We start from the raw sequence: 166,757 nt of genomic DNA, 5'->3' as shown, positions 1-166,757 counted from the left end.
CGGGGGAGTGGTGCCTCGCCCCGTGCGTCCCCGCGCGGCGGAACGGGGGTTTGCGGGGCCTGCAGCGCGGTTTGCTTCTCCCGGGGCCCGGGGGCGGGGGGGGGGGGGGGGCCCGCCCCCCCGGGCCCGCGACGGCCTCGCGGTGCGCCTACCGGCGCGGGGTGAAGGTGATGACGTCGCCGGCGCGCTCGCCGCCCGTGGGGAGCTGGCCGTGGGAGTTGGTGCGGATGTACACCCGGTGCAGCCAGCGGTCCTTGCCGTCCCAGCGGGGCGAGAACGGCGTACGCGCGTGCGTGGTGCGGAAGTTGTCGATGATCAGGAGGTCGCCCGGGGTGAGGAAGACTCCCTCGGTCACCTCGTCGAGCGCCTGGGACAGCTTCGCCACGGCTTCGGCGTCCGGGCCGTCGTGGGGCTTGAGCAGCTCACGGTCGTAGCCCAGGAGCGGGTCGTCCTGGGGGCCGTACAGCGGCTTCACCTTGGCGATGGCCCCGGGGTCGGGGATCCCGCCGCGGAACGCCACGTCGACCTCGCACGGCTGCTTCTCCTCGTACAGCCGGTCGATCGTCTCCTCGTCGAGGAGCCGGACGGCCTTGCGTATCGAGCCCACCAGCGTCTGGGCCTTGCGCTCGTGGTCGGCCCTGGAGCACGCCAGGAGAACGTAGTTGGGCTGCAGCGTGTGGTAGGCCATCTCGGTGTGGAACTCCAAGAGGGTCTCGCTGGTCTCCGACGACAGGTGGTGCGCGCCCGGCGAGGGGTACACGTCGTGGTAGACCGTTCCGGAACGCAGCTCCGCGTAACCGGTGTGCAGACCCAGGCGGCGGCCGACGATCGCGAGGAAGGCCTCCATGTTGAGGCGGTCCCGGTCGACCGGCGCCGGCGTGCTCGTCGGGGTCGTGGGCAGCTCGTCGTCCGGCTCGACCGGAAGCCCCCGGATCAGCAGGTAGCCGTCCTCGTTGCCGACCTGGTTGAAGGCGTCGAGCGTGTCGCTGATCTCGTACGGCAGTTGCTGCGCGAGCTTGTGCGCCGCGTCGAGGAACCCGTACAGGTCCTCACGGGGCACGGCGGGGAGCTGCGACACGAGCGACAGCAGCAGTTCCCGGTGCTCGGTGGCGTCGAGAATGGCCATTCCTACCTCTCCTCTTCCCTCTTCTTCGTCTGGTGCGCGCGGGCGTACTGGAAGAGCAGCTCCGCACCGACCTCGGTGGCCAGGAGGCTGGTGATCCCCGCGTGGTCGTACACGGGCGACACCTCCATCACGTCGAATCCGACCGGATTCAGCTCGCCGACCGTGCGCAGCAGGGCGAGCACCTCCCGACTGGTGGGGCCGCCAGGGGCCGGAGTGCCCGTGCCCGGGGCGAACGCGGGGTCGAAGACGTCGATGTCCACCGAGACGTACACCGGGCGGTCCCCGACCCGCTCCTTGATCAGATCCGCGGTGGCCTTCACGCCCATGTCGCCGAACTCGTCCGCGGTGACGATGCGCACCCCGTGACCGCGCGCGTAGTCGAGGCTGTCGGGCTTCGGGTTGTGCCCGCGGATGCCGAGCTGGATCATGGCGTCCGCCTGGACGAGCCCTTCCTCGATGCCGTGCCGGAACGGCGTCCCGTGGTGGAACTCCCCGCCGATCATGGCGGGGTTGGTGTCCGAGTGGGCGTCCAGGTGGAGGACGGCCACCGGGCCGTGCCGGCCGTGCACGGCGCGCAGCGCGGACAGCGTGAGCGAGTGGTCGCCGCCGAGCATCAGGAAGGCGGCGTTGTCCGCGAGCAGTGCGGACAGGTGCTCCTGGGCCGTCCGGATGGCGATGTGCTGGTTGAACGGCGTCAGGTCGATGTCGCCGCCGTCGACCACCTTGATCAGGTCGAAGACGCCGGGTCCGCGGTCGATGCCGACGCCGTGGATGAGTCCGGACTCGGTGCGGATCTGCTGGGGGCCGAACCGCGCACCGGGACGGTAGCTGGTGCCGCCGTCGTAGGGGGCCCCGATGACCACGACGTCGGCGCCCCGGGGCGCCGGGTCGTGCGGAAGCCGCATGAAGGTGGGGATCTGCGCGTACCGCGGCGAGACGCTCGAGTTGATCTGACCGCTCACGGGGCCGTCCTTCGGGTGTGGATGTGGATGCGTGCCGCCGCGCTCCGCGCCTTGTCCAGCGCTTCCTCGGCGGTGGCGCCGTGGGCGTAGACGAAGCCGACGGAGGCCGAGTTGTCCAGCCGCTCTGCGACGAGGTCGCCCGGCTCGTGGTGCAGGCGCACCGACACGCCGAGCCGTTCCGCCTCGTCCAGGCCGTCGATGCGGGTGAACTCGCCGCTCTCGTCCGGGAACAGCACCACCACGGCGGCACCGCCCGCCACCCCCTGGCCGGGCCGTCCGTCCGGAGCGTGCTCCGCACCGAGGGCGAGCAGCTTCGCGTCCAGATGGGGGTTGGTCCCGCAGACGTCGGTGACCATCGTGGAGATCATGTGGGCCGGCAGCCGCGGGTTCACCTCGACGACGCGTGGACCGTCCTCGGTGATCATCACCTCGGTGTGGGCCGGTCCCTGCCGGTACGAGATCGCCCGCAGGGTGCGGTCCACGCAGGACCGGATCCCCTCCCAGACCTCGGCTTCGAGCGCCAGCGGGAAGGAGTGGGCCTCCTCCAGCATGGTCTCCTTGTGCAGGTACTTGGAGGTCGCGCCGAAGAAGTGGGTGACTCCGTCCACGGTCATCGACTCGACGCTGACCTCGGTGCCCTGGACGAACTCCTCGACGAGCACGTACCCGGGGCGCGGCTGCCCCCTCAGGGACTGCCGGATGACCGACAGCTCCCGCCACGCCTCGACCGCCTCCGCGCGGGTCGCGCACTTGCGGACGCCGTACGAGATGGCCTCGGACGGGGGTTTCGCGATCAGGGGCAGCCCGACGTGGGCGATCGCCTCGTCCAGTTCCTCGGCACAGGTCACCAGCCGCCACCGCACGTTGGCCGGGTCCCCGTCCAACGCGGCCCGCAGCAGGTGCTTGTGGTTGGCCGCGCGGACCGCGGCCAGTCCCTGGGAGGGCAGGCCCAGGGACTCGGCCGCCCGTGCGGTCACCTCCGTGTGGTAGTCGGAGAACGACAGGATCCCGTCCACCAGGGGCTTCCCGCCGTCGTCGGTGAGGGCGTCGACGACGGCGCGCCAGTCGTGCGTGTCGACGTGCAGCACGCGGTCGACGCGGCCGAGCGGGTGCTCGGACAGCGGTCGCCCGCCGCCCGTGTACCACTCCTCGCCCTGCACCAGCAGCCACACCTCGCAGCCGAAGTCCCGCGCGCGGTGGATGCCGGAGTAGAACGCGTCGTGCAGCATCGACTCGACGACGGCGAGCCGTCTGCCCCGGAAGAGCTCGTACGCGGTCACCGTCTGCCCTCGGCCAGGATCGCCCCGATGATCTCCTCGACCGCGATGTCGTCCGGGTGCACGCGGCCGACCACGGTCAGGTCGAACAGCTGCTGGACGACCCGCGCCTTGACGGCCGGGACGTCGTCCTCCGCCACGCCGGCCTCACGGACCAGCAGGGAGAAGGAGGCGGTCGTCCCGGAGCCCTCGTGCACGCCGAGCTTGGGGCGGTTGACGGTCTCGGCGGGCAGCAGGTCGGACATCGCGGCGCGCAGCACCCACTTGTCCCGCCCGTACCTGCGTTTCAGACCGGCCTCCAGCACCGTCAGCAGCTCCAGCACCTCGCGGTCCCAGTAGGGATGGGTGGACCAGTGGCCGGCCACCGTCGAGAGCACCGGGCTCATCTCGTTGAGCCCGTCGAAGGTGTCCATGTCGAAGGCCACCGCGGTGTCCAGGTTCGGCAGCCGGTCCTCCCGGTGCATGCCGCCCAGGGGGATGTCGGCCCCGTACCCGGTGAGGATCCTCCGCGCCGGCCCGTCGATGCGGCGGTACAGCGCGGTCAGCGGCAGCAGGTACTCGATGACCTCGGGGTCGAACGACTCCGCCGCGTGGACGGTGTGCGGCAGCAGGGCCAGCAGCTCCCCGGAACCGACGGTGAGCTCCCGGTGCCGCGAGTCCAGGTGCTCCGCCACCACGCGGGCCTGGGGGAACTCGTCGGAGACGTCCGTGCCCATCGACAGGGTGTCGATCCCCGCCGCGGCCGCGCCGGCGGACAGCGCGGCCACCGCGGAGGAGTCGATTCCGCCGGACAGGACCACGAGCGGCCTGCCGCCGGCGGGAAGGCGACGGACCACGGCCTTCTCCAACGCCGCGCGGACGTTGTCGAGAGCCTCGCTCTCCGTCACCAGGCGGCGGTGCACCGGAGGGGTCCAGGTGCGCTGCACCGTCACCTCGCCGGTGTCCACGCGGATGTCGAGCACCGACCCGGCGGGAACCTGGTGGACTCCCGGGAGCTTCCGGATGCGGCGCGTCCCGGGGACCGGGGCGCCGCGGATCGCCCCACCGGCCTCCGCCAGCGCCTTCACCTCGGTGGCGGCCAGCACGTGCCCCGGTTCGGGGCGTACGTACAGCGGCACCGATCCCGCGTGGTCCGTGGCGGCGTAGACGTGTGTGCCCGCCACGAGCAGCGCGGCGTACCGGCCGTTGATCAACCGGAACGCGTGGGGCCCGTACTTCTCGAACAGGCCGGAGACCACTTCGGCGTCCGAGGCTTTCGAGGGCGAGCCGAGGACGTCGTCGATCTCGTCACGGTTGTAGATCTCCCCGGCGAACAGCACCAGGGTGTCCCCGTCGGAGGCGTGCGCAGTGCGCGCGACCCCGTCGGGCCGGACCAGGACGGCGTCCACGGTCTGCGTGCGCAGCCGCTCGGACAGCGGGGTGTGGTGGCCCCGCGTGGTGAACTCTGCCGCGGGGATCTTGCCCCCGCCGGTGTGGGCGGAGGCAAGGAAGCCGAAGGCGGCGGGAAGGTCGGTCTGGGCCATGTCAGATCTTCAGTGCTCCGAAGCCGCCGGCGGTGAACTCGTAGTTCACCGGAACCTCGATCAGGTACGGGCGACCCAGCTCGACGCCCTTGCGCAGCGCGGCGAGCAGCTCCTCGCGCGTGGTCGCCCGGGCACCCTCGACGCCGTTGGCCTGGGCGAGCTGCACGAAGTCCACACCGGTGAACTTGATCGCCGGGTCGTGGCTGCGGTGGTGGCCGATGTTCTGGTAGAGCTCGATGAGGCCGTTGGTGTCGTTGTTGACGACGACGGTCACGATCGGCAGGTTGAGCCGGGCGATGGTCTCCAGGTCGGCGCTGTTGGAGTGGAAGCCGCCGTCGCCGGCGATCAGGAACGTCGGCTGGCCGGGGCGCGCCATCTGGGCGCCGATGGCCGCCGGGATGCCGTAGCCGAAGCTGGAGCAGCCCGCCGAGGTCAGGAACCCGTACGGCTGGTCGGCGCGGGCGAACAGCACGCCGTAGTGCCGGAAGAAGCCGATGTCGGAGACGATCGTTCCCTCGGCCTCCTCGGCGGTCTCGCCCATGACGGTGTTCATGCAGTCGATCACCTGGTGGACGCGCATGCCGTCGTCGTACGACTCGGGGTCGGACAGCAGCTCGCCGATCCGCTCGCGCACGGCCGCGATCTCGTGCCGGTCCTTCGCCTCCACGTCCGCGGTGCCGTTGTCCAGGTACTCGACGAAGGCGAGGACGTCGGTGACCACGTCGACCGTGGGCCGGTAGATCCGCGGAACCGGGTTGGCGGTCGGGGACACCCGGACGGTCTGCTTCGCCCCGCCCCGCTCCCACATCGAGGGACGCAGGTCCTCGGCGTAGTCGTAGCCCAGGGTGAGGATGACGTCGGCCGGGCCGAACAGGGACTCAAGCGCCGGGAACGACAGGATTCCGTCCATGTAGCCGGTGACGGCGCCGTAGTTCAGCTCGTGGCCGTGCGGGAGCACGCCCTTGGCGATGTACGTGGTGATCACGGGGATGTTCAGGCGCTCGGCGAGGGCCCGGATCAGCGGGACCGCGCCGGCGCGGATCGCCGCGGCGCCCACGACGAACACCGGGTTGCTCGCCTCGCGCACCAGGGCGACGGCCTGCTCCGCGCGCTGCTCCCAACCGGGCTGGATCGCGGTGATCGGCTTCTCGGGGGTGAGCGCGGGACCGTGGTCCTTGTCGAGGTCGATGCCCTCGGAGGAGCCCAGCAGGTCCACCGGGAGGCTGATGAAGGAGGGGCCGACGGGCTCCGTCATCGCGGCCGAGACGGCCGAGTCGACGAGGTCGGTGATCTCGTGCGGGCGCTCCAGCTCGACGGCGTACTTCGAGATCGGCTCGGCGATCTTGACCAGGTCGAGGCACTGGTGCGTGTCGTTCGGGAAGATGTCGTGCGACTCGGACTGCGCCGCCATCGCGATGACCGGGGAGCGGTCGAGGGCGCTGGTCGCCATGCCGGTCGCCAGGTTGGTCATGCCGGGGCCCAGTGTGGCCCAGCACGCCTGCGGGCGGCCGGTGATGCGGGCCAGCACGTCGGCGGCGACCCCCGCGGTGAACTCGTGGCGGGTCAGGACGAACTCGATGCCGTCCTGCTCGTCGAACAGGATCGAGGCGGCTTCACGGCCGACGACGCCGAAGACCTTCTCGACTCCGTGCTCGCGCAGGCGCTTGAGCAGGGCGTGCGCGGTGGTCGGCTGCTCACTGGGGCCGGTGGATACACGGGACATGAAACGGGTCTCCTGTTCATGGGGTGACGTTGAATCAGGCCAAACCCTCCGGCGGTGTGCTCTCGTCCCGCTCTCAAGTGGCTATCAAGGAACAGGGACCCGATGAAGAGTGGACTGAGACCGTCCCCGCCCAGGATCTGCCGCGTGACCAGTGGAGTTGTGATCAACCGATGGCAGACGCCCGAGGACGCGCGCGACGCCGGCTGGAGCGCGCTCGTCGGTGGTGAGGACTTCTTCCTCAGCCCCGACTGGATGCGCGTCCTGCAGGATTCCGCCGGGGCGTGGATGCGCTACCTCACCGCGCGGACCGACCACGGCGTGCTCGCCGCCCTGCCGATGGTCCTGGCCACGCGTGAGTCCCCGTGGTCGCTGGGCCGAACCGACCTGCTGGTACGGCACTGCGCCGAGGAGCGGATGGACGGCGCCGCGGAGGTCCTCGCCGGACTCGGCGACATGGACCGCCTGATGCCGTCGATGATGTGCGGCGGCCGGCACCTGGGCCGGACCCGCCTGATGCTGCACCCCGACGCCGGCACGGACACGGCGCACCGGATCCTGGAGGAGGCCGAGCGCGTCGCCGCCGGCGAAGGATGCCGGTCGATCTGCCTCCCGTACGTCGACGCGTCCGACCGCCTCCAGCGCGAGGTGCTCCACGACCGCGGCTACATCTCCCACCTGTCCGGGCAGTTCGCCTCCCTCACCCTGCCCGGCGAGGGGTTCATGGACTACGCCATGGCCCTCCCCGCCCGGCGCTCGCGCCGGGTCCGCTCCGAGCGGCGCCACATCGAGGCCTCGGACGTGAAGATCACCCTCGCCCCCCTGGACCCCGCGGACATCCCGCGGCTCGCCCTCCTGGAAACCCAGCTGTTCGCCAAGTACGGCATGTCGAGCTGGGACCCGAAGCGCTCCGAGGCCGTCCTGGAGGCCGCCGCGGAACGCCTCGGCGACCGCGCACTCGTCTCCAGGGCCGAACTCGACGGAAGCGTCGTGGGCTTCGGCCTGGTCCTCTCCCACGGCGACACCTGGTTCGCCCACCGCGCCGGCTTCGACTACGGGGCGGTCGGCAAACTCCCGCTGTACTACGAGCTGCTCTACTACACGCTCGCCGACCACGCCCCGCGACACGGCGTCAGAACGGTCCACTACGGCATCGGCTCCACGGACGCGAAGGTGTCCCGCGGATGCTCCCTGTCCGCCCAGTACCTGTACGTGAAGGAGATCGGCTGATGTCCGGCTGGAACGGCGCCGTCAAGAGCGTGGCGAACCCCGGTGGCAAGCCCGGCGGACGCCTGGCCATGGTGGCCTCGGCCGACGTCGACTCGCTCGATCCGGCCCGCACCTACTACGTGTGGTCGTGGCTGCTGCAGCGGACCATGCACCGCACCCTCATGGCCTTCGGCACCGACCCGGTCACCCCCACCGCGGTGCCGGACCTGGCGAGCGGTCCCGGCGAGGTGTCGGACGCCGGCCTGACGTGGACCTACCGGATACGCGACGGCGTCAGGTTCGAGACCGGTGAGGTGATCCGCGCCCGGGACATCGCCCACGCGGTGGAACGGATCTTCGCGCAGGACGCGCTCCCCGGCGGGCCCACGTACCTCCTCGACCTCCTCGACCACGGCGACTACCGGGGTCCGTACGGCGGGCAGCGCTGCCGGGCCGTCGAGTGCCCGGACGACGCGACCCTCCGCTTCCGCCTCAAACGGCCGTTCGCGGACTTCGACTTCGTGATGGCGCAGCCCAACACGGCACCCGTCCCGGCGCACCGCGACACCCGCGAGGACTACGAGAAGGCGCCGGTGTGCTCCGGGCCGTACCGCATCGAGAGCTACCGCCCCGGACGCTCCCTCCACCTCGTCCGCAACCCGATGTGGGACCGCGCGACCGATCCCCTCCGCCCCGCCCTGCCGGACGACATGACCGTCACCTTCGGAGTGGACGTCGACGAGCTGGACCGGCGCCTCATCGCCGGCGAGTTCCACATCGACGTCGAGGGCCGCGGCATCCAGCACTCCGCACGCGACGTGATCCTGGCGGATCCCGCCCTGCGGGCCCGGTCCGACAACCCCGCCACCGGTTTCCTCCAGTACATCACCGTGCAGACGTGCGTGCCCCCGTTCGACGACGTCCACGCGCGACGCGCCGTGTTCTACGCCGCGAACAAGGCCGCCCTCCTGGAGGCGCGCGGCGGCGACGGGGTGGGCGGGTCGCTCGCCACCAGCCTGATCCCTCCCACACTGCCCTCCCACACCGGCCACGACCGGTACCCCAGCGGCACGGACCTCACCGGCGACCTGAAGGCCGCCCGCGCCGAACTGGAGGCCGCGGGGCTCCCCGACGGCTTCGAGACCCGGATCGCCACCCAGCCGGGCAAGTTCGAACTCGTCGCCCGGACCCTCGCGGAATCCGTCGCCCGGATCGGCATCCGCGCGCACGTCGAAGTCCTCGACACCGCCTCGTACTACCGCTCCGGCCTGGGCCACCCCGACACCGTGCGCACCCTCGGCCTCGGCCTCGGGGTGACCGACTGGGGCGCCGACTACCCCACCGAGTACGGCTTCCTGGCCCCGCTGATCGACGGCCGGCAGATCAAGCACGGCGGCGGCAACTTCAACTTCGCCGAGCTCGACGACCCGCTCGTCCGGCGCCTCGTCGACGAAGCCCAGGCCCTCACCGACCCAGCCGCCCGGCGCCTGCTCTGGCAGCGGGTCGAGGAGACGGTCATGGAGCGGGCCGTCATCCTTCCGATCGCCCACGACCGCACGCTGCACTACCGGCATCCCGACGTCACCGACGTGTACGTGCACCCCGCGTTCGGGCTGTACGACGTCCAGGCCATGGGGCTGTCCCAGTGAGGTCCCCCCTCACCGCCGAGCCGACGAGCGGGCGCGCGTGCCGCGCCACCGGACGCACGAGCCTTCCCCACCATCCGCACGACGAGAGGCGCTGAAAACCCCGTGGCACTGAACGCGCAGGCACGAGGCATCGTGAACCCGTCGGACCACCGGGGCGGGACCCTCAGGTACGTCCGCACCGACGACTTCGACTCGCTCGACCCCGCCGACACGTACTACGCGTACACCTGGAACTTCATCCGGCTCATCGGGCGCCCCCTCGTCGGCTACACGACCGACGGAGCGGGCGACCCGCAGCTCGTACCGGACCTGGCGGAGGCGCTCGGCCAGGCGACCGAGGACTCCCGCACCTGGACCTACCGGCTGCGCGAGGGAATCCGGTTCGAGGACGGCACGCCCGTCACGTCCGAGGACGTCAAGTACGCGGTGCTGCGGGCCGCCTACCCCGAAGCGGTCTACGGCAGGCCGGTCACGCGCGGCGGGCCGGCCTACTTCCGCCAGTACCTCACCGGCCCGGAGGGGATCGAGACCCCGGACGAGCGCACCCTCGTCTTCCGGCTGAGCGAGCCCTTCGCCGCCTTCGACTACCTCGCCGCGCTGCCCACCACCATCGCGGTGCCGCGCGGGCGCGACACCTTTCCCGAGTACCACCGCCACCCGGTGTCCTCGGGCCCGTACCGCATCGACACGTACACGCCGGGCGACCTGCTCACCCTCGACCGCAACCCGCACTGGCGGGCCGACACCGATCCCGTACGCACGGCCCTGCCGGACCGGATCACCGTCCGGCTCGGTGTGAGCGGTCCGGAGGTCGACCGCATCCTGCTCGACGGGGAGGCGGACATCGACCTCGCCGGCGTCGGCGTGCAGCCCGAGACCCAGGAACTGCTCCTGGCCGACCCGGAGCTGCGGCAGCGGGTGGACAACCCGCGGACGGGGTTCGTGTGGCTCTACTGCCTCAACCGGAACGTCGGCCCGCTGACCAGCGTGCACGCCCGGCGCGCCGTGCAGTACGCCACCGACAAGAAGGCCATGCTCGCCGCCTACGGGGGCGACCCGGCGGGCGAGATCGCCACCACCCTGCTGCCCGCGTCCGTGGTGGGACACGACCCCTTCGACCGCTACCCGGTCGGACCCGAGGGCACGGGGGACCTGGAGGCGGCCCGCCGCGAGCTGGCCCGGGCCGGCCTCCCGGACGGCTTCACCACCAGGATCGCCGCCCGGGAGGACCGCACCAAGGAGTGGAACGCCGCCCTCGCCCTGTCCCGCGGACTGGCGCGCGTCGGCATCCGGGCCGAAGTGGTGCCGTTCGCCTCCGGTGACTACTTCACCAAGGCGGTCGGCGTCCCCGCGTACGTGCGGCAGCACGACATCGGGATCGTGATGTTCGGCTGGGCCGCCGACTTCCCCGACGGCTACGGCTTCCTCCAGCAGATCGCCGACTCGCGGGCGATCAAGGAGACCGGCAACCAGAACCTCGGAGAGCTGGCCTCCCCCCAGATCGACGCCCTCCTCGACACCGGGGCCGCGACGCGCGACGACAAGGAGCGCGCCCGGATCTGGGCCACCGTGGACCGCGCCGCCATGGACGAGGCCGTCATGTGCCCCTACATGTACGTCAAGTCGGTCGTCTTCAGGGGACCGCGGGCCGCGAACATCACGATGTCCCCGGCCTACGGCATGTACGACTACGCCCTCCTGTCGGTCCTGGACGAGGACGCGCAGCCGGGAGGTGAGGACCCGGCCGCCTCGTGAGGCCCGAAGGGCGCCGCCGACGGGGCCACTCGTCCCCATCGGCACCCGACAGGACCCCGTGAGCCGTACCCGACAGGACCCTCGTCAGAGGCCGGTCGGCCCCGTGCGCCGCGACCGGACCGGAGACACCGTGGGGGTGTCCGGCCCGACCGGGAGCAGGGACGCTCCGTGCCTGCGGGTCCGGCCGCCGGGAGAGTGAGTGGCCATGATGTTCTGGTACGGCAACGGCATGAACGGATGGGGCTGGTTCGCCATGTCGGCGGGCATGGTCCTGTTCTGGGGCCTCCTCATCACCGCCGTCGTGTTGGTCTTCCGCGCCCTGGACCGCGCCGCCGGGCCGCCCGCCCGCCGGGCGTCCGCGGTGCCCGAGCAGATCCTCGGCGAGCGGCTGGCCCGCGGCGAGATCGACGAGGCGGAGTACCGCAGGCGCCTGGAAGCGCTGCGGAGCGGGGAGCCGTAGGAGCCCGCACCTCCGGTCCGCGCGACGAACCGGGGGTGCGCGCCCATACTGGGGAGGACGGCGGCCGTCCAGGGGTGCGTACGGACCAGAATCGCGGTGGCGATGGAGCAGGTGCCCTTCGACGAAGTGACCACCAGCGCGGCCCGGGACGCGGGCGGCTGGCTGGGGGCCCTGCCGGTCGCCGTGGTGGCCACCGGCGCGGACGGGGCGATCGTCCGCTGGGACAACGCGGCGGAGGCCCTGCTCGGTTACACCCCGCACGAGGTGCTCGGCCGGCACATCGCCGACCTGCTGCACCCGGGCGCGGACCGTGGCCTCGGCCGGTCGCTGTGGGAGGGCGCGGCCACCGGGCGCGGGGTGATGGGCACGGTCACCGCCTGGCACCGCGAGGGACGACCGCTGGACCTGGAGATCTGGGCGTGCCCGGTGCCGGCCCGGCACCGGGGCGGGACGACGGTGCTGGTGTTCGCGGCGGAGGCGGAGGCCGCACGACGGATCCGCGGCTCGTCGGCGGTGTGGGACGGACTGTTCTCCCGCTCGCCGGTCGGCATCGCGGTGCTGGACACCCAGCTGCGCTTCCTGCGCGTGAACCCGGCACTGGAGGCGATGAACGGCCTTTCGCAGGCCGCCCACATCGGACGCCGCCTGGTCGAGATCCTCCCCGGCGTCAACGCCGCGGACATGGAGCGTGCGATGCGCCGGGCCCTGGACGAGGGACGGCCCGTCCTGGACTCCCGCCGTACGGGCCGCACACCGGCCGACCCCGACCACGACCACGTGTGGTCGGGGTCGTACGTCCGGCTCGAGGACTCCGACGGACGCCCGATCGGGCTGGTCGCCACCCTGATCGACATCACCGCCAAGGAGCGGGCGCAGCTCGAAGCCGAGGAGAGCCGGCGCCAACTCGCCCTGGTGAACGAGGCCACGCTGAAGATCGGCACCAGCCTGGACCTGGAACGCACCGCGCAGGAGCTCGCCGACGTCGCCGTGCCCGACCTCGCGGACGCCGTCACCGTCGACGTCCTGGAGAGCCTGGCCGCCGACGGAGAGCTCGGCGCGGGCCTGGTGGGCGGCGCCGTACTGCGCCGGCTGGCCAAAGCCCCGCTGACGGGATCACCCGTCACGGCCGCCCTCGCCCCACTGGGGCGCACGCTCGACTTCCCCGCCAACGCGCCCTACACCCGGGCACTCGGCGAGCGCCGCCCCTATGTCGTGCCCGAGTTCGACGCGCGGTCCATCGCGCCGGCGGCCGGACACTCCACCCGGCCCGCCGAGGTGCTCGAGCTGGGAGTGCACTCGTTCATGATGGCCCCGCTGCTCGCCCGCGGCGTGGTGCTCGGCCTGGCCACGTTCTACCGGACCCGCCCCATCGGCCCCTTCACCAAGGACGAGGTCGACCTCGCCGGCGAACTGGCGGCCCGTGCCGCCGTCTGCGTGGACAACGCACGCCTGTACCGCCGTGAACACGACACGGCCGCCGTGCTCCAGCGCAGCATGCTGCCCCAGCACATCACCCCACCCCCGGGCATCGAGGTCGCCCACCGCTACCTGCCCGCCAGCGACGTCAACGAGGTCGGCGGCGACTGGTACGACGTCATCGCGCTGGAGGACGGCAGGGCCGTCCTCGTCATCGGCGACGTGATGGGGCACGGCACCGCGGCCGCCGCCGTGATGGGACGCCTGTCCGCCAGCGTCAGGGCCCTCGCGCGCCTCGACCTCGCCCCCGAGGACCTGCTGTACCAGCTGGAGGCCGCCCTGCGCGACCTCGCCGAGCCGATGATCGCCACCTTCCTGTCCGTGATGGTCGACCCGGCCACCGGCCACTGCCGCATCACCCGCGCGGGCCATCCGCCGCCGGTGGCCGTCCTCCCCGACGGCTCCGTGCGCCTGCTCGACGTACCGCCCGGGCTGCCGCTGGGCGTCGGCGGTGAGGCCTTCACGACCACCGAGGTCACCCTGCCCCGCGGCAGCCTCCTCGTCCTGTACACCGACGGCCTCGTCGAGTCCCGGAACAGCGACATCGACGCCCGCCTCACCGAACTGACCGATCTGCTCGCCGAACCCGGCCCGTCCCTGTCCGCCCTGTGCGACCGCCTGCTCACCCACCTCGTACCCGCGTCCGCGGACGACGACATCGCCCTCCTCGTCGCCCGCCTCGCTCCCGCGGCCGGAGCGGGACGGGACGGCCGCCGGCCGTGAATGTGCGGAGGGCTCCGACCGGTGCTGCAATGGGATCAGGACTGGCCCCGGTCACGTCCGCCGATACGCGGCGGGTACGGGGTCTGGCTCCGTCATGTCCTCGCAACGGTGTGGAGCGGTGATGAGCGACGAAATCCAGGACGACGAAATCCAGGACATGGGACCGGTCGACTATCTGGTCATCGAGTTCCCCGGCAACCGGATGACGGGCAAGGGACTGCCCCTCCTGGTCGACCTGGTCGACCGGGGCATCGTCCGCGTCCTCGACTTCACGTTCGTCCGGAAGGACACCGACGGCAGCGTCATCGCCGTCGAGGTGCGTGACCTCGACGGGGACGGCGAGCTGGACCTGTCCGTGTTCGAGGGTTCCGCGTCCGGACTCCTCGGCCAGGACGACCTCGACGAGGCAGGCGCGGCCCTCGAACCGGGCAACTCGGCCGCCATCCTCATCTACGAGAACCTCTGGGCCGCCCCCCTCGCGCGCGAACTGCGACGCGGCGGCGCGCAGCTCGTGGCCGGCGGACGCATCCCCGTGCAGGCGCTCCTCGCCTCGCTGGAGGCCTTGGAGGCCGAGGGCGGCAGCGCCGCCGCCTGACGCCCGGGGGCGACCGCGGAAACCGATCCACTCGAATCAACGGCCAAGGAGCAATGACATGCCAGGACTTCTTCGCGGTGTGGCGCGCACGGCAGTGGTGGCCGGGACGGCGACCGCCGTCTCCAACAGGGTCTCGCGCCGCCAGAGGGGCCGCTGGGCCCAGCAGGAGGAACCGGCCCCGACCCAGCAGTACGCCCCGCCGCCCGCCCAGGCGCCCGCGCCCGCCGCGCCGGCCCCCGACATGAGCAGCAAGATCGAGCAGCTCAAGGAACTCGGACAGCTGAAGGACCAAGGCGTCCTGACGGAAGAGGAGTTCGCGGCGCAGAAGAGCAAGATCCTCGGCTCCTGACCGAGGTCCTGTTCCTGACCGAGGCCCGTCCGGAAAGTCCTGCCCGGCCCCGCGACGTCACTCGTGGGGGACGACGGCGACCGGCGCGCGGCTGTGGTGCAGCACCGCATGGGCCACGCTGCCGATGTGGGCGCCCAGGGCCGCGGGCCGGGTGCGACGGCCGACCACCACGAGGGACGCGTCGCCGGAGGCCTCCACCAGCACCTGGCCGGCCGAGCCGACCACCACGCGGTGGACGGCCGCCACCTCGGGGTACTTCGCCCGCCACGGCGCCAGGGAGTCGTCGAGCGAACGCTCCAGCTCGGGTACGACGGCGAGCCGGACGTCCGGCACCATCGCGGGTCCGAGGCCTGCGAAGGCGCCGAGCTGCAACGCGAACACCACGTGCACGCGCGCGTCGCGCCGAGCGGCCTCGTCGAAGGCGAACTCCAGGATCGGGTCGGCGGACTGCCGCACGTCGACCCCCACCGTCACCGGCCCCCGCGGCGCGGTCGTGCCGTGCGCCCGGACGAGCACGACGGGCCGGTCGACCGCGCCGGCGACCGTCAGACCGGTCGAGCCGAGCAGATAGCCCGCCACGCTCCCGAGCGCCCGCGAACCCAGCACCAGCAGCTCGGCCTCCCCGCCCGCGGCGACCAGGGCCGGGACGGGACCGGAGGAGACCGCCAGCCGGGTGGTGACCGGGAGGCCGGGGTACCGCGCGCGGAGCTCCGCCGCCGTACGGACGAGCAGGTCCTCGGCCCACGACTCGTCGGGCTCCCGGGACACGAACGGCAGCAGCAGCTCGGGCGAGGGCTCCTTCACGTGCACCAGGTGCACCCCGGTGCCGCGCAGCACGGCCTCGTCCGCCGCCCACTCGGCGGCGGCGCGCGCCTGCTCCGTACCGTCCACGCCGACCACGATTCCCTGCGTCATGATCGTCCACCTCCCGGTGAGCCGTCGTCGTTCCCGTACGCGAGCCGGGTGCGGGAGACCGAGACGACCCCGTCGACGGTCGCGCACATGCGCTCGACCGCCGGGATCACGCCCCGGTACGGCACGCTCCCGCCGAGCTCCACCCGGCCGTCCCGCACCTCGACCACCAGGTTGGCGGCATCGAGGCCGAGGGCACCGGCGAGCACGTCCTCGACGATCTCCCGACGGATGTCGTCGTCCGCCCGGAGGAAGACGCCCAGCAGGTCGCGGCGACTGACGATGCCGACCAGGCGGTCCCCGTCGTCGACGACGACGAGGCGCTTCACGCCCTGCACCTCCATCAGACGCGCCGCCTCCACCGCGGTCCACTCGGGACGCGCGCACACCGGCGGCGCCGACATCAGCTCCTCGGCGCGCGTGCCCTCGGCCTTCGCCCGCTCCCACGCCCCGAGCCCCGGCACGGCCGGCAGGTCTCCCGGGGCGGCGGCCCGGTCCGCGGTCTTCCGCAGCAGGTCACCCTCCGACACCACCCCGATCACCCGGTTCCCCCCGTCCACCACCGGCACCGCCGTGACCCGGTGCAGCGACAGGATCCGCACGATCTCCTTGAAGGGCGCGTCGCCGCGGACACCCACCACCTCACGGGTCATCAGCTCGCCGATCCTGCGATGACGCATCACCCGCTCCTTCCGCGCGCTTCCTCGTCGACCACGGCCGGTCTCCGTCGCTCCCACCCTGCCCCGCCGACCTGCCCGACAGGAGTGCCGAACGGTCCCCTTCCGGGGCCGGTGGCCCCCAGACCCTGTCCGGAAAGTCCCGCCTGGCTCGCGGGGTGCCGTCCCGCCCGCACGCGGGGTGCCGGGCAGGGCGCGATCGGGGCCGAACGGCCCATCCCCATCGGCGCCTCCTCGGTGCCAGCGTGGGAAGTGCCGCTTCCGTGGCGTTGCTCCCGGCGCCCGGGCGTAGTCCGGAGGAGGAACCATGGACAGCGAGATTCCCGTCCGGCCGGGGCTCGGCGACGTCGTCGTGGGAGTCGACGGGTCCCCTTCCGCGCACACGGCCGCGCTCTGGGCCGCCATCGAGGCGGACCGCAGGGGCCGCACCCTGCGCCTCGTGCACGCCGCCGACACCGACCGGCGCGCCTACTGGACCGACGCCGAGACGATGCAGGCGGTGCGCGAGGCGGGCCGCGACCTGCTGAGCGGGACGGCCAGGGCCGTTCACGAGCGCTGTCCCGACCTTCCCGTCACGAAGGAGCTCAGCCGTCGCGAGGCGGTCTCGGGCCTCCGGGAGGCCGCCGGCGACCGGGGCACGATCGTGGTGGGAAGCCGCGGGCTCGGCGGCTTCTCCGCCCTCATGCTCGGCTCGGTGGGCCTCGGCGTCGCGGCCCGGGCCGAGGTGCCCGTGATCGTCGTACGCGGGGGAGACGAGCGGCCCGAGACCGGCTCGGTGACCGCGGCCGTGCACGACGCCACGGACCTCGACTGGCTCCAGCTGGCCGCCGCCGAGGCCGACGCCCGCAAGGCGGCCCTGCGCATCGTGAGCGTGTGGAACGTGCTCACCCACGTCGGCAGTGTCGCCACCATGCTCGACGACCTCGACGGGATCGCCCGTCGGCGCGTCCGCGAGGTGAAGACGCTCGCCGACCGGGTGCGCGCGCTCCACCCCCAGTTGATCGTCGGGCAGCACGTGGAGACGGGCACCAGCACCCCCGGCATCCTGATCGAGGCGAGCCGGCGCACCGACCTCCTCGTCATGGGCCGGAGCCGCCGACAGCTCGGGACGGGGCCCTCCCTGGGCCGCGTCGCCCACACCCTGATCCACCACGCCCACTGCCCGGTGGAGATCATCCCCTCGGGCTTCGCGACACGGGACGAGGGGCCATGAACGACGTCCTGGTCGGCATCGACCCCCGAGAACTCTCCGCCCCCGCACTCGTCTGGGCCGCCGACGCAGCCGTACGCAGAGGCGCCCGGCTGCGCCTGGTCGCCGCCGTTCCGCCGGTCCACGACCGGCTCCCGTACGGCCCGCCCGCCCGCCAGAGCTCCCTGCGCCTCCGGGCGGAGTCGGCCCTCGCCAACGCCGAGGACCTCGTGAGGGAACTGCACGACGGGCTGCGGACCGCGACGGAGCTCGTCGACGGGACCCCCGCCACCGTGCTGTGCGACAAGGCGCGGGGTGCCGCGCTCGCCGTGGTGGGCCCGCGACACCTCGGCAGGCTCGCCGAAGTCCTCTGCGAGAGCTCGGTGATCGTCCCGCTGGCGGCACGCGCCGACTGCCCGGTCGTCGTGACCCGACAGCCCGAGCACACGACCGTCCACCCGCCGCTGATCGTCGTCGGCGTGGACGGCAGCAGGGACTGCCGGGCCGCCGTCGCCTTCGCCGCAGCGGAGGCGAGCCTCCGGCGGGCGCGGCTCAGGGCGGTCCGGGTCCGGCCCCTCCGGCCCCGCGACGACGGGACCGAGGACCCGGCCGACGACGAGCGATTGCTCGCCGAATCGGTCGCCGGGTGCGCCGGGCACCACCCGGACGTCGACGTCGACAAGGCGGTGATGCGCGGGAACCCCGTCGAACAACTCACCCGGGCCTCCCTCGACGCCCTCGCGGTCGTCGTCGGACGCAGGGGCCGGGGCGGCCACTCCGGCACGCGGCTCGGCTCCACGGTGCACGGACTCCTGCACCACGCCGCCTGCCCCGTGATCGCCGTCCCCCTGCCCGGGACGGGAGAGGCGGACACCACCCCTTCCGGGGCCGAACGGTCCCGATCCCGCAAGGACCGACCGGCCCCGACGGCCTGACCCCCTCGGCACTGGGAGCGCCGAGGCCCGGGCGGCACAGTGGGAGTACGAGAACCACCGGCCCGGGCGGCGTGCTGGGAGTACGAGAACCACCCCGGACCGCCGCCCGGCCCCCGGAGCGGTGGCACGACGGAGCGGATCCGCGTCAGCCGCCCCGGCCCGGGACGCGCACACGAGGAGCAGAACGATGACCGGAGCCAAGGTGGGACGGAGGCACAGCCTCTTCCCCGACTTCAACGACTGGTTCAACCGCGAGTTCCCGGGACTGCCCGGATGGCGTCCCGGCACCGCCGCGCACTCCATCCCGGTGGAGGTGTCCAGCGGCGGCGGCACCTACGTGCTGCGCGCCGAACTGCCCGGGATGGACCCCGACGACGTCACCGTCACCATCGAGGACGACCTCGTCACCGTGAGCGCCGAACACCGCGAGAGCGAGGAGGACACGGATCACTCGGAGTTCCGCTACGGCTCCTTCCGGCGGACCGTACGCCTCCCGACTGCCGTCCCCGCCGAAGACGTCGACGCGTCCTACGCGGACGGCATCCTCACCGTCCGCGTCCCGATGCCCGAGGAGAGGACCCGGACCCGGCGGAGCGTCCCCGTCCGGCGAGCCGACGGCAAGGACGGAGCGCGGCCGTGAACACGAAACGCGTCCTGGTGGCCCACGGCGGCAAGCACGGCGCCACCGCCGGCATCGCCGACGAGATCGGCAGGACGCTCCGCGACGACGGATTCGACGCCGTCGTCCTGCCCGCCGACACCGTCACCGACGTCAGCGACTACGACGGGGTCGTCCTCGGCGGCGCCCTCTACGCCGGCCGCTGGGACGGCAAGGCCCGCCGATGCGCCCGCCGCAACGCCGACCAGCTCAGCCGGCGACCGGTCTGGCTCTTCAGCAGCGGGCCCCTCGACAGCTCCGCCGAACAGCACGACATCCCGCCCGTGCCCGGGGTCGCCCGCCGGATGAAGTCCCTCGGCGCGCGCGAGCACATCACCTTCGGCGGCGCCGTGACCGCCGAGACGTCCGGGCGCATCGCCCGCTCCATGGTCCGCCACGGCAAGGGCGGAGACTTCCGCGACCCCGCGCGCATCCGGGCCTGGGCCCATCACATCGGAAGCGAACTCGGCGCCGCGCCCTGACCGGCGCCGCCGCGACCACCTGCCGACCGTCTCACCCGGGAGGTACGGCATGAGGCACCAGGAGCAGTCGGACCCGGGGCCCACCGCGCCCGGAAGCGGGCGGCCCGCCGGGCGCACCGCTCTCACCCTCCTCCTGGCGGTCGCCCTGATCTGCGGGGCCGTCGCCGCCGGGATGCTGTGGAACGCCGGAAACCGGGCCGAGCGTGCGCTCGCCGTCCACCGGCACCAGGTGCAGGCGACCACGACGGGACGAGCCGAGGAACCGCCGGCCGCCACCCGGCAGGGCGTCACGACGAGCGCCGTCGCCCCCGCGGTCTGGGAGTACCCCGACGACGTCCGCAGGTCGGGAACCGTCCCCGTGCCACCCCGGACACCGCAGGGCCGCACCGTCGCCCTCTGGGTGGACGACCACGGCGCCCCCACCCGCCCACCGGGCGGCACCGCGAACCTCGCGCTGACGGCACTCGCGGGCGGCACGGCCACGGCGGCCGCCGCCGGGGCGGCGTGCGCGGGCGTGCGCACCCTCGTACGACGACGTGCCGAGGGCCGTCGGCTCGCGGTCTGGGAACGGGAGTGGGAACAGGTGGAACCCGTCTGGTCCGGACGGCTCCGAAGGGGCAGCGGCCCCGGGACCGGGGAGGAATGACCGCCCCGAGTCCTGACCGCCCCCGGTCAGCGCCCGCACGCGAGCGATGACCGCACGCGGGAACGACCGCCCACGAGGAACGCCCGCGCCGACAGCGCCGTCAGCGGGCGCCGTCCGGCTCCTCCCCGCCCTGGTCGAGCTCCTCCCCGCCCTGGTCGAGGCGGAACGGCGGGTAGGCGTCCGTCATGAGGCACGCGTACGCGGCGACCCGCAGGACCCAGCGGTTCAGGCCCACCACCAGGGCGAACAGGTCACGGGGATACCGCTCGGTGAAGGTCAGCGCGAAGCCCGCGATCACCGAGAGCAGGGCGATCAGGCCTCCTCCCCACCAGTCCGCACGCGCGCCGCCGGTGAAGAACGCGATGATCAGGTAGTGGGGGATGGCGAGCAGCCACCACTTGACCAGGACCAGCGAGCGGGAGAGCCGCTTCGGGTACGCGATGTCGAGTCGCGCCGGGTAGTCCGGTTCGGGCCCCAGGCTGAACGGCGGATAGCGGTCGGTGCCGAGGGCGCCGTACGCGTAGTACGACACGCGCCACGACCACCGCAGCACCCCCAGGTTGAAGTCGAACAGTCCCCGCGGGTAGCGCTCGGTGAACAGGACGGCGAAGAACGCGATCACCGTGACGACGAAGAAGGCGATCCAGAGGAAGACCAGCACGAACCAGTGCGGGATGACCAGGATCCACTTGACCAGCCAGAGCCAGCGGGACAGTGGGGAGTCGAGACGGGCGGTCACCGCCACCGGCGGGTAGGGGGCGCGCTGCGTGTCCATGGTCATCGTTCCTCTCTGTTCGTCACCTCTGCCGTCCTCGCCGTACGCGTTCTCCGCCCCCTTCTCAGGATCGCCCGCTGCCGTGGGCCCGGGGAGCACCGTCCGGTCCCGCGGGAGCGTGCCCGTGGTCGGCGGCGTAGGCCGCGAAGACGCGCTCGGGCGTTTCCCCGGTGCGCAGGAAGCGCTCGTCGAGCACCGTGGCGAGGTCGTCGAGGGCGGTGCGCAGCACCGCCGCGGACAGCCGGACGTCCGGGTGGCGCGCCGAGGCGGACCTGTCCGCCAGGTCGGTGGCGTAACCGAGCTGGACGGGCAGGGACGTGTTCGCGTCCCCGTCGTAGAAGTAGTACGACTCGGCGTACTGGAGGAAGTCGATCGTGATCGTCGACAGGGCCGAGGCGAGTCCGTCCAGGAGCGCCGCACCGCCGCCGGAGTCGATCGCCCGTGCGGTGGCAGGGCCGCGCCGCACGTGCGAGAGCCGCAGGGCGAGGGCCCTGCGGCGGGCCAGCGCCGGATAGATGCCGAGGATCCAGGCGACGGTGGCCGAGAGCAGGACGAAGCCCACCAGGGCCTCCAACGGCGCGAGGGCGCGCAACCAGCCCGAGGTCGGCGCGATGTCGCCCAGACCGAGCGTGGCGAGGGTGACCAGAGACAGGTAGAGGGCGTCGACGGGGCCCGCGTGCTCGGCGGGGTCGAGCCCCGGGGCGTACGAGAAGCCCTCCGGCATGTGGGGCCAGTAGACGAGGCCCCAGCCGACGGACACCGTGAGCGCCCACACGGCGACGACCGTCACCATGCCCAGCGGACCAGCCAGCCCCGCCGACCGCCACCGCGTGTCGCGCAGCGCCGAAAGACGCCACACCGTCCGCATCACCAGCCGGCTCAACCCGCCGTGACGCGTGGGATGCCACAGCGTGTGGAAGACGTCCCGGAGGACGAACAGGACCAGCAAGGCGCCCGCGAAGGTGGAGAGCCACGCCATTCCGGCTCCCTTCCGCACAGGGCACGGGCCTTCCGCCGCCACCGCCCACGGGCGGCCGACACGTCGCCGTCCACCGGGCCCCTGACGAGGGCGCCCCGGCGACTCGTACCGGCCGGTGGCCGTCACGGTCGTCACGACCGTCACGTCGTACGTGCTTCGAGCATGCGCGCCCGAGCGGACCTTCGCACGGGGGCCGCGAGCCGCCCGGGGCCGCGAGCCGTCGCTACCCGGCGGCGCCGGTGAGCCGGCACCGTACGTCCACCACGCCTTCGACGGCCTGCGCCAAGCGCGCCGCGAGCGGGATCAGCGAGCTGTCGCCGACCTCGCCGGTCAGCGTCACGACACCGGCCTCGACCCGGACGTCGACCCGGTGGCCGGAGAGCGGGAACAGGTGCTCCACGACGCTGCCGCGCACCTCCTCGGCGAGGTCGTCGTCCGGGCGGAGGAAGACCTTGAGCAGATCGGAGCGGCTGACGACGCCCTGGATGATCCCGTCGGCGTCGACGACCGGCAGCCGTTTGACGCGGCGCGCGGCCATCAGGCGGGCGGCCCGGGGCAGCGACGCGTCCGGGGCGACGGTGACGGCGGGCGAGGTCATCAGGTCCCGGGCCCGGCGGGAGCCGGCCTTGGCCGTGGCGTCGAGCCGCAGCAGCTGCTCGACCATGCCGAGGCGGTGGTCGTGGAACTCCTCCTTGGCGAGCAGGTCGGCCTCGGAGACCACGCCGACGACCCGACCCTCGCCCTCCACGACGGGAACGGCGGTCACCTTCCACCGCTCCATGGCGGCGACGATCTCCTTGAACCCCGCACCGCCCCGCACGGCGACGACCTTCCTGGTCATCACGTCCGCGACGGTGAACCGCTGCACGGTCATGACACGTTCCTCCTCCCGTGGCTGCGGGCCGGCGCCCCCGTGACGGGCCGCCGCGGGCGCGACCGGGGACCCCTGCCCCCGGTCAGCGGACCAGGGGCCTCACCGGGGCGGGGGACGACGGGCACCGGGCGGGGCAGCACGCCCGTCTCCCGCAGCCGGGCCAGTTCGTGCGTGGACGTCGCGGGCGAAGCGCTCCCGGTTGCGGCGCCGCAGGTTCGCGAAACCCTGGAAGAGACCGCAGTCGAGGAGGATCCGCGCATGGTCGCTCTCGACGAGGAACTTGCTTCCGGTGACCGTCCCCACGCCGCCCAGGAAGCCGAGCAGGGATGGCCGGGAAGCGTGGGCGCCGAGTTCGGGGCTGCCTCGGACATGGCCGGCCCTCCTTCGGAGTGCGGTACGCACTCCACCGTCGCACCCGAGGAAGCCGGGCCGCAGGGGACCGAGAGGACCCTTCTGAGGGCCGATCGGCTCATGCGGCGGGCGGCCCCGAGCGGTGGGCTGGGACCGTGAGCGGCCACACACCCTCCACCCGACCGCCGCGCGCCGTCGTCTTCGACACCGACGGCGTACTGCTCGACTCCGCCCGGGTCCACGCGGCGGCGTGGAAGAGCGCCTTCGACACCTTCCTGGCCGCGCGGACGAGCGGCGGCGACGAGCAGGCGCCCTTCGACGCCGACGCCGAGTACCGCCACCTCGTCGACGGAAGGTCCCGCTTCGACGGGGCCGCGGCCTTCCTGGCCGCCCGCGGCCTCACCCTTCCCGCGGGCACGCCCCGCGACCCACCGGGGGACGATACGGTCTGGGCCGTCGCCGCACGCAAGGAACGGGCGTTCCGCACCCTGGTCGGCGCCCAGGGAGTGCCGGTCTTCGCGGACACCGGCCCCGCGCTCGACGCCCTCCACGCGGCCCGGGTGCCCTGCGCCGCCGTATCGGCCTCCCGGCACGCCCGGACGCTGCTCAGGGCCTCCGGGCTCGCCGGACTCCTCACCGTGATCGTGGACGGCCGGGACGCCGCACGACTCGGCATCGCCGGAAAACCCGATCCCGCCCTCTTCCTGCGCGCGGCCGCCCTCCTCGGGAACGCTCCGGCCGACACCGCGGTGGTCGAGGACGCCCTCGCCGGCATCGAAGCCGCGCGGCGCGGGGGCTTCGGTCCGGTCGTCGGACTCGACCGCACCCCGGACCGGAGCATGACCGAACCGCTGCGCGACCGGGGAGCCGACCTCACGGTCACCGATCTGACGGCGCTGGTCCGGAGCGTGTGGGGCGAGCCCGTATGACGGACTCCCGGAAGGAGAGCGTGCGGGGTGAGTCTCCGTGAGGACCCCTGGAACGGGAGGGTGCGGGACGGGTTTGGGGGACGGCCCCCTGGAACGGGAGCGTGCGGGGGGAGTCCCGTGACGGACCACTGGGACGGGACTCATGGCGGCGGTGAGCCGGTCCGCCGGGACGGGACTCATGGCGGCGACGAGCCGGTCCGCCGGGACGGGACTCATGGCGGCGACGAGCCGGTCCGCCGGGACCGGACTCACGACCGTGACGAGCCGGATCGCTGGGGCTGGACCTACGACCGCTACGAGCCGGACCGCGAGCGGCTGGTCGAGGCACTCTGCACCCTCGGCAACGGCCGCTTCGCCACCCGGGGCTCCAGCCCCGAGTGCTCCGCCGATGCCGTCCACTACCCGGGCACCTACCTGGCCGGCTGCTACGACCGGCGCACCTCGCTCGTCGCCGGTGAGCGGGTCGAGAACGAGGACCTCGTCAACCTGCCCGACTGGACGCGGCTGCGCTACCGGTGCCGTCCGGACGACGGGCCGCCCGGAGACTGGCTGACACCCGACGCGAAGGAGTTGCGTCACTGCGACGTCCGGCTCGATCTGCGCGGGGGAGTGCTGACCCGGCACCTGCTCTTCCGGGACGACCGGGGCCGCGGACTGCGGGTGAGCCACCTGCGGATCGTGCACATGGGGGACGCCGGGCTCGCGGCCCAGTGCACGATGCTCCGCGCCTACGGCTGGAGCGGGACCGTCGAAGTGGAGTCCGTCCTCGACGGCGCGGTCGTGAACGCGGGAGTGGAGCGCTACCGGAACCTCGACGGACGGCACCTCACCGGCCACCGGTCCGGGTTCGAGAGGGGAGGGGTCGCCTGGCTCACCTGCCGCACCGCCGACCCGGGCCTCGGGATCGTCCTCGCCGTCCGCACGGTCACGCTCCCCGCGGGCACCGCACGCGAGGTCGCGACGAGGACCGGCACCGTCCAGACGTTCCGCCTCCCGATCGGTCACCGCCGCACGGTGACCGTCGTGAAGACCCTCGCCCTGCGCGCCTCGACGGACGGCCCCACCGGAGACCCTCTGCATGCCTCGACGGACGGCCCCACCGGAGACCCCCTGCATGCCTCGACGGACGGCCCCACCGGAGACCCCCTGCATGCCTCGACGGACGGCCCCACCGGAGACCCCCGGCGAGCCTCCACGGACCGGCCCACCGAAGACCCCCGCGAGGCGGCCTGCGGCGAGGCGGCCGGCGCTCCGGCCTTCCCCCGGCTGCTCTCCACCCACAAGGAAGCCTGGCGGAGGCTGTGGGGGCGGGGAGAGCTGCTCGTCCCGGGCGAGGCGGGCCGGATCCTGCGCCTGCACCTCTTCCACCTGCTCCAGACGCTCTCGCCGCACACGGCGGAACTCGACGTGGGAGTCCCCGCACGGGGCCTGCACGGTGAGGCGTACCGGGGCCACGTCTTCTGGGACGAACTGTTCGTCCTGCCCTACCTGGACCTCCACTTCCCCGAAGTGGCCCGGTCCCTGCTCATGTACCGGTACCGCCGACTGCCGGCGGCACGCGAGGCGGCGCGGCGGAGCGGTGGCGTCGGGGCCATGTACCCGTGGCAGAGCGCGAGTTCGGGCCGCGAGGAGACGCAGGAACTGCACCTCAATCCGCGCTCCGGCCGCTGGCTGCCCGACCACTCGCGACTCCAGCGGCACGTGGGCTCGGCCGTCGCGTACAACGTGTGGCGGTACGCGCACGCCACCGGCGACCGCGGATTCCTGTACTCCGCGGGTGCCGAGACGCTCCTGGAGATCGCCAGGTACTGGGCCGGGGCCGCCTCCTTCGACCCGTCGCTCCGGCGCTACCGGATCCGCGGGGTCGTCGGCCCCGACGAGTACCACGACGCGTACCCCGGCCGCGCGGCACCGGGCATCGACGACAACGCCTACACCAACGCGACCGCCGCCTGGGTGCTCGCCCGGGGGCTCGACCTGCTGGACGAACTGCCCGCCGCCCGGCGGTCGGAGCTGCGGGAGCGGCTGTCGCTCGACGACGCGGAACTCGACCGCTGGGAGGACGTGTCCCGCCGCGTGCACGTGCCGTTCCACCAGGGTGTGGTGAGCCAGTTCGAAGGCTACGGGGACCTCGCGGAGCTCGACTGGGAGGCGTACCGGGCCAGGTACGGCGACATCCGCAGACTCGACCGGATCCTGGAGGCCGAGGGCGACACCGTCAACCGCTACCAGGCGTCGAAGCAGGCCGACACCCTCATGCTCGGCTACCTGTTCCGACCCGACGAGCTGTACGGGCTCTTCGCCCGCCTGGGCCACCGGCTCGACGACGAGGTGTGGCGCGCGACCGTCTCGTACTACCTGCGGCGCACCAGCCACGGTTCGACGCTCAGCAGCCTCGTCCACGGCTGGGTGCTCGCCCGGCAGCAGGGCGCCGACGCCTGGCGGTACTGCGAGGAGGCGCTCCTCGCCGACGTGGCCGACGTCCAGGGAGGCACGACCGGAGAGGGCATCCACCTCGGGGCGATGGCGGGCACCGTCGACCTGGTCGAGCGCGGCATCACCGGCCTCGAAGCGGGACCGGAGGGGCTGCGGATCGCCCCGGTGGCGCTCAGGGAGCTTCCGCGGTTCGCCTTCACCCTCTGCGCCGGCGGCCATCGGGGCGTCCACGTCCGGGTGCTCCCCGGGCGACTGGCCGTACGGGTCCCGGCCTCGGCGAGGGGCCCCCTCACCGTGCTGCTCCCCGATGGGCGGCGGCCCGCCGTGGCCCCGGGGGAGGTGCGCTGGTTCCGGCTGTGACCGCTGGTCCCGGCTGCGGCGGGGTCGTGCGGGGCGGCGTCGTGGAGGGGCCGTACGAGGAGGCGTCGTGGCGGAGCAGCCGTACGGGGCGGACCGGACGCCGCCGTTCGCGGGGCTCAGACGAAGGTGAGCACCTCGGACACGGGGCGCCGAGGGGTGGCCGTGCCGCGGGGCCCGTAGCCGAGGCGGAGCACCATGTGGACGTAGCCGGTGGCGGAGGCCGGATCCCGCGCGTCGGAGCGGAGTTCGGGCCATTCGAGGGGCTGGGACATGAGGGAGGTGGACAGGCCGTCGAGGGTGGCGCGGAGCAGCACCCGCTGCAGGGCCTGACCGGCCTTCAGCCAGTCCCCCGGGGTGTCCTCGGTCGTGCCGAGGAGGACGATGCGGGGGCGCTTCTCGAAGCGGGCCGAGGGGCGGTCGGTCAGGTGGCGCGGCGCGTCGAAGTCCCGCACCGGAGAGGTCACGTCGTACTGCCGCGGGCCGAGGGCGTACGGGGGGATGCCCTCGGTCGCGGCGCCGTCACCGGTCCCGTCCGCGCGGATCCAGCCTGCGACCTCCGCGCGGACCGAGTCGTCCGCGGCCTCGTACAGCTCGGAGGCGTGGACGAGGCCCATGACGGTGTCGGTGTGCCAGGCTCCCGGCACCTCGAGTCGGCAGCCCTCCAGGAGGGCTGCGGCCTGGAGGTCGTCCAGGACCTCGGAGGGGACCGGCTCCTCGGTGAACGGGAACCGGCTGGTGTGCCGCTCCCGCAGCACCGGCCGGAGTGCGGCCAGCCCCTCGTCGGCGGTGGACTCCCGGACGCGGACGTCCGCGAAGTGCCAGGGGTCCCCGCGGGTGGGCAGCAGCGACGGCACGGCCTCCAGGGCGTGGTGGGCGGCGGCGACGCGCAGATTGAACAGGGCGGCGCCGCAGCCGAGATGGAGGGCGCGGTGGTCGGGGTCCTCGCGCGGCATCTCGCGCGAGGGGTCCCCGTACAGCTCGATGACGGCGGTGCCCGTCCGGTGGACGAACCTCCACGGCTGCGCGTTGTGCATCGACGGCGCGGTGACGGCGTCCTCGACCAGCGAGGTGACGAGAGGCCGGGGCAGATCGGTGGTGGACACGGTTCCTCCCGTCCGTGTGCGCGGGTTCATTCGAAGACCCCGCGGGTGGTACGCGCCGTGGGCGCGAGTCGGGTGTCGTCCTCCAGGGCGGAGAGTCGGTCCACGACGGCGACGACGCCGTCCACCCGCTCGGCGAGGCCGACGAGCATCCGGGCCTGACTGCGCCTCCGCAGACGGCCTTCCAGGGTGACCACGCCGTCCAGGACGTGCACGTCCACCACGTCGCGGACCAGGCCCATGACGTCGCCGAGGACGTCCTCGCGGATGCGGCGCCGTATCTCCGGGTCCGGACGGAGGAACACGCAGAGCAGGTCGCGGCGGGTCACGATGCCCACCAGTCGCTCCTCCTCGTCGATGACCGGAAGGCGCTCCACTCCGCGACGCACCATCAGGCGGGCCGCGTCCGCCACCGACTGCTCGGCGTGCACCGTGACGGCCGGCGCGGTCATCAGCTCGCGCACGGTCCGCTCCCGATGGGCCAGGAGGTCGCTCTCCGACACGACGCCGAGCACGCGGTCGTCCTCGTCCACGACGGGGACCCCGGTGATGTCGTGCTCGACGAGCAGTTTCGCCACGTCCTTGAACGAGGCCGCGGGGGCGGCCGAGACCACTTGGCCGGTCATCAGTCCGCCGACTTTCAAGTGCTTCATCGCCGCTCCTCCTGTTCGAACGTGTCGCCGCTCCGCCCCTCGTCACCACCGTCGTCGGTCCGCGGGCGGCCTGCGAGGGCCGAACGGTCCCCCGCCGGGCCCGACCGGCCTCGGAGCGGCGCGCCCCGGTGCCCGCGCGCCCGGCGTGGGACCTTCGGGCCCCGGCCTTGCCCCCAGCGGCCCTCCGCCCTCCCCGGCCCGGATGCCAGGGTGGGACCAGTCCCCGGAACGGACGAGGAGGGACCATGCAAGCGTCCTCGGGCCGTCCCGGCCCCGGCCGGGTCGTCGTCGGAGTGGACGGCTCGCCGTCCGCGCGCTCGGCGGTCGTGTGGGCGGCCCGGGAGGCCATGCGGCGAGGCGGCGAACTGGTCCTCGTCCACGCGACGGACACCGAAGCGGGTGCGAGGACCCCGTCCCTCCCCGGGGCGGAGGCCGACCGGAGGCGCCGGGACGGTCGCCGACTGCTCGACGAGACCGCGGCGGCCGTCGCGGCCCGCCGCCGCGGGCTGACGCTCGTCACCGCGCTCGACGACGGCCCGCCGCCCGAAGCGCTGCGGCGTGCCGCCGGCCTCGGCGGAACGATCGTCGTCGGTCACCGCGGGCTCGGCGGGTTCCCTCCCTCCTCCTCGGCGCGGTCGGTCTCGAAGCCGCGGCGTCGGCCACCACACCGGTGGTCGTGGTGCGCGGGGCCGCCGAGCCCGCCGTCTCCGGCTCCGTCCTCGCGGCCGTACGGGACACCGGCGACCTCGGCTGCGCCACGGCGGCGGCACGCGAGGCCACGCTGTGCGACGCCCACCTGCGACTCCTGCACATCTGGAGGGAGCCCCCCCGGGGGTCCGTCCGGTGCCGCGGAGCGGAGCGGAGCACGACGCCCGGGAGCACGTGCTGCCGTTGTCCGAGGTCGCCGACCGCGTCCGGGAGGAGTTCCCCGAGCTGACGGTGCACGCCGACGGCGAGAAGAGCCACAGCGTGGCCGGTGCGCTCGTCGACGCGTCCCACCACGCCGACCTCCTCGTCGCCGGCGGCCGACGGTCCCCGGGAAGTCTCGGGCCCACCCTCGGGTGGACCACCCTGAGCCTGCTGCAATACGCCCACTGCGCCGTGGAGCTCATCCCTCGGCACGGCCCCGGACACGGGAGTCCCTCATGACCGGCACCGACCGGCGGGGCGACGTCGTCGTCGGCGTCGACCCCGTCAGGAACTGGCACCTCGCCCTCGCCTGGGCGGCCGACGAGGCGGACCGGCGGGGCGTGGGGCTCCGTCTCGTCGTCGCCGTACCGCCGCCGCACGACGGACAGCACCCCGCCGACACCACCCGGCACGCGGCGCGCACGACGGCGGGCAGGGAAGCCCTGCGCACCGCGCTCGACTGGGCGCGGGCCCGCCGTCCTGCCGTCACGGCCGCCTCGGCCCTCTTCGACGGCTCCCCCGTGGCAGTGCTGACCGGCCAGTCGCGGGGCGCGTCCATGGTCGTGCTCGGCTCCCGGCATCTGAGCCGAACCGAGGAGTTCCTGAGCTCAGGCTCCCTCGTGGTGCCCGTCACCGCCCGGGCCGAGTGCCCCGTCGTCGTCGTGGGGGACGCGGAACACGTCACCCAGGAGCCGGCCTACCTCGTGGTCGGCGTCGACGGCAGCGCCTCCTCCGGGGTCGCGCTGGACCTGGCCTTCGAGGAGGCGGACCTCCGACGCTGCGAGCTGCGTGCCGTCGCCGTCCGGCAGCAGCCCGTCTTCAGCCCGCACACGGACGACACCCTGTTCCACGCCGAGCGGCGCCTGCTGGCGGAGACCACCGCCGGCCGGGCGCAGCGGTACCCCGACGTCCGGCTCACCCACGAGGTGCTGACCGGCTCGCCCGTCGAGACGCTGGCGCAGGCCGCCGAGCACGCCCTGGCCGTGGTCGTCGGCCGGCGGGGCCGCGGCGGGTACACCGGGATGCGCGTCGGATCCGTGGTCCACGGGCTGCTGCACCGAGCGCACTGCCCGGTGATCACCGTTCCCGACGTCTGAGCCCGCCACGAACGACGTCGGCGGGCGGGCAGGGCGTGGCGTCCGCGTCGGCAGGAACGGAACGGACATCCGGACTACCGTGAAGGAGGGCGCGACGGGTGACGTTCGCGCCTCTGACGCGACCGGAGGTGTCGATGGGCCGGGAGGAGGCCGAGTCCGCGGACGCGCGGCTGCCACGGCTGAGGCTGGACGAGCTGCTCGACGAGCTGCAGGCGCGGATCGACGAGGTGAGGGGCACCAGGGACCGGCTCAACGGGTTGCTGGAAGCCGTCATGTCCGTGGGCCGGGAGCTGGACCTGCCGCACGTGCTGCACGGCATCGTGGAGGCCGCCGTGTCCCTCGTGGACGCCGAGTACGGGGCCCTGGGCGTCATCGGTGACGACCGCAGGCTCTCCGAGTTCGTGCCCGTCGGCATCGACGACGCCCTGCGCGGGCGGATCGGCGCGCTGCCGTCCGGGCACGGCATCCTCGGCGAGCTGATCCGCAACCCCAAGCCGCTGCGCCTGCCCGAGCTGTCCGAGCACCCGGCCTCGTACGGCTTCCCGCCCCACCACCCGCCGATGCACACCTTCCTCGGCGTCCCGATCCGCGTCCGCGACGAGGTGTTCGGCAACCTCTACCTCACCGAGAAGCGGGGCGGAGCCGACTTCGACTCCGAGGACGAGGCCGTGGTGACGACCCTGGCCGTCGCGGCCGGCATCGCCATCGAGAACGCCCGCCTGTACGAGGAGGGACGACTACGGCAACGCTGGCTGTCCGCAATTTCGGGCATCACCAGCGCCCTGCTGTCCGGTGCGCAGGAGACGGAGGTGCTCGGCGGGATGCTGGAGCAAGCCGTGGACATCGCCGGCGCCGACGTCGGGGTCTTCTATTTCGTCGGGCAGGGCGGCGAGCTGCGCGGATCCCTGGCCAGCGGCGAGGGCGCCGAGGCCCACCGAGGCGTCGTGCTGCCCAGCAGCGAGGGAACCCTCGCCGCCGCGGCTCTCGAAGGGGACGGCCTGGTCACCGCGGCCGATGTCGAGAACGACGCGCGCATCACGGTTCAGCCCGAGCGCTGGCACGGGTTCGGACCTGCGGTGGCCGTCACGGTGGGCACGAAGGAGCGGCTGAGCGGTGTGATGATCCTCGCGCGGCGCCGCGGACGGTCGCTTTTCGCGGGTGTGGAGATCATCGCCTTGCCCGGATTCGCCGGACAGGCCGCGCTCGCCCTCGAACTGGCCGAGCGGCGCCGCGACGCCGAGCAGGTGAGCCTCCTGGAGGACCGCGACCGCATCGCCCGCGACCTGCACGACCTGGCCATCCAGCGCCTCTTCGCCACCGGCATGACCCTGCAGAGCGCCCGCCGGTTCGTCGAGCACCCCGAGGCGGCGGAGCGGCTGACCCGGGCGATCGACGACCTGGACGCCACCATCAAGATCATCAGATCGACCATCTTCGCCCTCCGGGAACACGAGACCCCCGGAACCGCCCCGAGGCTCAGGAACCGCGTCGTCAAAGCGGTGGACCAGGCCGCCGCCGCGCTCGGCTTCGCCCCCGCCCTGCGCATGGAGGGCCTCCTCGACACCGACGTGCCGGCCGACGAGGCGGAGGAGGTCGTCGCGGTGATCGGAGAGGCCCTCACCAACGTGGCCCGCCACGCGCGGGCCCGCCACGCCGAGGTGGCCGTCGTCGTCGAGGACGGCGTCCTTTCCGTGACGGTGAGCGACGACGGCGTCGGCGTCCCGCCGGGCGTCGCCCGCAGCGGCCTGCGCAACCTGACCGAGAGGGCCGAGCGACTGGGCGGCGACCTGTCCGTCGGAGACCGACCGGACGCGGCCGGCGGAACCGTACTCGCATGGCGGGTCCCACTGCCGACCGACGAGCGGTGACGGCTACCGAGGTCGGAGGGCGGTGACGGCTGTAGGAGGCAGGGAAGCGATGACGGCCACCGCGCCCGGGGAGCGGTGACGGCCACCGCGGCCGGAGAGCGGGGACGCTTGTCCGCGGCCCCGGCGAGCGGTGACGGACGCTGCCCCGGCTACCCCTTCTCGGACTCGTGCCCGTGGACCTGCGCCGCGATCACGGCCGCCTGGACCCGGCGCTCCACGCCCAGCTTGCCGAGCAGCCGTGAGATGTGGTTCTTGACGGTCTTCTCCGACAGGTACAGCCGCTCGGCGATCTGCCGGTTGGTGAGCCCCTCGCCGATCAGCTCCAGCACGGAGCGCTCCCGCTCGGACAGCGCCGCCAGACGCTCGTCCTCCGGTGGCGTGGCCGCCTCCGGGGCGCGCAGCGAATGCATGAGCCGGGCGGTCGTGGCCGGGTCGAGCATCGACTGCCCGGTGGCCACGGTCCGTACCGCCGACACCAGATCCGCCCCCTTGATCTGCTTGAGCACGTATCCCGCGGCCCCCGCCATGATGGCGTCCAGCAGCGCGTCCTCGTCGTCGAAGGACGTCAGCATCAGGCACGCGAGCCCGGGCATCCGGGAGCGCAGTTCCCGGCAGACGGCGATCCCGTCGCCGTCGGGCAGCCGGACGTCGAGGACCGCGACGTCGGGGCGCAGCGCGGGCCCCCTGGCCAGTGCCTGGTCCGCCGTGGACGCCTCCCCGACGACCTCCATGTCGGGCTCGTCGTCGATCAGGTCGCGCAGACCCCGCCGGACGACCTCGTGGTCGTCCACGAGGAAGACCCTCGTCGCACCGGCGGCCGGCAGATCGGTCATGGCAACCCCTGTGGTCGGTAGGTGTCCCGCTGCCCCCACAAGGATTGTCCGTCATGCGGCGGCTTCGTGGGCGCCGAGATCCCTCCGGACGCCGACGCCCCCTTCCCCGCCGCCACGGTCACGGGCCCGTGTGTACGGCTGTGACGCCCCCTTCCGTCCGGGTGACGCGGATCGTCGTCCGCTCGCCGACGGCCCGGGCGACGTCCTCCGCGTGGGTGAGCTGCGGATGGTGCCCCGCGCCGGCGATCACGGTCACGGTGACGTGCGGGAGGGCGTCCAGCAGCGACCGCCCCTCAGGGGTGAGGGGGTCGTCGGAGCCGACGACGATGTGGACGGGACCGGGGTAGCGCCGCAGCTCGGCCCGGAGGTGTGCGCGCCACCGCGGGTCCGCACTGGCGGCCAGGAGCCCGGCAGCGGCGGCCGCGGTGCCGCGGCGCAGATCCGCGACGGCCGGTCGCAGCGACGCCGCGTGGTCCGCGGTGCCGGTCAGCCGCTCGGCCAGCGCGGCGGGAGCGATCCGGCTCAGGAACCGGCGGGTCAGGGGCGCCCACGTGACGGCGCGCGGCGGGGCGGCCTGAAGGAAGAACGGTGCCACGAGCGTGAGGCGCTCCACCGCGTCGGGGTGGGCGGCCGCCGCCTCGACGGCGGCGGCGGCTCCGATGGAGTGGCCCACCAGGTGGCGGGCGCCGGTCTCGGTCACCAGCGCGGTCGACCAGGACGGCCAGTCGTCGCGGTGTCCGGTGCTCATGCCCAGGCCGGGGAGGTCGACGGCGCGGGCGTTCCCGACGGCCGCGACGACCGGCGCCCAGGTGTCGGCGTTGACCGGCAGACCGGGGAGCACCACCGTGGGCGCGCCGGCCTCGCCCAGCTCGAAGGTCCGTACGCCGCCGGTCGTCGTGAACCGTCTGTCACCCGTGGGCGCGTCGCCGAAGCGGTGGGCCGCCAGGTGGTCGGCCCAGCGGCGGATCGTCGTGGCGGTGTCCGGCATGGTCAGCCCGTGCCGGGCGGCCACGGCACGGGCCGAAGCGGTCGGGTAGCGATCGGACGACAGGAACGTCAGCGTCTCCGGATCGGCCTGCGTGAGCCGGCGGGGAAGCCGCTTGAGCAAGGCCACCGGAACCCGTGCCCGGGGCGCCTTGACGCCGTACTGCTCCGCCACGCGCGTGAGCAGCTCGGGCAGCGCGGGCGTGTCGTCGTCCAGGATCCAGTACGCGGTCCGCTCGGTGTCCGGGTCCGTCGGCAGCAGGGTCATGAACCGGGCGAGGTGGTCGGCCGCGACGACGGGCACGAACGTCCGGGCGTTGCCCGGGAACGCGGGGAGCGATCCCTGCCAGAGGGCGTTCATGTTGGTGGCGAGCCCCAGGTACTGGTCGGACTCACCGGTGGCGCTGTCGCCGATCACACTGGCCGGATTGACGATGGACCACGGAACGCCCGCGCTCGTCGCCGACTCCCGGAACACGGCGTCCGCCTCGACCCTGGACGCCTCGTACGCCCCCAGCGCCCGGTAGGTCGCGCGTCGGCGCTCCTCGCTCCACGGGGCCGAGTCCTCCCCGCTCACGCGGTACCCGGAGATCTGCACCAGACGGCGCAGGCGCGGCAGCCGCGCCGCGAACGCGACGACCGCGCGCACGCTGTCGACGTTGGCGTGACGTGCCTCGTCCTCCGCCATCCCGAACCGGAAGGCGCCGGCGCAGTTGTAGATCTCGGTGACGTCGTCGAGCTCCCCGGTGCCACTCCCGGGGCCGCCCTCGCCCTCGATGAGCGACGCCTTCGTGTAATCGACCCGGAAGTCGGCCGGGGCCTCGCCGTACCCGTGCCCCGCCAGCCACCGGGCCAGCCGCCGAGAGGACTCGTCACTCCGACTCGCGGTACTCACCCGCACGCCGGCCTGCCCGAGCGCGAGCACCACGTGGCGCCCGATGAATCCGCTGGCACCCAGCACGAGTGCGTGCCGCTCCTCCGCGCTCACGCCGAGACCTCCGTACCGTCCGCCAGCAGTACGGCGACGGCCTGCGCCGCGCAGTACAGCGGCTCGGTCGACCGCTGGGCACGGGACACGATCACCGCCCCCTCCACCATGCTGACCACGGCGGTCGCCAGCGCGCGGGCGACGGCGCGGGGCCGGCCGTGCGCGACGAGCAGTTCACTCACCGGCGCGATCCACGACTCGAAGGCGTCGGCGCAGGCGCCGCGCAGCCGCTCGCTCTGCGCCCCCATCTCCAGCGTCACGACCGAGACCGGGCACCCCAGTTGGAAGTCACTGCCGTCGAGCATCCCGGCCAGCTCGTCGATCACCCGCCCCAGCACCTCGCCCACCGCGGCCGGCCCCGTCGCCGAGTCCGCCACCAGCGCGCTGAACCGCGCGGCCGCGAGCTCGACCGCCTTCTCGCCCAACTCCTCCTTCCCCTGCGGGAAGTGGAAGTACAGCGACCCCTTCGGCGCGCCCGCGTGCTCCACCACCGCGTTGAGTCCCGTACCGCTGTACCCGTGCCGCTGGATCAACTCCAGCATCGACTCCGCCAGCCGCGAGCTGGTCTCGGTCCCCTTGGTTCCCTTGGCTCCAACCATGACTGAAGAATAGACCGGTCTATATATTTTTCAAGATGTCAGGCCCAAGGTCATGGCGAGATCGGCGTCGGAGTCGTGGCGGAGTCGTGGCGAGCGGGTGGCGGGACTCCCGTGAAGGCCGCGCCCCCGACCCCTGCTGTCGAGGGCCGGCGTTGCCGCTGCGGCCGGGATCCGGCCCACTGCGCCGACGGGCGTCGTTCGCCCGTCTCACTCGTCGCAGTACTCGCAGTCGTCGCCCTGGACGCGCGCCCCGAGTGCCCGCGCGATCCGGCGCATCTTCGCGATCAGGATCCCGTCGGGGTTCTTCACCACGACCCGTCCTTCCTCCCAGTTCAACCAGGCGTCGCGGGTGTCCCGTTGGGGGTGGCTGCCCATCCGGGCCAGCCAATCGTTCCGGTACTCGAGTCCGGAGTCCTCGGCGCCGGGGGAGGAGGCCCGGGCCGCTCGAACCGTCTCCAGGTCGGGGTCTTCGGCGACCGCCGCCCACAAGACCGGACTCGACCCGGTCCTGCTCGCCGCGGCCAACTCCACCGGCGGTGTCCTCGGCGAGGTGCTCTCGCCGCAGAACCTCGCCGTGGCCGCCGCCGCGATCGGCATGGCCGGCGGCGAGAGCACCATCTTCCGCAAGGTGCTCGGCTGGAGCCTCGGCATGCTCGCCGTGTTCGCCGTACTCATCCACCTGCAGTCGACACCGGTCCTCGGCTGGATGACCGTCTGACCGCCGCCCCGCGGGCCGTCACGACGGGAACCGGCCGCGCGCCCCGTCGACAACGGTCGGCCCCGTCGACCTTGGCCCGGCTGTGCCTCCGCCGCCGGGTCCGGCAGCAGGACAGCGACACCCCACCCACGGTCCCGGGGGCCGGAGCGAATCGCTTCATCGCCCCGCGGCACACAAGCCCGCGGCACCCGGCCCCGGGACCCCACGCCCTCCCCGTCAAGGACGGAACAACCATGCGCGGCCTCTGCGCCCCGACAAGATGCGCGGCTCGCTCGACGCCGCCGAGGCCGCCGCCGCCCTCGCCGCCGGTGTACGCGCGGCAGGCGCCACACCCGTCGAACACCCCCTCGCGGACGGCGGTGAAGGCTCACTCGCCACCGTGCAGGCGGCACGCGGCGGGGCCGTACTGGACGTCGACACCTTCGACGCGCTCGGCCGCCCCCTGCGCAGCCGCATCGGCACCCTCGGCGACGGAACCGCCCTCGTCGAAGCCGCCGAGTCGATCGGCTGGGACCCCCTGCACACCGGCGGGCACGACGTCATGCGCGCCTCCGGCGCAGGCCTCGCCGCCCCCGTCCTCGCGGCGGTACGGCAGCGATCCCGCGAGATCGTCGTCTTCCTCGGCGGTACGGCGACGATGGACGGCGGCCTTGGCCCCCTCGCCTCCCTCGGCGCGGACATCCGCGACGCGGACGGCCGTCTCCTCGACGGCGGTGCGACGGACCTCGCCCGCGTCCGTTCGATCGACCTCACCCCCGTACGCGGGCGGCTGGCCGGTCACCGACTGCTCATCGCCACGGCCGACCTCACCCGCACCGCCTACGCCGTCTGCCGCCACACCGCCCTCCGGCACGAGCGGCGCGAGGGCCCCTGGCGAAGTGTTCTCCGGGGAGGGGGAGTCGGCGGGTACGCCCCTCCGGCGTGGTCCGACGGCAGTCCGCACCCGCGCCCCCCCGCCCCGCGCCGGTGTGCTTCACCCGTACGGTTCGATTCCGCGCGCACGGCCCGGGTACGGGATGGCCTGTCCTTCCCCGAGCGGCATTTCCGGAGGTATCCGTGCCCGAGAAGAACGGCCCCTACAAGCTCGGCACACCGTGCTGGATCGACCTGATGGCCCCCGACCAGCAGGCCGCCATCGACTTCTACTGCGACCTCTTCGGCTGGCAGGGCGAAGCGGGGCCGGAGAAGACCGGTGGCTACGCCGTGTGCAGCCTCAAGGGAAAGCCGGTCGCCGGGATCATGAAGGCGATGAACCCGGACGGGACGGTCCCGGATCTCATGCCGCCGACGGTGTGGACGACGTACCTGTCGACGGACGACATCGATGCCACCGTCAAGTCCGTCACCGATGCCCGCGGCACGGTCATGATGGGCCCGGTGGACGTCATGGACCTCGGGCGGATGGCGGTGATCGCCGACCCGGCGGGCGCCGTCTTCGGTCTGTGGCAGCCCGGCACCTTCGACGGCGCGGGGATCGTCAACGAGCACGGTGCCCTCATCTGGAACGAGCTCGCCACCGGCGACACCCGGGCCGCCTCCGCCTTCTACTCAGCGATCCTGCCCGTCACCACGGCCCCTTCCGAGACGCCCGGGGTCGAGGGCTACGTCGAGTTCCAGGTCGCCGGGCGTGCCGTGGGAGGCATGATGGACCTGGCCGGCATGCCCGCCGGCGTGCCGCCGCACTGGCAGCCGTACTTCCACGTCGACAGCGTGGACGAGGTCCAAACAGCGGCCGTACGGGCCGGCGCCACGGTCCTGGCCCCGGCCTTCGACATGGCCGCGGGCCGCATGGCCGTCCTCGCCGACCCGCAGGGCGGCGCGTTCTCCGTCATCACGTCGCCGACCCAGGACGACCCCGCCTGACGCCGCAGGGCGCGCGGGCGACACCGTCCCGCGCGCCTCGGGTCACCGGGCGTGCTCGGCCCTTCACGGCCACCTCCCTTGACCAGGGCCGGACTTGGTCGCCCGTACGGGCTCGGTGCGCGCCCGGAAGTGCCGACGCGCAGGAACGCAGTCGACCTCACGTGAGTTCTCCGCGAGGACCGGAGCGGGCGCGCCCCGTGAAATCGCCTTGCTGGAAAGGCATTTCATCCGCCGTACATGGAACGGCGGACCCGCCCGCCGTACTGTCGTGGCCATGGCAGCAGGAATCCTCACTGCGCGCCGCCACGTCGACCAGGGGCGCGTGGCCGGCGCCCTCTGTACGGTCGCCCCGGCGCGCTGAACGCGCCCCTTCCCTCCCCACGGGATCCCCACCTGGCGCCCCCACCTGGCGCCCCCGCCTGACTCCCGTCTCCTCCCCTTCCCCACCGCGGTACCGACGCGCGTCCCCCGTGCGTCCGTCCGCCGTGCCCCTTGTGCACCCGCACCCAGAGGAATGGACATCATGAGCGAGAATCGACGCCCGCAGGTGAGCCGGCGAGGCTTCCTCGGCGGCGCCGCCGCGGTCGCGGCCGCGACCGCCGTGCCCGCCTTCGCGCAGGCCGCCGGAGCCGTCCCCGCCGCAGGCCGGCCGAACATCCTGCTGATCGTCACCGACGACCAGCCCAAGCACACCGAATGGGCCCTGCCCAAGACCCTGGCCTGGCTCGCCGACCAAGGCGTGAGGTTCACCAACGGCCACGTCACCACCCCGCTGTGCTCGCCCTCCCGCTCCAGCGTCTTCTCGGGCCGCCACGCCCACAACCACGGCGTGCGCAACAACAAGGCCTCGCACGCGCTCGACCAGAGCACCACCGTGCAGAAGTACCTCAAGCAGGCGGGCTACCGCACCGGCCTGTTCGGCAAGTACCTCAACTCCTGGACCCTGGCGGACAACCCGCCGCACTTCGAGGAGTTCGCCCTCCTCCAGCCCGGCTACGTCGACGCCCAGTGGAACGTCGACGGCACCGTCCAGACGATCAGCGGCTACACCACCACCGTCGTCAGGAACCGCACCCTGAAGTTCCTCGACAAGGCCGCCACCGACACCAGGCCCTGGTTCGCGTACGTCACCCCGTACGCCTCCCACGGCCCGCGCACCTCCGAGGCGAAGTACGCCGGCACCCCCGTGCCCGACTGGAACGGCCGGCCCTCCGTCCCCGAGAACGACCGCAGCGACAAGCCCGCGTACGTCAAGAACGCCACCGGCACCCTCGCCGACGGCCGGACCGTCCGCGCCGAGCAGCTGCGCACCCTGCTGTCCGTCGACGACGCGGTCCAGGCCTTCAAGGACAAGCTCCAGGCCCTCGGCCAGCTCGACAACACCCTCGTCATCTACATCGGCGACAACGGGTTCAGCTGGGGCGACCACGGCTGGACCGCCAAGTCGGTGCCCTACCGCCCGGCCCACGAGGTGCCCTTCTACCTCTCCTGGCCGGCCGGTGGACTCGGCGCGGGAACCGTGGACGACCGCATCGTCGCGAACATCGACATCGCGCCGACCATCCTCGACGCCGCCGGCATCACCCCCGGCGCCCCGCAGGACGGCACCTCCCTGCTCTCCTCCCGGAGCCGCGACCACCTGCTGGTGGAGTGGTGGAAGCAGGGCACCGCCACCGGAGGCGTACCGACCTGGTCCTCGTACGTGGCCAAGGACAAGCAGTACACGGAGTACTACGACCTGACCACCGACGGGAACGGCACCGTCTCCGGCACCGGCCAGGTCAAGTTCCGCGAGTACTACGACCTGGTCGACGACCCGTACCAGCTGACCAACAAGCTTTACCGGGCCACCCCGAGCGACGAACAGGCTCTCGGAATCCCCGCCCTGGCCACTCGACTCGCCGCCGACCGCACGGCCTGACCGGCACCACGGCCGAACCGCTCGTGCTCCTGCTTGCGCAGACCGCTACCGCGTCGCGGCCCGGATGGCGGGGGAGGCGGTGAACAGGGCGAACACGGAGGCGCGGACCTGGTCGGCGACGGCCTCGGGGGTGGAGGAGTCGAGCTTGCCGTCGAGGTGGAGGAACGCCAAGCCGTGGACGAGGGCCCACACGGTGGTCGACAGGGCGTCCGTGTCGTCGGAGCCGGGGAAGGCGTCGCGGACGATGCCGCGGACGTACTCGGAGATGGCGGCGGTCGCGGCGACGCGTTCCTCGCTGGTCGGGTCGCAGGGCTCGGCGAACATGGCGCGGAACAGCGCGGGGTGGTCGAGCGCGAACCGGACGTAGGCGACGGCGACGGCGGCGAGGTCGTCCGGGGTCGAAGGGGCGGGATGGGCCGTCGACAGGTACGTGGCGAGCTCCCGGTAACCCTCCGCCGCGACCGCGGAGACGAGTGCCTCGCGGTCCGCGTAGTGGCGGTAGGGGGCGGTCGCCGAGACCCCGGCCCGGCGCGCGACCGCGCGCAGCGAGAGGCCCGCGCTGCCGTCCTCCTCCAGCAGCTCGCGGGCCGCCCGCAGGCACGCGGCACGCAGATCGCCGTGGTGGTACGTGCTGCTCTGTGACATGGGGCCCACTCGCCTTTCCTGAGTCTGCACCGTTCACATGACGCTCCCCATGTGAACGGTGCATACATCATAAAGGATCGAAAGGGAAGAGGGAACTCGGGCGGTGTGCGGGTGCCCGGGGTTCAGCGGACGCCCACCGTCTTCATGGCCTTCAGGGCGCCGGTCAGCAGCGTGGCCCAGGTCTCCGGGCTGATGCGGGAAGGCGGATAGAAGCCCTGGAGCCGCTGGTGGGCGACGGTCTGCGCCTCGGTGTACTTGAGGATGCCCTCGGCGCCGTGGCGGCGGCCGAGTCCGGAGTCGCCCATGCCGCCCATCGGCGCGTCGATGCTTCCCCAGGCGGCGGCGAAGGACTCGTTGACGTTGACGGTCCCGGCGTGCACCCGGGCCGCGACGGCCCGGCCGCGCGCGCCGTCGCGCGACCAGACGCTGGCGTTGAGGCCGTACGGCGTGGCGTTGGCCAACGCGACGGCCTCGTCGACGTCGCGGTAGGAGTAGACGGAGACGACGGGGCCGAAGGTCTCGTGGTCGTACACGGTCATGTCCGGGGTGACGCCGGTGAGGACGGTCGGCTCGTGGAAGAGGGGGCCGAGGTCGGGGCGGGCCTTGCCGCCGGCGAGGACGGTCGCGCCCTTGGACACGGCGTCCTCGACGTGCTCCGTGACGGTCTTCAGCTGGGACGGCGTGGTGAGGCTGCCGACGTCCATGCTGTAGTCGTACGCGGCGCCGATCCTGAGCTTCCTGGTCCGTGCGACGAACGCGGCGACGAACTTGTCGCGGACGGACTCGGCCACGTAGAGGCGCTCGATGGAGACGCACAGCTGACCCGCGGAGGGGAAGCAGGCGTGGACGGCGCCCTCGGCCGCCTTCTCGATGTCGGCGTCGTCCAGGACGATCATGGCGTTCTTGCCGCCGAGTTCGAGGGAGGCGGCGATGAGGCGCTTGCCGGCGTCGCTCGCGATCCGGCGCCCGGTGGCGGTGGAGCCGGTGAACATCATGTAGTCGGCGTGGTCCATCAACGCCCCGCCGATGGAGCTGCCCCGGCCGATCACCATCTGCCACACGTCGGTCGGCAGGCCCGCCTCGTACATCAGGTCCATGGACCACAGCGCGGTGAGCGCGGTCTGCGTGTCGGGCTTCTGCACGACCGCGTTGCCGGCCGTCAGCGCCGCGAGGGTGTCACTGGCGGCCATGCTCAGCGGGTAGTTCCACGGCGAGATGACGGTGACGACGCCCTTGGGGTGGCGGAGCTCCGTGGTGTGGGTGAGGAGGGGGATCGCGCCGCGCCGCCTCCTGGGGCGGAGGTGCTTGGCGGCGTTGCGCGCGTAGTACCGCGAGACGATGCCGATGTCGACGACCTCCAGGAAGGCGTCGCGGCGGGTCTTTCCGTTCTCGGCCTGCATCAGGTCCAGTGCCTGGTCCTGCCGGGCCAGGACCAGGTCGTGGTAGCGCAGCAGGATCCGCTTGCGCTCCTCGATCGGGGTGGCCGCCCAGGACTTCTGCGCGCTCCGGGCCCGCGCGAACGCGGCCTCGACGTCCTCCGGCGTGGAGACCGGCAGGTCGGCCAACGGCTCGCCGGTGTAAGGGGCGTTGGTGGTGACCCGTGCCGCGTGGGGCGCGGCCGAGACCCGGGCGGCCAGCTGCTCCAGCAGACCGGGGGTGATGAACGCGGGCAGACCCGGGCCGCGGGAGGCGGTGGAAGGGACGGCGTGGTCGGTGACCATGACACGGACTCCTTGCTGCTCGCTGCTACTTGTTCCGGCTCCGGACCGACGTGGGCACCGGCATGTGGAGCGCGGCCTGGCCCTCGGTCATGACGTCGAACTGGATGGTCCGCTTCGGCTTGAGCGACCGCAGGTCGTCGGACATGCGGCCCTCGCCGAGCTGGAGGGTGATGCCGCCGGTGCCGCGCGTCGTACCGGCGTTCAGCACGTTGGTCTGGTTCAGCGTGGAGTGCCACGCGCCGTTGATCTTCGTGTACGAGGTGAGGGAACCGACGCGCCCGCCGCTCGGGTGGGCGCGCTGGGTCGGGGTGTTCGCCAGGAGGGACAGGTCCACCCCGCCTGCGTCGTTCGCCACGCGGGCCGTCGTCCGCCGGTCGTCGATGTCGACGTCGAGTCCGGTGACCCACTTGGGGAAGCCGTAGCCGTCGTGACCGCGGACCTGGGCGATGTCCGAACTCACCGGCAACGACAGCACGTAGCTGTGGAGGTGCTCGTTCTTCAGCCCGGTGACGAGGTCGAAGAAGCCGAGCCTCCCGTGCCGGGCGGGCTTGACGGCGATCCCGACGGCGGCCTCGGTGTAGAAGTCGATGTCGCACACGTCGTAGCGGAAGAACATCACCGAGACCAGCCCGAGGCCCGGCGCGATCTCCAGCGGCGAGAGCTCCTCCGGCAGCCGGCCGCGGATCGCCCGGGACGGCGCGAGCATCGTGAGCCGGGCGGTCGAGATCGTGTAGTAGAAGTTCGGCGTGAGCGTGGCCCCGACCGGGGAGTCGACCTTGATCTTGGGCAGTCGGCGGAAGAAGTCCACGCCGCTGACGCGGGGGTCGCGGGCGACGGCGTCGAGGTCGGGGTCCATCCGGTACCGGTCGTACAGCCCGCCCTTGGGGACGGTGACGGCGCGGCCGCCGAGGTCGACCTGGACGGTGTCCTGCTGAGTCGGAGACATGGGGGTCCCTCACTCTCATGTAAGCGGTGTATACATAGGGCTGTAGGGAGGGTGATGTGAGCAGCGTCAACAAGGGGGATTCTCGCGGGGTGCCGGGGTGCCGGGGTGCCGGGGTGCCGGGGTGCCGGGGTGCCGGGGTGCCGGGGTGCCGGGGTGCCGGGGTGCCGGGGGTGTCGGGGGTGCCCGGGGTGAGCGGAGGTCGTGCGTCTCGGGCGGCGCGGAGTGGCGGCTGCTCCGTGAGCGCGAGGGGCGATGTGGCGGCTGTTCCGTGAGTGCGAGGGGCGATGGTGCCGGGGCGGCACGGGGACGTGCGCGCCCCGGGGCTCCGTCGGCGTCGACGTCAGGCAGCGGTCCGGTAAGCGGCCAGCCAGGTGCGGTAGTTGCGCAGGGCGCGCCGCTGCTTGCGGTGTTCGGACACGAGGGCGACGGCCGGGTGCGTACCGGGCTTGGTGGCACGCCCGCGGGCGAGGCGGCGCATCTGGTGGCGGACCTGGGCCATGCCGGCGGCGGAGGCGAGGGCCTTGTCGGACCAGGTCACCGGCCGCATGGCGCGGTCGGCCTCGCGGCCCTGGCGCCAGCGCTCCGGGAGGTCCGGGGTCACGGCGAGCGCGGTGCCCATGCCGAGGACCGAGACGCCGCTGTCGAGAACCCTTTCCGCGGTGACGCGGCGGGTGATGCCGCCGGTGAGCATCAGGGGGAGGGGGCTGGTCCTGACGAGGTCCTTGGCGAGGTCGAGGAAGTAGGCCTCGCGTGCCTGGGTGCGGTCGTCGGCGGGGCGGCCGGTCATGGCGGGGCTTTCGTAGCTGCCGCCGGACAGTTCGACCATGTCGACGCCGAGGGGCTCCAGCATCTCGATCACCTGGCGCGCGTCGTCGGCGTCGAAGCCCCCGCGCTGGAAGTCGGCGGAGTTCAGTTTGACGGCGACCGCGAAGGACGGCGAGACGGAGGCGCGCACGGCGCGGACGATGTCGAGCAGCATCCGGGCGCGGTTCTCCAGCGATCCGCCCCACCGGTCGGTGCGCTTGTTGACCAGGGGGGAGAGGAACTGGGACAGCAGGTAGCCGTGGGCGGCATGGACCTCGACGCCGTCGAAGCCGGCCTCTTCCGCCCGCCGCGCGGTCACCGCGTACCGCGCCACGGTCTCCTGGATCTGCTGGGCGGTCATGGCCGTCGGCTTGCCGAAGCGGCCGCTGTGCTTGCCCAGGCTCACGCCGGTGTCCGTCGGTCCCCAGACGACGCCGGGCATGTCGGAGGTGACCTGCCGGCCGGGGTGGTTGATCTGCATCCAGATCGCGCCCCCGCCGGACTTCCCCGCCTCCGCCCACTCGCTGAAGGGCTTCAGGGGCGCGTGTTCGTCGAGCACGACTCCGGCGGGTCCGGTCATCGCCTCGGCGTGGACCATCACGTTCCCGGTGATCAGCAGGCCGGTGCCGCCGTCGGCCCAGCGCCGGTACAGCGAAAGCAGCTGCCGGCCGGGGAGTTGGTGGTCGTCGGCCATGTTCTCCTCCATGGCCGCCTTCGCGATCCGGTTCTTCAGCACCTGTCCGGAGCGCAGGGTCAGCGGCGAGAACAGTTCGCTGGTCATTCCGATCTCTCTTCCCTCTTGGCCGTGCACGATGTATGCACTACTCACATTAGGGCATCAATGTAATCACCGTAAACATCGAGGAGTGTGGGGTACGTCGCAGCCGGGTGGTCGCACCACCGCGGAGAACGCGGCGGGCCCGCCGGAGCCGTGATGGCACCGCCGGGCCCAACTGCGTTCTTTTGCAAGGTCGTTCGGTCACGCACACACACACGCGCACACGCGCACACGCGCACACGCGCACACGCGCACACGCGCACACGCGCACACGCGCACGCGTGCATGCGGTCGTGCAGTTGTGCTGTCATGCGTAGGGGAGCGCGGCGTGCGTCAGTCGCCGTGCAACGCCGTCCTGAGGGCGTCGACGGCGAGCTTGCGCGCGACGTTGGCGGCGCGGGTGTCGCGCAGGCTGTCCAGGAGGAGGAAGTCGTGGACCATGGCCTGGACGCGGACGGAGGTGACGTCGACGCCGGCCTCGCGGAGCTTGTTGGCGTACTGCTCGCCCTCGTCGCGCAGGACGTCGGCCTCGTCGGTGATCACCAGGGTGGTGGGGAGGCCCTTGAGCTGTTCGAGTGTCGCCTGCAGGGGAGAGGCGTACGGTTCGGCGCGCTTGGCCGGGTCGGTGGTGTACGCGTCCCAGAACCACTTCATGCCGTCGCGGGTGAGGAAGTAGCCCTCGGCGAACTGGAGGTAGGAGGGGGTGTCGAAGTCGGCGTCGGTCACCGGGTAGAGCAGGACCTGGGCCTTGAGGTCGATACCGCCGCGTTCCTTGTTCATGAGGGCGAAGACGGTGGACATGCAGCCGCCGACGGATTCGCCGGTGACCGCCACGCGTGAGGTGTCCAGGCCGTGTTCGGCGCCGTGTTCCATGACCCACTGGCCCACGGCGTAGTTCTGTTCGACCTGGGTGGGGTACTTGGCTTCGGGTGCGCGGTCGTAGACGGGGAAGACGCCTGCGGCGCCGGCTCCGACGGTGAGTTCGCGGAAGAGCCGGTCGTGGGTCTTGTCGTCGCCGAAGACCCAGCCGGCCCCGTGGATGTAGAAGACGACGGGCAGGGGGCCGGTGAGGCCCTTGGGGCGGATGATCCGGGTGCGGACGGTGCCCCATTCGCCGGCGTCCACGTCGACCCATTCCTCGTCGACCTCGGGGCGGGGCACGCTCGGGTCGACCTGCAGGCCGAGGAGGATCTCGCGGCCTTTCTCGGGCGGGACCTCGTAGATGCGGGGGTGGGGATCGGTCGCGTCGCAGAGCTCCTGTGCGGCCGGTTCGAGGTAAGGCGTGATCGGAGGAGGAAGCTCGGTCATGTCCACTCCATGTCGTGGGCACGCACATGCCCGGTCTTTGCGGCCTGACCGGCCGCGGGTGGTGTTCTCCCGCCCCGGGCGTCGAAGCCCCGGTCCCATCGTTTGCGCGCTGCCCACCCCACGCAACCCGGCTACGGGTGCCCCCGCGCGGCACCCGCCAGGGCATCGCCGGCCAGGCGGAGGAGGACGCGCGGTCGCCCGGCCCCACCTCAGGGCAGATGATGATTCCGGGCCACTCGCCCCGGAAGCGGAAGCGAATGTGGAAGCGAATGCGTAAGCGGAAGCGGACGTGAATCCGGAAGCGGATGCGGAAGTGGATGCGGAAGTGGATGCGCATGCGCATGGCCGTCACCGCGGCGGTGGAGCCGCCACAGGAGGAAGGGTCGTCATGACCAGGGTGCTGTTCGTGGTGTCCGCGGCTGACCGGTGGACCTTGCGGGGTGGGGAGGTGCATCCGTCGGGTTACTGGGGTGAGGAGCTGGCGGTGCCCCACAGGATCTTCTCGGAGGCGGGGTGGGAGATCACGATCGCGACGCCGGGTGGGAAGGTTCCGACGCTGGACGAGCTGAGCACGGGGCGGACGGCGGGGTGGCCGTCGAAGCTGCGTGAGGTGGCGGCGTATCTGGATTCGATCAAGGGGGAGTTGGATCGTCCGCGGGTGCTGGCGGAGATGGATCCGGACGATTTCGACGTGGTGTTCTACCCGGGTGGGCACGGGCCGATGGAGGACCTGTCGGTGGATCCGGTGTCGGGTGCGTTGATCACGAAGGTGCTGCGTTCGGGCAAGCCGTTGGCGTTGCTGTGCCATGCGCCGGCCGCGGCGTTCGCGGCGAGCAACGAGGACGGGTCGTGGCCGTTCACCGGGTACCGGATGACGGGGCTGTCGAATCTGGAGGAGAGGTTCAACAGTTTCGGTCGCAAGGCGGTGTGGTTGCTGGAGGACCGGTTGCGGGAGAGCGGTGCGGAGTACTCGAAGGCGCGCCTGCCGTTGCGGTCGTACGTGGTGGTGGACCGGAACGTGTACACGGGGCAGAACCCGCCGTCCTCCGAACGCCTCGCCGTACGCCTCGTCGCCGACGTGAACGCGGCGGCGACCGTCCGCCGGCCGTGATCGCGGCCCCCGACCGTCCGCCGACCGCAATCGCGGCATCCGACCGTCCCCACCCCACCGCCCGGAAGGTTCGCGCCATGACCGGCACCGCCGCTCCCCCCGCACGGCAGGACCAGGACATCCCGCAGGCCGTCACGGACCTGCGGGCCGCCTTCGACTCGGGTCTCACCCGACCGGCCGCCTGGCGCCGACGCCAGCTCCACGCCCTGCGGCGCCTCCTCGTGGAGCACGCCTCGGACGTCGAGGAGGCGCTCTACGACGACCTGCGCAAGGGCCGCACCGAGTCGCACGTCACCGAGATCGGCGGAGTCCTCGCCGAGGTCGAGCACGCCCTGCGCCATCTCGACCGCTGGATGAGGCCGCGGCGGGTCGCCGTCCCCCTGAACCTGAAGCCGGCGACGGCCCGCATCCACCCCGAACCCCTCGGCGTCTGCCTGGTCATCGCGCCCTGGAACTATCCGCTCGCGCTCACGCTGAACCCCCTGGTCGGCGTGCTGGCCGCCGGCAACGCGGCCGTCGTCAAACCCAGCGAACTGGCCCCCGCCACCAGTCGCCTGCTCGCCGAGCTCCTGCCCCGCCGGCTGGAGGCCGTCGCCGTCGTCGAAGGAGCGGTGGAAGAGACCACCCTGTTGCTCGCCCAGCGCTTCGACCACGTCTTCTACACCGGCAACGGCACCGTCGGCCGCATCGTCGCCGCCGCCGCGGCGAGGAACCTGACCCCCGTCACCCTCGAACTCGGCGGCAAATCACCCGTCTTCGTCGACGAGACGGCCGACATGGCCGTCACCGCGCGACGACTGGCCTGGGGCAAGTTCACCAACGCCGGCCAGACGTGCGTCGCACCCGACTACGTCCTCGTCACCCGCGCCGCACGCGACCCCCTGCTCGCCGCGCTGCCCCGCGCCGTCCAGGAGATGTTCGGCACCGACCCGCGCACCAGCGCGGACTACGGGCGCATCGTCAACGACCGTCACTTCCGGCGCCTGACCGGACTCACGGCGGAAGGCGAACTCGTCATCGGCGGGGTCTCCGACGCGGCGGACCGCTACATCGCCCCGACCGTGCTGACCGACGTGCCGACCGGGGCCCCCGTCATGACCGAGGAGATCTTCGGCCCCATCCTCCCGGTCCTGACCGTCGGCGGGGTCGACGAGGCCGTCGACTTCGTCAACGCCAGGGACAAGCCCCTCTCCCTGTACGCGTTCACCCGCGACAAGGCGGCCCGACAGGCCCTGTTGGAGCGGACCTCGTCCGGAGGGCTCGTCTTCGACGCAGCCATGATCCACCTCGGCGCCCCGAACCTGCCGTTCGGCGGCGTCGGGGAATCCGGCACGGGCGCGTACCACGGCCGGTCGTCCTTCGACACCTTCAGCCACCGCAAGTCGGTCCTCTCCAAGCCCACCAGACCCGACACCCTGCGCCTCATCTACGCGCCCCACAGCTCGCGCTCCTTCTCCTTCATCGCCAGGGCCGTGTCCCGGACCCACCCGCTCCTGGGCAGGAGGCGATGAGTACATCGCGTACCGGCCGCTGATCCGGTACGCGGCGACGGGCACGCACGAACGCCGCCGGGACCGGACCGGCGGCCCCGGACACGCCGGGTTGCGAGGGCACGGCAGGAGGGGATCATGGAAGGAAGAGCAGGGACACGGTGCGCTGTGTCCCCATGGCGGGTTCCGCGGGGCCGGCGTGAGCGCGGCGGTGGAGCCCCGCCGTCCAGCCTGTCGCCGACCGACGGCCGATGACTTCCAGGACTTCCAGCCCGTCAAAGAGGTTCCCATGAAAGAACCCGGCGATCCCCTCGCCTCGTGGACTGGCCGCCTCCTTCGGCTCGGCGTCGGCATTTCGCCCGAGGACGCCCGGAGATTCGTGCACGACCTGTACACCCAGGCCCAAGCCGATCTCGACGAGGAGCGGGCGGAGGCCGACTTCGAGCGGGAGGAGTGAACCCATGGGCAGCCTGTCACCGGGGTTCCACGGGAGGGCCCACGCGTTCGAAGGCCGGCTGCCGCCGGGGCGGTACCCCACGGAATCGTTTCCCGTCCTGTCCGCCGGACCCTGCGCGTCGTCACCCGGCCCGGTACCTCTGTCCTCAACTCGGCGGCGGAGCAGGCGCCTTCCGTTTCGCTCTCCCCTCCACCACGCCATGAACCGCGGTGCGGCGAACGGAGTTCCACATGACTGAGACCGAGGCATGGGGCGACGACGTCTACCAGCCCGACGGCAGCGAGGTCCAGGACGACGCGGGCGTACTGGACTACGAGGACACCCTCTACGCGCCCGCCGGCGACCCGCTCGACGAGGGCTACTCGCCGCCCGAGCGCCCTCTGGGCATCGAGCACGAGGGCGTGACCGCGGCGGAGCGCGTACGCGGCGAATCCCTCGACGCACGGCTCGCGCAGGAGGCGCCGGAGCTCGCCGCCCCCGAAGGCGACGGCCTCGGCGACGCCACGGACACCGACGGGGAACTCCTCGACGACCAGGTCGGCGGCCGCCGTGCCGGCCGCCTGCTCTCCGAGGACCAGGGAACCGGCCCGGCCCGATACGAACTCAACGCCCGCGACCTCGGCATCGACGGCGGCGCGGCCTCCGCCGAGGAGGCCGCGATGCACATCGTGGAAGAGGAGTGAGCCCCTCTCATGTTGACGCTGCACACTTCGAGACCTAATGTATGTACTGTAAACATCTGGCTCTCGGGTGTGCGGGGACCGGGCGGGTGCTCTCGCCCCGTCCCGGCCGCGCGCGATGTCGTGTTCGGGTCGCGCCCGGCACTGTCCGGCCTTCCGTAGGAACGCCGCGGACGCCCGGTTTCCCGGGACCCGCCCGTCCCCAGGACCCGCAAGAGCCCTTCTCTCGGTCATGGGAACGGAGTTTTGTCGTGAAGGCTGTGTCGATCACGGAGCACGGTGGTCCCGAGGTTCTGCGATGGGCCGAGGTCGAGGACCCGACGCCCGGCGTCGGTGAGGTGGTCATCGACGTCGTGGCCTCCGCCCTGAACAGGGCGGACGTCATGCAGCGCTGGGGGCTCTACCCGCTGCAGCCCGACTGGTCGCCGTATCCGGGCCTTGAGGTCTCCGGCCGCATCAGCGCCGTCGGCGAAGGCGTCACCGACCGGCAGGTGGGCGACGAGGTCTGCGCCCTGCTGACCGGCGGCGGCTACGCGCAGAAGGTCGCCGTTCCCGCCGGGCAGCTGCTCACGATCCCGAAGGGGGTCGGGCTGGCGGAGGCGGCGGGTCTTCCCGAGGCGACCGCCACGGTGTGGTCCAACCTCGTCATGACCGCGCATCTGAGGGCCGGCGAGACGCTCCTCGTGCACGGTGGCGCCGGAGGTGTCGGCACCACGGCCATCCAGATCGCCAAGGCGCTGGGTGCTCGGGTCGTCACGACGGTCGGCGGCGCGGAGAAGGCGGCCCGGGCCCGGGAGCTCGGCGCCGACGTGGCGATCGACCACCGCACCGAGGACTTCACGGAGCACGGCCCCTACGACGTGATCCTCGATGTCGTCGGCGGTGACTACCTGGAGCGCAACGTCCGCTCCCTGGCGGCCGACGGACGGCTGGTGGTGATCGGCCTCCAGAAGGGGCTGGAGGGGCAGCTCAATCTCGCGGAGATCGTCTTCAAGCGGGCTTCGGTGCACGGGACGACGCTGCGGACGCGCTCCAAGGAGTACAAGGCGGAGGTCGTGGCCGAGGTCCAGAGGAACGTCTGGCCGATGATCGAGAACGGAACGGTGAAGCCGGTCGTCGACCGGACCGTACCCATGGCCGACGCCGCCGAAGGGCACCGCCTCATGGAAGCCGGCGGCCACCTCGGCAAGATCCTGCTCGTGAACGACGGGAGCGCGTGACGGCCGGGAGCCGCACGCGATCCGGGCTCCGGGTGAGAAGCCGCACGCGACTCCACGCCCCGTACCCGCGCCCTCGCCGGTGCCTAGGACGCCGGGCGGGACACGTCGCCCCGCCCCGGACCGCGGACCGCCAGGAGCGCCGCGCCGATGTCGGCCGCCGCCCGCGGATCGGAGAGGGAGCGGCCCGTCAGCTCCTCCACGCGGCGCAGGCGGTAGCGGACGGTGTTGGGGTGGACGAACAGGCTCCGGGCGGCGGCGCCGGCCGAGCCGGCGGCGTCGAACCAGTGCTCCAGGGTGCGCAGGAGCCGGGCCCGTTCCGCTGCCGGAAGGTCGAGCAGCGGCCGGAGGACCAGTTCCATCAGGTGCGTGGCCTCGGCCGGAGCCGCGGCGACGACCATCGCCAGCGGATTGTCGTCGAAGCGGGCCACACCGGGGCCGGCACCCTTCAGCCCGGCGAGGGCGAGCCGGGCGAAGCGCAGCGCCTGAGGCGTGTCCCGCAACGAGGGGAAGCGCGGACTGAAGCCGACACGGGCGCGCGTCCGGCGCAGGACGCGCAGGCACGCGGTCTCCGCCGCCGCCGTGGGCAGGGCGATCAGTGCGAGCTGCTCGTCCGGCAGGAGCCGCCAGGCGGAGGGCAGGTTCGCCTGGCGCAGGGCCGCCCCCACGCCGGTGAGGGGCTCCTCGCCGGGGACGTCCACCTTCGCCGCGGCGACGGCGTAGGGCCCGTGCTCGGGCAGTTCGAGCTCGCGCGCCGCCTCCCACAGCGTGCGGTCGGTGACGATGCCCGTGAACAGCGCCTCCACCAGCGCGGAACGCCTCGCCTGCCCCTGCGAGGTGAGCTCCGCTGCCGCCTCGCGGTAGGCGACCGCCACCGCCTCCGCGTACAGCCCGGACAGCGCCCAGAACTCGGCCGACTCCGTCAGCAGCAGGTCGTCGGACACGTCCGGGCGCGTACGGGCCTCGGCGAGGATCTCCGTCCACAGGAGCTGCGAGCCGATCCGGTAGGCGTGCAGGGTGTCCGCCAGCGGAACCCCCTGCTCGGCGCGGAGCCGCCCGGTGTCGCGGGCCGAACTCGCGTCCGGAGCCCCTCCGACGCGGAGGTGGGTGAGGATGAGGTCCGCGTTCGCGGCGCAGGAGCGGCGCAGCGAATCCAGGGTGATCAGCGACTCGTCCCGGTACGCCTCGACGTCCGCGCGAATGCGCAGCGCCATGCGCTCGCCCAGCTCCGGAAGCCCGGACAGAAGCGTCTCCGCCACACCCGAAAGAATCATCTGCGCAGCCTAACGCCACCGTCTTGTCGCCCAGGACAATCCCCGGGCCCATCCGTTGTCCCGCAGGCCATAGGTCCAGGACCCGCACGGCTGCAAGATGTCGGCGATGTAAACATCTGGCGATTCTGTGCAACGGAGGCGGGTCATGGCCAATCTGGCAGGGTTCCTCGTGGAGACGGCGCGACGGCAACCCGAGCGCCCGGCACTGCGCCTGGGGGAGCAGGTCATCACCTATGCCGAGCTGGACGAGCGCAGCGCCCGCGCCGCCGCCCTGCTCAGGTCCGAGGGCGTACGGCCCGGGGACCGCGTCGCCCTGATGCTGCCGAACGTCCCCGACTTCGTCGTGCTGTACTACGGCATCCTCCGCGCCGGAGCGGTCGTCGTCCCGATGAACCCCCTCCTGAAGACCCGGGAGACCGAGTTCCACCTCGCCGACTCCGGCGCGGTCCGGCTCTTCGAATGGCACCAGGCCCCCGGCGAGGGCGCCCAGGGTGCCGGCGCCGCGGGAGTGCGGCACACGGCCGTCGAGCCCGCGGCCTTCGCCGCCCTCCTGGACCTGCACGAGCCGCTGACCGAGGTCGCCGACACGGACGACGACGACATGGCCGTCCTCCTCTACACCTCCGGCACCACCGGCCGGCCCAAGGGCGCCGTCCTCTCCCACGCCGGGCTGCGCCACAACACCGAGGTCAACACCGTCCACATCCAGCGGATGACACCGCAGGACGTGGTGGTCGGCTGCCTGCCGCTGTTCCACATCTTCGGACAGATCTGCACCATGAGCGCCGCCGTCCGCAGCGGCGCCTCCCTCGTCCTCATCCCGCGCTTCGACCCCGCGGCCGTCCTCGACGCCATCGCCCGCGAACGGGCCACCGTCTTCGAAGGCGTACCCACCATGTACGCGGCGCTGCTGCAGCACCCGTCGGAGGCCGACGTGTCGACGCTGCGCATGTGCATCTCCGGCGGCGCGTCGCTGCCGGTCGAGATCCTCCACGGATTCGAGCGCCGCTTCGGCTGTCCGGTCCTCGAAGGCTTCGGCATGTCCGAGACCAGCCCGGTCGTCACCTTCAACCACCCCGACCGCCCGCGCAAGGCCGGCTCCATCGGCACCCCCATCCAGGACGTCGAGGTACGCCTGCTCGACGACAAGGGCCAGGACGTCACCCCCGGCGAGATCGGCGAGATGGCCGTCCGGGGACCGAACGTGATGAAGGGCTACTGGAACCGCCCGGAGGAGACCGAGGCCGCGATCCCCGACGGCTGGCTCCGCACCGGCGACCTCGCCCGCGCCGACGACGACGGCTACCTGTACGTCGTCGACCGCAAGAAGGACATGATCATCCGCGGCGGCTACAACGTCTACCCGCGCGAGATCGAAGAGGTCCTCCACGAGCACCCCGCCGTCGCCCTCGCCGCCGTGGTCGGCGTCCCCCACGCCGAACTCGGCGAGGAGGTCGCCGCCGCGGTCACGCTCCGCCCCGGCGCCCGGGCCACCCCCGACGAACTGCGCACGTACGTCAAGGACCAGGTGGCCGCCTACAAGTACCCCCGCCACGTGTGGGTCGTGGACCAGCTCCCGCTGGGCCCGAGCGGCAAGATCCTCAAGCGCGAGATCACCCTGCCGACGCCGTAGCGCCCACCTGCGACGGAGCCGCCGCCCCGGGACGAGCGGCGGCTCCGTCGCATCCCGCCTCCCGAGCCCTACGAACCCTGCCCGGCGCGCACGCCCTCGGCGATGCGCGCACCGACGGCCGCGTCGATGTTCCTCCAGTAGGCGAAGGCCCGTTCCAGGACCGGCTCGCTCACCCCGTCGAGGAGGTGCCCGACGACGTTGTCCACGAGCCGGTCGCGGGCCGCGTCGTCCAGGACCTCGCGGACGAGGGTGCCGGGCTGCCCCCAGTCGTCGTCCTTCGGGTGGGAGACGTAGGCGGCCCGGGTGATCTCCCCGTCGGCCTCCCAGCCCGGCGGCGTCCCGTACCGCTCGGTGTCGGCCGCCGGGCCGCCCTTGGAGTTCGGCGCGTAGACCGGATCGGACGTCTTCCGGTAGGCCATCGCGCCGTCCTTGGAGTACGTGTGGACGTCGACGACGGGGGCGTTCACCGGCAGCTGCTGGTAGTTGGTGCCGATGCGGGCGCGGTGGGCGTCCGCGTACGAGAAGAGCCGGCCCAGCAGCATGCGGTCCGGGCTCGGCCCGATGCCGGGGACGAAGTTGTTCGGCTGGAACGCCGCCTGCTCGATCTCCGCGTGGTTGTCGGTGGGGTTCCGGTCCAGCGTCATCCGGCCGACGGGGACGAGCGGGTAGTCGCCGTGCGGCCACACCTTCGTGAGGTCGAACGGATTGAACCGGTACCCGGCCGCGTCCTCGTACGGCATGACCTGGACGTGCAGCGTCCACGACGGGAAGTCCCCGTCCCGGATGTGCTCGAACAGGTCCCGCATGTGGAAGTCCGCGTCGACGCCCGCCAAGCGGTCGGCCTCGTCCTGGGTGAGGAACTCGATGCCCTGGTCGGTCTTGAAGTGGTACTTCACCCAGAAGCGCTCACCGGACGCGTTGATCCACATGTACGTGTGCGAGGTGTAGCCGTTCATGTGGCGCCATGTCCGCGGGATGCCCCGGTCGCCCATCAGCCATGCGACCTGGTGCGCCGACTCCGGCGACAGCGTCCAGAAGTCCCACTGCATGTCGTGGTCGCGCAGGTTGCTGTCCGCCCGCCGCTTCTGCGACCGGATGAAGTGCTGGAACTTCATCGGATCCTTGATGAAGAACACCGGCGTGTTGTTGCCGACCATGTCGTAGTTGCCCTCGGCGGTGTAGAACTTCACCGCGAAGCCGCGAGGGTCCCGCCAGGTGTCCGGGCTGCCGCGCTCACCGGCCACCGTCGAGAACCGGGCGACCAGATCGGTACGCGCCCCCGGCTGGAACAGAGCCGCCTTCGTGTACCGGCTCACGTCATGCGTGACCTCGAACCGTCCGAACGCGCCGCTCCCCTTCGCATGCGGCTGGCGTTCCGGGATCCGCTCCCGGTTGAACTGCGCCATCTGCTCGATCAGATAAGCGTCCTGGAGGAGGATCGGACCTCCCGCCCCCACCGTGAGCGAATGCTCGTCGCTCTCCACCGGAGCCCCGGAATCGGTCGTCGTCGCAGGTCGGCCTTCGGTCATCACACTGCCCTTTCGTCGCACCCCGACCACCCTCCCCCCACTCGGCGGACCCCGCGACCGGAGGCGTCACGCTTCGTGTTCGCCCCGGCGCGTTCGGGCGCGGTCCGGCGCGCCCGGACGTCACCCCGCGCGCGCCGCACCGGCCAGGGTCAGGCCGCGAAGTAGCGGTCGAGCACCTGGGGCAGGTAGTCCGCGGTCGGACCGAGCCGGTCGACACGGTCGGGAGCGGGGACGAAGGCCAGCGCGTCGAGTTCCGGTCCGTCGCCGCGTCCGGTCGTCTGCGCGGCAGGAAGGTCCGCCCACGTCCGCCGCACGAGCGCGGCGGACGTGGGCGGGCAGAGGAAGTGGAAGCCGAGGCTGCCGAACCGCAGTCCGCGGGTGAGCCCCCACAGGGTCAGCTGCCCGTCGGCCACGAGGACGCCGGTCTCCTCGACCAGCTCGCGGGCGGCGTGCCTGCGCAGCACCTCCGTGTCCAGCGGCGTCCCGGGCGGAGGGGGCTCGGCCGCGCCGCCCGGGAGGGTCCAACGGCCGGGCGCTGCGGTGGCGGGCGATCCCCGTCCGACCACGAGCCCCTCGTCGGTGGGGAGCAGGACGGTGACGAAGACCGACCCGGGGACCCGCTCGGGCGGCCGCAGCCGGCGCAGCGCCCTGGAGCGGTACGTCATGGGTGCCCACCCCACCACCAAGCGGCCCGACGCGGTCCGGTCGACCTTGAGGCTCGCGACCAGAGGGCCGTCGAAGGTGGCGGGGTTGCAGGCCCGGGTCTCCTCCCAGAGGCGGTCGACCTCGCTTCGTTCCCAGGGCGAGAGCGTCGGCGGGGGGTGCTCGACGAAGGTGAGCCCGCCGGGGTCGAGGAACTCGACGGGCCGGGGTGAACGGGTCACGGGAGGTCCGCCTGGGATGAATGACGCGTGCTGGGGGCGGTCTCCGGCAGCGGGGGCAGCCAGGGCGCGGCGTTGTCGCGGAAGGACGCGTGGCGGGGCACGAGGTCCGTGGCGCCGGTGTCGTCGAGGGCGGTGACGTTGATGCCGATCTCCGGGATGTCGGCGTCGATCGCCGCGACGCGGCTGCCGCAGGTCGGGCAGAAGCCGCGCTTCGCCTCGCCCGGGAAGGTCTCGTACCAGGTCGGCTCGCTGTCGCCCGTCCAGGTGACCGTCTCGAAGCCGACCCACCACATCACGGGAGTGCCGCCGAGCTTCTGGCAATGAGCACACGCGCAGGTGTGGGGGAAGACGGCCGGCCCCCGGGTGGTGAACCGAACGCGGCCGCACAGGCAGCCGCCCGTACGGCCCTCGGCTTCCCCGGTTCCCCGGACGTCGGCGGCGGGGACGGCGTTCATCAGGTGATCTCCCGTGCGTCAGCGGCAGGTTGGCCCGACCAGTGTGCCGCAGTCGGGTCCCTCGCCGACGACCACCGTCCAGGCCTCCCGGAAGAACGTCCTGCCGGCTTCGTAGAGCACCCCCTTCAGGAAGTCGCGACGCGGCGGCGCCGTGTCGGCGGGGCGCTCGGCGGACGTGGTGGGGACGGCTGCCGCATCGGCCGGTCGACGGTTCGGATCCGGGACGGACGGCTGCTTCGGCGCGGGAACGGACATGGCGGGACTCCCCAAGGCCGTGGACGGATGGACGCTGCGGTCGGCCGACCTGTCCACCAGCCTGCGGCCCGCCGGAGCCCGGAATCCGAGTCGCGCCCGGTTGCGCCGAGTCGCGCGGAAGTCACACGGACGGGTGAGTCCTGCGCGATGCTCGGCGCATGGGGGACGAACAGAGCGGGGACACCGTCCGCAGGATCCTGTCGGCGCCCGTTCTTCCGCCTCAGGTCGAAGCCGTCGTGTCCGTGGCCACCGTCCTGGCCCGCAGAGCCGGCCGCGACGAACAGGAGGTGGTCGACAGCCTCCGGTTCCCGACCGGGAGCGCTGAACCAGGGGCATCGGTGGCCCGGTTGTCACCACACGGTGGGGGCGCCGAGTTCGGTGACGGGGCCACGTGCTGCCGCGGGGATGCCGAGGCGCTCGCGCGCCCGGTGGACGGCCGCGAGCTGCTCGGTGGCCGGCGGGCCCCAGTCGAAGAGCTCCAGGGCCTGCTCCGGCGCGGCCAGGATCCGGGTGTAGGTGCGGTCCGTGGCCGGGTCGGGGAGCACGGGTCCGACGTGGGACACCGCCGCGGCGTACCGGAAGCGGGCGCACGGCCGGCCCTGATCGGTGAGGTGCCCGAGGAACACCGGCTCGCCGAGGCCGACTCGGGCTTCCTCCCGGGCTTCGCGGCGCAGGGTGGCCACCGGGTCGCCGTGGTCGTGGGGTTCGGGCGTGCCGCCGGGGAGGCAGGCTGCTCCCGTTTCGGGGTCGAGGAGGACGAGGACGCGGCCGTCCGGCGCGAACAGCCAGCCCCAGGACTGGCGCACGTCGAGGCCGTCCGGTGCCGGGGCGGGGTGGAACGGCAAGTGGTGCTCGGCTCGGGCGGTGCGCAGGACACCGGCCCGATCGAGGACGGTGGGGGTGAGCGGGGAGCCGTTCTCCAGGAGTGCGGCGCCGACGGAGCCGATGCGCGCGCGGAGCGCCGACAGGGCACGGCGGGCATCGTTCGGGGACATCAGGTCGGGCAGGCGGGCGGGCTCGACGAACTCGATGCTCTCGATCTCGCCTTCGGGCAGTCGGACGGCGGCGATCCGCTCGTCGTCCCAGGTGCCGCCGTCGTACACGTGGATGATCTCGCCGGGGAACCGCATGACGGGCGGCGCGGTGGAGCCGTCACGGGAGACCCAGTCGACGGCGAGGCCCCGGTCGACGACCGCGTCGACGCCGAGCTCCTCCTTCAGTTCGCGGGAGGCCGCGTGGGAGGGGGCTTCGCCCGCGTCGACGGCGCCGCCCGGCAGGAGGCAGGTGGACAGGTAGTCGACGTGTTGGATCAGGATGCGGCCTCGTCGGTCGGTGATCAGCACGGACGTGCCGGCCCACAGGGCGGCCGAGGCGCGCAGGGCGCCGTAGGCCTCGTCGGTCATCGCCGTGCCGGGCAGCTCGTCAGGGGTGGAGGTCGTCGTCATGGTTCTCCGATCGGAGGGGCGGGCGGCGCAGGGGAATCCGGGCAGCCGGGAGGAGGTGGACGGGCGGTGACGTGAGGGGTCAGCGGTCCTGGGAGAGTCGGAGGAGTTCGGCGAAGGTTCCCCCGCCGTGGGCGAGGTCGTCGTAGCGGCCCTGCTCGGTGATCCGGCCGTGCTCCATCACGATGATGTGATCGGCGATCCTGGTGTCCTCCAGGCGGTGGGTGACCACGATCGTGATGCGGTCGGCGGAGATGGCCTTGATCCGTTCGAAGATCTGGTGCTCGCCGCGCGGGTCCATCACCACCGCATCATGCCGCGCACGTTGCTGTCGGCGATGTCGCCGTAGTGGATCCCGTAGTCGACCCGCGCGCTCAGGACGGCCCCGACACCGGCCGGGAGCACGGCGAGCAGTAGGAGCGGCAGCATCAGCGGGTTCAGTACCGACAGCACGCCCCCGGCGGTGACCATGCGGATCCCCGCCGACACGAACCGCTGCGCGTCCGTCACCATCATCTGGGTGCGCGTCACCCCCGTCTCGGCCGCCTCGCGCCGGTCCGAGAACCCGTCCTCCGCGTACGCCACCGCCTCCACCCGGCACACCGCAACGACCGCGCCGCCGTATCGAACTGGTGTGTTCCGGCCGGATGCGGAGGCCCGAGTTGGAGCGGGGGAGGGAACATGGCCAGGGCATCGACCCGCTTCCCGCAACGGCTGTGCGAGGAAGGGCGGTTGGCCGAAACGCCGACGGGAGGCCCGCCCCCCTTCTGGAATTCGCCGCGGGGAGCGGGCCTCGTGCTGTGCCGGTGGAGGTCAGGGATGGATGGTGAGGGCGGTGTCGTCGAGGACGAAGTAGGTCGGGGCGGCCAGGTCCTCGGTGGCGGTGAACTTGAAGGTGACGTACTGGCCCGCGACGGCGCCGAGGTCGACGGTCTTCTGGACGTAGCCGCTGGTCGCGTTGAGGTTGGAGTACGTCGCGAGGGGGGTGCCGTTGGCCTCCACGGTGAGCTTGTCGTAGGGGATGGTGGTCTTGGGCGACTCGTTGGTGATGACGTGCAGCCAGAAGGTGGCGGTGGCCTTGCAGCCGTAGGGGACGTACACGGTCTGGGCCGCCGTTTCGGTGGCCGTGCTGCCGTTGCCGCCGAGCAGGGCCTTCCACGATCCGGTGCGGGCGGGGAGCCACGAGACGCCGTCGGTGATCATGGGCGAGTAGCCGCCCAGCTTCCAGACGGTCGGGCCCGACTCGAAGCCCGGGTTGCCGAGCAGTTGCGTCGTGGTGCAGTTGCCCGGGGTGTACACGAGCCAGGAGAAGGAGACGACGTCCTGGGCGCCGGTGGAGTCCTTGACGGTGAGGGTGACGCCGGAGGACCCGTTGGTGGTGGGCGTTCCGGTGATCTTGCCGGTCGAGGGGTTGAGGGTGAGGCCTGCGGGCAGTCCGGTGGCGGTGTAGGTGAGCGCGGCGCCGCTGTTGCCGGTGACGGCCTGGACCTGGAGGGAGACCGCCGCGGTGGTCGTGGACACCTGGTCACCGGGGCTGGTCAGCGTGACGCCCTGGGTCATGCGGGAGCCGACGTTGACGGCGGCCCAGGCGTTGCCGACGTTGTTGTGGACGACGCCGTTCGCTCCGTACAGGTCGGCGGCGGCCTGGAGGGTGGCGGTCCGGGCTCCCGCGTAGTCGGTGGTCGAGGTCATGTACGTCGTCAGGGCGCGGTACCAGATCTTCGCCGCGGCCTCGCGGCCGATCGGGTTGACCGGCTTGGCGTCGTAGGTCGGCGAGTTGTACGAGACGCCGTTGAGGAGCTTGGCACCGCTGCCCTCGGAGGCCAGGTAGAACCAGTGGTTGGCGGGCCCGGAGGAGTAGTGCACGTCGATCAGGTCGATGTTCGGGTACCAGTGGTCGGCCGAGGCGCCGTCCTTGGAGGGCTTGTCCATGTAGCGCAGCGGCGTGCCGTCGCCGTTGAGGTCGAGCTTGTCGCCCTCCAGGTAGTCACCGGGGTCGGCCGGGTTGTTCGCCCAGAACTCCACCACGGCGCCGAAGATGTCGGAGGTGGCCTCGTTCAGACCGCCGGACTCGCCGCTGTAGCGCAGTCCCGCCGTGCTCGACGTGATGCCGTGCGTCATCTCGTGGGCGGCGACGTCGATGGAGGTCAGCGGGTTGGTGTTGTAGTCGCCGTCGCCGTACGTCATGCAGAAGCAGTAGTCCCACCAGAAGGCGTTGGTGTACGAGTTCCCGTAGTGGACCCGGCTGCGGGCGGCGACGCCGTCGTTCCTGATGCCGTTGCGTGCGTGCACGTTCTTGAAGTAGTCCCAGGTCAGTTGGGCGCCGTAGTGGGCGTCCACCGCGGCGGTCTGGTTGTTGCCCGGGGCGCCGTCGCTCCAGACGTCGTCGGCGTCGGTGAAGAGGGTCTCGGGCCCTTCGTCCTCGGAGCTGTGGGCCATGTCGGTCGTCCTGGCGCCGCCTCGGGTGGGGTCCTGGAGGAGGTAGGAGCCGGGGGATCCCGACGTCCCGAGGGTGACCTGGCCGGCGTACTGGCTGTGCCCCGTTCCGTTCATGACGGCCTGGTACGCGAAGAGCGTGCCGCCGGTCTTCGCGTCGGTGACGACGTGCAGCTCGGAGGGGGTGCCGTCCTTCTGCAGGCCGCCGACGACCGTCTCCCAGGCCAGGGTGGGAACGCCGGAGGCGGCCCACACCACCTTGCGGGCCGATTCGGCCTCGGGCGCCCTGGCACCGTCGGTCGCGGCGCGGCCGACGGCGTGGGACTTCGCGGCGGCGGCCGTCACCCGGGCCGTGGTGGACGGTACGGAGACGGAGGCACGGGTCGCCTTGGTGACGCCCTTCACGGCCCCGGCGGGAGCCGTGTGGACCACCAGGTCGCCGCCGAGGACGGGCAGCCCCGCGAAGGTGCGCTCGTAGCGGGTGTGCAACGTGCCGTCGGCGTCCTTCTGGACGGCCGTCGGTATGAGCGCTTCCTGGTCGCCCAGCCCGATCTTCTCGGCCGTCGCCTTCTGTCCCGTACGGGCCTCGGCGAGCAGGGCGGCGTGGCGGGCGGGGCTCAGCGCGACGGCGGAGGCGCCCGCACGGGGCTGCGGAGCGGCGGGAGCGACCGTGGCGGGTGGGGCGGCCGTGGGGGGTGGTGCGGTGGGGGTCGCGGCGACGCCGGTGGCGGGGAGGCTGACGGTGAGCATCGCTGCGCCCGTGGTGAGGGCGCCGGCGGCGAGCGCCTTGCGGAGGGAGGGTCTCAACGGGACTCCAGGTGCGGGGCCGGCGTGGTACGCCGACCGGAGTGGCCCGGGCGGACCGGATGTGGTCCGCCCGGGGGAGGAGCTGACCGTGCTGTGGGGGTGTCAACTACAGCCAAAAGCAAGGGAGTTGGGAACGGTAGCCCTGCTTCCGGCGCGAAGGAGTCTGACATGTTTGCGTGAACACGTCAGTGGTGGCCCGGAGGTTGGCCGAAAGGCGCGGGCGGAGGGGGTCGGGGTGCGCGGCGGCGGTGACACGGCGCGCCGGTACCCGGTTACCGCAGGTAGGAGGGTATGCCGACGCGGGAGGTGTCCATCGCCGCAGCCGGCTCCGTCACGAGAGCCGGGGGTGTGGAAGTGCTGGTCGAAGGGGTGTGCGGCCGAGGGGTCGCCACGAGGCGGGTGCCCGCCGGGGGTCGGGGCCCGGGTGTGTCCGCATGGCGGGGGAAAGGTGTCGGGTCGTACGACGATCGGGCGCGAATGCGGCGGCATCGGACCGGGTGGGGAAAGCGATGTTCGGCCATGGATTACCAAGGCGATCGGCGAGCGAACCAACGGTAACGGCGTCAGGGGCGGAAAGGCGGCGAAGGTCCTGGTTTCTGCCGGGGTGTGCGCCGCCGGGAGGTCTCTTGACAGGCCCACTTCGTGCTTTCAAACTCTTCCCAACACCCCGCGTTAACGCAAACAATACGAGGCGACACGCGGCCGTAACACGGCAGCCACCTCCCTCCGCACACGGGCTGCGTTCCCCGACCCCCCACCGCCGCACCCTCGGGCCCGGTCGGCCACGCCTCCGCGTACACCTCCTCGGTATGCGTCCAGTCACCCCACCCGCATCACCCCACCCCCCTCGCACCACCCCACTCCGCACACCCCCTTCGCACACCCACCCCCCTCACCGGCACATCTCGTTCGCCGCGGACGGCACGACCGACCCGCGCTGCCGGTCCCCCCAGCAAGAGGCAAGTGATCATGTCGCGTAAAAGAACCGGGGCGTCGACGGTCTTCGCCGTTCTGTCCGCCCTCCTCCTGTCGCTCGTCGGTGCCGTGGGCACGGCTCAGGCCGTGGCAGTGCCCATTCCCAACGCCACCCAGTTCACCGATCCGGCGGGCAATCCCGTGCACGCCCACGGCGGCGGGGTCGTCAAGGTCGGTGAGTACTACTACTGGTTCGGCGAGGACCGCAACGCCGACAACAGCTTCCGGTACGTGTCGGTCTACCGTTCGACGGATCTGAAGACGTGGGAATTCCGCAACCACGTGCTCAGCGAGGCGACCGATCCGGAGCTCCAGGGCGCCAACATCGAGCGGCCCAAGGTCATGTACAACGCTTCGACCGGGCAGTTCGTGATGTGGATGCACAAGGAGGGGAGCGCCACGGACTACTCCGAGGCGCGTGCTGCCGTGGCGGTCTCCTCGACCGTGGACGGTGACTACTCCTGGCGTGGCAGCTTCCGTCCGCTGGGCCACATGTCGCGGGACATCACGACCTTCGTCGACACCGACGGCACGGGCTACATGATCTCCGCGGCCAACGAGAACGCCGATCTGCACGTGTACCGGCTCACCGCCGACTACACGGGCATCGACGCCCGGGTGCAGAAGCTGTGGGCGGGCCAGTCGCGGGAGGCCCCCGCGATGTTCAAGCGCAACGGCGTGTACTTCCTGCTCACCTCCGGTGCCACGGGCTGGGCGCCCAACCAGCAGAAGTACGCCACCTCCACGAGCGTCACCGGCAGCTGGAGCGGCCTGAAGGACGTCGGCAACTCCACCACCTACCGCAGCCAGACCGCCTTCGTCCTCCCGGTGCAGGGGACCAGCGGGACGAGCTACCTCTACATGGGTGACCGGTGGGGCAACTCCATGGGTGGCATGGTCCAGGACTCCCAGTACGTCTGGCTCCCGCTGAAGTTCCCCACCAAGACCACCATGACCATGGACTACTCGCCCAAGATCACCATCGATGCCGCCGCCGGCAAGGTGACCGGCATGAACGTGATCTGGGAGACGCTGTCGGTCCGCAGCAGCGGCAAGTGCGCCGACGTCTCCAACTTCGACTCCGCGGACGGCGCCCAGATCGTCCAGTGGGGCTGCGGCGGGGACATCAACCAGCAGTACTGGTTCAAGAACGTCGGTACCAGCGGGTACGTCCAGATCATGGCCCGCAACAGCGGCAAGTGCCTCGAAGTGAGCGGAGCGCCCCTCGAGGACGGCTCGCCGGTCGTCCAGAACACGTGCGGCTCCGCGAAGTCCCAGCACTGGAAGGTCGAGCCGACGGGTGACGCCGGCTACAGCCAGCTGGTCGCCCGGCTGAGCGGCAAGTGCCTGGACGTCGCCGACTACTCGTACGCCGACGGTGCCAAGCTCGACCAGTGGACCTGCAACGGCGGGCAGAACCAGCAGTGGGACCGGGTCATCGCCTGACGGCGGGACTCCTTCCGGGTGCCCCTCCATCCTCACGGTGGCGGGGCACTCGTCCATCCACGGGCGTCGCCTTCGAATGATCACAAGACCATAACGGGTCTGAACCAGACGTCGTCGACTGTTCACCTGCGATGAGTTTTGAGTAAACCTGTTGACCCTTGGCTGGGCTCAGGCTCATCAACGCCCGGCCGAGACGGCCGTGCACCCCAACCACCTCCCTCCCAAGGAGCTTTCGTGCGCCTGTCCCGTTCTGTTCGCGCCGCCCTCGCGGGCACCGTCGCGGTGGCCGTGCTGCCGCTCGCCGCCTCCGCCCATGCCGCGGGCCCCAAGGAGGGGTCGACCGCCGCCGCGGTCGCCAAGCGGCCCAAGTCGCTCGTGATCGGCATCGACGGTGCGACCTTCGCCAAGTTCGGCAAGGCGAAGATGCCGCGGGTCAAGGGCCTCATGGCGGCCGGCATGACCGCCACCGCCAACCTCTACGCGAGCCCGATGGCCCCCACCTCCTCGGGCCCCGGCTGGTCGACCATCGCCACGGGCACGTGGCCCGACAAGCACAAGGTCGTCGACAACAGCTTCGCCGGCGCCCGCTACGACCTCTACCCCGACTACGCCACCCGCCTCGAAGGCGCCCGCTCCTCGCTCAACACCCTGGTGGTGGGCACCTGGGGCCCGATCCCGAGCACCGTCTTCGGGCCCGGCGTCGACGCCCGCCTCGGAGGCGTCAGCGACGCGGACACCACCACGACCGCCGTCTCCAAGCTCACGACCACCGACGCGGACGCCACCTTCGTCCACCTCGACGACGTCGACGGGGCCGGCCACTACTACGGCACCGAGCACCGGGCCTACCTGGACGCGCTGAACACCGTCGACACCCAGATCGGCCGGATCCTCGACGCCGTCACCTCCCGAGCCGCGTACGCCGACGAGGACTGGCAGATCCTCGTCACCGCCGACCACGGCCACCAGTCCGGAGGCGGTCACGGCGGCAACACCCCCGCCGAGCGCCAGTCGTTCGTCATCGCCAAGGGGACCGGCTTCACCCCGGGCTCGGTCCGCTACGACGTCAAGGTCACCGACGTCGCCCCGACCGTCCTCTCCCACTTCGGGGTCACCCCCGACCCGGCGTGGCAGCTCGACGGCAAGCCGATCGGCACCCTCGCGCCCGACGCCTTCGACGCCCTGCGGCCCTCGCTGAACACCCGGGTCGACGAGCTCGCCCTGCCCTCCACCCTCAAGGGCTGGACGACCACCGCGCCGACCGGCTGGACGATCGACAACTCGGCCATGCCCACCGGCGGAGTGACCGAGTGGCGCGGCTGGTCCTTCGCCACCGACGAGTTCTGGAGCAACACCGAACTGGGCCAGGGCCGCGAGACCAACGTGAGGGCGCGCAACGTCTTCGCCGTCGCGGACTCCGACGAGTGGGACGACAAGGCCCACGGCGTCGGCCAGTTCGACTCCACCCTCGTCAGCCCGGCCTACGCCGTGACCGGCGGTGCGTCGGCGACCGTCTCGTACGCGACGAACTACCGGGTGGACGGCCCACAGACCGGAGACGTCTACATCTCCTTCGACGGCGGCCCCCGTCAGCTCCTGCAGTCCTACCGCGCCGACGTCAACACCTTCGAGCGGCTCACCGTCGCCGTTCCGGCCGGCGCCACCACTGCCCGGCTCTCCTTCCAGTACACGGGCACCAACAGCTCCTTCTGGACGGTCGACCAGGTCGCCCTCACCTCCTGACCCTCCGCCCCGGGGCGGTACGGAGCCACGGGCGGAGGCAGGGCGACTGCAACCTTTGATGATTGCGTAAACATGGGCATCTCGGCAAGGGTTCTGCCGGGATGCCCATGCTTTGTCCCCGGAGTCGACGGCGAGTCCCGCTCGCGACGAAGCTACGCCCCGGTAAGCCTTGACGCTCGCGCTCCGTGGCTGCCACGGTTCGTTCGAAAGTGCTTGACAGTAGGCCTGATTGAGCAAAACAGCGCACGATCAATGCTCGTAACTGCCCCTCCCCGTCGTCACCGCACTCCCGTCGTGATGCGCGCGCTCCGTCGCGCCCGCGGGCGTGCGCCCCTTCCAGCGAAGGAGCCATCCATGCGTTCGTCGCGCAGGCGGAGAACGAACATCTCCGCTCTCGCAGCCCTCGCCCTCGCCCTCGCCGCGCCCCTGCCGGCGACGGGCACCGCGACCGCCGCCCCGCGCCAGGCGGCCGTCGAGTCCACCACCCCGGCCGTCGTACCCCAGCCCGTCTCGCAGACGAACCTGACCGGCGGCGGCTTCACCCTCACCGCGCAGACTCCGGTGAACGTCGTCCCGTCCGCCGATCCCGACGCGCTGGGCGTGGGCACCTACCTCGCGGGTCTGCTCGCCCCGGCGACCGGCTACACCCTGCCGGTGACGCAGACCGCCCCGTCCGGCGGCCAGGCCGTCGTCCTCGACCCGAACGGCCCGTCGAGCCTCGGCGCCGAGGGCTACACCCTGTCGTCGACCAGCACCGGCGTGACGGTGACCGCGCACGGAGCGCAGGGCCTCTTCCGCGGAGTGCAGACCCTGCGTCAACTCCTTCCGGCGGCGGTCGAGTCCACCACGGTCAAGCCCGGCCCCTGGACCGTAGCCCCCGTCCAGATCTCGGACACGCCCCGGTACGCCTACCGGGGCGTCATGGTGGACGTGGCCCGGCGCTACTTCCCGATGTCCCAGCTCAAGAAGTACATCGACCAGGCCGCGGCCTACAAGATCAACACCCTGCACCTGCACCTGACGGACGACCAGGGCTGGCGCATCGCGATCGGGGCAATACCGAGCCTCACCACGGTCGGTGCGAGCACGCAGAGCGGCTTCACCGGCGGGACGTCCTGGTACTACACCGCCGCGGAGTACCAGGAGATCGTGGCCTACGCCAAGTCCCGCTTCATGACCGTCGTCCCCGAGATCGACGGCCCCGGTCACACCAGCGCCGCGCTGGCGTCCGTCGCGAACCTCAACTGCGACAACAAGGCGATCAAGCCGTACTCCGGCTTCGAGGTGGGCATCAGCCTCTACTGCCTGAGCGACGCCCAGCACGTATCCAACGTCAGCGGCTTCCTCACCACCGTCATCGACACCGTGGCGGCGATGACGCCCGGCCCGTACGTCCACCTCGGCGGCGACGAGACGCCGCAGGCCACCGCGTCCCAGTACGACGCCTACGTGTCCGCCGCCACCTCGGCCGCGACGGCGCGGGGCAAGACCGTGATGGCGTGGCACCAGCTCGGACAGTCCACCATCCCCGCGAACAGCGTCATGCAGTGGTGGGGCGACGCCGACGACCGGGCCAGCATCGGCACCTCCGGCGAGACGGAGGACGTGCGGTTCGTCCGCAACGCCGTCCAGCAGAACGCCCGGTTCGTGATGTCCCCCTCGGACCACGCGTACCTCGACATGAAGTACGACGCGTCGACGCCGTACGGGCTCTCCTGGCAGGGCTACGTCCCGGTGAGCAAGGCCTACGACTGGGACCCCTCCACCTCGACGGCCAAGCCCAACGGCACCGGCTCGCTCGTCCCGGCCGACCGGATCGCCGGCGTCGAAGCGGCCCTGTGGGCCGACCGCGCGTACGCGGGAAGCCAGGACCTGCCCCAGTCCACCAGCCAGTTCCCCGAGCCGTACGTGTACGCCGAGTACATGACCTTCCCGCGCCTGCCCGCCATCGCCGAGATCGGCTGGTCGCCGCAGTCCACCCACGACTGGACCGACTTCAGCCGCCGGCTGGGGACCCACGGACCGCGCTGGACCGCGGCGGGAATCGGCTACTACGCCGCGCCCGACGTCCCCTGGACGAGCCCTTCCGGCGGCAGCCTGAACGGCGTCCACACGCTCGCCTCCGGCACCCGGGCCCTGGACGTCCCCGGCAGCTCCACCTCCCCGGGCACGCGGCTCACCACCTGGGCCCTGCACGGCGGGAACAACCAGAAGTGGACCCTCACCGAGCAGTCGGACGGCTCCTACACCCTGGTCAACATCGCCTCCGGGCTCTGCGCCGACGTCAGCGGCGGTTCCCTGTCCGCTGGAGCCGCCGTCGTCCAGTGGACGTGCACCGGCGGAACCAACCAGCGGTGGCGGATCACGCCCGTCGCCGGCGGCACCCACACCCTGGCCTCGGTCAAGAGCGGCCTGCTGCTGACCACGGCCTCGACGGCCAACGGCGCACTCGTCTCCCAACAGCCCGACAGCGGATCGGCGTTGCAGCGCTGGACCATCGGATGACACGCCGACTCTGACCGCCCGGCGGTGCGACGAGCGGGACTCCCCGGTCCGCGGCCCCGCCGTGGACCGGGGAGTCCCCGCGGGGCTCGGCGGGGCCCGCGTCGGCCCGTCGCGTCGCCGGCACAGCGAGGAGGGCCCGGCCGCGTCCCCGGCCGGGCCCTCCTCGCTGTGCGTTTCCCCGCGGGTCAGCGGCCCGCGAGGACGCGCAGCAGCCGTGCCACCTCCGCGGCCACCGCCTCGCGCGCCGGACCCAGGTACCCGCGCGGGTCGGCGGCAGCCGGGGCGGCCTGGAGCCGGTCCCTGATCGTGCGGGTGAAGAGCTGGTTGAGGTGGGTGGAGATGTTCACCTTCGTCATCCCCGCGGCGACGGCCTTCTCGAGGTCCGCGTCGTCGACGCCGGAGGAGCCGTGCAGGACGAGGGGGACGTCCAGGGAGTCCCTCAGGCGCGCGATGAGGTCGAGGTCGAGCACGGCGTCCCGGATGATCATGGCGTGCGAGCTGCCCACGGCGACGGCGAGCGCGTCCACCGCCGTCGCGGCGGCGAACGCGCACGCCTCGTCCGGGTCCGTACGGACGTGGGGTGCGTGGGCGCCGTCCTTGCCGCCGACCTCGCCGAGCTCCGCCTCGACCCAGACGTCCGCCCGGTGGCAGTGGTCGGTGATCATGCGGGTGGCGGCGACGTTCGCCTTGTACGGCAGCTTCGAGGCGTCGAACATGACCGAGGTGAAACCGAGGTCGACGGCCTCCTGGACGAGTTCGGCGGACTCGGCGTGATCCAGGTGGACCGCCACCGGAACCGCGGCGGCCCCCGCTATCCGCAGCGTGGCCAGGGCGATGGGGGCGAGGGCGCCGTGGTACCGGGCGGTGTTCTCGCTGATCTGCAGGATGACCGGCAGGCCGGCCCGCTCGGCTCCGGTGACGATCGCCTCGGCGTGCTCGATCTGTACGACGTTGAACGCGCCGACACCGGTGTTCGCGGCGCGTGCGGGCCCGACGATGTCGTCCGTGGGGGTCAGGGGCATGGGGTTCTCCATGAAGGGGTGACGGAGGCGGAGGAGGGCGGAGGTGGCGGCGGGCGCGTGCGGACGGCGGTGTCCTCACGCGCCCGCCGGACCTGGGCGGTGGCGGTGGAGCTCAGGCTCCGAGGCCGTCGAGGACCACGGAGCGGGTCAGGTTGCGGGGGCGGTCCGGGTCGTGCAGGCCGTCGAAGCCGTGGCGTCCCGGCGTCGCGCCGGCACGAGCTCGTCCACACGGACCTGTTGCCGGAACTGCGCGTAGACCGAGGCGTCGACCTCGCCGGCGACCGCGCACGGCACGGCCGCGGCCGAGAGGGCCACCGCCTCGCGCAGGATGTCCGGCCAGGCCGCGCGGGCGGCGAGGCCGGACGCGATCGCGGCGACGCAGGCGTCCCCCGCGCCCGTCGGATTGCCCGAGAGCAGTTCGGGAGGGGCGGCCCGCCACGCGCCGCTCGGGGTGACGGCCAGCAGCCCGTCGGGCCCCGCCGATGCCACGACCGTCCGCGCGCCGCGGCGCCGCAGCTCCGCGGCGGCCGCCCATGGGTCGTCGCACCCGGTCGCCTCCGCGAGCTCGGCCGCGTTGGGCTTGACCACGTCCGGCCCCGCCGCCAGGGCGGCGGTCAGGGCGGGTCCGGAGGCGTCGAGGACGGTGAGCGCGCCTTCGGCGGCCGCGGTCCGGATCAGGACCGCATAGGCGTCCGCGGGCAGCCCCGGGGGAGTGCTCCCGCTCAGGACGACCACGCTCGCGCCGCGCACCGCGGTGGCGAAGTGCCCGACGAAGGAAGCCCATTCGGTGGCGGTCACGTCCGGACCCAGCCCGTTGAAGACGGTGGCGTCACCGTCGTTGCGCGAGACGATGCCGACCGTGCGCCGCGACTCGCCCGCCACGGTGACGAAGGACGTGCGGATCCCGGTGGACCGCAGGCCGTCGTGGATCAGGCGGCCGGTGGGTCCCCCCGTCAGGCCGGTGGCGAGCGGCGCGTGCCCGAGGAAGGCGAGCACCCGGGCGACGTTGATCCCCTTCCCGCCGGGCCGCTCGTGCGCCGCGAGGACGCGGTGGGACGTACGGGGCCGCAGGTCGGACACCTCCCAGGTGACGTCGAGGGCGGCGTTGAGCGTGACGGTGACGATCATGGTGTGGGGGCTCCTGCGAAGGACGTCTTGAGCTGAAGCTCACCTGAAATGACTACTTCTGCGTTTTGAGAGCATAAAGCGAGCATATTCAATCAGGCTAGATGCTCGAACCGGCTACCGAGGGGTATCGCCCGTGGCGCGTCGCTCGGCCGAGAGCGCTCTTCGCGAGCGGTGGCAACCGGTCCACGGCCGTGCTCGATGTCATCGCGCTACGATCAACTTCGCGCACACTTCACCGGTGCGATGGTCCGACGGTCGGACGTCGGGCGGTCGGGCCGTCGAGGCTCGGAGTGTGCGGTGGGGGCGTCTCAGGGACAGGGAAGGGTTGCGGCACATGTCCAAGCAGGAGCGTTGGAGCAGGTTGCTCGAGCTGTTGGCGGTCGAGGGCAAGCTGGACGTGGAGCAGGCCGCCGTCGTCGTCGACGTGTCGCCCGCCACCATTCGGCGGGACCTCGACGAGCTCGCCGAGCAGCGGCTCCTCGTCCGCACCCGCGGCGGGGCCATCGCGCACGGTGTGTCGTACGAGCTGCCGCTGCGCTACAAGTCCTCCCGCCGGGCCTCCGAGAAGCAGCGCATCGCCAGGGCAGTGGCGGACCTGTTGACCGCGGGTGACGTCATCGGCCTCAACGGGGGAACGACCAGCACCGAGGTGGCCCGCGCGCTGGCCCTGCAGACGGGTGGCGGCGTCGGTTCTCCGGGCGAGGGGCAGTCCGGCCCCTTGTACACCGTGGTGACCAACGCGCTGAACATCGCCGGCGAGCTGGCGGTCCGCCCGCAGTTCAAGATCGTGGTGACCGGTGGCGTGGCCAGGCCTCAGTCCTACGAACTGGTGGGGCCGCTGGCGGCAGGGGTGCTGAACGAGGTGGTGCTTGACGTCGCCGTCCTGGGTGCCGACGGCGTGGACCCCAAGCTGGGGGTCATGACGCACCAGGAGGAGGAGGCCAGCATCAGCAGGCTCTTCGCCGAGCGCGCCCGCAGGGTCGTCCTGGTGGCCGACTCCTCGAAGATGGGCAAGCGCGCCTTCGCCAGGATCTGCGGCCTCGACCGCGTCGACACCCTCGTCACCGACTCCGGGATCGCCCCGGACGCGGTGGCCAGGCTCACCGAGGCCGGCATCGAAGTGATCACCGTCTGACGGCACTTGCCCCGGCACGACGCCCCCCGCGCACCAGGATGCGCGGGGGGCGTCGTGCTGTCCGGCGCCGGAGCGCCCCGGCCGTCCGCTCCCCGGGGTGCCGAGCGCCCGACATCGGGGCGATTGGGCATCGTTCGCGTAACGCCCCCTGGTATCCGAGCCCCGTCGTCGTGTTTACTTTGCCCACAGCAGATGCTCGTTCATGAGCGAAAGCATGGAGCAGCAGTCAGCTTCATGCATGCTCCGAGCAGCTGTCGTTCGTTCACCCCACCGGCCGCGCCGTCCCGCGGCCGGTAGATGCAAAGGCGGTACTGACGATGGACAAGCGGATGATCGTGACGGCCTGCACCATAGGCGTGCTCACCCTCACGGCCTGCGGCGGAACCAAGGACGGCGGCGACTCGGCGAACGGCGAGGTGACGCTGAAGCTCGTCGCCGCGGACTACGGGGACAAGGCGTCGAACAGCTCGACGGCGTACTGGAACGACGTGGCGCGCCGCTTCACCGCCGCCAACCCGAAGATCAAGGTCGACGTCCAGGTCATCAACTGGAACGACATCGACTCCCAGGTCAAGACCATGATCCAGAGCGGCAACGTGCCGGACGTCCTCCAGACCGGCGGCTACGCCGACAAGGTCGCCGACGACCTCCTGTACAAGGCCGACGAGGTGCTGTCGGAGTCGACCCGGAAGAACCTCATCGACAGCTTCGCCAAGGCCGGAGAGGTCGACGGCACACAGTACGGCATTCCGTTCGTCTCGTCCGCGCGCGCCTTCTTCTACAACAAGGACGTCTTCGCCGAGGCCGGCGTCACCGAGGCACCCGAGAACTGGGACGAGCTCAAGGCCGCCGCCCAGAAGATCAAGGCCAAGGTCCCCGGCGTCACCCCGTACGCCCTTCCCCTCGGCCCCGAGGAGGCACAGGGCGAGTCCCTGATCTGGGAGCTCGGAAACGGCGGCGGCTACACGGACGCCAAGGGCGGCTACACCCTCGACGCCAAGGCCAACGTCGAGGCGTTCTCCTGGCTGAAGGCGAACCTCGTCGACCCCGGCCTGACCTACGCCAACCCCGCCACCACCGACCGCAAGACCGCCTTCGCCGACTTCGCGGCCGGCAAGACCGCCATGCTCAACGGCCACCCCTCGCTCATCCAGATGTCCAAGGACGGCAAGGTCGACTACGGCGTCGCACCCATCCCCGGCAAGTCCGGACCGCTCACGTCCACGCTCGGCGTCGCCGACTGGATGATGGCCTTCAAGGACGGCGGCCACAAGGAAGAGGTCCGCAAGTTCCTCGACTTCGCGTACTCCAAGGAGAACACGCTGAAGTTCGACGAGACGTACAACCTCATGCCGGTCACCGAGGACACGCTCCGGGAGATGACCGCCAACGGCAAGCACAAGGACCTCGAACCCTTCTTCACCCTGCTGCCGAACGCCGTCTTCTACCCGCTAGGCGACACCACCTGGGACGCCGTCTCCGCCGAGATCAAGAAGAGCGGCGGCACCGCCGTGAACGACCCCGCGAAGGTGCTGGGAGAGCTCCAGAAGAAGGCCGAGGCGGCGGTCGCCGACCAGTAGGCCCGCGCCCCGTCACGGAAGGCACCCTCGTGTCCACCAGCTCATCCGCCACCCGCCCCGGCCGCAAGGGCCCGGGCGGCCTGGCCCGCCTCGGCCCGCTGCCCTGGATCGGCCCCGCGGCCCTGCTCATCGTCCTCGTCGTGCTCTGGCCCGTCTACGAGATGGTCCGCACCTCGTTCCTGAAGATCAGCAGCAGCGGCTTCGTCCGCGGCTCGGCCGGAACCGACAAGTACCGGCAGCTGTTCGAGGATCCGGCCCTGCCCTCGGTCGTCGTCTCCACCGTCATGTGGACCCTCGTCGTGGTCACCACCACGATGGTGGTCTCCCTGGCCCTCGCCCAGCTGTTCAACCAGAAGTTCCCCGGCCGCCGCGTCACCCGCTGGGCGCTCATCGCACCGTGGGCCGCCTCGCTCGTGATGACCGCGATCGGCTTCAAGTGGATGCTCAACCAGACCTCCGGCGTCCTCAACACCCTCATGAAGGACCTCGGCCTCGTCGACGGCCCCAAGGACTGGCTGGGCGACCCGTCCACCGCCTGGCCGTGGATGATGTTCGTCGCCGTCTTCGTCTCGCTGCCCTTCACCACGTACACCCTGCTCGCCGGGCTCCAGACCATCCCCACCGAGGTCTACGAAGCGGCCAGGGTCGACGGTACGAGCACCTGGCAGACGTACCTGCGGATCACCCTGCCGCTGCTGCGCCCGGCGCTGCTCGTCGGCATGGTGATCAACCTGATCAACGTCTTCAACTCGTTCCCCATCATCTGGAGCATGACCCGCGGCGGCCCGGACAGCGACACCGCCACCACCACGGTCTTCATGTACCAGATGAAGAACGCCGACATCGGCCAGTCCGCGGCGATGTCCGTCGTCAACTTCGCCCTCGTCGTGGTCATGGTCGTCCTCTTCCTCAAGGCCAGCCGCTGGAACCAGGAGGAGACCCGATGACGCAGCGCACCCTCACCGCCGTACGCGCCACGGCCCCCACCCCCCACCCGGAAAGCCCCGCCGCGCCCCCGCGGACCCGGCGCCCGCGGACCGTCGACCCCCGCACGCTGCTGACCGCGGCAGCCGCGTGGCTGCTGGCCGCGGTGTTCCTGTTCCCGTACCTGGAGATGGTGATCACCGCCCTCCGGCCGGCGCACGAACTGCGGGACGCCACCTACCTGCCGAGCGACTTCGAGTGGGCCAACTTCATCGACGTGTGGCGCGAGTCCCACCTCTGGGACAACCTCCGCGTCACCCTGCTCGTCTCCGCCGGATCGACCCTGCTCGTCCTGCTGGTCGCCATCCCCGCCGCGTACTACACGGCCCGCACGAAGTTCCGCGGCCGCAAGCTCTTCCTGCTGCTCGTCCTCATCACGCAGATGTTCCAGCCGACGTCCCTGCTGGTGGGCCTCTACCGCGAGTTCTACCAACTGGACATGCTCAACTCGGTCTGGACCCTGATCCTCTGCAACGGGGCCTTCAACCTGGCCTTCGCGATCTGGATCCTCACCGCGTACTTCTCCTCGATCCCGGAGGCACTCGAGGAAGCCGCCATGATCGACGGCCTCGGACGCGGCGGCGCGCTCCTGCGGATCACCCTGCCGCTGGCGATGCCCGGAGTCGTCACCGCGATGATCTTCACCTTCATCGCGGCCTGGAACGAGTTCGTCATGGGCCTGACCCTCTCCACCGTTCCGGAGAACCAGCCCCTCACGGTCGGCATCAACAGCTTCATCGGCAACTACACCGTCCAGTGGAACTACCTGTTCGCCGGCTCGGTCATCGCCATCGTGCCCGTCGTCGTCCTCTTCGCGCTCATCGAGCGCAAGGTCGTGTCCGGCCTGACCGCCGGCTCCGTCAAGTAACCCGCCACCGGCCCGCCCCCCGCCGCACGTCCTACGAACGGCGGGGAGGCGGGCCTTTCCGTGGCACACAGCAGAGGGAAGAACCGTGCCCGAACACCGACACGCCCTGACCGCGGCCGCCGCCGCTCTCGCGCTCTGCGCGGCGACGGCAGGCTGCGCGAACACCTCCGGCGACGTCACCCTGAGGCTCGTGGCCGCCGACTACGAGGTCGCCGCCGGGAGGTCCGACAGCACCGAGCGGTACTGGGCCGAACTCGTCCGCGCCTACGAGTCGGCCCACCCCGGGATCGACATCGAAGTGGAGATCGTCTCCTGGGACCGCATCGACCGCCAGGTGGCGGACATGGTCAAGGCCGGCAAGGCACCCGACATGGCCCAGATCGCCTCCTACGCCGAGTTCGCCGAACGGGGCGACCTCTACCGCGCCGACAGCCTGCTCTCGATCCCCGTGGAGGCGAACTTCCTGCCGGCCCTCGCCGAAGAGGGCCGCTACCGGGGAACCCAGTACGGCATGCCGTTCACCTCCTCCACCCGGCTCCTCTTCTACAACCGGACGGCGTTCGCCCGCGCGGGCATCGACCAGCCCCCGGCGACCTGGGCCGAACTGAAGTCCGCGGCCGAGCGGTTGAAGAGCCGTACCGGAATCGCGTACCCCGTCGCGGTGCCCTTAGGTCCCGAGGAGGCACAGATCGAGGCGATGGCCTGGATGCTCGGAGGCGGCGGTGGCTACACCGGACTCAACGGCTCCTACGAGATCGACTCGCAGAAGAACGTCAACAGCCTGAACTGGGTCAAGGACAACCTCGTGAAGCCGGGACTCACGGGTCCCGTCCCGCCCGAACGCCTCAACCGCAAGGACGCCTACGCGGCGTTCGTACGCGGCGACGTGGGCATGGTCAACGGCCACCCCTCCCTGCTCCAGCCGGCGCGCGCCGCCGGCATCGACGTCGGCAAGGTGCCCGTGCCCGGCCGGGACGGCACGTCCCACGCCGCTCCCGCGGTCGTCGACTGGGTCATGGCGTTCAAGCGCAACGGCCACGCCCAGGAGATCGGAAGCTTCCTCGACTTCCTCTTCAGCGACGAGAACGTCCGCGAGTTCGCCGCACGCAACAACCTGCTGCCGGTCACCGTCTCCGTCACCCGGCAGATGGAGGCCGACGACCGCCACCGCGACCTCCGCGAATTCCTCCACGAGCTGCCGACCTCGACCCTGCCCCCCGTCGGCAAGACCTCCTGGGGCGCCGTGGGAGACAGCACCAAGAGGACCATCGGCAGCGCCATGACCGACGAGGGAACCCCTGCGAAGGCCCTGCGCCGCATCGCCGACGACGCCTTCATGGCGGAGCAGGCGCAGCGAGGGTAGGAGAGCGCGGCCGCTGTCGGCGGGGGACCACGCACGGCGCCGACGCCACGCGGGCCACGCACGGCGCCGACGCCACGGCCGTCAGGCGGCGGCACCCCCGCTCCCCAGCTCCTGGGCCAGGAGGGCGGCTCCCACGCAACCCGAGCGATCCCCGAAGGCCGCCGGCACGATCTCGGGCACGGCCTGGAAGGTCAGCCGTCGGGCCAGCGCCTCCCGCAGCGGAGCGAGGCGCCCCCTGCCCGCGTCCCCGAGTTCTCCGCCGATGACCAGGAGCTCGGGGGCGTACACGGTGACGGCCGTCGCGAGCGTGGCGGCCAGCGCCTCCACGGCCTCGGCGCACACGGCCCCGGCCACCGCGTCGCCCGCGTCGGCGCGGTGGTACAGCTCGCCCGCGCCGACCCCGCGCCACCTCGTGAGCCGGGCGTACCGGTGACTGATCGCGGGGGAGGAGGCGACCGTCTCCAGGCAGCCCCGCCCGCCGCAGTGGCAGGGCTCGCCGCCGGGCCGGACCACGAGGTGCCCGATCTCGCCCCCTCCACCCCGACTCCCCGGCTCGACCCGACCGTCGAGCACCCACGCCGCGCCGATCCCCGTACCGACGGACACGAACAGGAAGTTCCGGCTGCCCCTGCCGGCACCGAGCCTCGCCTCGGCGAGCCCGCCCGCCCGCACGTCGTGCCCGAAGGCCACGGGCAGCTCCAGATGCTCGGAGACCCACCCCCGCACCGGGACTCCCCGCCACCCCAGCGCACCCGCGCGCACCGCGCTGCCGGACGCGTCGTCCACGACACCCGGCACCACGATCCCCGCCGCCACCGCGCCACTGCGACGGGCGAGGGCGGCCGCGCATTCGAGCACGGTCTCCAGCACGGCGTCCGGCCCCCGCTCGGGGCGACTGAACCAGCGCTCGCGATCCCGCAGGACACCGTCGGGCCCGAGCACACAGCCCTTGATGTACGCCCCGCCGATTTCCAGAGCGACGACGCTCATCTTCCGTCCGTTTCTTGCATGGATCATGTGTGAACTTGAAGTGTTTATAGCTCTTGTGAGCGGTACTGAGCAATATTGGGATGGGTGGGGCTGGGTACGGCTTGGAGGGGCCGGGAGGGACCGGGTCGGGTTGGGCGGGGTCTGTGCCCCTGAAGGTCATGGCGCTGCTCCGAGCGGCCCAGGCTCACAGTGGCAGGGTGAACGGATCGAACCCGCAGGTCGGGCCCGTCGCACCTGCCCGCTCGCGCTCGGACTGCCGGAGCCGGCACGGCTCTGTCTCGTGGCGCCGTGGTGGCGGGACGCACCCGGCCGGACCCCCGAGGAGCTCCGCTCGGTCGCCGACGAGCTCCGGGAGGATCTCCCCGATCTCGATCGGCGACGCGACCGCGCGGCCCGTGCCCTCGGTCTCGACCCGGCCGCCCTGCCGTCCGAGACCGCCGCCCTGGCCCGGCTCGTACGGCTCCCCCGGGATCCGGTGGCCGCGTCCTGCCTCGTCGTCGGCCGCGACGGCGACTCGTTCGACTCCCTCTTCGGCACCTCCACCGCACCGCTCTGACCACCCCCGGCCCTCTGCCCTTGACGTCCTGGAGGGGCTCCCGCCGGCCGCTGGGGAATGCTTCACCGATCCGACATGTGACGCAGGTCACATCTCACTCCTGTCAGGAATCGGAGTGCTGCCCCGCTCAAGCCACCGAGAGCAGGCACAACGACAGGAGCAAGAGATGAAGCACCGCATCGTCGTCCTCGGCGCCGGCTATGCCGGGGCCTACGTGGCCGGGACCCTGGCCCGTCGGCTGTCCCCGGAGGACATCGAGATCACCGTGGTCAACGCCGAGCCGGACTTCGTCCAGCGGCTGCGGCTGCACCAGCTCGCGGCCGGCCAGGAGATCGAGGCCCCGAAGCTTGCCGAGGTCTTCGCGGGCACAGGGGTCCGGCTGCGCCTGGCCCGTGTCACCGCCGTGGACCCCGAGCGGCAGATCGTCGCAGTGGCCGACGCCGCCGGCGGTGGAGAACTCGGCTACGACACACTCGTCTACGCGCTCGGCAGCCGCGGCGACGACCACGGCGTCCCCGGCGTCGCCGAGCACGCGTTCGACGTCGCCGCCCGGCCCTCGGCGCTGCGCCTGCGCGAGCGTCTGGCCGGTCTGGGCGCCGGAGGGCGTGTGGTGGTCGTCGGTGACGGGTTGACCGGCATCGAGACCGCCACCGAGATCGCCGAGTCCCGGCCCGACCTGTCGGTGGACCTGGTCGCCCGCGGCGAACTCGGCGCCCGGCTCTCGGCAGGAGCCCGCGACCACCTGCGCCGGGCGTGCGACCGGCTGGGCACCGCCGTGTGGGAGCACGCCGAGGTGGAAGCCGTCGAGGCGGCGCGGGTGCTCTGCGCCGACGGGACCGTCCTGGCATCCGACGCGACCGTGTGGACGGCCGGGTTCGTGGTCGAACCCCTCGCCACCGCCGCCGGCCTCGAGGTCACCGAGAACGATCGGATCGTCGTCGACCGCACCATGCAGTCGGTCTCGCACCCGAACGTCTACGCCGTCGGCGACAGCGCGTACGCCGTCGGCGACAACGGCAGGCCGCTGCCGATGTCCTGCGCCTCGGCCGGCTACACCGGCCGCCAGGCCACGGACGCGATCGTGGGGCGCCTGACCGGCCGCACGGTCGCGAACACCAAGCTGGAGTACGTGGGCAACCACATCAGCCTCGGGCGACGGGACGGGATCCTGCAGATGGTCGACGGCGAAGGGCAGGCGAAGCCGAAGTTCACGGGAGGCCGGAAGGCCGCGCGGATCAAGGCCGGCATCGTCCGGATGTCGCTGTGGGCCACCTCGCACCCGACCTTCGGGCTGCCCAAGCGCAAGCAACGCCTCACCACCGAACCGGTCGCGTCGTCCGCCGAGACGGCGGTGGCGTAGCCGTGCGAGCCGTGTCCACCGAGGCCGCCCCGGCAGCAGACATGAGGCCCTCGCCCTGGTCGACCGTGGCCAGGGCGACCGCCCTGCTCACGGTGAGCATCAGCCTGCTGCTCACCGCCTTCGCCTGGCCGTCGGTCCGCTCATCGGTGCACGACGTGCCGATCGCCGTCGTCGGGCCCGCTCCTGCCGTCGAACAACTCACCTCCGTACTCGACCAGCGGCTTCCCGACGGCTTCGAGGTCACCCGGGTCGCCGACACCGCCGGTGCCGAGAGGATGATCCGCGAGCGGGAGGTGTACGGGGCGATCGACCTGAGCTCCGGCACCCCGCAGGTCGTCACCGCGTCCGCCGCGAGCACCGCCGTCGCCCAGACCCTGAACAGCGTCGCGGCCGGCCTCGGTCAGGGACGGGGAACCGGCCCGGCGGTCACCGTCCGCGACCTCGTCCCGCTGCCGGCCGACGACCCGCGCGGTGCCGGACTGACCGCCGGAGCCCTGCCGCTGGTCATGGGCGGTCTGCTCGCCGCCCTCGTCCTGACCAGGCTCGTTCGCGGCAGCGCCCGCCGCGTCACCGGAGCACTCGCCTTCGCCGTCACCGGCGGACTCGCCGTGGCGGCGATCCTGCGGTTCTGGCTCGGCTCACTCGACGGCTCCTACTGGGCCGACAGCGGCGCCGTCGCCCTGACGCTCGCGGCCACCTCCCTGAGCATCCTCGGTCTCATGTCACTGCTCGGGTACGTCGGCTTCGGCCTCGGCGCAGCCACCATGATGCTCATCGGCAACCCCCTGTCGGGCACCGCGACCGCACCCGAGATGCTGCCCGGCCGTTCCGGCGCCCTCGGCCAGCTGCTGCCGCCCGGAGCCGGTGGCCAACTGCTGCGCTCCACCGCCTTCTTCGACGCACGCGGTGCCACCGTCTCCGCCACCGTCCTGACGGCCTGGCTCACGCTCGGACTGGTGCTGTGCCTGGCCGGCGGCCTGCGCACCCGCCCCACCGCCGACACCGTCGAGGAAGCGACCGTCCGTGCAACGGCCTGAGTCCCTCATCCCCTTCCGCAAGATCCTCTAGGGTGGTTCGCGTGGACAGCACCGCCACTGATCGCTTCGACACCGATCGATTCGAGGCCGGCCGGAGCCGACTGGCCTCGCTGGCGTACCGGCTCCTCGGCTCCGCCGTCGACGCCGAGGACGCCGTGCAGGACGCTTTCCTGCACTGGCAGGCCGCCGACCGGCAGCAGATCAGGGTGCCGGAGGCATGGCTGACCAAGGTCGTCACCAACCTGTGCCTCGACCGGCTCCGTTCGGCACAGGCCCGCCGCGAACGCGCCGTCGGCGCCTGGCTGCCCGAACCGCTCCTCGACGGCGACCCGATGCTCGGTCCCGCCGACACCTTCTTGCAGCGCGAATCGGTATCGCTGGCCGTACTGACCCTCATGGAGCGCCTCTCGCCCCTTGAGCGGGCTGTCTACGTCCTGCGCGAGGCATTCGACCACGGTCACGCCGAGATCGCCGAGATCCTCGACATCAGCGAGTCCGCGAGCCAGCAGCACCTCCACCGGGCCCGGCAGCGGGTCACGGCCGCCCGCCGCCGCGGCGGCGAGGTCGACGCCGCGTCCGCCCGCAGGGTCGTCGAGGAATTCCTCGCCGCCGCCTCCTCGGGGCGCACCGAACGGCTGGTGGCGCTGCTCACCGATGACGTGGTCGCGATCTCCGACGGCGCAGGCCTGGCCGAGAAGCTGCTGCGGTTCGACACCCCGCAGCGCGTCGCCGCCGTCGCGCGGGCCGGATTCAAACCCAGCCCCGCGAAGCGGCGCCTGGCCGGCGGCACGCCCGCCATGCACTACGCGGTCGTGAACGGCACCCCCGCCCTCCTCGCCGTGGTCGGCGATCAGGTCGTCGGCTCCGTGACGTTCGACCTCGCGGGCGGAAAGATCGCCACCGTGCGCGGCATCGCCGCCCCCAGCCGCCTCTCACGCCTCACCGAAGCCTGGCGGCGGCACGAACCGGACACACCGCTCATCGCCCAGTGGTGACCCGACGTCGACCGCGGCCGGACTCGGCATCCGTGTTCCCGAGATCGTACGAGGAAGGAGTCCAGGACTCCGCCGGCGACCTTCGTCCGGGCGTTCCCCCCAGGTGCTGCGCGCCGCGTCGACCCGTACCGCCCCGGCCTGCTCCCGCGGCTCGCGTACGAGCCCCGTGCGGTGGGGCGTCACGCCGCCCGTACGTCAGTCCACGACGCGCAGGCGGACCGTCCCGTCCGTGCCCGGCTCGACCCCCAACCGGGTCAGGCCGGCCCCATGGACGTCCGGAGCGGACGCCGCCGCGCGCCGGCCGACGCCCATCACGGCCGTCCCGGCGGCCCGGCCCGCTCGTATGCCCACCTCGGAGTCCTCCAGGACCACGCAGTCCGCCGGGGCGACACCCGGAAACGCGGCGGCCTTCAGGTAGCCCTCCGGGGCGGGCTTGCCCGCACCGACCTGCCCCGCGGTGACGCGGACCGCCGGCATCGGCAGCCCCGCCACGTTCATCCGGGCCTGCGCGAGGGCCTCGTCGGCCGAGGTGACCAGGGCGTGCGGTAGACCGACGACGGCGGACACCGCGCGTGGGAAGGGTCGTTCCCCGGCGGTGCGGAAGGCGCGGTGCGCCAGGCGATCACCGGCCGAGCAGCGCCAGGGTCTCCCGCAGTCGGTCGCAGGCCCAGTCGTACTGCTCGGTGGTGGTGTGGGCCCTGAACGTCGTCTCGATGATCTGGACGAGGGCGAGGTGCAGGTTGTACAGCCGCCGGCGGGTTCGTTCGGTCGCGGTGAAGGAAGGGCGGCCGTAGCCGCGGACGAAGGCGGTCGGGTCCCCGTACGTGCCCGATTCGAGGCCGGCGAAGCCGAACTCCATCAAGGGGTCGCCGTAGAAGGCCCGTTCGTGGTCGAGGACGGCGGCGATGCGGCCGTCGCGGACCATGACGTTGCCCGGCCACAGGTCCCATTCGACGAAGCGGGGTTCGGTCACCTCGTCCAGTGCGTGGGCGTGGGCGGCCAGGACCGCGCGGATCGTGTCGTAGCCGTGGCGCAGGTCGACCCCGCGTCGCTCGCCGTCGCCGAGCAGCGCCTCGGCCATCCCCAGGAAGGCGGCGCGCCAGGTCTTCTCGCCGGGGCCGGCGAGCGGGCCGAAGGCGGCGCCGGGGATCGTGTTGAGCTCGCGGGTGACGGCGCCGATGGCTTCGTCGTAGGCGTCGATCTGCGGCTGGGAGAGGGTGTCCCGTACGGTGTTGAGGTTGTCGGCGTCGACGTACGTCATGAAGAAGTAGTCGGCGTCGCACAGTTCGTGCGTCCGGTCGGCGAAGTCGACGGAGGGTACGGGGACTCGGGTGTGGTCCCGCACCAGGCGCAGGGCGGCCAGTTCCGTCGCCATGGCGCCGCGTTCGTACGTCATCACGTCGACGTGCGGCGGCGGCGCGATCTTGAGGACGGTCCGCGCGCCGGATCGCAGCCGGATCCGGTAGGCGACGTTGAACCAGCCGTCGCTCAGTTCGCCGACCCAGTCCTCGTCCGCGTCGCACACCTGGTCGGGGCCGTAGGCCCGGGCGACCATGGCGCGCAGCGCGTCGACTGGCTGCCGGTTCTTGGTGATGCTCTCCATCAGTCCTCCGCCTCAAGCACGTTCGGACGGTAGCACCGGGGCGCGTTGTGCATTCCGGAGCTCCGGAGCCACTTGTCGTCGTTGGTCCGAGGGGTCGCCGATTGCTGGCGTGAGCGATCGCTACCGCCTCCTGATGGAGGGCGCCCGTTACGCGGACGAGCACGGACCCACCGCCGTCTGGACGCCCGAGCGGCACTTCCACCGGTTCGGCGGCCTGTTCCCGAACCCGTCGGTGACCGGCGCGGCAGTGGCCGCCGTGACCTCACGGGTGCAGGTGCGGGCGGGCAGCGTGGTGCTGCCGCTGCACCATCCGGTACGGGTGGCCGAGGAATGGGCCGTCGTGGACAACCTCTCGCACGGCCGGGCCGGCGTCGCGCTCGCCTCCGGCTGGAACCCCGAGGACTTCGCCTTCGACCCCGACGCGTACGCCGATCGCAGGGAGCGCACCGTCGCCGCCGTCGAGACGCTGCGACGGCTCTGGCGGGGCGAGCCCATCGACGCGGAGACGGAGCGCCGGGTCTACCCGCGGCCGGTGCAAACGGAGATACCGCTGTGGCTCACCAGCAGCGGCAACCCGGGCACGTTCGAGACCGCCGGGCGGGTCGGCGCCGGCGTGCTCACCAACCTGCTCACGCAGGGCATGGACGCGCTGGCGGGGAACGTCACGGCGCGCCTACGCGGGCTCGGGCCGCGAGGGCCGCGGGCACGTCGTCCTGATGCTCCACACCTGCCTCGGCGAGGATCTCGGGTCGGCGGAGCGGGCCCGGACCAGGGCCAGGTCGACGTATGCGCCGGCGGCGGTCGACGACGCATACCGGCGCTACCTCACCTCGGACGGCCTGCTCGGAGCGGTGTCCGACGTCCTTCCCGTCGTGGAGCGGGCGCGGGAAGCGGGCGTCGACGAGATCGCGTGCCTCGTCGACTTCGGCCTGCCCGTCGACGCCGCGCTGAGCGGTCTGCCGCGGATCGGCGAGCTGCGTGACGTGGTGGCCGACCGGGAAGGTCAGCGGTCGGCGGACGCGAGCGGGCGGCAGCCGTCCTCCGGGCGCTCGATGTCCGCTTCGTCGAAGAAGCCGAGGGACCGTTCGAGGAAGGTGCGCGGCGTGCGGTCCGGGTTGTGACGCGACGGGGGAGACCGCGCGGGATCCAGATCCGCTCGCCGGCGGCGGCCGTCCACGCCCGGTCGCCGACCCGCACGTCGAGCGGGCCGTCCAGGACCGTCCACCATTCGTCGCGTCGGGCGTGCCGGTGCAGGCCGACCCGGTGTCCCGGGTTGACGGCGATGAACTTGACGGTCGACGAGGTGTTGAGCGTCAGCCGCTCCTGCGTGCCGTAGGGGCGGGGGGTAGTGGTGGATCCGCGGTGGCGGTTCCCCCGATCCGCCGCGGCCGCTCAGGACCCGACGTGCACCGCCTCGGCTCTCGTGAGGCTGGTCCGGGCGGCGTCCACGCCCCGGTCCACGGTGAGGCCGAACTTCTCGTACAGGACTTCGTACGGCGCGCTGGCGCCGTAGTCCGACAGGGCGACGATCTCCCCGTACCCGCCGACGAACTCACGCCGCCCGAGAGCGATCCCGGCCTCCACCGAAACCCGTGCCGCGACCTGCGGCGGAAGGACGTGGCGGCGGTAGGCAGGATCCTGCTCGGCGAACCACTCCCCGCAGGGCATCGACACCACGCGGGTCGCGACCCCCTCCGCTTCGAGCGCTCCGGCGGCCCGTACCGCGAGCTGCACCTCCGACCCGGTGCCGATCAGAATGCCCCGGGGCGTCGCGGCGGACGACTCGACGAGCACGTACCCGCCCCTGGCCGCCTCCGGGTGACCGGCCCGCCACTTCTCGTACCGCACGTCCCACTCCGCCCGCGCCTCCCGCTGCCGCTCGGCGCGCCGACGCATGTGACGGACCACGTCGTCGGGGATGTGGAACGTCCGGTCCTCAGGGAGCCCGAGCAGCCTCTTCGCCGCCGCCACCTCCTCGGATCCCAGCGGCCCGCCGTGCGCCTTCGCGGTACCCCGGGCATTCGGCGCCGGCCAGGCGATGACGGACTCGACCGCGATGATCGAAGGCCGACCGCTTTTCTCACGCGCCGCACTCAGCGCGCCGTACAGCGCTGCAACGTCGTTGACGTCCCTGACCCGCTGCGTGTGCCAGCCGTAGGCCTCGTACCGGGCGAGGACGTCCTCACCGAACGCCGAGTCGGTGTCGCCCTCGGTGGAGATGTGGTTGTCGTCGTAGACCACGACGAGGTTCCCCCGCCGCTGATGACCCGCGAGCGAGGACGCCTCCCCGGTCACCCCCTCCCGAAGATCACCACCCGACGCGACCACCCACACGGTGTGGTCGAACACCGACCGGCCGACCGGCGCATCCGCATCGAACAGCCCACGCCGCTTCCGCGACGCCATCACCATCCCGACCGCCGTGGCCAAACCCTGCCCCAGCGGCCCGGTCGTCATCTCGACACCAGGCGTCCGCCCGTACTCCGGATGCGACGGCGTCGACGAACCCCACTGCCGCAACGGGCGCAAGCGCCGTCGCCGCACCGGAGTGCCCGCCACCCGCCTGCTCCACCGCGTCGGCGACGAGCGCACGACTGACCCCGATCGCCTTGTCGTCAAGATCGCACCACTCCAGCGAAGCCTCCACGCTCACGGCGCCCGTACCCCTCTCCTCGCACTGCTGCGTGCGTCGTCTCTTGTCCACGAACTGCCGCCTGCTGCCTGCCGCCGGGACCGCTGCCACGGGTCGGACCGTTTCGCTGCCGCTGCCGCTGCCGCTGCCGCTGCCGCTGCCGCTGCTCCTGTCCCTGCCCCTGCCCCGCCTCCGCCCAACGCGCAGCTGTCCCGGGCTGCTTGCTGCCTCCCGGATCGTCCTGACGACTGCGTCACGGAGACGGACGAGCCCGATTATCTGCAGGTGCACACCCTGGAAAGGCTGATCACGCAGAGCCGGACTCATCGACCACAGGGCTACCCGGTATCCGTGCCGGGCCCCCGATGCAGGAAGAAGGCCATGCAGATCAAGCGCATCGGTGCGACCATCACAGCACTTCTCGCCACCTTGGCGGGAACTGCTCTCGCCGACGCGACATCCGCCGCAGCGGTGGGAGGGTGCGACTCCAACCAGCTGTGCCTCTACCGCAGCACGCAGTTCCGAACGATGGCGCTCGAGACGGCAAACAGGAGCGATTGCTGGCTGCTTGAAAAATACGGCCTGACCTACCCTTGGAACGGCATCAGCTCGTACGTGAACAACCTGCCGGTCAACGCGACCCTCTACACGTACGACAACGGTTGGTGGAACACCGGCGGGATCCCGAGCGGCAGTCTCTCCACCGACTCGACGTCGAACGTCTACTTCGGCTTTTCGCATTACGTGTGTACCGGTAGCGCAACGCCTTGGAGCCAGGTGCTGTCGCGCAACTGATCTCCGGGTTACTCAGCGCGTGATCACCCGCGATCCTTCCGAGGGTGACCGAGCGGGGGACCGCCACCCTCGGAAGGGCGCATGCATACCGGCCGCGGTGTGAATCACGTGAGTTCCCACCGTGGCTGGTGTGACGAGGTCCTCCCGCACAGGGACCGTCGTGGCCACGAGATCGCCGCCCAGGGGGCTCGCTCGCGCGTGCGAAGCTGCGGATACGCTCGGCGGCATGCTGAACCATGCTCCGTTCAATGAAGTGCTGCTCTCCACCGTGGGAACCCCCAAGCAGGCAAAACTCCTCGACAGCAGTCCGCGGTCGAGGGTGTGGCGCGTGCGGCTGGCGGACCGACGGGTGGTGATCGTCAAGCAGATCACCGACGGCGGGGACGCGGGCGCCGACGCGAACACGCGATTCGCGCGGGAGGTGGCCGGGCTGCGCCTGGCGGGACGGGCCCCCAGGCCGGGAGTGGCCCCCGCCGTACTCGCCACGGACGAGTCCTCGCGGGTGATGGTCCTTGAGTATCTGGAGGACCTCGGCAGGACGGACGACTGGATGCCGGCGTACGCCGAGTCGCTGGCGCGGCTGCACGCCCTGACCGGGCCCGCCGACGCCGGCGCACTGCCGGTCTCGTCAGGGCCCACGGCCACCGACGTGGAGTCCTTCCTCACCCTCGCCAGGGCGATCGACGTGCCCGTACCGTCCGCGGTTCCGGATGAACTCGCCTGTCTCCTGGAGCGGTTGGACCCCACCCCGCACCATGCGCTGCTGCACGGCGACCCGTGCCCCGGCAACGACCTGCGTACCGCGGACGGCGTCCGCTTCGTCGACTTCGAGCGGGCCTCGCTCGGCAACGGCCTGATCGAACTCGCCTACTTCCGCATCGGCTTCCCCACCTGCTGGTGTGCCATGTCGGTCACCGCGGCCCCGCTCGCGGAGGTCGAGGACGTCTACCGGACCACCTGGCGCGGCCTCACCGGGAAGGACGTGCCGGGCGACCTCGCCGACGCGTGCGCGGGCTGGCTGATCCAGGGCGACGCGCTCGTCGAACGGGCCCACCGCGGGACGGTCGACCAACTCGGCCGGGTGCCCGCCGAGGACTTCACGTGGGGCTACGTCTCCGCCCGTGAGCGCCTGGTCCACCGCCTGGGCGTGGTCGCCGACATGACCCGCGACCACGACCACCTCCACGCCGTCGGCCGCCTCAGCTCCGCCCTCGCCGACCGCCTGCTCGTCCGCTGGCCGAAGCTGCGTCCGCTGCCCACGCCTGACGCCCGCCCTTGGTAGCCGGCCCACTCCGTGACGGGGCACGCGGACCTTCCCCAGCCCCGGTCACTCGGGCGGCACCAGATCACTTTCACTGATGGTGTAGGTCAGCGGAGGGTAGAAGAAGTCCGTTTCGTGGTTCTCGCGACGCCGTAGTCGGTAGAACTCGCGCCTCTGTTCATCGTCGGCCGCCGTGAGTTCCCCACCCTGCGGGAGGTGTGCGGTTCCCTCGCGAAACCTCACCAAGGTCTTTGAGGTTCGAAAGGTCACCCCCAGCCATTGGCCGCCGTCAGTGGTCGGAGTGGGTGCGTCCAGCACGATCTTGTGCCTGAACCGACGATTCGAGTCGACGGAGAACGCGACGACACTGTTGTCGGCGAGAGGGATCTCGAACTTCTCGACCTCGGACCCTTTTGACTCGAAGACCAACTTCCTCGACCGGCTCGCTTCGGGGTGCTGATAACAGGAGAAGACGGCGATGAAGGAATCATCGGCCAGATCGAGGGCCTGGTCCGAATGGCTGCCCATCCTCTTGTAATCGTTCGTGTACGTCTCGATGAGTGCGTTGTTGAAGATGACCGAAAGCGCCGCACATTCTTGAATCTGTTGTGCCAACCGGTCGTGCACCGCCCGGAAACGCTGTGCCGGGCTGCCGTATCGAGTGGTGGTACGTACGAGAGGCACCCCACCCCCGTCGTCGACCTTGGTCAGTACGGAACCTCGCCGCCCTTTCCCTACGTCCTCCATGCGAACCGACGCGGACAACTCGGCGAACAAGTCGTCCCCGATCGGCAACGTGCGCGAGATGACGTGGGCCGAGATCTCAGACTCGTGGGGCAACGTAGTCTCCCGTGTTCATGCTGAAGAGGAGCTCGTCGCCGTAATCAATGAACGACGATGACCTGTTCTCCTCGGCGTACAGCCTGCGCAGGTCGTCCATGCCTTCCGGTGTGGGTGGCCCCAACTTCACCAAACTTCCTGCTGATTTGAGAAATGTGGCGCCGTCCTTGTGGACGGCTTCGGCTTTCGAGCAGCGCACCACGTATCCGAGGCGGGTCGGGAGTAGGGCGGCGTCCAGCGCTGAGGGTCGGATCTCGTGCGTGTACAGGCGGTTGGTGGAGAGGGGCATGAAGAAAACGGAGCCGGGATAGAGGGTCAAGGTGAAATGAGGGGGGAGTGCGACACCGTCGTGCTCTGCGGCCGCCGAACCCTTGAGGCGAAAGCGGAGTCTGGTGAGCCCGCTGACCCCCTTCACCCCGTAGTCGAAGGCATCGTCGGCCATGGGCTGCAGTGCCTCGACCCCGTCGTAGAAGGTGCAGAAGGCCATCACGCCGTGGGCGGGCATGTCCTTGGTCTTGTCGGCGTGGGCTGAGATCTTGGCCTTGGACTGCTTGCGCTCTGCCGTGGCGAGGGTGTTGTGGTAGATCTGGGCGAGGACGTGGTTCAGCGGCGCCTGGTTCCGGAAGACGGCAGCGGCCTCGTGGTTGAGTGCCTCGACGATGCGTGTATCGGTCGGGCGGAAGCCCTCGGTGGGTCCTGACAGGTTCGTGGAGCATCGAAGCAAGCGGAAGTGGAGTTCGTCGCCGTGTCGTGCGACGGGCGTCAGGTAGATTCCGCTGCGGTGGGCTGTCCCGGGCTTGGTGGATTCCGTCAGAGACTGGAACGCGTGCTCTTCGCGGATCCGTCCGAAGTCGTCGGCACCGAGGTCGAAGAATCGGCGGTAGTACACGCCGACGCCGTGTACCCGCACCGGAACCCGGCCGAGGCCGACGAGGGGCCAAGGCCGGTCAGCGTCCTCATCGTTGTCATCGTGGTAGCCGTGTGACAACTCCCGGACGATGAACACGCGGCCAGCCGCCTGCAGCCGGCGGTGAGTACGGGTTCCGGAGACGTCACCGCACAGGTAGACGGCCTTCTCCGCGAGGTCGGACGAATCCGAATCAAGGTCGGCCGGTGTGATCACGGCTCCGAAGAAATCCCTGACTGATTCGTTGTCGTGCAAGTCCAAAGGCGCGACCAAGACGTTGCTCGAATCGTCGATGCGGGCTTCCTCGGACTCTGTCGTGAGCATCAAAGACACCTGTCGTTCGTGGAGCTCGGTGGGTCGATCGAAACGAGATGGTGGTCGTGGAGGTCAGCTGCGCTGGGCACTACTCAGCCGGTCGACCTGCTTCTTGACCAGTTCGAGGGGAAACCCCGCTTTCCGCCCGACGTCGAGCTCCTGGAAGCTCGCTGTGATGGTGCCGGTCCGTACGAAGACGTGGTGCTCGTCGCGTAGGCCGCCTCCGTCTCCCAGGTGCGAGGCCAGATGGAAGCTGAGCGCCTCGTCGCCCACGGCGGGAGCCTGCTCCACCGTGACCGTGGTGGTGAACTTCCCGGCACCTCGCCGTCCTTGAAAGCGAGAGCCTTCAGTTGCTCGGCGTTCAGCGCCGGTCCGGGTTCGCTGGAGGATGCGGCCACCGTAGGAGAGGCCGTGCTTCGGCGCTCCTGCGCAGCCGAGCAGCCGGAAGTGGCGAGGGCCCCGGCAACCAGCGCCGCGCTTGCCCGTATCCGTCGCTTCGTGAGTACAGCCATAGTGATGCCCCCCTGGGCCGTTCGTGCGAGACAAGCAGACGCTAGCCCAGCAGTCGAGGGCTGCCGGAGAGCGGTCCGTGAAAAGGAGTTGCTCACACAGCGTGTCCGGCTGATCCTGGCCCGAGGCGGGTGCGGCACGATCAAGCCGAACAGGCCATGGGCGAGGAGGTAGAGGGTTGGGGCGGCAGGAGAGGTATCGCAAGGTACTCAGACCTCTGCTGAGAGCCGGGCTCGAGGTGATACCCGACGCCGTTCCGAGCTCGGCGATCCCGCACGTCCTGGGGTACGAACGAGAGCGGGTCTTCGGCGGCCGCATGGTCCGGTACAAGACCCCGCGATTCGTGCAGCGGCTGAACGAGGCCTGGTACGACCTTGCCACGTCCTCCGGCCTGATCGACGAGAACCGCGAGTTCCTCCTCATGCTGCCCAGGGGAACCTGGACCGCCGAGGAAGACCGCAAGCGACGCACGATGCACGTCTGGCACCGGGTCCGCCTGCTGGAACGGTGGGACGTCATGGGGGCCGGCGCGGCGACGTTCCTCGGCATCCGCGCAGGCCACCCCGGCTTCGCCATGCTGGCCCTGGACAACAGCGTCTGGCTTCTGGCCGACACGTACGAAGCGGGTGCGGGCGTGTACGCGGTGCGCGATCCCGCCGGCTCTCCAGGGGTCCTGCGCGAGTTGGAGCGGGAACTGGAGCGACTCGCCGGGAAGGACGCGGACCGGGAGTTCCGACGTGAAGTCAGGGTCTGGCTGGAGAGCAGGAAACAGCCGTAGGCGAGAGGTGTGGGGCACCCCGTAGATCAACTCACCCCCAGCCCCACCCTCACCTCCCCGCTTTCCCCTGACTCCGAGTCAGGGTGGATTCAGGGGTGGGCCGGGGTGATCCCCAGCGTCGCGAGCCCGCCGGACGAACAGAATCGAAGTGAACTTGATCACCGCTTCGAGACGTGGAGTCGTCCCATGAACCGTTCCTCGATCCTTGTCGTGACCGCAGCCGCGCTGGCGCTCGGTGTCATCGCGCCCGCCCAGGCCGCCACCGCCGAGCCCGCTCCGGAATTGAACCGAGCAAGGTTGCTCGCGGCCATCGCTCCGCGCCCGAGCGACGGCGCCGCGGGCACCGTCGCGGAGGTGCACAAGAAGGGGGAGGCGTGGCGGGGAGCGGCCGGGGACGTTGTCTCCGGTCGGGACGTCTCGCCGCGCGCGCACTTCAGGATCGGGAGTGTCACCAAGCCCATGGCGGCGGTGATCCTCCTTCAGCTGTCCGCCGAGGGCCGTGTCGACCTGGAGGAGAGCGTCCAGCACTACCTGCCCGGCTTGTTGCCGGAGGACCGGTTCAAGGAGCGCATCAGCGTCCGGCAGCTGCTCGACCACACCAGCGGGCTGCCGCACGACCTGGAGGGCGCGCCGGCCTCCACGCCGGACGCGGAGATCGAGGGTCGGCTGGACTACGTCACCTTCGACGAGGTGATCGGGGAGACGCTCCGCCCCGAGGGCCGGCCGGGCCCGGGACCGCACTTCAGCCCGGGCACGCGCCAGGAGTACAACTCCTTCGGCTACCGGATCGCCGGGAAGCTCATCGAGGAGATCACCGGTCACTCCTACCAGTACGAGGTGACCACCCGCATCCTGAAGCCGCTGAAGATGCGGGACACCCGTGCCGCGGTGCCGAACCGCAGCACGGCCGTGCCGCGGCCGTATCTTCCGGGCTACCTGCCGAGGAGCAGCGGCGAGCTGGTCGACGTCAATGTGCAGGGTGGGTTGCCCGCGAGCATGACGTCGACCACGGCGGACCTGGACCGGTTCATCACCGGACTGTTCGACGGCCGGCTGCTCCGCCCGGCGCAGACCGCCGAACTCTTCGCGATACCGAAGGGCACCGACAGCAAACCGCTGCCCTACGCGGACGGCTCCCACTGCAACACCGGCCCGGACAAAGGCACCGCCTGCTTCAGCGTGGGGCTGATGTCGACACCCCTCCCGGACGGCTCGCTCCTGTGGGGCAAGACGGGGTCGGACCCGGGATACCGCAGCGGTGTCTTCGCCTCCAGGGACCTCAGCGTGCGCGCGGTCTACGCCGTGGGCACCTCCGGCCCCGTCGACGGCGTCCCCGCGGTGGCCCAGCGCCTGGCCCTCGCGGCCTTCGGCAGCTAGTGGTGCTTCGGTTAGGTTCTTCGTCGGGTTCTGTTGCGGGGCAGGGGCCGGCCGCAGGTGGTGCAGGTGCCGGTCCAGCACCGCAGCAGGTCCTGGAGGGTGTCGAGGACCTGGTAGAGGGTGAGGCCGGCGTGTGGGCTTTGGGGTCGAGGCGCCGCAGGGTGAGGAAGGCCTGGGCGGCGGTGACGAGGGTGACGTGGTGGTGCCAGCCGCGCCAGGTCCGGCCGAGGACATAGGACAGTCTGCGTTCCTCCAGGCCGATCCGGAACGGGGTGCTGACGCCGTAACCGGCGTCGGCGACCACCACCGGTGCTTCCAGTTTCCAGCCGGTGAGCGTGTCCAGCAGGCTGAGAGCCAGGCGCCGCTTCTCCCGATGGGCAGCGGCATCGTCCGGCACTCCGGACCTGCGGCAGCGGTCCGGATCGTCCGTCCACTCCCGCGGCAGATACAACTGCCACTCCAGCGGACACGAGGCCGTGTCGGTGGCGGCATGGACGCTGACCGCGACCTGGCAGTTCGCCCGTTTCCCGAGCGCTCCGCAGTACTGCAGGGCCACCCCGACCGAAGCGGTGCCGCACTTGGGGAACGACACGTCGTCGATCACCCACACCTCCGGGCTGGCCGCCTCGGACAGTCGCTCGGCGATCCGCCGCCGCACCGGCAGCGGATCCCACGGCGACTGGTTCACGAACTGCTGCAGAGCCTGCATGCTCCCCTCCGGCAGCCGCTCGGCCATCGGCTGGACCGACTTGCGCCGGCCGTCCAGCATCAGGCCCCGCAGATAACCCCCGCCCCACCGCCGCTGATCCCGCCGCGGAAGCGAGGCGAACACATCGGCGACGAACCCCGCCAACTCACCCCGGAGCCGTTCCACCTCCCCCAACCTCATGACCAGAAGATCCCCACCACCAGGCAATATCACCCAACGCAACGAAGCGCTACTAAGGGTTGTCCCGTAAATGACCGCGGAGACACCGCGGGGTAGGTCGCGGTGCGGCTCTTGCCTATCCGTCGAGGGCAAGGTTGCGCATGCGGGCGACGCGGAGCATTGCGTGGTGGACACCGTCTCCCTTGAGGCGGCAGCCGCGGAGGATCTTCCAGGCCTTCATACAGGCGGAGACGTTGATGCACCGCTCGACCGTGTTGCGCCGCTATCCACAGCTGGTTCTGACGCCTCTCGACGATCTGGCCCTATCAAGCGACGATGTGGCTCCATCGATCGAATGAGGGGCCGAGATCCCGCTGCTTGATGTCGCCTGCGGCATCCATTCGTCCAGATGCAGCTTTCACGAAGGCTCCGGCATCGCTGCCGGCGCTGCTGTAGAGGAAGAGCTGGCTGCCGTCGTAGATAGGGATGGCGTCCCAGAATCGCCCCAGCGCGACGTTCTTCTTGTGATTGAAAGTGCCTGCGGCAGTGAATTGTCCAGTCGCCTGCGGGAACGACACGCCATCGCTGTACTGGAAGAGAGCCCAACGACCCGCGAGGGCCGTAATGCTCGACCACTTTCCGAATTGATTGACCGGGAAACTCGTGGTCTGGGAGAAAGTGCCGGACGAGTCGAATTTACCGATAGCGGCCTGTGTCCCGGTCTCATCGGAAAAATCTGCATTGTAGAAAAATACTTCACCCGTGTCGAAGGGGACGATGCTCGTCCATTGCCCAAACGTCCCGGCTGGGTAGTCCTTCAGGTTCGTGTAATTTCCACTTGTGTCAAATTTGCCGACTTTGGCAGCACCTGTGGTGCTGTAGAAGAATGCGCGACCCCCGCCAAGTGGCACGATACGGAAGGACTTCCCGAACTGATTGGCTGCGTAGTCCTTGAGGTGAGTGTAGCCGCCGGCACCGTCCACCCTGCCCGATGCCGATAGTACGGTTGCCCCCTCGTCGTTGTAGAAGAAAAGCACGCCGCAGCCTAGAGATGCGATTTGCGACCACTTCCCAAATTGGTTGACAGGGAATGTCTGCAAGTGAATGAAGTCGCCGGAAGCGTCGATTTTCCCGGTTGCAGCCGTCCTGGTGCTGTAGTTGTAGAAGAACATGGTGTCGCCTCTTCGAGATTTACATCACGAGGAAAGTGTTTTCGTGTGCTCGAAGTTCTCTCCTTGACTTCAGGGCGCCGTTGACCCCAACAATGTCGGTCAGCTCAAGGGAAGAGACCTGGCGCTACACTTCGAACGTACGTCTGCGCACAGGTGCCCGCAACAGGTCTCCTGTTCAGTTAAATGTGCAATAGATGAAATAGGAACGCGTTGGCGGGTGCTGAGGTTTGAACTTGTGATGTCGCTGGGTTGCTTAGGTGGGTCTGATGGTCAGGGCGGTCTCGGTGAGGCAGCCGTCTGCGAGGTCGCTGTGGTATTGAATGTGCCGTAGGCCGCGTCGGATTTGCTGGACGAGGTGTTCCGGCCATGCCGTGACCAGGTCTTCGCCTGCGGCGGCGTCATGGAGAATCCGGCTTCGTCCTCGAGACGAGCCGGGCTCCACGGGCCGCCGCGAGTCCTCCGCGCGCGGCCACACCTCCTTGACCCACCCGGCCACCGCCTCGTCGTCCCGCTCGATGGCGCGTCGGGCCGGGACCCGGCAGGACCAGCCGTTGCGCACCAGCAGCTTGCGCACGCCCTGGATCGTGTAGGTGAGGTGGAAGCGCCGACCGGTCACCGCCTTCACGCGGCTCAGGGTCCGGCGTTGGTCCTCCCGGCCGTGCGCGGCCGGCCCCTTGGCCGGCTCTGCCTCCAGCCGGACGAACTGCTTCTCGCCCAGCCTCGGCAGTGACGCCGGCCTCTGCGACCGCAGAGCCCGCGGACCGCCCTCGTCCCCATCTGCCGCCGCCGTCGCACCGAGCGGACGCTGACCCGCAGGTCCTCGGCGATCAGCGAACTCGCCTGACCCTGGGCGAACCGCTGTGCCGCCTGGAGCCGTAACTCCTTGCGGAACTAATGCCGTTCAGCGGTCAACCCGCCCCCTTGGTGAGGGCTGCTTCTCCGGGGTCGGCTGCTCTGCTTCCCCGCGTCGGGAAGGCAGGCTTGCGCCGGCTTCCTGACGTGGGCACACAGCCCGCACCAGTCCTCGTTCCGCCACACGCCACCCGTCACCGCGTGCCGTAGCGCATCGACCCTGGTCGCCAGGTTCTCGGCCCGCTCCGCGAAGCAGCGCGCGAGCCAAATGTCTTCTTCGCCCCACCACTCGTGAAGCTTCAGATGAATCGCGGTCTCGCTGCCGACCCACCACCTGTCGGCGGGCCCGGTCGCCTCGACGTCGAGGGCAGGGAGGCCGGCTTCGGCGACCGTCGGCTCCTGGCCGGGTTCGGTGGCAACGGCGAAGGCCACATGGGGCCAGTCTCGGACCTGTGACAACTGGGCGTGGGCCTCCAAACGCTGAAGGACGCTGCTGTTGATGATCCGGGGACGTCCCGCGAGCGTCATGGCGGTGCGCCCGTCCGGGAGGACGTCGACCCGCCAGGTCTGGTCACCATCGAGGATGCCTGGAAAGGTCCAGCCGTCGATGTCGATGTCGAGGTAGACGGTGGCCTCGCCGTCCAGGCCGTGTTCCATGCCGTTAGGGCCGAGGAGCGGATACCACAGGCCGCCGTAGCGTTCCTCGAAACGAATCATCGCCTCGATGGCCCCAGGCGGCACCGCTGCCTCGTTCCCGTCGGAAGTCTCCGCGCGGGCCAGTGCACGTATGCGGTCAGCGGGCATCTCGGAGCCGCGCCGTGCCCGCGCCAGGAGAGTCGCGACGCGGGGCGACAAACAGGGGTCATCGAGGATGTGCACGTCAATACGCTAGTGGGTCGGCTCAGTCGTCTCGACCAACTGCCAACCGTCTTCTTCGGGAGACCCAGGGGCCTGGGTGCGGCTTTGGAGCGCTCATGCCGTGGTTGTGGCTTTGACTGATTGGCCGCCCAGTGCCCCGCGACGACACGGCCACTCATGGGGATGAGCGAACAGAGATCGCTTCGTAAGGACACGTCGGCGTGGTCGTCTGCAGGGACCAGTCAACCGATCGACGAGGGAGGCTCGGGTGCCCGAGCTCTGGGCAGGGACGGACGCCGGCAAGGCCGCGCATCACCGCACGGTGATCGACACGGACGGGACGAAGGTGTTCTCGCGCCGGGTTCCCAACAGCGAGCCTGACCTCCTGGAGCTGATAGGCGATGTCCTCGCACTGACCGAGGACAGCCCGGTGACCTGGCCCGTCGACCTGAACGCCGGCGGCGGGGCTCTGCTGATCGCTCTCCTGACCAGCCATGGTCAGCGGCTGCTCTGCATTCCCGGCCGCACCGTCCGCCACGCCTCCCGTGGCTACCGCGGAGACGGCAAGACCGACGTGAAGGACGCCTACGTCATCGCCGGCCAGGCACGGATGCGCCGGGACCTGCAACCCTTGCAGGAATGGGACGAGATCGCGGTGGACCTGAAAATCCTCACCACCCGCCGCTACGACCTCGCCGCCGACCGCACCCGCGCCATCAACCGGATGCGAGCACAGCTACTGCAGTACTTCCCCGCCCTGGAACGCACCTTCGACCACGCCGCCTCCAAGGCGGCACTTGTCCTGTTGACCGGCTACCAGACCCCGGCTGGTCTGCGCCGGGTCGGCCCGAGCCGGCTCGCGACCTGGCTGAAGAACCGCAAAGTCCGTGGCGCCCAGGCCATGGCTGACGCGGCCGTCGCCGCGGCCCAGGCCCAGCCACCACAACCGGGCCTGACCAGAGCCGCATAACGTCGGCCGACCCGGTGAAGGTAGGTTGATCACCAGTTGGCTGGAGGCCGTGGGGAGGGGCTGCTGTGACAGAGATCGAGGTCCCAGGGCCTGAGCCCGACTGGCAGTCGGCTGCACAACCGCCCTACTACACCGGCAAGAACCCCGCCTACCAGTACAGCGTCTGGGAGCACTCAGCCCCGCTGTTCCAGATGATCGGAGCGCTGGCGCTGCCGGTGCAGCCCGTGGCCCAGCGGCTACGTCTGCACGTGGAGCGGTCGTGGGACGGGCTGGACGAGCTCGACGTCGTACTGTTCCGGCTGAAGGGATTCAGCTTCGCGATCAGCAAGCACGACGGCAATCCGGTGGGCGTCTCGTATGTCTGGCTGACCGAGCCGCATGAGCAAGCCGACAAGGCCCTGGACACCCTCCTGGAGGTAGTCGGGATCGGGGAGGACGCCGTCGCATTCCGCGGAGACGCTCACGAGGACCCAGTAGAGCCGACCGCCACGGCGCACGATGCCGGCTCTCCAGACGAAGCCACTGACGTCACCTTGCCGACCTCTCTATGGGCAAGGTTCCGGCGTGCGGTCGGCAGGACCCAGTAGGCACCTCCGACGCTTGACAACGGGCATGGGGAATCAGTCACAGCAGCGGACGACCAGCCGTCAGCCCCTACGACTCGACGAGTCAAACCTCAGTGGATGGCTTCCGCGGACTCTTGGCGGGCCCGGACGATAAGTTTCGCGACGCCAGGGCCGCACCAAGCAGCCTGCCCCGCCTCCGAACATGGTCGTCCCAGCGGCAATCCGGAGGGGCAGTCGTCGACGTACGTTCGCATCCGGCGAGCCGAGGCCATTGCACCTGGTGACCTGGGTCGGAGCTTCTTCCGAGTGAGTTCGGCGAACCAGCGCTCGACCAGGTTCAGCCAGGAGGAGCCGGTCGGGGTGAAGTGCAGGTGGAAGCGTGGGTGCGCCGGCAGCCATGTCTTCACGGCCGGGACCTTGTGGGTGACGTAGTTGTCCAGGATCAGGCGGACGTCGAGGTCCGCGGGGACTTCCTTGTCGAGTTCGATCAGGAACTTCTCGAACTCCACTGCGTGGTGGAGGCGGTGGAGTGAGCCGATGGCCTTGCCGGTCGCGGTGTCGAGGGCCGCGAAGAGAGTGGTGGTGCCCGTACGCACGCAGCCGTGGCTGCGGCGTTCGGGCACTGCGGGCATCGAACGCCCTTCTCGATCAGCCGAGTTCGGACTCTCCGTTGGCGCCGGATCGTGCCGGAACCCGGCTTGGTTCGCGAGGCTTCTCAGGACGCCGGACGGAGCCCATGATGACTGCATGGTCATCAGCGAGGATCTGCTCTGGGACGCGGAGAAAAAGGAGACGCCGACCGTTCCGCGGCTGCGGCGTACGGCGGTGACGGCCGGCTGTGCCGGCCTGTTCGTCCTGGTGCTGTGGGCGTCTTCCGACGCTATGTGGGCGGCCTGCGCGGCTGCGGCCTACGTGCTCGCGGAGATCGCGTACCGGTTGTGGGACCGGCGGCGTCTGGTCGAGGTACGGATCGTCGTCGGCGAGGCCGATGGCCGTGCCAAGCTCCGCCTCCGGCAGGCCGGCGGACGGATGACCGAACACGACCCCCACCAAGTGGCCCGGGCGCTCATCATCCGCGACAACGTCGTCGACTCGGCGAACCTGCGCCTGCACCTGGACGGGAAGCGCGTCCTCTTCGCGCGCCCAGGCCGCCCCCCCGGCAGTCACGACGTGGCGGAGGACGTGCCCGAACGCCCACATCCGTGAGAGAAACGCCTGGTGGGGCATGCCGGGGATCCCCGACTAAGACTCGTCGACGGCCGGGCATCGGGAAGATCAAAGCCTCGACTTCCTCAACCGAAGGGACACACGAGGCGCTACAGTCTGAGCCCTCGACAGGGGACCGGGGGAGGGGACGTGGCCGCAGTCGTCGTGGCGCACGGGATCGGCAAGCAGTCCTTAGGGGCGTGGTCCCATCATGGGGGCGCCGTCTACGGTCGTCGGTTTCGCCCGTGGGGTAGCGAGCACCACATCGCCGCGGTCGAGAAGCGACGGACCATCGCGCGCGGGCCGCACACTCCCGGTTCGGCATGACCGACAGCATCACGCACAGCACGGCTGACGGCGCCACGCACAGCACAGCCGGCGGCGCCACGCACAGCACAGCCGGCGGCGCTACGAACAGCACGGCCGACGGGACCGCCGTCGACGTGGCCGACAAAGCGGCCGACCACGCGGCCGCCTACCCGATCGGCAGCGTCGCGTCCCGCTGGGTGGTCGTCGCCGGCACCGGTGTGTACGAACACCAGCAGCCGCTGCCGTGCGTGGCCGAGGACCTGGAAGTCGTCAGTGGGCTCTTCGGTGAGCTCGGATACGGTACGGCCGATCCCGTGGTGGATTTTTCCGTCGCCGAACTCCGTGAGGCGCTGTCGCGCTGGTCGGTCGACGCCACCGACGAAGACGGGGCGCTCGTCCTGTACTTCAGCGGCCACGGCGATGTAGGCACTGACAACCGCCACTACCTGTTGTGCCGTGACAGCCGGTCCGGCCATCTGCGGGGAACCGCGCTGTCCACCGAGGACCTGGTCGGGATCGTCACCGAGTGCGGGCTGCGACGTCGAGCTCACCGGCGACGACGTCACCGAGTGCGTGGGCGGCGGCGACGAGATCTTCGTCGACGACCTGCACCAGCGCTACGAGACGGCCTGCGACCCGCGCCTCAACCGGAGCCAGTCGCTCGACCTCGCCTTCCTCGTCGCCCAGATGTACCGGAAACACGTGCGGGGCTTCTGAACCCGCGGGACCGCACCGAGCGACTCCGTCACCCCGCGTGGCCGAATCGAGCGACTCCGGTACCGCGTGTGTGGCCGCACCGAGCGACTCCGGTGCGGCCACACGCGCGTACCGTACGGCGACCCCGCCGTTTCCGCGGGGCCCGGCCCGAGCGGGCGCCGGCCCCGCCGGTCAGGTGGACTCGCGGACCACGAGTTCGTTCGGGATGACGACCGGATCCCGGGGGCCGCCCTCGATGAGCCCGAGGAGCAGGTGCACCGTGGCGATGGCCTGGTCGGCCATCGGGCTGCGTACGGAAGTGAGCGCCGGTGCCGTGTACGCGGCCGCCTCGATGTCGTCGAAACCGACGACGGCCACGTCCTCGGGCACCCGGCGCCCCGCCTGGCGCAGGGTCCGCAGAGCTCCGATGGCCATCAGGTCGTTGCTCGCGAACACGGCGTCCAGCGCCGGGTCGTCCTCCAGGAGCTGCTCCATGGCCAAGGCGCCCGACGCCCGGGTGAAGTCGCCCAGCGCGACGATCGACCGGCGCCCGGTGCCCCGCAGTGCTTCGCGGTAGCCTTCGAGCCGCTCCCGTGCCTCGAACAGGTCCAGCGGCCCCGTGATGACGGCGATCCTGCGACGCCCCCGCTCCAGGAGATGCCGTACGGCGAGCGAGGCGCCGCCGACGTTGTCGAGGCCGGCGTACGGAACCTGCGGTGCGGACGTGCGGTTGAAGGAGGCGATCGGCAGGCCCGTCCTGGCCAGGGCCGCCGGCAGCGGATCCGTCCCGTGCAGCGCGACGAGCATGACACCGTCCACGTGCCCGCCCGCCACGTACTGCTCCACCCGCGCCCTGCTGCGGTCGGACTCCGCCAGCATGAGCACGACCTGCTTCCCCGCCGCTTCCAACTCCCTGCTGACGGCGCGCACGACGGTGGAGAACAGCGGGTCGTCGGAGACCACGCCCTGCGGCGGATCGGAGACGACCACGGCCACCGCGTCCGTCCGACGGGTGACGAGGTTGCGGGCGGCAGCGTTGGGCACGTAGCCCAGTTCCCGCACGGCCCGCATCACGACGTCACGGATCTGCGGGGCGACCGTCGTCTCACCGTTGACGACCCGCGAGACACTCGACTTGGACACACCCGCCCGAGCGGCGACCACTTCCAGCGTGGGTCGTTTCATCCCGGTCCGTTTCGATCGACGACGCGCGAGCCGCTCGGGGAGCGTTCTCCGGCGAGAATGACGCCCCTCACCGCCCATGTCAACGGCACCGCACACGGCTGCGGCCCCACCGCCCCCGGCGGTCGCACACCCCCACCGACAAGCCTCCTCCCACCTGGCGGAAGTCATCGCGACGGATCTCTGACAGGTCATGAGAAACCGCTCCCTGTAAGGGTGTTGACGAGTCGATCGCGTTTCCGCCTAGTGAACAGAACCCTTGACAGCCGATACGGACCGGCCCATTCTCACCCCTCAGGGAGCGCTCCCTCGTCCACCCCCACCTGAGGAGCCGCCGTGCGTCCGCTGCTTCGCCGCCTCGGATTACTCACCGCCGTCGTGGCCACCCTGCTCACCTTCACCACCGTGCCCGCCACTCCCGCCGCATCCTCCGTATCCACCGGTGTCGCCGCTGCGGCCGAAGTCCCGCTGTCCCAGGGCAAGTCCGTCACCGCCTCCACCACCGAAGGCGCCTTCACCGCCCAGAACGCCGCCGCCTGCGGCACCACGGACGCCGCACGGGGCAGGCCCGCCACCGCCTCCGGTACCGAAGGGCCGTTCGGCGCCCAGAACGCCGTCGACGGCGACACGGGGACGCGCTGGTCCAGCGGCTTCACCGACACCCAGTGGCTCCAGGTCGACCTCGGCGCCACCCGGCAGGTCTGCGGCCTGACCCTCGACTGGGAGGCCGCCTACGCCAAGGCCTTCCGCATCGAGGTGTCCAACGACGCCACGACCTGGACCACCATCCACGAGACGACGCAGGGCGCCGGCGGCAGCCAGACCGTCACCGCCTCGGGCACCGGGCGCTTCGTCCGCCTGTACGCGACCCAGCGCGCCACCGCCTACGGCTACTCCCTGTGGACCTTCGCCGTCCGCACCACCACCGACGGCGGCACCGGCGGCAGCACGCTCCTCTCCTACGGCCGCCCGGGCGCGGCCTCCTCATCCCAGAGCGACCAGAACTGCTGGGAATGCACCCCTGCCCGAGCCTTCGACCGCGACCCCGCCTCCCGCTGGGCCACCAGCTCCACCACCGGCTGGACGGACCCCGCCTGGATCTCCGTCGACCTCGGCGCCACCGCACAGATCGACAAGATCGTCCTCCAGTGGGACCCGGCCTACGCCAAGTCCTTCCAGATCCAGGTCTCGCCCAACGGCACCGACTGGACACCGATCTACTCGACCACGACCGGCACCGGGTTCAAGCAGACCATCCCGGTCACCGGCACCGGCCGCCACGTGCGGATGTACGGCACCCAACGAGCCACCCCCTACGGCTACTCCCTGTGGGAGTTCCAGGTGTACGGCACCGGCGGCGCCCCGAACCCGGCACCGCCGCTGCCGCCGGACCCGGCGACGCCGCCGCGGCTGGTCTGGAGCGACGAGTTCGACGGCGCCGCGGGAGGCAAGCCCGACCCGGCCAAATGGAAGGCCGACCCCGGCACCGGCCAGAACGGCGAGCTGCAGTACTACACCGACCACGACAACGCCGCACTCGACGGCGCGGGCCACCTCGTCATGGAAGCCCGCAAGCAGGCCACGCCCGGCAAGGGGTGCCCGCCCGACCCGCTGACCGGCAGCACCACCTGCCAGTACACCTCGGCCCGCATGAACACGGGCTCCACCTTCCAGTTCACCTACGGCCGCGTCGAGGCCCGCATCAAGGTGCCCGAGGGCAACGGGCTCTGGCCCGCCTTCTGGATGATGGGCGCCGACTTCCTCACCGGCCGGCCGTGGCCCTACAACGGCGAGATCGACATCATGGAGATCCTCGGCAAGGACGTGAAGACCGCGTACTCCACCGTCCACGCGCCCGCGTACAACGGCGGCGGCGGAATCGGCTCACCGTACAAACTGCCCCAGGACGCGGACTTCTCCGACGACTTCCACACCTGGACCGCCGACTGGACGAGCAAGGGCATCGTCTACGGCCTCGACGGGCGCACCGTCTTCACCCTCGACAAGGAACAGGTGGAGGCGACTCGGGGTCCCTGGATCTTCGACCACCCGCACTACATGATCCTCAACCTCGCGGTCGGCGGCGACTGGCCCGGCCCCACCGACACCAGCACGCCCTTCCCCTCCAAACTGCTCGTCGACTACGTGCGCGTCTACCAGTAGCCCCACGAGCACCAGCCCGGAAGCGCGCCGGTCACCCCACACCCCCGGAGGAACAGACATGCGCCGACGACAATCCGTCCACCATCTCTACACGCTGATGGCGGGCGCCCTGGCCGCCACACTCGGCACCACCCTCACCGCCCGGACCGCGTGGGCCGCCACCGTCGTCGTCCAGGCCGAGTCCTACGCCGCACAGTCCGGCGTGGGCGTCGAAGCGACCGCGGACACCGGCGGCGGACAGAACGTCGCCTACCTCGCCGACGGCGACTGGATGCGCTTCGACACCGTCGACCTCGGTGCCGCCGGCCCCCTGAAGGCGTCCGCCCGTGTCGCCTCCGCCACGGGTGGCCCCGGCACCGTGGAACGCCCAACTGGCACAGTTCCGGGCCATGACCCCGGCCGCCGTGCCCGCCGACACGGTCCGCGTCCCCGAGTTCAACGCCACCTGCACCTACAGCCACTCCAAGCCGGACGACCCGATCGTCGCCCCGGGCCTGCCCGGCGCGTCCCACATGCACAGCTTCTTCGGCAACAAGAGCACCGACGCCTTCACCACCACCCAGAGCCTGCTGGCTAACACGGGCACCAGCTGCACACCCGCCAAGGACCTCTCCGCCTACTGGATCCCCACCCTCTACCAAGGCGGCAAGGCCATCGAGAGCGACGGCATGATCGTCTACTACGGCTCCCGGCTGCCCGACCCCACGGCGACCGTTCCCTTTCCCCAGGGCTTCCGCATGATCGCCGGCAACGCCAAGTCCCAGGTCCCCACCCCGGCCGGCTCGGCCAACCAGTTCTTCTGCGCCGGCGAGGGAGGCGAGATCGGTCGCAGCGCCGACGGCAACTGGCCGATCTGCGCCCCGACCGCCAAGCTCGTCCACCAGCTCCTCTTTCCCGACTGCTGGGACGGCAAGCACCTCGACAGCCCGGACCACAAGGCGCACGTCGCCTTCGCCCACAACGGCACGTGCAGTGGCGACCACCCCGTCGCCATCCCCTCCGTCTCCTTCGTCATCGGCTACCCGACCTCAGGCAACGCCGCCGGCTTCTCCCTGTCCTCCGGCATGGCGTCGTCCCTCCACGGCGACTTCTTCAACGCCTGGGACAACACGGCCCTGGGCCGGCGGGTGAAGGACTGCATCGTGCAGAGCGCCAAGTGCAACTCCGTCGGCACCTTCTGATCCTCCGGGCGTGCACCCTGCTCGCGGCACTCGTCGTCACCGGCTGCGCCACCCGGCAGCCGGTGACCGGCCCGCCGCGAACAGCGGCCTTCAACGCCACCGACACCGCGTGGATCCAACTGATGATCCCCATGACCGAACGCGCCCACCTCCTGACCACCCTGGCACCCACACGCACCACCGACCCCACGGTGGCGAACCTCGCCTCCCGCACCGGCACACGTCTGGAACACGAACAGGCGCTACTCCGCGCCCTCCTGGAGCTCTCGGGCATCCCCGACACCCACCCCCACGAGGGGCACGACATGCCGGGCATGGTCAGCCTCGGCACCCTCACCAAGGCAAGGGCGGCGACCGGCAGGGAGTTCGACCGGCTCCTCACCGACGGCCTCCGCGCCCACTTCGCCCAGTCCGGAACCCTCTGCGCGAGCGAACAGGCCTCCGGCAGCGCGGATGAAGCGAAGGCGTTGGCCGCCACCGTCGCAGGAAGCGCCGCGGAGCGACTCGCAGAACTTTCAGCACTTACGGAACTCGCCCGGCTCGGTCCGTCGCACGGACCGCAACTGCTTCCGCAACCGCTTCCGCCGACCCCTTCCGCAACCGCCTCTGCAGCGGCGACAGAGGCCCCCCGATATCCGGCGGCGCGTCCATGACCTGGGTGTCTAGGATCTGCGGCATGGCGACACGACTTGTGCAGATCAACATGAAGGCCCAGGACGACTCCGCGCTCGGCCGGTTCTGGGCGGAGGCACTCGGTTGGGGTGTCGACAGCGAGGGACCCGGGGTGACCAACCTCGAACCCGTCGGTTTCTCCTACCCCGATCCCGCGGCCGTCTGCATCGACATCATCGCCCGACCGGAACCGAAGACGGTGAAGAACCGGGTGCACCTTGATCTGGCCACCACCTCGCCCACCCATCAGGCGGAGTTGGTCGCGCGCTTGAAGGACCTCGGTGCCACGCTCGCCGACGTGGGGCAGGGCGACGTCCCCTGGACGGTCATGGCCGACCCGGAAGGCAACGAGTTCTGCGTCCTGGAGCCCCGCCCGATCTACCAGGACACCGGGCCGATCGCCGCGGTGGTGGTCGACTGCGCCGCCCCCCGGGCGATGGCCCGGTTCTGGAGCCAGGCGATGGACTGGACGCTGCACGAGGTCGCCGACGACCACGCCACCATGCGATCCGCCCAAGGCGTCGGCCCCTACCTGGAGTTCGTCCGCACCCCCGACGCCAAGAGCGTGTGGAACCGCGTCCACCTCGACGTACGCCCCTACCCCGGCGACGACCTGGCGGTGGAAGCGGGCCGACTGCGGGCCTTGGGCGCCACCGACCCCGGCATCGACCAGTCCGCCATCCACTGGACGGTCCTGGCCGACCCGGAAGGCAACGAGTTCTGTCTCCTGGCTCCTCGCTGACCTCGTGGAGCGGCCCCGCCGGTTCGTACCGTGGCCCCGGGCGGTTACGAACCGGCGGCCGGGCGCAGCAGCGAGCCCGGGGACAGCGACCGGACCAGGGCGAGGGTGCTGAGGGCGAACATCACCACGCCCAGGGGGACGTGCAGCGACGCGACGCGGGCGATGCCGAGTGCGACCTGGGCCGAGGCGAGGAGGAGGAAGCCGGTGGAGTACAGGATGGGGCGCGGAGACCCGCCGCCCGGCCGCCAGGCGAGGACCGTGGCGATGACGTACAGCATGGCGGCCCCGTACATCACCTTCGATCCGTAGTCGTGCAGCATGTAGGCGCGGGACGAGCTCAGGAGCAGGCCCGCGGTGGAGGCCTGGAAGAAGAGCGCCAGGGTCTGCAGGACCATCGCGGTCCTGAGGAAGGTGCCGGGCCGCGGGGTGGTGGTCGTCGGTCTGGACATGGTGTGGGTCCTCTCGGTCGTGCGCGGTGACAGCTGTGACAGGGGACGCGTAGGGGTGCCGAAACCGCCCCACCGCGTGGGTCGTCGCGCCGCGGATCCGTCCGGTCCGGCGCGTCATGAAGATCCTTGCGCGGAGTTCTCCTTCACACGAGTGTCCGGAACGACGTGACCCGTACAATTCCGGACGTGACCACTGTTGCCCTGGCCATCACCGACGGCATGCTGCATCTCGAACTGTCGCTGGCGATGGAGGTCTTCGGCGCCGACCTCACCCACATAGTCGATCCCTGGTACGACTTCGCGCTCTGCGGTCCGAGCGCCGTCCGGGTCGGCCGGTTCAAGGTGGAACCCGACCACGGGCTCGACCACCTCCGGCAGGCCGACACCGTGATCGTCCCCGGCTGGGCCGACGTCGACCAGGACCCGCCGACCGAGCTGGTCGACGCCGTGCGAGCGGCCCACGAGGCGGGGGCCCGCGTGGCCTCCCTGTGCACCGGCGCCTTCGTGCTCGCGGCAGCCGGCCTCCTGGACGGACGGCGCGCGACCACGCACTGGGCGCACACCGACGAACTGAGCAGACGCCACCCCCGGGTCACCGTGGATCCCGACATCCTCTACGTGGACAACGGCAGCGTGCTCACCTCCGCCGGCAAGGCCGCCGCCATGGACCTCTGCCTGCACCTGGTGCGCCTCGACCACGGCTCGGCCGTCGCCAACACGATCGCCCGTCGCCTGGTCGTGCCCCCGCACCGTGAGGGAGGCCAGGCCCAGTTCGTCACCACCCCCGTGCCCGCCCCCGGCAACCATCCGCTGGCCGACCTGTTCCCCTGGGTGCTGCAGCGCCTCGACCAGGCGCTCACGGTGGAGGACCTCGCCCGTCAGGCCGGCATGAGCTCACGCCATCTGGCCCGCCACTTCAAGTCGGTCACCGGCACCACCCCGCTCCAGTGGCTGCTCACCCAGCGCATCCGGCACGCGCAGGAACTCCTCGAGACCAGCGACGACACCGTCGACACCATCGCGACGTCCACCGGCATGGGCACCGCCACCACCCTGCGCCGTCACTTCGCCCGCTCGGTCGGCGTGCCACCGGACGCCTACCGCCGCACCTTCCGCACCCGCCCCCGGCCCGCCCTCACCGCACCCCGCCACCTCTCCTGAGCCCCTTCTCGAGGTGGCCTACGGGGGTGCGGTCCGGTACGTGAGGTGGGCGACCCGAGGGGAACCGACCACGCGCGTGGGCGTGAGGTCCGGACCGGGCGGGGCGTCGGCGAAGAGCCGGCCGCCGGCGACGAAGCCGTCCATGGACATGCTCAGGGGCACGCCCAGGGCGGCGAGGGTCCTGCTCACGCCTGCTCTGCGGCGGCGAAGAAGTCCGTGTCCATGGCCTCGCCACCCGCGCGCTCGATCAGCGCGTCCAGGTCCTCGACCTCGCGCTGCACGTCGTACTCCGGTCCGTCCCCGCTTTCGCCCCGCCCGCGGCGGTCGTACGTCGTCACGGTGAACCGCTCGGCCGGCAGAGCCGCCAGCGCGGCGGAATCGCCGCGGGCCATGAACGCGCCACCGACGAGCACCACCGCGGGGCCCGAACCCTGCCGCTCGTAAGCGATGGCCGTGCCGTCGGCCGAGAACACCTTGTCCATCAGAGCCACTCACCTTCATGCGTCGCGCCAGGGCTCCGGCCTCGCAACAACCCTCTCAGACACGACACGTGCCGTGTCGTTTCCGGGTCGAGACTGCACGCCCGTCGGCGCACCTGTCAATACGACACGTACCGTTTCCTGTTAGGGTGCTGCCGTGACCGCCAAGCCCCCCAACCCGCAGCGACGCAGCCAGAGGAGCCACGACGCGATCCTCGCCGCCGCCCTCGACCTGTGTACCGAAGAGGGGTACGGCCACCTGACGATCGAAGGCATCGCGGCCCGCGCCGGCGTCAGCAAGAAGACGATCTACCGCTGGTGGCCTTCCAAAGGCGCCGTCGTCCTCGAAGCCCTCCACGAGGCGGCCGACGTCGCGGTCCCCCACGTCGACACCGGCGACCTCGCCACCGACATGCGCACCCAGCTGACCGCCGTCATCACCTTCCTCTCACCGCCCTCCCACGCCCCCCTCGCGGGCGTGATCGCCGACGCCCTCAGGGACCCGGAACTCGCCGGCCCCGTACACGACCGCCTCATCCGGCCGCGCATCGAGGAATTCGAGCAGCGCATGCGGCGCGCCCAGGAGCAGGGTCAGCTCCACCCCGACGCCGATCTGGACGTCGCCCTCGACCTGTTCTACGGCCCCCTCTACCACCGCCTGGTCTTCCACCTCGGCTTCCCGGAACCCCCCTACCTCGACAAGCTGATCGCCCACGTCATCCGCGCGCTCACCCCCGAGAAGTCGACTCGGAACTAGGGTCTGTCGCGAAAGTGGATCTTGTTCGTTCATGATCACTTCTTGTGGGGCGTGCGGCTCTGACGAACGACCGGCGGGCCCGGCTCGAGTCGCTGCTGCCGTGGAGCATCAAGCCGAGGCGTTCGCAGGTGTGGAAGCGGCGGCAGCGCCCGCGTCCATGGTTCGCCCCCTGTGAGAGGAGCGATGTGATGCTCGGGTACTGTTTGGCGGTCGTTCGCCGGCTGGCCCTGCCCTGCGTCCGCGAAGTGCGGATCCCCGCCGTCGAGGGAAGAACCGTCTTCCAGCTGACGGACAGCGTGCGACACGTGATGGAGAAGGACCCCGCCCTGAGGGTGGAGGAGGTCACCGCGTTCGGGCACGGCGTCCTGGACCTGACCCTGCGCGGACCGTCGGACGCGACGGTCTTCGTGAGCGTCCGCGTCACCACCGGACCGAAAGGGACGGCTGCCGTCGTGGAAGCGCGTCCGGAAGCCACGTACAAGAAGCTCGACGCGGCGGTCTGCCGGGCCCTCGCCCGCGTCGTCGAGAAGCATGCGGCTCAGGCCCTGCACGCCGAAGCTGCGGGCGACTCCCTCTGACGCCAGGTCACGCCCGCAGCTGCCGGGAAGCTGTCGCCGGCCTTCCTGCGGGGTGTCGAGACGCTCGCCCGGTTCACTGTCCGAGAGGGCGGCGGCGGCGTGCTGATGGGCCCGGCTGATCGTGGAGTCGACCAACAGGGTCCACTCCACGGCTCCGGCGGAGTTGTCACGGACCTGGACCTGCTCGACCGGGCGGGCCCCGGCGCCGTCCGCCTCTCGGGCCTTTTGCGAAACCCTTGGTTCCTGCTCGCAGAGCGGTGGGGCGATCCGGGTCAGCGTGCGGGGAGGTCCGCCTCGGCTTGGGCAACCGCGCAACCTTCCGGGGCGTGGCGGAGTCTGAAGGGGAGACACAGGCAGCAGAAAAGAGGGATGCGGTGGAAGAGGTCCTGGTGACGGCAGTCAAGTGGGCTGCTCGAGGTGTGGGGTTCGCCCTCGACTACCTCAATCTGCGCGCCACCTTCGAGGACTTGCGACGCGACGTCCGAAAGAACCGCCGCTAAGGGCTGTCCCGTAAATGATCTTTGAGTCGTCTCGGGCGTGGTGGGCTGCCGTACCGCCCCTCGGCCTATCCGGCGAGGGCGAGGTTGTGCATCCGGGCGATGCCGAGCATGGCGTGGTGGACGTCGTCGCCCTTGAGGCGGCAGTCGCGGAGGATCTTCCACGTCTTCATCCGCGCGAAGACATGCTCGACACGAGCCAGGACCTGCTTGTGGGACTTGTTGTGCTCCTCTTTCCAGTCCGGGAGTTCGGTCTGACCGCGTTCGCGGCGGTGCGACATAACGAGTCCGGTGCCCGGGTAGCCGCCGTCGGCGATCGTGAGGGTCCTGCCGACGGCGGCTTTGGCCCCTGGTTCTTCCCATGCCTTGCAGTCGTTGCGGTTCCCGGCGAGCGGCCGGCCGACCACGACGACCAGGCGGGTGTCGGCGTCGATGACGACCTGGTGGTTGGTGGAGTACCTGTAGTTCTTCGACCGCTCGGCGATGGTGTGGTCCCGGGTGGGGACCAGGGTGCCGTCCACGATCAGCACAGTGTCCTTGGCGAACCGCTTGCGGGGCTGGAGGGCGAGCGTCGGCCCGAGGTGGTCGATGATCCGGTCCGCCGCCGACTTCGACACCCCGAACAGCGGAGCGAGCTGTCGCATCGTCAGGTTCGTTCGCCAGTACGCCGCGACCAGCAGGGCCCTGTCCTCCAGCGGAAGGCTCCACGGTCGGCCCTTGCGGACCGCGTCCGCACCCTCACGACGCAGAACCGTCACCAGCTTGCCGAACTGCCGTGGGCTCAGCCCGGTGAACGGGGCTATCCAGGACGGCTCCGACGCCGTGATCACACCAGCCACATGGAGATCATCTCCCGTGGCCCGAACTCCGCGTGATGTCGCGCAGAATCCGGTGGTGCGGCACGGCCCTGGCGTCAAGAATCACCGGATGCATGAAGTGAAGCTGTCCGACGGGACCATCACTCTGTCCCCCCTGCGTCTGGACGATGTCGAGGCGCACCTCGCCGGGGAGGACGAGCTACTCGTTCGTTGGCTCAACGGCGGTCCCGGCACGCGGGCGGGCATTGAAGCGTATTTCCGGCACTGCCGGGAGCAGTGGGACACCGCCGGGCCACTCCGCGCGTTCGGCATCCGGATGGGTGCCGACGAGGTGCTCGTGGGCACGATCGACTTGCGGTTCGCCGGAGAGGGGCTGGCGCCCGGCCAGGTGAATGTCGCCTATGGCCTCTATCCGTCCTGGCGGGGGCGTGGCCTGGCTACCCGCGCGGTCCTGTTGGCGTCCCAGTACGCGGCGGGTGAGGGCGGGGCGGAGGCGGTAATCCAGGTGGAGCCGGAGAATCCCGCATCCGCCGCAGTCGCGCAGCGGGCAGGGTTCACCCCCTGCAAGCCGACGCACAGCACGGACGACACACGCTTCGACTGGTACATCCTGGACCTGCACGCCGCCGCCCGGTGAAAACCGACAGTTACGGGACAGCCCTTAGCGTCCGGAGCGGAGGAGCGGTTCACGGCCACTCGTTGAGAACTGCGATCAGCACGGTCGCCTCAGCTCCTAGAACAGTGGCGCGTCGAACAAGTCGAGCTCGTCCTGTGTCGGTGGCTGGAACTGCTCTTGGAAACTCCTGAGGAGTTCGACCGTCAGTACGGCAGAGCCCGGCTCTTGGTTCCGCAGAGCGATACGGCGTTCCAGTTCTTCGATCGGTACCTGGAGGTAACGCAGTTCGACGGCGGCGCCCATCGCGCGGGCCTGGAGCCGCTTCTCGTCACGCTCCGCGCTCTCCCAGAAACCGTTCTCCATGATCACGACAGCGCCAGAGGCCAGCAGCGCCTGAGCGTGCTGCCACAGGCACTGCTCGACCCGCTCCCGCGCATCACCGTCGAAGAGGCCGAAACCCAGGCCCGAAAGCCATTCGTCCGGAGCCAAACGCACAGCGGACAGCTCTTGCTCCAGCCTTCTGGCCGTCGTGGTCTTGCCGGCACCCGGCAGACCGCACAGGAGCACCAGCCGTGGTCGCCCATGGGCCATGACCTTCTCCTCTCGCCAAGCCTCCAGGGATCATCGCTCATGCCGCCGCGCGGCGGAATTCGGTCGGTGTGACGCCGTCGTACGAGAACCACCGTGCGGCGCCGTGATCCGGGTTCGCGAGGTACGGGCCTTCCTTCACATCTTGACGGAAGCGTGGTCCAGACCTATGGTCTCCGCTCAACACGCCTGTTCATAGAGGCACTTCACGTTCACATACGCGACCGGAAGGCCCCCGCCCATGCGCAGAACCGGACTTCTCGCGGCCGCCGCCGCCCTCGTCGCCGGTGTCCTCGTCTGGCCGTCCGCACCCGGCGCCGAAGCGGCCCCCGCCGTCTTCGCACACCCCGGAGTTGCCGTCTCCCGAGGCCAGTTGGACTTCGCCCGCTCCAAGGTCCTCGTCGGTGCCCAGCCCTGGAAGGGCGCCTACGACCAGATGATGGCGAGCAAGTACGCCGACCCGAACCGCACCCCGAAGCCCCGCGCCGTCGTCGAGTGCGGCTCGTACTCCAACCCCAACTACGGCTGTACCGACGAACGCGAGGACGCGATAGCCGCGTACACCAACGCCCTCGCCTGGTACATCACCCGCGACGCGCGCTACGCGCAGAAATCGATCCAGCTGATGGACGCCTGGTCCGCCGTCATCACGGACCACACCAACAGCAACGCCCCCCTGCAGACGGGCTGGGCCGGCTCCTCCTGGCCCAAGGCCGCCGAGATCATCAAGCACACGTACACGGGCGGCTGGCCCAACTCCGGCCGCTTCGGGACGATGCTGCGCAACGTCTACCTGCCCGAGATCATCAACGGCTCGAACTCCAACGGGAACTGGGAGCTGTCGATGATGGAGGCCGCCGTCGGCATCTCCGTCTTCCTGGAGGACAGGGCGTCGTACGACAAGGCCATGGCGAAGTTCCGTACGCGCACCGCCGCCTACGTCTACCTCCCCTCCGACGGCGCACTCCCGAAGACCGTGCCGAGCCAGAACCTCGACAGCCGGGACAAGATCGTCAACTACTGGCAGGGCCAGTCGACCTTCGTCGCCGGCCTCACCCAGGAGACCTGCCGCGACTTCACCCACACCGGCTACGGCATCTCCGCCATCGCGCACGTCGCCGAGACCAGCCGCATCCAGGGCCAGGACCTCTACGGCACCGATGTCGGCGAGCGACTGCGCCAGGCCCTCGGGTTCCAGTCCAAGTACGAACTCGGCACCGCCGCACCGAGCTGGCTGTGCGGCGGCTCCCTCCACCTGGGCCTCGGCCCGGTCACCGAGGTCGGCTACAACGCCATGCACAACCGCCTCGGCTTCGCCATGACGAACACCGAGGCACTGACCAGGAACAACCGCCCGGCCGGCAGCAACAACCTCTTCGTCGCCTGGGAGACCCTCACCCACGGAGACAACCCCTCCTGAGCCCGGCGCGCCACGCCCGCCGCCGCAGCTCCCCGAAGGCCCGCATGCACGGCGGGGCCGCGAGCGACCGGACGTCGCTCGCGGCCCACGCGGGTGGGCCGGCGCGCTGGGCCGGCCCGACGCCGGCGAAGACGAGGGGCGAGCCTGGCCCGGTGACGCCGATGCCGCAACAGACCTGTGCCGGACAAGAGTTCGGCATTTCACGGTGGCAGCGGGCCGGGATCACACTTCGGCTGATGCAGCAGCGCGCCTCCTGGATAGGTGGTGGGGATCCTCGAGAAATGCACTGCACTTGCGCCGGCCGAGCAGAGGACACCTAGTCCCGTACCCATTTTGCTGACCAGTCCGACGAGCATCGAACCCGAATCCCCGTGATCAGGCATTGCGCCAGAAGTAATCTCTACACGCACAAGGTCCCTGAAGCAGTAGAAGTTCTGCTGAACGTCAGCAATGGCCTTCGCGAGCGCATAACTGTTTTTGATGAGCCCTTCATGTATTCCGTTCCTTACTCCCGCGAAACTCACGCAGATTCCATGGGCGGACCCTTTGTGTGTTTCAAGGTCCGCCTGCTGCGGTATCGTGGAAATTTCGGTGATTCCGACACTCTGGCTCGGTTGGGGCCAGGTGGTGGACAGGTCCTCGGGTCCGATCGCATAGCTTGTCGCGCCGGTCTGCAACGGTCATCGTCCCGTCGAGCCACTCTTTGCCGTCATGGGACCGAGTTCCTTTCCGACACCAGGACGGTGACGGGGTCGGTCAGCGCCAGTGTCGGTGGCGGCTGGGGCCCGTTCAGCGCCTCCGTCAACGCCTCCCTGGGCCAGTCCTCGGCCAAGTCCCAGCAGGTCACCGTGTCCACCCAGACGACGTCCTTCGTCTCCAGCACCTGCCAGAACCTCGGCGAACACCCCGAGCTCAACCTCTTCTGGCAGCTGACCGATGTCGCCACCGTCTACGACGAGAACGGCCAACCCCTCGTCTCCGTGATCTCAGGCGAGGCGCCGTCCGTCGTCTCCGGCCCCTGGGACGTCCAGGAGATCGAAAGCACGAAGAAGAGACTGGAGCCGAAAGTCAGACGAGACCGGCTCGCCGACATGACGTAGGCCACGCCTCCCGCTCGGGAGGGCCGTGCTCCCGTGTCGTGTTCGACGCAGTGAACGCCGTGCTGGCGAACCTCTCTGCCGTCAGTTCCGTGAACTGAACAGCGGGCACGCCACCACGTACATCGACAACCCGCTCGCCGCCGGCACCACGACGCCCGAGCCGCAGTACGCCGCATTCACCAACTCCACCTACGGCGGCCCGTGTTACGGCATGCTCCAGGTCGCGTGGACACTGGCGCCCAGCACGCCGCGGCTGCACTTCGACGAGGCGCGGTTCGCGTACGCCCGCTTCCATCCCCTGTACGCCGACCGCTACGGGACGGCCGTCGGCGCCGACACCTTCGGCGACCCGACGCGTCCCACGGTCTTCGCCACCCCGCGCCACGACTCACGGGCGTTGCGGAAGATCCTCACCCTCGTTGATCCGATCATGAACAGACGCAGCAACTCCGCGCCGATGGCCTGCCTGGCCGGTGCCTACTGGCTCGACTCCTCCGCGTTCCTCCGCGCGCCCGCGACTCGGCGTGCCCCTGTCGACGCAGCGACACGCCACGTTCCTCAGCAGAAACGTCACCTCAGGCAGCACGCCCACCCCGGAGCCGACAACGCGAGCCACTGCCGAGGCGAGCTGGCGGGACCGGCCGGTCCAGGAGACACGTTCGACGGCGGGGGAGCCGAGGACAGCACCGACACCACCGCGCGGTGACGAGCCTTTGCCATGGCGAGAGTCCCGGAGCAGCAGGTGGGGGAGGTGAGCCGGACCGTCGCGGGGCCGGTCCGCAGGGTCCCGTCGGAGCGGGCTGCTGCGCCGACCTCGGAGTCGTATCGACGACGGTACGTGGAGTCGTATCGACGGCGGTACGTGGAGTCGTATCGACGGCGGCGCGTGGAGTCGTATCGACGGCGGCGCGTGGAGTCGGGAGCGGGATGCCGCCGAACGGGGCGTCTCCGCGTGTCCCGTCTCCGCAGCTCACGACGCCGATGTCAGGCTGGACAACCCGTGCCACAGGATTATCGGAAGGGCCGCCGGGGGAAGGGCGGCGGGCCGATCGCCACCTGATGGACCGTGGAGAGGGTGGAGGTGGGCGAGTGTTTCGGGGTCCGCTGTTGTCCCTGCGCGGGATCACCAAGCACTACGGCGGGGTCGTGGCCCTCGACTCGGTCGACCTGGAGGTGGACCGAGGTCAGGTCCTCGGTCTGGTCGGCGACAGCGGAGCCGGCAAGAGCACCTTGGTGAAGGCCGTGTCCGGCGTCGCTCCGCCGGACGCGGGAGTCATCGAGTGGCGAGGCGTCCCGGTCGAGCTGACCCGGCCTGTCGACGCCCAACGGCTGGGCATCTCCACCGTCTTCCAGGACCCGTCACTCGTCGACCGGATGGACGTGGTCGCCAACCTCTATCTCGGCCGTGAGCTGCGCAGATTCGGGGTCCTGCGGCAGATCGAAATAGAGAAACGTTCCATCGCGCTGCTCGACCGGCTCGCCATCACCCTCCCCGACATCCGGGTCCCCGTGAGCACCCTCACCCTGGGCGAGCGACAGACGGTCGCCATCGCCCGGGCACTGCTCGGCCGGCCCCAGCTGGTCGTCCTCGACGAACCGACCGCCACGCTCACCGTGGAACAGACCTCGAGGATGCTCGACCTGATCCGCCGGCTGAGCGACCTGGGCCACGCCGTGATCATGGTCAGCCACAACCTGGACGACGTCCAGGCCGTCGCCGACCGCATCGCGGTGCTCCGGCTGGGCAGCAACGGGGGAGTGTTCGACGCCCGGTACACCAGCCAGGAGCAGCTCGCGGCCGCCATCAGCGGCGGCCACCCGCTCGCGGTGACCCTCCAGCAGAGCCTGCTGCCGCGCGGGCTGCCGGCGCAGGACGCCGTCGAGGCCGCCCACCGGTACCTTCCCGCCCATGCCGGGGTCGGCGGCGACTGGTTCGACGTCGTCCCCCTGTCCGGCGCCCGCGTCGCACTCGTCGTCGGCGACGTCGTCGGACACGGCCTGCACGCCGCCGCCACCATGGGACGCCTGCGCACCGCCGTACACAACCTTGCCATCCTCGACCTGCCACCCGACGAACTCCTCACCCGCCTCGACGAGGTCGTCGCCCGCATCGACGAGGAACAGACCGCCGGCGGCCGCGAGGACGCCGTCATCGGCGCCACCTGCCTCTACGCGATCTACGATCCCGTCACCTGCCGCTGCCAACTCGCCCGCGCCGGACATCTGCCCCCCATCCTCGTCAGCCCCGACGGCACCACCGACATCCCCGACACCCCCGCAGGTCCACCCCTGGGACTACGCGGCCTCCCCTTCACCACCATCGAGCTCGACATCCCCGAGGGAAGCCAGCTCGTCCTCTACACCGACGGGTTGGTGGAGTCGCGAACCCGCGACATCGACGTCGGCCTGGACCGCCTGCGCGCCGCCCTCGCCCACCCGGGGCGCACTCCGGAACAGACCTGCCAGGCCGTACTGACCGCGATGCTCCCGGCCGACTCGGCCGACGACATCGCCCTCCTGATCGCCCGCACCAAGGCGCTGCCCGCCGACCGCATCGCCGAATGGAACGTCCCACCCGACCCCTCGGCAGTGGCCGCAAGCCGAGCCGCCGCCACCGTCCACCTCCGTCGATGGGGCCTCGACGACCTCGTCCTCGGCACCGAACTGATCCTCAGCGAACTCGTCACCAACGCCATCCGCTACGGCGCCGCCCCGATCGGCGTACGCCTGATCTACGCCCGAACCCTGATCTGCCAGGTCGCCGACGCCAGCAGCACCTCCCCACGCGTCCGGCTCGCCGCCGACACCGACGAAGGCGGGCGCGGCCTCTTCCTCGTCGGCCAGATCGCCCAACGCTGGGGGACCCGGTACACCGAGACCGGGAAAATCATCTGGACCGAGCAGCACCTCCCCTGACCAGAGGGCACACCACGCACACCGCACCCGCACCATGCACCGCAACGACCTCAACCTCAACCTCAACCTCAGCCACCCAGCCCCGGCTCCCGCCGCCGACCTGCCACCCCCGACAGCCGAGTCGGCCTTCGACGCGCTGTACCTCTCCGCCGTGCCCGCCCTCACCCAACAGGCCTACGTCCTCACCGGATGCCGCCTCCTCGCCTTCGAATCCGCCGAGCAGGCCTTCCATCAGGTCTGGGAACGCTGGCCCGAAGTCGCACGCGACGCCGACCCCGTGGGCTGGGCACGGGCACGCACCCACGAGTACGCGCTCTCCCCCTGGCACCGCCTGCGCCCCGGCCTCATCACCCGCCCGGACCGTGCTCTCTCCCTCTGGCATGGCCTGCGACCCCGCTTCACCCGCCCGGATCCCCTGCACACCGACCCCCTCGCGCAGGCGCTCCTGAACCTCCCGCCATGGCAGCGCCGAGCGGTCCTGCTGTGCGACGGCCTGGACCTGAGCGTGGCCGAAGCCGCCGCCGAAACTCACGCCACCACGGCCGCCACCGCCAGCCGACTCCAGAACGCCCGCACCGCCATCAACCGACAACTGCCGGACACCGCCGCCCCCACCACCCGCCAAGCACTCAGACAGCGAGTCAAAGACGTCTCCGTCGCCACCCTCGCCCAACCCTGGTCCGTCCGAGCCGCCAGCGAACGCCGCGCCCGCACCCTCACCCGCGCCGCCTTCGGCGCCACCGCCACCCTCATCGCCCTCGTCACCACCACCAGCGCCCTCAGCCTGACAACCGACCCCGTCGACGACCGCCGATCTCACCGCCATACCGCCCGGACGGCCAAGGAGTGAGCCGGGGCCGGGGCCGACACGCTCCCCGTGTCGACGTAAGCGCTTGATGGGCAAAACGCTCAAGAGGAAGAAGCTCGGCTGGGTCGGCCTCGCCCTGAAGCCGGCGGCAGTCATCGATCTGCCACCTGAGACCCCGACGACATGCGACAACCTCGACTTGAGCACGTGGTTCAGGCACCAGGCAGGGGAACTTGCCACCGTTCGGCCAGGACCGTGGAGCAAGGACCTGGGCACTTCCTTCTACGTCGCACTGTTCCTGCGCGCTGCCCAGCACTCGATCCGACGCGGCTGCCCATCGTGTGTGCCTGAGACCTTCTTCAGCCCTCTGGCCTCCATGTGACTTCACTATTGTCCGCGCGCACGAGTATGCGGTTGGCGCCCGCACCGACCCGCCCCCGCCCCCCGGTCCCGGGGCCAAGACGGGCGGAATGATGGAACAGGACGAGACACGGTGGCAGAGGCTCGTCGTTCCCGGACGGCTGATCGCTCGCTACGACATGCCCGGCTACGTCTTCCTCGACACCGCCATCGCAACGGCCGTCCCGATGTGGCTTCTGGACATGGATTGCTACGCAACCCAGCAGTAGACGCTCTGGTTCTGGCGCCGGGCGCTGCCGACGAGGGCAGCCAGACCACCCACGATCGCGTCGGCGATTTCAGTGTCGATGACCTCGCCATCCTCCGCACGCAGCCGAGCCCACGAGGTGGCGACGTCACGCAACCTGGAGTGCCCGGCGTCCACGAGTGCAGCGGACAGGCGAGCCGAGAGCGCGAAGACGACGCACCCGTAGTTGTCCTGGTCGGCGACGATGCGAGGCTCACCGGCTTCGGCGAGTTCCTCGAAGCTGCCGCCGGCCAGAAGGCACTCCCACTCGACCACGGCCTCGTCGGGATCGAAGTTGCCGAAAGAGAGAGACTCGAATGCTCGTCCCGGACCGGTCTGGAGGGCCTGACCCGCTGACGTGTCGTCCGGTGCGACGAAGAACTTCACGATAGTGCTCACCCGGGCATCATTCCCGACACCCCACAGCCATGATCAGCCGGACAAGTCCCAGTGATGATCACTCGCTCGGCGCACGTCGCGGAAAGTGAGCCAGAACCAGTTCTGGTGAGCAGTGCCGAGCGGAGCCAGAGGACCGACCGTCAGCCCGATGGTGGCGGGGCGCGGATGCAGAACCGGCTGACCATATCGTCCGGATTGAAGAACTCCGCCTCACTGCGGGCTGGGGCGATCGCATCGGACGCGTCGAGGAACCCTCGACGAGGGCCTTCGAAGCCTGGAGCAGGATGGTCCCGTCGGATGGACTCAATTAGAGCTGGACGACGGCGCGTTCAGGTCTGACCGGGCGGCGGAATCCAGCGTCAGGAAAGGGAAGTGGTCGGGAGCGTCCGGTGGGAGCGGGGGGCGTCTTCTGTGAGTTCGGGTCGATCACTGGTGCCCTTCCTCGCGCGCGGCGGGCCGTTCCGCGCGGGAGGCGGCGATGAGTCGCAGCAGTTCGGGACTGACGGGATCGACCGGCGCGGTGCAGTTGTGGCCTGCCGGCCCTGGGACGAACCGTCCGCCGTCGAACCACAGACGGGCGAGCATGGCGTAGATCGGAGACTCGCGAAGAATCGTTGCAGCGGCTGGGCCGCCACCGCTGGACCATCGAACGCACCATGGCCTGGCCCGCCGGCTGTCGCCGGCTCCACCGGCGCTATGGCGCATAGCCGACCACTTCCTCGCCTTCACCACCATCTCCTGCGTCCTCGCCGGCTGCCGCCGACCCGCTTGCCGATGTGGGTGCGCAGCAGCCGTACGGCCGGATCATGACCGTAGAAAGTGGCCATGCCCAGGGGAGTGCGACCGTCTGGATCAGCGAGCTCAGGATCCGCACCGAAGGCCAGCAGCACGGCAGTGTTGTCGACAGCCGAACGAGAAGACCTCTAGTAGTGCTTCGTTGCGTTGGGTGATATTGCCTGGTGGTGGGGATCTTCTGGTCATGAGGTTGGGGGAGGTGGAACGGCTCCGGGGTGAGTTGGCGGGGTTCGTCGCCGATGTGTTCGCCTCGCTTCCGCGGCGGGATCAGCGGCGGTGGGGCGGGGGTTATCTGCGGGGCCTGATGCTGGACGGCCGGCGCAAGTCGGTCCAGCCGATGGCCGAGCGGCTGCCGGAGGGGAGCATGCAGGCTCTGCAGCAGTTCGTGAACCAGTCGCCGTGGGATCCGCTGTCGGTGCGGCGGCGGATCGCCGAGCGACTGTCCGAGGCGGCCAGCCCGGAGGTGTGGGTGATCGACGACGTGTCGTTCCCCAAGTGCGGCACCGCTTCGGTCGGGGTGGCCCGGCAGTACTGCGGAGCGCTCGGGAAACGGGCGAACTGCCAGGTCGCGGTCAGCGTCCATGCCGCCACCGACACGGCCTCGTGTCCGCTGGAGTGGCAGTTGTATCTGCCGCGGGAGTGGACGGACGATCCGGACCGCTGCCGCAGGTCCGGAGTGCCGGACGATGCCGCTGCCCATCGGGAGAAGCGGCGCCTGGCTCTCAGCCTGCTGGACACGCTCACCGGCTGGAAACTGGAAGCACCGGTGGTGGTCGCCGACGCCGGTTACGGCGTCAGCACCCCGTTCCGGATCGGCCTGGAGGAACGCGGACTGTCCTATGTCCTCGGCCGGACCTGGCGCGGCTGGCACCACCACGTCACCCTCGTCACCGCCGCCCAGGCCTTCCTCACCCTGCGGCGCCTCGACCCCAAAGCCCACACGTCGGCCTCACCCTCTACCAGGTCCTCGACACCCTCCAGGACCTGCTGCGGTGCTGGACCGGCACCTGCACCACCTGCCGACAGACCGTCCCATGGCAGCCCTACGACACCACCTAACAAAGCACTACTATGCCTTGATCGCTGCGGCTGATCTGGCGGCCTGTTCGAGTTTCGCGCGGTGGGCCGCGCGGGCTTCCTCGTCGATCTGCTTCTCGTGTTCGGCGCGCAAGCCGGTCCGGCCGTCGAGGTTCTCGCGCAGGATGTCGGCGTGCCCGGCGTGCCGGGTGGTCTCGCCGAGGACGTGGAGCGTGATGGCGAACAGGTTCGTGTTGGGGTGGGGCTCAGGCCACCACGGCACGTGGCCGGGGGCGTTGAGGGGAAGTTCGTTGATCGTCGTGTCCGAGTGTTCCCATGTGCGTCGGTAGAAGGCGATGATCTGGTCGCGGGTCTCGTGCTCGGTCGCCCACTGGTCGCTGCCGTCGGAGTCCTGCCACCGGGGCAGCGGTTCCGGGGAAGGGCGGTCGAAGACCTCGCCGAAGTACCTGGCCTCGACGGTGGCCACGTGTTTGACCAGGCCGAGGAGGTTGGTCCCGGTCGCTGTCAGAGGTCGGCGGGCGTCGTACTCGGACAAGCCGTCGAGTTTCCAGAGCAGCGCCTCGCGGTCGCGCCGCAGTCTCCCGTGCAGGTTGTCCTTCGCGAATTCATCGATCATGCGGCGTGAGCTTGCCATGGGCTGCTCGTGGTCTCGAGATCCCTTGGAGCGCCGGCAGTAGGCGTGTTGGGCGGTCTTAATCGAGTGCAGGAGTCCCGGTCCGGGTGGTACAAGGTCTGCATGCCTGAGCATCTTTACTTCCCCACCCTGTTGCGGATGATCGACGAGCGGTCCGCCGCGTTCCGCGCCACCGTCGCCGCGGCCCCCAGCCTCGACGCCGATGTCCCGTCCTGCCCGGGCTGGACGCTGTACGACCTGGCGAACCACCTCAGTGAGGGGGACCGCTTCTGGGCCTACATCGTGCTGAACACCGCGCCGGGCGACGAGCGGCCGAGCAAGGACGGGCTGGCGGCGCCCAGGGAGCGCGAGGCCCTCATAACCTGGCTGGCCGATTCGACGGAGCAGCTGCTTGCTGCTCTGCGCGAGGCCGGCCCGGACCGGGGCTGCTGGGCCTGGTGGGAGCCGCTGGCCTCGCCGCACACGGTGGCCGCCGTGGCCCGCCGCCGCGTCCCGGAGTCGCTGATCCACACCTACGACGCCCAGCTGGCCTCCGGTACCCCGCAGGAGCTGCCGACGACCGAGGCGGGCGACGCCATCGAGGAGTTCCTCGCCACCGTCTGCACCGGCACGGTCCCGTGGCCGGGCGAGCCCGCCACCATGGACTACCACGCAGCCGAGGTCGGCTCCTGGCGCCAGACGGTGGACGCCGCCGGTTCCCGCTTCACCCGCCTCACCGCGGCGGAGGCCGCCGAGAGCAAGCCGACCGCCGCCATCTACGGCACGGCGAGCGAGATGGCCCTGCTCATGTACATGCGCATCCCGGCCGGCTCGCTGCGGATCGAGGGCGACGCCGACCTGCTCCAGCAGCTGCAGGACTGGGGCTGAGACCGACCGGCAAATGGATCACTTGATGCGTCGGGTGGTGGGGGGCCGTCCCAGCGGTAGCGCGGGGTCGCGCGGCGGATGAGCATACGCAGCGTGACGATCGCTGCGGACAGGTAGAGGTAGAAGTCCACGACGCGGCTGCGCTTCTCGGTACAGCGCCGCAACTCGCCGAAGCCGTTCATCCATGCGTGGGTCCGCTCCACCACCCACCTCTTACCGGCCTGGATCGGGGCGGGGATGCCTTTGCGGGCGATCTCGCCAGTGAAGCCCAACTTCCCCAGCGCAGGACGGGTCTTGTCGTTGTCGTAGCCGCGGTCCAGGTTCACGTTGCCCCGGTCGGGCAGCTCGCCGGCCTGTTCCTCGGCGACCTTCAGGGTCGGCACGAGCAGCGGGGAATCGTGCCGGTTGGTCCCGGCCGAGACGATGCCGAGCGGGACGCCGGTGGCTTCGGTGGCCACCGAACGCTTCAGGTTCTGTTTGCCTCGGTCCACCAGGAGCGGCCGGCACCCTCCCCGCCGCCAGGTGCCTTGGTGATGCAGCCATCCACGGAGAGTTCGTCGAGTTGCAGGCCGATCATACGGCCGTACGCCCGTAGGGCGAGCGCGTGGATCTTCTCAGCTGTTCCAATCCGGGCCCAGTAGTTGACGCGGGGTCTGATCGTACGGTCCGAGCAGCCCGGAGTGGCGATGCGCTCGTAGCCGGAGCCGTGGACCAGCGCAGCGATCACGTGCTCGAAGACGGTCCGATCCGGGATGCGCGGGTTGTGGCAGCCAAGCGGGTGCGCGTCGACGTGTTCGGGCAGCAGAGCCACGAACCGGTCCCACAGGAGTCCGGGCGGGCATGATGGCAGGGCGGGCACGAGCCCTCCGGTGATCACTGAGCGTAGAGAACTCCATGAGCACCTGGGCTCGTGCCTGCTCGGTATCCGGGGGCGTGCTGGGCATGCCCAGCACGCCCACTGCCGGGAACTCTTAGCCGGTTCGCGACGACTGGCAGAGGCGAGGCCTGACCATGGCCAACGCTGAAATTGCTGTTCAGATACGGTGATGGGATGACCGAAAGCCTGCCCGCCGATGTAGCTGATGTGCTTGCAGCAGTCCTGAACGCGGATGATCCGGTTCATGTCGCGCTCCTTGGGCAGGTTCCGCACGTCAGCGTGCAAGCGCGGTGCGGGTGCGGGTGCGGCACTGCTTACTTCGAGCTCGACACCCTTGAGGTGGAGCCGGCGCCCACCGGTCCCGGCACGGTAGTGGCGGCGGAAGCTCCGCTCTTCACGGAAACCGGCGAGTGTCCCGGCGAGGTCTTGGTCTTCACGCGGGGCGGCTACCTGTCGTGGCTGGAGGTTTGCTCATGGAGCGACGACATCGAAGTGACACTGGCCTCTGCGCGTGCCTGGCTCCAGGCGTCTCCTTGACCTCGAACAGCCAGCGTTCAACGGTCTCCGCGAACACCGACATCACGACTTCAAGTTCAGTACAAGAAGCTTGCGAAACGTGTCACGTGAGACAGCCTCCGGCAGAGCGTTCTGTCCCGGCGAAGGCGTTGGGTAAGCCAATCCCGGATGATGGCTGGGTGTTGGTCGAGGTGGAGGCAGTGCAGTCGGCCCGGTCGGCGCCCATGTTCGTTCGAGTGCACTCGGCAGTGGGCACGGCTGTGGTGCTCTGGCAGGGGGCGCCCCCTGTGATGGGGCGAGACCGGCACGTCGAGTGGACCGTGGACGAGGACATCGTCTGGACGGAGAACGCCTGGCCAAGCACTGATGGAACGTCTGGACTGCGGGAAGACGGTGACCGCATCGTCTTTCAGGGGCGGCTGAGTCTCGACGGGGACGGAGGGGCAGTCCTGGACGTGGGTGGCTCGGTGATCCTGTTCGATCTTGCCGACCCGCCCCTGCCGGATGGTGTCAGTGGGTCGTGGGTCGAGGTCCGCGTGGCACCGGACAACGTCGCGGTCTGGCCCTATGAGGTCTGACCGCCGTTGAGCGGTCAGGTGTCGTGCCGGTTCGGGTCGGCTCGCGGCCGATTCGGTGGTCGATCAAGTCGACCGTCGCCGGCCTGGTCATGGATTCTGCGCGGTGCGGGTTGGTTTCGTAGGCGTGAGCGAGGTGTAGGTGATGCATCCGCCGGCCGAAGCGATTCTCTTGCCCGCGGACGCTCCTGAAGACGTGGTTACTTGGCGGTTCCTGGGGTCACGGGCTGTGCGGGGATACTGCTGTGGTGCTGTTGACATGGATCGCCGAGGTGGCGGACGAGCCCCTCGTGCTGGAGCCGGCCGATCGTCGGACGGAGTGGGAGACCAACACCTGGTGGCTGAGTGCGGAGGACGAGGACAGGGGGTCGTTGTCTGTCTCCCTGGTGGTGGCCGCCTTCGAGCGGACTGCCTCAGCCATCCAGGTCCGCATCCGCGAGCTGGGTTTTTCCGGGGTGGCGACGTTCTACGTGTGGCATGACGAGCAGGCCGGTCGGCTTCGGTGCTCGACGGGGTCGGTTCCGGCGGATGCGTTGCCGTTCGGCGGCGCCTACGTGCTCTGCGACGACCTCGGGGCAGTCGTTGCGGGGTTCCTGGCCGGGGAGCCTGGCGTCACGGCTTGGTCGGACCTGGAAGTCGTGCAGAACCACGGGGAGCAGACCGTAGCGGAGCCCGGGGTGGTGCCCGTCCGGGTCTGGGCGAGCAGTGTGGGGGCAGATTCACGCTGACCGGTTCTCGGTTCTGGGCGGGGTTGGCATCGGCTTGGGCTCGTACGTCCTGCGTGCTCCTGAACCGTTCATCGTGTGGCCGTCACCGCGGGCCTGGCTCCAGCAGTTTCATCAGCGCGCGGGCTGCCGGGCTGGTGGCCTGTGGTGGGGGGAGGAGGGCCACGGTCTCGTACACCGCGTCTCCGGTGTCGGCGAGAGGGATGGAATGCAGGGAGTCCCGCTTGTGACGGAAGTGCCGAGGTACGGCGGCGATGCCGAGGTCCTCCTCGACCAGGTCAAGGAGGCTGTGGACGTCGTTGACCTCCAGGCTCACGGTTCGCGGTACGTCGGCGGAGGCGAAGGTCGCGTCGGTGGCGCGGCGGGGTCCCCAGCCGGGGTGGAAGTCGACGAAGAACTCGTCGGCGAGGTCGTGAAGGGCGAGGACCGGCCCGGCCGAGGCGAGGGGGTGGTCGGGGTGGCACAGGAGGGTCATCGGTTCGGCTGCCAGGGGCACCGAGCGCAGATGGTCGGAGTCGGAGTCGGAGTCGGAGCCGGCGCGGGTGCGGTAGGCGAAGGCCAGGTCGAGGCGGCCGGCGGCCACGTCGTCGGCCAGTACGAGCCCGCCCTCCTGGCGGAGGCGTATCTCCACCTCGGGGTGCCGGCGCCTGAACGCGGCCAGCAGCCCCGCCACGTGGACTCCGGCGACGCACTGCTCGGCCCCGAGGGAGAGCGTGCCGCGCACCACGCCCTGCACGGCGGCCACCGCCTCGTGTGCGGCGCGTACCTGTGCCAGGATGCGCTCCGCCTCGACCAGCAGCGCGCGTCCGGCCTCCGTCAGCGTCACGCGGCGGGTGCTGCGTACGAACAGCGGCGCACGCAGGTCCCGCTCCAGGGTTCGGATCGATGCCGAGAGGCCTGACTGGGAGACCATCAGTCGCTCGGCGGCCCGTGTGAAGTGACGGTCCTCGGCGACGGCGACGAAGTGCTGGAGATGGCGCAGTTCCATGACTCAGAAGCCTAAGCGCTGAATCCCATCGGATTCTCCTGTTGGATTCATGCCCAGAGGTCGGGGAGATTGGTCACGCCACGACAAACCCGCCGCGCACCGATCGCCGTGCGCCGGTTCCCACGCCATGGAGTCGCGTTGTACACCGCACATTCCGCCCGTTATGACGACATGCCCTACCGGCACTCCGGGCGCAGCGGCCTGAAGCTCCCCGCCCTCTCCCTGGGGCTGTGGCACAACTTCGGCCCGGACCGCCCCGCCCAGACCCAGCGCGCCATCCTGCGCCGCGCCTTCGACCTCGGGATCACCCACTTCGACCTGGCGAACAACTACGGCCCGCCGCCCGGCTCGGCCGAGTCCGCCCTCGGGGACTTCCTGCGGACGGATTTCGCGCCCTACCGCGACGAGCTGGTCGTCTCCACCAAGGCCGGATACCTGATGTGGCCCGGGCCGTACGGCGAGTGGGGCTCCCGAAAGTCGTTGCTGTCGTCGCTCGATCAGAGCCTCGGCCGACTCGGCCTCGACTACGTCGACGTCTTCTACTCGCACCGCTTCGACCCGGACACGCCCCTGGAGGAGACCATGGGCGCCCTGCACTCCGCGGTCCAGCAGGGCAAGGCGCTCTACGTCGGCGTCTCCAACTACTCGGCCGAACAGACCCGTGAGGCCGCCCGCATCCTCGGCGAGCTCGGCACGCCCCTCACCATCCACCAGCCCCGCTACTCCATGCTCGACCGACGCCCGGAGGACGAGGGCCTGCTCGACGCCCTCGACGACCTGCGGGTCGGTTCCATCGCCTACTCCCCGCTCGAACAGGGCCTGCTCACCGGCCGCTACCTGGACGGCATCCCCGAGGACTCCCGCGCCGCGAGCGACAGCCCCTTCCTGAACCGCGACGCCGTCACCGAAGACCTGGTGACCCGATTGCGCGCCCTGAACGACATCGCCGCTTCCCGTGGCCAGACCCTGGCCCAGCTCGCCCTCGCCTGGGTACTGCGCGGCGGCCGCGTCACCTCCGCCCTGGTGGGAGCCAGCAGCGCACGCCAGATCGAGGACAGCGTGACGGCCCTGCGCAACCTCGACTTCGACGCCGAGGAGCTGACCCTCATCGACACGCTGGCCCGGCCGTGAGCTGCGAGAGCTGTACTGCGGTGTGAGGAGACGGTACGACGCTGCTGGGCGCGTCATCGTTGGTACGACGCCGATGGGCGCGCCACCGTCAGGCACGGCATCGTCGGGCACCCCCCGGCGGGCGTAACCCCGCCGGGCCCGGCGGCCGCCACCCCGAACCCGGTCAGCGCACCAGCTCCGCCGCCACCAGATCCATCAGCAACCCGTCGTGCCAGGTGCCGTCCGCGCCGCGCTCGTACTGGCGCATCACGCCGACCGGTCGGAAGCCGGCCTTCTCGTAGCAGCGGATGGCGGCCGTGTTGTCGGCGGCCGGGTCGATGACCAGCCGGTGGTACCCGTGGTCGTCGACGAGGTGCCGGGCCAGAGTGCGGACGGCGTCGGTGCCGAGCCCGTGGCCGTGCACCGACGGATCGAGGAAGAGGTCGATCCCGGCGTGGCGGTACCCGGGGTCTTCCTCGGAGTACCACTGGATCAGGCCGACGATCCTGTCGCGGTACCAGACAGTCAGGCAGTGGGTGGAGGGATCCTCCAGGTCCGACACGACCTCCCCGGCCAGGTCGTCCTCGCCGAGCCACCGCGCCCGGACCTCGGGTGTGGCCCGGATGGCGGCGAGGGCGGGAGCGTCCGCGAGGACGGAAGGGCGCAGGAGGACAGAAGCACCGGACAAGTCGCTCATGATGCCCAGCCTGCCTCAGGACGCGGCCGACCGTGCCGATTATCCGGCACTCCTGTGCGTACCGATCGTGCGTACCGATCGTGCGTATCGATCTGCGTGCAGATCAGGCGTGCAGATCAGGCGTGCAGATCAGCTCGGACGTCGACCCGATAAAGATCATGGACAGATGTCCAGGTATCATGGACACCTGTCCATGATCTGTGAGGGAAGGTGCCCATGAACGTGACTGCGAATGTGCTGGTCGCGCTGATAGCCGCGCTGCACGCGTACATCCTGGTTCTGGAGATGTTCCTGTGGGAGAAGAAGCCGGGTCGTGAGCTTTCCGGCTTTGATGCGGACATGGCCCGTGCCACCGCCCCGCTCGCCGCGAACCAAGGCCTGTACAACGGGTTCCTGGCCGCCGGATTGGTCTGGGGGCTGATCGTGGGGGACCCCACGGGTTTCCAGGTCCAGGTCTTCTTCCTCTCCTGCGTGATCATCGCCGGGCTGTACGGCGGATTCACCGCCAACCGGCGCATCTTCGTCGTCCAGGCGCTGCCCGGCGCTCTGGCGCTGGCCGCGGTCCTGCTCGCCCGGTGAGCGAGGTGCAGCCGGACCCTCGTACGGCACGGACCCGGGCCAAGCTGCGCCAGGCGCTGCTGGAGGAGTGCGCCCACCGCCCGCTGGGGGAGGTCAGCGTTGCCGCGCTCGTACGCCGGGCCGGAGTCGGCCGTGCGACCTTCTACCTCCACTACGCGGACCTGGAGGCGCTCGCCGTCGACGCCTGCGCCGATATCGTCCGCGACGGCGTGGACGCCCTCCACGCGTGGCGCGGTTCGCCCGACCCGTCGACTCCGCCACCTCCCCTGCCGGCCTTCTTCGAACGCCTGGCGATGCACGGCGGGCTCTACAGGGAGTTGCTGCGCCCGGGCGGCGGCGGCCCGCTCGGGCAGGTACTGCACCAGGACCTACGCGCCCGCAGTCGCACGGAGCGCGCCCTGGCCGGCGCACCGGAGCCCGACCTGGTCGCCTCCGCCGTGGCCGCGGCCTTCGCCGGGGTCCTCGCCGACTGGCTGCACGGCCTCATCGAGGCGACACCCACCGAGGTCGCGCAACGGGTCTGGCGCCTGCTCGTCAACCTGCACCGCACCCCGCTGCCCTGACGACGCCCCGTTCGACCGGGGGCTGAGGCTCTGCCTGCACGGCGCCCCGCAGCACCCGGTTTGCTTTCGTCGGGCAGCCCCCAGCTTTCGTCAGCCAGGCCTACGACCCCGTGACCAGGCCTACGACCCCGCGACCAGGCCTACGACTCCTCGGGCACGCTGTCGGCCGAGGGCAGGGCCGCCCTTCTCCTGCCGTGCACGACCACCCCGCACGCTGCGGCGAGGAGGACGGCCACGGCGGACACCCCGAGGGCCGCGTGTTCGTCGAAGAGCCTGCCCGCCAGTTCTAGTACGCCCAGCCCTGCGGTCGCGTAGATCAGTGCCCAGCACGCACCGCCCACGAACAAGGCGGGAAGGTAGCGGGGCAACGGCATGCGCATGCTGCCCGCGAGGAAGTTGGCGGCGGTCTGGAATCCGACGGTCAGGAACGACACGGCCACTACCGGCGCACCCCAACGCTGGATCGCCCGCTCGGCGCGTTGGAACCTCGCGGAGGAGATCCGTCCGGCGAACCTGCTGCGCCGGGCGCCGGCACCGGCCAGCCACCCAACGGCGAACGTCCCTCCGGCGCGGAGCAGGACGATGACATAGAGGGCTCCAGCAGTGAGCGCGATCTTATCCACGACGCCTCATCCCCGGCACCGGGCCGCAACCCGCGTCGTCCGTCATCCCGCGCGAAGGCCCCGCCCCAGAAGTGGCACGACGCGCACAAGCCTGGTCACCGTCTCTCACCTACGCCCCCGCCTCTGCCAGTCCCGCCCTCTGGGCTCCCGCCCACGGCGCTGGAACCCGAACCCGCACGCCCGGGTCCGAACGATAAGTAAGGTCACCCTAACAAACGAGAATGTGGTGGAGGGCGGCACATGGTGCCTGCCGAGGCTCGACAGGCCACGCGGTGCCTGTCGAAGCTCGACAGGCGCGGTCAAGGCCGCGGCTCTGGGGGAGGGGCAGACGTAGGTGTCATGCCCCCCGCACCCTGACATGACGGTGCCGGATCTAGGACCTGCCGAAGCGGCGCCAGAATCCGGAGCGCTTCTCCTGTGGCGGGACGGTCCGTGTGGGGCCGACCTCCAGCGACCAGTCACCCGTTCCCTGGACGACCGCGATGAGCAAGGGCCCCTCCGGCAGCGCGCGCGAGTCCTTCGGACTCCGGTCGTACTTGTTCGCAAGAACATCCGGGTATGGGGCAGGGGCATTGGGGCGGCGGGGCTTGTGTCCCTCGACGCGCAGGGGTCCGGTTGCCTTCGTCGGATGAAGACGGGAGGCCAGCTCGCCCGCGGGCCCGGTGTGAAGCAGCACTTCGGTGCCGCGGCCGGTGGCGGCCTCGCCGAGCTTGCGCGCCGTGCTCACGGGCCGGATCACGATCGTCCATGCGTCGAGGTCGTCGCAGTCGACGCGGAAGCGCAGCGGGTACAGGTTGTCGCACCACATCACCCGCTGCTCGAAACGGTGGGTCGTGTCCGTGTCCCCGAGGTCGACGGCCTCCCTGCCGTCCCAGTCGACGGAGTCCAGGTCGAAGTGGCCCTTGCCGGTCCGGGCGAACTCGACCAGGACGTAGCCGGGCGGTGGAGTGGTGTCCATGGTGAACTTGGCGCCGCCCCGCCCGCTGTACACGATGTCGTCGAACTCCCCGCCGAGGATCCCGGCGGCGGCGACCTCCTCGGGGGGCCGGGTCGGCGAGGGGGTCACCGGAATCGCTCCCGGCTGCCGGGAGGGGGCCTGGGGCGAGGGCTGAGGGTCGGACAGGGCGCCGGACTGGGCCTGGGCGGAAGCATGCGACGAAGCGGAAGCATGCGACGAAGCGGAAGCATGCGACGAAGTGGAGGCGTGCGAGCCGAGACCGTGCGCCTCTGCCCCGCTCTTCGTCAGTCCTGAGCCCCCGCCGTGAGCCTGGCCTCGGCCCTGCGCCGCACCCGAACCCTGCCCCCGCTCCGAATCAGCACCCGACCCAGAGGACTTGCCGACGACCCCGCGGGGAATCTCCACCGGTACTGGCACCGGCACCGGCACGCCGTTCGGGCCCGCGGACTTGCCCACAGTCCCGTGCGGAAGCTCCATCGGCACCGGCCCGCCAGGCACCGGCCCGCCAGACACCAGCCCGCCCGCAGTCGGTGCCGGAACCGGGATGCCGAGGTCTTCCGCCAGCGCCTTGAGACCCCTGTCGTGGCCTTCGCCCACCGCGCGGAACTTCCAGCCGTGATCGCGCCGGTAGTACTCGCCGAGGACGAGCGCCGTCTCGGTGGTGGTGTCATCGATCTCGTACAGGGCGAGTTGCTCGCCGGTCGTGGCGTCCAGCGTCCGCGCCGACAGGCGAGGCACCTGCCCGAGCGTGCCGTTCTGGACGACGGCGATGACCATGATGCGCCGGACGTCCGGTCCGATGCGTTCGGTGTCGAGGTCGACCCGTTCCTCGACCCGCTCCTCGCCCCACTCCTCGACCCGGCCCTCGACCCGTTCGTCCACCGTGTCGACCCGCTGGAGGACCAGGTGCCCGACGGCCTCGCCGGTGGCATCCAGGAGCAGCGCGGAGGCGGTCACCTCCGGTACTCCGTCGCCGGCCGCTTGCCGGGCGACCTCGATTCGCCACGCCTGCCCGGGGATGGGCAGGTTCTCCCCCTTGATGATCTGCGTCACCGCGTCATGCTGGCACGCGGCCCCGGGCAGGTCCACGGTCGGGTGCGCAGGTTCCCGTCGTGCCGCGCTGTACCCGCCACCGCGTTCCGGGCAACTGCGTTCCGGAGGCGACACCGACGACCTTGCCCGCGCCGTGCATCGTTCGTCGGCGTTTCGCGTGTACCTTTTCTAACTTACTGTGGCCAAATATGCGTGTTTGCCGTGACAGCACCGATACGACCCAAGGGGTGGCAGTGAGAGCGGTGAAGCGGAGTCGGACGTCGAAGAGTGCCGCGGTGGTTTCGGCAGCAGTGGTTCTGCTGCTGACGGGGTGCGACGTGCCGGGTGTCTACCGTCCCGCCCGGCCTGCCACCGGAGGGCCGTTCACCTTCTACGTGAGCCCGGACGGCGACGACGAGAACGACGGGATGTCGCCCGAGAAGCCCTGGCGGACCCTCGACCACGCGAACAGTGTGCGGTTCCAGCCCGGTGACCGGCTCCGGATCCGGGGTGGTGCACGGTTCCGCGGGAGCCTCACCCTGGAGAAGGGCGAGGCCGGCAGTGCGGCCGAGCCCGTGGTGATCGAGTCGTACGGGACCGGCCGCGCCACCATCGCCCCGCGGGGCACCTCGGCGATCACGGTGCGGAACACCGGGGGAGTCGAGATCCGGAACCTTTCGCTGGTCGGCGACCGCAAGTCCCTGCGGGAGGGGGTCGGGGTCGCCTTCCGCAACAGCCTTCCCGGCGCCAAGCGGCTCGGCCACGTGAGGATCGCGAACGTGGAGGCCAGGGGCTTCCAGAACGGCATCAGCGTGGGCGCTGACGGGGACGCCGCGGCGGGTTTCAGCGACGTGCGGATCACCGACGTATCGGTGCATCACAACCTCGAAGCCGGACTCGCCTTCTACGGGCCCGTGTTCGACGCCGAGCGACCGAGCTATGCGCACGACAAGCTCAGGATCGAGCGGGTGAAGGCGTACGCCAACGCCGGCGACCCCGAGAGCGACGACCGGAACACCGGCAGCGGCATCACGCTCGGCAGCGTCCGGGACGCGAAGGTCATGCGCTCGGTCGCCCACGACAACGGTGCGAATTCCGCGGCGGACGCCGACGAGGGACCCGAGGGAGTCTGGGTGTACGACTCCACCCGCGTCGTCCTGGAGCACAACACGTCCTACCGGAACCGCACCGGGTCCCACGTCGACGGCGGCGGCTTCGGCCTCGACAACAACGTCTCGAACTCGGTCATGCAGTACAACCTCGCGCACAGCAACGACGGCTCCGGCTTCCTCGTCTACTCCGGGCAGCCGACCGGCGCCCACAAGAACAACATCGTCCGCTTCAACATGAGCTGGGACGACGCGCGGAAACTGCCCGAGTACGGCGGGATCGTCGCCTACGGCACCCGGCTGAGCAACCTGGACATCTACCACAACACGGTGGTGATGCGGTCCGAGAACCTGGCCTCCGCGGAGGCCGCCGGCAGCCGGCCGCCGGCGCTCCGGCTGCGTGACGGCATGCGCGGCGTACGCGTCCACAACAACATCTTCGCCACCGACGGCGGCCCCCTGGTCGAGGCCGACTCCGCCTACGACACCTCCCGGATCCAGCTCCAGGGCAACGACTACTACAGCACCGGCCGTTGGGCCCTGGACTGGGGCAACCGGCGCTACACCACGCTGACCGGCTGGCGTACCGCCTCCCGCCAGGAAATCCTCGACGGGGAGCGAACCGGCTCCAACAACGACCCCTGTCTGCAGGGCCTGGTCGCACCGGTTTCCGACGGGGCCGGCGCCGTGAACCTGGTGCCGCACTGCGAGGGCGCGGTATCGCTCGGCCTGGGGACACAGGCCTTCGGAGTCGACCCCGGGCCCGTCGACTACTTCGGCAACCGACTCGGGACGACGCCGATGGTGGGGGCCGCCCAGCCCCGCGAAGAGGTGGCAGGAGAGGCCGCGGGTGCTCCTGCGGCCCAGGAAGGGGACTGACGGGTCTCCGACGGCGAACGGAATCCGGCCGGGTCCGATGACCCGGCCGGATTCTCGTGTCTGAGGCCAGTTCTCTGAGGCCAGTTCTCTAGGGCCAGTTCTCTGAGGCCAGTTGTCCGAGCTCGGTTCTCTGAAGTCAGTTCTCTGAGGTCAGTGGGGGTGACAGCCCCGTCCGGGCCTACGCCAGGGCTGTGGTGCGGTCGGATCCGGTGGCCGGGGAGGCGATCGTGGCCCGCAGCGGGTCGCGCGGAAGGCCGGTGTCCGTGCGGCTCGTCGGAGCGGGGCGGCCCAGGGCTTTGACCGTCCAGCCGGCGGCCCGCCACTCCTCGTGGGAGAGTGCGTTGCGCCCGTCGATGAGGAGTGGATCGCGTACGACGCGGGCCAGTTTGACCGGGTCCACCTCGCGGTACTGGCTCCACTCGGTGAGGTGCAGGACGAGCTCGGCCCCCCGGCAGGCGGTCAGCAGGTCTGCGCTGCAGCGCAGTTCGGGGTGGGCGAGCTGCGCGTTGGCCGTGCCCTCCGGGTCGTGGACGCGTACGTCGGCGCCCTCGCGGTGCAGTGCGGAAGCGACGGCCAGCGCCGACGAGTCGCGTACGTCGTCGCTGTCCGGCTTGAACGTGGCGCCCAGCACGGTCACCCGACGGTTCGTCAGGTCGCCGCCGACCAGTTGACGGGCGAGCGCGACGGTCCGGGTCCGCTGCCGTTTGTTGATCGCGTCGACCTGTTCGAGGAAGGCCACCGCCGCGCCGACACCGAGTTCCTCGGCCCGGGCGGTGAACGCCCGGATGTCCTTGGGCAGGCAGCCGCCGCCGAAGCCGACTCCGGCGTTCAGGAACCGTCGGCCGATCCTGGTGTCGTGGCCGAGGGCGTCGGCGAGGGTGGCGACGTCGGCGCCCGCCGCGTCGCAGACCTCGGCCATCGCGTTGATGAACGAGATCTTCGTGGCGAGGAAGGAGTTCGCCGCGACCTTCACCAGCTCGGCCGTGTTCGGGTCGGTGCTGATGTAGGGCACGCCCGCCGCGAGCATCGGCGCGTACACCCGGCGCAGGGTGTCGTCGGCCTCGCGGCTGGTGGCGCCGACCACGAGCCGGTCCGGCCGCAGGGTGTCCTCGACGGCGAAGCCTTCGCGCAGGAACTCCGGGTTCCACACCACCTCGGCGCGTACCCCTGCCGGCGCGAGGCCCGCGATACGGGCGGTCAGTCGGGCCGTCGTGCCCACCGGGACCGTGGACTTGCCGACGACCAGGCAGGACGCGGGCAGGTGCGGAACGAGCCCGTCGACGACTGCGTCCACGTACCGCAGGTCCGCCGCCTGCGAGCCGGCCCGCTGCGGGGTGCCGACGCAGATGAAATGGACCTCGCCGTGCGCCGCGGCCTCGCGCAGGCTGGTGGTGAAGCGCAGGCGCCCGGAGGCGAGGGCGCGGGTCAGGACGTCGTCGAGACCCGGCTCGTAGAACGGGGGCCTGCCTTCGGCGAGGGAACTGATCTTCTCGGTGTCGACGTCGACACCGAGGACGTCATGACCGATGTCGGCCATGCACGCGGCGTGCACGGCTCCCAGGTAGCCCGTGCCGATGACGGTCAACCGCATGTGGGGTTCTCCTGTCTGAGGGGAAGCGTGTGAGGGGAAGCGTGGGAGGGGAGGGCGGCACGGCAGGCGTCAGGGGGCGTAGCCGTACGGGTTCTGCTGCTGGAAGTTCCAGGAGTCTCGGCACATCGCGGCCAGATCGCGCCGCGCCGTCCAGCCCCAGGCCGCGGCGACCTTGGCCGGGTCGGCCACCAGCTCCGCGACGTCGCCTGGCCGGCGAGGCGCGACGCGGTGCGGGACCGGCCGACCGGACGCCTCTTCGAAGGCCCGCACGAGCTCCAGGACGGACGAGCCGCGCCCGGTGCCGAGGTTGAAGACCTGCAGGCCGGGCTTGTCGTCGAGGTGGTCGAGGGCGGCCACGTGCCCCTCGGCGACGTCCACGACGTGGATGTAGTCGCGCACCCCCGTGCCGTCCCGCGTCGGGTAGTCGTCGCCGAAGACGCTGAGCTCCTCGCGGCGGCCCACCGCGATCTGGGTGAGGAACGGCATGATGTTGTCGGGCACGCCGCTCGGGTCCTCGCCGAGCAGCCCGCTGGGGTGCGCGCCCGCCGGGTTGAAGTACCGCAGCGCCAGCACCCGGAGTTCCGGCACGTGCCGGCACAGGTCCGCGAGGATCCGCTCGCAGGTCCACTTGGTGGTGGCGTACGGGTTGGTGGGCGCGGCCGGGGAGTCCTCGGCGAGCGGGACGACCGTCGCGTCGCCGTAGATCGAGCAGGACGACGAGAACACCAGCCGGTGCACGCCGTGGTCGTGCATCGCGGACACGAGCGCCGTCGTACCGCCGACGTTGATGTCGTAGTACGTGAGCGGGATCCGCACCGATTCGCCGACGGCCTTCTTCGCGGCGAAGTGGATGACCGCGTCGACCGGGTGGCTCGTGAACACGGCGTCCAGCGCCCGCCGGTCGCGGACGTCCGCGGTGTGCACGGCGGCGATCGGGCGGCCCGCGATCTTCGCGACGCGTTCCAGCGCCTCCGGGGAGCTGTTCGAGTGGTCGTCGAGGACGACCACCTCGTGACCGGACCGGAGGAGTTCGACACAGGTGTGGCTGCCGATGAAGCCGGCGCCACCGGTGACCAGGACGGTCTTGGGCACGGGAGACCTCGTTTCTCGAGCGGCCGCGAGGGGCCGTCACCAGGCGTAGAAGCCGGTGAGGTAGGTGGGGAAGACGGCGATGGCGAGTGCCAGGGGGAGCAGGCAGACCAGACCGGCGGTCAGGGGGACCGCGGCGGTGCGCAGCGCGCGGAACGCGGGAGCCCCGGTGGCCCGGGAGGTCTCCTTGACGTGCAGCGCGCCGATGGCGAGCGTGACGGCGGTGTACGAGGCGGAGCCGAGGATGCAGAGGAAGACGTAGCCGACGGCGGGTCCGGTGAACTGGCCGACGAGGGCCGAGCACGACAGGAACAGCGTGATCACCAGGTACGGCGCGACGGCGCGCAGCGGGAGCGGCTCCAGGCCGTCGCGCTTCTTCGGGGTCACCTTGAAGGTGATCTGACGGGGCCGCAGCTTCTGCGTGACCGCGGCCAGCACGCCCCATGCGACGTAGGGCCACCGGGACAGGCCGAAGAGCCAGATCTCCCAGCTGAAGATCGGGGCGTCCTTCGGGCGCAGCAGACCGCAGCGACGGCAGAGCAGCGTCAGCAGGATCAGCCAGACCGACATGCTCCAGAAGTGGGCCAGGAACGAAAGGTAGTTGACGTTGATCCACGGTGCGCCGGTGATCGCGGCGATCGGCGGCAGCAGGATGCCCATGAGGGTGGCGACGGCGAGCAGCGGGTAGTACATCAGGGCCGCGCCGAAGCGGATCCGCAGCTTCATCGGCATGCGCCCCAGGTGGCGCGGCAGCATCCCGAGGAGCATCACGGCCAGGCTGCGCGACCACTGGAACTCCTGGGTGATCATCGCGCCGAAGGTGATCGGACCCTCCCCGTGCGCCTCCGCGTCGATCGCGAACGCGCCCTGCCATCCCGCGGAGGTGAGCAGGAACGTCGTGGAGAAGTCCTCGGCGAGTTCCGGGCCGAGGCCGCCGATGTCCCGGAGCGCCCGGGTGCGGACCGCGTAGTGCGAGCCGATGCAGACCGGGGCGAGGCCGGCGGAGTGGCCGAGCTGGACGGGGCCGTGGAACATGGCCTCACGCTGCAGCCTGCCGCGGGCCGCCCAGGACTGGCCGGCGTTGGAGTCGCAGACGCTCGGCGCGGCGACGTAACCGATGCTCGGGTCGGCGAACGGCCGGACGACCTCGGCGAGGTAGCGCGGGCCGGGCACGTGGTCGCAGTCGAGCTGGGCGACGACGTCGTAGCGCTCGTAACCCCAGTGGTCGTAGAAGAAGGCGAGGTTGCCCTCCTTGCAGCGGGTGCGCCGCGGCCACTCGGCCCGGTGGTAGTCCGCGCGGCCCCTCCGGCAGGAGAGGCCGACGCCGTGCGCCAGGCACCAGTCCACGATCTCGTCGGTGGGGTCCTCGTCGCACAGCCACACGTCATAGGCGTACGGGAACTGCTGGTGGAGCATCGCCTCCAGGGTGGTGCGGGCGATGTCCCAGCCCTCGGACGGGGCGCGGGTGACCACGAAGGCGGTGCGCAGGGCGGGCACCTCCACCGCCGGGTCGAAGCGCCGCATCCGGATCAGCGCGACGATGAAGTGCACCGGCAGGTAGGTGAGGTAGAGCAGCAGGGCACTGTTGACGACGAGGCCCAGCCAGCCGATGCGGTGGGACGGTTCGAGCCACCACGTCCAGAACCAGACCAGGCAGGCGACCCAGCCGAGGGAGAGCAGCGCGACCACGAGGCGGTCGAAGCGGGAGAAGGCCCGCACGAAACTGGAGCGGAGCGGCGTGAGCCCGTGTGCCGGCCGTGCCAGGACCGGACCGTCCGGGCCGATGGAGGCCACCGAGCCGTTCGAGAGGGCCTCGATCTCCCTGCCCAGCGCTTCCCATTCCTCCGGTGAGCCGGGGGAGGGCGCGGCGAGTGGGAGATCCTGGAAGGTACCGGTCCCGTCGAGGGGACCTTGCTCCAGCGACGTCATGACAGCGGTTTCTCCAGGCGGTGTGACAGCGGCCGTGGGGCGTGGGGCATGGGGAGGAACGAAGTACGGGGCACGAGGCCGGCCGGGGCGGCTTCGGCCGGCCTCGGCGTGCGGATCAGCCGCCCGTGGCGGAAGCGCCGGGGGTGGCGGACGCCACGCCGGAGACGGCGGTGGTCGGGCCGGGGATCGTCTGGGTGGTGGGGACGGCCGGATGGGTGACGGCGGCCAGCGGAACGGTCTCGTCCTGGCCGCCGCGGATCGCCGCGGCCGAGGTGCGCAGCCGGTCCGGGCACGCCGCGAAGTAGTCGACGGTCCGGCGCAGGCCCTCGGAGATGTCGACCTCCGGTTCCCAGCCCAGGACGTCACGGGCGCGGGTGATCACCGGGCGCCGGCGGACCGGGTCGTCGACCGGCAGCGGGTGGTACTTCACCTCGGACGCCGAACCGGTCATCGCGAGCACCAGCTCGGCGAGCTCGGTGACGGTGCGTTCGACGGGGTTGCCGAGGTTGAACGGGCCCAGCTCGCCGGAGTCGATGAGGGCGAGGAGGCCGCGGACGAGGTCGTCGACGTAGCAGAAGCTGCGGGTCTGCTTGCCGTCTCCGTAGATGGTGAGCGGCTCGCCGGTCAGGGCCTGGGTGATGAAGCTGGACACCACCCGGCCGTCGTGCGGCCGCATCCGCGGGCCGTAGGTGTTGAAGATCCGGGCGATGCCCACGTCCACACCGTGGGTTCGGCGGTAAGCGGCCGACACCGCCTCGGCGTATCGTTTCGCCTCGTCGTAGACGCTGCGCGGGCCGATCGAGTTCACATTGCCCCAGTACGCCTCCTCCTGAGGGTGGATCAGTGGATCCCCGTAGATCTCACTGGTCGACGCGAGGATGAAACGGGCGTTGTGGCGCAGGGCAAGCCGCAGGGCGTTCTCGGTGCCGCGGCTGCCGACCGCGAGGGTCTCCAGCGGCTGCCGCAAGTAGTCGGGCGGGGAGGCGGGGGACGCCAGGTGGGCGACGGCGTCGACGCGGCCGGGGACCTCCACGGCCTCGCTCACGTCGGCGTACTGGAATTCGAAGTCCGGATGGCTGAGCAGGTGGGCGACGTTCTGGGGATCGCCCGTCGAGTAGTTGTCCAGGCACACCACCGCGTCGCCGCGCCGCAAGAGCGCCTCGCACAGGTGGGACCCGAGGAATCCACCGCCACCGGTCACGGCAACGCGCATTCATTTCTCCAGGAATGGGAACCGAACTGGCCTCGCGCCCCGCCCGCCGACGCCCGGACCGCACATCACCGGACGAACCGACAAGCAGAGCGCTCTCTCGGAAACGCATAGGCGAGACTATGGTCTTAAGTCCGGAATTATGAGGAGGCAAATCGAGCGCTGGGCCGTTCGGCGAGCAACGCACCGACGCGTACGAGCCCCGATCTCCGGCCCCACAAAGCCCTTGCCTTCGAACGAGCCACTCGACGGACGTCACACGCACGGGTGAGACAGCGGCGGGCGCGCCCCCTGGCCGCCCCTGCGCACACCTGCACACGCCCCGCCCGCTCGACGTCACCCGCCCGGAACCACCCGGGACCCGAACCGCTTCACGTATACGGCGCGCCCGGCCGGAAACTCCGCAAGCGTCCCGCCGCCCCAGTCGTGGTCGAAGTACGCCTGGTACGCGACCTCACCCCACACGAAGTACTCCGCCATCCGGTCGACGAAGGCCGCGTCGTCCCCGCCGCCCGCGAACGCGTCCCCGCGGCGGTGCAGCCCCCACTCCGCGCACACGTTCCGCTTCCCCCGCGCTCGGACGAACGCCACGTGCGCGTCGAGCCCCATGACCTGGGAGCGGATCCACGACCAGCGGCCGGCGGGCGAGGCGCGGGGGTCGCCCCACTTCAGGTCGTACGCGTTCATGCCCAGCCAGTCGACGTACGCGTCCCCCGGGTAGTAGTCGGCGAAGCCCCGTAGCCGCCGCCCCGGCTGCAACCCCAGCGAACTCGACAGCTCGAAAGTGAAGTCCGCGCCGGACGTCGCCCGGAACACCTCGACGACGTGCCGGAACAGCGCCGCGTAACCCGCCGGATCGTCCGTCGCCTGCCACGGACCGATGGCCCGGTTGTTCGGCTCCCAACCGAGCCGGACGAGCGCATCGCCGTGCCCCGACTCCACCAGAGCCCGCGCCGCCCGCACGTACGCCTCGTCGAACTCGCCCGCCACGCCCCGTGCGAACGCCCCCGCGAACCCGTCGACCAGCATCGGAATCCCGTACACGAACGCCGAGCCCGGCCGCTCGTCGCGCCACTTGCGCCAGGGGCCGAGCTGGTGGCGGTGCATCGTCACCGGATCGAAGTCCATCCAACTCCCGTGCGGCACATAGTCATTGCCGATTTGCACGGGTCGGCCGAGCAACTCCTCGTGCCGAACCGTGGCGGCCACCGCTTCGGCCCCGTACCCCTTGTACACGCCCAGCGCAGGACCAGCGGACCTGTCGACGACGCACCTCCACGAGAACGGCGGAACGGACTTCTCCCGGACCCCGTCAGCATCCCCGAGACCGTCCCGGCACGGAGCCACCCCGGACGCACGTGTCGCTCCCTTGCTCCCCCGCCCCTCGTTCCCCTCCATGCCCCTCGCCCCCGTGCCACCGCTGCCCGACCGGGGGCTTCTGTCGCGGCGCGGCGACACCCCCGGAATTTCGATGCGAAAGCGATGCGATTTGTGGCGACAGGTGTGTCGGCCGGACCGTGAGGGGCAACGGGGGCACCGAGGCCGCGGGGGCGCCGCTCCCGTCGCGACGACAACGGTCTCGGCGGACGCCCGCGTCACCGGCCGGAGAAGACCGCGGTACAGCACGGCCGGCCGTCGTAGCCGCACCGGCCGACGGCCGTCACACGAGGGGTGGAGAACGATGAACGGACGAAGCGTTGCCGTGGTGGGGGCGGGGGTGGCGGGCCTCACCGCGGCCTACTTCCTCTCGCGCACGCACGACGTCGTGCTGTACGAGTCGGAGGACCGGCTCGGCGGCCACGCGCACACCCACGAGCTGCCGACCGCCGAAGGCGGCACGCTCCACGTCGACACCGGCTTCATCGTCCACAACGAGCGCACCTACCCCCACCTGCTGAGTCTCTTCCGCGAGCTGGGGGTCACCACACAGGACGCCGAGATGAGCATGTCCGTCCGCTGTGAGGGATGCGGGCTGGAGTACGCCGGTGCCCGCGGCGTCCGCGGCCTCCTCGGCGGCGGCAACGCCCGCGGGTTCCGGCACCTGCTGATGCTGGCCGACGTCCCGCGGTTCCACCGCGCCGCACGCGGCCTGCTGGACGCGGACGACCTGACCCTCACCCTCGACGGCTTCCTCCGCGCCCACCGCTTCTCCGACCACTTCGTCAGCCACTTCGCGATCCCGCTGGTCGCCGCCGTCTGGTCCTGCGCCCCCGACACCGCCCTGCGCTACCCCGCCGCCTACCTCTTCCGCTTCCTCGACCACCACGGGCTCCTCTCGGTGACCGGGTCCCCGCAGTGGAAGACCGTCGCCGGCGGCTCCGCCGCGTACGTCGAACGCGTCGCGAAGTCCATCGCCTCCGTACGGACCGCGACCCCGGTGCGCGCCGTCGTCCGAGGCGCCGACCGCGCCACGGTCGTCACCGACGACGGCGAGTCCACCGAACACGCCGCCGTCGTGATCGCCGTCCACCCCGACCAGGCCCTGCGGCTCCTCGCCGACCCCACCGAGCAGGAAAGCCGCGTCCTGGGCGCCTTCCCCTACTCCCGCAACCCCACCGTGCTGCACCGTGACACGAGCGTCCTGCCGCGTTCGCCGCACGCCCGCGCGTCCTGGAACTACCTGCTGCCCTCCTGCACCGCACGCCCCGGCGCCGTCCAGGTCAGCTACGACATGAACCGGCTCCAGCGACTCCGTACCGGCGAACCGCACATCGTCACGCTCAACCCCGGCGACCGCGTCGACGAGACGACCGTCCTGGCCCGCATGACGTACGAACACCCCGTCTACACCCCGGAGTCGGTGGCCGCCCAGCGCCTCCTGCCCACGCTCCGCACCCCGGTCACCGCGTACGCGGGCGCCTACCACGGCTGGGGCTTCCACGAGGACGGCTGCCGCTCGGGCGTCGAGGCCGCACGTCACTTGGGAGCGCCCCGATGACCTCCGCCGCCGCCCCGGCCCTGTACGAGACCGAGATCGCCCACACCCGCGTCACCCCGATCCGCCACGCGCTGCGCCACCGCACCTACATGTGGCTGGTCGACCTCGACGACCTGCCCCTGCTGCCCCGTCCGCTGCGCCCCCTCGCCCGCTTCGACCCGGCCGACCACTTCGACGGCGACGCCCCCACCCTGCGGGCCGGCCTCGACGCCTGCCTCGCCGCCCACGGCGAGCGGAGGGCGGACGGGCGGGTCCTCATGCTGGCGCACGCGCGCGTGCTGGGGCACGTCTTCAACCCGCTCACTCTTTACTGGTGCCACGACCGCGCCGACCGCCTCGTCTGCGTCGTCGCCGAGGTGCACAACACGTACGGCGGACGCCACGCGTACCTGCTGCACCCCGACGCCCAGGGCCGCGCCGAGACGGCCAAGGAGTTCTACGTCTCCCCGTTCCTCGACGTCGAGGGCGCCTACCGCATGCGCCTCCCGATCCCCGGCGACCGCCTCGACCTGACCGTCCAGCTCCGCCACACGGACGGCTCCCGCCCGCTGACCGCCACCGTCCACGGCACCCGGAGGCCCGACGGCGCACGCGGCCTGCTCGCGGCCGCCCTCCGCCACCCCTGGTCGACCGCCGCCGTCTCCTTCGGCATCCGCCGCCACGGCGTCCGCCTCTACCTCAAGGGCCTGCCCGTCCGGCCCCGGACCGCCCGCACCCCCACGACCGTCTCCACCCCGCAGGAAGGCACCCCGTGACCCTCTCGCTCCCCCCGTCCGCCGTGCACGCCGGCCACGTGCCCGTCGACCCGCAGCGCTGGCCCGACGTCGCCCGGCTGCCCCGTGCCTCGGCCGCACGCACGGCCGTCGCCCGGCTGCTCGTGGAGCGCGCCCTCGCCCGGCTGCCCCTGCGGATACGAGCAGGCGGGACGGGCGGCCTCCTCGCGGGTCCGCGGGACTCCGGAGACAGCTCCGAGCCGACGCTCACGCTCCACGACCCGGAGGCCTTCCACCGCCGGATCGGCGCCGACGGGCTGATCGGCTTCGGGGAGTCGTACATGGCCGGAGAGTGGGACGCCGACGACCTCGTCGGCGTCCTCACCGTCCTCGCCCGCCACGTCGACGACCTCGTCCCCGCCCCGCTGCGCCGCCTCCGGGGAGCCTGGGTCCGCCGCAGGCCCGAGACCGACCTCAACACGCCCGACGGGGCCCGCGAGAACATCCAGCGCCACTACGACCTCTCCAACGACCTCTTCGCCCTCTTCCTCGACCCCGGCCTCAGCTACTCCTCGGCCGTCTTCGACCCCCTCCCGCACGCGTCGGAAGTCCTCACCGACACCGCCTTCACCGCCGCCCAGCACCACAAGATCGACCGCCTCCTCGACCTCGCGGACACCGGCCCGGGCACCGAACTCCTGGAGATCGGCACCGGCTGGGGCGAACTCGCGATCCGCGCCGCCGCCCGCGGCGCCCGCGTCCGCACCGTCACCCTCTCCGAGGAACAGCTCGTACTCGCCCGCCGCCGCGCCGCCCTGGCCGGCGTCGCCGACCGCGTCAGCGTCGAACGGATCGACTACCGGCACGTCCGCGGCCGCTACGACGCCGTCGTCAGCGTCGAGATGATCGAGGCCGTCGGCGCCGAGTTCTGGCCCGACTACTTCACCGCACTCCGCCGCCTCCTCGCACCGGGCGGCCGCATCGCGCTCCAAGCCATCACCATGCCCCACGAACGGATGCTCGCCACCGCCCGCACCCACACCTGGATCAGCAAGTACGTCTTCCCCGGCGGCCTGATCCCCTCCCCGGAGGCCCTCGCCCACGAGAGCGCCGCCGCGGGCCTCCGCATCACCCACGACACGGGATACGGCGACCACTACGCCGAAACCCTCCACCAATGGCGCGCCCGCTTCCGCCACAACGACGCCTCCGTGGCCGCCCTCGGCTTCGACCGCGTCTTCCAGCGCATGTGGGACCTCTACCTCGCCTACTCCGAGGCCGGATTCCGCTCCGGGTACCTCGACGTCCGCCAGCTGCGGCTGACCGCCGCCGGCGACACGGAGACGGAGACGGGCGGGAAGACGTCATGAGCGTCGTCGACACCGAGGCACTCGCCCTCGTCCTCGCCGCCTCGGCGGCCACCGCACTCACCGTCATGCTCGTGACCTTCGCGATCGGCACCGCGAGACGACTGCACAGGATCGTCGACATCGCCTGGGGCATCGCCTTCGCCGCCGTCGCGATCGTCGCCTGGTCCCTGGCGGACGGTTACGGCGACGACGCACGCCGGACCGTCGTCGCGGCCGCCACCGTGCTCTGGGGGCTGCGGCTCGCGTTCCACATCGCCCGTCGCGGACGCGGCCACGGTGAGGATCCCCGCTACGCCCGGATGCTCGCCCGAGCCCCCGGCAACCCCACCTTCTACGCACTGCGGAAGGTCTACGTCCTCCAGGGCGCCCTCGTCTGGCTCGTCTCCCTCCCCGTCCAGATCGCCGTCCTGCTGCCCCGCTCTCTGGACACGACCGCCTACCTCGGCCTCGCCGTCTGGGCCGCCGGCCTCACCTTCGAAGCGGTGGGGGACCACCAACTCGCCCGCTTCAAGTCCGACCCGGCGAACCGCGGCCACGTCATGGACCGAGGCCTGTGGAGCTGGACCCGCCACCCCAACTACTTCGGAGACTTCCTCGTCTGGTGGGGCCTCTACCTCACGGCCTGCGCCACCTGGCAGACCGCCCTGCTCTCCCTCGTCTCCCCGCTCGTCATGAGCGCCCTCCTCATCTGGGGCAGCGGCAAACGCCTCCTGGAGGCCCACATGGCCGACCGCCCCGGCTACGCGGCCTACCGCGCGCGCACGAGCGGCTTCATCCCCCGCCCACCCCGCAACCACCCCACGACCCGGCCGTGGCGCGGCAAGCCGGTGTCATGAGCGCCAGGCCTCGGCGGCCGTCGGAAGACGGGCCACCACCCCGTCCGCCAACCGCTCGAACTCCCCTCCCAGGAACGGGGATGCCAGCCGGGCCAGCCCCTTGAACCGCAGCGACGCCCGGTACGTCAGCCGCGTGGCCGTCCCCTCCTCGGTGAACCGGAGGTCGTCCCGGGCCGTCACCGTCCGGTTCTCCCCGACGAACACCAGCCGGGCGGACTCCCTCACGACGAGCTCGTACCGCAACTCCGTCGTACGACCCCGGAACCGCGACGTGTTCCGCCACCGCGCCCCCACCCGCACCGGCCCCTCGTCGAGCCGCTCGCAGCGGACCGTGCCGGGGTCCCACTCCTCGGCCCGCCCGAAGTCCTCCAGGTACGCCACGACCTCGGCCAACGGCCGATGCACCATCACCACCCGCTCCACACTGATCACAGCAACAACCCTCCTCCTCCACTCCCACCGGCACACCTGACGGCGCCGGGTCACCTTCTCTTCCGCTCCGGAGACTCACCCGGATGCACCGGCGGTGCGCCGGGGGCGCCGTCCGTCGAGGGAGCGCGGCGGTCGGCAGGACTCGGCAGCGCCATCGGCGATGTCGGTCTCACTCCCCATGGCCGTGGAGTGCGGCCCTCGCGCTCGGGCACGGCCGGGCACCGGCTACCCTCCACCGTTCCAAGGGGAGGGAAGATCAAGATGAGGTGTGTGAGCGGGCAACGCCGCAGACTTACGGCCGCTGCTGTCACCGGCGTCTTCGCGGTCACCGGGGGAGCTGTCGCAGCGGCCGACACCGCGGCCACCGAACAGGAGACGGCTGTCGGTTTCCCGCTGAATGCGGAGGTCGTGAGCGCCGGCACCACCGGCTTCCTGTCGCGCACCAATGTCACCGTCGGCGCCGTGCCCGAGTACCGCTGGACGCGACTCGCCGACGGAACGTCGACCGTGTTGCCCGGCTGGGCGAGAGGCGGTGGATCCGACCTCGTGGTGACCGGGGACGGATCGAGCCCCTGGGCCAGTCAGGTCCTCATGGTGCACGCCATGGCGGCGCCGGAAGTGGAACCGGTGCGGGTCGATCTGCGTGAGCTCGGTGACAACCACGCATTCGGCGGGGTGGTCGGCGCGACCTTGATCGTGCACGCGATGCAGGGCGACACGGCCTCGGCGACCCGGCTCGTGACGTTCGCCGAGGGCCGTGGTCGTGGAGCTGCGCGAGGACGGCGTCCAGCACGGGCGGCCGGGCGCCGTCTCCACGACACATGTGGCCTGGCAGTCGCGGAACGACCGCAACATCGGCCGCATCTCCGTGGCCCGGCGGGGCTCCGCCGACGTGCGGTACGTCGAAGGCCCCGGTTTCAACCCGGACATGTTCCACCTGCTCGGCGGCTGGGTGGTCTCGGGCTACCCGGTGACCCTGGAGCAGCGGGCACCGTACGCGCCCGGGCGGCCTCTCCTGGCTCGCCTCTCCGAGACGGGGGAGACCGTCGAGGTCCTCACCCACTGCTCCTCCGCCGTGACCACCCCGGACGGTTCCCTCCTGGTCCGCGGTGGCACGCTCGACCGGGACGAGGGCCTCTACCGGGTGTCGCTCGGGGAGAGCGGCAAGCCGGTCGCCGAGCTCGTCGCGTCCACGGGGCAGACGACGGCCGTCAAGTATCTCGGCACGAGCGTTCCGGACACGATCGCCTTCGACCGCATCGGCCAGGGCATGGACCTCGGCCGGGACTTCTCCCGGGTCGACACCGACGTATGGCTGACACTGGTCCACACGCGCACGGGCGAGCGCTCGCAGCGGAAGATCTGGTCCACGGACCCGACCGCCCGGGGTGAGGGCTACCGCAACGGGCAGCGCATCGGCTGGCGTTGGGACGGCTCGAATCCGGTCAACCCCTTGAAGGCCGCGTACGACGGCGACTACACGTGGGAGATCACCGCGAGCCCGGACGACGGCATCGGGCCGGCGGCGCGCGCCTCCGGCCGTTTCACGGTCAACCGGCCTGCGGCGCCGCACGACTACGACGGCAACGGCACGCCCGATGTCCTCATGTCCAACGCCTACGGCCGCCTTCTGCGCGCCGACACGAACAGAACACCGTCCGGCGACGCCGTCCAACATGTTCTGGGCCACATCCCCCAGGTCGGTCGCGGCTGGAGCACGTACGACCGTGCCGAGTCCGTCGGGGACCTCGGCGGCACTCCCGTGGGCGACGTGGTCGGCCGGGACAAGAGCGGTGCGCTCTGGCTGTACCAGGGCACGGGCATCGGCGACACCCCTCCTTCCTGGGACGGCTGAAGATCGGCACCGGCTGGCAGATCTACGACCAGCTCGCCGGCGGATCCGACCTCACCTGCAACGGCCGGCCCGACCTCCTCGCCACCGACAAGTCGGGCGGCCTCTGGCTCTACGCCGCCACCGGCAACATCAACGCGCCCCTGTCCCCGCGGAAGCGGATCGGCAGCGGCTGGAACACGTACCCGCACCTTGTCGGCATCGGCGACGGCAACGGTGACGGCCGTGCCGACCTGCTCGCCATGGACACCGGCGGCGTCACGTACTCGTACGCGGGAACCGACGACCACACCAAGCCCTTCAGGAGCCGGGTCGCCACCGACTTGACCAACGACTACACGTGGTTCCGCCCCCTGAGCGCCTTCTGACACTTCCGCACTCCCACGACCTCACCCACTCCGCACCGCTGCCTCTGTCCGCGTGCCGGCCGGCGGCGGTGCGGAGGGTGGGGTGGTGCGGTGGTGCGGTGCTGCCACGGGTAGGCCTGAAGGAGGCCTGAACGGTCTGACCGACCGCGCTCGCGGGTGCTCGCCACCGGGTGCCCGAACTGCGTCCGGCTGCACGCTGTTGTGCGGTAAACGCGTAATTCAAGGCCTCGAATTCTCGGTTGACCGGACTTCCGGTTCGGGTGATGGTGGCGCTCGCGGCCGCGTGCGTGCGGCCTGCTGCACCAGGGGTGGGGACTCTTGAACGACAGCTGTGACCGCGTGCGTCACGACGTGCGAGGGCGGATCGACGCGCTCGTCGCCGCCGGCCGGCCGGGGGAGGCGCGGGCCGTCGCGCGGGACGCGCTGGACGCGGACGGGCCCGATGCCGGGCTCTTCCTCGCACTTGCGCGTGCGCACATGGCCGAGGACGACGACGATCATGACGATGCTGCCGAGCAGGTCTTCCGCAAGGGCCTGGACGCATTTCCGGATGACGTAGGTCTGCTCGCCGGGTACGCGGAACTGTGTGCCGGCACGGACGCGCTGGACCGGCCCGGGCGACATGCCCGGGGTCCCGTGCTCTTGGCCCGCCTGAAGGAACTTGCCCCGTATGCACCGGAGTTGCTACGGGTCGAGGCTGTGGGAAGCTCCGTCTCCACGAACTCCAGGAGCGGTGTCCCGGTGCGCAGGGTGCAGGCGTACGACGCGGCCCGCTCCTTCGCCGAAGCGCCCACGCCTCAGGCCGCCGCCGCGCGGGCCGCGCAGTGGGCCGCCGGAGCCCCGCGCGATCTGCGGCTCGTCGTGCTCGCCGAGACGACCGGTGCTCTCGCCGCCCCCGGCCGGAGCTGGTCGCGCCTGCTGCTGCGCAGGGGCTCCGAGTACCGCTTCGCTGTCAGCGTGCTCGTCGCCGTGTTGATCGTCGTGCGCATCAGCGCGGCACCGTCGCTGCCGTACGGCGTGGCGACGGGAGCGGCTCTGCTGCTGGCGCTGCCGTTCGTCGGCCTCCGCAGGCAGCTGCGGACCGCCCGCGAGCGGGCTGCCGAGCGGATGGCGGCGGCCGTCACCGCGGCCGCACCCGATGCCGAAGAGGCGGGCGCGGTGGGCGACGGGGGAGACGGCTTCGGGCCGCCGGAACTGCGTCCCGTACCGCGCGTCACCCCTCGCGAGTACGCCTTCGCCGGAGCCGGACTGGCCTCCTGATGGCCGTCGGCGCCACCGCGTACGCCTCCTCCCTCGCCTATCCCCGCTACGACATCGCCGCTCACGAGACCTTCCGGGGCTTGCAGGGCTACGACCCGCGCGACGAGTTGAATCCGTTCGGTGCCGTGCCCGACAGCGAACTGAAGGACTGGACGGCTCGCGCGTACGTCGCCGAAGACGGCAGCGCGGACGCCACCGCCGACTACCTGGTGGCCGTCGCGACCGGAGACTTCCACGAGATGCGCGCGTCGTACGTGTACGACGGCGGCATCGCCCCCATGGACACGGACGGAATCGGCACCGTCCACGACGACTGGCGGGCCGGCGACGGCCCGTACGGGGGCTGGATGCGGTGCCTGAACTACACCGGGGCGAGCTCGGGCACGCCGCGGGCCATGTGCGTGTGGGGCGACAAGGGCAGCATGGGCGCGGTCCTGTTCACGACCGGGGACAAGACCCACGACGCGGTCGAGGAGACGGCCCGCTCCATCGGCGCCGACTTCCTCCGACCCGCGGGGGACTGACCTGGTTCCCGTCCGGTTCGACCGCCGGACGTCAGCCCCGGGGCACCGCGACGAACGCCTCCCTGGGCGTGGCGGTGGGCGTGTAGCGGTAAGCGGTAGCGGTGCGCGTGGTCGGGACCAGGTCCTGGTGGATCACCTTGGACACGGCCTGGATCGTGTTCACGCCGTAGGTCATGGTGCTGTTGCCGTCGGTGAGCACGGTGATGGTGTAGTCGTGGCCGCCGCCCTTGAAGGCGCCGATGCTGTGGACGCGCCAGCCGCGCGTCGCGCGCTGCAGCCACCCGTTCTTGACGTGTATGGCCACGGAGGAGGGCGCGCCGGCCGGGGTGCCCCACTTCTGCGAGGTGACGACGCTGCCCATGAGCTTGAGGATGTAGGCGCGGGAGGTGTCGCTCAGGACGGTGTTCCTGGCGGTGATCAGCGAGAGCAGCCGCTGCTCGTCGTTGACGTTGATCTGGGTGAGTCCCCAGTAGCCGCCGGACCCGGGCACCGTCCGCGTCATGCCGGCAGCGGCCAGGAAGCCCTTCACCTTGGTGACGCCGAGCTGGTTCCACAGGGAGGTGGTGGCCGCGTTGTCGGACTTGGTGATCATGGCGGTGGCGAGGTTGGACTCGCGGGTGGTCAGGTACCGGTTGGTCTTCTTGGCGTCCCAGAGGAGCGTGGCGAGGACGGTCACCTTCACGACGCTGGCCGAGTCGTACGAGGTCGTGGCGCGCAGCGTGCAGGTGGTGTTCGTGGTGCGGTCGCGCACGCCGACGGCGACGGTGCCGGAGCGCGTGGCGAGGGCGGCGGTGATGTCCTTCTGAAGCTTCGCGGCGAGCCCGGCCTTGCCGGACGTGCAGCTGACCTGCGGCGTGGCGGCGGCGGCAGGCGCCGCGCCCGCGACGGCCGGCACGAGGATCCCGGCGGCGGCCACGGCCGGAAGCACGCGGGCACGCAGGGATATGTGGTGAGTCATGTGTGGGTCCCCCATGAAAACGAAACGAACACGCCTACGGCGCACACTCGTCCTCTATGACGCTTGAGCGAGCGGATGGTTGCACGAGTTCACGGAATCGTTGGATCGGGTGTCCCGCGCACGCGCTGCCGCCGCGGCAGGACCCGACCGCTGATCATGCCAACCGGCGGCCGGCCCCTCCTCAAGCAACCCGAACCATCCCAAATGCCGCCAAGTCCCTCCAGTGGTACCGGCGTGCGCCCCGACGGTCCCCGGCGCCCGTGCCCGAGAGGGCAGGTGCCTGCGATATGCGACTGACAGATCATCCGGGAAGTGCTTAGGATGCCGGCGATGAAGAACTTCTCCCTTTTCGGATGGGGGGAATCGTCCGCGCAAGGTGAGTGCTGATGGCACTTCGCTTCGCGGAACCGATTCCCGCCCGCCTGTTGATGTGGCAGCGCGTACGTGAGTACGCCGTGCCACCGTCCATGATCGAGATCGCTACCGCACGCCGTGTGGCGGGCGACTGGGCGGGAGCCTGCGCCGCCGCCCGGATGGACGTCGATCTCGATCTGCGCGCCGTGCGCGTCCGCCACGGCACCGACCTCGCTCACCGCCTCCGGGCCGATCTGCGTCGACTGGCGCCGGATCTGCTGCGCTGGCACATGCCCCGCATCGCCCCTGACGGGCGGCTCCGCCCCGGCCTCACCCTGTCGTTGGCCCGCTACGGCGCCCCCGGCACCGCGGCACCGCACCTCGTCGTACGGACACCACCGGCTTGGGCGGACGGGGGCCAGCGGATGTCGCTGGCGCTCTGGGAGGAATCCCGGGCGGACGCGCCCCGACATCATCCGCACCCGCACCCCGACCGGCGCTTCCGCCTCGATCTGCACCGTCACCTCTGGGACGCCACGCGCGGCGCCGAGCTGGCCCGGCGGTCCGGTGCGGACACGCCGTACGAACCCGACGGCCACGACCTTCCACGGCCGCCGGCCCGCTGGGCGGCGGAGGCGGAACTGCTGCTGCGGGCCGAGGGCCGCCCTCGCGGCGCCCTGACCGTACGGCTCGGTGCGCGCAGCCGGGCCGTGCTCGAACTCGTAGCCCCCGACGACAGCCATGCCCCGGCGCTCCGACCGGTACGGGAGGTGTTGTCGCCGCAGCAGATCGCGGTGCTCCCGGTACTGCCGGAGGCCGCGGCGCGAACGCTTCCGGACCTGGAGCTTCTCCGGGCCGGGCTGCTCCGCGTGGAGCAGCTTCACCCACTGGTCGCGGCGGCGCTGTCGACGTCAGGACGCGAGGGTCCTTCGGGCTCGTCGACGCCTACGGGGGCAGCGCGTGAAGCCGTTCCACGGTGGGGCACGGGACCGGACTTCGGCCGGGACGCAGGCCTGGCCCGCGGTCCGGACGTGGGAGCGGACCGCGGGACCGCGGACCCGCACCGTGTCGCATGCATGGGAGAGGTGCACCGGATCGCGCTGCGGGACGGGGTGCTGGCGGCTGTCGATCACGACCCGGCCCAGCTGGCCCGTGAGGACCTGCTCATGGCGCTGGGCGGACCAGGGCTGCCCTGCCTGCAGGCGATCGACGCGGTGCACCGCAGCCCGGAGGCGTTGCCCGCGGTCCGCGAGCGCCTCGGCCACGGCGACGTGACCGGCGCGCTGGCCGTGGTCGAGGGACTGCTCGGCCCCGGCGCGGCCCTGCGCGAGGGGCCGCTGCGGGACGCCCTGGAAGGTGCGGTGGCCGGACGTCTGGGTCACGGGCTCTTCCGTTCGGGGCTGGTACCGGTGCACCCCGCCGCGGAAGTGGCACGGGACGACGGCTACCGGCCACGGCTCGACCGTCGTACGCCACGGGATTTGCGCCGCAAGCGCGGGAGCCGCGCCCGGCCACGGACCGGCTTGCACGGCTGAACACCTGCACGGCTGAACGCCTGCGGTGCCCCGCCGTCCGCGGGACCGGTGACTCCCAGGCGCGTCGTCAGAGAGGCACGCGGGCCGTGAGGCCCGTTCCCCGGTCGGCCGCTCTCGCGACCGCCCGACTGCCCGCCCACCCGACTCCGGTTGCCGAGCAGCCCCCGCCCCGCCGACCGACCACCTCGCCGTACTCCCGGACCCAGCCCCGGCCCTGCGGCTCGACCACCCTGCGCCGGACGCCCGGCACACAGCTCCGAATCCCGATGCGTACCGCGCTGCGCACACACCGCGCCGTGCGCGCCGTACACCGCTCAACCACGCCGGATCTCCCGCCCACGACCCCACCCAGGTGATGCCCATGACTTCCAGCACCTTCCTCGCCGCGCCCGCAACGCCGACGGCCGACCGGCCGCAGCTCGGCCTCGCCGAGGACCTCCTGACCCTCCTGCGGACGACCACGACCGAACCGCGTTCCGACGAGCAGTTGGAGGCACTGACCCTCTCCGTCGCGGCGGACCTGCCCGTACTCCTGTGGGGCGAGCCCGGCATCGGCAAGACCGCCGCGCTGACCCAGCTCGCCGCCTCCCTCGACCTGCCGCTGACCACGGTGATCGCCAGCGTCCACGAGCCGACCGACTTCTCCGGGCTGCCCATCGTGGGGGAGGACCCGGCGGTGAACGGGGTGCCGATGGCCCCGCCGCAGTGGGCGGTGGAGCTGGTGCGGGCCGGGAAGGGGCTGCTGTTCCTGGACGAGTTGTCCACCGCCACCCCGGCCGTCCAGGCCGCGCTGCTGCGCGTGGTCCTGGAGCGGAGGGTCGGCGCGCTGCAACTGCCGCCCGGTGTGCGGATCGTGGCCGCGGCCAACCCGCGCGCGTCGGCTGCGGACGGGTGGGAGCTGAGCCCGCCGCTGGCGAACCGGTTCGTGCACCTGTACTGGGTGCACGACCGGGACGTGGTGGTGCGCGGGCTCGGCGGGGTCTGGCCGAGCGCGGAGCTGCCCCGGTTGGACGCGGCGGTGCTGCCGGACGCGGTGGCGTTCGCCCGCCGCGCGGTGTGCGGCTTCCTGAGCACCCGGCCGACGCTGATCCACCGGCTGCCGACCACGGAGACCCGGCGTGGCGGTGCCTGGCCCTCGCCGCGCAGCTGGGAGGCCGCGATGACGCTGCTCGCCTTCGGCACCGCCGCTTCCGTCTCCCGCGACGTGCTGGCGCTGCTGGTCCGGGGCGCGGTCGGGGACGGGCCCGGCCTCGAACTGCTCGCCCACATCGACCGGATGGAGCTTCCCGACCCGGACGTACTGCTGGCCGACCCCGGCGCCGCCGAACTGCCCGAGCGCGGCGACCTGCGCCAGGCCACCCTGGACGCGGTGGTGGCCGCCGTCGGCGCGCGCCCGGAGCGGGAGCGCTGGGAGGCGGGCTGGGCGGTGCTGGTCAGGGCGCTGGAGACCGGCGCACCGGATCTGCTGGTGGGCCCGGCGAAGGCGCTGGCCGCGTTGCGGCGCGAGGGCTGGGAGGTACCCGAGGCGGTGGAACGCCTGTCCTCGGTCGTCGGCCTCGCCCGGCGTGCGGAGGATTCGGTGGCCCGGACCGCGGCGGCCGCCGGCACCGAGAGCGCGGCGGGTGGGCGCGCATGACCGGGACCGTGAAGCAGCCGAAGCGGCGCCCGACGGCCTCGTCGGTGCGCCCGCTGCCTCGTCCGATGGCCCCGCCTCCGCCGCCGCGGCCGGTGCGGGTCGCCGTGCCCGGCCCCCCTCCGGGGCCCGTCGTCCCGCTGGACACGGAAAAGCTGCTGGCCGCCCGACTGCACGCGGTCTCGGTACGCCCGTACCTCGCCAGCGCGCTCTTCGCGCTGCACGTCGTGGAGGACCCGTCGGTGCCGACCATGGCGGTCGACGCGTACTGGCGCTGCTACGTATCGCCCCTGTTCGTGGCGCGCACCCCGCTGGAGGAGCTGGCGGGCGTGTGGGTGCACGAGGTCTCCCACCTGCTCCGGGACCACCACGGGCGGAGCGAGCAGTACGCGCGGGAGCACGGGGAGCTCGGGGAGCGCGGGCCCGGGCAGCGGCTCCGGCACAACATCGCGGCGGACTTCGAGATCAACGACGACATCTACGGCGACGGCCTGCCGATGCCGACGGGCGCGGTACGGCCTTCGATGCTGGGCCTACCGGACGGGCTGCTGATGGAGGAGTACCTGCGGACGTCCTCGATGGCGGGCCGCACCCCGCGGCTGGCCTGGCTGGACTGCGGCAGCGGTGCGGACGGCCACGCGCGGCCCTGGGAACTCGGGCCCGAAGGGGCGCACGGACTGACCCGGCAGCAGCGCGACGCGGTGCGCTTCCGGGTGTCCGAGGCCATCACCGGCCGGCCGGGGGAAGCCCCGGAGGGCTGGCGTCGATGGGCGGACGAGGCGTTCCACTCCCCGCAGCCGTGGCGGCAGCTGCTCGGCGCGGCGGTCCGCGCGGCCGCGGGCGCGCCGGGCGCGGGCGAGGACCACAGCTACCGGCGCCCCTCACGGCGTTCGGCCGGCGTCCCCGGCGTCGTCCTGCCCAGCCTGCGCCGGATGCCGCCCCGGGTCTGCGTCGTGATCGACACCTCCGCGTCGGTCAGCGACGCCGAACTGGGCAGCGCACTCCTCGAGGTGGCGGCCATCTCGCGCGCGGTGGGCGGACGACGCGACCTGGTCTCGGTGATCTCCTGCGACGCCGCCGCGGGCGTCGCCGTACCCCTGTGCCGCGCCGAGAACCTCGAACTCATCGGCGGCGGCGGCACGGACCTGCGCTCCGGCTTCGCCCGCGCCCTGCGCTCCCGGCCCCGCCCGGACGTGATCGTCGCCCTCACCGACGGCCAGACGCCATGGCCTTCCGCCCAGCCACCCAGCCGCACGGTCGTCGGCCTCTTCCAGCGCCCCGCCCGCGCCGCGAACGAGGACGACCCGGACTACACCCCCGACACCCCACCTGCCTGGGCACGTGTCGTCACCATCGGATAGGAGCTGTCCGGTGGTGCGGCTATCCAGGTCACGTCCGGGCGTCTCCCGACCGGGAGGCGCCTGGCGGGGGTATGTCGTTTCGCGCAATGCGCCCCTGGGATCAATGAGGAGAACACCCATGTACGCGGTAATCCGGCGCTACGAAGGCGTGACCGATGCGGCCGAGGCTGGACGTCGAGTGGACGAGGGATTCGTTCCCCTCCTGCGTCGAGTGCCCGGCTTCGTGGCCTACTACTGGGTGGACGCCGGTGACGGGGTGATGCTCTCCACCAGCGTCTTCGAAGACCGGGCCGGGGCCGAGGAGTCGATCAGGCAGGCGGCCGACTTCGTCAGGGACAACCTCGCTCCGCTGCTTCCCCGCAGCCCTCAGGTCACAGCCGGCCCGGTGGTGGCCGCGGGGTAGCGACCTGCGCACGCAGGTCGTCCGCCTCGGCCGGGGCCCGCGGCCCACCCGGCCGTGATCCGCGCCTGCCGCACGCCGGCCCTGCGGGCCGCGGCGGGGGCTTCCCACACGCTCTGCCGTGCTCTGCTCTGTTCCTCTTCCCTTACGGACCAAGGGCGTTGGAGGATCAGTGCATGAATCCCCCCATGACCGGACCGACCGCTGACGCGGCAGCCACGTACCTCACGGCGCTTCAGGAGCGGCTGGTGGCCGACGGCTGCAAGGTGACCGTGCCGCACTGGCGAGACCACCCGGTGGTGACCGGTTGCCGTGGAGACCGCAAGGCCCGATGGTTCGGGACGAAGACGGAGTTGTTCGTCTTCGCGGCTGCCGTCCCCGAGATCGACGTCACCACCTTGGGCGAGTTCACCCAGTGGGCCATGAGCTACGCCAAGAGCCTGCGCGGCGGTATACCCGGTGCCCGCAACGCGGCCACGGTGCTCCCCGCGCTGGTGAGCGCACGGGTCCGGCCCGAGGCGGCCCAATGGGCCGCCCAGGACGCCAGGATCCTCGGCACTACTCTGATCAGCCGTCCCCTCACGGTCGAGACCGGCAAGGAGGGCGTGCGGACCACGATGTACCGGGGCGGGGTCGTGTGGGGCGGGATGTTCACCAGTCATGTACTGCAGAAGGCCGCCCTGTACTTCCCGTGAGGACCTGCGCGGGGCCGGCTATGAGATGACTTGTTGGTGCGCCTCGGTGCCGGTGCCGGTGCCGCGCCGGGCCCGCCGCAGCGCGGAGTGGACCAGCCAGCCCGCGGCGGCGCCGACCGCGTACCAGGCCAGGTCGGGCGCGTTGAAGGTGGATCCGAGCACGAGACGGGCGAGGGTGCTGCGCCGGGAGAGCTCCGCGGGCACCGGACCGAGCTGGAGGAACTCGACCGCCCAGCTGGCGGCGAGCGCGATCGCGGCGGCCCGCGCGGGCGACAGCCGCGGGGCGGCCGCGACGACGAGCGTCAGGAGCATGACGGTGTACAGCGCGTCGCCGCCGTACTTGGCCACGTCCCCCGCCGCCACCGCCCTGAGCCCCAGCCCCGCGCCGACGGTCAGCGCGGCGGCCGCCACCGCCGCCGCGCGGGTGCGGGCCGGCCGGGCGGGGATGCGGTCCGGCGCGGCGGGGGCCGGGATCTCGCGGTGGGGGTTCGTGGGTGCGGAGGCCATCGGGCCATGATGCCGCATGCCCGGGCGGGCCCGTTCGGGGCCTGGCAAGATCCGAAGGCGACGGCCCGGGGCCGGCGTCGACCGACCATCAGCAGCAGGAGACCCCATGCCGTCAGGGCACACACAGCCGCACACCGCCAAGGCCCGGCCGTCCGAGCCCCGGCAGTTGGCACCGATCCCCTTCGACGTGGAGGCAGCCTTTCCCGAGCTGACCGGTACGGCCCGCGAGGTGACCCTCCTCTACCCCCGGGCCGGACAGCCGGGCCCGGGGGAGAGCTCCATCGGCGGGCCGCTGCTGTGGCCGGCCGACGAGCCCTGGCCGACGTGCGCCGACCCTGACCACTACAAGCCCCTGGACCCGCCCGTCGGACCCGAGCCGGTCTCGATGGTCCCGGTGGTCCAGCTGTACGCACGGGACGTACCCGGCCTCGTCTTCCCCGCCGGCACCGACCTGCTGCAGATCCTGTGGTGCCCGCTCGTCCACAAGGACGGCCAGTACGCGGCCGACCCTCGTCTCCGCTGGCGCGACACGGAGCTGACGGCCGCCGGCGCCGTTGCCGGGGAACCGCCGCGCCCCCGCACCGCGGAGGGGGACTACCTGCCCCGCGCCTGCACGCTGTCTCCCACCGAAGCCGTGGAGTACCCCAACTGGGACCTGCTGGAGCGGTTCGGGGACCTGCTCGACGAGCGCTTCGAGCACCTGAAGGAGGAACAGGGCTACGACTACTTCGAAGTGGCCACCACGCAGCAGAGCAAGGTCGGCGGCTACCCGGGATGGACCCAGCAGCCCGACTGGCCCGACTGCGCAGGCTGCGGCACCCGGATGGAACACCTGCTCAGCATCACCGCCACCGAACCGGGCATGGGCCGTTGGCTCCCCCTGGACGACCGGGACCCACGCCAGGACGGGGCACCGATCCCGGCCTGGCGGACCGAGGCCGATCCCGCCGTCCTCGACACGTTCGGGCACGACATGTGCCTCGGCGATCTCGGCGGCATGTACTTCTTCGTCTGCCGCCTCTGCCCCGGCACCCCGTACACGCATCGCTACGACTGCTGAGCCCTGCGGGTCCGGTTCGCGGGCAGGAGTACGGTGCGCTGTTCAATGATGCGCACCGCGCCCCGGCGGCGACCGCCGCCGGGGCGCGGTGCGCGCGCCGGTCAGCCTTGTGCGCCTGCCGCTTCCGGCTCCGGCCCCACCTCCGGCTCTGGTTCCAGTGGCACCTCAGACTCCGACTCCGGCGCCGGAGCCAAGGCCGCGGCGTCGCTCAGACTGCGCAACGACCAGTCAGGGTTGCGGACCGCCGCGTCCAGGAACGCGGCGAAGGACGCGCCCCAGCTCTCCACGGTCGAGGACGTGAACAGGTCCGTGGAGTACTCGAAGGTGACGGTGAGCGTGCTGTTCACGGACTCGACGACGACGTAGAGCTCGTTGCGGGCCACATCGCTGGTGGGCAGCCCCCGGACCGTCGTCGACACCGACGACAGGTCGAGCACGGGCGGCGGGGTGGTGACCACCGTGAACAGCACGGTGGGGAACAGCTCTTCCGGTGCCAGATCGGAGACCAGGCGGACGACGTCCGTGAGGGGCAGGTCCTGGTGGTCCAGGGCGGTGAACAGCGAGGTGCCGATCCGCCGGACCAGGCCGGCGAAGGGTTCCTCGCCGTCGATCCGGGCCCGCAGCGGGACGGAGTCGCCGATGAGGCCGACCACGTCTGCCCGCTCGGGCTGCGTGCGGTTCGCGCTGGACACCGGGAGCACGATGTCGCCGAGGGAGCCGCTGAGCCCCGACAACCAGGTGGAGAAGGCCGCTGCCAGCACGGTGTACGGGGTGGTGCCGAGCCGTGCGGCCGTCGTTGCCACGGCGACACGGGTGGCGTCGTCGAGGGGCAGGGAGTGGAGGGCGCCTCGGCCCGACAGAACCGGCGGCCGCGGCTTGTCGTACGGCAGTGCGGGGCGCAGGGGTACGCCGTCGAGTTCGGCTCGCCAGAACCGTTCGAGTTGCGCGCGGCGACCGTCGTCCAGGGCGTGTTCGGCGCGGGCGAAGTCGGTGAACTGGGCCTTCGGTGAAGGAAGCTCGGTCTCGACACCCGTCCGCCGCGCGTTGTACAGCTCCGCCAGCTCGTGCCAGACGATCCCCATCGACCAGCCGTCGCAGATCGCGTGGTGCAGGACGGTGACCAGCACCCAGCGGTCCTCGCCGAGACGGGCCAGGCGGAAGCGGAAGAGAGGCGCGCTGTCCAGCGCGACGATCTCGGCCGCCTGCTCCTGGCACCACGCGTCGACGTACGCGTCAGGGGCGTCGGGACCCGGTGCCGCGGACAGTTCCGTGATCGGCAGTTCCACGGGAACCTCGTCCATGATCTCGACGACGTGCAGCCCGTCGTCGCGCCGCACCGCGCGGCTGCGCAGTGCGTGGTGGCGCCCCACCAGGTCTCGCAGAGCCCCCGTGAGGGCCGCGGGGTCCAGGCTGCCGTTCAGATCGATGCGGTGGGCGACGTTGTACACGCTCGGGTCGGAATGAGCGTGGTGGCGCCGCCACAGCCGGCGCAGGGTGGAGGGCATGGGTGCGCTGTCCACCACGCGGCCCCGGCCGCGGCCGGGGCCGTCCTCGTGGCCGTAGCCGTCGGCGGGTCCTGCGGCCGCGGCGGCCGCACAGCGGGCCGCGACGCCGCGGACGGTCGGCTCCAGGAAGAAGTCGGCCATGGAGACGGGCACGTCCACCAGTTCCCGCACGCGGTTGAGCAACCGGATGGCGCTCAGCGAGTGGCCGCCGAGCTGGAAGAACGACACGGTCACGGGCACGTGGGGCACATCGAGCACCTCGCACCACAGGTCGTGCAGGGACTGCTCCAGCGCGGTGGCGGGCCGGGTGGCGTCCTCCCGCTCACTCGCCTCCGGCGAGGGCTCGGGCAGGGCGGCGCGATCCAGCTTTCCGGACGCGTTCACCGGCAGCCGCTCCAGGAACACCCACCGGCGCGGCACCAGATGGTCGGGGACGGTGGCGGCCAAGGCGGTGCGCAGGGCGTCGGGGCCGACCGCCGGGTCGGCGGGGACCACGTAGGCGACGATCTCCGTCTCGCCGTGTCGGTCGAGGCGCGGAAGGACAGCCGCGGACCGGACCCCGGGCAGTGCGGTCAGCGCCGCCTGGATCTCGCCGGGCTCGACCCGGTGACCCCGGATCTTGACCTGGTCGTCGGTTCGTCCGCAGTACTGGAGCGTGCCGTCCGTGCGCCAGCGGCCGAGATCGCCGGTGCGGTACAGGGCGCCGGGCACGCCGGCCTGCGCTCCGTCGAGGAAGGCCGCGGCGGTCTCGTCGGGACGGCCGTGGTAGCCGAGTGCCACGGGCACGCCTCCCACGTGGATCTCACCGACGGCGCCCTTCGGGACCTCGTGTCCGGCCGTGTCGAGCAGCAGGACGCGAGCGCCCGGCACCGGTGCGCCGATCGGCGGCCACGTCTCGCCCTCGGGGTCGACCCGGTGCGAGGTCGTGATCACCGAGGCCTCCGTGGGGCCGTACTGGTTGTACAGCGCGCACGCGGGGTGCGAGGCGAGGAAGCGGCGGAGTGCGGCGGTCAGCTGGAGCGCCTCGCCCGCCGAGTACAGCTCGCGCAGCGTGGGGAGTTCCGGCCCGGTCTCCATCAGGTACTTCAACGGGGTGCAGGGCATGAACAGCCGTTCCACACCGTGGCGGCGCACCGCCTCGGCGACAGCGGCCGGGTCGTGCCGTACCGCGTCGTCGATGAGGACGAGGGCGGCGCCTGAGGCCAGCGTGGTGAAGATCTCCTGGACGCTCACGTCGAAGGCGGGCGAGGTCCACTGCAGGGTGCGCAGCGCGGGATGGTCCTCCACGTGCCGGAGCACCAGGTTCACCGGACCGCGGTGGGGCACCAGCACGCCCTTGGGCCGGCCGGTCGAACCGGAGGTGGGGATGCAGTACGCGGGATCAGCGGGACCCGCCGTACGGCCGAGCGGCGTCCCCTCCGTAAGGTCGTCCGAAGGGCTGCCGGGACTGCCGTCCGCGGTCTCGGCGGCGTCCACGACGAGAACGGGAAGGTGCTCCGCGAGCCCTTCGTGGGCTGCCAGCGCGGTGCGGTCGCTCAGCAGCAGGACGGGGGCGCCGTCGTCGAGCAGTCCGGCCAGACGCGCGGTCGGCACCGCCGGGTCGAGCGGCAGATAGGCCGCCCCGCTCTTCAGCACGCCCAGGAGCGCGGTGATCAGTCGCGGACCACGCGGCAGGAGCACCGCCACGCGTTCCCCGTGCGCCGAGCCGCGCGTGCGCAGCTGCCGGGCGAGCCGGTCCGCACGGCGGTCCAGCTCCCCGTACCGCACCTGCTCCCCGTCGCTGATGAGCGCGACGGCGTCCGGAGTACGCAGCGCCTGCCGTTCGAAGAGCCCGTGGAGCGTGTCCGACACCGTGGGCAGCGGCTCGTCGAGGCACCCGAGGCGGTCGAGGTCCGTACGGTCGGTGCCGGTGAGCGCGGTCAGGTCGTGGAGAGGCGCGCCGGGCTCGTCGAGGACGCGCCGCAGCACGTGCTCCACGTACTCCACGAGGCGGTGCACGGTGTCCGCGTCGAACAGGACGGAGTCGTACTCGACCGTGAAGCGGACGCCGTCACGGTGGTGCGTCATGTAGACGCTCAGATCGAACGGGGCACGGTCGCTCGGCACGTCGAGCAGCTCGGCCGACAGCCGCGGCGGGTCGAAATCCACCTCGGAGGCGTGCTCGAACTCGACCATGACGTCGAAGAGCGGGTTGCGGCCGGGGCTCCGCCGGGGAGCGAGGGCGGCCACCAGCTCGTCGAAGGGGACGCCGCGGTGCTCGTACGCCTCCGTGCTGGTTGCGCGCACGCGGCCGAGGAGGGTGCTGAAGTCCGGGTCGCCGGTGAGGTCGAGGCGCAGCGGCACGGTGTCGAGGAACACGCCCACGTGGTCCTCGGTGCCGGGCTGCCGCGCGGAGACCGCGGTGCCCACGACCACGTCGCGCTGACCGCTGAACCGGCCGAGCACCGCGCCGATCGCGCTGGTCAGCACCATGAAGAGAGTGGCGCGGTGGCCCGCTGCGAACGAGCGCAGCCGGCCGGTGAGTTCGACGTCCAGGGAGTGGGTGAGGCTCGCCCCGGCGCCCGACCTGACCGCCGGTCTGGGCCGGTCGGTGGGCAGGGACAGCTCCTGGGCTCCTTCCAGCGCCCCACGCCAGAAGTCCAGCGACGCGGCGTGCGCGCCGCCGCCCGGTTGTGGTGGTGCGGGCAGGGCGGGCAGCGGGGGCAGGGCCGGATCGCCCTGTGCTCCCGCGCGGTAGAACGCAGCCAGGTCGCGGACGAGTACGGCCGTGGAAGAGGAGTCGAAGACGATGTGATGGGCCATCAGGAACAGCAGGTGCCGCTCCGGGGACAGCCGCAGCAGCCGCGCCGTGACCAGCGGGCCGTCGGCCGGATCGAGCCGCCGCCGCCCCGCGTCCGACAGGGCGGCCCGCAGGGCCTCCTCCTCGGTCTTGTCCGAGTGGTCGTCGACGGGGAGGTCCATCGGAACTGCCGCCCGCACCTCCTGATAGGGCACCCCTCGGTGGTCGCCGAACACCGTGCGCAGGGCCGGGTGGCGCTCCGCGACCCGGTGCAGCGCGGTCCGCAGCGCTCCCGCGTCCAGCGGCCCGTCGAGGCGGATGGCCTTGGGCTCGTGGTACATGGTGGTGCCGGGGTGCAGCTGTTCCACGAACCAGATGCGGCGCTGCGCGGGGGTGAGGGGAGTCCGCGCCGGAGTGGCGTCGGTCCGCCGTTCAGCGTGCCTCTCGAAGGCTTCGGGCAGCTCGGAGCGCCTGGACGGCTCAAGGGGTCCGGTGGTTGCGGCAGTCTCGCCGGCCGGCTCCACCAGCTCCTCGGCCCGGGTACGGCGCCGGACCCGGTCGAGTACGGGCAAGGCGGCCAGCACCTTCTCCTTGGCCATGCCGAAGTCGACGAAGCAGGCGATCTCGTCGGCGCCGGCATCCACCAGGCGCCGCACCGTGGCGGCGGCGGTGTGTTCGTCGCCGATCAGGGCACGGGAGTCGCAGTAGCGCTCGTAGGCGAGCCCGAGCAGGAAGTCCACGTCGTCGTCGGTGGAGTTCGCCAGGTCCACCTGGACGCCGAGGCTGTTGGTCGCCTGGTCGAACAGGGCCAGCGAGGAGCGCAGGTACGAGATGAAGGGCTGGTACGCCTCGGCCCGTGCGCGTTCGGCGTCCTCGTCCAGGTAGGTGTGTACGAGCACCACGACCCGTCCGGCCGCGGGGTCGAGTCCGTGCTCGGCCCGCGTGCGTCGGTACAGCGCGATGTTCTCGGCCAGCTCCTCGACGGTCTGCCCCATCAGGTTGGTGACCACGCCCAGGCCTTCGGCGGCGGCTCGGCGGTAGCTGTCCGGGTTGCCCAGAACGGCCACGTACAGCGGGAGCTGCTCCTGGACCGGGCTCGGCTGCAGCCGGATGTCGACCGGATTCCCGTCACCCCCGGTGGTCGCCAGCGGCTGTCCCGACCACAACTGCCGTACGGTACGCAGCTGCTCGTACATCACCTCGCGGTGCCGGCCGAAGTGGTGCGGGGCGAGCGTGAAGTCGGTGGCGTGCCAGCCGCTCGCCACGCAGAGGCCCGCGCGGCCGCCGGAGATGTTGTCGACGACCGACCACTCCTCGGCCACCCGTATGGGGTTGTGCAGAGGCAGTACGACGGAGCCCGCGTTGAGCCGGATGCGGCTGGTGCGCGCCGCGAGTGCGGCGGCGAGCACGGACGGGTTGGGGAAGAGTGCGCCGAAGGAGTCGAAGTGCCGCTCGGGGAACCACAGGGAGTGGAACCCGTTGCGGTCGGCGAACTCCGACGACTCCATGATCAGCGCGTACTTGTCGTGCGCGGCCTCCTCGGGATAGTCCCCGAAGAAGTAGAGGCTGAAGTCGCAGGCGGGGGAGGGAGCGGTGGTGGATTGCCCCGGCGCGGGGGCCGGCGTCGCCGTCGGGATCGGTGCCGAGGCCGGGGACGGAGCGACACATACCTTTGTGGGGAGGTGAGTTGCCGGTGTCGTGGCGGGGACCGGAGTCGCCGGAGTCGTGGTCGGGACGAGAGCCGTCGGTGTCGGTGTCGGCGGCGCCGCAGGCACGGGCGAGGCCACGGGGACGGGTGCGGGCGCGCCCGCGAGCAGGGCAAGCTGCCCGTTGAGCAGTCCGCCGACCTGGTCCAGGAGCTGCCGAGCCACCCCCAGTTGCTGTGTGAACAGGTCGTGCAGCTCGCCCGGAACCCCGGGAGCGTGGGAGGCCGGAGCCGCCGCCGGGTCCGTGACCCGCTCGGCGACCGGGGAGTCCGCGGGGACCTTCGCGGGGGCTTCCGCCGCCACCCCGACGGCTCCCAGCTCCACCAGCCGTTCGGCCAGCCCGCGCGGAGTGTCCGCGGTGTCGAACAGCTCCCGCACCGGGATGCGTACGCCGTACAGCTGATCCAACTCCGCCGTCAGCCCCATCAGGGACAGGGAGTCCGCGCCCAGTTCGAAGAACGAGCTGTCGGGTGTCACCTCGGCCGCCTCATGGCCCAGCTTGCGGGCGGTCAGCTCACACACGGAGGTGAGAAGTCCGTCCGGCGCCGAGGAGGTCGAGAGCGCGGGGGAGGGCTCGGTCGATGTCATGGACGCCTCGGGAGGTAGGGATGGCTCCGGTACGGGGGAGGGCCCGGGCGGCGCCGGAGGCCGCGGCGTCCGGTCGGCGGGCTCGCCGAACGGTAGGGGGCGCCGCCGCAGCGGATGGCCCGGCAGGGGGATGCGGCTCCCCGGGGGAGTGAGCGCACGCCAGTCCAGCTCGGCACCCCTGCGGTACAGGGCGCCGAGCGAGGTGAGCAGGCCGTGCACCTGGCGCTCAGGCTCGTCGCCCGTGCCCTGACCGGCCACCCAGCGGCTCGCCGGGACGCAGTGGCGGCCGACACCGGTGAGGGTGGCACCTGCCCCGATCTCGACGAAGTCGGCACAGCCCCGCGCGGTGGCCGCGGCCATGGCCAGGTCGAATCGGACCGGCTGCCGGGCGTGGCGACAGAGGTGGTCCGCGTCGGCGACCCACCCGGGAGCGCGCACCTCGCCGTCGACCGCCGTCACCAGCGGGATTTCCAGGGGCCTGTACACCGCCTTGTCGGCCCAGCGCCGGAACTCCTCCAGCACCGGTTCCATCGTGGGCGAGTGGAACGCCCGGTCCACGGGCAGCGCCTTCCACCGCAACCCCTCGGCATCGAGCCGCTCGGCGGTCCGCGCCAGCACCTCGGACGTACCGGCGAGCACGATCGCCCGGGGGCCGTTGACCGCGGCCACCACGGCACCGGTGGCCCGGGCCACCCGCTCGGCGGTCGCCCCGTCGGTTCGGACGGCAAGCATGCCGCCGGGCACGGCATCCGCCTGCATCAGGTGCCCACGCGCCGCGGTGAGCCGCAGACCGTCCTCCAGGGACAGGCCGCCCGCCGCGTACAGCGCCGCGTACTCGCCGACGCTGTGGCCGAGGAGCAGGGCGGGACGGACACCGGCGGCACGCCACGCGTCGGCGAGCGCGGCCTGATGGGTGAAGAGCGCCGCCTGGGCCGTCCTGGTGGGCCAGACCGCGTCGCCCGCGACGGCCCCACTCTCTTCGGGGGCTCCCCGGTCGAGCAGCAGCGACAGCAGGTCGCCGCCGCCCTGTTCGTCCGCGAAGAGCCGCGCACACCGGTCGATCGTGCTCCGGGCCGCCGGGTACGCCCGGTACAGGCCCGCGGCCATGCCGCGGCGCGCGCTGCCCTGCCCGGAGAAGGCGAAGGCGACCGGCCCGAGCGGCGCGGTCGGCGCGGCCGCCGGTTCGCCGAGGG

General features: G+C 71.3%; 142 protein-coding genes and 18 pseudogenes (1 of these 160 only partly in view). 90 read left to right on the top strand and 70 right to left on the bottom strand.

What is annotated here, in order from left to right:
- Positions 1 to 148 precede the first annotated feature (148 nt).
- The 5 genes from cs1 to ACIQFX_RS31540 are packed head-to-tail and all read right to left on the bottom strand — an operon-like array spanning position 149 to position 6,611.
- On the bottom strand, positions 149 to 1,126 hold the full coding sequence (gene cs1 / locus ACIQFX_RS31560) for a clavaminate synthase Cs1 (RefSeq protein ID WP_402470271.1): 978 nt from the start codon (positions 1,124 to 1,126) through the stop codon (positions 149 to 151).
- Between the two features lie 2 nt (positions 1,127 to 1,128).
- Positions 1,129 to 2,031 carry an agmatinase gene (speB, locus tag ACIQFX_RS31555; RefSeq protein ID WP_402470337.1) on the bottom strand — a complete coding sequence of 301 codons (903 nt, stop codon included), beginning with the start codon at positions 2,029 to 2,031 and terminating at the stop codon, positions 1,129 to 1,131.
- 53 nt (positions 2,032 to 2,084) lie between these two features.
- On the bottom strand, positions 2,085 to 3,368 hold the full coding sequence (locus ACIQFX_RS31550) for an ATP-grasp domain-containing protein (protein WP_402470270.1): 1,284 nt from the start codon (positions 3,366 to 3,368) through the stop codon (positions 2,085 to 2,087).
- The gene (locus ACIQFX_RS31545) at positions 3,365 to 4,888 is read right to left on the bottom strand and encodes an asparagine synthase-related protein (RefSeq protein ID WP_402470269.1); all 1,524 of its coding nucleotides are present in this window, start codon (positions 4,886 to 4,888) and stop codon (positions 3,365 to 3,367) included. Before ACIQFX_RS31545 ends, ACIQFX_RS31550 begins: the two co-directional genes overlap by 4 nt.
- 1 nt (position 4,889) lies before the next feature.
- Entirely contained in the window at positions 4,890 to 6,611 is a 1,722-nt protein-coding gene (locus ACIQFX_RS31540; RefSeq protein ID WP_402470268.1) for a thiamine pyrophosphate-binding protein, read from the bottom strand.
- A gap of 144 nt (positions 6,612 to 6,755) precedes the next feature.
- Between ACIQFX_RS31540 and ACIQFX_RS31535 the strand changes: the two genes are divergently transcribed.
- From ACIQFX_RS31535 to ACIQFX_RS31505, 7 genes are all read left to right on the top strand, one after another.
- Positions 6,756 to 7,838 carry a GNAT family N-acetyltransferase gene (locus ACIQFX_RS31535; RefSeq protein WP_402470266.1) on the top strand — a complete coding sequence of 361 codons (1,083 nt, stop codon included), beginning with the start codon at positions 6,756 to 6,758 and terminating at the stop codon, positions 7,836 to 7,838.
- Positions 7,838 to 9,466, top strand: coding sequence for an ABC transporter substrate-binding protein (locus ACIQFX_RS31530; protein ID WP_402470264.1), 1,629 nt, complete (start codon positions 7,838 to 7,840; stop codon positions 9,464 to 9,466). The genes ACIQFX_RS31535 and ACIQFX_RS31530 overlap by 1 nt, the downstream gene beginning before the upstream one ends.
- Before the next feature lie 102 nt (positions 9,467 to 9,568).
- Positions 9,569 to 11,221 (top strand): ABC transporter substrate-binding protein, encoded by a 1,653-nt coding sequence (locus ACIQFX_RS31525; protein WP_402470263.1) that lies wholly within the window; start codon positions 9,569 to 9,571, stop codon positions 11,219 to 11,221.
- Between the two features lie 205 nt (positions 11,222 to 11,426).
- Positions 11,427 to 11,681 carry an SHOCT domain-containing protein gene (locus ACIQFX_RS31520; protein WP_402470262.1) on the top strand — a complete coding sequence of 85 codons (255 nt, stop codon included), beginning with the start codon at positions 11,427 to 11,429 and terminating at the stop codon, positions 11,679 to 11,681.
- 102 nt (positions 11,682 to 11,783) lie between these two features.
- Positions 11,784 to 13,880 (top strand): SpoIIE family protein phosphatase, encoded by a 2,097-nt coding sequence (locus tag ACIQFX_RS31515; RefSeq protein WP_402470260.1) that lies wholly within the window; start codon positions 11,784 to 11,786, stop codon positions 13,878 to 13,880.
- Between the two features lie 121 nt (positions 13,881 to 14,001).
- Positions 14,002 to 14,475 (top strand): DUF6325 family protein, encoded by a 474-nt coding sequence (locus ACIQFX_RS31510; protein ID WP_402470259.1) that lies wholly within the window; start codon positions 14,002 to 14,004, stop codon positions 14,473 to 14,475.
- Positions 14,476 to 14,533: 58 nt separating this feature from the next.
- Positions 14,534 to 14,824: an SHOCT domain-containing protein gene (locus tag ACIQFX_RS31505; RefSeq protein WP_402470258.1), complete on the top strand. Its 291-nt coding sequence runs from the start codon at positions 14,534 to 14,536 to the stop codon at positions 14,822 to 14,824.
- A gap of 57 nt (positions 14,825 to 14,881) precedes the next feature.
- Here the strand turns inward: ACIQFX_RS31505 and ACIQFX_RS31500 are convergent, their stop codons facing one another.
- Entirely contained in the window at positions 14,882 to 15,739 is an 858-nt protein-coding gene (locus ACIQFX_RS31500) for a universal stress protein (RefSeq protein ID WP_402470256.1), read from the bottom strand.
- Complete coding sequence (locus tag ACIQFX_RS31495; protein WP_402470255.1) at positions 15,736 to 16,416, bottom strand: CBS domain-containing protein; 681 nt, start codon at positions 16,414 to 16,416, stop codon at positions 15,736 to 15,738. The genes ACIQFX_RS31500 and ACIQFX_RS31495 overlap by 4 nt, the downstream gene beginning before the upstream one ends.
- A gap of 304 nt (positions 16,417 to 16,720) precedes the next feature.
- Between ACIQFX_RS31495 and ACIQFX_RS31490 the strand changes: the two genes are divergently transcribed.
- The 5 genes from ACIQFX_RS31490 (at position 16,721) to ACIQFX_RS31470 (ending at position 20,323) form a co-directional block, all read left to right on the top strand.
- The gene (locus tag ACIQFX_RS31490; protein ID WP_402470253.1) at positions 16,721 to 17,626 is read left to right on the top strand and encodes a universal stress protein; all 906 of its coding nucleotides are present in this window, start codon (positions 16,721 to 16,723) and stop codon (positions 17,624 to 17,626) included.
- Complete coding sequence (locus tag ACIQFX_RS31485) at positions 17,623 to 18,537, top strand: universal stress protein (protein ID WP_402470252.1); 915 nt, start codon at positions 17,623 to 17,625, stop codon at positions 18,535 to 18,537. Before ACIQFX_RS31490 ends, ACIQFX_RS31485 begins: the two co-directional genes overlap by 4 nt.
- A gap of 187 nt (positions 18,538 to 18,724) precedes the next feature.
- Positions 18,725 to 19,177 carry an Hsp20/alpha crystallin family protein gene (locus ACIQFX_RS31480; RefSeq protein ID WP_402470251.1) on the top strand — a complete coding sequence of 151 codons (453 nt, stop codon included), beginning with the start codon at positions 18,725 to 18,727 and terminating at the stop codon, positions 19,175 to 19,177.
- On the top strand, positions 19,174 to 19,677 hold the full coding sequence (locus ACIQFX_RS31475; RefSeq protein WP_402470250.1) for a flavodoxin domain-containing protein: 504 nt from the start codon (positions 19,174 to 19,176) through the stop codon (positions 19,675 to 19,677). The genes ACIQFX_RS31480 and ACIQFX_RS31475 overlap by 4 nt, the downstream gene beginning before the upstream one ends.
- A 49-nt stretch (positions 19,678 to 19,726) precedes the next feature.
- Positions 19,727 to 20,323 carry a hypothetical protein gene (locus ACIQFX_RS31470; protein ID WP_402470248.1) on the top strand — a complete coding sequence of 199 codons (597 nt, stop codon included), beginning with the start codon at positions 19,727 to 19,729 and terminating at the stop codon, positions 20,321 to 20,323.
- Positions 20,324 to 20,423: 100 nt separating this feature from the next.
- Here ACIQFX_RS31470 and ACIQFX_RS31465 read toward each other — a convergent pair whose 3' ends face one another.
- The 3 genes from ACIQFX_RS31465 to ACIQFX_RS31455 all read right to left on the bottom strand — a co-directional run bounded on the left by ACIQFX_RS31465 (position 20,424) and on the right by ACIQFX_RS31455 (position 22,951).
- On the bottom strand, positions 20,424 to 21,104 hold the full coding sequence (locus ACIQFX_RS31465; protein WP_402470247.1) for a DUF4389 domain-containing protein: 681 nt from the start codon (positions 21,102 to 21,104) through the stop codon (positions 20,424 to 20,426).
- A 58-nt stretch (positions 21,105 to 21,162) separates the two neighbouring features.
- Positions 21,163 to 22,077 (bottom strand): potassium channel family protein, encoded by a 915-nt coding sequence (locus tag ACIQFX_RS31460; RefSeq protein WP_402470245.1) that lies wholly within the window; start codon positions 22,075 to 22,077, stop codon positions 21,163 to 21,165.
- A gap of 223 nt (positions 22,078 to 22,300) precedes the next feature.
- Positions 22,301 to 22,951 (bottom strand): CBS domain-containing protein, encoded by a 651-nt coding sequence (locus ACIQFX_RS31455; protein WP_402470243.1) that lies wholly within the window; start codon positions 22,949 to 22,951, stop codon positions 22,301 to 22,303.
- A 506-nt stretch (positions 22,952 to 23,457) separates the two neighbouring features.
- Between ACIQFX_RS31455 and ACIQFX_RS31450 the strand changes: the two genes are divergently transcribed.
- The gene (locus tag ACIQFX_RS31450; protein ID WP_402470241.1) at positions 23,458 to 24,231 is read left to right on the top strand and encodes an HAD family hydrolase; all 774 of its coding nucleotides are present in this window, start codon (positions 23,458 to 23,460) and stop codon (positions 24,229 to 24,231) included.
- A gap of 117 nt (positions 24,232 to 24,348) precedes the next feature.
- Positions 24,349 to 27,027: a glycoside hydrolase family 65 protein gene (locus ACIQFX_RS31445; protein WP_402470239.1), complete on the top strand. Its 2,679-nt coding sequence runs from the start codon at positions 24,349 to 24,351 to the stop codon at positions 27,025 to 27,027.
- 116 nt (positions 27,028 to 27,143) lie between these two features.
- On the opposite strand, the gene ACIQFX_RS31440 is transcribed toward ACIQFX_RS31445, so the two are convergent.
- Both ACIQFX_RS31440 and ACIQFX_RS31435 read right to left on the bottom strand, forming a co-directional pair.
- A complete protein-coding gene (locus ACIQFX_RS31440) occupies positions 27,144 to 28,130 on the bottom strand; it encodes an Acg family FMN-binding oxidoreductase (protein ID WP_402470237.1) in 987 nt (328 codons plus the stop codon).
- A 26-nt stretch (positions 28,131 to 28,156) separates the two neighbouring features.
- Positions 28,157 to 28,780, bottom strand: a complete 624-nt coding sequence (locus ACIQFX_RS31435) for a CBS domain-containing protein (protein WP_402470235.1) — start codon at positions 28,778 to 28,780, stop codon at positions 28,157 to 28,159.
- A 245-nt stretch (positions 28,781 to 29,025) separates the two neighbouring features.
- On the opposite strand from ACIQFX_RS31435, the pseudogene ACIQFX_RS31430 reads away from it, so the two are divergent.
- A pseudogene (locus ACIQFX_RS31430) lies at positions 29,026 to 29,334 on the top strand (universal stress protein); the annotation flags it as partial.
- Positions 29,335 to 29,372: 38 nt separating this feature from the next.
- Here the strand turns inward: ACIQFX_RS31430 and ACIQFX_RS31425 are convergent.
- Positions 29,373 to 29,576, bottom strand: coding sequence for a hypothetical protein (locus ACIQFX_RS31425; protein ID WP_402470344.1), 204 nt, complete (start codon positions 29,574 to 29,576; stop codon positions 29,373 to 29,375).
- A 47-nt stretch (positions 29,577 to 29,623) separates the two neighbouring features.
- Here ACIQFX_RS31425 and ACIQFX_RS31420 point away from each other — a divergent pair, with 47 nt between their 5' ends.
- The 3 genes from ACIQFX_RS31420 (at position 29,624) to ACIQFX_RS31410 (ending at position 32,654) form a co-directional block, all read left to right on the top strand.
- Entirely contained in the window at positions 29,624 to 29,929 is a 306-nt protein-coding gene (locus tag ACIQFX_RS31420; RefSeq protein WP_402470343.1) for a hypothetical protein, read from the top strand.
- On the top strand, positions 29,926 to 30,786 hold the full coding sequence (locus tag ACIQFX_RS31415; RefSeq protein ID WP_402470335.1) for a universal stress protein: 861 nt from the start codon (positions 29,926 to 29,928) through the stop codon (positions 30,784 to 30,786). Before ACIQFX_RS31420 ends, ACIQFX_RS31415 begins: the two co-directional genes overlap by 4 nt.
- Positions 30,787 to 30,920: 134 nt before the next feature.
- Positions 30,921 to 32,654, top strand: coding sequence for a GAF domain-containing protein (locus ACIQFX_RS31410; protein ID WP_402470333.1), 1,734 nt, complete (start codon positions 30,921 to 30,923; stop codon positions 32,652 to 32,654).
- 149 nt (positions 32,655 to 32,803) lie between these two features.
- Here ACIQFX_RS31410 and ACIQFX_RS31405 read toward each other — a convergent pair whose 3' ends face one another.
- The 3 genes from ACIQFX_RS31405 to ACIQFX_RS31395 all read right to left on the bottom strand — a co-directional run bounded on the left by ACIQFX_RS31405 (position 32,804) and on the right by ACIQFX_RS31395 (position 36,058).
- The gene (locus ACIQFX_RS31405) at positions 32,804 to 33,487 is read right to left on the bottom strand and encodes a response regulator (RefSeq protein WP_402470233.1); all 684 of its coding nucleotides are present in this window, start codon (positions 33,485 to 33,487) and stop codon (positions 32,804 to 32,806) included.
- A gap of 118 nt (positions 33,488 to 33,605) precedes the next feature.
- The gene (locus tag ACIQFX_RS31400; protein ID WP_402470231.1) at positions 33,606 to 35,459 is read right to left on the bottom strand and encodes an alpha/beta fold hydrolase; all 1,854 of its coding nucleotides are present in this window, start codon (positions 35,457 to 35,459) and stop codon (positions 33,606 to 33,608) included.
- Positions 35,456 to 36,058, bottom strand: a complete 603-nt coding sequence (locus ACIQFX_RS31395) for a TetR/AcrR family transcriptional regulator (protein ID WP_402470230.1) — start codon at positions 36,056 to 36,058, stop codon at positions 35,456 to 35,458. The genes ACIQFX_RS31400 and ACIQFX_RS31395 overlap by 4 nt, the downstream gene beginning before the upstream one ends.
- A gap of 475 nt (positions 36,059 to 36,533) precedes the next feature.
- Between ACIQFX_RS31395 and ACIQFX_RS31390 the strand changes: the two are divergent.
- The 4 genes and pseudogenes from ACIQFX_RS31390 to ACIQFX_RS31375 form a co-directional block, all read left to right on the top strand.
- Positions 36,534 to 36,776 (top strand): annotated as a pseudogene (locus tag ACIQFX_RS31390) (L-lactate permease); the annotation flags it as partial.
- Positions 36,777 to 37,035: 259 nt separating this feature from the next.
- On the top strand, positions 37,036 to 37,887 hold the full coding sequence (locus tag ACIQFX_RS31385) for a glycerate kinase (RefSeq protein ID WP_402470228.1): 852 nt from the start codon (positions 37,036 to 37,038) through the stop codon (positions 37,885 to 37,887).
- On the top strand, positions 37,887 to 38,639 hold the full coding sequence (locus ACIQFX_RS31380) for a VOC family protein (protein WP_402470331.1): 753 nt from the start codon (positions 37,887 to 37,889) through the stop codon (positions 38,637 to 38,639). Before ACIQFX_RS31385 ends, ACIQFX_RS31380 begins: the two co-directional genes overlap by 1 nt.
- A 523-nt stretch (positions 38,640 to 39,162) precedes the next feature.
- Positions 39,163 to 40,560, top strand: coding sequence for a sulfatase (locus ACIQFX_RS31375; RefSeq protein WP_402470227.1), 1,398 nt, complete (start codon positions 39,163 to 39,165; stop codon positions 40,558 to 40,560).
- A 45-nt stretch (positions 40,561 to 40,605) separates the two neighbouring features.
- Here ACIQFX_RS31375 and ACIQFX_RS31370 read toward each other — a convergent pair whose 3' ends face one another.
- The 5 genes from ACIQFX_RS31370 to ACIQFX_RS31350 form a co-directional block, all read right to left on the bottom strand.
- Positions 40,606 to 41,205: a TetR/AcrR family transcriptional regulator gene (locus ACIQFX_RS31370; RefSeq protein ID WP_402470225.1), complete on the bottom strand. Its 600-nt coding sequence runs from the start codon at positions 41,203 to 41,205 to the stop codon at positions 40,606 to 40,608.
- Positions 41,206 to 41,327: 122 nt separating this feature from the next.
- On the bottom strand, positions 41,328 to 42,926 hold the full coding sequence (locus ACIQFX_RS31365) for a succinic semialdehyde dehydrogenase (RefSeq protein ID WP_402470223.1): 1,599 nt from the start codon (positions 42,924 to 42,926) through the stop codon (positions 41,328 to 41,330).
- Between the two features lie 25 nt (positions 42,927 to 42,951).
- Positions 42,952 to 43,872, bottom strand: a complete 921-nt coding sequence (locus ACIQFX_RS31360) for an acetoacetate decarboxylase family protein (RefSeq protein ID WP_402470221.1) — start codon at positions 43,870 to 43,872, stop codon at positions 42,952 to 42,954.
- 340 nt (positions 43,873 to 44,212) lie between these two features.
- Positions 44,213 to 45,457, bottom strand: a complete 1,245-nt coding sequence (locus tag ACIQFX_RS31355) for an NADH:flavin oxidoreductase/NADH oxidase family protein (RefSeq protein ID WP_402470219.1) — start codon at positions 45,455 to 45,457, stop codon at positions 44,213 to 44,215.
- Positions 45,458 to 45,787: 330 nt separating this feature from the next.
- Positions 45,788 to 46,762, bottom strand: a complete 975-nt coding sequence (locus tag ACIQFX_RS31350; protein ID WP_402470217.1) for an alpha/beta hydrolase — start codon at positions 46,760 to 46,762, stop codon at positions 45,788 to 45,790.
- 388 nt (positions 46,763 to 47,150) lie between these two features.
- On the opposite strand from ACIQFX_RS31350, the gene ACIQFX_RS31345 reads away from it, so the two are divergent.
- From ACIQFX_RS31345 to ACIQFX_RS31325, 5 genes are all read left to right on the top strand, one after another.
- Positions 47,151 to 47,873 (top strand): type 1 glutamine amidotransferase domain-containing protein, encoded by a 723-nt coding sequence (locus tag ACIQFX_RS31345; RefSeq protein ID WP_402470216.1) that lies wholly within the window; start codon positions 47,151 to 47,153, stop codon positions 47,871 to 47,873.
- A 77-nt stretch (positions 47,874 to 47,950) separates the two neighbouring features.
- The gene (locus tag ACIQFX_RS31340) at positions 47,951 to 49,384 is read left to right on the top strand and encodes an aldehyde dehydrogenase family protein (RefSeq protein WP_402470214.1); all 1,434 of its coding nucleotides are present in this window, start codon (positions 47,951 to 47,953) and stop codon (positions 49,382 to 49,384) included.
- Between the two features lie 268 nt (positions 49,385 to 49,652).
- Positions 49,653 to 49,820 (top strand): hypothetical protein, encoded by a 168-nt coding sequence (locus ACIQFX_RS31335; protein ID WP_402470212.1) that lies wholly within the window; start codon positions 49,653 to 49,655, stop codon positions 49,818 to 49,820.
- A 230-nt stretch (positions 49,821 to 50,050) separates the two neighbouring features.
- Entirely contained in the window at positions 50,051 to 50,503 is a 453-nt protein-coding gene (locus ACIQFX_RS31330) for a DUF5709 domain-containing protein (RefSeq protein ID WP_402470211.1), read from the top strand.
- A gap of 248 nt (positions 50,504 to 50,751) precedes the next feature.
- A complete protein-coding gene (locus ACIQFX_RS31325) occupies positions 50,752 to 51,720 on the top strand; it encodes an NAD(P)H-quinone oxidoreductase (RefSeq protein WP_402470210.1) in 969 nt (322 codons plus the stop codon).
- An 83-nt stretch (positions 51,721 to 51,803) separates the two neighbouring features.
- Here the strand turns inward: ACIQFX_RS31325 and ACIQFX_RS31320 are convergent, their stop codons facing one another.
- Positions 51,804 to 52,991, bottom strand: coding sequence for a PucR family transcriptional regulator (locus ACIQFX_RS31320; protein WP_402470208.1), 1,188 nt, complete (start codon positions 52,989 to 52,991; stop codon positions 51,804 to 51,806).
- 145 nt (positions 52,992 to 53,136) lie between these two features.
- Here ACIQFX_RS31320 and ACIQFX_RS31315 point away from each other — a divergent pair, with 145 nt between their 5' ends.
- Positions 53,137 to 54,624, top strand: coding sequence for a long-chain fatty acid--CoA ligase (locus ACIQFX_RS31315; RefSeq protein ID WP_402470207.1), 1,488 nt, complete (start codon positions 53,137 to 53,139; stop codon positions 54,622 to 54,624).
- A gap of 68 nt (positions 54,625 to 54,692) precedes the next feature.
- Here the strand turns inward: ACIQFX_RS31315 and ACIQFX_RS31310 are convergent, their stop codons facing one another.
- The 8 genes and pseudogenes from ACIQFX_RS31310 to ACIQFX_RS31275 all read right to left on the bottom strand — a co-directional run bounded on the left by ACIQFX_RS31310 (position 54,693) and on the right by ACIQFX_RS31275 (position 62,375).
- The gene (locus ACIQFX_RS31310) at positions 54,693 to 56,153 is read right to left on the bottom strand and encodes a catalase (RefSeq protein ID WP_402470205.1); all 1,461 of its coding nucleotides are present in this window, start codon (positions 56,151 to 56,153) and stop codon (positions 54,693 to 54,695) included.
- A gap of 149 nt (positions 56,154 to 56,302) precedes the next feature.
- Entirely contained in the window at positions 56,303 to 57,037 is a 735-nt protein-coding gene (locus tag ACIQFX_RS31305) for an NUDIX domain-containing protein (RefSeq protein ID WP_402470204.1), read from the bottom strand.
- Complete coding sequence (locus tag ACIQFX_RS31300; protein ID WP_402470202.1) at positions 57,034 to 57,492, bottom strand: GFA family protein; 459 nt, start codon at positions 57,490 to 57,492, stop codon at positions 57,034 to 57,036. The genes ACIQFX_RS31305 and ACIQFX_RS31300 overlap by 4 nt, the downstream gene beginning before the upstream one ends.
- Positions 57,493 to 57,510: 18 nt before the next feature.
- The gene (locus ACIQFX_RS31295; protein ID WP_402470201.1) at positions 57,511 to 57,747 is read right to left on the bottom strand and encodes a hypothetical protein; all 237 of its coding nucleotides are present in this window, start codon (positions 57,745 to 57,747) and stop codon (positions 57,511 to 57,513) included.
- A gap of 350 nt (positions 57,748 to 58,097) precedes the next feature.
- Positions 58,098 to 59,192, bottom strand: a complete 1,095-nt coding sequence (locus tag ACIQFX_RS31290; RefSeq protein WP_402470199.1) for an NUDIX hydrolase — start codon at positions 59,190 to 59,192, stop codon at positions 58,098 to 58,100.
- 79 nt (positions 59,193 to 59,271) lie between these two features.
- Positions 59,272 to 59,493: a hypothetical protein gene (locus ACIQFX_RS31285; protein ID WP_402470197.1), complete on the bottom strand. Its 222-nt coding sequence runs from the start codon at positions 59,491 to 59,493 to the stop codon at positions 59,272 to 59,274.
- Positions 59,493 to 59,801 (bottom strand): annotated as a pseudogene (locus ACIQFX_RS31280) (ABC transporter ATP-binding protein); the annotation flags it as partial. The gene ACIQFX_RS31285 and the pseudogene ACIQFX_RS31280, both read right to left, overlap by 1 nt.
- Before the next feature lie 201 nt (positions 59,802 to 60,002).
- Positions 60,003 to 62,375: a M4 family metallopeptidase gene (locus tag ACIQFX_RS31275; RefSeq protein ID WP_402470330.1), complete on the bottom strand. Its 2,373-nt coding sequence runs from the start codon at positions 62,373 to 62,375 to the stop codon at positions 60,003 to 60,005.
- 1,026 nt (positions 62,376 to 63,401) lie between these two features.
- Here ACIQFX_RS31275 and ACIQFX_RS31270 point away from each other — a divergent pair.
- The 3 genes from ACIQFX_RS31270 to ACIQFX_RS31260 all read left to right on the top strand — a co-directional run bounded on the left by ACIQFX_RS31270 (position 63,402) and on the right by ACIQFX_RS31260 (position 69,101).
- Entirely contained in the window at positions 63,402 to 64,853 is a 1,452-nt protein-coding gene (locus ACIQFX_RS31270) for an RICIN domain-containing protein (RefSeq protein WP_402470195.1), read from the top strand.
- A gap of 234 nt (positions 64,854 to 65,087) precedes the next feature.
- Complete coding sequence (locus ACIQFX_RS31265; RefSeq protein ID WP_402470193.1) at positions 65,088 to 66,596, top strand: alkaline phosphatase family protein; 1,509 nt, start codon at positions 65,088 to 65,090, stop codon at positions 66,594 to 66,596.
- Between the two features lie 354 nt (positions 66,597 to 66,950).
- Positions 66,951 to 69,101, top strand: coding sequence for a family 20 glycosylhydrolase (locus ACIQFX_RS31260; protein WP_402470191.1), 2,151 nt, complete (start codon positions 66,951 to 66,953; stop codon positions 69,099 to 69,101).
- 185 nt (positions 69,102 to 69,286) lie between these two features.
- Here ACIQFX_RS31260 and ACIQFX_RS31255 read toward each other — a convergent pair whose 3' ends face one another.
- Together ACIQFX_RS31255 and ACIQFX_RS31250 are read right to left on the bottom strand one after the other, a co-directional pair.
- A complete protein-coding gene (locus ACIQFX_RS31255) occupies positions 69,287 to 70,123 on the bottom strand; it encodes a ketose-bisphosphate aldolase (protein ID WP_402470189.1) in 837 nt (278 codons plus the stop codon).
- A 147-nt stretch (positions 70,124 to 70,270) separates the two neighbouring features.
- Positions 70,271 to 71,251: a 1-phosphofructokinase family hexose kinase gene (locus ACIQFX_RS31250; RefSeq protein ID WP_402470188.1), complete on the bottom strand. Its 981-nt coding sequence runs from the start codon at positions 71,249 to 71,251 to the stop codon at positions 70,271 to 70,273.
- A 334-nt stretch (positions 71,252 to 71,585) separates the two neighbouring features.
- On the opposite strand from ACIQFX_RS31250, the gene ACIQFX_RS31245 reads away from it, so the two are divergent.
- The 5 genes from ACIQFX_RS31245 (at position 71,586) to ACIQFX_RS31225 (ending at position 77,181) form a co-directional block, all read left to right on the top strand.
- A complete protein-coding gene (locus ACIQFX_RS31245) occupies positions 71,586 to 72,386 on the top strand; it encodes a DeoR/GlpR family DNA-binding transcription regulator (RefSeq protein ID WP_402470186.1) in 801 nt (266 codons plus the stop codon).
- 317 nt (positions 72,387 to 72,703) lie between these two features.
- On the top strand, positions 72,704 to 73,966 hold the full coding sequence (locus ACIQFX_RS31240; protein WP_402470184.1) for an extracellular solute-binding protein: 1,263 nt from the start codon (positions 72,704 to 72,706) through the stop codon (positions 73,964 to 73,966).
- Positions 73,967 to 73,995: 29 nt separating this feature from the next.
- Positions 73,996 to 74,913 carry a carbohydrate ABC transporter permease gene (locus ACIQFX_RS31235; protein ID WP_402470182.1) on the top strand — a complete coding sequence of 306 codons (918 nt, stop codon included), beginning with the start codon at positions 73,996 to 73,998 and terminating at the stop codon, positions 74,911 to 74,913.
- Positions 74,910 to 75,818, top strand: a complete 909-nt coding sequence (locus ACIQFX_RS31230) for a carbohydrate ABC transporter permease (RefSeq protein ID WP_402470180.1) — start codon at positions 74,910 to 74,912, stop codon at positions 75,816 to 75,818. Before ACIQFX_RS31235 ends, ACIQFX_RS31230 begins: the two co-directional genes overlap by 4 nt.
- Before the next feature lie 85 nt (positions 75,819 to 75,903).
- Complete coding sequence (locus tag ACIQFX_RS31225; RefSeq protein WP_402470178.1) at positions 75,904 to 77,181, top strand: extracellular solute-binding protein; 1,278 nt, start codon at positions 75,904 to 75,906, stop codon at positions 77,179 to 77,181.
- A gap of 81 nt (positions 77,182 to 77,262) precedes the next feature.
- On the opposite strand, the gene ACIQFX_RS31220 is transcribed toward ACIQFX_RS31225, so the two are convergent.
- Positions 77,263 to 78,171: an ROK family protein gene (locus ACIQFX_RS31220; protein ID WP_402470176.1), complete on the bottom strand. Its 909-nt coding sequence runs from the start codon at positions 78,169 to 78,171 to the stop codon at positions 77,263 to 77,265.
- 280 nt (positions 78,172 to 78,451) lie between these two features.
- Between ACIQFX_RS31220 and ACIQFX_RS31215 the strand changes: the two genes are divergently transcribed.
- The 4 genes from ACIQFX_RS31215 to ACIQFX_RS31200 all read left to right on the top strand — a co-directional run bounded on the left by ACIQFX_RS31215 (position 78,452) and on the right by ACIQFX_RS31200 (position 82,119).
- Positions 78,452 to 78,727 carry a hypothetical protein gene (locus ACIQFX_RS31215; RefSeq protein ID WP_402470174.1) on the top strand — a complete coding sequence of 92 codons (276 nt, stop codon included), beginning with the start codon at positions 78,452 to 78,454 and terminating at the stop codon, positions 78,725 to 78,727.
- A 166-nt stretch (positions 78,728 to 78,893) separates the two neighbouring features.
- Positions 78,894 to 80,087 (top strand): NAD(P)/FAD-dependent oxidoreductase, encoded by a 1,194-nt coding sequence (locus ACIQFX_RS31210; RefSeq protein WP_402470172.1) that lies wholly within the window; start codon positions 78,894 to 78,896, stop codon positions 80,085 to 80,087.
- Between the two features lie 11 nt (positions 80,088 to 80,098).
- On the top strand, positions 80,099 to 81,124 hold the full coding sequence (locus ACIQFX_RS31205; protein ID WP_402470170.1) for an ABC transporter permease: 1,026 nt from the start codon (positions 80,099 to 80,101) through the stop codon (positions 81,122 to 81,124).
- Between the two features lie 41 nt (positions 81,125 to 81,165).
- Entirely contained in the window at positions 81,166 to 82,119 is a 954-nt protein-coding gene (locus tag ACIQFX_RS31200) for a sigma-70 family RNA polymerase sigma factor (RefSeq protein ID WP_402470168.1), read from the top strand.
- Positions 82,120 to 82,314: 195 nt separating this feature from the next.
- On the opposite strand, the pseudogene ACIQFX_RS31195 reads toward ACIQFX_RS31200, so the two are convergent.
- Together ACIQFX_RS31195 and ACIQFX_RS31190 are read right to left on the bottom strand one after the other, a co-directional pair.
- Positions 82,315 to 82,695 (bottom strand): annotated as a pseudogene (locus tag ACIQFX_RS31195) (HAD-IA family hydrolase); the annotation flags it as partial.
- A gap of 46 nt (positions 82,696 to 82,741) precedes the next feature.
- Positions 82,742 to 83,722 (bottom strand): phosphotransferase family protein, encoded by a 981-nt coding sequence (locus ACIQFX_RS31190; RefSeq protein ID WP_402470167.1) that lies wholly within the window; start codon positions 83,720 to 83,722, stop codon positions 82,742 to 82,744.
- Between ACIQFX_RS31190 and ACIQFX_RS31185 the strand changes: the two are divergent.
- Together ACIQFX_RS31185 and ACIQFX_RS31180 are read left to right on the top strand one after the other, a co-directional pair.
- Positions 83,673 to 84,329, top strand: a pseudogene (locus ACIQFX_RS31185) (MupA/Atu3671 family FMN-dependent luciferase-like monooxygenase); the annotation flags it as partial. The gene ACIQFX_RS31190 and the pseudogene ACIQFX_RS31185 sit on opposite strands and share 50 nt — an antisense overlap.
- A 109-nt stretch (positions 84,330 to 84,438) precedes the next feature.
- Positions 84,439 to 84,843, top strand: coding sequence for a hypothetical protein (locus ACIQFX_RS31180; protein WP_402470342.1), 405 nt, complete (start codon positions 84,439 to 84,441; stop codon positions 84,841 to 84,843).
- Positions 84,844 to 84,859: 16 nt separating this feature from the next.
- On the opposite strand, the pseudogene ACIQFX_RS31175 reads toward ACIQFX_RS31180, so the two are convergent.
- Both ACIQFX_RS31175 and ACIQFX_RS31170 read right to left on the bottom strand, forming a co-directional pair.
- A pseudogene (locus ACIQFX_RS31175) lies at positions 84,860 to 85,066 on the bottom strand (cupin domain-containing protein); the annotation flags it as partial.
- 48 nt (positions 85,067 to 85,114) lie between these two features.
- Positions 85,115 to 86,375: pseudogene (locus ACIQFX_RS31170) on the bottom strand (transketolase-like TK C-terminal-containing protein).
- A gap of 360 nt (positions 86,376 to 86,735) precedes the next feature.
- On the opposite strand from ACIQFX_RS31170, the gene ACIQFX_RS31165 reads away from it, so the two are divergent.
- Positions 86,736 to 87,149: a peptidase inhibitor family I36 protein gene (locus ACIQFX_RS31165; protein WP_402470165.1), complete on the top strand. Its 414-nt coding sequence runs from the start codon at positions 86,736 to 86,738 to the stop codon at positions 87,147 to 87,149.
- Between the two features lie 226 nt (positions 87,150 to 87,375).
- Positions 87,376 to 88,431 carry a phosphotransferase family protein gene (locus ACIQFX_RS31160; RefSeq protein WP_402470164.1) on the top strand — a complete coding sequence of 352 codons (1,056 nt, stop codon included), beginning with the start codon at positions 87,376 to 87,378 and terminating at the stop codon, positions 88,429 to 88,431.
- 45 nt (positions 88,432 to 88,476) lie between these two features.
- Here the strand turns inward: ACIQFX_RS31160 and ACIQFX_RS31155 are convergent, their stop codons facing one another.
- From ACIQFX_RS31155 to ACIQFX_RS31145, 3 genes are all read right to left on the bottom strand, one after another.
- On the bottom strand, positions 88,477 to 89,250 hold the full coding sequence (locus ACIQFX_RS31155) for an alpha-ketoglutarate-dependent dioxygenase AlkB (RefSeq protein WP_402470162.1): 774 nt from the start codon (positions 89,248 to 89,250) through the stop codon (positions 88,477 to 88,479).
- Entirely contained in the window at positions 89,234 to 90,481 is a 1,248-nt protein-coding gene (locus ACIQFX_RS31150) for a hypothetical protein (protein WP_402470161.1), read from the bottom strand. The genes ACIQFX_RS31155 and ACIQFX_RS31150 overlap by 17 nt, the downstream gene beginning before the upstream one ends.
- Before the next feature lie 63 nt (positions 90,482 to 90,544).
- The gene (locus ACIQFX_RS31145; RefSeq protein ID WP_402470159.1) at positions 90,545 to 90,763 is read right to left on the bottom strand and encodes a hypothetical protein; all 219 of its coding nucleotides are present in this window, start codon (positions 90,761 to 90,763) and stop codon (positions 90,545 to 90,547) included.
- A gap of 457 nt (positions 90,764 to 91,220) precedes the next feature.
- On the opposite strand from ACIQFX_RS31145, the gene ACIQFX_RS31140 reads away from it, so the two are divergent.
- Positions 91,221 to 91,760 (top strand): hypothetical protein, encoded by a 540-nt coding sequence (locus tag ACIQFX_RS31140; RefSeq protein ID WP_402470157.1) that lies wholly within the window; start codon positions 91,221 to 91,223, stop codon positions 91,758 to 91,760.
- A gap of 186 nt (positions 91,761 to 91,946) precedes the next feature.
- Positions 91,947 to 93,137 carry a serine hydrolase domain-containing protein gene (locus ACIQFX_RS31135; protein ID WP_402470155.1) on the top strand — a complete coding sequence of 397 codons (1,191 nt, stop codon included), beginning with the start codon at positions 91,947 to 91,949 and terminating at the stop codon, positions 93,135 to 93,137.
- Positions 93,138 to 93,222: 85 nt separating this feature from the next.
- Here the strand turns inward: ACIQFX_RS31135 and ACIQFX_RS31130 are convergent.
- The 5 genes and pseudogenes from ACIQFX_RS31130 to ACIQFX_RS31110 form a co-directional block, all read right to left on the bottom strand.
- Positions 93,223 to 94,026 (bottom strand): annotated as a pseudogene (locus ACIQFX_RS31130) (IS701 family transposase); the annotation flags it as partial.
- Positions 94,027 to 94,141: 115 nt separating this feature from the next.
- A pseudogene (locus ACIQFX_RS31125) lies at positions 94,142 to 94,258 on the bottom strand (IS5/IS1182 family transposase); the annotation flags it as partial.
- Between the two features lie 73 nt (positions 94,259 to 94,331).
- The gene (locus ACIQFX_RS31120) at positions 94,332 to 95,177 is read right to left on the bottom strand and encodes a hypothetical protein (protein ID WP_402470153.1); all 846 of its coding nucleotides are present in this window, start codon (positions 95,175 to 95,177) and stop codon (positions 94,332 to 94,334) included.
- Positions 95,178 to 95,430: 253 nt separating this feature from the next.
- Complete coding sequence (locus ACIQFX_RS31115; protein WP_402470152.1) at positions 95,431 to 95,802, bottom strand: winged helix-turn-helix domain-containing protein; 372 nt, start codon at positions 95,800 to 95,802, stop codon at positions 95,431 to 95,433.
- Between the two features lie 266 nt (positions 95,803 to 96,068).
- Entirely contained in the window at positions 96,069 to 96,908 is an 840-nt protein-coding gene (locus ACIQFX_RS31110) for a hypothetical protein (protein ID WP_402470150.1), read from the bottom strand.
- 247 nt (positions 96,909 to 97,155) lie between these two features.
- On the opposite strand from ACIQFX_RS31110, the gene ACIQFX_RS31105 reads away from it, so the two are divergent.
- Positions 97,156 to 97,857 carry an IS110 family transposase gene (locus ACIQFX_RS31105; protein ID WP_402470148.1) on the top strand — a complete coding sequence of 234 codons (702 nt, stop codon included), beginning with the start codon at positions 97,156 to 97,158 and terminating at the stop codon, positions 97,855 to 97,857.
- A 65-nt stretch (positions 97,858 to 97,922) separates the two neighbouring features.
- Positions 97,923 to 98,444, top strand: coding sequence for a hypothetical protein (locus tag ACIQFX_RS31100; protein ID WP_402470146.1), 522 nt, complete (start codon positions 97,923 to 97,925; stop codon positions 98,442 to 98,444).
- Between the two features lie 269 nt (positions 98,445 to 98,713).
- On the opposite strand, the pseudogene ACIQFX_RS31095 reads toward ACIQFX_RS31100, so the two are convergent.
- Positions 98,714 to 99,172: pseudogene (locus ACIQFX_RS31095) on the bottom strand (IS630 family transposase); the annotation flags it as partial.
- Between ACIQFX_RS31095 and ACIQFX_RS31090 the strand changes: the two are divergent.
- The 3 genes and pseudogenes from ACIQFX_RS31090 to ACIQFX_RS31080 all read left to right on the top strand — a co-directional run.
- On the top strand, positions 99,171 to 99,629 hold the full coding sequence (locus ACIQFX_RS31090) for a hypothetical protein (RefSeq protein WP_402470144.1): 459 nt from the start codon (positions 99,171 to 99,173) through the stop codon (positions 99,627 to 99,629). The pseudogene ACIQFX_RS31095 and the gene ACIQFX_RS31090 overlap by 2 nt on opposite strands.
- A 323-nt stretch (positions 99,630 to 99,952) precedes the next feature.
- Positions 99,953 to 100,363: pseudogene (locus tag ACIQFX_RS31085) on the top strand (caspase family protein); the annotation flags it as partial.
- Positions 100,364 to 100,469: 106 nt separating this feature from the next.
- Positions 100,470 to 100,655: pseudogene (locus ACIQFX_RS31080) on the top strand (3-deoxy-7-phosphoheptulonate synthase); the annotation flags it as partial.
- Between the two features lie 171 nt (positions 100,656 to 100,826).
- Here ACIQFX_RS31080 and ACIQFX_RS31075 read toward each other — a convergent pair.
- Positions 100,827 to 101,819: a LacI family DNA-binding transcriptional regulator gene (locus ACIQFX_RS31075; protein WP_402470143.1), complete on the bottom strand. Its 993-nt coding sequence runs from the start codon at positions 101,817 to 101,819 to the stop codon at positions 100,827 to 100,829.
- A 465-nt stretch (positions 101,820 to 102,284) separates the two neighbouring features.
- Here ACIQFX_RS31075 and ACIQFX_RS31070 point away from each other — a divergent pair, with 465 nt between their 5' ends.
- From ACIQFX_RS31070 to ACIQFX_RS31050, 5 genes and pseudogenes are all read left to right on the top strand, one after another.
- Positions 102,285 to 103,979, top strand: coding sequence for a discoidin domain-containing protein (locus tag ACIQFX_RS31070; RefSeq protein ID WP_402470328.1), 1,695 nt, complete (start codon positions 102,285 to 102,287; stop codon positions 103,977 to 103,979).
- A gap of 58 nt (positions 103,980 to 104,037) precedes the next feature.
- Positions 104,038 to 104,283: pseudogene (locus tag ACIQFX_RS31065) on the top strand (carbohydrate-binding protein); the annotation flags it as partial.
- An 85-nt stretch (positions 104,284 to 104,368) separates the two neighbouring features.
- Positions 104,369 to 105,160, top strand: a complete 792-nt coding sequence (locus tag ACIQFX_RS31060; RefSeq protein ID WP_402470142.1) for a DUF1996 domain-containing protein — start codon at positions 104,369 to 104,371, stop codon at positions 105,158 to 105,160.
- Positions 105,136 to 105,813 (top strand): DUF305 domain-containing protein, encoded by a 678-nt coding sequence (locus ACIQFX_RS31055; protein WP_402470141.1) that lies wholly within the window; start codon positions 105,136 to 105,138, stop codon positions 105,811 to 105,813. Before ACIQFX_RS31060 ends, ACIQFX_RS31055 begins: the two co-directional genes overlap by 25 nt.
- 23 nt (positions 105,814 to 105,836) lie before the next feature.
- Positions 105,837 to 106,574, top strand: coding sequence for a VOC family protein (locus ACIQFX_RS31050; protein WP_402470140.1), 738 nt, complete (start codon positions 105,837 to 105,839; stop codon positions 106,572 to 106,574).
- A 44-nt stretch (positions 106,575 to 106,618) separates the two neighbouring features.
- Here the strand turns inward: ACIQFX_RS31050 and ACIQFX_RS31045 are convergent, their stop codons facing one another.
- The gene (locus tag ACIQFX_RS31045; RefSeq protein WP_402470138.1) at positions 106,619 to 107,023 is read right to left on the bottom strand and encodes a hypothetical protein; all 405 of its coding nucleotides are present in this window, start codon (positions 107,021 to 107,023) and stop codon (positions 106,619 to 106,621) included.
- Positions 107,024 to 107,209: 186 nt separating this feature from the next.
- On the opposite strand from ACIQFX_RS31045, the gene ACIQFX_RS31040 reads away from it, so the two are divergent.
- The gene (locus ACIQFX_RS31040) at positions 107,210 to 108,184 is read left to right on the top strand and encodes a helix-turn-helix domain-containing protein (protein WP_402470136.1); all 975 of its coding nucleotides are present in this window, start codon (positions 107,210 to 107,212) and stop codon (positions 108,182 to 108,184) included.
- A gap of 18 nt (positions 108,185 to 108,202) precedes the next feature.
- Here ACIQFX_RS31040 and ACIQFX_RS31035 read toward each other — a convergent pair whose 3' ends face one another.
- A complete protein-coding gene (locus ACIQFX_RS31035) occupies positions 108,203 to 108,373 on the bottom strand; it encodes a hypothetical protein (RefSeq protein ID WP_402470135.1) in 171 nt (56 codons plus the stop codon).
- 35 nt (positions 108,374 to 108,408) lie between these two features.
- Positions 108,409 to 108,666: pseudogene (locus tag ACIQFX_RS31030) on the bottom strand (alpha/beta fold hydrolase); the annotation flags it as partial.
- Positions 108,667 to 108,820: 154 nt separating this feature from the next.
- On the opposite strand from ACIQFX_RS31030, the gene ACIQFX_RS31025 reads away from it, so the two are divergent.
- The gene (locus ACIQFX_RS31025) at positions 108,821 to 109,420 is read left to right on the top strand and encodes a TetR/AcrR family transcriptional regulator (protein ID WP_402470133.1); all 600 of its coding nucleotides are present in this window, start codon (positions 108,821 to 108,823) and stop codon (positions 109,418 to 109,420) included.
- 188 nt (positions 109,421 to 109,608) lie between these two features.
- Positions 109,609 to 109,998, top strand: coding sequence for a hypothetical protein (locus tag ACIQFX_RS31020; RefSeq protein WP_402470132.1), 390 nt, complete (start codon positions 109,609 to 109,611; stop codon positions 109,996 to 109,998).
- A gap of 87 nt (positions 109,999 to 110,085) precedes the next feature.
- On the opposite strand, the pseudogene ACIQFX_RS31015 reads toward ACIQFX_RS31020, so the two are convergent.
- Both ACIQFX_RS31015 and ACIQFX_RS31010 read right to left on the bottom strand, forming a co-directional pair.
- Positions 110,086 to 110,214, bottom strand: a pseudogene (locus tag ACIQFX_RS31015) (IS5/IS1182 family transposase); the annotation flags it as partial.
- Positions 110,215 to 110,563: 349 nt separating this feature from the next.
- Positions 110,564 to 111,334 carry a transposase gene (locus ACIQFX_RS31010; RefSeq protein ID WP_402470130.1) on the bottom strand — a complete coding sequence of 257 codons (771 nt, stop codon included), beginning with the start codon at positions 111,332 to 111,334 and terminating at the stop codon, positions 110,564 to 110,566.
- A gap of 16 nt (positions 111,335 to 111,350) precedes the next feature.
- Between ACIQFX_RS31010 and ACIQFX_RS31005 the strand changes: the two genes are divergently transcribed.
- Positions 111,351 to 111,950, top strand: a complete 600-nt coding sequence (locus ACIQFX_RS31005; RefSeq protein WP_402470128.1) for a GNAT family N-acetyltransferase — start codon at positions 111,351 to 111,353, stop codon at positions 111,948 to 111,950.
- A 96-nt stretch (positions 111,951 to 112,046) separates the two neighbouring features.
- Here the strand turns inward: ACIQFX_RS31005 and ACIQFX_RS31000 are convergent, their stop codons facing one another.
- Positions 112,047 to 112,547 (bottom strand): AAA family ATPase, encoded by a 501-nt coding sequence (locus ACIQFX_RS31000; protein WP_402470326.1) that lies wholly within the window; start codon positions 112,545 to 112,547, stop codon positions 112,047 to 112,049.
- A 211-nt stretch (positions 112,548 to 112,758) separates the two neighbouring features.
- Between ACIQFX_RS31000 and ACIQFX_RS30995 the strand changes: the two genes are divergently transcribed.
- From ACIQFX_RS30995 to ACIQFX_RS30975, 5 genes are all read left to right on the top strand, one after another.
- A complete protein-coding gene (locus tag ACIQFX_RS30995; protein WP_402470127.1) occupies positions 112,759 to 113,937 on the top strand; it encodes an alginate lyase family protein in 1,179 nt (392 codons plus the stop codon).
- A 743-nt stretch (positions 113,938 to 114,680) separates the two neighbouring features.
- Complete coding sequence (locus ACIQFX_RS30990; RefSeq protein WP_402470125.1) at positions 114,681 to 115,037, top strand: hypothetical protein; 357 nt, start codon at positions 114,681 to 114,683, stop codon at positions 115,035 to 115,037.
- Between the two features lie 25 nt (positions 115,038 to 115,062).
- Positions 115,063 to 115,743 (top strand): hypothetical protein, encoded by a 681-nt coding sequence (locus ACIQFX_RS30985; RefSeq protein WP_402470123.1) that lies wholly within the window; start codon positions 115,063 to 115,065, stop codon positions 115,741 to 115,743.
- A gap of 221 nt (positions 115,744 to 115,964) precedes the next feature.
- Positions 115,965 to 117,953, top strand: a complete 1,989-nt coding sequence (locus tag ACIQFX_RS30980) for a SpoIIE family protein phosphatase (RefSeq protein WP_402470121.1) — start codon at positions 115,965 to 115,967, stop codon at positions 117,951 to 117,953.
- Positions 117,954 to 117,987: 34 nt separating this feature from the next.
- On the top strand, positions 117,988 to 118,803 hold the full coding sequence (locus ACIQFX_RS30975) for a sigma factor-like helix-turn-helix DNA-binding protein (RefSeq protein WP_402470119.1): 816 nt from the start codon (positions 117,988 to 117,990) through the stop codon (positions 118,801 to 118,803).
- Positions 118,804 to 119,371: 568 nt separating this feature from the next.
- Here the strand turns inward: ACIQFX_RS30975 and ACIQFX_RS30970 are convergent.
- Together ACIQFX_RS30970 and ACIQFX_RS30965 are read right to left on the bottom strand one after the other, a co-directional pair.
- Positions 119,372 to 119,806, bottom strand: coding sequence for a hypothetical protein (locus ACIQFX_RS30970; protein WP_402470118.1), 435 nt, complete (start codon positions 119,804 to 119,806; stop codon positions 119,372 to 119,374).
- Between the two features lie 426 nt (positions 119,807 to 120,232).
- Positions 120,233 to 120,391 carry a hypothetical protein gene (locus ACIQFX_RS30965; protein WP_402470116.1) on the bottom strand — a complete coding sequence of 53 codons (159 nt, stop codon included), beginning with the start codon at positions 120,389 to 120,391 and terminating at the stop codon, positions 120,233 to 120,235.
- On the opposite strand from ACIQFX_RS30965, the gene ACIQFX_RS30960 reads away from it, so the two are divergent.
- Positions 120,340 to 120,513 carry a transposase gene (locus ACIQFX_RS30960; RefSeq protein ID WP_402470325.1) on the top strand — a complete coding sequence of 58 codons (174 nt, stop codon included), beginning with the start codon at positions 120,340 to 120,342 and terminating at the stop codon, positions 120,511 to 120,513. The genes ACIQFX_RS30965 and ACIQFX_RS30960 overlap by 52 nt on opposite strands.
- A 272-nt stretch (positions 120,514 to 120,785) precedes the next feature.
- Positions 120,786 to 121,589, top strand: a pseudogene (locus tag ACIQFX_RS30955) (IS701 family transposase); the annotation flags it as partial.
- 81 nt (positions 121,590 to 121,670) lie between these two features.
- On the opposite strand, the gene ACIQFX_RS30950 reads toward ACIQFX_RS30955, so the two are convergent.
- The gene (locus tag ACIQFX_RS30950; RefSeq protein WP_402470115.1) at positions 121,671 to 122,255 is read right to left on the bottom strand and encodes a DinB family protein; all 585 of its coding nucleotides are present in this window, start codon (positions 122,253 to 122,255) and stop codon (positions 121,671 to 121,673) included.
- 120 nt (positions 122,256 to 122,375) lie between these two features.
- On the opposite strand from ACIQFX_RS30950, the gene ACIQFX_RS30945 reads away from it, so the two are divergent.
- On the top strand, positions 122,376 to 123,140 hold the full coding sequence (locus ACIQFX_RS30945; RefSeq protein ID WP_402470113.1) for a maleylpyruvate isomerase family mycothiol-dependent enzyme: 765 nt from the start codon (positions 122,376 to 122,378) through the stop codon (positions 123,138 to 123,140).
- Positions 123,141 to 123,158: 18 nt separating this feature from the next.
- Here ACIQFX_RS30945 and ACIQFX_RS30940 read toward each other — a convergent pair.
- Positions 123,159 to 123,999: pseudogene (locus tag ACIQFX_RS30940) on the bottom strand (IS5 family transposase).
- A 192-nt stretch (positions 124,000 to 124,191) separates the two neighbouring features.
- Here ACIQFX_RS30940 and ACIQFX_RS30935 point away from each other — a divergent pair.
- The 3 genes from ACIQFX_RS30935 (at position 124,192) to ACIQFX_RS30925 (ending at position 125,836) form a co-directional block, all read left to right on the top strand.
- Entirely contained in the window at positions 124,192 to 124,554 is a 363-nt protein-coding gene (locus ACIQFX_RS30935) for a hypothetical protein (RefSeq protein ID WP_402470112.1), read from the top strand.
- 299 nt (positions 124,555 to 124,853) lie between these two features.
- Positions 124,854 to 125,111 (top strand): hypothetical protein, encoded by a 258-nt coding sequence (locus ACIQFX_RS30930; RefSeq protein WP_402470111.1) that lies wholly within the window; start codon positions 124,854 to 124,856, stop codon positions 125,109 to 125,111.
- A 242-nt stretch (positions 125,112 to 125,353) separates the two neighbouring features.
- The gene (locus ACIQFX_RS30925; protein ID WP_402470109.1) at positions 125,354 to 125,836 is read left to right on the top strand and encodes a hypothetical protein; all 483 of its coding nucleotides are present in this window, start codon (positions 125,354 to 125,356) and stop codon (positions 125,834 to 125,836) included.
- 82 nt (positions 125,837 to 125,918) lie between these two features.
- Here the strand turns inward: ACIQFX_RS30925 and ACIQFX_RS30920 are convergent, their stop codons facing one another.
- The gene (locus ACIQFX_RS30920; RefSeq protein ID WP_402470108.1) at positions 125,919 to 126,821 is read right to left on the bottom strand and encodes a LysR family transcriptional regulator; all 903 of its coding nucleotides are present in this window, start codon (positions 126,819 to 126,821) and stop codon (positions 125,919 to 125,921) included.
- 138 nt (positions 126,822 to 126,959) lie between these two features.
- On the opposite strand from ACIQFX_RS30920, the gene mgrA reads away from it, so the two are divergent.
- Positions 126,960 to 127,952: an L-glyceraldehyde 3-phosphate reductase gene (gene mgrA / locus ACIQFX_RS30915; protein WP_402470106.1), complete on the top strand. Its 993-nt coding sequence runs from the start codon at positions 126,960 to 126,962 to the stop codon at positions 127,950 to 127,952.
- A 163-nt stretch (positions 127,953 to 128,115) separates the two neighbouring features.
- Here mgrA and ACIQFX_RS30910 read toward each other — a convergent pair whose 3' ends face one another.
- Positions 128,116 to 128,628, bottom strand: coding sequence for a GNAT family N-acetyltransferase (locus ACIQFX_RS30910; RefSeq protein WP_402470105.1), 513 nt, complete (start codon positions 128,626 to 128,628; stop codon positions 128,116 to 128,118).
- A gap of 216 nt (positions 128,629 to 128,844) precedes the next feature.
- Between ACIQFX_RS30910 and ACIQFX_RS30905 the strand changes: the two genes are divergently transcribed.
- Positions 128,845 to 129,207: a DUF1304 domain-containing protein gene (locus ACIQFX_RS30905; protein ID WP_402470104.1), complete on the top strand. Its 363-nt coding sequence runs from the start codon at positions 128,845 to 128,847 to the stop codon at positions 129,205 to 129,207.
- A gap of 5 nt (positions 129,208 to 129,212) precedes the next feature.
- A complete protein-coding gene (locus ACIQFX_RS30900) occupies positions 129,213 to 129,770 on the top strand; it encodes a TetR/AcrR family transcriptional regulator (protein WP_402470324.1) in 558 nt (185 codons plus the stop codon).
- A 140-nt stretch (positions 129,771 to 129,910) separates the two neighbouring features.
- On the opposite strand, the gene ACIQFX_RS30895 is transcribed toward ACIQFX_RS30900, so the two are convergent.
- Together ACIQFX_RS30895 and ACIQFX_RS30890 are read right to left on the bottom strand one after the other, a co-directional pair.
- A complete protein-coding gene (locus ACIQFX_RS30895; RefSeq protein ID WP_402470103.1) occupies positions 129,911 to 130,393 on the bottom strand; it encodes a DedA family protein in 483 nt (160 codons plus the stop codon).
- Between the two features lie 373 nt (positions 130,394 to 130,766).
- Complete coding sequence (locus ACIQFX_RS30890) at positions 130,767 to 132,404, bottom strand: TerD family protein (protein WP_402470101.1); 1,638 nt, start codon at positions 132,402 to 132,404, stop codon at positions 130,767 to 130,769.
- A 275-nt stretch (positions 132,405 to 132,679) separates the two neighbouring features.
- Between ACIQFX_RS30890 and ACIQFX_RS30885 the strand changes: the two genes are divergently transcribed.
- Positions 132,680 to 134,371: a right-handed parallel beta-helix repeat-containing protein gene (locus tag ACIQFX_RS30885; protein ID WP_402470099.1), complete on the top strand. Its 1,692-nt coding sequence runs from the start codon at positions 132,680 to 132,682 to the stop codon at positions 134,369 to 134,371.
- 178 nt (positions 134,372 to 134,549) lie between these two features.
- Here the strand turns inward: ACIQFX_RS30885 and ACIQFX_RS30880 are convergent, their stop codons facing one another.
- From ACIQFX_RS30880 to ACIQFX_RS30860, 5 genes are all read right to left on the bottom strand, one after another.
- A complete protein-coding gene (locus tag ACIQFX_RS30880; protein WP_402470097.1) occupies positions 134,550 to 135,962 on the bottom strand; it encodes a UDP-glucose dehydrogenase family protein in 1,413 nt (470 codons plus the stop codon).
- Positions 135,963 to 136,031: 69 nt separating this feature from the next.
- A complete protein-coding gene (gene galE / locus ACIQFX_RS30875; protein WP_402470095.1) occupies positions 136,032 to 137,054 on the bottom strand; it encodes a UDP-glucose 4-epimerase GalE in 1,023 nt (340 codons plus the stop codon).
- Between the two features lie 36 nt (positions 137,055 to 137,090).
- Entirely contained in the window at positions 137,091 to 138,980 is a 1,890-nt protein-coding gene (locus ACIQFX_RS30870) for a glycosyltransferase family 2 protein (RefSeq protein WP_402470094.1), read from the bottom strand.
- Between the two features lie 115 nt (positions 138,981 to 139,095).
- Entirely contained in the window at positions 139,096 to 140,193 is a 1,098-nt protein-coding gene (locus tag ACIQFX_RS30865; RefSeq protein WP_402470093.1) for a UDP-glucuronic acid decarboxylase family protein, read from the bottom strand.
- A 333-nt stretch (positions 140,194 to 140,526) separates the two neighbouring features.
- Entirely contained in the window at positions 140,527 to 141,318 is a 792-nt protein-coding gene (locus tag ACIQFX_RS30860; RefSeq protein ID WP_402470091.1) for a hypothetical protein, read from the bottom strand.
- 553 nt (positions 141,319 to 141,871) lie between these two features.
- Between ACIQFX_RS30860 and ACIQFX_RS30855 the strand changes: the two genes are divergently transcribed.
- The 4 genes from ACIQFX_RS30855 to ACIQFX_RS30840 are packed head-to-tail and all read left to right on the top strand — an operon-like array spanning position 141,872 to position 146,047.
- Positions 141,872 to 143,128: an NAD(P)/FAD-dependent oxidoreductase gene (locus ACIQFX_RS30855; RefSeq protein ID WP_402470089.1), complete on the top strand. Its 1,257-nt coding sequence runs from the start codon at positions 141,872 to 141,874 to the stop codon at positions 143,126 to 143,128.
- Positions 143,125 to 143,883: a DUF1365 domain-containing protein gene (locus ACIQFX_RS30850; protein ID WP_402470088.1), complete on the top strand. Its 759-nt coding sequence runs from the start codon at positions 143,125 to 143,127 to the stop codon at positions 143,881 to 143,883. Before ACIQFX_RS30855 ends, ACIQFX_RS30850 begins: the two co-directional genes overlap by 4 nt.
- On the top strand, positions 143,880 to 145,211 hold the full coding sequence (locus ACIQFX_RS30845; protein WP_402470086.1) for a class I SAM-dependent methyltransferase: 1,332 nt from the start codon (positions 143,880 to 143,882) through the stop codon (positions 145,209 to 145,211). Before ACIQFX_RS30850 ends, ACIQFX_RS30845 begins: the two co-directional genes overlap by 4 nt.
- On the top strand, positions 145,208 to 146,047 hold the full coding sequence (locus tag ACIQFX_RS30840; RefSeq protein ID WP_402470084.1) for a DUF1295 domain-containing protein: 840 nt from the start codon (positions 145,208 to 145,210) through the stop codon (positions 146,045 to 146,047). The genes ACIQFX_RS30845 and ACIQFX_RS30840 overlap by 4 nt, the downstream gene beginning before the upstream one ends.
- Here the strand turns inward: ACIQFX_RS30840 and ACIQFX_RS30835 are convergent.
- Positions 146,042 to 146,479 (bottom strand): SRPBCC family protein, encoded by a 438-nt coding sequence (locus tag ACIQFX_RS30835; RefSeq protein WP_402470082.1) that lies wholly within the window; start codon positions 146,477 to 146,479, stop codon positions 146,042 to 146,044. The two genes, ACIQFX_RS30840 and ACIQFX_RS30835, sit on opposite strands and share 6 nt — an antisense overlap.
- Before the next feature lie 763 nt (positions 146,480 to 147,242).
- Between ACIQFX_RS30835 and ACIQFX_RS30830 the strand changes: the two genes are divergently transcribed.
- From ACIQFX_RS30830 to ACIQFX_RS30810, 5 genes and pseudogenes are all read left to right on the top strand, one after another.
- Complete coding sequence (locus ACIQFX_RS30830) at positions 147,243 to 148,334, top strand: hypothetical protein (protein WP_402470080.1); 1,092 nt, start codon at positions 147,243 to 147,245, stop codon at positions 148,332 to 148,334.
- Positions 148,280 to 148,558: pseudogene (locus tag ACIQFX_RS30825) on the top strand (N-acetylmuramoyl-L-alanine amidase); the annotation flags it as partial. The gene ACIQFX_RS30830 and the pseudogene ACIQFX_RS30825, both read left to right, overlap by 55 nt.
- Before the next feature lie 15 nt (positions 148,559 to 148,573).
- Complete coding sequence (locus ACIQFX_RS30820) at positions 148,574 to 148,699, top strand: hypothetical protein (RefSeq protein WP_402470340.1); 126 nt, start codon at positions 148,574 to 148,576, stop codon at positions 148,697 to 148,699.
- Between the two features lie 318 nt (positions 148,700 to 149,017).
- Positions 149,018 to 149,959, top strand: coding sequence for a hypothetical protein (locus tag ACIQFX_RS30815; RefSeq protein WP_402470079.1), 942 nt, complete (start codon positions 149,018 to 149,020; stop codon positions 149,957 to 149,959).
- Positions 149,959 to 150,483 (top strand): hypothetical protein, encoded by a 525-nt coding sequence (locus ACIQFX_RS30810; protein ID WP_402470077.1) that lies wholly within the window; start codon positions 149,959 to 149,961, stop codon positions 150,481 to 150,483. Before ACIQFX_RS30815 ends, ACIQFX_RS30810 begins: the two co-directional genes overlap by 1 nt.
- 31 nt (positions 150,484 to 150,514) lie before the next feature.
- Here ACIQFX_RS30810 and ACIQFX_RS30805 read toward each other — a convergent pair whose 3' ends face one another.
- Positions 150,515 to 151,441, bottom strand: coding sequence for a serine hydrolase (locus ACIQFX_RS30805; protein ID WP_402470075.1), 927 nt, complete (start codon positions 151,439 to 151,441; stop codon positions 150,515 to 150,517).
- A gap of 386 nt (positions 151,442 to 151,827) precedes the next feature.
- On the opposite strand from ACIQFX_RS30805, the gene ACIQFX_RS30800 reads away from it, so the two are divergent.
- The 5 genes from ACIQFX_RS30800 (at position 151,828) to ACIQFX_RS30780 (ending at position 157,419) form a co-directional block, all read left to right on the top strand.
- The gene (locus ACIQFX_RS30800) at positions 151,828 to 153,330 is read left to right on the top strand and encodes a hypothetical protein (protein WP_402470073.1); all 1,503 of its coding nucleotides are present in this window, start codon (positions 151,828 to 151,830) and stop codon (positions 153,328 to 153,330) included.
- Between the two features lie 361 nt (positions 153,331 to 153,691).
- A complete protein-coding gene (locus ACIQFX_RS30795; protein WP_402470072.1) occupies positions 153,692 to 154,966 on the top strand; it encodes an AAA family ATPase in 1,275 nt (424 codons plus the stop codon).
- Entirely contained in the window at positions 154,963 to 156,324 is a 1,362-nt protein-coding gene (locus ACIQFX_RS30790) for a VWA-like domain-containing protein (protein WP_402470070.1), read from the top strand. Before ACIQFX_RS30795 ends, ACIQFX_RS30790 begins: the two co-directional genes overlap by 4 nt.
- A gap of 118 nt (positions 156,325 to 156,442) precedes the next feature.
- Positions 156,443 to 156,727, top strand: a complete 285-nt coding sequence (locus ACIQFX_RS30785; protein ID WP_402470068.1) for a hypothetical protein — start codon at positions 156,443 to 156,445, stop codon at positions 156,725 to 156,727.
- A gap of 173 nt (positions 156,728 to 156,900) precedes the next feature.
- The gene (locus ACIQFX_RS30780; protein ID WP_402470066.1) at positions 156,901 to 157,419 is read left to right on the top strand and encodes a hypothetical protein; all 519 of its coding nucleotides are present in this window, start codon (positions 156,901 to 156,903) and stop codon (positions 157,417 to 157,419) included.
- Between the two features lie 18 nt (positions 157,420 to 157,437).
- Here the strand turns inward: ACIQFX_RS30780 and ACIQFX_RS30775 are convergent, their stop codons facing one another.
- On the bottom strand, positions 157,438 to 157,926 hold the full coding sequence (locus tag ACIQFX_RS30775) for a DUF2809 domain-containing protein (protein ID WP_402470065.1): 489 nt from the start codon (positions 157,924 to 157,926) through the stop codon (positions 157,438 to 157,440).
- 106 nt (positions 157,927 to 158,032) lie between these two features.
- Here ACIQFX_RS30775 and ACIQFX_RS30770 point away from each other — a divergent pair, with 106 nt between their 5' ends.
- Complete coding sequence (locus ACIQFX_RS30770; RefSeq protein WP_402470063.1) at positions 158,033 to 158,986, top strand: hypothetical protein; 954 nt, start codon at positions 158,033 to 158,035, stop codon at positions 158,984 to 158,986.
- A 101-nt stretch (positions 158,987 to 159,087) separates the two neighbouring features.
- Here ACIQFX_RS30770 and ACIQFX_RS30765 read toward each other — a convergent pair whose 3' ends face one another.
- Positions 159,088 to 166,757, bottom strand: the 3' portion of a protein-coding gene (locus ACIQFX_RS30765; RefSeq protein ID WP_402470061.1) for an amino acid adenylation domain-containing protein. It continues 3,652 nt past the right edge of the window; the window shows 7,670 of its 11,322 coding nt (coding positions 3,653–11,322); its start codon lies off the right edge, out of view — the gene reads right to left on this strand; it ends in the stop codon at positions 159,088 to 159,090.

This window comes from Streptomyces sp. NPDC093089 (assembly GCF_044754405.1).
Classification (GTDB): Bacteria; Actinomycetota; Actinomycetes; order Streptomycetales; family Streptomycetaceae; genus Streptomyces.
Note: the sequence above shows the minus strand (reverse complement) of the source record. Positions and strands in the feature narration are given on the sequence as shown.

What these genes read in the sequence shown, in the direction of transcription:
- cs1 (WP_402470271.1), bottom strand. Translation starts at nt 1,126, where the DNA reads ATGGCCATTCTCGACGCCACCGAGCACCGGGAACTGCTGCTGTCGCTC.
- speB (WP_402470337.1), bottom strand. Translation starts at nt 2,031, where the DNA reads ATGCGGCTTCCGCACGACCCGGCGCCCCGGGGCGCCGACGTCGTGGTC.
- ACIQFX_RS31545 (WP_402470269.1), bottom strand. Translation starts at nt 4,888, where the DNA reads ATGGCCCAGACCGACCTTCCCGCCGCCTTCGGCTTCCTTGCCTCCGCC.
- ACIQFX_RS31540 (WP_402470268.1), bottom strand. Translation starts at nt 6,611, where the DNA reads ATGTCCCGTGTATCCACCGGCCCCAGTGAGCAGCCGACCACCGCGCAC.
- ACIQFX_RS31530 (WP_402470264.1), top strand. Translation starts at nt 7,838, where the DNA reads ATGTCCGGCTGGAACGGCGCCGTCAAGAGCGTGGCGAACCCCGGTGGC.
- ACIQFX_RS31520 (WP_402470262.1), top strand. Translation starts at nt 11,427, where the DNA reads ATGATGTTCTGGTACGGCAACGGCATGAACGGATGGGGCTGGTTCGCC.
- ACIQFX_RS31515 (WP_402470260.1), top strand. Translation starts at nt 11,784, where the DNA reads ATGGAGCAGGTGCCCTTCGACGAAGTGACCACCAGCGCGGCCCGGGAC.
- ACIQFX_RS31510 (WP_402470259.1), top strand. Translation starts at nt 14,002, where the DNA reads ATGAGCGACGAAATCCAGGACGACGAAATCCAGGACATGGGACCGGTC.
- ACIQFX_RS31505 (WP_402470258.1), top strand. Translation starts at nt 14,534, where the DNA reads ATGCCAGGACTTCTTCGCGGTGTGGCGCGCACGGCAGTGGTGGCCGGG.
- ACIQFX_RS31500 (WP_402470256.1), bottom strand. Translation starts at nt 15,739, where the DNA reads ATGACGCAGGGAATCGTGGTCGGCGTGGACGGTACGGAGCAGGCGCGC.
- ACIQFX_RS31495 (WP_402470255.1), bottom strand. Translation starts at nt 16,416, where the DNA reads ATGCGTCATCGCAGGATCGGCGAGCTGATGACCCGTGAGGTGGTGGGT.
- ACIQFX_RS31490 (WP_402470253.1), top strand. Translation starts at nt 16,721, where the DNA reads ATGGACAGCGAGATTCCCGTCCGGCCGGGGCTCGGCGACGTCGTCGTG.
- ACIQFX_RS31485 (WP_402470252.1), top strand. Translation starts at nt 17,623, where the DNA reads ATGAACGACGTCCTGGTCGGCATCGACCCCCGAGAACTCTCCGCCCCC.
- ACIQFX_RS31480 (WP_402470251.1), top strand. Translation starts at nt 18,725, where the DNA reads ATGACCGGAGCCAAGGTGGGACGGAGGCACAGCCTCTTCCCCGACTTC.
- ACIQFX_RS31470 (WP_402470248.1), top strand. Translation starts at nt 19,727, where the DNA reads ATGAGGCACCAGGAGCAGTCGGACCCGGGGCCCACCGCGCCCGGAAGC.
- ACIQFX_RS31465 (WP_402470247.1), bottom strand. Translation starts at nt 21,104, where the DNA reads ATGACCATGGACACGCAGCGCGCCCCCTACCCGCCGGTGGCGGTGACC.
- ACIQFX_RS31460 (WP_402470245.1), bottom strand. Translation starts at nt 22,077, where the DNA reads ATGGCGTGGCTCTCCACCTTCGCGGGCGCCTTGCTGGTCCTGTTCGTC.
- ACIQFX_RS31455 (WP_402470243.1), bottom strand. Translation starts at nt 22,951, where the DNA reads ATGACCGTGCAGCGGTTCACCGTCGCGGACGTGATGACCAGGAAGGTC.
- ACIQFX_RS31435 (WP_402470235.1), bottom strand. Translation starts at nt 28,780, where the DNA reads ATGAAGCACTTGAAAGTCGGCGGACTGATGACCGGCCAAGTGGTCTCG.
- ACIQFX_RS31415 (WP_402470335.1), top strand. Translation starts at nt 29,926, where the DNA reads ATGACCGGCACCGACCGGCGGGGCGACGTCGTCGTCGGCGTCGACCCC.
- ACIQFX_RS31410 (WP_402470333.1), top strand. Translation starts at nt 30,921, where the DNA reads ATGGGCCGGGAGGAGGCCGAGTCCGCGGACGCGCGGCTGCCACGGCTG.
- ACIQFX_RS31405 (WP_402470233.1), bottom strand. Translation starts at nt 33,487, where the DNA reads ATGACCGATCTGCCGGCCGCCGGTGCGACGAGGGTCTTCCTCGTGGAC.
- ACIQFX_RS31395 (WP_402470230.1), bottom strand. Translation starts at nt 36,058, where the DNA reads ATGGTTGGAGCCAAGGGAACCAAGGGGACCGAGACCAGCTCGCGGCTG.
- ACIQFX_RS31385 (WP_402470228.1), top strand. Translation starts at nt 37,036, where the DNA reads ATGCGCGGCTCGCTCGACGCCGCCGAGGCCGCCGCCGCCCTCGCCGCC.
- ACIQFX_RS31380 (WP_402470331.1), top strand. Translation starts at nt 37,887, where the DNA reads ATGGCCCCCGACCAGCAGGCCGCCATCGACTTCTACTGCGACCTCTTC.
- ACIQFX_RS31375 (WP_402470227.1), top strand. Translation starts at nt 39,163, where the DNA reads ATGAGCGAGAATCGACGCCCGCAGGTGAGCCGGCGAGGCTTCCTCGGC.
- ACIQFX_RS31370 (WP_402470225.1), bottom strand. Translation starts at nt 41,205, where the DNA reads ATGTCACAGAGCAGCACGTACCACCACGGCGATCTGCGTGCCGCGTGC.
- ACIQFX_RS31365 (WP_402470223.1), bottom strand. Translation starts at nt 42,926, where the DNA reads ATGGTCACCGACCACGCCGTCCCTTCCACCGCCTCCCGCGGCCCGGGT.
- ACIQFX_RS31360 (WP_402470221.1), bottom strand. Translation starts at nt 43,872, where the DNA reads ATGTCTCCGACTCAGCAGGACACCGTCCAGGTCGACCTCGGCGGCCGC.
- ACIQFX_RS31355 (WP_402470219.1), bottom strand. Translation starts at nt 45,457, where the DNA reads ATGACCAGCGAACTGTTCTCGCCGCTGACCCTGCGCTCCGGACAGGTG.
- ACIQFX_RS31350 (WP_402470217.1), bottom strand. Translation starts at nt 46,762, where the DNA reads ATGACCGAGCTTCCTCCTCCGATCACGCCTTACCTCGAACCGGCCGCA.
- ACIQFX_RS31345 (WP_402470216.1), top strand. Translation starts at nt 47,151, where the DNA reads ATGACCAGGGTGCTGTTCGTGGTGTCCGCGGCTGACCGGTGGACCTTG.
- ACIQFX_RS31340 (WP_402470214.1), top strand. Translation starts at nt 47,951, where the DNA reads ATGACCGGCACCGCCGCTCCCCCCGCACGGCAGGACCAGGACATCCCG.
- ACIQFX_RS31335 (WP_402470212.1), top strand. Translation starts at nt 49,653, where the DNA reads ATGAAAGAACCCGGCGATCCCCTCGCCTCGTGGACTGGCCGCCTCCTT.
- ACIQFX_RS31330 (WP_402470211.1), top strand. Translation starts at nt 50,051, where the DNA reads ATGACTGAGACCGAGGCATGGGGCGACGACGTCTACCAGCCCGACGGC.
- ACIQFX_RS31320 (WP_402470208.1), bottom strand. Translation starts at nt 52,991, where the DNA reads ATGATTCTTTCGGGTGTGGCGGAGACGCTTCTGTCCGGGCTTCCGGAG.
- ACIQFX_RS31315 (WP_402470207.1), top strand. Translation starts at nt 53,137, where the DNA reads ATGGCCAATCTGGCAGGGTTCCTCGTGGAGACGGCGCGACGGCAACCC.
- ACIQFX_RS31310 (WP_402470205.1), bottom strand. Translation starts at nt 56,153, where the DNA reads ATGACCGAAGGCCGACCTGCGACGACGACCGATTCCGGGGCTCCGGTG.
- ACIQFX_RS31300 (WP_402470202.1), bottom strand. Translation starts at nt 57,492, where the DNA reads ATGAACGCCGTCCCCGCCGCCGACGTCCGGGGAACCGGGGAAGCCGAG.
- ACIQFX_RS31295 (WP_402470201.1), bottom strand. Translation starts at nt 57,747, where the DNA reads ATGTCCGTTCCCGCGCCGAAGCAGCCGTCCGTCCCGGATCCGAACCGT.
- ACIQFX_RS31290 (WP_402470199.1), bottom strand. Translation starts at nt 59,192, where the DNA reads ATGACGACGACCTCCACCCCTGACGAGCTGCCCGGCACGGCGATGACC.
- ACIQFX_RS31275 (WP_402470330.1), bottom strand. Translation starts at nt 62,375, where the DNA reads ATGCTCACCGTCAGCCTCCCCGCCACCGGCGTCGCCGCGACCCCCACC.
- ACIQFX_RS31270 (WP_402470195.1), top strand. Translation starts at nt 63,402, where the DNA reads ATGTCGCGTAAAAGAACCGGGGCGTCGACGGTCTTCGCCGTTCTGTCC.
- ACIQFX_RS31260 (WP_402470191.1), top strand. Translation starts at nt 66,951, where the DNA reads ATGCGTTCGTCGCGCAGGCGGAGAACGAACATCTCCGCTCTCGCAGCC.
- ACIQFX_RS31255 (WP_402470189.1), bottom strand. Translation starts at nt 70,123, where the DNA reads ATGCCCCTGACCCCCACGGACGACATCGTCGGGCCCGCACGCGCCGCG.
- ACIQFX_RS31250 (WP_402470188.1), bottom strand. Translation starts at nt 71,251, where the DNA reads ATGATCGTCACCGTCACGCTCAACGCCGCCCTCGACGTCACCTGGGAG.
- ACIQFX_RS31245 (WP_402470186.1), top strand. Translation starts at nt 71,586, where the DNA reads ATGTCCAAGCAGGAGCGTTGGAGCAGGTTGCTCGAGCTGTTGGCGGTC.
- ACIQFX_RS31240 (WP_402470184.1), top strand. Translation starts at nt 72,704, where the DNA reads ATGGACAAGCGGATGATCGTGACGGCCTGCACCATAGGCGTGCTCACC.
- ACIQFX_RS31230 (WP_402470180.1), top strand. Translation starts at nt 74,910, where the DNA reads ATGACGCAGCGCACCCTCACCGCCGTACGCGCCACGGCCCCCACCCCC.
- ACIQFX_RS31220 (WP_402470176.1), bottom strand. Translation starts at nt 78,171, where the DNA reads ATGAGCGTCGTCGCTCTGGAAATCGGCGGGGCGTACATCAAGGGCTGT.
- ACIQFX_RS31210 (WP_402470172.1), top strand. Translation starts at nt 78,894, where the DNA reads ATGAAGCACCGCATCGTCGTCCTCGGCGCCGGCTATGCCGGGGCCTAC.
- ACIQFX_RS31190 (WP_402470167.1), bottom strand. Translation starts at nt 83,722, where the DNA reads ATGGAGAGCATCACCAAGAACCGGCAGCCAGTCGACGCGCTGCGCGCC.
- ACIQFX_RS31180 (WP_402470342.1), top strand. Translation starts at nt 84,439, where the DNA reads ATGCTCCACACCTGCCTCGGCGAGGATCTCGGGTCGGCGGAGCGGGCC.
- ACIQFX_RS31165 (WP_402470165.1), top strand. Translation starts at nt 86,736, where the DNA reads ATGCAGATCAAGCGCATCGGTGCGACCATCACAGCACTTCTCGCCACC.
- ACIQFX_RS31160 (WP_402470164.1), top strand. Translation starts at nt 87,376, where the DNA reads ATGCTGAACCATGCTCCGTTCAATGAAGTGCTGCTCTCCACCGTGGGA.
- ACIQFX_RS31150 (WP_402470161.1), bottom strand. Translation starts at nt 90,481, where the DNA reads ATGCTCACGACAGAGTCCGAGGAAGCCCGCATCGACGATTCGAGCAAC.
- ACIQFX_RS31135 (WP_402470155.1), top strand. Translation starts at nt 91,947, where the DNA reads ATGAACCGTTCCTCGATCCTTGTCGTGACCGCAGCCGCGCTGGCGCTC.
- ACIQFX_RS31120 (WP_402470153.1), bottom strand. Translation starts at nt 95,177, where the DNA reads ATGTTCTTCTACAACTACAGCACCAGGACGGCTGCAACCGGGAAAATC.
- ACIQFX_RS31090 (WP_402470144.1), top strand. Translation starts at nt 99,171, where the DNA reads ATGGTCATCAGCGAGGATCTGCTCTGGGACGCGGAGAAAAAGGAGACG.
- ACIQFX_RS31075 (WP_402470143.1), bottom strand. Translation starts at nt 101,819, where the DNA reads ATGAAACGACCCACGCTGGAAGTGGTCGCCGCTCGGGCGGGTGTGTCC.
- ACIQFX_RS31060 (WP_402470142.1), top strand. Translation starts at nt 104,369, where the DNA reads ATGACCCCGGCCGCCGTGCCCGCCGACACGGTCCGCGTCCCCGAGTTC.
- ACIQFX_RS31050 (WP_402470140.1), top strand. Translation starts at nt 105,837, where the DNA reads ATGGCGACACGACTTGTGCAGATCAACATGAAGGCCCAGGACGACTCC.
- ACIQFX_RS31045 (WP_402470138.1), bottom strand. Translation starts at nt 107,023, where the DNA reads ATGTCCAGACCGACGACCACCACCCCGCGGCCCGGCACCTTCCTCAGG.
- ACIQFX_RS31020 (WP_402470132.1), top strand. Translation starts at nt 109,609, where the DNA reads ATGCTCGGGTACTGTTTGGCGGTCGTTCGCCGGCTGGCCCTGCCCTGC.
- ACIQFX_RS30995 (WP_402470127.1), top strand. Translation starts at nt 112,759, where the DNA reads ATGCGCAGAACCGGACTTCTCGCGGCCGCCGCCGCCCTCGTCGCCGGT.
- ACIQFX_RS30980 (WP_402470121.1), top strand. Translation starts at nt 115,965, where the DNA reads ATGCCGCCGAACGGGGCGTCTCCGCGTGTCCCGTCTCCGCAGCTCACG.
- ACIQFX_RS30975 (WP_402470119.1), top strand. Translation starts at nt 117,988, where the DNA reads ATGCACCGCAACGACCTCAACCTCAACCTCAACCTCAGCCACCCAGCC.
- ACIQFX_RS30965 (WP_402470116.1), bottom strand. Translation starts at nt 120,391, where the DNA reads ATGCTCGCCCGTCTGTGGTTCGACGGCGGACGGTTCGTCCCAGGGCCG.
- ACIQFX_RS30950 (WP_402470115.1), bottom strand. Translation starts at nt 122,255, where the DNA reads ATGATCGATGAATTCGCGAAGGACAACCTGCACGGGAGACTGCGGCGC.
- ACIQFX_RS30945 (WP_402470113.1), top strand. Translation starts at nt 122,376, where the DNA reads ATGCCTGAGCATCTTTACTTCCCCACCCTGTTGCGGATGATCGACGAG.
- ACIQFX_RS30935 (WP_402470112.1), top strand. Translation starts at nt 124,192, where the DNA reads ATGACCGAAAGCCTGCCCGCCGATGTAGCTGATGTGCTTGCAGCAGTC.
- ACIQFX_RS30920 (WP_402470108.1), bottom strand. Translation starts at nt 126,821, where the DNA reads ATGGAACTGCGCCATCTCCAGCACTTCGTCGCCGTCGCCGAGGACCGT.
- ACIQFX_RS30910 (WP_402470105.1), bottom strand. Translation starts at nt 128,628, where the DNA reads ATGAGCGACTTGTCCGGTGCTTCTGTCCTCCTGCGCCCTTCCGTCCTC.
- ACIQFX_RS30905 (WP_402470104.1), top strand. Translation starts at nt 128,845, where the DNA reads ATGAACGTGACTGCGAATGTGCTGGTCGCGCTGATAGCCGCGCTGCAC.
- ACIQFX_RS30880 (WP_402470097.1), bottom strand. Translation starts at nt 135,962, where the DNA reads ATGCGGTTGACCGTCATCGGCACGGGCTACCTGGGAGCCGTGCACGCC.
- ACIQFX_RS30870 (WP_402470094.1), bottom strand. Translation starts at nt 138,980, where the DNA reads ATGACGTCGCTGGAGCAAGGTCCCCTCGACGGGACCGGTACCTTCCAG.
- ACIQFX_RS30865 (WP_402470093.1), bottom strand. Translation starts at nt 140,193, where the DNA reads ATGCGCGTTGCCGTGACCGGTGGCGGTGGATTCCTCGGGTCCCACCTG.
- ACIQFX_RS30860 (WP_402470091.1), bottom strand. Translation starts at nt 141,318, where the DNA reads ATGGACTTCGATCCGGTGACGATGCACCGCCACCAGCTCGGCCCCTGG.
- ACIQFX_RS30855 (WP_402470089.1), top strand. Translation starts at nt 141,872, where the DNA reads ATGAACGGACGAAGCGTTGCCGTGGTGGGGGCGGGGGTGGCGGGCCTC.
- ACIQFX_RS30850 (WP_402470088.1), top strand. Translation starts at nt 143,125, where the DNA reads ATGACCTCCGCCGCCGCCCCGGCCCTGTACGAGACCGAGATCGCCCAC.
- ACIQFX_RS30840 (WP_402470084.1), top strand. Translation starts at nt 145,208, where the DNA reads ATGAGCGTCGTCGACACCGAGGCACTCGCCCTCGTCCTCGCCGCCTCG.
- ACIQFX_RS30820 (WP_402470340.1), top strand. Translation starts at nt 148,574, where the DNA reads ATGGACACCGGCGGCGTCACGTACTCGTACGCGGGAACCGACGACCAC.
- ACIQFX_RS30810 (WP_402470077.1), top strand. Translation starts at nt 149,959, where the DNA reads ATGGCCGTCGGCGCCACCGCGTACGCCTCCTCCCTCGCCTATCCCCGC.
- ACIQFX_RS30805 (WP_402470075.1), bottom strand. Translation starts at nt 151,441, where the DNA reads ATGACTCACCACATATCCCTGCGTGCCCGCGTGCTTCCGGCCGTGGCC.
- ACIQFX_RS30800 (WP_402470073.1), top strand. Translation starts at nt 151,828, where the DNA reads ATGGCACTTCGCTTCGCGGAACCGATTCCCGCCCGCCTGTTGATGTGG.
- ACIQFX_RS30795 (WP_402470072.1), top strand. Translation starts at nt 153,692, where the DNA reads ATGACTTCCAGCACCTTCCTCGCCGCGCCCGCAACGCCGACGGCCGAC.
- ACIQFX_RS30790 (WP_402470070.1), top strand. Translation starts at nt 154,963, where the DNA reads ATGACCGGGACCGTGAAGCAGCCGAAGCGGCGCCCGACGGCCTCGTCG.
- ACIQFX_RS30785 (WP_402470068.1), top strand. Translation starts at nt 156,443, where the DNA reads ATGTACGCGGTAATCCGGCGCTACGAAGGCGTGACCGATGCGGCCGAG.
- ACIQFX_RS30780 (WP_402470066.1), top strand. Translation starts at nt 156,901, where the DNA reads ATGAATCCCCCCATGACCGGACCGACCGCTGACGCGGCAGCCACGTAC.
- ACIQFX_RS30775 (WP_402470065.1), bottom strand. Translation starts at nt 157,926, where the DNA reads ATGGCCTCCGCACCCACGAACCCCCACCGCGAGATCCCGGCCCCCGCC.
- ACIQFX_RS30770 (WP_402470063.1), top strand. Translation starts at nt 158,033, where the DNA reads ATGCCGTCAGGGCACACACAGCCGCACACCGCCAAGGCCCGGCCGTCC.